We start from the raw sequence: 226,782 nt of genomic DNA, 5'->3' as shown, positions 1-226,782 counted from the left end.
GGTGTCGTCGTCGCCGGTTCTTGTGACCGCAGACAGGACGTCGAGCAGTCCTTTGGACCTGAAGGCGGCGTACCTACCGGCAAGTAAGTTGGTACGCGTTCCCCCGGGCGCGCGGGACGTTCCGCGCGTCGTGTCTCTCTGTTCACCGGTGGCTCCACGCGAGCCACATCGGACGAAAGGTCTGTCGATGCGACGTCCCGCTCTGCTCGCCGCGGGGTGCCTCACCGCGCTGACGCTTCTCGGCTCCGCGCCGGTGGCGGGTGCGCAGCCGGGCGTTCCGACGCCGGCCGTGGACGCGTCGTCACCCACTCGCGTCGTCTCGGTGACCATGGCGACCGATCGCCGGGCCGTCATGTCGGTGTTCTCCTCGTCGATGAACCGCGAGATCCAGGTGCAGGTGTTGCTGCCCGCCGATCGATCGGTACCGCGTCCGTCGCTGTACATGCTGGACGGGGTCAGTGCGGGCGAGGAGTCCGGCTACACGGAGAGCACGTGGACGCAGAAGACGGACGCGGTCTCGTTCTTCTCGGACAAGGCCGCCAACATCGTCCTTCCCGTCGGGGGACGCGGTGCCTACTACGCCGACTGGGCCCAGCCCGATCCCGTGCTCGGCGTCAACAAGTGGGAGACGTTCCTGACGTCGGAACTGCCCCCGTTGATCGATGCCCGCTTCGACGGCAACGGCGTCAACGCGCTGGTGGGTCTGTCGATGGGCGCACAGGGCGCGATGAACCTGCTGACCAAGCATCCCGATCTGTACACGGGCATCGCCGGATTCAGCGGTTGCTACGACAACCGCTCCAACGAGACGAAGAACGCGGTGCGTGCCACCGTCGGGTCCACCGGAGGCGACGCCACCAACATGTGGGGCACGAACGCGGATCCGCTGTGGGCCGAGAACGATCCGAGTACCCGCGTCGAGACGCTCCGCGGCAAGCAGGTGTACCTGTCGACGGGCAACGGATTCCCCGGACCGTACGAGGCGGGTGGCGGTTTCGGTGAGGAGATCATCGACGCGCTGACCGTCGGCGGCCCCCTCGAGGCCGCCGCGAACATCTGCACCACCGGCTTCGCCGACACGCTGCGCGCGGCGGGTGTCCCGGCGACCATCGTGTTCAAGCCGTACGGCACGCACTCCTGGCGCTACTGGCAGGACGAGATGCACAACTCGTGGCCCGTCGTGGCCAGGGCGCTCGGCCTGTAGCTGTCGGGGGCGTACACCCGCTCCGTCGACCGCACACCCTCTCCCGCCGGCTGCGGAGGGTGTGCGCCTCACGCAAGGGGTGTGCACAGTCTCTGGTGCTCCGCCGTGAAGATCTTTCGGCGTGTGCCCGATTGGTGCGCGTCGACCCGCCCGGTTGTCGGGGGTGTGCACACCCGCTCCGTCGACCGCACACCCTCTCCCGCCGGCTGCAGAGGGTGTGCGCCTCACGTACCGCGTGCGCACACGAGCCCTAGCGCGAGGCGGTGGCCCCGGCGAACTGCTCGGCAGCCGACGCGGCGAACGCGAGGAACGCATCGTTCTCGTGTGGGTCGCCCACGGTCACGCGTACGCCGTCGTCCCCGTACGCCCGCACGATGACACCGGCCTCGGTGGACGCTGCGGAGAAGTCTCCCGACTCCGCCCCCAGCGGGATCCACACGAAGTTCGCGGACGACTCGGGCACCTGGAACCCCATGTCGCGCAACGAGTCACGGAGGCGCGACCGCTCGGCCGTCACGACTGCCGTACGTGCGAGGAGTTCGTCCGAGGCCGCGAGCGACGCGACGGCGCCACTCTGCGCGACACTGCTCACGCTGAACGCGGTGTGCACCTTCTTCATCGACGTGATGATCGACGGTGCTCCGACGGCGTACCCCACCCGCAGTCCGGCGAGGCCGTAGGCCTTCGAGAACGTCCGCAGCACCACGACGTTGGGCCGGGTTCGTCCGATCTCCACGCCGTCGATCGCGCGGTCGGTGTACTCGAAGTAGGCCTCGTCCAGCACCACGACGATGTGGTCGGGGATCGCGTCGAGGAACCGTTCGAGGTCGGCGGGGTCCACCACGGTGCCCGTCGGGTTGTTCGGGTTGCACACGAACATGAGACGGGTCTTGTCCGTCACCGCTGCGGCCATCGAGTCGAGGTCGTGCACGTCGTCGTGAGTGAGCGGCACACGCACGGCGGTGGCGCCGGCGACGAGCGTGACGATGGGGTAGGCCTCGAACGAGCGCCAGCCGAAGACGACCTCGTCCCCGGCGTTGCAGGTGACCTGGACCAACTCCTGGCACAGCGCGACCGATCCGCAGCCGACGGCGACGGTGGTGGCCGGGACGTCGAGGAAGTCCGCGAGCGCCTCGACCAGGATTGTCGACTGGTTGTCGGGATAGCGGTTCACTCCGGCCGCCGCGTCGGCGATGGCCTCGCGAACGCTGGGCAGCGGGCCGGCCGTGGTCTCGTTGCTGGCGAGTTTGATCGCGCCCGGGAACGAGCGACCGGGCAGGTAGCCGGGGATGGCATCGAGGTCGGGGCGCGTGCGTGGGGTCACGATCACCGATTATGCGCGGCGGTCGGACACAGTGTGGTCGCGGCTCTGGCTCGACCCTCGCTTTCGCCATTGTGTGCCATTACCGTGGAGCCATGTCGGGTCTCATCGAGGACACTGCGCCCATCCGCCCCCGCGACGAGGGTGCGGACACCGCCACGCTCGACCGCGTGCCGCTCACCGCGTTCGAGCCGGACAGCAGGGCTCGCGGCGGCATCGTGGTGTTGCACGAGGCGCGCGAGCTCCCGCAGGCACTGCTCGAGTTCATGCGCTCCCTCGCCGCCGACGGCTGGCTGGTCGCAGCGCCGCACCTGTTCCACCGGGCAGCAGGGGACGACGAGGTATTCGGCACGCCATTGTTCGAGGACTTCGACGCCACCGTCGACTGGCTGCAGAGCCGGGGCGTTCCGACCGACTGCATCGGCGTCATCGGATTCGACGACGCCGGAACCGCAGCCGCCCTGGTGGCCACCGATCGAGCCATCGGTGCGGCGGTGAGTGTCGCGGCTCCCGGCATCGTCGAGGCGCTGACCACGGATGCGCTCGCTCTCGTCGACGCGGCGGCATCCCTCAAGGCGCCCTGGCTCGGTCTCTACGGACGCGACGACGTCCGCACTCCCGTGGAGCACGTGGAGCAGTTGCAGGAGGCCGTGTCGAAGGCGTCCGTCGCCACGCTCGTCGTCAGTTACGCCGGTGTCGAGCATCGTGCGGACGAGGAATCCGCCGTGTCGGAGGAGTCGGCTGGCGAGGAGGCGATCGTCGACGCCCAACGTCGCATCTTCGACTGGTTCGACAGTCATCTCCGATAAGACCGCCCCACCAGCCGTTTTGCGTCTACTCCGGCGCGTGTGTAATCTTCCTTCTCGGCGGTTCGCAAGGACCGGTGCCCTCGAAAGAGGTCCAGGAGGCGTGCCAGAGCGGCCGAATGGGAGTCACTGCTAATGACTTGACCCTTCACCGGGTCCGGAGGTTCAAATCCTCTCGCCTCCGCCACTTTCGACTTCGGTCGGAGGACAACTGAACAGCACCACAGCATGCGCCCGTAGCTCAACGGATAGAGCACCTGACTACGGATCAGGAGGTTAGGGGTTCGAATCCCTTCGGGCGCACCACAGAGAGCCGGTACCAGGATCATCCTGATACCGGCTTTCTGCATGTACGGGTCCGGCACCTCTGTGTACTATGCGATGGAACATATAACCGGGTTCCGGCCCGCCACAGGGGGAGTGTGTCGTGACCGAGTTTCAGACCATCACTGTCGAACCGCGTGGGCACGTCCTGCACATCGGGCTGAACAGGCCGTCGAAGCGGAACTCCTTCACCACCGACATGATCCGCGAGCTGTCGACGGCCTACGGAATGGTGGAGGAGGACGACGACCTCCGTGCCGGCGTGCTGTTCGCCCACGGTGAGCACTTCACCGCCGGTCTCGATCTCGTGGACGTCGCCCAGCACCTGACGGGCGATCGCCTGCCGTTCGCCGAGGGTGGGCGAGATCCGTGGCGCCTCGACGGGACGTGGACCACTCCGGTGGTGACGGCGGTGCACGGCTGGTGCATGACGCTCGGCATCGAATTGCTGCTGGCGTCCGACATCCGGGTCGCCGCAGCCGGAACTCGTTTCTCCCAGATGGAAGTTCAGCGCGGTATCTATCCCTTCGGCGGGGCGACCCTGCGCTTCCCTCGCGAGACCGGCTGGGGGAACGCGATGCGGTGGATGCTCACCGGCGACGAGTTCGACGCCGAGGAGGCTCATCGCATCGGGCTCGTGCAGGAGGTCTGCGCAGATCCCGCGGCGACGATCGAGCGCGCGATCGAGCTCGCTCACCGCATCGCGGAGACCGCTGCGCCACTCGGTGTGCGGGCCACGCTCGAGTCCGCGCATCGCAGCCTGATCGAGGGGGACGCGGCCGCGGCTGCGCAGCTGCTCCCCGACATCCGGGCACTGTTCTCGACGTCCGATGCGGCCGAGGGGATGCTGTCGTTCGTCGAGAGACGGCAGGCCACCTTCACCGGCAGGTGATACTCATCGGATCCACACCACGAACGGAGCATCGGTGACGACGTCGGACGAACGCAGACTCATGGCCCTCGCGGCAGTGGCGGGTGTCGCGCAGAACGCGATCGCCCTGCCCTACGTCCGGAAGCACGGGACACGATCCGCCGCCGACTTCTTCGTCGGGAAGATCTGGTCCACTGTGCCCGGACGGTTCGCGATGGTGGACCTCATCCTCGTGGTGATCGCCTTCCACGTCTGGGCGTTGCCGGAGGCGCGGCGTCTCGGCATCGTCCGGTGGTGGCTGGTCACGGTGCTCCTCACCTTCGGCGTGGGCATAGGATCTGCGATCCCGTTCTTCCTCGCCGTGCGCGCGCGGACGGTCCGCCTCGCGGGCTGACGATCGACGAGAGCCGCTTCGATAGGGTTCTCGCGTGGCAGAGGACGTGGATCGCGTCTACGGCGGACGGTCGATGACGGATCGACGTGCCGACCGGCGACGACGGTTCCTGCAGGCCGGCATCGAGGTGATCGGCGACAAGGGGTACGCCGCGACGTCCGTCGCCGACATCTGCTCGGCCGCGGGTCTGGCACGCAGCCAGTTCTACAGCGAGTTCGCCAATCGCGAGACGCTGCTCGTCGCCGTGTACGACCTCGTGCAGGACGATGCCCTCGCCGCGGTCGTCGCCGCGCTCGCCGACGCGACGGACCGCACCCGACGAGCGCTCGTCGTCGCCGCGATGACCGCGCTGATCGAATCGTTGGGACGGGACCCACGTCGGGCACGCATCTCGTACCTCGAGATGGTCGGGGTGAGTGACGACGTCGAGCAGCACCGCAGCAGGCGCCGCGCGACCTGGGCCGAGTTCATCGAGGCGACGCTCCGTGCCGAGATCGGCGCCGACTTCGTCCCGCCGGGCGGTCACCGGCTCGCCGCCACGGCCTTCCTCGGGGCGCTCACCGAGTTGGTGTCGGACTGGTCGCGCACCCCGCCGCCCCGGCCACGCGTGGACGGGATCGTCCAGACGATGATCGCCGTCCTCGGCGCGTTCGTTCCTGACCTCGATCGATAGCGGGGATTGTTATCCAGCCCACAACGCTCTACAGTCCTGATCACAATCATGGACACGCGTGTCCAACATGTTGGATGTGCTGAACACTGTTGCCGGGCGCACATACGACTGCTGTCGAGGCTCGGCGCAGAAAGAGTGAGATCGATGTCCGCTCGTCGGTTCCGTCCTTCGTACGCACTTGCGGTGGTGGTGGCCGCCGTGGCGGTGTCCGCGACGGTGGTCACGCCCGTGTCCGCGGCGCCCACCTTCCCTGCGATCCCTGAGTTCGACACCGACTTCTACCTGCCGCCCGACGCCGTGGTCGCCGCCGCCGCACCGGGAGAGATCATCGCCGCGCGTCCCGTGGACCTGGCCACGCTGAATCTGATCCCGACGCAGGTCGACGCCTGGCAGTTGTCGTACCGGTCGAACAACGGCCGGGGCGAGCCGATCCCGGCGGTGACCACCGTCATCACCCCGCGCGGCGCCGCCTCGGCTCCGCGTCCGCTGCTCTCGGTGCAGATGGCCGAGGACTCACTGGCCGCGTACTGCGCGCCGTCGTACGTCATGCGCCAGGGTGCGATCCCGTGGCCTCTGACGGGTGCCGTGACGTCCGGCGTGCAGTTCCTCGAAGTGCAGGCAGCGCTGGCCCAGGGCTGGGCGGTGTCGGTTCCGGACCATCAGGGGCCGAACAACGCGTTCGCCGCCGGGCCGGTCGCCGGACGCATCACGCTCGACGGCATCCGGGCGGCGGAGAGTTTCGCTCCGATGGGACTGTCCGGGGTGGACACGAAGGTCGGGATGAGCGGCTACTCGGGCGGAGCGATCGCCACCGGACACGCCGCCGAACTCGCCGGGACCTACGCCCCGGAGCTGAGCATCGTCGGCGCCACGGAGGGCGGCACCCCCGCCGAGCTCGCCGCCCTGGTGAACAACGCGAACAACGCGCTCGGATCCGGCATCGTTGCGGCCGGCATCATCGGCGCCAGCCGTGAGGACCCCGACTTGGCGCGATTCGTGGACGAACACATCGATCCCGCGGGTCGGGCCCTCTTCGCGGCCAAGGACAACCTGTGTGTGGGGTACACCTCAGCCCTGCTGCCGTTCCTGAACCTGAAGGGTTTCCTGCGGACCGAGGGGGATCCGTTGGAGCAGCCGGTGGTGAAGAAGTCCCTGGACGCGCTGAACCTCGGTGGCACGACGCCGACGATGCCCGTCTACGTCTACCACTCGAACCCGGACTGGTTGGTTCCCGTGGGGCCGGTGAACGGGATGGTCGACGCGTACTGCAGTCGGCCCGGAGCGAACGTCACCTACACCCGCGACCACTTCAGCGAACACCTGTCGCTGGAGGTGATCGCGTTCCCGAGTGCCGTTCTGTGGATGCGTGATCGGTTCGCCGGTGTACCTGTGGAGCCCGGTTGCCGTACCGCCGACGTCGGGTCCATGGCACTGGACGAGCGCACCTATCCCGTCTGGGTCGATGCTGTGGGCGAGATCGTCGCGGGTCTGTTCGGGAAGCCGATCGGGGGATGAGGCACCTCGTGTGACGCCCGCGACGGGCCGGTCAGAGTCCCCGGTCCGGAGCGCCCATGTCACCGGTCGTCGGCGTGCCGTCCGCCAGCGTGTACTGCAGTAACACGGTGCCACCGGGGCTCGCCTGCGGTGGGGCCACGAGGGCGAGGCTCGTCGGCAGAGCGCCGGTGTCGAACACCGTCTTTCCGACACCCAGCACGATGGGGTGCAGCCACAGGTCGAGGCGGTCGAACAACCGCTCCCGCAGCAGCGTCTGCACCAGGTCCAGACTGCCCACGACCTTGATGTCCTGATGCCGCTCTCGGATCTCGCGCACCGGTCGGTAGATCCGGGCCCAGTACCGAGGATCCGGCCCAGTCGAGCGTGCGCGGATCGCGCGAGGCGACGTACTTGGGAATCCCGTTGAAGAGACTCGCGATGCCGTCGTCCGGTCCGCCCTGCTGGTGCGGCCAGTACGACGCGAAGATGTCGTACGTCCGTCGCCCGAGCAGTAGCGCATCGGTGCCGCGGTAGGCCGCATCGATCTGCGCGCCGGTGACGTCGTCGATCAGCGGCGCCTGCCAGCCGCCGAACGGGAACCCGTCCGGGTCCTCGTCGGGTCCGCCGGGAGCTTGCCCGACGAGGTCGAGCGTCGCGAACATCTCGATGGTGATCGTTCCCATGGCGTCACTCCTCGGTTGCGTGTGACGAGATGGACCACCGAGCGGTTCGGAAGTCATCGCGGAGGGCCGTCGCGATTCACACGCTCCGCGCCGCCAGGCCGCCGTCGACGGGGAGGCAGACCCCGTTGATGTAGGCCGCGTCGTCCGAGGCGAGAAAGACAGCCGCATTGGCCACGTCCTGTGGCGTGCCCATCCGTCCGGTCGGACTCGCGGCATGGCGGGCGGCCAGTGCGGTCTCGCGGGACGCGTCGTCCACCAGGGTGTGCGAGACCAGGGGTGTGTCTATCAGCCCCGGCAGGATCGCGTTGACCCGGACGCCGAACGCGGCGTACTCCAGCGCCAATGCCACGGTCAGCTGATTCACTCCGGCCTTCCCGGCGGCGTAGGCGGGATAGGAGTACCCGGTGTACCGGATGCTCGCCAGCGAGGAGACGTTCACAATCGCGCCGCCCCCCTCCGAGAGCATCCACGGAATCGTGTACTTGCAGGTGAGGAACACCCCGGTGAGATTGAGCGACAGCGCGGCGTTCCACCGGTCGAGGCTCAGCTCGGTGACGTGTCCGGTGGTCACCGACCCGACGTTGTTATGCAGGATCGTGGGCGGCCCGACGGCGTGTGCGGCGGCGTCGACAGCGTCGCGAACGCCGTCCTCGTCCGTGATGTCCGCCGCGATCGCCATCGCTCGTCCGCCGTCGTTCACGATCTCCTTCGTCGTCAGTTCGGCCTCGGCGCGGTCCCGGTCGATCGCCACCACCGTCGCCCCGGCCCTGGCATAGGCGAGTGCGGCGGCGCGGCCGTTGCTCATGGCTGTTCCGCTCGACCCTGCGCCGAACACGAGCACGACACGGCCGGACAGTGACGGTGGCATGGCGGGCTCCGGATTCCGAGGGCGAATGTGACCTCTCGATGGTCGTCGACGGGTGGGGCCCAGAACCAGCGCGCCGCGTCGAGCGACAGCGCGAAACTTCCACCATCTGTAGGAAGAACTGGGAGGGTGACATTCATGACGGGCACCCCGAGCGTCGATGCTCGCCTCTTGGAGCTGATCGATGCTCTGGCCGAACATCTCGGCCGGTCGGTCGTGGTCGACGACCCGGCAATCCGGTTGATCTGTGCGAGCAGGCATTTCGGTGACGAGGATGCCGTGCGCGTCCGCGCGGTGTTGCAACGCGACGCCGGTGCCGACGTCGGCCGGTACGTTCTGTCCCGAGGCGCCGGACGGTGGCACGGAGCGCACGTCCTCGAGGCGAGCCAGGACCTGGGGCTGAACGCGCGGCTGTGTGTGCCGCTGCACGGGCCGGGATGGTTACTCGGTTTCCTCATGGTCATCGATGCCGACGGTTCTCTCACTCCGGACGAGATCCGGCACATCGAGAAGGTGAGCCGGGACGTCGCATCCGTGATGCATGCAGGCGTCATCGCATCCGGCGAGGACTCCGTCGAACGGACGGCAGCGTTGCGCGATCTCCTCGGCGACGACGAGGCCGCCCGGCGCGCCGCCGAGGCGTGGTTCGTGAGGAACGGGGGGCCGACGGGGTCGGCGTGCGTGACCGTGGTGTCGTTCGTCGTCACCACGCTGGGCACGCCGGACGCCTCGGTCGCGACGGCGCTGCAGGTGGCCGTCGACATGGCGGCGCGGACGCGCGGTGTCGCGGCGCAGCACCTCGTCGACGACGACCGCGCGATCCTGTTACTCGCGTCGGAAGCGGTTCCGACGCGCGCGGGAACGCTCGAGCACGTTCGCCGGGTGACGGAGGGCCTCGATCGGGTGCTCGGCGCCGGCTCCTATCGCTGCGCCGTCGGCGTCGGCATCTCGACCGAGGGACGCGCAGGCGCGTGGCGTGCTCGCCACCGCGCGGACGTCGCGTCACGAGCACCGTCCGCCGGCGCCGTCTTCTGGGACGACCTCGGGGTGGACGCGGTGCTGCTCGAGCTCCCCGCCGAGGTGATGGTTCCGGAATCCGTCCCCGCACCGCTGCGCCGCCTCATGGAGAAGGACCCGTCGGGACGGCTGACGTCGACGCTGCGGTCGTTTCTCGACCACGGTGGTTCCGTCGCGAGGACGGCCGCCGAACTCCACATGCATCGGACGTCGCTCTACTACCGGTTGGACCGGATACGGGAGATCACGTCGCTCGATCTCGACTCGGGACGGGATCGGCTGCAGCTGCATCTGGGGCTGCACCTACATGACCTGACCTCGCAGTTCCGACATAACGAGGATCGTGGCACCGCGCATCCCGACGGACAGAGGTGGTGACACAGGTCACCATGGCGCGACACTCGTTCAGTCGGTGTCTCCGCCGGCACCGACCCGAGGAGCCGCAACCATGATGGTCACCACCAGCGACGGGTGTGCGCTCGACGTCAGAGACAGCGGTCCCGGATCAACCGGTGACACCCTGGTGTTGATGCACGGATGGTCGCAGTCACGGGCGATGTTCGACCGCGTGATCCCTCTGCTCGCACCCACGCATCGGGTGGTGTCTTTCGACCTCCGTGGTCACGGACTGTCGGGCAAGCCGGCGACGGGCGCGCGCGTCGCGCGGCTGGCAGCCGATCTGCACGAGGTTCTCGACGCCCTCGCGGTGGATCGAGCGTGCCTGGTCGGACACTCGTTGGGGGCCTCGGTCGCCTGGAGCTACCTGGACACTCACGGATCGTCCCGCGTCGACTCCCTCGTCGTCGTGGACCAGCCGAGCGCCTGCGCCGTCCTGCCGTGGATGACAGCCGAGGACGGCAGGGATGCGGGTGCGATCCTGGACGTCGCCGGTGCCGACGCTTTCGTGGCATCGCTGACGTCTCCCGAGAGCGACGCGATCCGCCACGCGTTCCTGGTGTCGATGCTCTCCCCGGACATCGGAGCCGACGACGTGGAGTGGCTCTACCGGGAGAACCTTCGGATGCCGGCCGCGTGGGGTGCGCGGCTCCTGTTCGATCACATCATGCAGGACTGGCGAGACGTGTTGCCCGGCATCGACGTTCCCACCCTCGTGATCGGCGGCGCGGTCAGCCACGTGTCGACCGCGTCTCAGGCCTGGACTGCCGACCGCATCCCCGGCGCCGAACTTCGCGTTTTCACCAGAGCCGAAGGGGGCAGCCACTTTCCGTTCTTCGAGAATGCCGCATCCTTCGCCCCCGTGCTCCTCGACTTCCTCGCCGCACACAGTGTTCCGTCGGGTGCTCAGCGCACCGCCGCAGCCGTCTGACCGAGCACCTCGATCAACCCCTCGAGATCGGGCTCGTCGTCGGTGGGGTGGGCGACGACCGTCGTGATGCCGAGGTGCCCCAGGCGGGCGACCTCGTCCGCCACCTCCGCCGCGCCGCCCGTGACCGCGAGCCCGCTCGCATCGGATTTGCCCCAGCGCGCGACCTCGTCGCGAATGCGGTCGTCCGCGCCGGCGCCCACCGCCACCAGTCGAGGCGCGATGACGCGATGGTCGGCGGAGCGCCGCGCTGCGCTCACCTCGGCACACGAGGCGGCCAGCTCGTCGTCCGACATCGCGGCCGCGAACAAGGTGCCGTCCGAGTGGGATGCCGCGTAGCGCAGCGTCTTCGGACCGGTACCGCCGAGAAAGAACGGTTCGTCGGGCGCCGGCCACTGCAGCTGCACGGCATCGAGGGTGACGTACCGGCCGTCGACGGTGACCTCCTCCCCGCGCAGCAGCGCCTGTAGAGCGGTCGAGTACTCGTCCAGCAGCGTCATCGGAGACGCGACGCGGGCGCCGACCTGCCCCATCCAGTGCTGCACGCCGTGTCCGGCACCGGCGAGGAACCGGCCGGGGAACAGTCGATGCAGCGACGCGACCTCCATGGCGCACAGCGCGACGTTGCGCAGCGGCGCGGGCATGAGTCCGAGGCCGACCTGGATGCGCTCGGTGCTCGCCAGCACTGTGGCCGCGGTCGTCAGCCCACCGTGGCTGAAACAGTCCTCCCACAGCCAGAACTCGTGGAGTCCCGCCTTTTCCGCGGCGCGTGCGGCCGCGATGAGCCGGGCAGGGTCGTGGGCGGGGGTGAACACGATGCCGAGTCTCGTCACGAGTCAGTCGTAGCAGATCGAGCGCCCGCCGTGGGCGCGTCGGTTCGTTCGAGGCCGAGACGTGCCGCGACCGTGGCCATCGCCGTCACGAGATCGGGCGGGGAGACGTCCTCGAGGTCCGCGTCGAACCGTGCGAGGGACGCGGCCACGGCGACCCACGACCACGAGCCGACCGTCACGCGGCACCGCTCTGCGTCGACGTGTTCCACGGACTCGTCCGACTCGGTGAGGAACGGCCGCAGCGCCTCGGCCGGCAGACGGACGACCGCCTCGCCGACGCAGGGCCAGGTACCCGTCTCCGATCCGCGGAGTCGCGCCTGGAGCAGGCGACCGGCGGAGCCGCCCGGGACGGGCCGCGGTGTGAAGCGTCGGCCGGTCGGTGGGCGCAGCTCCATGCGATCGAGTCGGAAGATGCGCCAGTCGTCGCGCGCCAGATCCCATGCCACCAGGTACCACCGCGCCCGCGCGGTCACGACGCCGTAGGGCTCGACGTGTCGCGACGAGGACTCGGAGGACGGGGATGTGTATGCGAACCGCAGTGCCTCGGTGCCGACCGCACCGGCGACCGCCAGCAGTGTTCGGCTGTCGACCATAGGCGCGGACTCGGGCGGAGGCGTCGTCGCCACGCGGTCGAGTCTGTGGCGCAACCTGCTCGGGAGCACCTGACGCACGGTGGCGAGAGCTCGGGCGGCAGGCTCGGCCACGTCCACGCCGAGTGACGTGGCACCGCCGAGGGCGACGGCGAGTGCCACCGCCTGGTCGTCGTCGAAGAGCAGAGGCGGAAGGTCGGCGCCCGCGTCGAGGCGATAGCCCCCGTCGGGCCCCTTCGCGGACGACACCGCGTATCCCAGCTCGCGGAGCCGGTCGACGTCCCTCCGGACGGTCCGTGGACTCACCTCGAGTCGACGAGCCAGTTCCTCGCCCGGCCAGTCCCGTCGGTGCTGCAGCAACGACAGCAGCGTGAGCATGCGTGACGAGGGTGCGGGCATGCCGCCGATACTGCCCGAAGAAGCGGACAGAAACTGGCCGCTTCGACCGACACAGTGGGTCTGCAGGCGGTGATCGCCGCCCGCGAGAGACCACCCACGAGGAGAACCCCCATGACCGTGACCAGCACCCTGCATCTGAACTTCGACGGCCACGCGCGCGCCGCGCTCGAGTACTACCACTCGGTGTTCGGCGGCGATCTCGTCGTGGTCCCGTACGGCGACACGAGCCCAGATCAGGCCGACCAGGTGGTGTGGGGCCAGGTCTCCTCGCCGGACGGCTTCCACGTGATGGCCTACGACGTGCAGCACGACCTCGTGCGGGACGCGGGCCGCAACGCCTTCTATTTCTCGTTGCGCAGCACCGACGCCGACGCGATCACCGGCTACTGGACGGCGCTCGCTGCGGGGTCGACCGTCGAGGTGGAACTCGGTCCGTCGGTATTCTCCCCGCTGTACGGCAAACTCACCGACCGCTTCGGTGTCGTCTGGATCATCGACGTCATGGTGCCGTACGGCGGCTGAACCGGGCCCAGTTGTCGTGCAGCACAGCGCGGGACCAGTCGTCACCGAGTCCGAGGCCGACCACGCTCTCGACCGCGTGCGCGTACGAGTACGGGATGTTGGGGAAGTCGCTGCCGAACACGATCTTGTCCTGCAGGTCGCGCAGGCGCGGCAACGCCGATCGCGGGTAGGGCGCGAGCTGTTCGGTGAAATGGGTGAACACCATCGTGGTGTCGAGCCCGACGTTGTCGAACGTCTCGGCCAGGGTGAGGAAGTCCTCGTACTCGGGCATGCCCATGTGTGCGATCAGCAGGGTGAGTGTCGGAAAGCGGTGCAGTAGTGCGCGAATCGGGTCCGGTCCGGTGTGGCGACCGGGTTCGGGTCCCGATCCGCAGTGGATGACGACGGGAACGGCGGCGTCGTCGAGAACCGCCCACACGTCGTCCAGGTACGGATCGTGGACGTCGATGTCGCCCACCTGCACATGGCATTTCAGCACCCCGACCCCGTCCTCGACGGCGGTACGGACGTACCGAGCAGCGTCCGGTTCGGGGTGAAAGGTGGCGGTGCGTACACAGTCGGGTGTCCGGTCCGCGAACTCCGCGGCCCACCCGTTCAACCACTCCGCCATGCCGGGCTTGTGCGGGTACAGCAGGGACGTGAACGTCCCTACCCGGTACCTGCGCAGCAGGTCGGTGCGTTCGTCCTCGTCCACGCGGTACTCGATCGGCCACGCGGTGCCGAGGCGGTCGTCCACGGAGTCGAAGTAGTTCCACACCTTGGCCAGAACGCTGTGCGGCATGAAATGCGTGTGCACGTCCACCAGTGACTCGAGGCGGAGGTCGTCGAGCACTCGGTGGACCCGGCGGATGTCGTCGTCACGGTTCTGCACGGGATCGATCCTCGCATCGCCGGGGCGGCCGCGACGGCACTCCGGACCCTTGACTTTGCGGACACTGCGTGTCTGTAATAAGACGATGACGGGATCACTGCAGGGACGAGTCATCGCCATCACCGGTGGCGCACGGGGAATCGGCCTCGCGACGGCGCGCGCGCTGGTCGCCGCCGGCGCCAGGGTGGCGATCGGGGACGTGGACGCGGACGCCCTCGCCGCCGGGGCCGAATCCGCGCGGGTGCACCTGCACGGAGCACTGGACGTCACGGACCCGGCGTCCTTCGACGCCTTCCTCGACCGGGTCGAGCGTGAGCTGGGCCCGGTCGACGTCCTGGTCAACAACGCCGGAATCATGCCGGTCGGGGCGCTGACGGACGAGCCGGACGCGGTGGCACGCCGGATCATGGACGTGAACGTGCACGGCGTCATCATCGGCACCAAGTCGGCGCTGCACCGCATGGTGCCGAGACGGCGCGGACACGTCGTCTCCATCGCCTCGATGGCGGGTGAGACGGTGGCGCCAGGCCTGGCCACCTACTGCGCCAGCAAGTCTGCGGTCATCGCGTTCACCGAGGCGGCGAGGGTGGAGTACCGATCCTCGGGCGTCGAGTTTTCCCTGGTCCTGCCGTGGTTCGTCAACACCGAACTCACGGCGGGAACGAGAGACGTGCCCTTCATGAAGAAGGCCGAACCCGAGGACATCGCGCAGGCGGTGGTCCGGCTCGTCGAGAAGCCGCGACCCAAGGTGCGCATCCCGGCCTCGGCCGGCGCGATCGTCGTCAGCCAGCGCTTCATGCCGCGCCGACTCGGTGAGTTCGTCAGTCGCCGTTTCGGATCCGAGCAGATCTTCCTCGGCGACGTGGACGCGGAACGGCGTCGCGCGTACGAGGACAGGGCGCGCGGGCAGTCGTCCGCTCCCGAGTCGACGCGCTAGCGGCGCACGCTCGCCAGCACCGCGTCGACCAGTCCGTCGATGTACGTGTCGTCCGCGGTGGCGGCGGACGGCGCCTCGGTCGCATCGTGTGCGAACAACACCCGGCTCAGAACGGCGCCCGTGAGCATCTCGAGCAGCAGTGTGGTCCGCACGTGTTCCGGTAACTCGCCGCGGGACACGGCGCGGCGGACGATGTCTCGGGTCGCGACGAATCTGCTCGTGCTGATGGTGGCGGTCAGCGCCTCGAGGAGATCGGGATACACGCGGGCGTCGAGGGCCACGCGTACGGCGATGAGCCCCGAGGAGTCTCGATAGCCCCGCAGGAGTTGACGAGCCAGTTCCGTGAGATCGCCTGTCAGGGTGCCGGTGTCGATGGGGTCGACGAGGGGGAGCACGTTCTCCAGGGCCCCGGTGAGGAGTGCCTCCTTGGTGGGCCACCGACGGTAGATCGCCGCGCGGCCCACGCCACCGCTCTTGGCGACGGCATCGATGGTGAATCCCGCCCACCCGGTGCGCCAGTACACGTCCACGACGGCGTCGTACACCCGCGATTCCATGGCGGGGTCGCGTGGCCGCCCCCGTCGCGCCGTGCCGTCGGTCGACTCCATGCCATCAGATTACAGACAACTGGTGTCTGTAATATGGTGATCCCATGTCACAGGAAGCAGACCGCATTCCGGTCGTCGTGGGTGTGGGCGATGTCGTGTCCGGCAGCGCCGGCGCTGCGGCCGACCCCGTGGAGCCGATGGAGCTCGTGCTGCGCGCGGTCCGTGCTGCGCTCGACGACAGCGGAACGTCGGCGCTCGGCGCCGCGGTGGACGCGATCCACGCCGTGCGCACGACCAGCTGGAACTACGACGATCTCCCGGCTCTGATCGCCGCACGGCTGGGGGCATCCGCCCCGACGCGGTCCACCAGCACCATCGGCGGTCACCACCCCGCGCGCCTGATGGACCGAGTGGGGCACGACATCGCCGCCGGTCGCAGCTCCGTGGCACTCGTCGTCGGCGGCGAGACGCAGGCATCCGTGCGAGCGCTGACGAAAGCCGGAACGGATCCCGTCGAGCTCGGCTGGGCCGTCGCACCGGGCGGCCCGCCGACCTTCGCACCGGACGACCTCGGCAGCGCCGAGATGCAGCGAGCGGGCATCCTCGCCCCCGTCCAGATCTATCCGCTGTTCGACCGCGCTCGGGCCGACCGTCTCGGTCTGCGACCCAGCGAGTCACTGACGGCGTCGGCAGAGCTGTACTCGCGGTTCTCCGCTGTCGCGGCGCGACATCCGGTCGCGTGGAGTCCGGTCGAGCGGTCGCCCGACGACATCGCCGGCGTGGACGCGTCGAACCGCGCGGTGTCCGACTGCTATCCCCTCGCCATGAACGCCATGCCGTTCGTCGACCAGGCCGCCGCGGTGCTGGTGTGTTCGCTGGCGGCAGCGCGCGCGGCCGGGGTGGACGAGGACCGCATCGTGTACCTGTGGGGCGGCGCCGGTGCGTCCGATGCCCCGGACATCGTGGCGCGCAGCACCTTCGATCATTCACCGGCGCTCCGAGCGGCGGTGCGCACCACCCTCGCCGCGGCGGGTGTCGCGGGTGCCGATCTCACCTTCGTCGATGCCTACAGCTGCTTTCCCGTCGTCCCTCTCCTGTTGATGGACGAGCTGGGACTGTCGTCGGATGCCACTCCCACGGTCCTGGGCGGCCACTCGTTCTTCGGTGGGCCGCTCAGCAGCTACTCGTTGCACGCGGTCGCGGAATCGACCCGGCTGCTGCGACAGTCCCGCGGCGGACGCGCTCCGGCGATCGCGATGGTGCATGCGAACGGCGGCTACCTCACCCACCAGCACACCATCCTGTTGTCGACCGATCCGCACGAGGCCGGATACGTCGGGAACCCCGATGCGGTGAGCGTGTCGGCGACAGCGGTACCCGTGACGCACGGCCACAGCGGTCGCGCGATCGTCGAGACGGCGACTGTCATGTTCGGGCGCGGCGGGGAACCGGAACAGGCGCTCGTCATCGCCCGCACACCCGAGGGTGACCGCATCGCCGGTCGTACCGGGGCGGACGCCGCGGCGGCGCTTCATCGAGTGGTCACCGACCGCGACGTCTCACCGGTCGGCCTCACGATCGACGTGGTGGACGAGGGCGGGAACCTGGACATCACCCTCGACTCGATCACGGCGAACGGCAGGGGAGTGCGGGCATGAGCGATCAGGACGTGGTTCTCACGGAACGGCGCGGACACGTGCTGCTGGTGACGTTGAACCGCCCCGCCGCGGCCAACAGCGTGAACGCAGAGGTGCACACCCTGCTGGGCGAGGCGTGGGAACTGGCGGACGGCGACGAGTCGATCCGTGCCGTCGTGCTCACGGCGGCAGGCTCCGGCACCTTCTGCGGCGGAGCCGATCTGAAGGCACTCGGCACGCGGGGTCCCGACGGCGTGACCCCTCCGGAGACGGCACACTGGGGCTTCGCCGGCGTCACCAGGCACCCGATCTCCACGCCGATCGTCGTCGCGGTCACCGGGAACGCGCTCGGGGGTGGGACCGAGATCGCGCTGTCCGGTGATGTCGTGATCGCTTCCACCACTGCACGATTCGGGCTTCCCGAGGTGCATCGCGGGCTGATCGCGGGAGCGGGCGGACTCTTCCGGCTGGTCGACGCGATCCCGCGAGCGATCGCGATGGAACTGATCCTCACCGGTGAGCCCATGAGTGCGGACGACGCGGCGCGGTGGGGACTCGTCAATCGTGTGGTGGAACCGGACGCCGTTCTCGACACGGCGCTTCGGTTGGCGGAGACCATCGCGGCGGGAGCGCCTCTCGCGATTCGCGCCAGCAAGGTCATCGCCCGGGGCATCGTCGACGGGCGCATCCCGTCCGAAGCGGCCGCATGGGAGGAGACCGACCGCGCGCTCGCGCAGTTGTCCACGTCCTCCGACACGGTCGAGGGGATCATGGCGTTCATGGAGAAGCGCGAACCCCGGTGGACGGGGCGCTGATCGGCGCACGACGTCTCGTCGCGGCGGCCGCGCTCGGGTCCGCTGCGGGTGTGGCCCTCGTGGTTCTGTTCACCATCGTGCCGCCGCCGTGGGATGCGCTCGTGAACACGAGTGCGCTGTGGGGCTTGGTGCCGTTCGCGGTGGCGGCCCGGTCGCCGCACGGACGCGGTGTGGCAGTCGGAGTCGCGTCGATGCTCGCGCTCGTCCTGGTGTGGATCCTGCTGTCGCCGAACGTGATCACCGTGCGGGAAGTGCTGGTCTTCGTCCTCGTCGGACTCGGTGCGGGGGCGGTGTGCGGCGCAGCCGGTGCTGCTGTCGGGCGTGACCGCCGTGTGAGCGGGACGGTGGTTGTGGCGGGGATCGTGCTCGGTGAGGCCGTGTACGGGACTGTCGTGGTCGGCGGTCCGCACTGGTTCGTGGAAGCCGCGCTGGCGGGCATCCTCGTGCCGGCGTGTTGCCGCACCGCGGCGACACGAGTCCGTGCGGGACTCGGTGCCGCCGCGGTGGCGGGTGCGCTGTTCGGCGCCTACTGGGCCTACGACGCGGTGCTCACCACCTGAGGGGTGTCAGGCCTTCCACTCCGCGGTGCGTTCCGGGGTCGCCTGCGCCAGCGCATCGACCGTCGCGTCGACTCCGAAGTCCTTGCCGTACACGGGTGTACCCGGCTGCTGGCGCCAGGAGTCGGCCAACGATCCGGCGTCGACGACGTCGAAGCCGATCTCGTCGATGACGGCGGACACGATCTTCTTGGCGTCGGCATCGTCGCCGGCGATCGGCAGCGCGATGCGGCCCTCGGTGCCGGCCGGGACGCCCTTGTTCAGGAGGTGCTTCCACCAGATTCCGTTGAATGCCTTCACGACCGGCTCGCCCAGCAGTTCCGAGACCCACACGCTCTCCGGTGTGCCGTCCTCGATCGCGTCGATCTTGCCGTCCCGCTGCTGCGGGTAGTAGTTGTTCGTCTCGATCACCGGAGCACCGGGCTTGCGGGCCGAGAGGATGCCGGACGCGAGGTCCGGCGTGTTCTTCTGCGGGATGCTGACGATGACGAGATCCGCGTCGGTCGCGGCGTCCTTCGCCCAGACCGCGGTGGCGCCGGTCTCGGACGCCAGATCCGCGAGGGTCTCCGGATCCCGAGAGTTGGCGACGGCAACCTCGTGGCCCACGGCGCGCAGCCGTCGGGTCAGGGTTCCGCCGATGTCGCCTGCTCCGATGATGCCGATCTTCACGTGCTTCTCCTTCGGTCGTGCAACGAACGTCTCGTTCGGCCAACCCCGTCCGCGCGGGAATGATTCCCCCGTGGCGGCGGATCCTCGGCGCACCGGCGGTCTCTCAGGGCGCGCCGAACCCGGCGTCGGCCAGCACCTTCCGTCCGTCGGGACCGGAGACGAAGTCGACGAAGGCGCTCGCGATGTCCGGTGCGCCGGAGTCGGCCAGTGCGGCGATGGGATAGGAGTTCACCGCGCCCGACGCCTCCGGGAACGGCACGGTGACGACGGCGTCACCGGCGCCGGCCGCGTCGGTGACGTAGACCAGGCCGGCATCGGCCTGACCGGACGTGACCTTGCCCAGAACGTCCGTCACGGACGATTCCTCGCTGGCAGGGGTGAGGCTCACCCCGGCGGCCGTCTCGATCTTCTCGGTGGCGGCACCGCACGGAACCTGCGGCGCGCACACGACGACCGTGGCCCCGGACGTCGCCAGGTCCGAGAACGAGCCGATCCCGGCGGGGTTGCCCGGCGGAGTGACGATCGTCAGAGTGTTGGTCGCGAACGTGACCGGGTCACCGTCGATCAACTCGGCGTCCCGTGCCTTGTCCATGGTGATCGTGTCCGCCGAGGCCAGAACGTCCCCGGGCGCACCCTGCGACAACTGGGACACCAGATCGGCCGACCCCGCGAACGTGAACGTCACGGTGGTACCCGGGCGGGTCTGCTCGAACTGCTCACCCAGCTCGGTGAACGACGCCTTCAGCGACGCGGCAGCGAACACGGTGATGCCGTCTTCGGCCGGTCCGGGCGAGGAGCACCCCGTGAGCGACAGTGCCACCACCGCCGCGCACCCCAGCGCTGCGATCCTCATCGTCACCATGTCGGCTCCTTTCGCCGCAGATGCGGTTCGAAGGAGACCATATAGGAGCATGCGCGCCCGGAAGGGTCAGACGTCCTCGAATGCGGCGACCACGAGATGCTGAGTGCGTCGGCCGAGCGGAATCTCTGCGTCCGGGCGGCGAAGTGGGGCTGCATCGCCGTCGAACAGGGCGACGATGTCGTCGGTCGGTACCGAGGATCCGCTGTCGTCGAGGAACCTGAGGGCGACGATCGCGGTCGCGTGGACACGTCCGTCGACGTCGAAGATCTGTTCGAGATAGGCGTTCTTCGCGTCGACACCGAGGAAGCGGGTGGACACCGAGAACTTCGTCCACAGGGTGAGGGAGCGGACGTACGTGATGGTCTGTGACGCGACGACGGGATGCCACCCGCGTCCACGCAGGGCTCGCCACAGGCCACCGCGCACGAACATGTCGACTCGACCCGCGTCGAGTACGGACAGGTATCGACCGTTGTTCATGTGCATCAGCACGTCCAGATCGGACGGTGCGACGCGGAACCACGTACGGGTCGGGTCGACCCGTACCGGCCCGCGTCCCGTGCGCCACGGCGCCATCTGTCGGAGCAGGCGGAGCGACATCAGCATGGCGTCACTATGACGGTTCGGTCGCCCCGCGGAGTCGTCAGGGTTCGGTCGGCATGGACGTGAGGTGCGCGAGGAGCGGCGCGGCACGGGTGAGCAGAGCCGCATCCTCCGCTGACATGGCCGCGAGTCGGCGTCCGACGGCGTCGATCCACACGTCGTCGATCATCTCACCGTGTCGACGTGCCGTGGCGGTGGAATGCAGCCGACTCGACCGTCTGTCACCGGGATCGGTGTCCCGCGCGAGCAGCCCCTTGTCGATCAGACGTCGCACCGTCGTGCTGACGTTGCTGCTGTGCAGGCCCAGCGTGCGGGCGACGTCCGAGACGGTGGTCCCTTCGTGGCTGACCACCACACGCAGAACCTCGAGTTCGGAATGGGGGAGGGCGGGCAGTCCGGACTGTCGTTCGCCGAATCGGCGCAGCGACCACACGAGAGCCCGCACCTCGCGGGCGATGTCGATCACATCGGACTCGCTCACTGGACTTCCAGACGCCATGACTGACATTCTACCCGTGTGAGTATGTATAAAGTTATATCCAATACGGAGGCCACCCGATGAGCGTCGACACTCGGTCCGGCGACACCGTCGACTCGACCGCCGCGCGGCCGGTGGCGTCCGGCGTGATCGCGATGCTGGCGCTCCTTGCCGCCGTCGCGCCCCTGTCCATCGACATGTATCTGCCGGCATTCCCCCGCATGGCCGAGGAGTTCGGTGTCAGCGCCACGGCGATCCAGCTGACCCTCACGACGTTTCTCGTCGGTCTCGCGATCGGCAACCTGGTGATCGGGCCGCTGTCCGACCGCTTCGGTCGACGCCCCTTGCTCCTCGTGGGCACTTTCGTGTCCATCATCGCGACCATCCTGTGCGCGTGGTCTCCGACCGTCGAGTGGCTCACCGTGTTCCGGTTCTTCCAGGGCTTCACCGGCGCCGCCGGCGTCGTTCTCTCCCGCGCCGTCATCAGTGACCGTGCACGCGGCGCGGCGGCCGCCAAACTGTTCAGCCTCCTCGTGCTCGTCAACGGAGTCGCTCCCGTCATCGCCCCGCTGCTCGGCGGTGCGGTCATCGGTCTGACAGGGTGGCGCGGCGTCTTCTGGGTGCTCGCCGGTGTGTCCGTCCTGATGTTCGTGGGTGTGCTCGCACTCCTGCCGGAGAGTCATCCCGCCGAGCTCCGCAGCACGGGCGGACTCTCCACCATGATCGCGGACGCACGGGAGGTCATGTCCAACAAGCGATTCCTGGGCTATGCGGGCGCGTTCGCCTTCGGCTTCGGCGTCATGTTCGCCTACATCTCCGCATCGCCCTTCGTGCTGCAGGAGGTGCACGGGCTTTCGACGACGTGGTACTCCATCGCCTTCACGGCCAACGCACTCGGCATCGTCGTCACCAGTGGTGCCAACGCCAAGCTCGTCGACCGCGTCCGTCCGGAAGCGCTGTTGCGCATCGGTCTCGTCTCGATGGTCGCGTTCTCGGCACTGCTCGTCGTCGACGCGGTGGTCGGGCCCTACCTGTGGGCGACCCTGGTACTGCTGTGGTTCGCCGTCGCCAGCCTGGGTCTGGTGATCGCCAACGCGACGACTCTCGCACTGGGAGAGGCGCGCCGGGCCGCGGGCACGGGATCGGCCGTCATGGGCGCGGCCCAGTTCGGCCTCGCCGCGGTCATCTCGCCGCTGGTGGGACTCGGCGGCGAAGGCACCGCGGTGCCCATGGCCGTCACCATGCTCGTCAGCGCGATCATCGGCCTCGGCGGGGTGGTGTTCGGAACCCGTTCCCCCACAGAGCAGTCGGTCACCGAGGCACACTGAGGACGAAGGCGGTGCCGTCGTACACGACGTCGCCGCCGTGGGCCCGCGCGTAGGTTCGGGCGATGGTGAGGCCGAGTCCCGATCCCTCCGAGGTGCGAGCGCTGTCCAGCCGCACCATCCGGTCGAAGATCCGCTCGCGATCCTGAGCGCCGATGCCCGGTCCTTCGTCGGACACCCGGATCGTCGCGGTGGTACCGGCGTCGCGCACGTCGACGGTGACGACGCCGTCCGGCGGTCCGTGGCGCAGCGCGTTGTCGGTGAGGTTGGCCAGGATTCGAGCGAGTCGTGCGGCGTCGACCGGCGCGACCACGCTCTCGCCGGTCACCACGACGGTCGAGTCCGGTGCGAGCAGCCGCGCCCGGTCGGCGTCGGCACGGGCCAGAGCGAGAAGGTCGTGGTCATGCCGATCCAACTCCACGTCGTCGTCGGTGCGCGCCGACATCAGCAGATCGTCGATCAGCCGGGATGCGCGGCGTGATTCACGAATCATCGACGCCAGCAGTCGTTCCCGCACGTCACGCTCGGAGTCGACGCCGCCCCGCAGCAGCGTCTCGGCGGCGGCGGAGATCCCCGCGACCGGCGTTCTCAAGTCGTGAGCAGCATCGTCGACGAACTGCCGTGTGCGATCGGCGGTGGCACGCTCGCGCGCCTCGGCTCCTTCGAGCTCGTCGAGCATCTCGTCGAATGCCGTTGCGGTCTCCCCGAGCTCGGTGTCCGACCGGGAGGGGGCGAGTCGATCACCGCGGTTGCCCCGGGTGATCGAGCGGGCCAGTGCCGTCATGCTGCGCAACGGTCGAAGCGATGCGCCGACGACCACCGCCATGAGCAGGGCGGCCACCGCCGTCGCGACGAGCATCAGCGGAATCAGCACCACGAGCAACTGTCGCTGCACGGCGTCGATCGAGGACGTGTCGACGGCGACCGTGAGAACCGATCCGTCGGTCAGAGTCGTCGTCGAGACCCGCGTCGGCCTCGTCTCCTCCGGGCCCGGTGGGGGTCCCGGCGGGGGACCGTCTCCCGGCGTTGCCGGCGGACGTAGTGCGGGCGGCGGTGTCGTCGCTCGGAGCGCGAGGTCGCCGACGATACGGCCGTCCGTCGTCACCAGTTGCGCCGCCACGTTCTCTCCCTGTGTGGCGGAGACGATCTCGGTGGGATCGGCACCGTTGTCCAGCAGTTGCTGCGCGGTGGCGGTGCGGCCGGCGAGGCTGTCTCCCGCCGAGGCCTCGAGCTGGCGTTGCAGCAACACCGTGGTCGCCACGACGATGCCGACGAGCAGGACGAGTACCACCGACATCACCGACACGAGCAGTCGCAGGCGCAGGGAGCCGGTGCGAAGACCGCGACGGGGTGGGGGCGTCATGCTGTCGGACTCACGGTGTCGGCGGCCAACACGTAGCCGATGCCGCGCCGGGTGTGGAGAATGCGCGGGCCGAACTCCTCGAGCTTGCGACGCAGCGCGCTGATGTGGACCTCGACGAGGTTCTCGTCGTATGCGTCGTACCCCCACACCTGCGTCAGGATCTGGGTCTTGGACACCGTTCGCCCACGCTGAGCGGCGAGGTAGGACAACAGCTTCCACTCCGTGGCCGTCAGGTTGAGGGCGTGGCCGCCCCGACTGGCGTCACCCGATTCGGTGTCCACCGACACGTCTCCGCACTCGATCGAGGTGGCGACCGCGCCGTGTCGACGGAGCACCGCGGTGACGCGGGCGAGGAGCTCCGCCATCGCGAACGGTTTCACCAGATAGTCGTCAGCGCCGGCGGTGAGCCCGGTGACGCGGTCGGACACCGAGTCGCGCGCCGTGAGCATCAGCACCGCCGCGTCGCTGCTGCGGCGCGCGACCCGCAGGAGCTCGAGTCCGTCCCGGCCGGGAAGCATGATGTCCAGGACCACGAGGTGGGGTCGATGGTTCGCGAGCGCGGCCTCGAACGCGGAACCGTCCGCGTCGGACCGGACGTCGGCACCCAGGTCCGCGATCGCGGTGGACACGGACAGCCGCAACGTCTCGTTGTCCTCGATCACGAGGATTCTCGGGGTCGCTGCGGGTCGCCGTTCGGTCACGACACCACTATGCGGGTCCCGAGCTGAAGACTTGCTGAAGACGAGGCCCTGATCGCCGCGACTTCAGGCAGGCTTCAGGTCCACGATCGAGTGTCGACCTCACGAACGGCGCCGCCCGGTGCCGACGAGAGATGAGGACGACAATGTCGACAAGAGTGATGCGTGTAAGGGCAGGCCGACTGATCGCCGGAGCAGTGCTCGCCGGTGGGCTGCTGCTCGGAGCGGTGGGAACCGCGTCTGCCGACGGCCCGGGCGAGGCGCCGCCGGTCTCCGAGAGCGCGGCGCCCGACGCCTCGGCGCCCGCGACTCCGGCACCCGACGCTGCGGCACCCGACGCTGGTGCGACGTGCGCGACGCCTCCGGCCCCGCCCGAGGGTGCACCGACTCCGCCCGAGGGTGCCCCGACCCCGCCCGAGGGTGCTCCGACTCCGCCCGAGGGTGCGCCGACCCCACCCGAGGGTGCTCCGACCCCGCCTGCTGCGGGCGAGGGTGGTCCGACCCCGCCCGAGGGTGCACCGGCTGCCCCCGAGGGCGCGCCGGCTCCGCCTGCGCCCGGTTGCGGTCCTGACAGTGGCCCGGCGGGCCCCGGCCATGGTGGTCCGGCCGGTCACGGGCCTGCAGGTAAGGGTCCGGGCGCAGCGCCGGGCGCTCCGGCGCCCGAGGGTGCTCCCGCACCGGCCGAGTGCGAGGCCCCCACACCCTGATCATCTCGCGTGGTGTCGGCACGCGTTGCCGGCACCACGCGCACGGGTTCCAGCGCCGTGCACCCCGTTCAGCTGGCTGAAATGGGTGTTCACCTGCAGGAAGGGGTGCGCATCGCCCGGTGCCCAACCCGTTCGCCCGAATCGTGGCCTCCCTCTCAGGGGCTGCGCCTCCGCGATCAGCGCCGCACCCGACCCGCACAGGCCCCAGCGCCGTACACCCCGTCCAACCGGCCGCAGTAAGTGTTCGCCTGCAGCAAGGGGTGCACATCGCCCGGTGCCCAACCCATCCGCCCGAATCGTGGCCTCCCTCTCGGGGGCCGCGCGTCCGCTATCAGCGCCGCACCCGCACAGGCCCCAGCGCCGTGCACCCCGCAGTGGATGTTCACCTGCAGTAAGGGGTGCGCATCGCCTACCGCATCGCCCACAGCGCCCACCCCCCGACCGACAGCACCCCCGACCACCCATCGTGAGGCATCGAACAGTACGTACTCTCACTATCAGTGTACGATGGACCCGTGACCACCACCGATCCCCTCGCGCTCGACCGTCAGGTGTGTTTCGCCCTGGCCGTCACCAACCGCGCGGTGCTCTCGGTCTATCGGCCGATTCTCGAACCGCTCGGACTGACGCACCCGCAGTACCTCGTCATGCTCGCCCTCTGGGAGCGGGCACCGATGTCGGCGGGGGAGATCGCGTCGGCTCTGCAACTCGAACCCGCCTCGCTGACGCCGCTGCTCAAGCGGCTCGACGCCGACGGTCTGCTGACCCGGCGCCGGAGCGACACCGACGAGCGCAGGCTGGTGATCGACCTGACCGACGAGGGGCGACAGTTGCGAGGTTCGGCGGAGTCCATACCGGGCACCGTCATCGAATCTCTGGGTGTCGATGTGAGCGAGCTCGAACAACTTCACGCGGTGCTCACCCGGATCAACACCGCGGCCATCGCGGTCGGTGCACTGTCGACCGAGCGGAGGAGCACACGATGAGCAGGACTCGCCCGGGGCCGCTGCAGTGGATCGGTTATTCGTTCGGCCGCACGTTGCCCCTGTCCATGCAGGCCTGGGTGCGTGAGGACCTGATCGGTGATCGTGCGGTTCCGCGTCATCTGCTGCGCAGCATGGTGCCGTTTCTCCCCATCTTCGCGGCGTTCCTGCTGTTCCCCGGTGAGTTGTGGCTGCGCGGCGCGATGATCCTGCTGGCGGTACTGCTCGCGCTGTTCTACGCCGCCGCGTACATGGAACCCAACCGTCGCCGTCGTCTCAAAGCGCACGGGTTGTCGCCGGACCTGCAGAACCCGAAGAAGGTCGCGCGGGACGAGGCGGAACGCCGCGCCTACGAGCGCTGGCACCCCAACCGCTGACACCCGCTGTGGCCCTGCGGGCCGTCGCCGACGAGAGTGGGTGCCGTGCGACTGTGGCCGACCGGACTGCGCGACGGCAGTGACCCCGATCCGAGATTCACGCTCGCGAACGAGCGGACGTTCCTGGCGTGGATCAGGACGTCACTCGGCCTCGTGGCCACGGCCGCGGCACTCGAGGCGTTCGGTGGGGATCTGCTGCCTCCGTGGCTGAGAACCACCCTCGTGCTGGGGCTGGCTCACTCTCGCGGCGGTTCTGGCCGTCGGGTCGTTCGTGCGCTGGATCCGTATCGAGACGGCCATGCGCCGGCGGGCGTCACTGCCTCTCCCCGCTGCGGCGGCGCTGCTCGCGGGGGGTCTGGTGATCGCCGTGGTGGCGTTCGCGGTGGGGCTGTACCTGTGACGGAGGCACCGGGCCTGCAGGCCGAGCGCACCACGCTCGCGCGGGTGCGGACCGCACTGGCCATGGCGGTCACGGTCCTGATCGTCGCGCGTGCGGTGCGGGATCATCCACCGCTGGTGGCACTCGCAGTGCTGTGTGCCGTGCTCCCCGTGACGACCGTCGCCTTCTCGACGAGGACCCATTCCCGACTCGTCGACGGCATGGACCGGGACGTGCTCCCCGGTGCCGCAGGCCGGCTCGTCGTCCTGCCCGTCGTCGTCGTCCTGCTGGCAGTGGTCACCGCGCTGGGTCTGTGAGAGCAGGTCATCGGATGACTCGACGACGCGGACCGGGGTACTCCCCGCCGGTGACGAGACGATCGAGATGCTGACCGCCGCCCTGTACGGCATCGGCACGGCGCTTCCCCTGGTGATCGGTGCGGCGATCGGGCTGCGGTGGACACTGCCGAAGCGGGTGTTGGCCGGTCTCATGGCCTTCGGTGCCGGGACGATGATCGCCGCCGTGTCGTCGGAACTGTTCGAGCCGGCGTTCCGTCAGGCCGGCATCCTCGTCGCGGGCGCGGCGCTGTTCCTGGGCGCGGGTGTGTACGTCGTGGCCAGCCATCTGATCGAGAACAAGCTCGGGCCCGCAGCGATCGGGTGGGCACTGATGCTCGGCACGATCCTCGACGGAGTCCCGGAGAACACCGCGCTGGGTGTCTCCCTGACGTCCGGTGGCGGGCTGGTGCTGCTGGTGGCGGTCGCGGTGGGCAACGTTCCGGAGGCTGTCGGTGGTGCATCGTTGATGCGGGACCGACACGACTTCTCCGCGGCTCGGGCGATGACCCTGTGGACGGCCACGGCGGTCGTGCTCGTGGTGGTCACCGTACTGGGCCACCAGTTGTCCGACGCCGTCCCGGAGGTCGGCATCTCGACGGTCCAGGCGTTCGCGGGCGGTGCCACTCTCGCCGTGCTCGCGGACTCCCTGATGCCCGAGGCCTACAAGGACGGCGGCTGGTGGGTGGGCATGTCCACCGCGCTCGGCTTTCTCGTGGCGTTCGCACTCGGCGGGTAGCTGTGACTGGGATCACTCTGCATGGACGTGCGCTTTCCGCGCCGGGCCTCGACTCACCTTTCAGAACGCGATGGTCACCCGCCGTCGCTCCGAACGAAAGGTTTCATCATGGGAATCGTCGACAAGGCAAAGAACGCAGCAGAAGACGCCATCGGCAAGGCCAAGGAAGTTGTCGGTGACGCCACCAACAACAAGGACCTCGAGGCCGAGGGCAAGAAGGACCAGGGTTCGGCCGGCGTGAAGAAGGTCGGCGAGAACGTCAAGGACACCTTCAAGTAAGACTGCACCACTCCACACCCGGGCGGCGCCGGACCCTCAGCGGGTCCATCGCCGCCCGTGGTGTGTCCGGACACTGTCGGGTTCGACGCACACCTCGCTCGAACCGACCGAACGGACATGTTTCTTCCGCGGGTCCGCGGACCATCACTCCTTCGAGCATCCGCTCACTCGATCGCCGGCCAGGACCGGCGACATCGCGAAAGGCACCACCATGACCGACACCACCACCCACGCACACACCGGACGTCGCCGTGCCGGAGGCTTCGTCTCGAAGCTGTCTCTCCTGATCGCGCTGCTCCTCACGATCGCACTGGTGATCTTCATCCTGCAGAACACCGTGCACACGACCATCAACTTCATCGGGTGGAACTTCGATCTGGCACAGGGTGTCGCACTCCTCGGTGCCGCCGTCGTCGGTGCCGTCATCGCCTGGACCATCTCGGGCGCGGTCCGGGTCCGACGCGCCGTCAAGTAGCGCGTCACCGCGGCGATCGGACACCCTCTCGTAGGAGTTGTTCGATCGCCGCAGCGGGCATCGGGCGCGCCAGATGGAAGCCCTGTGCGAGGCGACCGCGCATGCGCGATACGCCTCGGCCTGCTCGGCGGTCTCGATGCCTTCACCTACCACGTCCACTCCGAATGCAGTGCCCAACAACACGATCGCGGCCACGATGGCGTGTGGTCTCGCACCGGGTAGCGCGTTGACGTACGACCCGTCGATTTTGAGACAGTCGAAGATCGGATAACGGTCCAGATACGCGATGCTGCTGTGGCCGGTTCCCAGATCGTCGAGTGCGAACGACACCCCCATCGCGTGCAGCGCCTCGAGAGTGGTGGCCACGCGGGCGTTCTCCTTCACCCACACGGTCTCGGTGATCTCCAACCCGAGACGCGTCGCCGGCAGGCCGGTCGCGTCGAGAGTGCGTCGGACCGACTGCCGGGTTCAGGTGGAGGATGCGGCCGTCCCGTGCGGACAGGGACACCAGCTCGGGCGCGTTCTCGAACACACCCGTCAGAAGGGCGGGGTCCAGGCCGTCGAGCGCCACGAACGACCTCCGAAATGGGAAACGACCGGCGTCTCCGGCCCGATTCACTCGGGTATCCAGAGAACGCCGGTCGACACCACTCGTTCGTCAGATCAGTGCTGCCGTCACCGGCAGCGCGTCGTCACTCCCCGCGCGGAGGGAGCTTCGCCTCGACGCCGCCACCGTTGTGCTCGGGGCCCGAGTCGGGATGACCCGCCGGCACGCGGTTGCGGAAACGAGCCGCCTCGCTGGGCTTCGACGAGGAACCCCCGACGCGCTCGCCGCGGTACGGTCCGGGCTTCGGGGCCATCTTGCCGCCGGGGAAGGCGAGTCGAATGATGGTGCGCTGCACCGATCCCCACTGCTTCATCAACGGGCCCGAGTTGTACGGAAGCTGGTAGCGCTCGCAGATGTCCTTGATCTTCGGCGCGACTTCCTTGTACCGGGTGCTGGGCATGTCCGGGTACAGGTGGTGCTCGACCTGGTAGCTGAGGTTGCCACTCATCAGGTGGAACAGCGACGAGCCCTCGATGTTGGCCGCTCCGACCAGCTGGCGGACGTACCAGCCGCCGCGGGTCTCGTTCTCGGTCTCTTCCTTGCTGAACGTGTACGCCTGGTCCGGGAAGTGACCGCAGAAGATGATGCCGTGCGACCACAGGTTGCGGATGATGTTGGCGACGAAGTCCGCCGTCACCGTGGCGACGAAGGTGCGTTCGATGCCGGCACCGTGCTTGTCCAGAACCTTGGCCACGGAGTTGGTCGCCTTCGACGAGCTCAGCGAGCGCAACCGCGCACCCAGCTTCGACTTGCCGCCGCCCGAGACGCGTCCACCCGAGACGACCTGCACCGCGCCGTAGGCGAGCGCACTGACCGCGGGCCAGCCGATGTAGTCCTTGACGATCTGACGGCGCGCCTTGGTCCCGATACCGCGCAGATCGGTGAGCAGGTCCTTCATGGGCTTCTCGCCCTTGCGGATGGCCTCGATGTCGAGGTCGTGGAGCGCGACGCCCCACTCGAAGAAGGCCATCAGCAGCAGGTTGTAGAACGGCTGCGCGAGGTAGACGGGCGACCACGGCTGGTTCGGGTCGATCCGCATGATCTCGTAGCCGAGATCCTTGTCCTTGCCGCGGATGTTGGTGTACGTGTGGTGCACGTAGTTGTGTGAGTGCTTCCAGGCCTCGGCGGTGGACGCGGTGTCCCAGTCCCACACCGACGAGTGGATGTCCGGATCGTTCATCCAGTCCCACTGGCCGTGCATGACGTTGTGGCCGATCTCCATGTTCTCGAGAATCTTGGCCACACCCAGGCAGGCCGTTCCGGCCACCCAGGCGGTGCGGCTCTTGGAGCCGAAGAGGATCACGCGCCCCGCGACAGCGAGCTGGCGCTGCGCCGCGATGACCGTGGTGATGTAGTTGCGATCGCGCTCACCGAGGTCGGCGTAGACCTCGTCGTGAATGGCGTCGAATTCCTTGGCAAGCTGTTCGATGGTCTCTTCGCTGAGATGTGCGAGCGGACTCTCGATGGACACTTCGGTCTTTTTCCCGGTGTCGATGCTCATGACGAACCCTCCCTGTTACTGCATGTGAATCGGTCTCGTCAGAGATCGATTTCGATATCTCCCTCGGCGGTGTTCACGCAGATGCGTACCGCCTGCCCCGTAGGCTCGGAGACTTCCCCATTGCGTAGATCTCTCAAACGTCCCTTCTTCAGGGTTCCGGTGCAGGTGTGGCAGATGCCGATCCTGCAACCGAACTTGAGATCCAGCCCCGCTTCCTCCCCGGCCGCGAGAATGGGTGTGCCTCCGTCGCATTCGACGTCGGTGTCGCTACGGATGAAGCGGACAGTGCCGCCCTCTCCCTCTTCGTCACCGCCACCGATGACGGGTTGGAAACTTTCGTAGTGGAATTTCTCCGGGTCACCCTCGGATTTCCAGTAGTCGCGCAGATCGTCCAACAGGTCGCCGGGACCGGAGCAGAATGCCTCGCGCTCACGCCAGTCGGGGCACAACTCGTCCAGATCGGTGGCTTTCATTCGACCTCGCTCCTCGGTCACCCGAAGGTCGAGACGCAGCGACGAGTGCTTGCGATCGAGGCGCTCGAGGGTCTCGGAGAACATCGTCTGGTCGCGACTGTGCACGGAGTGGATGACCACGACGTCGTGCATGGCGTCGAGGTGGTCGAGTTCGCGCAACATGCTCATGATCGGTGTGATGCCACTGCCCGCGCTGATGTAGAGCAGTTTGGCGGGCACGGGATCGGGGAGGGTGAAGACTCCCTCGATCTCGCTCAGTCGCACGATGTCGCCCGGCTTGATCCCTTGCACCAGGAACGGGGACACCGTGCCCTCGGGGACCAGCTTGGGGCTGACGGAGATCAGGCCGTGGTCGCCGTGCGGGTCGGAGGTGATCGAGTAGGCGCGCCAGTGATAGCGGCCGTCGATGACCACGCCCAGTCGGAGGTACTGGCCGGGCTGGTGCCCACCCCAGTCGTACCCGGGCCTGATGAACACCGACACCGCGTCGGTGCCTTCCCTCTCGACCCGGTCGACCTTCCCGCGGAGCTCCTGGGTGGTCCACAACGGATTGATCATCTCGAAGTAGTCGTCCGGCCTCAGCGGGTTCGACAGATGTTTGAATGCCTTGAGCATGGTTCGGCGGAGTACCGAAACCTGGGGTCGTGCGCCGCGTTCTGCCACAGGTCACACGCTATCGCCACGGCGCGGATCCGCGTCCGTAAACGGACGATTGTGGACAGAAACGAGTCCGTTTCGCTTCCGTCGTCGCGGTGGACGAAGATTCGTGTCCGAGGTTTGGATGCAAGCGTCCTGGTAGCCGCCCGACGGGCGGCGGACGTGCGACGACGAGGGGTGAACTGTGCCGATCGTGGACAACGCCGTGTACGTGCACGGGGCGCGTACCGACGAGCCGGAGAGTCTGGATCGCACGTACGAGCTCCTGCGGGCGTGCGGCGGCATGGCGTGGATCGGGCTGTATCGTCCCGACAAGACCGAGATCGACTCGGTGGCAACCGAATTCGGGCTGCACCGATTGGCGGTCGAGGATGCCGTCCAAGCGCACCAGCGGCCCAAGCTCGAACGCTACGGCGATCAGTTGTTCGTCGTCCTGCACCCCGCGCGCTACATCGACGAGACCGAGAAGGTGGAGTTCGGCGAGCTCCACGTGTTCTGCGGTCCCGATTTCGTCGTCACCATCCGCCATGCCGAGTCACCCGACCTGGGCGTGGTCCGTAAACGGCTCGAAGGTGCGCCGAAGCTGCTCGAACTGGGAACCGAGGCCGTGCTGTACGCGATCCTCGACCAGGTGGTCGACGAGTACGAACCGGTCGTCGCCGGTCTGGAGAACGACATCGACGAGATCGACGACCAGCTGTTCACCGGCGATCCCGACGTCTCCCGTCGCATCTACGAGCTCTCCCGCGAGGTGATCGAGTTCCAGCGCGCGACCCACCCGCTGGTGTCGATGATCGAGGCCCTCGGCCGCGGATCGGAGAAGTACAACGTGGACATCGAGCTGCGGCGCAACCTGCGCGACGTGCTCGACCACGCGATCCGCATCACCGAGCGCGTCGACTCGTTCCGCGCCAATCTGCAGAACGCCCTGTCGGTGCACACCACCCTGGTGGGACAGCGGCAGAACGACGAGATGCGTGCGATGACCCAGGTGAGTCTGGAACAGAACGAGCAGGTCAAGCGGATCTCGTCCTGGGGCGCCATCCTCTTCGCGCCGACTCTCATCGCCGGCATCTACGGTATGAACTTCGAGCACATGCCGGAGCTGAGCTGGACGTTCGGCTATCCCGGAGCCGTCGGCGCGATGCTGCTCGCGTCGTGCGCGCTGTACATCGTGTTCCGGAGACAGAAGTGGCTCTAGCCCCGTGCGGCTCAGCGCAGCCGGCCCGGCGCCAGGTCCTCCGCGGTGACGCCCCGGTCGGTCACGTCGGCCGGTAACGGCTCGCCGCGGACCAGCGCCGCACCGACGCGCGCCAGTGCCGCGCACGTCTGGATGCCGTACCCACCCTGACCCGCGCACCAGAAGAAGCCCTCCACGCTCGGGTCGAACCCCACCACCGGTGTGCGATCGGCGACGAAGGAGCGCAGACCGGCCCACGACGACCGGACACGGCGGCTCGTCACCACGGTCGCTTCCGTGATCTCGTCCAGGGCGCGGGCGATCTCGAGATCGTCGGGCTTAGCGTCACCGGGCGGGCACGGTGTCTCGTCGGCAGGGGAACAGAGCAGACGGACACCCTCCGGCTTGATGTAGAACGATTCGTCCATGTCGCTGATCAGCGGGTGGTGGGTGTCGGCGATCTCGGGCGGCGCGTCCATCACGGCGATGGTGCGTCGTCGCGGCTGCAGGCCGATCCTCGGTACGCCTGCGAGGTCGGCCAGGTCGTCCGCCCAGGCACCCGCCGCGTTCACCACCACCGTGGCGACGAGAGTGTCGCCGGTCGAGAGATCGACCCGCCACTGCTCGCCGACGCGGTCGATCGCGACGACCCGCGCCCCGGTACGAACGGTGCATCCGCGTCGGCGTGCTCCGCGCAGGAAGCCCTGGTGCAGCGCGTCGACGTCCATGTCGAGTGCGCCCGGTTCGACGACGGCCGCCTCGACTGCCGCAGGCCGCAGGAGGGGCGCCCGGTCCACCGCCTCGGCGGTCTCGAGCAGGCGGGCATCGGGAGACAGCGTCCGCAGAGTCGTGAACATCTCCGCGAGAGCGTCGCCCCGGCCCGGACGTGCGAACTGCACGAAGGGGCGTGGAGTCATGACCGTTCCGCGCACCATGTCCGGCGGGTCCACGAGGAAGGCTCTGCTCGCCGTCGTCAGGCCACGGATGACGTGGTTGCCGTAGGTCTCGAGGAACATGGCGGCCGACCGTCCGGTCGAGTGCATCGCCAGGGTCGACTCCCCTTCAAGGAGACACACGGTCCGATCGGACGAGAGTTCCCAGGCGAGCGAGGCACCCGCGATTCCGCCGCCGATCACCAGTACGTCGAGGGCTCGAGAGGCGGCATCGGTGGTCATGGCGGTCGAGGGTAGGCGGCCCGTGTGGAAATCGGGCGCCAGGGGTACCCCGTCCCGCGCGCAACCGTGCGCGCACTCGAACATCGGGAGCCGTCATGAACACAGCTGTCTGGATCGTCATCGCGGTCGTGGTGGTGTTGCTGCTCGTCGCCGTCGGCGTCGCACTGTCGAGGAAGGCGAAGCAGAAGCGCGTCGAGCAGGCCGGTGAGATCCGGGAGCGGGCCGCCGAGCGCAGCGCGGAGGTGGAGCGGTCGGAGGCGCTGGCGCAGAAGTCGGAGGCCGACGCCCGTCGTGCGCAGGCCGAGGCGGACGCCGCGGCAGCGGAGGCCCGCATCGCGCAGCAGCGCGCGCAGGAGCACCAGGGCACTGCCGCCACCGGGCGTGACGAACTGGACCGTGAGTGGGAGCGGGCGAACAAGCTGGACCCGACCGTCCACGACGACGGCACCCCGCGTCGACAGGACGCGAACGCGGCACAGCAGAACCAGAATCCCGCAGACCGGAACGTCACGGACCGGAACGTCACGGACCGCACCACCGGTCTCGGACACGCCGATGCGCCTGTCGTCGGCCCGCACGACACTCCGGGACGCCACGAGCGCTGACGTCAGTCGCCGGGGCGCACTGCCTCGGTGACCCGCTCCGCTGCCACGGCTGGATCCTCGTGCTCCCAGATACGCACGACGGTCCAGCCGGCCTCGTCCAGTCGACGATCCGTGTCGCGATCCCGAGCGACGTTGGCAGCCAACTTGTCCGCCCACCACTGGGCGTTGTTGCGCGGGTGGGTGGCGTGCTCCGGGCAGCTGTGCCAGAAGCATCCGTCGACGTACACCGCGACTCGGCGACGCGGGAACACCACGTCGGCCCGTCGTCGCATGCCCTTCAGTGGGGCCTTGTCGACGAAGTACCGCAGTCCCGCTCGGTGCAGTTCCTTTCGCAAGGCCACCTCGGGCTTGGTGTCACGCCGCTTCTGTTTCTTGAACCGGGCACTGGTCGCGGCGTCCGTCGGCGGCGTCGCCCGAGCGTCGGGCGTCATTCGTCGTCGTCGATTTCGGACCAGCTGGGGGCGAACCTGTTGCGCCGCTCCACTTCCGAGTGCACCACCTCGACGAACTCCTCGAACGAGAGTGTGGTGCGGTCCGACGGACGGCCGTTGCGCGGCGGCGCCTCGTCGACGTCGAAGAAGCGCACCTCACCCCGGTACGGGCCGTCCGGCTCGTAGAGACCGATGAACACCTTCTCGAACAGGTCGTAGCGCGTGTCCTCGGCCCCGAGGTCGACCCACGCCCGGCCCGGCATGCCGACGACGGGGCGCTTGCCGCGGCCCGACCGCTTGGACAGCGTCGTGACGTGGTGCGCGAACGAACTCTTGCCGATGTCGCTGCTCTTCGCGGGATCGCCGTCCTCGCACGTCGACCAGGGCTCGAACATCACGGCGACGAGCACACTGTACGGCTGGCGCTGGTGCAGCACCATCGCCTCACCCCGCAGTTCGTGGTCGTTGCGCACGATGTTCTTCGTCCAGCGGCCGAGCCGACCGGACGTGGGGCTGTAGTCCTGGAAGCTGTAGGTCTTCACGGACACGCAGAGGATGAGGCCGAGCGTCGGATCGAGTGCCTTGACGTCGAGCCGCTTGCGTCCCTTCGCGACGTCCACCTGCGCTTCCTGGCCCATGCCGTGCGCGTCGGGCGTGATGGACGGATACCGAGGCCTCAACGCATCGGCGACCACCTGCGCGAGGTTGTTGGACAGGCGCTGCGCGTAGTTCTTCTTCTCCCCGCGGTCGGCATCGGGCGCGGGACGGTCGCCGGCGAAGTCGAGTGCGAACGTCAACGGGAACATCAGGCCACGCGAACGGGTTCGGGGACGACGGGATCGTCGGTCATCCGGTGCAGGTGCGACTCGACCGTGTCGAGGAAGCCGGGGGCGAAGCGCAGCCGACCCGAGCGTGCGCGCTTGAGGAACCCGGCAGTGGCCCTGGCGGACAACAGCTTCGACTCCTCCAGGAATCCGCTCAGATCCTCGTAGGGGTGCTGGACCGGCCAGGTGCTCGCGGGTACCCGGAACGCGCGACGGTCACGGCCCCACGCGGCCGACGGCCAGCTCTGGCCGGGTACGAGCTCGGTGTCGGACCCCTCGTCGTAGGGAGTGCGGGTGGCCAGCTGCTCACCGACCCAGGTCGCCATGCGCACGCTCACGGCGTTGCCGACCAGCTTCCACCGATGCCCTGCCCGAACACCCGGGGACTCGACGGCGGGGGCGGTCCACCCGGCATCGAAACCCTGCAGCCGCTCGGCGTCCGAGATGCCCGGGGTGACCAGCTCGCCGGACGGGAGCCGGACGGCCGGGGGACTGGCGATACCGAGAGTCGATCCGCCCTTGAGTGTCGGCACCGCGTTGATCGCCCAGCCCAGGCCGCGCACCCCCTCGGTCCAGTAGAAGCCGCACGGGAGGACGTCGGCGTCGCCGGCCTCGGGGATGCCCGCGTCGGGTCCGAAGAGCACCTCACGCGGGTCGTCCGTACGTGAGGCGAGCATGACGACGCGCTGACGCCGCTGGGGCAGGCCGAACGAGCGAGCGTCGACGACGCGATACGCCCACATGTAACCGAGATCCTCGAGCGCGTGCGTGATGTGCCGCATCGCCGCGCCGCGGCCGAGCTGCAACATGAAGGGCACGTTCTCGATCAGCAGCCACCGGGGACCACGCTTGCGTGCGACGAGTCGGAAGACCTCGTCGACCAGACCCGACCGCGCGCCCGTGATGCCCGCCGTGCGACCGGCCTGCGAGAGGTCCTGGCACGGGAAACCGGCTGCGACCAGCTCTGTTCCGGCGGGGAGCGCCCGCAGCGTCGCGACGTCGGTGTGCAGCGGCACGTCGGGGAAGCGCGTGCGCAGCACCGCCCCCGCGCCGGCGTCGATCTCGCAGAGCTGAGTTGTGGACCATCCGCTGCGCGCCAGGCCCAGCTCCAGACCGCCGATGCCGGCGAACAGGCCGACCATGGCACCCTGGCTGGACACGCGTACCCCCGCTCACCGTCGTGTGCGACGGCGGCTCCGGCCACCGACGTCGATCTCGAGTGAGGCTACTCGAGAACACCGACACGGCGTCCGACCGAGAGGGGCGACACCGCTGTGAGCAGCGCCCGCAGACGGGGGCGTGGTGCGCCGACTCACGCCCACCGTCGATGAAAACCCTGCTCGTGACCGTTTCATCTCGCGAGAACGGGGCACTCGGTCGCTGACGGGGACGGGGATTCACAGGCAATTCGCCCGGCTCCGGTACTTGTCGTGCTCGTGTGATCTACCGTGAACGCGTGACCACACCCACCGCCGATTCCCTGTCGTCCGCCGACGTGACGGGCTCGTCGTGGCCGGCCATCCTGACGTGGCGCGCGCACAGCGCCCCGCGTATGGAGTCGGTGCGCGTCCAGCTCAACGGCAAGCGGATCAAGGCCGCCGGCCGGATCATCGGCGGCGAGTGCGACGAACACCCGGCGTTCTCCGCGTCGTACGACCTGGTCACGGACGAATCGGGAGTGACCAAGCGGTTGTCCGTGCGCGCGGCCGTCGCGTCGGGGGAGAAGCAGGTCTCCATCAGTCGCGACTCCGAGGGCTATTGGCTCGTCGACGACGGGTCACCGACCCGCAGCTCGTTCGGCGGTGCACTCGACGTCGAGCTGGTGTGGAGCCCCTTCTTCAACACGCTCGCCATCCGTCGTCTCGGCCTGCAGACGAACCCGGCCGATCATCAGGTGCCCGTCGTGTACGTCGGTCTGCCGGTCCTCACCGCCCGCGCGGAGACACTGTCCTACAGCCGCGGGCCGCACGAGTTCGAGGTGGTCTCGCCCGTCGGGACGTCGGCCGTGAGCGTCGACTCGGACGGGTTCGTCGCCGACTACCGGGGACTCGCCGAGCGCATCTGACGGGTCGGACCGTCACGCCCGCCGGGGCAGCCGCTGCACCACACCGCCGCGGCGACCGGCGTCGACGAGGTCGCCCTGCCAGGACGGCGAGCCGACGACGACGTCGGTGATCTCCCACCACTGCAACTGCTCGTCGTAGCGCGACCGCGCCGCATGGCCCGCGGACACCAGTGTCTCGGTCGAGGCGTCGGCGACGAGAGCGTCCCTGGCGCTGTGCAACGCGGCGAGCGCCTCGTCGAGCGCGTCGACCAGGGCGGGCGCGTTGGCATCACACATCGCGCTGACCAGGGCTGGAGCTGTTCCTGCCACACGGGTGCCGTCGCGGAACGAGCCGGCTGCCAGCCGCAACGTGAGCTCCCCGCCCTGCGCGCCCACCGCGGCGAGTGCTTCCGCCAGCAGATGCGGGAGATGGGACACGCGGGCGACGGCGCGATCGTGGTCGTCGGCTCGGGCCGGGACGACGACGGATCCGGAGGACAGTGCGAGATCGGCGACCGCGAGCCAGGCGTCGGGATCGGTGTCGTCGTCCACGGTGACGACCCAGACCGCGTTGCGGAAGAGATCGACGTCGGCCGCGAGCCACCCCGAGGCGGATGTGCCGGCCATGGGATGTCCGCCGACGAACCGAGCGCCGAGTCCGGCACGTGCGACCGCGGCCGCCATCTCCGCCTTCACACTGACGACGTCCGTGAGCACGCAGTGCGGCGCGTGCGCGGCCACCGATTCCAGGACGGTGTCGACCGCCGGCATGGGCACCGCAACGACGACGAGAGCGTCCTCCTCGGCGGCGCGCTGGAGGGCGGAGGCGATGTCCGCCGTGACGTCGTACCCGTCGGCGCGAGCGGCGTCCACGGCACCGGTCGATCGGTTCCAACCCCATGCCGGGCGACCCGAGTCGACCACGGCGCGCAGTAACGAGCCCCCGATGAGGCCGAGGCCCAGGACGCAGACGGGACGGTCGGGTGTGTTCACCGGGGGAAGATTTCCACATCGGCACCGTCCGCCGGGTGCACGACACCGAAATCTCCCGCTGTTTCCCCTGAACAGGGAGGTCTGCACGCCGGGGCGACGGTGTGGGACTACGGTTGCGCGCATGGCTGCACAGCGCGGAGGCAGTACCTCGTCCCAGGGTCGAGGTGACAACCGCTCCGACGACTACGACGATCTCGAGGGGTTCGCCATCGCGGTCGTCCGCGAGGAGGGCACGTGGACGTGCCGGCCGTTGTCCGCGGACGCCCTGACGAGTCTCAGTGCCGCCGAGACCGAGCTTCGTGAACTCCGCAGTGCCGGTGCGGTGTTCGGGCTCCTCGATGTCGACGACGAGTTCTTCGTCGTGCTGCGTCCGGCACCGTCGGGCACGCGGGTCCTGCTGTCGGACGCCACCGCGGCGATCGACTACGACATCGCGGCCGACGTCCTGGACCGACTGAACGTCGATGTGCCCGATCTGGATCCGGACGAGCTCGACGACGTCGAGCCCTGGGACGAGGGCGATCTGGATCTGCTGAGCGACATGGGTCTTCCCGAGCCGGTCCTCGGCGTCATCCTGGCCGAGTCCGACCTCTATCCCGACGAGCAGCTCGGCATGATCGCCGCGCGACTGGGATTCGCCGCGGAGTTCGCCGCGGTGCTCGACAAGCTGCCCCGCTGACCGTGGTGCCTCTCCACCTGCGTGACGTCTGGATGCGTCGCGCCCTGGAGGTCGCCCGCGCCACGCCGGCGGGCGACGTTCCCGTGGGTGCCGTCGTCGTGAACGCCGACGGTGACGAGATCGCGTCCGCGGTCAACGAACGCGAACGCCGCGGGGACCCGACCGCCCACGCCGAGGTGCTCGCGCTCCGCGCCGCCGCCGAACGGCACGGGGACGGCTGGAGACTCACCGGCTGCACTCTCGTCGTCACGCTGGAGCCCTGCACGATGTGTGCGGGCGCGGCGGTGCTCTCGCGAGTCGACGGACTGCTGTTCGGGGCCTGGGAACCGAAGACGGGCGCCGTCGGCTCGCTGTGGGACGTGGTGCGGGATCGGCGTCTGACGCACCGACCGGAGGTGGTCGGCGGCGTCCTCGAGAGCGACGCGGCCGGTCTGGTTCGGGACTTCTTTCGAACCGCGAACGACGTTTGACGCGATCCGTCGACGGGGTATTACTGCCCGGTAGAACACCAGACGCAGCGTTGCGTCGCCCGCCTCGCCGAAACGGAGGGGTGGACGTCATGTTCTTCCGCTTCGAAGGAGCACCACATGGGACTCGACGACAAGATCGGCAACAAGGCAGAAGACCTCAAGGGCAAGGGCAAGGAAGCCGCGGGCGACGCCACCGGCGACCAGGACCTGAAGGCCGAGGGCCAGGGCGATCAGACCTCCGCCGCTGTCAAGGACGGCGTGGAGAAGGTCAAGGACGCCGCGTCCAACATCAAGGACAAGCTCACCGGCCACTGAGCTACCCCGAGCGTGACTCCTGACGTCGCGATTTCGGATCCGCGCCACCCATCCGGTAACGTATCCGCCGGTGGCGTGTCCGAGCGGCCTAAGGAGCACGCCTCGAAAGCGTGTGACGGGTAACCCCCGTCCGAGGGTTCAAATCCCTCCGCCACCGCCATGAGCCCCCCACCTGCCTCGGCAGCTGGGGGGCTTTGTCGTTCACCAACTTCGGGTACACCGACGAGATGAGAAACATGAACGCGATGGAGAACCGCACCCTGGGACGCACCGGCCGGCAGGTGTCGTGCGTCGGACTCGGCACCTGGCAGTTGGGAGCCGACTGGGGCGACGTGTCCGAGGAGGACGCCGTGGCGGTGCTCGACGCCGCCGTGGACAGCGGCATCACCTTCTTCGACACGGCCGACGTGTACGGGGACGGGCGCAGTGAGCGGGTGATCGGCGGATTCCTGGCCGATCGTGGCCTGCGGGACACCGTCACCGTGGCGACCAAGATGGGTCGACGCGTCGACCAGGTGCCGGAGAACTACACGCTCGCGAACTTCCGCACGTGGGTGGACCGGTCGCGTGGCAACCTCGGTGTCGACACCCTGGAACTGGTGCAGCTGCACTGCCCGCCCTCTGCCGTGTACGGCGACGACCAGGTGTTCGATGCCCTCGACACCCTCGTCGAGGAGCAGGCGATCGCGCACTACGGCGTCAGCGTGGAGACGGTCGCGGAGGCGCTCGAGGCGATCCGCCGACCGAACGTGGCCACCGTGCAGATCATCGTCAACGCCTTCCGGCTCAAGCCCGTCGACGAGGTGCTGTCCGTCGCCGCCGATGCCGGAGTCGGCATCATCGCGCGGGTGCCGCTGGCCTCGGGCCTGCTCTCGGGGAAGTACGACGAGTCGACGACGTTCCCCGAGAACGATCACCGCAACTTCAATCGCAACGGTGAGGCCTTCGACGTCGGCGAGACGTTCTCGGGCGTTCCGTTCGACACGGGCCTTGCGGCGGCTCGTGACTTCTCCGCCCTGGTCGCGGACGCGGCTCCGGAGGGTACGACGCCCGCCGCCGCCGCCATCGCGTGGTTGTGGCAGCACCCGCAGATCTCGACGGTCATCCCGGGAGCCCGCAACGTGGACCAGGCTCGTGCCAACGCCGAGGCGGGGCGCGTCGCGCTTCTCGGCGCCGAGTTCGATGCCGGCGTGCAGAGCATCTACGACCGCTACCTCCGGGACGTCGTTCACTCGACGTGGTGACGGACGCTTTTCACAGGGGATTCCCAGGCCGCAGCGGTGGCCGCACGTTGAAGCGACAACTAAAGTTCGTCCCATGAAGAAGAAATGGTGGATCACCGGAGCCGTGGTCGTCGTCCTGGCGATCGTGGCGCTCGTCGTCGGGCCGCGCATCTACTCGTCGATCGAGAGCAGCGATCCGGCGGCGTCGGTGTCCACCTCCGGTGCCGAGGCGGCGACGGGCGATCTGGACGGTGAGTGGACCGTCACGCCCGGTGACGCAGCGAACCCGACGTCGGCCGGGTACACCGTCGCCGAGGTGCTCAACGGCACCGACGTCACGGTCGTCGGCACCACGCCGGACGTCTCGGGAAGCGCCACGATCGCGAACCAGCAGCTCACTGCCGGTGAGATCGTGGTGCGCACCGAGACCATCACCACCGACAGCGATCGGCGCGACAACCAGTTCCGCGGCAACATCTTCGATGTCGCGAACAACCCCACCGCCACGTTCACGGTGACGTCGCCGGTGGACCTGTCCACCGTGCCCACCGACGGCACCACGGCGACCGTCACCCTCGACGGCACGCTGACCCTCAAGGGCCAGACGCGCGACGTGAGCGTCGAGACGCAGGTGCTCCGGTCGGGCGAGACCATCGTCGCCTCGGGCAACATTCCCGCGATGTGGACCGACTACGGCATCGAGCCGCCGTCGCTGGGCTTCGTGACCGTGGATCCGACCGGCTCCGTCGATTTCCTGGTGACGCTCGGGAAGGCCTGAGCCGTAGCGTCCGCGGGAGTCCAGCCGGGTAGGCCCGAGGCCGGTCGTCGTGTCAGGGCGGTCCGACGATGTAACCGAGTTTCTGTCGAAGAGTCGCCGCCGTCCGCACGTCCCGTGCGATGGCGGCGTACTCGTGTGTCTGGAGCTTCAGGATGTCGAACGTCTGCACCGGAGTCGTCAGCCCGTAGTGCGGTCGGAACGTCTCGTCGGCGTAGGTCCCGAACAGGCGGTCCCACACGATGAGGATGCCGGCGTAGTTCTTGTCCAGGTACTCTTTGTCGCGGCCGTGATGCACGCGGTGGTGCGACGGCGTGTTGAAGACGAACTCGAACCAGCGCGGCATCCGGTCGATGCGCTCGGTGTGCACCCAGAACTGGTAGACCAGGTTGATCGCGAACCCGGTGAACACCATCCAGGGCGGGACGCCGAGCAGGGGCAGCGGCAACCACATCAGGATCTCGCCGCTGTTGTTCCACTTCTGCCGTAGTGCGGTGCTGAAATTGAAGTACTCGCTCGAGTGGTGCGCCTGATGCGTGGCCCACACGATGCGCGTGCGGTGCGCGATGCGGTGATACCAGTAGAAGAGGACGTCGACGCCGAGCAGCAGGATCACCCACGTGTACCACTGGTCCGAGGGCAGCTGCCACGGTGCGACATACGCGAAGATCAGCGAATAGCCCAGCAGCGCCAGGGTTTTCCATGCGGTGGTGGTGGCGATGGACACCAGCCCCATCGCGATGCTGGCCCGGGCGTCGGCGCGGAGGTAGCTTCCATGGGCCGGTCGGCCGGGTTCGTCCTCGGTCTCGTCGCCGTGGCTCTCGAGGACGATCGCTGCGGTCCACTCGAGCGCGAGCAGAACGAGGAATGCCGGCACCGCGAGGGCGACCGGGTCGCGGAGCGCGGTCGGCAGACTGTTCCAGAGATCGGCGATCACCCGCCGCAGTCTACGTGACCGCGGTCACACCGAGTTCAGGCGCGGTACTCGCGTACCAGCGGGCAGTCGAAGGGGTTGCGCTTCGACAGTCCCACCTGGTTGAGGTAGCGGACGACGATGCCGTAGGACTTCACGAGCGACGTCTCGGTGTAGGTCACCCCGTGCTTGGCGCAGTGCTCGCGCACCATGGGCCGCACCTTCTTGAGGTTCGGCCGCGGCATGCTGGGGAACAGGTGATGCTCGATCTGATAGTTGAGGCCGCCCATCATGAAGTCGGTGACGGGGCCGCCGTCGACGTTGCGCGACATGAGGACCTGGCGGCGGAGGAAGTCGATCTTCGCATTGGCCGGAACCAGCGGCATCCCCTTGTGGTTGGGCGCGAACGAGCCGCCCAGCAGAACGCCGAAGACGGCGAAGTGCACGAGGATGAAGCCGACCGCGAGCCCCGCCGGCATCGCGAGGAACGGCAGTGCGAACCCGATGGTGAGCCTCAGCGCGATGAGCGACAGCTCCAGCTTGCGGTGCTTGATCTCCTTGGAGTCGATCAGCGTGCGCACGCTGGCGACGTGGAGTGCGGCGCCTTCGAGGGTGAGCAGCGGGAAGAAGAGCCAGCCCTGGCGGCGGGTGAACGCGCCGTAGAAGCCGGTGCGCTGCGCGACGTACTCGGGGACGAAGGCGATGGGCCCGTTCCCGATGTCGGGATCCTTGCCGATCTGGTTCGGCGCGTTGTGGTGCTTGCTGTGCTTGCCCTGCCACCAGTGCAGCGAGAGTCCTGCGAAGGTGCCGGACAGAATGCGGGCCGTCCACTCGTTCCACTTCGCCGAGTCGAACATCTGGCGGTGGGCGCCGTCGTGACCGAGGAAGCCGAACTGCGTGCTCACGACGGCGAGGGCGACGGCGAGCGCGAGCTGCCACCACGAGTCGCCCAGGAGGAACGCACCGACCCAGACGGCGACGAAGGCCGCCACGGTGCCGATGATGCGGGACCAGTAGAAACCGCGGCGGCGGGACATCAGCCCCGAGGCGCGCACGGCGACGGACAGCTCGGTGTACGAACTGACGAATCGATCTCTGGGGCGTTCGGCGGTGACGGACACTGGTGCCTCTGTTCTGTGGACGGTCTGGCCACGGTGGCTGTCGGTCGTTCTGGCAGTCGATGCAGTGGTGAGAACCGCGGAGAGGGCGGGAAGTGCTCAGGTCACGCCTCTGTCACAAGTGTGACACAGGCAGGGCACGGCGTCGACAGTCCGAGGGTGTCGGTCGTCTTCTCTCAGTGCATCCACAGACGACGGTCGACGTGGCCGGGCGTGGTCGTACCGCGCCAGGTCGGCGCCGTGGCGTAGTGTTCGGATCACGAGCACGCCGCGGTTCTCACCGGCGCCTCGTTCTCCCCCTCGTGACGGACGACTCGTTCTCCTCACCACCGAACTACTGATGAAGGGGTTTCCATGGAACCCGAACTGATCTTTCTCGCACCCGTCACCGCCGACGCGGAGCCCGTCGAGGCTCCCGCGACGTCCGCTGCCAGGGACGTCGTCAACGCGGCGCCGCCCGTCTACACCCAGCTGTTCTCCGAGAAGAACTGACTCCTCTCGATCGCCTGACATGACTGAACCCCGGGACGACCGGTCCACGTCCACGAGTACCGCGGTCACGACCTCGGTGGCGCGGCGCATCACGCCCGGCCGTGAGCAGGACTTCGTGGCCTGGACCGATGCCGGAATCAGTGTGCTGCGCACGTTCGACGGGTTCCTGGGCGGCGGGTGGCTGCGCTCCTCGACCGATCCGTACGAGTACTACGTGCTCTACCGATTCGATTCGGACGCTCATCTGCAGGAGTGGCTCTCGTCGCCCTTCCGGCGTGCCTGGGTCGCGCGTGGTGTGGGTGTGGCGGACGACCATGTGACGCATCGCCTCACCGGGGTCGAAGGGTGGTTCGAGCCACAGTCGACGCTCACCGACGCGGTCCGCGTCGTGGGCGCTCCGCCGCCTCGGTGGAAGCAGGCCATCGTCATCTGGTCGGCGTTCTTCCCCCTGTCTCTTCTGCTCAACACCCTTGTCTCCGAGTACCTCTCGCTGGGTCTTGTACTCCGGACCCTGCTCGTCACCCTCGTGAGCACACCCCTCATGGTGTACGTCCTGCTGCCGTTCATCACCGCCCGTGTGAAGCGCTGGCTCACTCCCTGACGGTTCGAAACACCGCGCGAGCGTGGTGAGCGTCACAAAAGTGCACACCACTGCAAACTTGCCGAGCCGTGCAAGTTCCGTACTGTGGGATTCGTGAGTTCCGGACTACGCGACCGCAAGAAGGCGGAGACCCGTGCAGCGCTCAGTGCTGCCGCGATCCGTCTCGGGCGGCAACAGGGTTTCGACACCGTGACCGCCGAGGCGATCGCCCGCGACGCGGGGGTGTCGACGCGCACGTTCCACAACTACTTCTCCAGCAAGGAAGAAGCGGCGCTGTACTACCTCGAGCAGGCAGCGTTCGAGTGGGTGGACCTGATCGAACACCGTCCGCAGGACGAGGACTTCTGGGACACGGTGCGCGCCATCGTCTTCGAGATCGTCGACGATCCCGAGCGCGAGTTGACCGAGACTGTCGCGGTCGCGCGGTTCGTCGAGGAGTCGCCGGCTCTGCTGGCGAAGAAGCTCGAGTTCGACCGCTCGCTCTCCGCGGCGTTCAAGAAGGCCGTGGCCCGGCGCACCGGGCTCGATCCCGATCGGGACCTGTACCCCTCGTTGGTCCAGGCCGCGGTGGGCGCCACCGTCAGCGCCGCACTCGGATTCTTCGCCGAGGCATCCGAGAAGGGCTCCACCACAGCAGAATCCGCCGGCGAGGTGGTCCGCCTCGCCATGCAACAACTCGAACGGGGCTTCCGAGCGCCGCTCACCGGTTCCACCCCGCTCCCGCCCGACTGATCGCGCGTCCGTCCGTCACCCGCAGCACGACACCCCCCCGAACGAGGAGAACTCTCATGGCCACCTTCCTGTATCGCATAGGACGGTTCTCGTACCGTCGGAAAGGCATCGTGCTGCCGATCTGGCTCGCCATCCTGGTGTTGGCCGGTATCGGCGCGGCCACGTTGTCCGGCCCGACGAGCACGTCGTTCTCCATCCCGGGAACCCCCGCCCAGGCTGCGCTGGATCTGCAGAAGGAGCGCTTCGGAGGCGGCGAGGATCCGCTCACGTCGGCGTCCGCGCAGTACGTGTTCCAGGCACCCGCGGGCACCACGCTCGACTCGCCCGAGAACACGGCGGCCATCGACGGCGTCATCGCGAACATTCGCGGCATCGCCGCCGTGAAGGACACGGCCAAGGCCGATCCCGCGGCCGGACCGGTGCCCGAGGGTGCCATGCCGCTCCTCGATCCGATCGCCAACAACCAGGCGATCGTCGATCAGTACGCGGAGGCCGGTCTCGCGCCGGACGTCGCGGCCGCGAACGCCGCGGCCGTGTCGCCGCTCTCACCGGACAAGACCATCGGCATCCTCGACGTGCCCATCACCGGCACCGTCACCGATGTCACGGCCGAGATCCGCACCGAGCTGACCGACGCCGCCCAGCCCGCCCGTGACGCAGGGCTCACCGTCGAGATCGGTGGCAGCGCCATGCAGGCCGCCGAGCCGCCCGGCGGCACCGCCGAGCTGATCGGCCTGGCCGTCGCCGCCGTCGTCCTCGTCGTCATGTTCGGATCGCTCGTCGCCGCCGGACTGCCGCTCATCACGGCCATCGTCGGCATCGGCGTCACCAGTCTGACCATCACCACCGCGTCGGGCTTCGCCGAGCTCACCCAGTTCACGCCGATTCTCGCCATCATGATCGGCCTGGCCGTCGCCATCGACTACTCGCTGTTCATCGTCGCCCGGTTCCGTAACGAGCTGAGCGAAACGGACGACCGTGAGGAAGCCGCGGCACGCGCCGTGGGAACCGCCGGCAGCGCCGTCGTCTTCGCCGGCACCACGGTGCTCATCGCGCTCGTGGCACTGCGCGTCGTCGGCATCCCGTTCCTGTCGCAGATGGGTCTGGCCGCCGGCTTCGGTGTCTTCGTCGCCGTCCTCGTCGCGCTGACCATGCTGCCCGCCGTCCTCGGACTCTTCGGCGCGAAGGCGTTCGCCGGCAAGATCCGCACCGTCCCGGACCCGGAGCACGACGACAAGCCGACCAACGGCCTGCGGTGGGTGCGCATGGTGATCAAGCGTCCCGCACTGGTCCTCATCGTCGGTGTCGTGATCCTCGGTGTCATCGCCGGTCCCATGACGTCGCTGCGTCTGGCGCTTCCGTCGGTGGCCACCGCTGAACCCGGTACCCCCGCTCGTGAGGCGTACGACCTGGTCGACCAGGGCTTCGGCCCGGGACGCAACGGTCAGCTGCTGATGGTCGTGGACGCGAGCAACGTCCCCGAGGCCGATCGGACGGCGGCCTTCCAGGCCGTCGTCGACAAGGCGGCGGCGGAACCCGACGTGACCAACGCACAGCAGGCCGGGCTCAACCCGGCGGGCGACACCGCCCTGGTGTCGGTGACTCCCAAGAGCTCACCGATCAGCGAGGACACGCAGAACCTGGTGACCGCGCTGCGCGACGCCCGGGGTGGTCTGGAATCCGAGTACGGCGTCACCTACGGCGTCACCGGCCAGACGGCGCTCGAGATCGACGTGTCGGATCGGCTCCAGAAGGCCCTGATCCCGTATCTCGCTGTCGTCGTCGGCCTGGCGTTCCTGCTGCTGATGGTCGTCTTCCGATCCATCCTCGTCCCGCTGACCGCGACCCTGGGCTTCCTGCTCAGCGTGCTGGCCACATTCGGTGCGACGGTGTTCATCTTCCAGGAGGGCGGGCTGGGCCTGATCTCCAATCCGCAGCCGATCGTCAGCTTCATGCCGATCTTCCTGATCGGTGTGGTGTTCGGTCTGGCGATGGACTACCAGGTGTTCCTGGTGTCTCGCATGAGGGAGGCGTACGTTCACGGCGCGACCGCGAGCGATGCCATCGTCACGGGCTTCAAGTACGGCGCCCGCGTCGTCGCTGCCGCGGCGGTCATCATGATCTCGGTGTTCGCGGCGTTCATGCTGGAACCGGACTCGTTCATCAAGTCCATCGGTTTCGCTCTCGCGGCCGCCGTGTTCTTCGACGCCTTCATCGTCCGCATGATCCTGATCCCCGCTGTCATGGCGCTGCTCGGCGACAAGGCCTGGTACCTGCCGAAGTGGCTGGACAAGATTCTGCCGAACGTGGACATCGAAGGTGAGAAACTCGTCCGCAGAACGGACGAGACCGCACCGGCGACCCAGCAGCCGGCGAACCGGAGCTGAGTCGATGAACTGCACCCACCACGCCTGTCGTCCGACGGGTCCTGTCGAGAAGGAAGGATGCACGACGTGTTGATCTCACTTCTCCGCCGGTATCTGGCGCCGTACCGCGGCGCGCTGACAGGCGTGGTGGTGCTGCAGTTCGTGGCCACCGTGGCCTCGCTGTACCTGCCCAGCCTCAACGCCGACATCATCGACAACGGCGTGACGACCGGCGACACCGGCTACATCCTGTCGACCGGCTCGATCATGCTGGCTGTCTCCGCCGTGCAGATCGCGTGCTCGATCGGCGGCGTCTACTTCGGAGCACGCGCCGCCATGGCGGCCGGCCGCGACATCCGCGGGGCGCTCCTCGACCGCGTCGGCACTTTCTCGGCGCGCGAGGTCGGGACGTTCGGCGCTCCGTCGCTCATCACCCGCAACACGAACGATGTTCAGCAGGTGCAGATGGTGGTTCTGATGGGCTGCACCATCCTGGTGATGGCGCCCATCATGTGCGTCGGCGGCATCGTCATGGCTCTGCGCGAGGACTTCGGACTGTCGTGGCTCCTCGGTATCGCCGTTCCTGCGCTGGCGCTGAGCATGGGCTTCGTCGTGGTCCGCATGGTTCCGGCGTTCAAGGTCATGCAGAAGCGCATCGACACGGTCAACCGCGTTCTGCGCGAGCAGATCACGGGCATCCGCGTGGTGCGCGCCTTCGTTCGCGAGCCGTACGAGGTGGAGCGTTTCGACGACGCGAACACCGCCCTCACCGCCACCGCACTGCAGGTCGGTCGTCTGATGGCGCTCATGTTCCCGGTGGTCATGCTCATCAGCAACGTCACCAGCGTCGCGGTGATCTGGTTCGGCGGTCACGCCGTCGACGAGGGACGCATGGAGATCGGATCGCTGACGGCCCTGCTGAGCTACATCATGCAGATCCTGATGTCGGTGATCATGGCGTCGTTCATCGCGATGATGATCCCGCGCGCCAGCGTGTGTGCCGAGCGCATCACCGAGGTGCTCGACACGAATTCGTCCGTCGTGCCCTCCGCGAAGCCCGTCGTCTTCGCCTCGGCGCCGTCGACGGTGGAATTCGACAAGGCCGCCTTCGCGTATCCCGCGGCCGATCACCCGGTGCTCTGCGACGTGTCGTTCCGGGCGACGGCCGGAACCACCACGGCCGTGATCGGCAGCACCGGCTCGGGCAAGACGACGCTGATCAACCTGATCCCGCGTCTCATCGACACGACCGACGGAGTGGTGCGCGTGGGCGGAACCGATGTGCGAGAACTCGATCCGGAGGCGCTGCGAGCGGAGATCGGACTGATCCCCCAGCGGCCCTTCCTGTTCTCCGGCACCATCGCCTCCAATCTTCGCTACGGCAAGGAGGACGCCACGGAGGCCGAGATGTGGGACGCACTCGAGGTGGCGCAGGCCGCCGACTTCGTCCGCGAGATGCCCGAGGGTCTCGAGACCCCCGTCGCCCAGGGCGGCACCACCGTCTCCGGTGGGCAGCGTCAGCGACTGGCCATCGCCCGCGCCATCATCCGGCGGCCGAGCATCTACGTCTTCGACGACGCGTTCTCCGCTCTCGACCTGACGACGGACGCGAATCTCCGAGCGGCCCTGCGCCCCATCACACGTGACGCCTGCGTCATCGTCGTCGCGCAGCGGGTGTCCACCATCCGCGACGCGGACAGCATCGTGGTGCTCGACGACGGCAGGATGGTCGGCCTCGGTACGCACGACGAGCTGCTCGAGACGTGTCCCACCTATGCCGAGATCGTCGACTCGCAGCGCACCGCAGCGGGTGTCGCATGACGCGGCCCGGCGGTCCTCCCGGTCCCGGTGCTCCCGGCACGAAGGCGATGAGCTTCGGACCGTCCGTCAGGCGGCTGCTGCGCCGGCTCCTTCCGCAGCGCATGCTGCTCACGGTGGTACTCGTGTTCGCCGTCGCCAGCGTCGTTCTCACCGTTCTCGCCCCGAACATCCTGGGCAGAGCCACCAACCTCATCTTCGACGGCATCGTCGGCCGTTCGCTCGACCCCTCGCTGACCAAGGAGCAGGTCGTCGACGGTCTCCGCGCCTCGGGTGAGGGCACACGCGCCGACATGGTGTCGAGCATGGACGTCGTCCCCGGTCGGGGAGTCGACTTCGACGCCGTCGGCAAGGTGCTGGTCCTCGTCCTCATCCTCTACATCGGGTCCGCACTGCTGTCCTGGGTGCAGGGCTACATTCTCAACATCGCGCTGCAACGCGTCATCAAGCGTCTGCGTACCGACGTCGAGAACAAGATCCACCGGTTGCCGTTGCGCTACTTCGACTCCCACAAGCGCGGCGACGTGCTCTCGCGAGTCACCAACGACATCGACAACGTCTCGCAGAGCCTGCAACAGACACTCAGCCAGCTCGTGGTCTCGGTGCTCACGGTCTTCGGCATCCTGGGCATGATGCTGTGGATCTCGCCGCTGCTCGCACTGGTCGCGATCCTGACGGTGCCGCTGTCGATCGTGGTGACGGCGATGATCGCCAAGCGCTCGCAGCCGCACTTCATCGCGCAGTGGAAGCAGACCGGCGCGCTCAACGCACAGGTCGAGGAGGCCTACACCGGGCACGAGCTGGTCAAGGCCTACGGCCGCCGGCACGAGACGGCGCGGGTGTTCCACGAGAGCAACGAGGAGCTGTACCAGGCGAGCTTCCGGGCACAGTTCATCTCCGGAATCGTCATGCCCGCCATCATGTTCCTGGGCAACCTCAACTACGTCGCCATCGCCGTGGTGGGCGGACTGCGCGTCGCGTCCGGCACGCTGAGCCTGGGCGAGGTGCAGGCCTTCATCCAGTACTCCCGCCAGTTCACACAGCCGCTCACGCAGATCGGCTCGATGGTCAACCTGCTCCAGTCGGGTGTCGCCTCGGCGGAGCGCATCTTCGAGATCCTCGACGCCGAGGAGGAGGGCGCCGATCCGTCGGCACCCGTCACCCCCACCACGCGCAGTGGACGCGTCGAGTTCCGGGACGTGTCGTTCCGCTACGAACCGGAGCGTCCGCTCATCGACGGGCTGTCCTTCGTGGCGGAACCCGGCCAGATGGTGGCGATCGTCGGCCCCACCGGCGCCGGCAAGACGACGCTCGTGAACCTCGTGATGCGGTTCTACGACATCGATTCCGGCTCGATCACGCTCGACGGTGTGGACACGCGTGACATGACGCGGGCGACGCTGCGATCGCGCACCGGCATGGTGCTGCAGGACACCTGGCTGTTCGGCGGCAGCATCCGCGACAACATCGCGTACGGCAACAGTGGCGCCACCGAGGAGTCGATCATGGAGGCGGCGCGGGTGAGTTACGTCGACCGTTTCGTGCACTCGCTGCCCGACGGGTACGACACCGTCATCGACGAGGAGGGCAGCAACGTCAGTGCGGGCGAGAAGCAGTTGATCACCATCGCGCGCGCGTTCCTCGCCGACCCGGCCGTGCTGATCCTCGACGAGGCCACCAGCTCCGTCGACACCCGTACCGAGCTGCTGGTGCAGAAGGCCACCGCGGCCCTGCGCAGCGATCGCACGAGTTTCGTGATCGCGCACCGCCTCTCCACGATCCGCGACGCCGATCTGATCCTGGTGATGGAGAACGGGTCCATCGTGGAGAAGGGCACGCACGACGAGCTCATCGCGGCGCGCGGCGCCTACCACCGTCTCAGTGCGTCCGGCCTGCAGGAGCAGCAGTTGGCGTCTGGTTCGATGGGGGCATGACCGACCTCTTCACAGTCGAGACCCGTATCGAGGACCATCTCGGTCGAACCGGCACCCTGCGGACGCCGCACGGCGACATCGAGACCCCCGCGTTCATCGCCGTCGGCACCAAGGCCACCGTGAAGGCGGTGCTGCCGGAGTCGATGAAAGAGCTGGGCGCACAGGCGGTCCTGGCGAACGCATACCACCTGTACCTGCAGCCGGGGCCCGACATCGTGGACGAGGCCGGGGGACTCGGCACGTTCATGAACTGGGACGGCCCGACATTCACCGACAGCGGCGGGTTCCAGGTGATGTCGCTCGGCGTCGGGTTCAAGAAGGTCATCTCGATGGACGCCACTCGGGTGGAGTCGGACGACGTCATCGCCGAGGGCAAGGAGCGCCTCGCGCACGTCGACGACGACGGCGTGACGTTCAAGTCCCACCTCGACGGATCGCGGCACCGCTTCACTCCCGAGGTGTCGATGCAGATCCAGCACCAGCTCGGCGCGGACATCATGTTCGCGTTCGACGAGCTGACCACGTTGATGAACACCCGTGCGTACCAGGAACAGTCGCTGGACCGTACGCAGGCGTGGGCGGTGCGGTGCATCGCCGAGCACGAGCGCCTCACGGCCGAGCGCGCCGACAAGCCGTACCAGGCGCTGTTCGGTGTGGTGCAGGGTGCGCAGTACGAGGACCTTCGTCGGAAGGCGGCACACGATCTCGAGACCATCGTCGGCGAGACCGGGCGCGGATTCGACGGCTACGGCATCGGCGGCGCTCTGGAGAAGCAGAACCTCGGCACCATCGTCCGCTGGGTGAACGAGGAACTGCCCGAACACAAACCGCGCCACATGCTCGGGATCAGCGAGCCGGACGACTTCTTCGTCGCCATCGAGAACGGTGCCGACACGTTCGACTGCGTGAATCCGTCACGCGTGGCCCGGAACGCGGCGATCTACACCCCGGACGGGCGCTTCAACATCAACACCGCGCGGTTCCGTCGGGACTTCACGCCGATCGACGAGGAGTGCGACTGCTACACCTGCGCGCACTACACGCGGGCGTACATGCATCACCTGTTCAAGGCCAAGGAGATGCTGGCCTCGACCCTCGCCACCATTCACAACGAGCGGTTCACCGTGCGGCTGGTGGACGACATCCGCGCCTCCATCCGCGACGGGCGGTTCCAGGAGTTCAAGAAGGACACGCTGGCGCGCTTCTATTCCTGAGCCGCAACTCCCCGCGAGTACGCCCATAGTGTCGTGAAGTCGTGCTCGACAACGACAGTATCGACGTACTCGCGGGGGCGGGCGGGGGTCAGTCCGGGGAGTAGGTCGGCTCGCGCTTCTTGATGTACGCGATGACGGCGTAGGTGATCGGGAGCACGAGCACCTCGACGAGGGTCTTCCACAGGAAGCCGACGATGACGTAGTTCACGAAGTCGGCGCCCGTCGTGATGCCGATGACGCCGGCCGCGATGCTGCAGAAGATCAGGGTGTCGAAGAACTCGCCGACCACCGTCGACCCGATGAGGCGGGCCCACAGGTGCTTCTCCTTGGTGCGTTCCTTGATCTTCACCAGCACGATGGAGTTCAACAGCTGTCCGACGGTGTAACCGGCGAGACCGGCGAGGACCAGGCGCGGCACGACGCCGACGACGGTCTCGAGTGCGGCCTGGTTCTCGTAGAACGACGCGGCGGGGAGTTCGATGGCGATCCAGAAGCAGACCGATGTGAGCAGGAGAGAGCCGAAGCCCAGGTAGATGGCGCGGCGCGTCGCCTTGAGCCCGTACACCTCGCTGAGGACATCGCCGAGGATGTACGCGAGGGGGAAGAGGAAGAACGCGCCGTCGGTGTTGATGGGGAGAATCTGGAAGGGCCCGAGCGAGACGTCGGACGCGGCGAAGAAGGCGACACCCTTGCTGGCGGCCACGTTCGAGATCAGCAGTGTCGCGACGAAGAGCGCGACGATGGCGGGGTAGAAGCCACGGCTGATGTGGGCGAACGAGGCCTGTCCAGACGGAGTGTCGCCGTCGGTGGCGGTGGAGTTGGTTGCAGTCACCGGTCGATCCAAGCACCGAGACGACGACGGGCGCGAATCCCCGAAGGGACCCGCGCCCGATGTCGGTGTGTGCGGAGGCTACTTCTTGACCACCTGGGTGCCACCGGCGAACTGATCGTGCTTGCCCTGCTTGGTGGGGCTCGAGTTGACCGTGACGGCGATGACGATCACGGCGATGAACGCGAGCAGGCTACCGAGGAACGGGATGATGTTGAGCAGCGTGAACGCGTTGCGGATCGCGGACTGCTGCAGCGTCGGCCGCGGCGTGCCGGCGGGACCGTGCACCTGGAGTCCGAGGATCTTCTTGCCGAGAGTCGCGCCCTGGCTGACCTCGAGGCCGACGAAGTACGCGAACGTCAGGACGCCGGAGAAGAGCCCGGTGACGAGGATGTTGTCGGTCGCACCGAAGATCGCGGCGAGGATCAGCGCGACGATGCCGACGATGATCCCGTCGATGATGCGCGCGCCCAGTCGAATGCCGAGCCCACCGGGCTGACCGCCGCCGGGCACTCCACCGAAGTTCGAGCCACCGTAGTTGGTGGTGTTGTCGAACTGCGGTGGCGTCGGGTAGCCACCCTGCTGGGGGTAGCCGCCCTGCTGGGGGTAGCCACCCTGCGGCGGCGGGTAGTTGCCCTGCGGCGGCGGGTAGTTGCCCTGCGAGGGCGGGGGGTAACTGCCCTGCGAGGGCGGCGGGTAGGACCCCTGCGACGGGGGCGGGTAGGAACCCTGCTGCGGCGGCGGGTAGCTGCCGGGGTTCTGCGGATCCTTGCTCGGGTCGAAACCGCCTGTGGTCATGATGTCCTTCTCGTACGGGTTGACGTGTCGGAGTCTTCTCGCGGCCACCTTACGTCCGATACGCCCCGACCGGTGTGCGATGTTCCGTTGCAACGGGGTCTCGATCAGTGACCGAGCACGAACCACGGCTCCCTCGGGAGCAGGTCCAGGGACCAGTGCGAGGCCAGGTCGGACAGCGATTCGTGCGTGCGCTCGGACGGAACCCCGATCGACGACGCGATCTCGGCGCGGACGTCGGACACGGTCTGCCCGGCGGCGAGTCGGTCGCGCAGGGTGACGGCGCCGTCCCGCTTGGCGAGGCGCTTGCCCGTCGGTCCGAGAGCGAGCGGGACGTGCACGTACTCCGGGATCTGCACGCCGAGCAGACCGGCGAGGTAGGCCTGACGCGGCGCCGACGCGAGCAGGTCGTCCGCGCGAACCACCTGGTCGACGCTCTGGAACCCGTCGTCGACGACGACGGCGAGGTTGTAGGCGGGAACGCCGTCCGTGCGCTGGAGGACGAGGTCGTCGACCACGCCCGTGAACTCGCCGACGAGGGCGTCGGTCACGGTGAACGACCGCGTGTCCGAACGCAACCGCAGCGCGGCGCGTCGGCCCTCGGCGCGGCGGGACGCGCGTTGCGCCTCGGTGAGGTTCCGGCAGGTTCCGGGGTACGCACCCTCGGGAGCGTGCGGTGCGGACGCGGCCTGCTGGATCTCGCGGCGGGTGCAGAAACACTCGTAGACACGGCCGTCGGCGGCGAGGGAGGCGATGGCCGCGGCATAGGACTCTCGGCGATCCGATTGCCGCACCACCGGCCCGTCGACGGTGATGCCGACGGCGGCGAGATCGTCGAGCTGACGGTGCTCGGCGCCCGGTCGCACGCGATCGAGGTCCTCGACGCGCAGGACGAATCCGCGTCCGGTTCCGCGGGCGAGGAGCCACGCGAGCACAGCCGTGCGGAGGTTCCCGATGTGGAGGTCGCCGGAGGGGCTCGGTGCGAAGCGGCCGTTCACTCGCCGCGACCCATGAGCTCGTCCCGTCGGGACGCGACCTCCGTCCGCAGCGCGTGGACCACCACCCCGACCTCGGGGCGGCGCAGCGTCTCGCCGCGCACGACCAGCCAGTAGGCCAGGGTGACCGACACCTCCGAGCGCAGGATGCGCACGAGATCGCGGTGCCGGTCGGCCATGAAGCACGGCAGCAGGCCGATACCGGCGCCCGCCCGCGTGGCCTCGACGTGCACGAAGACGTTGGTCGAGCTCACCGAACTCCGCATCACCGGGACGTCCGACGACGGGGGAGCGTCGCCGACGGCGACCGAGCGCGCGAGATCCAGGTCGTCGACGTGGAGCATCGACTCGACGAAGTAGACGAGGGGATGGCCGGCGAGGTCGCGTCGGGTGGTGATGGTGTCGTGGTGCTCGAGGTACTCCGGAGTGGCGTACAGACCGAGGCAGTACTCGCCGAGGTGCACGGCCTCGGCGCGGTGCACCTGAGGCGTGCCGACGACGATCTCGATGTCCATTCCCGATCGTTGTTGCGAGGCGCGTCGCGTCGCGGCGACCAGTTCCACGGACACCTCGGGGTGCCGTTCCTGCACACTGACGGCGGCGGGCGCCGCGATGTAGGCGCTGAATCCGTCGGTCGCGGAGATGCGGACGACACCGCGCAGCGACGCACCGCCCGGGTCCACCAGGCCGCGCACCACGCTGTCGACCGTCTCGGCCGCGGCGAGTGCGTGTCGGCCCAGGTCGGTGAGTTCCCAGCCGCCCGAGGTGCGGACCAGTACCCGGCCACCGAGTGATTTCTCCAGTGAGGCGATGCGGCGAGACACCGTCGTGTGATTGACACCGAGGCTGTCCGCGGCGGCGGTGAAGCGGCCGCTGCGCCCGACGGCGAGGAGGACGAGAAGATCGTCCGCGCTGGGCGGCGTGTGCGCCGAGGAGCGTCCGGACGAGGTCATGTGTGCATCTTTGCAGTTCGGTCGTGCGCGCGCGGCCATTGTGCGGCGCGGTGATCTGCGTCGATACTCGACCCAGCGTGTGCCGTGGATCACTGTCCCGGCACCGGAGACTCAGCAAGGAGAATGTCATGTCGGTTGTCGACAGGGTGGATCGCGACGAGGAACCGTCAGGTCTGCGGAAGGTGGTCGCCGCATCCATGGCGGGCACCGTGGTCGAGTGGTACGAGTTCTTCCTCTACGGCACGGCGGCGACGCTCGTGTTCAGCAAGATCATGTTCGCGGAGGGAACCAGCGAACTCGACGCGATCCTGGCGGCCTTCGTCACGTACGCGGTCGGCTTCGTCGCACGACCGCTCGGTGGCATCGTCTTCGGTCACTTCGGTGACAAGTACGGACGTAAGAAGCTCCTGCAGTTCTCGCTGGTGCTGGTCGGCGCCGCCACATTCCTCATGGGCTGCCTGCCGACGTTCAACCAGATCGGGTACTGGGCGCCGGCACTTCTGGTGACGCTGCGCTTCATCCAGGGCTTCGCGGTGGGCGGCGAGTGGGGCGGCGCAGTGCTTCTCGTCGCCGAGCACAGCCCCAACAAGAGCCGCGGCTTCTGGGCCAGTTGGCCGCAGGCCGGTGTCCCCGGCGGCAACCTGCTCGCGACGGTCGTCCTGTTGGTGCTCACCACCGTGCTCTCGGAGGACGCGTTCCTCAGCTGGGGCTGGCGTGTCGCGTTCTGGCTGTCCGCCGTCATCGTCTTCGTCGGCTACTACGTCCGCACCAAGGTCACCGACGCACCCATCTTCGTCGAGGCGCAGAAGCAGGCCGAGGTCATCAAGGCCGCGTCGTACGGCGTCTTCGAGGTCGTGAAGCGTTACCCGCGTGGCGTGTTCACCGCGATGGGCCTGCGCTTCGGCGAGAACGTCATGTACTACCTGGTGGTCACCTTCTCCATCACCTACCTCAAGGTCGAGGTGGGAACCGACACCAGCACCATCCTCTGGTGGATGCTCATCGCGCACGCCGTGCACTTCGCGGTGATCCCGTTGGTCGGTCGCCTGGCGGACACCGTCGGACGCCGTCCGGTGTACCTCGTCGGTGCGGTCACCGCCGGCACGTGGGGCTTCTTCGCCTTCCCCATGATGAACAGCGGCCACAACGTCGTCATCATGCTGGCGATCATCATCGGACTGGTGTTCCACGCCTTCATGTACGCCACCCAGCCGGCGATCATGTCCGAGATGTTCCCCACGCGTATGCGGTATTCCGGTGTGTCCCTGGGCTATCAGGTGACGTCGATCGTCGCAGGGTCGCTCGCGCCGATCATCGCGGTGAAGCTGCTGGACGTCTACGGCTCGTCCGTGCCGATCGCCTGGTACCTCGCAGCCTCCGCGCTCATCACGCTGATCGCCGTCGTGGTGGCTCGTGAGACCAAGGGCATCGCGCTCGAGAGCATCGACATCGCCGACGCGAAGAACCTGGCCACCGAGGCCGAGCTCGCGAAGGCCGGTATCCCGACGAAGTAGGCACGCACACAGCATCGCGCCCTCTCCCGCATGACGGGAGAGGGCGCGTTCGTGTGTGTGTCAGGCCTCGGCGACGAGGTGCGGACGCGAGGCACCGGCCTCGCAGTCACGCATGAACTCGGTGAAGATGCGGTCGAAGCGGTCGGGATTGTCGAGATGCGGGAAATGCCCTGCCCTCTCGAAGATCTCGACGCGGCCGTGCGGCAACTCGGCCCGAGCGTTCTCGGTGTGCGAGTTGGGGATGATGCTGTCGCGCGCACCCCAGACCAGCATCGCCTGGATGTTGGGGAAGTTGGCGAAGTGCGGTGTCGCACTGATGGTCTGACCGCGGAAGCTGATGACGGAGCGGGCGGTCGCGAGGAACGCGCGGCGGGTGCCGGCGTCCTGGACCGACCCGAAGCTGCGCCACGCCTCGGAGGAACTGGCGCTCATCAGGGGGAGTCCCAGCTTGTCGAGCCGATCGATCGCGAGATCGGTGAGGCCTCGCACGGTGCGGTTCGCCATGAGCGGGAGAACGAATTCGCTGCCCGGCAGGGTGGCCGCACGCAGGAGGGGGCTCACCTCGGGGCCGAGTCCGCCGCTGGCGATGAGCACCATGCGCTCGACCAACTCGGGGAACAGGTACAACGTCTGCATCGCGATGCCACCGCCGAGCGAGTGGCCCACGAACGTCGCCGACGTGATGTCCAGGCTGTGCAGCAGGTCGCGCACCGTCGCGGCGTGGGAACTGATGGAGTAGTCCCCGGCGGGCTTGTCCGATTCACCGTGGCCGAACAGGTCCGGCACGATGACGCGGTACCGCTGCGACAGGGTGTCGATCTGCGGTTCCCAGTTGTGATGGGAGCCCAGCAGCCCGTGGATCAGGATGACCGCGGGGCCGTGTCCGATGTCCAGGTACTTCAGTTCGTTGCCGTGCAGACTGAGTGTCTGCATGTCCGGCTGTGCGGTATCGAGTGCCGCCATGGGAGATCCCTCCGTTGTACTACCGCTCCAGTGTGCACGCTGGTGGGCGGCGGGGAGCCGTTCCGCGAGCATGTGATCCCAGACATTCACTGCCCGGCGGCGGTGTCGGTCACAAGAGGTTTCGGTGGCGAACGACGCGATCAGTGCGTCAGATACACCTTCACCGCCACGACGATCGCGGCCAGCACTGCGGTGGCGATACCGGCCAGGACCAGGCGAAACGACAGTCCGCGGCCGCGCAGACGCTCGGCGACCACCGGGATCGACGCGATACGCAACGTCACCAGACCACCCGCGAGCCCCTGCGCGAGTGCGCCGGGCAGGATATCGAGCCACGCCAGCGCCAGCAGCAACGACGGCGCGACGCCCGAGGAGGCGATCGGCAGCGAGTCCCGCAACTCCTCGCGCCAGTCGACGGTGTCGTCGTCGACGGTGCCGGCCGCGACGGCGTCCGCGAAGATGTGGGCGAGGAAGGTGGTGAGCGTGGTGCCGATCACCAACAACGCCGCCGTACCGTTCGCGATGGACGACGGACTGGCGGCGACCACCACGGTCATCACCAGGACGTTTCCGTAGACGTAGGCCGAGAGACGTCGGGTGGCGCGGTGCGGGGGCAGCACGCCGGCCTTGCGCGTCGTCACTCGGCGGTAGAGGGATCCGACGGGTCCGGGTGTGCTCATCCCGGGAATGCTGCCAGGTGGAGAGGAGTCGCGATGGCCCTGGTCGTGCGCGGTGCCGGGTGGCCACGCGGGGAGCCGCTGCTCGGAGTCACCGACACGGACACCGGCGAGGTGACGTCCCGGCCGGTGCTGTCGTCCGCATTGCGATACCGCGCGCTCGACGCGCCGGGTGTGCTCTGGTGCATCGGTCGCCGCGCCGAGGACGGCCGTCCCGTGGCCTGCCCGAACGGTGCGCGCGCCACCTCCGGGGTGCACTGCGACGCCTGTGTCGCGGCGGATCCGTACCGGTTCGTCCACATCGTCCACCGGCAGGACTTCCTGTCGAAGGGGCTCGAGAGCGTCGTGATGCAACCGCACTGGCTCTACGTCGCGACCTTCGCCGACGGGACGGACAAGGTGGGAACGGCGGCGGATCCTCGGAAATGGGGACGGCTCACCGAGCAGGGCGCTGTGGTCGGACGCTACGTCGCACGGGCGGTCGACGGACGCGTGGTGCGGCACCTCGAGGACGCGATGACCGACACTGCCGGTCTGCGCCAGGCCGTGCGCGCCGCAGCCAAGGCGGCGGGGTTGACCCGCCCGATCGATCTCGCCCGCCTCGACCGATCGAACGCCGACGCGGCGACACTGGCGCGCGAGGTGCTCGCCGACCTCGGTCCCGACTTCTCCGACGACGACTTCCGTGTCGTCGACGAGCAGTGGGAGCCGCCCGCGGGCCGAGAGGCGGCCTTCACGGGTCGGCGCACGGCCTATCCGCTGGACACTGCCGTCGGTGCGCACGGCCTGACCGTGCAGTGGTGCATCGGTTCCGCCGTCGGCGCGACGGTGGCGGAGGATCCGGATGCCGTCTACGTCGCCGACCTGGCCCGACTGCGGGGCCGCCGCATCGAGTGGGGCGAGTTCGACACCGCGCTGCCCGCCATGCAGGAAGCACTGTTCTGAGTTTGTCCCCGGCCGCCGCGTGGCATTCGTGAGCCATGCCGACCTATCGAGTGAGAGACACCAGCGACGACTCCATCCTGGCCACCGCCGAGCACGAGGACGTGTCGACAGCCGAGGCGTGGGCCGCGGTGGTCGTGGAAGGGCTCGACCCGGCTCCGGTGACCTGGGTGCTGGACAGGGAGTGAGAACGAAGAAGACCCCCGTGCAGTGCACGGGGGTCTTTCTCTGCGGAGGATAGGGGATTTGAACCCCTGAGGGCGTTAACCCAACCCGCGTTCCAGGCGAGCGCCATAGGCCACTAGGCGAATCCTCCGTCGGCTACCTTACCGGCGACACCCCCGTTGAGACGAATCGGGTCGGTTCGGTGGTGGGCGGGGGATGTGGCTAGACTCGTCCACGGATCCCGCGCGGCGCGCATCCTGTGAACTCCCCCAGGGCCGGAAGGCAGCAAGGGTCAACGGGCTCTGCCGGGTGCGCGGGGTCCCCTTAACTTCCCGCCACGCGCAGTCGCCTCGAAAGGCCCTCCTCGCCATGACCGGCCAAGCTCAACTCGGACTGATGAACCCCGACGAGCTGGCCGCGGAGCACGAGAAGCGCACCGCCGAGTACGAGGCACTGGTCGCACGCGGACTCTCGCTGGACCTCACCCGCGGCAAGCCATCACCCGAGCAGCTCGATCTCGCGGCCGGCCTGCTCACCCTGCCCGGTGAGGACTACCGGGACGGCAAGGGCACCGACTGCCGCAACTACGGCGGACTGCAGGGTCTGCCCGAGCTGCGCGCCATCTTCGGTGAGCTACTGAACATCCCGGCCGCGAACCTGATCGCGGGAAACAACGCGAGCCTCGAGATCATGCACGACCTCGTGGTGTGGGGGCTGCTGCACGGCACCGTCGACTCGGTGCGTCCGTGGTCGGCCGAACCCGTCGTCCGCTTCCTGTGCCCGAGCCCCGGTTACGACCGGCACTTCGCCATCACCGAGAGCTACGGCATCGAGATGATCCCGGTGACGATGAACGAGGACGGCCCCGACGTCGCCGAGGTCGAGCGGCTGGTCTCGGGCGATCCGCAGATCAAGGGCATGTGGTGCGTGCCGAACTACGCGAACCCCACGGGCGCGGTGTACTCGGAGGAGGTCACCCGCGCTCTCGCGACGATGCCCACCGCGGCCGCCGACTATCGGCTGTTCTGGGACAACGCCTACGCGGTACATCCGCTGGCAGACGAGTTCCCGCCCGCGTACGACGTGCTGAGCCTGGCAGCGGAGGCCGGTCACCCGAACCGTCCGTACGTCTTCGCGTCCACGTCGAAGATCACCTACGCCGGTGCCGGCGTCAGCTTCCTCGGTTCGTCGTCGGCGAACCTCGACTGGTACCTGGGCCACTACGGCAAGAAGAGCATCGGCCCCGACAAGCTCAATCAGCTCCGCCACCTGCGTTTCTTCGGTGATGCCGACGGTGTGCGGTCGCACATGGCCAAGCACCGCGAGATCCTCGCGCCCAAGTTCGCGATGGTCCAGGAAATCCTCGACGACAGGCTCGGTGCCTCGAAGGTCGCATCGTGGACCGAGCCCGACGGTGGCTACTTCGTCAGCCTGGACGTGCTCGACGGCACCGCTGCGCGCACCATCTCCCTGGCGAAGGACGCCGGCATCGCCCTCACCGGCGCCGGCTCCGCCTTCCCGTACAAGCGCGATCCCGACGACCGCAACATCCGCCTCGCCCCCAGCTTCCCGTCCACCGACGAGTTGTCCGCGGCGATGGACGGCGTGGCCACCTGCGTGCTGCTGGCCGCGACGGAGAAGCTGCTCGGGTCGTAGTTCGGTCGGGTTCTCACACCGATTCCGGCAGGTTTCACCGGCTGCAACCCCTGTGAGTTGCGGAAACCGGTGACGGTTCGACGCCTGTGGATGGCCATGAGCAGCATTCCTGGATCTCGGCCACGATCGTCACATGAGCGACGAGGGCGGAGCCGCAGAACTGATCCGGCGCGCGGATCTTCTCGGCCGAGGTGTGTCCGACACCGAGATCCGCAGTGCACGCAGGTCCGGGTCCATCGTGGCCGTGCGGCGGGGGTGTTTCGTCGACAAGCGGCGTTTCACCGACTCCGCGCCGGAGGCTCGACACCTTCTCGCAGCCCGGGCAGCCCTGGCCGCAGGCGGACCGGGTCTCACGCTCAGCCACGAGTCGGCCGCGCTGGCGTGGGGCATGTCGTTGTGGCAGGGGCCGCCACCGCTGGTGCACCTGACGGTCGACAGGCCGACCGGCGGACGTGTCGACGCGGTACGGCACCTTCACACGCATCCACTCGCCGATGTGGACGTGGTGATGCGTGACGGTGCGAGAGTGACCTCCGCGGCGCGGACCGTGGCGGATCTTGCGTGTGCCTCGAGCTTCGAAGCCGCTGTGTGCGTTGGTGATTCGGCGCTGGCATGCACTCCGACATCGATCGACGACATCACCGAGGCGATCCGCGGGTGTGGCCGTCGGCGCGGCGTCGCGGGCGCTCGACGTGCCGCCGCATTCTTGGACGGTCGTAGCGAGAGCGTCGGCGAATCGCGCAGTCGGGTGTACCTCGATCGGCACGGGCTCCCCGCGCCCGAGCTGCAGATCGAGATCGTGATCGACGGGCGCACGTATCGGCCGGACTTCCTGTGGGAGGACCAGCGCGTGCTCGGCGAATTCGACGGACTGGCGAAGTACACACGCAACGGCGAGTCCGCGAACGCAGTCGTGATCCGCGAGAAGCTTCGGGAGGACGCTCTGCGTGCCGCCGGGTGGATCGTCGTGCGGTGGACGTGGGCGGACCTCGTCGACGGTCGGCTGGCGCAGCGCATTCGTGCTGCGCTGTCCGCGTGAAAGAATGACGCCATGGCCACGACGCTGCACTTGGTGGGGGATCCCGACGCCGACGCCCTGCTCGCCTCCGACCCGCTCGCGCTGCTGATCGGGATGTTGCTCGATCAGCAGGTACCGATGGAGTCGGCGTTCGCCGGTCCGAAGAAGCTGGTGGATCGCATCGGGTCGCTCGACGTCCGCGCGATCGCCGAGATGCCGGAGGACGACTTCCTCGCGATCTGCTCCACTCCACCCGCGGTGCACCGGTTCCCCGGGTCGATGGGCAAGCGGATCCAGTCGATGTGCTCGTACATCGTCGACGAGTGGGACGGCCGCGCCGACGCCATCTGGACGGACGGCGACCCGGACGGCAGAGAAGTGCTGAAGCGACTGAAGGCGCTGCCCGGGTACGGCGATCAGAAGGCGCGCATCTTCCTGGCTCTGCTGGGCAAGCAGATGGGTGTGGAGCCGGCCGGGTGGCGCGACGCCGCCGGATCGTACGGCGACGACGGCTCCCGACGATCCATCGCCGACGTGGTCGACGCGACCAGTCTGGGCGAGGTGCGCGAGTTCAAGAAGGCGGCCAAGCGGGCCGCCAAGGAGAGCGCAGGATCGTAGGTTCCCGCCGACCGTTCTGTCGGTCGACGTCGGTACTCTCTCTCGCGTGGCCCTGTACCGGAAGTACCGTCCAGCGACGTTCGCGGAAGTGGTCGGGCAGGAGCATGTCACCGAGCCTCTGTCCGTCGCACTGGACTCGAAGCGCATCAATCACGCCTACCTCTTCTCCGGCCCTCGCGGGTGTGGCAAGACGTCGTCCGCACGTATCCTGGCGCGGTCGCTCAACTGCGTCCAGGGTCCGACGTCGACGCCGTGCGGAGTGTGCGGCTCGTGTGTCGCGCTCGCTCCCGGCGGCCCGGGCAACCTCGACGTCATCGAGCTCGACGCGGCCAGCCACGGCGGCGTGGACGACACCCGTGAGCTGCGTGACCGCGCGTTCTACGCGCCTGCGGAATCGCGCTACCGCGTCTTCATCGTGGACGAGGCCCACATGGTCACGACGGCGGGCTTCAATGCGCTGCTCAAGATCGTGGAGGAGCCGCCCGAGCACCTGATCTTCGTGTTTGCGACCACGGAGCCGGAGAAGGTGCTGCCGACCATCCGCAGCCGCACCCATCACTACCCCTTCCGGTTGCTGCCTCCGCTCGCCATGCGCGGTCTGATGGAGCGCATCTGTGCGGAGGAGAAGGTCACCGTGCAGGATGCGGTGTACCCGTTGGTCATTCGTGCCGGTGGTGGCTCCCCGCGCGACACCCTCAGCGTGCTGGACCAGCTGCTCGCCGGTGCAGGCGACGAGGGTGTGCAGTACACCCGCGCACTCACTCTGCTCGGCGTCACCGACGTCGCGCTGATCGACGAGGCCGTCGACGCACTGGCCGCCCGGGACGGTGCCGCTCTGTTCGGCACCGTCGAGAAGGTCATGGACGCGGGCCACGATCCCCGCCGGTTCGCGGTGGACCTGCTCGATCGACTCCGCGACCTCATCCTCATGCGCGCGGTCCCCGATGCGGGGGAGCGCGGACTCGTCGACGCCCCCGCCGACATGCTCGATCGGATGCGCGACGAGGCGGAGCGCATCGGCCCGGCCACGCTGGCCCGATTCGCGGAGACGGTGCACGCCGGACTCGGTGAGATGCGCGGCGCCACAGCTCCCCGGCTGTTGCTGGAGGTCATGTGTGCGCGGATGCTGCTGCCGGCGGCGTCCGATGCGGAAAGTGCTGTGCTGCAACGGTTGGAGCGCCTCGAACGGCGCCTCGACGTGACCCTGCCCGCAGGCGAGGCCGCTGCGGTCGAGGCCGAACATCAGCACGACCGCCTCGAGGCGGCGGCGCAGCAGCAGACGTACCGCCGTCCGTCCGAGCGGGCGGCCGAGCCGGCCCCCGCTCCCGCGCCCGTCGTCGACGCCCCCGCAGCCAGAGTCGCTGCACCGGAACCGGTCACACCCAGACCTGCGCGCCCCGAACCGGCCGCAGCGCAGCCGGCCACCCCTGAGCCCGAGCCGACCCCCGAAACCGAGCCGACCTCTGAACCCGAGCCGACCCCGGAGCCCACTCCCGTAGCCGTGGAAACCCCGGCCGCCGAATCGACGACACCCGAGCCCGCCGAGTCGGCACTCGAGCAGACAGAGACGGCAGCAGAGACAGCACCCGAGCCCGCCGCGCCGAGTCCCGCCGCGGCGGAGGGTCCGGATGCCGCGGACGTGCGCGCCGTCTGGTCCGAGGTGCGGACGAAGGTGCGGGAGCGCAGCCGCACCGTCGAGGTGATGCTCTCGGGCGCCACCGTGAAGTCTGTCGGGGACGGGGCGATCGTGTTGGCGCACGACTCGGTACCGCTGGCCAAGAGGCTGGTCGAGCCCCGCAACGCCGAGGTCATCAAGGACGCGCTGCGTGACGTCTTCGGCGTCGAGTGGACCGTGGTCTGCGAGGCGGGCGACGGCACCGCCCGGTCGGCGGCACCGGCGCCGGCATCCACCCCGGCCGAGCGCCCGGCGTCCACCGGCCCTCGGTTCTCGCGCCCGAGCAGGTCGGCGCCCACCCCGGAGCCGGCACGGCCGGCGCAGTCCGGCAGCGCCCCGGCGCGGTCGACGCCCTCGCGCCCGTCCGACGACGACATCCCTCCGCCGCCCGAGGAGCCCGACTATCCGGACGACCCGGGTCCCTCGCCGTACGACGGTCCACCTCCCCCGGAGAGCCCGGAGGAGCAGGAAGAGCTCATGAAGCAGGCGAAGGAGCCGGTCGATCCGTCGACGCGTCGCGATCCGGACGAGGTCGCGCTCGAGCTGCTGCAGTCCGAGCTGGGTGCCACCCCGCTGAAAGACGTCTGACCTGCTGCTGACGGTGTGAAACACCGGCAGGAGTGTCACAGTGCGCGCTCGTTTCGGTCCTTTCGGCAGCGCGGCTCCATGCCTAGGGTGAATGGCGTCGAGGTCTGTCCTCGTGGGCGCCGGTGTCACCAGTGCACCGTGCTGCCCGAGTCTCACGTCGGAAGGAACTGTGTTCAGTGACCACAGAGGCATACATCTACGAAGCCATCAGAACACCGCGAGGTAAGGGCAAGAACGGGTCGCTGCACTCGGTCAAGCCGATCTCGCTGGTCACCGGGTTGATCGACGAGCTCCGCCGTCGTTTCCCCGACATGGACGAGGATCGCATCTCCGATCTGATCCTGGGCGTCGTCTCGCCCGTGGGAGATCAGGGTGCCGACATCGCCCGTACCGCGGTGCTCGCCGCGAAGATGCCCGACACGGTCGGCGGCTTCCAGCTCAACCGTTTCTGCGCGTCCGGCCTCGAAGCCGTCAACCTCGCCGCGCAGAAGGTGCGGTCGGGCTGGGACGAGCTCGTCATCGCCGGTGGCGTGGAGTCGATGTCCCGCGTTCCTATGGGATCGGACGGCGGCGCGTGGGCCATGGACCCGCAGACCAACTACGACACCTACTTCGCCCCCCAGGGCATCGGCGCCGACCTCATCGCGACGATCGAGGGCTTCACCCGTGAGGACGTCGACGCGTACGCCGCGCAGTCCCAGGAGCGCGCTGCAGCCGCATGGTCGGGTGGCTACTTCACCAAGTCCGTCGTGCCGGTCACGGACCAGAACGGTCTGCTGATCCTCGACAGTGACGAGCACATGCGCCCCGGCACCACCGTCGAGTCGCTCGGCAAGCTCAAGCCGGCCTTCGAGGGCATCGCCGCGATGGGCGGGTTCGACGACGTCGCGCTGCAGAAGTACCACTGGATCGAGAAGATCGATCACGTCCACACCGGCGGTAACTCGTCGGGCATCGTCGACGGTGCGGCCCTGGTCGTCGTCGGCAGCGAGGACGCCGGCAAGTCGATGGGCATGACGCCGCGCGCTCGCGTCGTCGCGACCGCCACCAGCGGCGCCGACACCACCATCATGCTGACCGGGCCGACGCCCGCGTCGAAGAAGGTGCTGGCCGCGGCCGGCCTGACGGTCGACGACATCGACCTGTTCGAACTGAACGAGGCATTCGCCTCCGTGGTCCTGCGCTTCCAGCGCGACCTGAAGATCCCGGGCGAGAAGCTCAACGTCAACGGTGGCGCCATCGCGATGGGCCACCCCCTCGGTGCCACGGGCGCCATGATCACCGGCACCGTGCTCGACGAGCTCGAGCGTCGGAACGGCCGCTACGCACTGATCACCCTGTGCATCGGCGGCGGCATGGGCGTGGCCACCATCATCGAGCGAGTCTGAGGAACAGCATGAGTGACAACATGATTCAGTGGGACCAGGATGCCGACGGCATCGTCACCCTGACGATGGACGACCCGAACCAGGGCGCCAACACGATGAACGAGCTCTACAAGACCTCGATGGGCGCCACGGTCGACCGCCTCGAGGCCGAGAAGGACTCCATCACCGGTGTCGTCGTCACCTCGGCGAAGAAGACCTTCTTCGCCGGTGGCGATCTCAAGAACATGATCAAGGCCGGCCCCGCCGACGCCCAGCAGATCTTCGACGAGGTGCAGACGGTCAAGTCGCAGCTGCGTCGGCTCGAGACGCTCGGCAAGCCCGTCGTGTCCGCGATCAACGGCGCCGCACTCGGTGGCGGCCTGGAGATCACGCTGGCGACGCACCACCGCATCGTCGCGGACGTTCCCGGTGTCCAGCTCGGCCTGCCCGAGGTGTCGCTGGGCCTGCTGCCCGGCGGCGGCGGCGTCACCCGCATCACCCGCATGATGGGTATCCAGAACGGCTTCATGTCGGTGCTGTCCCAGGGCACGCGATTCCGCCCGGCCAAGGCGCTCGAGCTCGGTCTGGTGCACGAGGTCGTCGGCAGCGTCGAGGAACTCGTTCCCGCTGCGAAGGCATGGATCAAGGCCAACCCCGAGGGCGGCGTCGCCCCCTGGGACGTCAAGGGCTACAAGATCCCCGGCGGCACGCCGTCCAATCCCAAGCTCGCGCAGATCCTTCCGGCGTTCCCTTCGAACCTGCGCAAGCAGATCAAGGGCGCGCCGATGCCGGCACCGCTCGCGATCCTGTCCGCCGCGGTGGAGGGTGCGCAGGTCGACTTCGACAACGCGTCCACCATCGAGTCGCGCTACTTCACGTCCCTCGTCACCGGCCAGGTGTCGAAGAACATGATCCAGGCATTCTTCTTCGACCTGCAGGCGATCAATGCCGGCAAGTCCCGCCCGGACGGCTACGAGAAGACGCAGTTCACCAAGGTCGCTGTGCTCGGCGCCGGCATGATGGGCGCGGGCATCGCCTACGTCTGTGCCAAGGCCGGAATCGATGTGGTGCTCAAGGACGTCGAGCAGGCGTCCGCAGACAAGGGCAAGGCGTACTCCGAGGCCATCGAGGCCAAGGCGCTCTCACGCGGCAAGACCACGCAGGAGAAGTCGGACGCGCTGCTGGCGCGTATCCACCCGACTGCCGATCCGAAGGACGTCGAGGGTGCAGACCTCGTCATCGAGGCGGTCTTCGAGTCGCAGGACCTCAAGCACAAGGTCTTCCAGGAGATCGAGGACCTCGTCGCACCCGATTCGCTGCTCGGCTCGAACACCTCGACGCTGCCCATCACCGGTCTCGCGACGGGTGTCAAGCGCCAGGAAGACTTCATCGGAATCCACTTCTTCTCGCCCGTCGACAAGATGCCGCTGGTCGAGATCATCCGCGGTGACAAGACCTCGGATGCCGCTCTGGCCAAGGCATTCGACCTCGTGCAGGCCATCAAGAAGACTCCGATCGTCGTCAACGACAGCCGTGGTTTCTTCACCTCCCGCGTGATCGGCACCTTCATCAACGAGGCCATCGCCATGCTGGGCGAGGGCGTCGAGCCCGCGACCATCGAGCAGGCCGGTCTGCAGGCGGGCTACCCGGCGCCGCCGTTGCAGCTCTCCGACGAGCTGACGCTGACGCTGATGCAGAAGATCCGCAAGGAGACCTACGACGCGATCGTCGCAGCCGGCGGAACTCCTCCCGAGGATGCCGCGGGCGCGGTCATCGACAAGATGGTCGACGAGTTCGAGCGTCCGTCGAAGGCCAAGGGTGCCGGCTTCTACGAGTACGTCGACGGCAAGCGCACCGGCCTCTGGTCGGGTCTGCGTGACGCCTTCAAGTCGGGTACCTCGGAGTCGTCGTTCGAGGACCTCAAGGAGCGCATGCTCTTCATCGAGGCGATCGAGACGCAGAAGTGCTTCGACGAGGGCGTGCTGAACACGACGGCCGACGCCAACATCGGCTCGATCTTCGGTATCGGCTTCCCGGCGTGGACCGGTGGCGTGCACCAGTACGTCGTCGGCTACGAGGCCGCGGACGGCTCGATCGGCAAGGAGGCGTTCGTCGCCCGTGCCGAGGAGCTGGCCAAGCAGTACGGCGAGCGGTTCACTCCGCCTGCGTCTCTGCGCTAGTCACGAGTACACGACAGCCCCGCACCTCCTGGTGTGGGGCTGTCGTCGTCTCAGCTCAGGACGCGCGCGGCGAAGTCGAGTGATGCGGGCATGGAGGCCATCAGGGTGCCGATGTGATCGGGCGTCGGAAAGGTGACCAGCTGGAAGTCCGTACCGGCAGCGGTCATCCGGGCCGTGTGGGCGAACGTGAGCGGAGCCGGAACTGTCTGATCGGAGAGGCTCTGAGTCACGAGGAGCGGCCGGTCGTAGCCACTGACGGGGACGGCCTGCATCTGCTCGAGCACGGGGGCCAGCGGCGTCAACGGGCGCGTGAGAAGCTCCCCGAACTGGGCCGGGTGCGCCGACCGATAATCGCGGAATTCGTTGCCGCACAGCGTGGTCGCAGCGTCGAGATACTCGACGCCCTTCGGCGTCAGGTACTGCCGGACGTCGAGTTCCGGACGCTGGTCCGCCAGTCCGGCGAGGGTGTAGAAGACGTAGCCGAGAAAGCCGCTGGGGACGACCGGCGGGAGAACCGGACCGACCAGCGGGAGCACGGTGTCGAGCCCCGTCGGGCCGGCCACGGACACGGCGCCGCGGAAGTCGAGGTCCGGTGCGCGGGTGGATGCCGCTGCGGCGGTGAAGAAGGACGTGTTGCCGCCCTGGGACAGGCCGGTGGTGATCCATTCCGGCGAGAGCCGATCGCCGAGCATCGTGTGTGCTGCGCGGACGATGTCGATCGCGTTGGCACCGGCGGCGGGTCCGTCCAGATAGGCGTGCACACCCGGAGTCCCCATGCCCGCATAGTCGGTGGCCACCACGGCGTGGCCGGCGGCCAGCCACGCCTCGATCGCCGGACGCTCGTACTGCGCGGTGCCCGTCGCCGACGGTGCACACGAGTCGGCGACACCGGTGGTGCCGTGGGCGTAGGACACGACCGGCCATCCGTCGGCGGGAGCATCGCCTGTCGGCACGAACACCGTGCCCGTCGACTCCCCGGCCTGCTCGGCCGTCCGCAGCGTGGAGTAGCGCACCACATAGCTCTCCGCGGCGCCGGCGGGTGCCAGCGCGGGATCGAGCGCGGTGCTGGAGAGCACCGTGCCCGCGGCCGTCTCGGCGGACGCGGGAGCAGGGACGAGAAGGACGGACGACGCGAGTGCGACGCACGCGACGAGGACCGGTGGACAGAATCGTCGGGGAAGAGAAGTCACGGACAGCAGTCCATCATGTCGAGCGGCGTCCGTGGTGTGTCCCGTCGCGACGATGTGTCTCGTCACGAGAACGGGCCCGACGCGGCATCAGGGGACTAGGTTCGACAGGTGAAGACTCCCGTTGTCACCGTCATCGGTGCCGTGATCGCCGTCATGGGCCTGCTGTTCAGCCTCCAGGGATTCGGGGTGATCGGTGGCAGTGCGATGAGCAACACGACCACCTGGTCGATCCTCGGCCCCGTCATCCTGATCGTCGGAGTGGCGATCGTGGTGGTGAGCAGGCGCCGAGGGGTCTAGTCGGAGAAACGCCTGCGCAGGTCGACCTTCACTACCTTGCCGCCGGCGTTGCGGGGGAGCGCCTCCACCAGCACCAGGTGGCGCGGGTGCTTGTAGTGCGCGAGGCGTCCGTCCAGCCAGCCGACGAGGTCGGGAAGCGTGAGGTCCGGCTCGTCGGTGCCGCGCTGCGCGACGACGGCGACGGGCACCTCACCCCAGCGGTCGTCCGGGCGGCCTATCACTGCTGCCTCGAGGATTCGGGGGTGGGAGAACAGCACGTTCTCGACCTCGGCGCAGTAGATGTTCTCGCCGCCGGAGATGATCATGTCCTTCTTGCGGTCGACGACGAAGACGAAGCCCTCCTCGTCCTGACGCACCAGGTCGCCGGAATGGAACCAGCCACCGTGGAACGCGTCCGACGTGGCGGCAGGGTTCTCCCAGTACCCGTGCATCAGCGTCGGCCCGCGATAGACGATCTCGCCGATGTCGCCCTGCGGGACGTCGATCATGTCGTCGTCGACGACCCGAGCCTCCACCGTGGCGACGACGCGTCCCACGGACCCGAGTTTGCGGAGTGCGTCGCCGCCGTCGAGGACGCAGGTGATCGGCGACATCTCGGTCTGACCGAAGACGGCCACGGTGAGGGCGTCGGGGAAGGTCTGCGACATCGCCCGCAGGACGGTGTCCGACGCCGGCGCCGCACCCCACGAGATCACTCGCAGCGACAACGTCCTGGGGCGGCGCGCCTGTTCCGCGCAGACCGCCTGCCACTGCACCGGCACGAGGAACAGGGTGGTCACCGCCTCGGCCTCGAGGACGTCGAGCAACGCGGCCGGATCGAACGCACCAACGGGGTGGACGACGGTCGGGATGCCGAGCTTGAGGCTGGGGGCGATGCTGCCCAGGGCGGCGATGTGGAACATCGGTGACGCACAGAAGTTGATCTCGTCGACTCCGTACATCTGCAGGGCGCGAATGCAGGTCAGCGCCTGAGCCTGCATGTTGGAATGAGACAGCACAGCACCTTTGGGGCGGCCGGTCGTTCCCGAGGTGTACATGATCAGAGCCGGTGCGTCGTCTGGGACGTCGGTGTCCGGCGCGGGCGCGCCCTCGCGAATCAGAGCCTCGTAGGTGTCCCCGTCTCCGCCCACCACGATCGAGTCCGCGACGCCCACCGCCGCGGCGAGCGGCGCCAGAGCGTCCTCCACGACGATGAGGCCGGCGCCGCTGTTCTGCGCGAGGTAGGTGATCTCCGGGGCGCTCATCCGAAAGTTGACGGGCACGGCGATCGCACCGACGGCAGTGATCGCGAGCACCGATTCGATGTACTCGGGCCGGTTGAGCATGAGGATCAGCACCCGGTCCCCGGCCGTCACGCCACGGTGGGACAACCCGCCGGCGAGTGCGTCGACACGATCGCAGAGGCCGCGCCAGGTGTGCGTCGTCCCACCGAAGCGCAGCGCCACGCCCGCGGGATTCATCAGTGCGTGTCGTCGTACCTGGTTGTTCCAGTTGTCCCGCCGTGCACGTCCGGGCTGCGACTGATCCGCCATCTCGGGTGTCCTCTCGTGGAGTCGCACCCACTCGGGTGTCGACAGTCCCCGTGATTCGACACCCGAGACAGCGTCCGTGTCAGTGGATCAGCCGATCCACCAGGGCCGCAACGGAAGACCCGCGTCGTTGTTCTCGTCGAGCTTGACGGCGAGTACCTGGTGCAGCTGGACCACGTTGCGCTCGAAGCCCAGGCGTGAGCCCGCCATGTAGAGGCCCCACACGCGCGCGGTGCCCTCACCGACCTCCGCGACGCAGGCGTCCCAGTTGTCGACGAGGTTGCGGCACCAGTCCCGGAGCGTCATCGCGTAGTGCTCGCGCAGGTTCTCCTCGTGACGCACCTCGAGGCCCACGTCCTGCATCTCGGAGATGATGCGGCCGGATCCCGTCAGCTCGCCGTCGGGGAAGACGTAGCGGTCGATGAAGCCGCCGGCCCGCGCCGACGAGCGGTTGTCCGGGCGGGTGATGCAGTGGTTCAGGACGCGGCCACCCGGGCGCAGCTTTCCCTTGATGAACTCGAAGTACGCCGGGTAGTTCGAGACGCCGATGTGCTCGGTGAGGCCGATCGACGACACGGCGTCGAAGTCGCCCTCGACGATGTCGCGGTAGTCGCTGTGACGCACCTCCGCGAGATCGCTCAGACCGTCGGCGGCGATGGCGTTCTGCGCCCACTCTGCCTGCTCGCGCGAGAGCGTGGCGCCGATGACGTGGACGCCGCGACGGGCCGCGTAGCGCACCATCGAGCCCCAGCCACAACCGATGTCGAGCAGTCGGTCGCCCGCCTTCAGGTTCAGCTTCTCGAACACCAGGCGGTACTTGTTCTCCTGCGCCTCCTCGAGCGACGCCTCGAGAGTCGGGTAGGCGGCGCAGGTGTAGGTCATCGACGGGCCGAGTACGTACTCGTAGAACGTGTTCGACACGTCGTAGTGGTGGTGGATGCTCTCGGCGTCCCGAGTCTTGCTGTGCCGCAACCCCTCGGCGATACGCCGCCAGCGTGGGAGGGACTCTTGGGGCGGGGGAGCGATGGGACGCAGCAACTCCCATCCGAGAGACCGGGTGACGGTCGCCAGTGCGCGCGCGGACGGACGTTTGAAGTGCAGGTCGTCGCCCAGCATCCGGAGCACGTCGTACGGGTCACCCGGGTGGGCGCCCTCGATCTCCAGATCGCCCGAGACGTAGGCGCGAGCCATGCCCAGGTCGCCGGGGGCGGTCGCGAGGTAGGTGGTGCCGCGGGGTGAGGTGAGCCTGAGCCCGTACTCGGAATCCTCGGCACCGGCCGTACTGCCGTCGTACGCCGAGAACCGAACGGGCAGATCACCTTCGGTGAACTGCTCGAGAATCTCGGCGATGGAGAGTTTGGGGGAACCGCCGGACGGGCCGGGGTTCCGTTGATCCTTGAATGTCGTCATCGACGATGCACCGCCTTCGAATACAGATCCAACAACCGCGAATCGGGGTCGTACTTCTCTTTGAGTCGGCGGTAACCGTCACCGCCGTAGAGGGCATCGAACTCGTCCCTGTCGTAGAACGAGTCCGAGTAGAGGGACTTGTGACCGTCGAACTCGGTCACCTTCTTCTCGATCCGACGGTTGGCTGCCCCGTCGGGTTCACCGGGGACCACGGGCACCGACGACCAGAAGCCGACGTTGACGTAGGTGCGGTGAGGTTCGAGCGGATAGAGGGGCCACCCGCGTACTCCGGCGTCGGAGTCCTGCGCGTCGGCGTACCCGTCGGGTTCGCGAAGTCGCAAGGGACACAGCCACAACGGCGCGATCGGGATCTCGTCGAGGAACCACGAGACGAACGCGGCCGTGTTCTCGATCGGCACCTCGATGTCCTGCACCACGCGCTCGCGGATCGGGTTGCCCTTGCGCTTCTCGAGACGGTCGGCGATGTCGTACTTCTGGTCGAGCGCGATCAGCTTCCAGTAGAAGCTGCTGCGCAGGTACTTCTTCGGCCAGAGACGTCGGATGCGCGGGTTCTGCGCACCGAAGGCGCGCGAGCACCAGAACCAGTCGGTGTCCCACCGCCACAGGTAGTCGCGCACCGTCAGGCGGTCCGTTCGCGGTGCGGTGCCGTCGTGCTGGATGGACCGGTAGAAGATCGCCGAGTCGGTGTAGTCGCTCACCGGTCCCGGCTCGTCGGTCTGCCGGCCCAGGGTCAGATAGGCCTCGGTCCCGGAGAACACCACCCCGTCGAGGTAGTCGACGCGGTCACCCTCGTACTCCCGCTCCGCGACGATGCGCGCCATGACCGTCTGCACCGACTCGAGGTCGTGGAACCGGACGTGGCGCAGGGCGACGTAGGGAAGGACGGGCTCGAGTTCGATGCGCAACCGTGTCGAGTAGCCGAGGGTGCCGTAGGAGTTGGGGAACCCTCGGAAGAGGTCGCCGTACTCGTTGTCGGGAGTGGCCGTGACGACGTCACCCGATCCGGCGAGAATGTCGATCTCGAGGACGGACTCGTGCGGAAGGCCGCTGCGGAACGACGTCGACTCGATGCCGAGGCCGGTGACCGCGCCGCCGAGCGTGATGGTCTTGAGCTGCGGCACCACCAGGGGAGCGAGCCCGTACGCCAGGGTGGCGTCGACGAGGTCCTCGTAGGTGCACATTCCCTGCACGTCGGCGGTCATGGCGTCGGGGTCGACCGAGATGACGCCTCCCAACCCGGAGACGTCGAGTCCGGGGGCGGAGTTCTTCGGCCTGGCCCGGAAGAGGTTGGAGGTCTTCTTCGCCAGGCGGACGGTCGCGTCCCGAGGAATGGCACGGTAACTGGCCAGAAGCCGTTCCACACCCGCCCGATGTCCCGCTTGTCCGATCTCGTGCGGACGGTTGCCGCCCCCGCCGGGTTCCCGCGCTCCCCCGAGCGCCGCATCGACTGTCTGAGCCACGCGAGAACGCTATACGGAGGTTGTTCGCAACGCTATGGAAGGTGCCTCCCGACGAGGAAACTTCACACGATCGTTGCGCTCGATTCGCCCGGGCGTGGACGTGAAACAATGAATGTCACCGTCCGTCCCACCCCGACATCAGGAGTTCTCCCCGTCATGGCCAAGGTCAGCGCGAGCAGTTCCCTCACCATCAGTGCGGCTCCCGACAAGGTCCTCGCGGCACTGTCCGACTACGAGACGGTGCGTCCGCGCATCCTGCCCGAGCAGTACCGCGACTTCGCGGTCGTCGAGGGTGGCCAGGGCGACGGCACCGTCGCTCGCTGGGTCCTTCAGGCGACCGAGAAGCGCTCGCGGAACGTGCTCGCGACCGTGTCGGTGTCCGGCGCGACCGTCACGGAGAAGGACGCCAACTCGTCGATGGTGACCACGTACCTCGTCGCCCCGAGCGGTAGCGGGTCGTCGGTCACCACCACCACGGAGTGGACGGGCGCCGGCGGTGTCGGCGGCTTCTTCGAGAAGACGTTCGCGCCCCTCGGACTGAAGAAGATTCAGGCGCAGCTCCTGCAGAACCTCTCGCGCCAGGTGGAGTGAGGCACGCGGCTACGCTCGACCGACACGATCTCGTCACCACTTCGGAAGGACACCCGCCGTGCAACCCGGTGAACAGCCCGACATGTCCCAGCTGCTGCAGCAGGCCCAGCAGATGCAGCAGCAGTTGATGGCAGCCCAGGCGGAGATCGCCGCGACGGAGGTCACCGGCCGCGCCGGCAACGGTCTCGTCGTGGCGACGGTGAAGGGCAGCGGCGAGGTGGTCGGTCTGACCATCGACCCCAAGGTCGTGGATCCCGACGACGTCGAGACCCTGCAGGACCTGATCATCGGTGCGATCGCCGACGCGTCCCGCGCCGCGGGTGAGGTCGCGTCGCAGAAGCTCGGTCCCCTCGCCGGCCTGGGCGGCGGCGGACTCCCCGGCCTGCCCGGCTTCTAGAACCGGGTCGAGAAGCGTGTACGAAGGTCCGGTCCAGGATCTGATCGACGAGCTGGGCAAACTTCCCGGTGTCGGACCGAAGAGCGCGCAGCGCATCGCCTTTCATCTGTTGGGGGTCGAGGCGCCCGAGATCGACCGCCTGCAGAAGGCATTGCAGCGCGTCCGCGACGGGGTGCAGTTCTGCATCGTCTGCGGCACCGTCTCCGACAAGGAACTGTGCCGCATCTGTGCGGACCCGCGCCGCGATCGGACGAAGATCTGCGTCGTCGAGGAACCCAAGGACGTGCAGGCCGTCGAACGCACCCGCGAGTTCAAGGGCAGATACCACGTGCTGGGCGGCGCGCTGGATCCGCTGAGCGGGGTCGGTCCCGATCAGCTGCGCATCCGGGAGTTGCTCACCCGTATCGGCAATCAGGAGGACGGCGTCGACGTCTCCGAGGTGATCATCGCGACCGACCCCAACACCGAGGGGGAGGCGACGGCCACCTACCTGCTGCGCATGATGCGTGATTTCCCCGGCCTGTCCGTCACCCGGCTGGCCTCCGGACTGCCCATGGGCGGCGACCTCGAGTTCGCGGACGAGCTCACGTTGGGCCGTGCGCTGTCCGGCCGCAACGTGATGAATTAGCGCTCGAGCCGATAGAGGCGCTCGGGTCGCCCCACGTTGCCGTAGTCGAGCGAGACGGTCACCCGGTCGACGTCGCTGAGGTATTCCAGGTAGCGGCGAGCGCTCGACCGCGACATCCCGGTCCTCTCGGCCATCGTGCTCGCCGAGGTCTCGCCGGGATTCTCCCGCAGTTGGTGCTCGACCATGGCCAGCGTCTCGGCGCTCAGGCCCTTGGGGAGCCGTGTCGCGGTCCCGCGCACTCCGAACGCCTTGTCGACGGCGTCCTGCTCCGCCTCGTCGATCGCGGCCAGCGACTCCCGTGTGCGGCGGTAGTGCTCGAGGCGCTCCTGCAGTGCCTGGAACTTGAACGGCTTGATCAAGTAGTGCACGGCGCCCGCGCGCAGTGCCTTGCGCACCGATTCGGCCTCGCGCTCGCTGGTGATCACCAGGACGTCGAGGTCGGGGATGATCTCCCGGAACGGGCCGATGAGATCGAGCCCGGTGACGCCGGGCAGATGGACGTCCAGCAGCACCAGATCGGGACGGGTGGACTCCACTTTCTCCAGCGCTTCCTGCGCCGTGTGCGCCACCCCGCACACCTCGAATCCGGCCACCTTGGTGACGAAACCGGTGTGCACCCGCGCGACCATGAAGTCGTCGTCCACCACCAGCACCCTGAGTGTCATCGCGTCCTCCCCCCGGATCCGGTGACGGCCCGGAAGACCGTCCACCGCGTACCGTCCTCGACTCTGTCACTCACGCCGACCTCACCGCCGCGTCGGCGGCACACGACACGCACGAGGGCGAGGCCGAAACCGTGCCCGTCGAGCGACGTCCCCTTCGTGCTCCACCCCTGCTCGAACACGCGATCCGCATCCTCCGTGCCGATGCCGGGGCCGTTGTCGGCCACCTCGACCTCGATCGCGTCCGCGTCCGCGACGATCCGGACGCGCACCACCGCGTCCACTGCGTGATTCTCGAGGACTGCGTCCACTGCCTGATTCTCGAGGACTGCGTCCACAGCCTGATTCTCGAGGACTGCGTCCACAGCGTTGTCGACGAGGTTGCCGACGACGGTGCAGAGGTCTCGGGAGGCATCGTCGTCGAGTCGCGGGAGATATGAGGCGTCGTCGAGCGCCACGGTCACCGAGCGGGCCGCGGCGGCGCCGATCTTGGCGATGAGCAGCGCCGCGACCCCGAGATCGTCGATGCGGTCGGTCACGGTGGACGTGAGGCGCTCACGATGCTCGGTGATGCCGTCGACGTACCGCTCCACCTCGTCGTACTCACCGAGCTGGACCAGTCCCGAGATGGTGTGCAGCTGGTTGTCGAACTCGTGGATGTGCTCCCGCAGTGCCGTCGAGCTGGTGCGGCTGATGTCGAGTTTGCTCTGGACCTCGCTCAGTTCGGTGCGGTCACGGAACGTGGTCACCGTGGCCACCTTCCGTCCCGACGCCTCGATCGGCACCGTGTTGAAGACGAGGATGCGATCTCCGGTGAGGACGAGCTGGTCGCCGTCGTCGCTCGGGTGACGCAGGACGTCGAGGACCCGGTCGTCGAGTCCGAGCTCCTCCACCCGCCGGCCCACACCGTCCTCGTCGAGGCCGAGCATGTCGTGTGCGCTGCGGCTCAGCAGGACCACCCGACCCGACGGATCCAGCGCCACCACGGCCTCCTTGAGGCCCTCGAGCATCGCCTGCCGCTGGCGCACCAGGTCGACGATCTCCCCGGCCTCCATTCCCATGGTCTGCCGCTTGACGCGTCGGGCCAGCAGGATCGACCCGACGGCGCCCAGAACGGAGGCCACGGCAAGGTAGATGACGAGGTCCGGGGTCGCCTGCGCGAGGCGCTCCCACACCGACGGGTACTCGCGGCCGACGATCGCCACACCGACGATGCGGCCGTCGGCATCGAGCACCGGGACCTGTGACTGCACGGACGCGTCGGGGGACACCGCGGTGTTGGCGCTCGTCTCGGCGAGACCGGTCCAGGATCGGCCCGTCCGCGCGCCCGCTCCCTCGGCCGCCGATTCCTGTCCCACCCGCGACGGGTCGGTCGCGACGACGATGATGCCGTCGGGGTCGGTCAGTTGCGCGTAGTCCAGACCCGAGACGGCCCGCACCGACTCGACTGCACCCTGCAGCGCCGTACGAATGCGGGGCTGGGCGGAGGCGAGCAGTTGTCGCACGGTGGGACTCGCGGCGAGGTTCTCGGCAGCCGACTGGACGCGCAGACCCTGTTCGCGCTGGAAGGTCGCCGACGCCTGGGCCAGCGACAACCCGCTGATGACGACGAGCACCGCGACGATGATGAGAAGCTGCAGTGCGAGCAGTTGCGACGAGAGGGTGCGGCGTGTTCCGAAGATGCGCAGTCGCCGCCCGATCACGAGGTGAACCGTACCGCCGGGCGAGCGCGGAATTCGTGCATCTGCGTGCGCTACGGACGCTCACAATGAACACAATCCCGTTTGTGCACCAAAGGGTGACCACAGTCACAGGATCCGACACAGTGAGACCGTGCCCATGAACCGACGCCTCCGCATCAGCGCTCTCGCAGCGTTGCTCGCGGTGCTCTGCACGGCGACCGCGTGCAGTGCGGGGGTGTCGGCCATGGTGACCGGGGCGGAGGAGCCGGGACTTCGTGTCATCGCTCCGTCGGTCGCCGGTGGCGGTTACGACCTGACCGCTCGCAGTCTGGCCCGAGGTTGGGCCGCGGAGGGCGTCGTGGTGGACGACGTCCTCGTACTACCCGGATCGGGTGGTGTCGTGGGACTCAATCGTCTCGCTCTCGAACAGGGCAACGATCGACTCCTGCTGGTGATGGGGCTGGGTCTGGTGGGCGCACTGTCCACCACCCCGTCCGATCACGAGATCGCGGACGTCACCCCGATCGCCCGACTCGTCACCGAACCCGAGGTCGTCCTGGTGCCGGCAGCATCCCCGCTGCGGACTCTGGCCGATCTCACGAACGCCTGGCGACAGGATCCCGCGGCTCTGCAGTTCGCCGGCGGCTCCGCGGAGGGTGGGCCGGACGGGTTGTTCCGGACGCAGCTCGCCCGCACCGTCGGTGTCGACCCGCGAGCATCCGAGTACCGCGTCTTCGACGGCGGTGGCGAGTTGCTGCCGGCCCTGTTGACCGGCGAGGTCGACGTCGCCACCACCGGCGTCAGCGAATATCTGGACCAGATCGCGTCCGGCACGGTCCGGGCGCTCGCCGTCTCGAGCTCCGAACGTGTCGACGGCATCGACGCGCCCACTCTGCGGGAGCAGGGAGTCGACCTCGACTTCGACAACTGGCGCGGCATCCTCGCCCCGCCGGGACTGCCACCGGAGCGCGTCGACCGCCTGATCGCCGACGTCACAGCACTGGTCGGGTCGCCGCTCTGGCAGGAGATCCTGGCGCAGAACGGGTGGCGGGACGCGCTGCTCACCGGAGACGACTTCGCGTCGTTCCTCCGCGAGCAGGCCGACCTGGTCCGCTCGACCATCGATCCACCCACCGTCGGCTGACGCCGCACACCTCCGTACTGCGCCACACCTGTGCCCGCAGCCTGCCTCGACACACCCTGCACTGATCGAACCCTGCACTATTCGAACAACGAGGAGTAGTAACCATGTTGGTGATACTCGGCTTCCTCATGGTTGCCGCTTTCATGTTCCTGATCCTGACCAAACGAGCGACCCCGGTGGTCGCCCTCATCCTGGTCCCGGTCATCTTCGGCCTGTTCGCCGGCGCCGGGCTCGGCATCGGCGACATGATCACGGACGGCATCAAGTCGCTCGCCCCCACGGCAGCGCTGCTGTTCTTCGCGATCATCTTCTTCGGCATCATGATCGACGTGGGTCTGTTCGACCCGCTGGTGCGCGGCATCCTCCGCCTGGTGCGCAACGATCCGATGAAGCTGGTCGTCGGCACCGCGGTGCTCGCCATGGTCGTGTCCCTCGACGGTGACGGCTCCACCACGTTCATCATCGTGACGTCCGCGCTGCTGCCGCTCTACCTGAAACTCGGTGTCTCGCCGGTCATCCTGACGGTCGTCGCCGGCCTCGCCAACGGCACCATGAACATCATCCCGTGGGGTGGCCCGACCGTTCGCGCCGCGTCCGCACTGGGCATCTCGCCCTCCGACGTCTTCATCCCGATGGTCCCGTCGATGATCGCCGGCCTGATCATCGTGCTGCTCTTCTCGATCCACCTCGGCCTCATGGAGCGTCGCCGCCTCGGCTCGCTGATCTACGACACGGAGCTGGTGGGCGCCGGCGTCGGCACCGACGGCACCGGAACCGGAAACGGCAAGACCCGTCGCAGTACCGGAAGCGCCGACATCACCACCGGCGACGACGAGAACGACGGCAAGGCCGGCCAGTTCATCGACGGCCTGGACCCCAACCGCGACACTCTGCGTCCGAAGCTGCTGTGGTTCAACGCGATCCTGACCGTCACGCTCCTCGTCATCCTGGTCATGGACATCCTCCCCATCCCGGTGCTGTTCATGATCGCCGCCTCCATCGCGCTCACGTTCAACTTCCCGAAGGTCAAGGAGCAGGGCGAGGCCATCGCACGCCACTCCGCCTCGATCGTCTCCGTCGTCGCCATGGTGCTCGCAGCTGCCGTCCTCACCGGCGTGTTCTCCGGTACCGGAATGGTCGAGGCCATGGCCGAGTGGCTCCTCGGCGTCATCCCCGACGCGATGGGTCCGTTCCTGGCCGTCATCACCGGAATCCTGTCGATCCCGTTGACGTTCTTCATGACCAACGACGCCTTCTACTTCGGCATCCTCCCGGTCCTCACCGAGACCGCCGCCCAGTACGGCATCGAGCCGGTCGAGATGGCCCGCGCCTCCATCACCGGACAGCCGGTGCACCTGCAGAGCCCGCTGGTTCCCGCCATCCTGCTGCTGGTCACCCTGGCCGGCGTCTCGCTCGCCGACCATCACCGCAAGGTGCTGTGGCGCGCGACCGTCGTGTCCCTCACCATGCTCGCCGTGGGTGTTCTCCTCGGCCAGATCCCCTTCGGCTGATCAGCATCCACCAGAGAGAGGAGTCACCGACATGAGTGTCGCCGTCGTGCACAACAGTTCCGAGGAAGGCCGCAAGGCACTCGGATCGGCAGTCCAGCAGGCCCGGTCCGCAGGAACCGAACTGGTCGTCCTCCACGCCTTCTCCGGATCCGCGGATCCCTCCTCGGAGGCGAAGGAGACCACCGCCGTCGAGGACTCGATCCGCGCGTCGCTCGCCGCGCTCGGAGAGTCCGAGGCGCAGTGGACTCTCGCTGCGGCCCAGCCCGATCCGGACGCGACCACCACACTGCTCGCGCTCATCGACAAGGCGGACGCCGAGTTGCTGGTCGTCGGGTCGCGGCATCGGTCGGCCGTCGGCAAGTTCCTGATGGGACAGGCCGTCCAGCGCCTGCTTCTCGAAACACCGGTACCGGTGCTGCTCGTCAAGTCGTGAGCGGAGTTCGTACCGTCGCTGTGAGCGCCACCCGCTGGGTGGCGCTCACAGCCGTGTCCGTGGCCGGATGGTTCGCGCTCGACGCCGTCGGCCTGACGGCGCCGTCGTTGTTCGCGGCACTGGTGGTGGCGGTGGTCTTCGCCCTCACCGGAGTGGGGCCGCGCGCCGTCCCGCGCGCGGGATCCATGGCGGCGCAGGGAACCCTGGCCGTGACGATCGGCCTGATGGTGGACATCGAGACGCTGGCTGCGTTGGGCGACAACTGGTTTCCCGCGGTGGCCATCGGCATCGCCACGTTGGCGGTCAGTGCCGGCTGCGGTGCACTGCTCGCACTGAACAAGGATGTCACCGCGGCCACCGGGATGCTGGCGCTGATCGCGGGCGGGGCCACCGGTCTCGTCGCGACAGCGAGAGAGCTCGGCGGCGACGAACGTGTGGTCGCGGTGGTGCAGTACCTGCGGGTGGCACTGGTGGTGGTGACCATGCCTCTGGTGGTCACGTTCGTGTTCCACGCCGACACCCACTCGGTCGCGGCGGCCGCACCCGACGAGAATGCGCTGCCGTGGTGGGTGGGTCTGCTGTTCCTGCTCGGCGCTGTTCTCGTCGGCATCGCGGTGGGGCGGCTCGCGCGGCTTCCCGCACCGGCCACGCTGGGTCCGCTGATGGTGTCCGGCGCCTGCGCGCTGCTGGGCTGGCCCGTGGGCATCGAGGTTCCCATGATCGTGCTGCCACTCGCGTTCCTGGTCATCGGATGGCAAGCGGGACTGGCGTTCACGATGTCGAGCCTGCGCCTGATCGGCCGACTCTTCCCCTACGCGTTCGCGCTGGTGCTCGGCATCGGCGTGATCTGTGCGCTGCTCGGATGGGCGCTGTCCGCGTGGACCGGGACCAGCCTGCTCACCGGCTACCTGGCGACGACCCCCGGCGGGTTGGCGGCAGTGCTCGCGGTGTCCGCGTCCACCGGGTCCGACGTCACGTTCGTGGCGTGCGTGCAGCTCATCCGGCTGGTCTCGATGCTCGTGGCGGCACCGCTCATCGCCCAGCTCCTGATGCGCCGGGCGGCGCGGAGGCCGGCCGAGGATCCGGTCTCGGTCTAGCGGCGCAGACGCTCGGTGCGCAGCTGCTCGACGTCGGCCAGGTGCAGCGGCTCGAGGGAGTGACCCAGAGCTGTCTCGAGCAGATGGTCCGCCAGTTCGGGATTGCGGGCCAGCGCCGGTCCGTGCATGTAGGTGCCGATCACCGAGCCCTGCACGACGCCCTCGTTGCCGTCGCCGACACCGTTGCCGATGCCGTGCTCGACGCGCGCGAACGGTGCGGCATCGGGACCGAGAGTCGTACCGCCGCGGTGGTTCTCGAAGCCGGTCAGCGTCTGGGTCAAGCGGTCGGACACCGGGCGGGTGATGACCTCACCGATCGACCGGGTCTCCTGCGGCGCCGTGGTGACGTTCAGCATCGAGACACCGTCGACGCGTTCGCCGGAGCTCGTCTCGTACCACTCGCCCAGCACCTGGATCGCCGCGCAGATGGCGAGCACCGGTGCACCGCGCTCGGCGGCGCGCTGCAGTCCGGGGTAGCGCGCGAGGTGCTTCGTCGCGAGTCGCTGCGCCGAGTCCTCCGCTCCGCCGAGCACGTAGACGTCGAGGGACTCGGGCACCGGATCGGCGAGGGTGATCGACACGATCTCGGCGTCGAGTCCGCGCATCAGCATGCGCTGGCGCAGGACGAGCGCGTTGCCGCTGTCGCCGTACGTGCCCATGACGTCGGGCAGGACGAGCCCGATACGGAAATCAGACACCGGGTGCCTCCTTCGCGGTCTCGCGCGCCAGCGCCCGGCCGAGGTCACGGAAGGCCGTGTAGTTCGCCAGGACCTCCACGCGCCCGGGTGGGCAGGAGGCGATGGCCCGCAACGGGTTCGGCACCACGGTGTGGTCGGCTCCGGCGTACGTCAGGCGAACTCCCAGGTCGGTCGCACGTTCACCGGCCGCCACCACCGTGGTGTTCTCGAAGTGCTCGAACCGCACGTCCCACAGCCACGACAGGTCCTCGCCGTCGGGCACCTGGCCGTTGACGGCGATCACCAGGCCGTCGGCGGCCGGGTCGATCATCGACAGTGCTTCCTGCCATCCGGCGGGGTTCTTGGCCAGCAGCATGCGCACGGTGTGGGATCCGTACTGGATCGAGCTGTAGCGGCCCGCCACCTCGTCGACTGCGGACACCGCGGCGACGGCCTGCGCGGGATCGGCGCCCATCGTGACCGCGGCAGCGACGGCCTGCGCCGCGTTTCCGCGGTTGGCCCGGCCGGGCAGCGTCAAACTCATGGGGAGCACGAGACCGTCCGGGCCGTACAGGTTCTCGTCGTCGAGCCACCACTGCGGCTCCGGCCGCGAGAACTCCCGCCCGCTCTCCAGCAGACCTGTGCTGCGCCAGTGCGTGCCGTTCCACTCGATCGGTTCCCCGGTGCGGGGGCAGCTGACCGAGTCGCCGACCCACCCGCCGCCGGCGGCCACCCACACGGTCCGCGGAGCGTCGTACGCCGCGGACGTCATCAGCACGTCGTCGCAGTTGGCGACGACGACGGTGTCGGGATGGGCGACGATTCCCGCGCGGAGCTTGCGCTCGATCATGTTGATCTCGCCGACGCGGTCGAGCTGATCGCGGCTGAGGTTCAGCAACACCAGGACCTCGGGGTTCACGGCGTCGCACACGTGCGGGACGTGCAGCTCGTCGACCTCGAGGGCCGCCAGCGGCGCGGTGCGCCGTGAGTTCAGCGCGGCGACGATGCCCGCGTCCATGTTGGCGCCGTCGGCCTGCGTCGCCACCTCGCCCAGTGTCGCGAGCGCCGCCGCAGTCATCCGGGTGGTGGTCGACTTGCCGTTGGTACCGGTGATGACGGCCGTGCGTCGATTCGCGCCCAGGCGCGACATGAGGGCCGGGTCGATCTTCAGCGCGACGAGACCGCCGATCATCGATCCCTTGCCGCGACCGGCCTTCTGCGAGGCCCACGCGGCCGCGGAGGCCGCCGACAGTGCCAGGCGTCCGCGGGCTCCGAGGTGCCGTCTGCTGCTGTCGATCATGGTGTCCGATCCTCCCACACGGGAAGGAACTCAGGACGCCCCGAGGATCCGTTCGATGTCGTCGAGCACGGCCTGTCCGCCGCGAGGTCCCACGCCGGTGATCCAGTACGACTGGTCGACGAGGTGCGGATTCGGGAACGCCGTCGTGTTCGACGTGACGGGCGTGGGCATCGACGCCGGATCGTCCGGTGTCGCCGACGTCACGACCACGAGATCGGCGCGGGCCTCCGTCGCCAGTTCGGGGGAGACGTCGACACTGATCTCGTTCGACCACTCCGGGCGGGGCGGCGTGGTGAACCCGGCGCACTCGAGGGTGCTGCCCGCGAAGGACAGCGGTCCGTAGAGCGTGAGCTCCTCGTTGCGTGGCCGGATGAGCTGCGCCGTCGACCCGGCGGTGTCGAACCTGTCGGCGATCTCGTCGCACCGCGCGTCGTACTCGCCCAGCAACGGCTCGGCGTCACGTCCGAGGGCGCGCCCGACGAGGCGGACGTTGTCCTGCCACGGGTCGCTCTGCGACGCCATGAACACCGTCGGAGCGATCGCGGACAACCGCTCGTACAGCTCCGAGTGGCGCGTCTCCGTTCCCAGGATCAGATCCGGCTGCAGAGCCGCGATGGCCTCGACGCGAGGCTCCGCGACGGTGCCGACGGTCTCGATGCGCGACGCCTCGTCGCCCAGATACGGGGGCACCCCCGTCGCCTCGCTCAGCACCGACGTGCCCACCGGAACGACGCCGAGCGCGACACTCGTGTCGAGCTGGACGGGTTCGAGAGTGACGACTCGCAACGGCGACGAGGGCACCTCCGTGTCCCCGCGCGCATGGGTCACGGTCCGGGTGCTGTCCGCGGCGTCCTCGGCTGTCGCATCGGTCGAACACGCCGAGGCCACGAGGGCCGTCGCGGCGAGCAGGGTCGCCAGGACAGTACTTCTTCTTCCGAACACGCTTGCCGAGCCTCCGTCACAGTGATGGTGAGGGGACCCTAACCGACGGTGGCTCCGGGCGGGGGAGTCACGATCCGGGGCTCGGTCGGTGTGGTCGTCGCGGATCGCGGCGAGCGGCTCAGACCCCACGTGCAGCCGCCGATCACGACGGCCGCACCGACGAGGGAGAGGACGCTCGGCGTCTCGTCGAGCACGAGCCAGGACGCACCGATGCCGACGACCGGGACCAGCAACGAGAACGGCGCGACGACGCCGGCGGGGTACCGGCTGATCAGGACGGTCCACAGTCCCGAGCCGGCGATCGTGCCGATGACCACGATGTAGGCGAGCCCGATCAACCCGGAGAACTGCCCGGCCGACACCACGTCGCCGATGGCGGTCCATCCCGTGGTCGGACCCTCGACGACGGCCGACAACGCGAACATCGGCAGCGGGGGAACCACCGTCATCCACAGCATGAGTCGCATCGGCTCGACGGGAACGCCGGAGGCCGGTCGAGATGCTCGAGTCGCCAGTCGGTTTCCGAGATTGCCGAAGGCCCAGCTGAGGCCTGCCAACAGCGTCAGCAGCACGGGCAGGAGGGTGGCGTTGTGGGCACGATCCCACCCGATGAGAATCATGCCCCCGACGGCGATGCCGATCCCGATCCACTGGCGCGGCCCGACCTTCTCCCGCAGCAGCAGCGCGCCGAGAACGACGGTGAACGGCGCCGACGACTGGAGCACCAGCGAGGCCAGGCCGGTGGGCATGCCGGCGTTCATCGCGGCGAAGAGGAACGCGAACTGCAGCAGGCCGAAACCCGTGCCGTACAGCAGGAGCCAGCGCACCGGCACGGTCGGTCGGCGGACGAAGAGGACGACCGGAACGGCGATCACCGCGAACCGCAGGGCAGCGAAGAAGAACGGCGGGAACTGGTCGAGCCCGGCGCGGATGGCGAGGAAGTTCAGTCCCCAGACCACCACGACGATCAGTCCGAGCAGGCGGTCGCGAGTGGTCATGACCTCGAGTGTTCCGGGTGCGACTGCTAAGAACAATCGAATTGTGGTGACCGGTAGCTGTAGCGTTGCTACATGAATGTCGACCGGTTGCGCGTCCTGCGGGCGCTGGCGGACCGCGGCACGGTCGCCGCGGCCGCCGACGCGCTGTCGATGACACCGTCCGCGGTGTCGCAGCAGCTCAAGGTGTTGGCGAGGGAGGCGGGAGTCGCCCTGCTCGAACCCGACGGGCGCCGCGTGCGGCTCACCGCGGCGGGACGCGCGCTGCTTCCTCACGCCGACGACGTGCTCGCCGCCCTCGACCGGGCGTCGGAGGAGATGGCGTCGTACCGCGGCAGCGCACGCGGAACCGTTCGACTGGCGCTCTTCCCCTCGGGCGCCGCACTGTTGCTGCCGGGGGTTCTGGACCGGCTCACCGAGGCGGGTGTGGATGTCGACGCCCGGGACGAGGACGTGCCCGCGTCGGCCGTGCCGGCGTTGCTCGCGGACTACGACGTGGTGCTGACGCATCGGGACGAGCGCGCACCGAGCATCGCGTCCGAGCGGGTGGAGGTGCGTTCGCTGATGCGCGAGCCCATCGACCTGGTGCTGCCGCCGGGGCACCCGCTGGCGGAGCGTGATGCCGTCGACATCGAGGATCTGGCGGACGAGCGGTGGATCAGTGTCCGCGGAGGGTTCCCGGTGGACGACGTGCTGCTCTCCATCGCGACGGTCACCGGGGTGGCGCCGCGAGTCGATCTGCGGATCAACGACTTCCGGCTCATGGAGGAGCTGGTGGCCCACGGCCACGGGATCGCGCTGATGCCGCGCCACGCCTCGACGCACCCGGGTGTCACGCAACGCCGGTTGGCCGGGGTGCGCGCGGCCCGCATCTACGACCTGGCGACACGACCCCGCGCCGCGGAGCGTCCGGCCGTGCGGGCCGTGGTGGACGCGTTCGCGGCGCGGGTCGCGGAGGTCACTGCGTGACCCGTGCGCCTTTTGCGTATCCCTGGATGCGCAGAAGGCGCACGAGGGCTACGCCCCGGATCGTGCCGCCCGGTTCACGGCCGAGACCACGGCGCGCAGTGATGCCGTGGTGATGGAGGTGGCGATACCGACACCCCACACGATGGTCTCGCCGCCGCCGGGCAGCCGCACGGCCGCCTCGACGTAGGCCGCGGCCTGGGCGTCGTCGCCGGCGGACATGGCGTGCTCGGAGTAGTCGAGGACGCTGACGTCGTACCCGATGGAGCCCAGCGCGTCGACGAAGGCGGCGAGTGGACCGTTGCCGTCGCCCGTGATCTCCTGCTCGGCGCCGTCGACCTTGACGATCGCGGAGATCGAGTCGATTCCGCCGTCCTCCTCGGCCGCGGTGACGCGCTGCCGGATGCGCTCGAGGGGAACGATCGGGGCCAGGTACTCCTCGGAGAACACGTCCCACATGGCCTTGGGCGACACTTCGCCGCCCTCGCCGTCGGTGACGCGCTGCACGGCCGAGGAGAACTCGATCTGCAGTCGGCGCGGCAGCACCAGACCGTGGTCCGACTTCATGATGTAAGCGACGCCGCCCTTGCCGGACTGCGAGTTGACGCGGATCACGGCCTCGTACGTGCGGCCGACGTCCTTGGGGTCGACGGGCAGGTACGGAACCTGCCACAGCACGTCGTCGACGTCCTGATCCTGTTCGTCCGCAGACACTTTCATCGCGTCGAGGCCCTTGTTCACGGCGTCCTGGTGGCTGCCGGAGAACGCGGTGTAGACCAGGTCGCCGCCGTACGGGTGGCGCTCGTGGACGGGCAGCTGGTTGCAGTACTCGACGGTGCGCCGGATCTCGTCGATGTTGGAGAAGTCGATCTGCGGGTCGACTCCGCGAGTGAAGAGATTCAGGCCCAGCGTGACCAAGCAGACGTTGCCGGTGCGCTCACCGTTGCCGAAGAGGCAACCCTCGATGCGGTCGGCGCCGGCCTGGTAGCCCAGTTCGGCTGCGGCGACGCCGGTCCCGCGGTCGTTGTGCGGGTGCAGGCTCAGCACGATCGAGTCGCGACGTTCGAGATTGCGGTGCATCCACTCGATGGAGTCGGCGTAGACGTTGGGGGTCGCCATCTCGACGGTCGCGGGCAGGTTCAGGATCATCGGGTTCTCCGGTGTGGGAGCGATGATCTCGGTGACCGCGTCACAGACCTTCTTGGCGTACTCGAGCTCCGTGCCGGTGTAGGACTCGGGCGAGTACTCGTAGCGCCAGTGCGTGTCGGGGAACTTCGTCGCCTCCTCGAGCACCTTGCGGGCACCGTCGGTCGCGATCTTCTCGATGGCGTCGCGGTCCGCGCGGAAGACCACGCGGCGCTGCAGGATCGACGTGGAGTTGTAGAAGTGGACGATGACGCTGCGGGCGCCCTCGCACGCGACGAACGTGCGCTCGATCAGTTCCGGCCGGCACTGGGTGAGCACCTGGATGGTGACGTCGTCGGGAATCGCACCGTCCTCGATGATCTCGCGGACGAAGTCGAAGTCGGTCTGGCTCGCGGACGGGAAACCGACCTCGATCTCCTTGTAGCCCATACGAACCAGCAGTTCGAACATGCGGCGCTTGCGCGCGGGGCTCATCGGGTCGATGAGTGCCTGGTTGCCGTCACGCAGGTCCACGGCGCACCACTGGGGTGCGCGATCGATGACCTTGTCCGGCCAGGTGCGGTCGGGGAGGGTGAGCGGTTCGACCTCCTCGGCGAACGACCGGTACCGGAACGTCGGCATCGACGAGTTCTTCTGGGTGTTCCACGAGGGCTGATCGGCGGGCGCAGGCTTGGTGGGGGTGGTGACCGTGCGTGAGCCGGATACGAAAGCGTCGGCGGGTGACATCGATGATCTCCGTTGTGAGGAAGGGGACGACCGGCGCCGAAAAGACCCGCGACAGGGAGCCGGTCTGTGAATCAGACCCCGTCGCGGCGACGAAGGAGGAGGGCGAACCCGGCGCCGAACATGCGGGTCACCCTACTCCGTCGCCCGCGCGGACGACACCGGCACGTCTCACGGGCGCGGTGCCACGTCCTTCCACCGCTCCGGTTCCGCCAGCATGGCGCCGTCCGCGGTGCGCCAGCAGGCGGACAGGAGGTCGTACCCGGCCGCGTCGACTCGCAGGTGCGACTCCCACCTCGCCGACGTCCACTCCCGGTCGTCGCTGACGGCGTGCTCGGCGGCGAAGGCGGCCCCGACGAGCTCGAACTGCACGTCTCGCCGCGCGGTCATGGCGTCCGGATGGGTGGGTGTAACGGTGCGCAGCAGATCCGCCGTCCGGCGACAGGCGTCGAGAACGCGCCCGTCGCACCAGAGCAGGCACCGCCGATGAGCGTGACGAGCGACCACCCACATCGACGCCAGCGCGCACAGCACACCGATGCTCGTCTCGACGAGACGCTCGGTCGCGAGCGGCCACGCCTGCGCACCCGGATGGGACGCGCCGCCGATGAGCAGCGCCAGGGGCGTGATGAACATGACGGCGATGCCGTAGTTCCGAGCGATGACCAGTTCGATGAGGAACTGCAGTGCCATCAGCAGCAGGACCAGCACGAACCCGCTCGGTGACAGTGAGAAGACGACGGCGAAGAGCACCACTCCGACGGCCGTGCCCACCAGGCGGTGCAGGGCGCGGACGGTACCTCGTGGTCGGTCGAGGCCCTGTTGCAGCACGAGGACCGCGCCGATGACAGCCCAGTCGGGCCGCCCGAGCCCGGCGACGACGGCGATCGCGCCCGAGGCCGCGGATGCGCAGAAGACGCGGAGCGCCGTGGTGGTGGCGTGGGAATCGACGTGCAGGGCCCGGACCAGCCGGAACTTGATCGTCGGGCGCGACATCGGGACGGAGGGCGTGTGATCCGGAGTGACGTGCACGGTGTCCGACGCGTGCTCGGGATCGAGCGGTGCGTCGCCGATGATGCGCGCGAAGTCGAGGTGGACCCTCCGTAGTCGCAGGACCAGCGGATCGTCGATCCGGCGAGCCGGTATCCCGGCGTCGTGCAGCGCGGCCCAGGCGCGATCGACCGCGACGGCGGCGCGGTGCCGGGCACCGACCGCGGGATCGCCCGCGGTGCGCGCCTCACCGAAGTCGGTCACGCTCCGCTCGGCGGCTGCCACGGCGTCGCGTTCCGGTTTCGACGCGTCGCGCAGTGCCGGTGCCATCGACACGACCAGGGCCCACAGCGCTCCGAGCGCGACGCAGGCGGAGTTGACCCACGCCGTCACCCCGCTCTGCGGGACGATGGTGGCGATCGCGCAGGTCAGGACGAAGAAGAAGGCACCGGGCGGTCCGAGACGGAGCGCATCCACCACGAAGGTCGCGACGGTGCCCAGGACGGTGAGCACCACGACGACGAGGACGGCGCCCACCACGGAGTTCCGCGGGTCGCCGTACTGGCCCACGAGGCCGCCGACGGTGGCGGACAGCACGAGCGCGAGACCGGCCCACAGGACGACCGACCAGCGGGACCGGAACGGCCGGCCCTCGCCGTAGACGACGGCGAACCCGCCTGCCGCGGTCAGCAGGGCCTCGGTGGGAAAACCGAGCGCGAGCAGCGCGAGTGCCGGAACACCGAACGCGAGCGCGGCGCGGAGGCCGCCGGGCCAGCGCGGCCCCACCGACGGCACCGCGACGAAGAGTCGTCGGCGCCGAGGACGAGGCGGTAGAGCGGACGGGTCCGGGGCTGTCACCACCTGATGGTAGGCACGCGATTCCCCCCGGACCCCCGCAGGTCGGTAGGCTGCTGACCGTTCCGGCGGCACCCGTCGCACCAGTGGATGTCCAGCGGGACGTTCTCGACTCGGGAGGTAGCACCAGCGTGGCACTCGTCGTTCAGAAGTACGGAGGATCCTCGGTGGCGACCGCCGAGCGGATCCGGCGCGTCGCTGAACGGATCGTCGAGACCAAGCGCAAGGGCCACGACGTGGTGGTGGTCGTCTCCGCGATGGGAGACACCACCGACGAACTGCTCGACCTCGCGCAGCAGGTGTGCCCCGCGCCGCCCGCGCGCGAGATGGACATGCTGCTCACGTCGGGCGAACGCATCTCCAACGCGCTCGTCGCCATGGCCATCCACTCCCTCGGCGCCGAGGCCCGATCCTTCACGGGATCGCAGGCCGGCGTCGTCACCACCAGCGTGCACGGCAACGCCAAGATCATCGACGTGACGCCCGGCCGTGTCCGCGACGCACTCGACGAGGGCTCGATCGTCCTCGTCGCCGGTTTCCAGGGCGTCAGCCAGGACAGCAAGGACGTGACGACGCTCGGGCGCGGTGGGTCGGACACCACCGCCGTCGCGCTCGCCGCCGCGCTGAACGCCGACGTCTGCGAGATCTACACCGATGTCGACGGCATCTTCACCGCCGACCCACGCATCGTTCCCGACGCCCGTCACCTCGAGAAGGTCTCGTTCGAGGAGATGCTCGAGATGGCGGCGTGCGGCGCCAAGGTCCTGATGCTGCGGTGCGTGGAATACGCCCGCCGCTACAACGTTCCCGTCCACGTCCGCTCGTCGTACACCACCAAGCCAGGGACCATCGTGTCCGGATCCATGGAGGACATTCCAGTGGAAGAAGCCATTCTGACCGGTGTCGCGCACGACCGGAGCGAAGCGAAGGTCACGGTCGTCGGCCTGTCCGATCAGCCGGGCTTCGCCGCCAAGGTCTTCCGGGCCGTCGCGGACGCCGAGATCAACATCGACATGGTGCTGCAGAACGTCTCGCGCATCGACACCGGCAAGACCGACATCACGTTCACGTGCCCCAAGGCCGACGGACCCACCGCGGTGGAGAAGCTGACCAAGCTGCAGGGCGAGATCGGCTTCACCAAGGTGCTCTACGACGACCACATCGGCAAGGTCTCGCTCATCGGCGCCGGCATGAAGTCGCACCCCGGCGTCACCGCGACGTTCTGTGAAGCGCTCGCCGACGCGGGCATCAACATCGACCTCATCAGCACCTCGGAGATCCGTATCTCCGTGCTGACCAAGGACTCCGAGCTCGACGAGGCCGTGCGCGTGCTGCACGCCGCCTTCGGCCTCGGCGGCGACGAGATCGCCGTCGTGCACGGCGGAACCGGAAGGTAGGAGCATCATGACCACGAATTCCACCGGCCTCCACATCGGAGTCGTCGGCGCGACCGGCCAGGTCGGCGCCGTCATGCGAACCCTGTTGGCGGAGCGTAAGTTTCCCGTCGCCTCGATCCGTTTCTTCGCGTCCGCCCGGTCCGCCGGCAAGACCCTGCCGTGGGGCGACGGCGAGATCACCGTGGAGGACGCGTCCACCGCGGATCCCACCGGGCTCGACATCGCGCTGTTCTCGGCCGGCGCCACCATGTCCCGCGAGCAGGCGCCGCGCTTCGCCGCCGCCGGCGTCACCGTCATCGACAACTCCTCCGCGTGGCGCAAGGATCCCGACGTCCCGCTCGTGGTCAGCGAGGTGAACCCCGAGGCGACGAAGAATCTCGTCAAGGGCATCATCGCGAACCCCAACTGCACCACCATGGCGGCGATGCCGGTGCTCAAGGTGCTGCACGACGAGGCCGGGCTGCAGCGGCTCATCGTCTCGAGCTATCAGGCCGTGTCCGGCAGCGGTCTCGCCGGTGTCGAGGAACTGGCGACGCAGGCGCGTGCCGTGGTGGCCGACGCCGAGAAGCTGGTGCACGACGGCAGCGCCGTCGCGTACCCCGATCCGACGGTCTACACCGCGCCGATCGCGTTCAACGTCCTGCCGCTCGCGGGCTCTCTCGTCGACGACGGAAGTGGCGAGACGGACGAGGACCAGAAGCTGCGCAACGAGTCCCGCAAGATCCTGGGTCTGCCGGACCTGCTGGTGAGCGGCACGTGCGTCCGCGTTCCCGTGTTCACCGGCCACTCGCTGTCGATCAACGCGGAGTTCGCGAACCCGCTGTCCGTGGAACGGGCGACGGAACTGTTGTCGTCGGCTCCCGGCGTGCGGGTGGTGGCCGTGCCGACGCCTCTGCAGGCGGCCGGCGCCGACGAGTCGCTCGTCGGACGCATCCGGCAGGATCCCGGTGTGCCGGACGGTCGCGGACTCGCGCTGTTCGTGTCCGGCGACAACCTGCGCAAGGGTGCTGCCCTCAACACGATTCAGATCGCCGAACTCTTCGTTCGGTAGTGCGGGAAGGCCGGAGGCCGGTCGGGTTCGGCGGGAAGGCCGGAGGCCGGTCGGATCAGGCGGGAAGGCCGGAGGCCGGAGGCCGGTCGGATTCGGTCCCGCGCGCTCAGCTCTCGAGGGCGCGCAGGGTGCGGTGCGTGTCGCGTGACGGCACGTACCCACCCAGGATCGAACTCCAGGTCCACAGGCGTCCGTCGAGTCGGTAGCGCCCGTGGGGGAGACCGGCGTCGAGCGCTGTCGCCTCGCCGCTGACCACGGCCGAGAGCATCACGCTCTCGTCGACGACACCGACCACCATCGCATCGACCGTGGACACCGGCTCGTCGGCATCGCGGCCCGACGAGTCGACCAGCGGCTCCATGACCGCCTCGGTGCCCTCGGGAGCGTGGAGGAAGCCGGAGTCGTGCGAGCACCCGTCGGCCTGACACTGTTCGAATCCAGCGATCACCTCGAGCCGCTCGATCAGTGGCCACAGGTCCTGCGAATGCCAGCGGGACAGTCCGCTCTCGCCGCCGTAGGCCTCGCTCCAGGACGCGAACACGGCGGTGAACTCCTCGACCACCGGTCCGTGCCGGTACCAGCAGCGGGGGATGCGCTCGGTCAGCTCGTACCGGTCACGCAGCCACCACACCCAGTCGGTCACCTCGTCCCACAGGCGGGCGGCGTCGTCGGTGTCGAGATAGCGCCACGTGTAGCGACCGCGGGCGCGATCGGGACCGGGGAGAGTGCCCGGACGAGGTCGAGCGCCGCGGCCCGAAGGATCACCGTGGTGCGGGAAACCGCCGTGGTAAGACATCGTGTCCTTGCCGGCCGCGCGCCAGGGTGGTGGCGAACAGCCTGCTCGAGAGTGGCCGTGTGGTGCCGGGCGCCCCGGGGCTCGAACGCCTCGCACTTCGACGTGAGCGCACGGTGGACGAGGTGACGACACCGCACGTGCGACGAATCGACTTCGACAGTAGGTGCAGGTCAGTCGTGCCGCAAGTAGACCCTGTCCAACCGTTGGTCAAAGATGTTGTCGGTGATCGGAATACGAACCCGCCACGGGAACGGCGCCCGATGTGCACTCACTCTCGAACTGATCGAACGATCAGTAGGACGACTTGGGGATCGCGATCCACAGGACCAGGTAGATCACGAACTGCGGTCCCGGAAGGATGCACGAGAGGACGAACAGGAGGCGCACGAGTCCTGCGCTCAGACCGAAGCGCTCGGCGAGACCGCCGCACACTCCGGCGATGAGCTTGCTCTGACGTGAACGGGTGAGCCTGCGGGCCGGGCTGGTCATCGTGGGACCTCTTCTTCGTCGGTGACGTGTCGTCGCGGGTCGGACACCACGGCAACGTGCGGCGCCGGTGCCTGGTTCCCGTGCCGCCGTCGTGCGACGACGGTGAATGCTCGACGTGAGTGTTCGTGCGACGTTCTCGGCGCGGTCCTCGTCCGTACACGGCTCACCTCGACACTGGGCCGCATGCGCATCGTGCAGGTGGCCAACTTCTACGGACCTCGTTCGGGCGGTCTGCGGACGGCCGTGGACCAACTCGGAGCCGGCTATGTCGCTCGCGGCCACGAGGTGACGGTCATCGTGCCCGGCGACGTCCACTCCGAGACGATGTCTGCCACCGGGGTGCATCGCATCACCGTCCCGTCCACCCGGCTCCCGATGACCGGTGGCTACCGGGTGGCGAGGCCGTCCGTGACGGCCGATGTCGCGGCGAGTCTGCGACCGGACGTGCTCGAGATCTCGGACCGTCTGACCCTGCGTGGCCTCGGAACGTGGGCGCGCCACAGAGGGATTCGCAGCGTGATGATCTCCCACGAGAGGCTGGACCGACTGCTCGGACAGGTGTTGCCCGTCCCGGTGGCGCGCGCGGCGGCGGACGTCGCCAACCGGCGGTCCGTCCTCGGTCACGACGCGGTGGTGTGCACCACCGCGTTCGCGCAGGAGGAGTTCGACCGGATCGGCGCAGACGCGCACCGCATCGCACTCGGGGTGGACCTCGAGTTGTTCCACCCGTCGCGTCGCCATCGCAACGAGGGACGGATGATCCGGCTCGTGCACTGTGGACGGCTGTCGGTGGAGAAGCACGCCGAGCGGAGCGTCGACGCCCTGGCACACCTGCGCCGCGAGGGCATCGACGCACGCCTGGTGGTGGTGGGCGACGGTCCGCGGCGGTCCGCGCTCGAGCGGCGCGCCGAGGGTCTGCCCGTGCACTTCGCCGGGTTCGTCTCCGACCGCGAGCGCGTCGCACGGTTGCTCGCCGAGGCGGACGTGGCGGTCGCTCCCGGACCGCACGAGACGTTCGGGCTGGCGGCCCTGGAGGCACTGGCGTCGGGCACACCCGCGGTGGTGTCGGGAACGTCCGCGCTGGCCGAGATCGTCACCCCGGACTGCGGCGCAGCAGTGGCCAATCGCTCTCGCGACTTCGCCGAGGGCATCGCCGCGACCCTGGCGCTCCCCTCGGGCGGACGGCCCACGGCCAGGGCGAGGGCGGAGCAGTACGGCTGGCCGACGGCGGTGGAATCGATGCTCGAGGTCCTGTCCGGGCGGTGACGGTCGGCCCGCCCTGAACTCCGGCGAACTCACTTACATTCAGTCTGGACTGTTTGTAAGAAAGCCGATATGGTCGCAGATGTGACCGAGACCACCGCCGTGACCGAGCCGGCTGCCCAGCCCGCCCGCCGGACGCAGGCGGAGCGCACCGCCGGCACGCGGGCCAAGCTTCTCGACGCCGCCATCGACACGTTGGTGGACGTCGGGTACTCCCGCGCGAGCACCCAGGAGATCGCACGTCGGGCCGGTGTGTCCCGCGGTGCTCAGCTCCACCACTTCCCGACGAAGGAAGCGCTCGTCGTGGCGGCCGTCGAGCGGCTCGTCGAGCGACGCCTCGACGAGCTGGTCGGGGTCCACCGCGGTGGGCCCGTCGGCCCGGCGCTCCTGCTCGACGCCTTCTCCGGCCCGTTGTTCCACGCGGCGCTCGAACTGTGGGTCGCCGCCCGCACGGATGCGGCACTGCACGCCGCGGTGGAACCACTCGAGCGTCGAGTGACCGAGGTGTTGCAGGAAGGCGGCCGAGAGCTCTACGGGGACAGCATGTCTCCCGCTGCCTTCGACCTGAGTATCGAACTCGCACGAGGGATGGCCGTGTCGGCCATCTTCCGAACCCCCGAGGAGGAACACGCGATGCGTGCACGATTGTTGCCGGAGTGGGAGCGGGCGGTGACGGAGCTGTGACGACCACACTGCCCGCGCACGTCGATGTTCTCGTCGTCGGATCGGGATTCGCCGGTATGGGTGTGACGGCGCGGGTGCTCCGCGAGGACCCGTCCGCCGACGTGCTCGTGATCGAGCGTGCCGACGACGTCGGTGGGACCTGGCGCGACAACACGTATCCCGGTGTCGCGTGCGATGTTCCGACGTCGCTGTACTCGTTCTCCTTCGCCCCGCACTCCGACTGGAGCCACACCTTCGCTCGTGGACCGGAGATCCATCGGTACCTGCGCGGGGTGGCCGACGACTTCGGGATCCGAGACCGTCTCGTCACGGGTTGCGCGCTGCTCGGGGCGCAGTGGGACGAGGAACGCTGCGTCTGGGACGTCACCACGGAGAAGGGTGATCTGACCTGCCGAGTGTTGGTCGCGGCCACGGGAACGCTCTCGACGCCGAAGCTGCCCGCTGTGCCGGGCCTCGACACATTCGCCGGCCACACCTTCCACTCCGCGACGTGGGACCACGACTACGACCTGCGCGGCAAGCGTGTCGCCGTCGTGGGCACCGGTGCGTCGGCAATCCAGTTCGTTCCCGAGATCGCCCCGGTCACGTCGCAACTGCACGTCTTCCAGCGCACCCCGGCGTGGGTGATCCCGCGCATGGACCGCACGCGCGGTCCGATCGAGCGATGGTTCTACCGCCGCGCGCCGTGGACACTCGAGGCGCAGCGCGGTGCGATCTACGCGTACCGCGAGATGTACGTCGAGATGATGGCCAAGCGGCCCAAGCTTCTGTCGATCGCGCACACGATAGCCACGGGTTTCCTCCGACTGAAGGTGCGCGACGGCGGACTCCGGAAGCGCCTCACGCCGGGCTACACCATCGGCTGCAAGCGCATGCTGTTGTCCAACGACTGGTACGACACGTTGCAGCGACCGGACGTCGAACTGGTGGACAGCGGTCTGGCCTCGATCACGCCGACAGGTGTGGTGGACGCCGCGGGACGCGAGCGCGAGGTCGACGCCATCGTCTTCGGTACCGGCTTCACCCCCACCGAGCCGCCCGTCGCACATCTGTTGCGCGGCAGCGACGGTCGAACTCTCGCCGAGCGGTGGGGCGGCAGCCCGCGCGCCTACCGAGGTACGACGATGGCCGGCTTCCCGAATCTCTTCCTCATGTACGGGCCGAACACCAACCTGGGACACAGCTCGATCGTCTACATGCTCGAGTCCCAGTCGGCGTACGTCGAATCCGCTCTGCGCGAGATGACGCGTCGCAGCGTCGATGCCGTCGACGTGAGTCCGTCCGCGGTCGACGAGTGGAACGCGTCTCTCGACGCCGACCTGGCCGGCACGGTGTGGAACACCGGTGGGTGTTCGAGTTGGTACCTGGACGCGAGTGGACGGAACTCGGCCATGTGGCCGACCTTCACGTGGAAGTTCCGCAAGGCGACCGCCGCGTTCGACATCGAGAACTACCGCACGATGCGGGCGCGCGGAGGGCCGGACGTCGGCCGAACTGTGGGAAGTACACCGTCGGAGAAGGCAGCAATATGAAGAACACCTACGACGTCATCGTCGTCGGATCGGGTTTCGGCGGCAGCGTCTCCGCCCTGCGTCTGACCGAGAAGGGATACCGAGTCGGTGTCCTGGAATCCGGTCGTCGTTTCGAGGACGACGAGCTGCCCAAGACGAGCTGGCGACTGCGGAAGTATCTGTGGGCGCCCATGATCGGGTGCTACGGACTGCAGCGGATCCACCTGCTCCCCAATGTCCTGGTGATGGCCGGAGCCGGTGTCGGCGGCGGATCGCTGAACTACGCGAACACTCTGTACCAGCCCCCGAGCCGCTTCTTCGAGGATCCGCAGTGGGGTGACATCACCGACTGGGAAGCGGAGATGACGCCGTACTACAAGCAGGCGCGTCGGATGCTGGGCGTCGAGGACAACCCGACCATCACCCCCGCGGACAAGGTCATGCGCGACATCGCCGAGGAGATGGGCGTCGGTGACACGTTCAGCACCACACCGGTCGGCGTGTTCTTCGGTCAGCCGGGGCAGAAGGGTCGCGACGTCCCGGACCCGTTCTTCGGTGGCGTCGGACCCACCCGGACAGGCTGCACCGAGTGCGGTGCGTGCATGACGGGCTGCCGTGTCGGCGCCAAGAACACCCTGGTGAAGAACTACCTCTACCTCGCCGAGAAGGCCGGTGCCATGGTGCATCCGCTGACCACGGTCACCTCGGTGCGTCCCCGCGAGGGCGGTGGATACGAGGTGCGGACGCGTCGCACCGGTGCGAAGCTGCGGCGCAAGGAGACCGTGATGACGGCCGACCACGTCGTCTTCGCCGCCGGCACCTACGGGACCCAGAAGTTGATGCTGGCGATGAAGGAGACCGGAGATCTGCCCCACCTGTCGGACAAGCTCGGGTCCGTGGTGCGCACCAACTCCGAAGCGGTGCTGGCCGCGACGGCGCGTGACCGGCAGATCGACTACACGGAGGGCGTGGCGATCACCTCGTCGTTCCACCCCAACGATCACACGCACATCGAGCCGGTGCGATACGGCAAGGGCAGCAACGCCATCGGACTGTTGCAGACCGTTCTCAGTGACGGCGGCGGCAGGCTGCCGCGACCGCTGAAGACGCTGGGCGTCGCGCTGCGCCACCCGGCCGCCACCGTGCGCAGCCTGTCGGTGAAGAACTGGTCGGAACGCACCGTCATCGCGCTCGTCATGCAGACCGACGACAACTCGCTGGAACTCGGTTCCAGGAAAGGTCGATTCGGTCGGCGTCTGACCTCTCGCCCGGGAGGTGGCAGCCCGCCGCCGAAGTGGATCCCGGAGGGGCACATCGCGATCAGGAAGGCCGCGGACAAGATCGGCGGCGACCCGGGTGGCTCTTTCGCGGACGTGTTCGACATTCCCATGACCGCGCACTTCCTCGGTGGTTGTGTCATCGGTGCGACGCCGGAACGGGGCGTCATCGACGCGTACCACCGGGTGTTCGGGCACGAGGGTCTGCACGTCGTCGACGGATCGGCCGTGAGCGCGAACCTCGGCGTCAATCCGTCGCTCACCATCACCGCCCAGGCTGAGCGGGCGATGGCCCTGTGGCCGAACAAGGGAGAAAACGATCAGCGTCCGCCGGTCGGCACAGGGTACGAACCCCTCGCCCCGGTCCGCCCCGTCGCTCCCGTGGTTCCCGCCGAAGCACCCGGCGCACTGCGACTCCCGCTCACCGTGGTGGGTCGGAACCGCTGACTCGCGCGGGCTCGACCCCGAGACGACACAGGCCCCGACCTCCTCGCGGAGATCGGGGCCTGTCCCGTTCGGTCACTTGCCGGAGATGGGTCCCAGCAGCGAGGTGGTCCAGATCGCCGAGTTGGCGGACCCTGCCGGGTCACCGGCCGGCACCAGTCCGTTGATGGTCACCTGTCCGCCGGCCAGTCCGCGTGCGGGGTTCGGCGGGAGGGTGAGGCCGCAACTCTGCTGCACGTCGGCGATGCCGGGCAGCGAGTTCTGGCGGCACTGACCGCGTCCCTCGACCGTCAGCGGGCCACCGGGCAGGTTGTCGTACGTGACGGTCAGGGCAGCACCGAATTCGGGCTGCGCCGTCGGGGAGTAGCAGACACGCGCTGTCGCGGCCGTGATCTCGCTGGGCGAGGTCGAGGCCGCGCCCGTGGCCGGATCCACACTCGCCGCGTGCAGTTCGGTGGTGCGCTCGCCTCCCGCACAGGACGGCGACGATCCCACCGATCGGGAGTTCACCTCGCGTGTCACGTTGTAGGCGATCGGGCCCGTCGGCTGCGGGATTCCGGCGGGCGGAGCCGAATCGACGGGCGCGGTGCCCTCGCCGAGCGAGTACAGCGTCCACACCGATCCGGTGCGTCCACCGGGCAGACGCAACGGGTTGGCCACCGAGTTGCTGGTGGCGACACCGGCGCTCACACCGGACGCGTTGGGCTGGATGCGGAGAACGCAGTCGACGGCGCCGCGTCCGGGCGATCCGGGGTAGAGCTCGAAGCCGCACGGTCCGCGCATGTCGAGACGGCCGAGGCCGGGAGCGTCGAGAGTGCCCCACTGGTCGAGGATCTGGGTTCCGTCGAGCCCCAGCCCGTCGCACACGTAGATAGGTCCGACGTTGCGCGCCGTCTCGGCGGTCAGCACGCCGGACGCGGGGTCCGACTGGAACGTGTACATACGGGCGTCGAGACGTTCGACGAGGAGGTACTGGGCCGGAACGCCGTACTGGGCGTTGCACCGCGCGGTGTCCTCGGCAGTCGGCCGATTGCCGCTGTCCACCGTGCGGAAGACGTGGAACTGGCCGGGGCCGTCGCTGATCGATCCGAGAAGGGTCGACGGTGCCACCGGTCCCGGGTCGGCCGAGGCGGTGCCCGTGAAGGCGGCGACCGCGGTGACGGCCGCAGCGGCGACGAGTCCCGCCCGCCGCAGAAGACCGGATCTGCTCGAACGACTGTGCATTGTTGTATTCCCCCCAGAACTGCTGCCATCTCGACGACCGAAGAGTGCCACACGAATCCCCCATCTCCGACATGTGTGTGACCTGGCACAATGCCCGCTACGCGGCCCTGGACGAGTGGACACGAGGGGACGGTCGGACTGACCGTAGTGTCCACCGGAGCAGCACAGTGCTGCGTAATTCGTGCCGGGGGGCTCCTGACGTGTCGACGTTCTCTCTGACCAGAGTCATGGTCACCGTGGTGGCAGTGGCCGCCATGACCGTGTTCGGGAGTGCCACGGGGAGTGCGGATCCCGCCGTACCACCGTCGCCGGCGCCCGGTGGCGCACGAACGTTCTCCGAGCTTCCGCTGCCCGGACAGCCGGAGGGCATCGCCGTCGATCCGTCCGACGGCAGCGTGTGGACGGGATCGAATCGGCCCCGATCGACGGGAACGGTCTGGCATCACGACGGATCCGGTGAACTGATCGGCACCTACGATCTCGTGGGGCATTCCCCGGACGCCGAGCACGGGGTCAACGGCATCGCGCTGGACGGTGCGGGCCGGGTGTACGCGCTCGACTGGTCGGGTGCGCGTGCGGTACGACTCGATCCTGCATCGGGAGCCCAGTCGGTCTACGCGACGTTCCCCGATCTGCCGTCCTGTGGTCGGGGGATCGTCCCGTGCGAGCCGAGCCCTGTCGATCGACCCGCGTGGCCCAACTACCCGGTGTTCGACGCGGCGGGCAATCTGTACGTGAGCGATCTGAACCAGGCCACCATCTGGAAGGTGCCGGCCGGCGGCGGTGAGGCTCGGATCTGGTACCAGAGTCCAGATTTCGTGTCGCTGTACAGCGTCAACGGCATGCAGTTCGACGCGCAGGGCCGCCTCGTCTTCGTGGTCACGATCTCCCTGACAGCGGACCCGTCGATCTTCCGCGGGAAGCTGTTCCGCCTCGGCGTCGACGGGAACGGTGGTCCGGGTACTCGCGAGGAGATCGCCACGACGTCACAGGGTGACGGCATCGCCATCGGGGAGTCGGGCCGCGTCTACGTGGCGGTCGCGAACCCGATCATCAACGACGTCGAGATCGTGGAGCCCGGACGTGGCGTCGTCGGCGCGCTCCCGTCCCCCGAAGCGAGGGCGGCGCTGGCGGTGCCTCTCGTCACTCCCGCATCGTTGGCCTTCCGCGGCACGTCGGTGTTGGCGACCAACCATTCCCAGTACGCGATCGACCCCCGCGAGTGGTCGATCCAGGAGTTGGGCGTGGGGGAGCGGGGACTGCCCCTCCTGTACCCGACGCCCTGACACCACGAACGTAACTGGACTGATTCCAGAAAAGGGGTCATACTGGAACGGATCGACATTCTGCGTGTGCGCGAGTCGATGCCCGGGTATGCGGGTACGACGGACGTTCTGCGTCACACCGCGACGCTTCGCGTCTGCCACGAACAGGAGGCACTGGACTCATGACACAGCCGAGGCCCACGACCAACAACGCCGGTATCCCGGTTCCCAGCGACGAGCACTCCCTCACTGCGGGTGCGCAGGGACCGATCCTGCTGCACGATCACTACCTCATCGAGAAGATGGCGCAGTTCAACCGTGAGCGGGTCCCGGAGCGTGTGGTGCACGCCAAGGGTGCAGGCGCCTTCGGCACGTTCGAGGTCACCGGTGACATCTCGCAGTACACGCGGGCGGCGGTGTTCCAGCCCGGCGCGAAGACCGAGATGCTGGCGCGCTTCTCCACCGTCGCGGGCGAGCAGGGCAGCCCCGACACGTGGCGCGACCCCCGCGGTTTCGCGCTGAAGTTCTACACCACCGAAGGCAACTGGGACATGGTCGGCAACAACACGCCGGTGTTCTTCGTGCGCGATCCGTTGAAGTTCCAGGACTTCATCCGCAGCCAGAAGCGCATGCCCGACTCCGGTCTCCGAGACAACGACATGCAGTGGGACTTCTGGACCCTGTCGCCCGAGTCGGCACACCAGGTGACCTGGCTGATGGGTGACCGCGGAATCCCGAAGTCGTTCCGCCACATGGACGGTTTCGGTTCGCACACGTACCAGTTCATCGCTGCCGACGGCACCAAGTCGTGGGTCAAGTTCCACTTCAAGACGGATCAGGGCATCGACTACCTGACACAGGACAAGGCCGACGAGCTGGCGGGCACGTCGCCCGATCATCATCGTCAGGACCTGTTCGGATCGATCCGCAACGGCGACTTCCCGAGCTGGACCGTCAAGGTGCAGATCATGCCGTACGACGATGCCGAGACGTACAGGTACAACCCGTTCGATCTGACCAAGGTCTGGTCGCAGAAGGACTACCCGTTGATCGAGGTCGGCACGATGACCTTGAACAAGAACCCGGAGAACTTCCACGCCCAGATCGAGCAGAGCTCGTTCGAGCCGTCCAACCTCGTTCCGGGCATCGGTGCGAGCCCGGACAAGATGTTGCTCGGACGCATCTTCAGCTACGCGGACGCGCACCGGTACCGCATCGGCACCAATTACGCGCAGCTGCCGGTCAATCGGGCGAAGGCGGAGATCAACTCCTACTCCAAGGAGGGTGCGATGAACATCCACTACAACTCCGCGGAGACGCCCGTGTACGCCCCGAACTCGTACGGTGGTCCCGCCGCCGACACGAACGCGTACGGCGACGACGGTGCCTGGGACTTCGAGCCCCGATTCGTGCGCACCGGGTACGTGCAGCATCCCGAGGACGGCGACTTCGTCCAGGCCGGCATTCTCGTGCGCGAGATCATGGACGACGACGCCCGCGAGCGTCTCGTGGGCAACATCGTCGGCCACGCGCTCAACGGTGTCACCGAGCCTGTGCTGCAGCGGGTGTTCCAGTACTGGAGCAACGTCGACCCCGAGATCGGCAAGAAGGTCGAGGAGGGTGTGCGCTCCGGACAGGGCGAGACCGCCCCCACGACCGGCGCCGGCGCGGTGGACGACCCGGCCGACGAGGCCGCGAAGGTCTGATCCGCTCCGATTCTCGACGCCGCCCGTCGCACCCTCAGCGGGTTCGGCGGGCGTTGCCGTGTGTGATGTAGATCACGTTTGAAACGTGTGGTCAGAATTCTCTGCCGGCTCGCTGCTTCGGGCACCGAAGCGGCGGCGGCAACGCCGACAGGCTCACGTCCCGGCCCGGTTCATCGAACGGCCTCGTCGTATCGCCCCGATCGGTCTGTGTGACCCCGAGTACCGATCAATGGTTCGCAGAAGTTGAAGAACGTTCGGTATGTGTGGTTTCGAGAATGGATCTACAGTTCGCTCGCAGCCATTGCGGTAATGGCTCGTCGAAGCGAAACGGGGACCTGCCATGACCACTGATCTCACCGTCGAGACAGAGCGTGAGCAGCGTGATGTCCGTCGCCGCAAGGTTCGAGCGCTCCTCGCGGGCGGGCTGGTTCTCGGCGTCGGAGCGGCGGTGACATTGGCTGCATGGAGCGACAACGTGTTCGGCACCGCGCAGTTCACAGCGGAGAACTGGAACGTGCAGGGTGACTTCTCGGCCGCCGGCAGTGGGGCGTGGCAGGAATACAACACCGCCGAGACTGCGGGCACTTTCAACTACACGACGGGCTTCTCCGCGCTGAGCCCCGGCACGACGGTGTACGCGCCGGTTGCCCTGCGCGTCGGCTTGGGAACCAGTGCAGGCGGCGCATACGACGCGGCCGTGACCCTCCGAGGGGCCACGCCGACGACGGGGGCGCTGACACCCCTTCTCACCTATCAGGTCGTCAGCGGCGTCACCGCGGCGAACTGCGCGGCCGGAACGATCACCGGAGGCGCGAGTGTCGTCCCCGTCGGCAGTGCCCTCGGCACGGGAAGCGCCTCCAAGGCCATCACGCTGCCGAAGACCGGCACCGCTCTTCCTCTGTGCTTCGCCGTGACCCTGCCTGCGACCGTGACCGCGGACCAGGCGGCCGGTAAGACCACCAATACGGTCACCTGGCAGTTCCAGGCCGAGGCCGTGGTGCCGACGCCGTAATCGGCTGCTCCTCGTCACCCCATGTCTCGTCACGCACCATCTCGGCACACTGCGGCGGAACCGCGGACGCACGACGCCGTCGTCGGACGACGGGCTCGGCTCGGTGCCGTGATCGGTCTGGTCGTAGGACTCGTCGTCGCGGCACTCTCGGCCACCGACGTCGCGGCGTCGTGGACCGACCGGGTCCTGGGCGGATCGGCATTCAGCACAACACCGTTCGGCTTCGAGTCGGCGACGCTCGGGGCGCCCTTCGCGACCCACTCGGAGGCCGCGCCTGCCGTGCTCTCTCTGCTTCCGGCTGCGCCGCTGCTCCCGGGTCAGTCGGTCTACGGCGCGATCTCGTTGCGTTCGGTTGCCGGGTCGCCGGCGGTGGCCGTGACCGTCGACGGCACGGCGTCGGTGCCCTCGGGCCTCGCATCGTTGTTGCAGTACGCAGTCGTTCGATCGCCCACGTGCGACAGCACCTCGTTCGCCTCGACGGCATCGTTCGTCGTCGGCTCGGTCACGGGCGGTGTCCCGTTGTCCGCCGATTCGGCGAGCGGGGCCGTCGTACTCCCGGCAGGATCGCCGACGACCACGGGAACCGTTGTGCCTCTGTGCTTCAGGATGACGCTGCCCGACACCCTCGCGGTGTGGACCGCCGGGGCCGCGTCGTCGACCCTTCGGGCAACGTGGACCTTCCTCGGTACCGCCTGAGTCCACATGTCCGATCACCCCTTCGCGCCACCAGAAAGTGCTCACACCATGTCGACTCGTCACGCAGCGCCCCCTCGGCGTCGTTCGGCCTTCTCCCGCCTGGGTGACGCCGTTCTCAACGTTCTCGCGCTCGGCGGTGTCGTCTGCATCGTGTTGGTGGTTCTGTCGTTCACCCTGAACATCTCGTTGATCATGTTCAAGACGGGATCGATGGCACCGACGATGCCGACGGGGTCACTCGCGGTGGTGCGGGAGGTACCTGCGGACTCCGTCGTTCCCGGGGATGTCGTGACGATCGCACGGGTCGGCGAGCTGCCTGTCACGCACCGTGTGGTCGAGACCTCGCCCGGCCGCGACGGCGCAACGTTCCTCGAGCTGAAGGGCGATGCCAACGAGTACGAAGATCCGGCTGGATACGACGTCACCGAGGTGCGCAAGGTGCTGTGGTCGGTGCCCGGCCTCGCGAAGGTGGTGGTGTGGTTCTCGAGTCCCCTGGTTCTGGTGCTTCTGACCCTCTCGATGGCGGCTCTCGTCGTGGCGATGTTCTGGCCGAGAACGCCGAAGCGGCCGGTACCGTGAGCCGCCCGCGCTCGGTGGCACTGGTCCTGATCGCTGCTGTGCTGACGGTCGTGTCGGTGGTCTCGAACACCGATGGCACCGTTGCCGCCTGGCAGGGGCGGGACCACGCAGCGGCCACCGTGTCGATCGGATCATGGCCCAGCGCCGGAAGCGCGTACGCGGAGATCGGACGCGTCGGTTCAGCGTCGGGTCTCGCATTCGATCTGCTCGCGGGCGGAACGAACCCGCCGTGGCCCGGACCGGCAGCGACGCGATCGCAAGCGGCTCCGGGAACAGTCACCAGCACCACGGCCGGGCCGTACAGCAGCGCCGGGGTACTCGGGTTGGCCAACGAGCTGACTTCGCGAGGCGCTGCTCCGGGAACACCGATTCAAGGCTCGTCGTGCGCGGCCTACGGATGGGCGCCGAACACGCCGGCACCGTGCACGACGGTCCCGTCGCAGAGAGTGAACGCGCGCGCAACTCTGTCGTCCTACACGCTGTACGCGTCACTGCTGTCGCTTCTCGGCCTGGGGTCGACAGACGTGGTCTCGGTGCCGTCGCCTGTGACATCGGCCGCATCCTGTGACCTGACCACCTCCGGGCCGACCTACACGGCAACACCTCCGAGTGCGGCAAACGTGACGACGCTGAACCCTCGGGGTTCGATCACCGTTCGAGGCGGAAACGCCGTCGCGATTCCGCCTGCGGGCGGCACGGTGTCGTTCGATTTCCCCCAGAGCGGGTCCACCGTCGTGGTGCCTGGCGTGTCGGGAACACTTCGCAGTGTCGTCGACAACTCGTCGTCTGCGCGCTCGAGCCTCCTGCTGGAGAACGGCCGGATCCTGAGGCTGGGACTGCTCGGGGGCATCCTTCTCGACATCAGGTTCACCCTGGTGCTGGTCGACGCGGCGTGCGGAGGCGGACCGACCGGGCCCGTGTCGATCACCGCCGCATCTGCGCGAGTAGCCGCAGCGGAACCGCCGGCTGCGACGACACCGGTCACGACGACACCGGTCACGACGACAGCGGACGCGACGACACCGGTCACGACGACAGCGGACGCGACGACCAGCGCTCAGCCGTCGGCGTCCTCGGTGGTGTCACCGACCGACGCGACGACGATTCCTGCATCGTCGAGCACCGCCGCAACGACCACGACGTCTCCGGCGCCGACCACCACCACCACCACTCCCGCTGCAGCCTCCGCCACGGTGTTCTCCGGGGCGGGGCCCATCACGTCGATCACGACATCCGACGGGCTCGAATGCTCCGTCGGTCCTGATGCGGTCACCTTCACGTGTTCGGACGGCAGCACCCTCGTCTTCACTCCGGTGGCGCTGTCGCCACCTGGCATCGCCGCTGCCACGACCGACGGGCTCTGGTCGCCGAGGACGCTCACGGGGGAGACGGTGCCGGTGGAGGCGGCCACCCGGTCGTGACGCTGCCCTCCCGCCGTTTGTCGTCCCCCACCCCCGGGTAGTCGAGGAGGGTGACTTCTCCCGCCGTTCTGTTCGACATCGACGGCACGCTCGTCGATTCGAACTACGCCCATGTCCACGCCTGGGCTCGTGCCTTCTCCGACGCCGGTATCGCTGTGGACTCGTGGCGGATTCACCGCTCGATCGGCATGGACGGCGCGAAGCTGCTCTCGTCGTTGGCGGGTGACGCACCCGAGGACGCGGCGGAACGCGCGAAGGAACTACACACGCAGTACTACGAGGAGATGTCCTCCCTGCTGTCGCCGCTGCCCGGTGCGCTCGACCTGCTCGGCGCGGTAGCGGACCGCGGGCTGCAGGTGGTGCTGGCCACCTCGGCACCGGAGAACGAACTCGCGATCCTTCGCGGACTTCTCGGGGTCGAGGAGATCGTCTCGGAGTTGACGTCGTCGGAGGACGTCGAGACGGCGAAGCCTGAGCCGCGCATCGTCGACATCGCGCTGGACCGTGCCGGCGTCGGTGCCGAGCGCGCCGTCTTCGTCGGGGATTCCGCGTGGGACGTGAAGGCATCCGTCACAGCGGGCGTCCCGTGTATCGGAGTGCGCAGTGGCGGCGTCTCGAGTGCCGAGTTGACCGAGGCCGGCGCCACCGCGGTGTACGACGATCCTGCAGACCTGTTGGCGCACATCGACAGTTCGATGATCGCGCGCCTCGAATGAGAGAGAACGGTTACGCACCGATCGAGAACTACGCGGCGATCGGCGACGGCCGCACCGTCGCGCTCATCGCGGACGACGGGCGCATCGACTGGTTTCCCGTTCCCAATCTCGACACCGCGCCGGTGTTCGCGGCACTGCTCGACGCCGAGTCCGGCGGCTACATCTCTATGCGTCCGGCGGAGGAGTTCACGACCACCCGTCGGTACGCCGACGGCACCAATGTCCTGGTCACGACGTTCACCACCGAGTCGGGCGTCGTGAACGTCACGGACTCGCTGAACACCGGTGTGGCGGGACGCCTTCCGTGGACCGAGCTCGCACGGCGCGTCGAGGGCGTCGAGGGCAGTGTCGACATGGAGTGGTCCGTCGCTCCGGGGACGTGTCTGGGAACGGCGTCGCCGTGGTCGTACGAGACGGTGCACGGTACGGTGCTGCGCGTCGACGGTGTCACTCTGGGCGTGCGCACTCTCAATGCCGACGACATCGAGCTCGAATCTCGTTCCATCAGCGGTCGATTCACCACCGCGGTCGGTTCGCGCTCCCTCGTGGCCGTGGTCGGTACCGAGGTGGAACCGTTGTATCTCCCGGTGCCGGAGGACGTCGATTCGGGCATCGATCGCACGATCGCCAACTGGCAGATGTGGTCCGAGGAGTTCCGGTACGAAGGCCCCTGGCACGACGAGGTCCATCGCAGCGCCCTCGCACTGAAGCTGTTGCTGTACAGCCCGTCCGGTGCCATCGCGGCGGCGGCGACGACCTCGCTGCCGGAGCGGTGGGCCGGCGCCAAGAACTGGGACTACCGCTACGCGTGGGTGCGTGACACCGCGTACACGATCAAGGCGCTGATCCGCTTCGGTCTGCGCGAGGAGGTCCACGCCGCGGTGGCGTGGCTGCTGCGCATCATCCGCAGCAACGAGCAGATCACGCAGGTGTTCTACACCCTGAACGGTGAGATCCCGGGCGGCTCGACATATCCCGACGTGCCGGGGTGGCGCGGGGTCGGTCCGGTGATCAACGGAAACGAGGCGGCAACTCAGTTGCAGCAGGGGATCTTCGGTGACCTGTTCGACATCGTGTCCCTCTACGTCGACGCGGGCAACGTACTCGATGCGCCCACCGGTCGACTTCTCGCGGAGATCGCCGACACGACGTGTGACATCTGGCGCCGCAAGGACGCCGGAATCTGGGAGCTGCCCACGATCCGGCACTACACGTCCTCCAAGATGGGCTGCTGGCACGCGCTCGACCGTGCGGTGCACCTCTCCGAGCAGGGCATGATTCCCGGCATCGCGGACAGGTGGGTGACCGAGCGCGACCACATCGCCCAGTGGATCGACGACAATTGCTGGTCCGAGGCCCGCGGCGCCTACGTCTGGTACCCGGGCACGGATGAGCTCGACGCCTCCGTGTTGCTGCACGCGGGCAGTCGGTGCGTCGACGACGAGCGGATGTCGAGGACCGTCGACGCTCTGCGCGACGAACTCGGTTCCGGCGACCACCTCTACCGCTACTCCGGCATGCAGATGGTCGAGGGTACGTTCGTCGCCTGCTCGTTCTGGGTCGTCGGCGCCCTCGCCAAGCTCGGCCGCGACGACGAGGCCACCGCACTCATGGATCGACTGGTCACCAGCGGCAACGACGTCGGCCTCTTCGCCGAGATGATCGATCCCGACCGGTCGGCGGAGGACGAACCGTCGACCTTTCTGGGCAACTTCCCGCAGGGGCTCTCCCATCTCGCTCTCATCAACGCTGCGCTCACGCTCGCCAGCGGCCACGACCACACGACCTCCGACACAGGAAAGTAGGACCACATGGACCTCGGAATCACGGGCAGAACTGCTGTCGTCACCGGCGCGGACTCGGGAATCGGGTGGTGCACGGCGCAGATGCTGCTCGACGAGGGTGTCCGGGTCTTCGTCACGGACAAGGACCAGGACAAGCTGGCCGCCGGCGCTGCCGAGCTCACCGGACCGGAGGGTGCCGTCACGGCGTTCGCCGCGGACGTGACGAAGCCCGCCGACGTCGAGGCGATGCACGCGAAGGCGGTCGAGGCGCTCGGCACCGTGGACATCCTGGTGCAGAGCGCCGGCATCACCGGCGCACAGGGCATGTTCCACGAGATCGACGACGACGGGTGGTCGACGACGATCGAGGTCGACCTTCTCGGGCCGGTGCGCGTCGTGCGCGCCTTCCTTCCCGAACTCCGCGCGGGCGGATGGGGACGCATCGTGTTGCTCGCGTCCGAGGACGCGGAGCAGCCCTACATCGACGAGCTGCCCTATTGCGCGGCCAAGGCCGGCATCCTCTCGCTGGTCAAGGGACTGTCGAAGACGTATGCGTCCGAGGGTGTCCTGGTGAACGCGGTGTCTCCGGCCTTCATCCACACCCCGATGACGGACGCGATGATGGACAAGCGAGCCGACGAGCGTGGCACCGACCGCGACGAGGCCATCGAGAGCTTCCTGAAGGAGGACCGGCCGTTCATGGAACTCGGCCGACGGGGTACCCCGGAGGAAGTGGCGTCGGTGATCACGTTCCTGTGCTCGGAGCGCGCCAGCTTCGTCAACGGCTCGAACTACCGCGTCGACTCCGGTTCCGTCGCGACCATCTAGAGAGGACCCACGCCCATGACACGTTTCGGCTACACCCTCATGACCGAGCAGAGCGGACCCAAGCAGCTCGTCGACTACGCCGTGAAGGCGGAGGACGTCGGGTTCGACTTCGAGGTGTCGAGCGATCACTACTCACCCTGGTTGTCGTCGCAGGGACACGCGTCCTACGCCTGGACGATGCTCGGCGCGGTGGCGCAGGCGACGTCCCGAGTCGGCCTCTACACGTACGTGACCTGCCCCATCATCAGGTACCACCCGGCGATCGTCGCGCAGAAGGCGGCAACGTTGCAGATCCTCGCCGACGGCCGTTTCACGCTGGGCCTGGGAAGCGGCGAGAACCTGAACGAGCACGTCGTCGGCGAGGGTTGGCCCTCGGTGGACAAGCGTCAGGACATGTTCGAGGAAGCGGTCAAGATCATCCGGCAACTTCAGTCGGGTGAACTGATCACGTGGCAGGGCGAGCACTACCGCGTCGACTCGGCGCGCCTGTGGGACACCCCCGAACACCCGCTCGAGATCGGCATCGCGGTCTCGGGGTCGAAGTCGATCGAGCGGTTCGCGCCGCTCGGCGACCACATGATCTCGACGGAGCCGAAGTCCGAGCTGGTCGAGGGCTGGGACAAGGCCAGGCACATCGGCACGGGCCTGAACCGGGAGTCGAAGAAGATCGGCCAGATCCCCATCTGCTGGGGTCCGGACGAGAAGGCGGCCACCGAGCTCGCGCACGACCAGTTCCGCTGGTTCGCGGGCGGGTGGGCCGTGAACGCTGACCTGCCGACGACGGCCGGTTTCGCGGGTGCGACACAGTTCGTCCGGCCGGAGGACGTGGCCGGAACCATCCCCTGCGGACCGGATCTCGATGCGATCGTCGAGAAGGTGGCGCCCTACTGGGAGGCCGGTTTCACCGACATCGCACTCGTGCAGGTCGGTGACGAGACCCAGGAGCGCTTCCTTGCCGAGGCCGCCGGGCCACTGCTCGAGAAGCTCCGCGCAGCGTCCTCCTGACCGACGGATCGATCAGAGCGCCGGTCCACGCACAGCGTCGTGGGCCGGCGGATCTGTGTCGGTGGACAGCTTGTCGCGCAACGACTCCGAATTCAGCAGCATGTTCAGGACCACCGCGCACAGCGCACCCGCGCTGATGCCGGAGTGGAAGATGGTCTGGAACCAGTCGGGGAACCGGTCGTAGAGGTCCGGCGACACCGTGGGCAACAGTCCGACGCCCACCGCGACGGCGACCACCAGGATGTTCGTGTTGTTGAACGACACCTGCGCGAGCGTGCGGACGCCACTCGCGGCCACCATGCCGAACAGTGCGATGCCCGCGCCACCGAGCACGGGAAGCGGCACACCCTCCACCACGGCACCGAGTTTCGGCAGCAACCCCAGCAGGATGAGGATGCCGCCGGCGAACGTGGCCACATGGCGGGTCTTGACGCCCGTGATCGCCACCAGCCCCACGTTCTGCGCGAACGCCGTGTACGGGAACGTGTTGAAGATGCCACCGAGCATCGTCGAGAGGCCGTCGGCGCGCAGACCGTCGGCCAGACGGCGAGGCGGAACCTTCTTGTCGACGATCTCGCCGACAGCGATGATGTCGCCCGTGGTCTCGGTCATGATGACCAGCGCGACGATGCACATGGTGATGATCGCGCTGACCTCGAACGTCGGGAATCCGAAGTGGAACGGCGTGGTCACGCCGACCCAGTCCTGTTCCCGCACACCACTGAAGTCGGTCATGCCCAGCGGGATCGCGATGACGGTGCCGGCGACGAGTCCGAGCAGGATGCTCAGTCGCTTGGCGGCCGGGGGAGCAAACCGTTCGATCAGCAGGATGATCAGCAACGTGAGTGCGCCCATCCCGATGTACTTCGGATCACCGAAGTCCTCGGATCCCGTTCCGCCGCCGAACCATCCGGCCGCCACCGGCATCAGCGACAGGCCGATGATCAGGATGACCGTGCCCGTGACCAGAGGCGGGAACAGGTGGAGCAGCTTCGCGAACACCGGCGCCAGCGCCATCATGAACACGCCGGACGCGATCACGGAACCGTAGATGGCGGTGACGCCGTACTGCGAGCCGATGGCGATCATCGGCGTCACCGCGGCGAACGTGCAGCCCTGCATCAGCGGTAGTCGTACCCCGAAGCGCCAGAACCCGACCGCCTGGATCAGTGTCGCGATCCCGGCGACGAACAGGTCGGCCGTGATGAGGTACGGCAGGTCGCTCGACTGCAGTTCCCCCGCAGCGACCAGGGCGCTGCCGACGATGAGAGGGACGGCGACCGCGCCCGCATACATCGCGAGAACGTGCTGCAGGCCGAGTGGAGCCAGCACCGACAGCGGGGGAATGTGGTCGACCGGATGCGTGCCCGCCCGACCGCGAGTGAACCTCGACAACGACACCATGGGACACAGTGTCGGCCCTGCCCGTGTCGTTCGTCGGTCTTCTCGGTTTCCGCGCCGTTACGGCGGCACTCCGTCGGCTCAGAGGGTGGTGGCGGCGAAGGACACGAAGACGACGAACAGTGCGGCGCCGCCCAGCGCGGCTCCGATCATCGCCTCGCGGCCGTTGGTGGCCGTGCCGTCCTCGTCCCGGCCGATACCGACCCATCCGCACACCACCGCGAGGATGCCGGTGGGCACCGCGACGATGTCTCCCACGAAGGGCACGAACGCGCAGACCAGCGCGACGATGCCCGCGACCAGCGCGCTGCTGCCCGCGCCGTTGCGATACGCGGGACGTGATGACGGAGTGTCGGTCACACCCGGAATGGTCTCAGGTGCTCCCCGCGGCGCCGCCACCGCCACCCGCGCCGGCCCCGGACACCGTGCCGGCGCTGCTGTTGGTCGAGGTGAACACCGAGGAGAAGACGACCCAGTTCAGCAGTGCCGGGTCCGAGGCGTGCAGTGATCCGGACGGTGAGGCGAAGGCACGCAGCGTCGTTCCGCCGTCCGCGTCCGTGGCCGCCTCGAGGCGCTTCGTGAACGTGGAGCCGAGCCCCAGCGCGACGATGTCGGGCAGTGCGTCGTCCAGATCGAGCGAGGAGTCGTCGTCCTTTCCCGACTGCTTCAACCCGTCACGGTAGGCCTCCCAGGGACGAGCGGCGTCGAGACCGGCAGCCGAGAATCGTGAGTAGGCGACCGTCATGACGAGGCCGGCGATCAGCAGGATCCCGCCGGGAATCGCGGCGACCAGCATGATCGGGGCCCCGGAAGCAGCGACCACGCCTGCGCCCACCATGACTGCACCGCCGAGAAGTGCCAGTCCGACCAGACCCCAGCGTGGTCCGGCCGTACCGTGGCGCACCCACCCGTTCGCCTCGAGGTGCGCGGCGACGACGGCCTTCGTCGCGCCGTGACCCTGCGCGAGCTTCGTGAGCGCGGCGCTGTCCACCACGTCGCCCTCGGCCTTCTCGGACAGCATGGTCCAGACGGCGTCCTGCACGTCGCCGCGTACCTTGCCGCGGTCGAGCAGTCGGACTCGGAGCGTGTCCTTGCCACGTTTCTTCGACCCGGAACCCGGCTCGGACTCGAGAGCCACTGCGTCGGCCGCCGCGAGCGCCAGCAGCGTGGCCGGCACCGCACTCGCCTGCGCGCTCCGATGGACCAGAGCCGTGACGATCGCGGGATCGGTGGTGTGATCGGGTCGGTAGGTCGTCGGAGGCTGCGCCGACACCGTGGGCCGCGAACGGCGACGGTAGATCTGCGCCGCGCCCGCGGAGCCGACCAGCACGACGGCGAGACCGGTCCACGGGAGCCACGTCGACCCCGGCCCGGCGGCGAACTCGTCGAGCGCCGTCACCGGTGGCCCGACCAGGATGGAGGACTCGAGCCGGTCGATGCCGTTCGTCAGACTGCCCGCGACGTCACCGTCGCGCAGCGGCGGCACCAGGGCGTCCTCGATGATCGCTTCCTGCTCGTCGCGGGGAACATTGCCGTCGTCGAAGGTGGAACCGAGGAAGATCCCGGCCCGAGCCTCGTCGTCGGTACCGGGCTCGCGGTTGATCAGGATGGCACCGGCGACGTCCTGATCGACGTCCGCCGTCGACACCCACGCCTGCTGGAGTGCCTCCACCTGATCGAGGGTGTCGTCCGAGTCGGCGTCCAGTTCGCGGACGTACGCGACGACGTCGGCCCCGGTCTCGGCGCGCAGCGCGTCGAGTCGCTGCTCCAGCGCCTCGACGTCGGCCGGACCCAGCGAGTCCCCGGTGCGGTCGTACACGCGTTGACCGACCGTGAGCCCGTCGAACTGTGTGTCACCGGAGCTGTCGGAGCAACCGGCGAGACCGAGCACTGCTGTCGCCGCGATGAACGCGACCGCGAACCGGAACCGTGTCATGCCGTCATGATAGGCAGACTCGACGGTCCGGTATCGCGTGTCGCGTGTGGGTCAGCGGTTGTCGACGGCCTCGGCCAGCTCGCGCAGGCGCGGCAGCGCGCGGTCCGTCAGCAGCTGCTCGCGGGTGTCGGCCGAGACGGCCATGCTGTCCTTCCAGAGGGAGCGACCCGCCATCGCGCCGCTGGCGCCGTTCGCCACGGCGGTGCGCACCTGCTCGATGAACGTCTCGTGATCCACACCGGCGGACAGGACGGCCCACGGCACGCCGTTCGCGGCGGCGGTCACGGCGGCACAGGCTTCGGCCGATCCGGGGTACTGCAGCTTGAGCACTTTGGCACCGCACTCGACGGAGATGCGGGCGGACTCGGCCACGAGGGACGGGAAGCGCTCCGCGTAGTCGACGGCCGATTCGCCCTCGAGCCGGTACGTGAGGATCTCGACGATCAGCAGCAGACCCTCGGCCGAGCACGCCTTCACCAGTTCGGCGATCTCCTGGCCGACCCGCGAGTCCGCCGTCTGACGGTCGGGGCGCATGTACCACAACATCTTCGCGACATCGCCTCCCAGATCGCGCACCACGCGCGGGGTGACGCCGTCGACGAAGCGGGTGAACTTCAGGCCGTCCACGGTCTCGAATCCCGAGGCGTCCATCCCGACCACGAGCGCGGTGTCCCGCGACAACGTGCCTTCGTCGACGACGCGGGGGAGCGCCACCTCCGGGTCGAGCAGGATGGCGGGAGCGTGGTTGCCGAGGTACTTCACGAGATCGCCCTTGGCATCGGCGAGTTGATCCTTCGAGATGGAGTTCGGACCGTCCGGGGCGTCGTTCATGACGGCCTTCATGCCGTTGCGCTGGTCGCCGGCCACGATCAGCATGTTGCCGTTCGCAGTGGAGATGGCGGCCATGCCGCGTCGTTCCAGTGTGGTGAGGTCGTTCATGTCGGAGCTCCTGTCGGTGGTGCGAGGTGGGGTTCGGTCGCTCGAGTCGAGCAGTCTGGAGGCGAACAGGGCTGCGCCGTAGGCGGTGTCCTGTGTTCGGCCGGAGGTGGTGATGTCGGGCAGGACGGCGGCGCGGGCGTCGCGGACGCAGGCCATGCTCGCCCAGCCACCGGTGAGGATGCTGCGCCGTGCGGGCGGGACCTCACGGTCGAGCGCGGCGACCAGCAGGGCCACCTCGTCGTTCCCGTGGAGCAGCACGGCGCGGAAGAGTTCGGCGGCGTCCACCCCGTCGGTCCGGATGGTCAGTGCGAGCACACCGTCGTCGTTGCGTGCACCGGAGACGGTGACACCACCCTCGGCGACGGATCCCGCGGACGGCAGTGCCTGCACGCGCTGGTCCAGCCCGTCCCGCCCGGCGCGATCGGTGATGTCGCACAACTGCAGTGCGCGGCGCATGAGCAGTCCCGACTTCACACCGGCCACCAGCACGTACTTGCCGGGCACGACGTGGCGGACCGAGTTGATCAGGTGCTCGGCCAGTCGCGCGCGACTGGCCGAGGACGGTGGCGTGTCCAGGACGCGCAACAACACCTCCGCGGTACCCATCGAGACGAGGTAGGTGTCGTCGGCGATGTCGCCGCCGGACACCGCGGACACGAGGTGGTCGTGGCCCGCGACCGTGAGGGCGGCCCCGCGTACGAGCTCGGGAAGCCATGGTGCCGAGGCGAATCCGAGTGCGGTGCCGGCAGCGACGAGCGGCGGGAGGAAGGTGTCGTCGACACCGAGGTGCGCCAGCATGTCCCGCCAGGGGGCGCCGGTGTCCTGGTCGAGCAGCCCCGTTCGCGACGCCAGCGAGTACTCGCTGACAGCCCGTCCGCCGAGAGCGGCGACGACGAACGCGGGCAGATCCAGCCATCGGAGTCCGGTGAGGTCCAGTCCGCCGGACTGCAGATGCAGGATCTTCGCGACCGAGACCTGCACCCCGAGAGGGATTCCCGTGGTCGCTGCGAACGCGGCCCGCAGCGGCTCGGGCAGGGCGGCGACCTGCTCCCCGCCGCGCGGGTCGAACCACGCGAACGACGGCGCCACGACCTCCAGCCCTGCGTCGACGAGGAAGCCCGTCTCGCCCATGCCCGAGACGGCGACGGCATCGAGCCGGGCGTTCGGATCACCGGTGACGTCCGGCAGTCGGCGCGCGACGATCTCCACCAGGTGACGCACGGTGTCGAGGAGATCGTCCGCCGCCATGTCGGTAGTACCGCCGGCCCCGTGCGTCCAGGGAGTGGCGAGTTGCTCGATCAGGACCTCGGAACCCGAGGAATCGCTGACGAGGATCTTGATTCCGGTGCTGCCGAGGTCGAGACCGGCGACGAGGGACATGCTCACGGGCGGTACCGCTTTCCAGCGCTGGGGGACTGTCGATTCGGGGGAGCGAGATGCGAGCTGCGCTCGACGAGAGTCGTGTCGGCGAGGCCGGCCACGGCGTCGAGGGTGGGATCGTCGAAGCGCAGCAGCAGACGGTCGAACGCCGCGGCTCCGATCTCGTAGGGGTTCTGGTCGATGCAGGTGACGGGCGGATCGACGGCGTCGGCGAGAGCGAAGCTGCCGAACGACACCATGGCCACGTCCGTGCGGTGGATCTCGTGCAGGACCGACACGACGGCACTGGCGTGGCGGGCGTTGGAGACGAACAGCGCCGTGGGGGGTTCAGGGAGGGCGAGCAGGTCGAGCACCACCGGGCGCACCGCGTCCGGTGACGGCGCCACTTCGGGAATGCCGTCGCCCGGGGCGCTGAGACCGTGCTCGGTGAGGACGTCGACGTACGCGTCGCGTCGACGTTGCGCCGTCTGCAGTCGCGCATCGTGACCGACGAGGGCGATCCGCCGGTGCCCCGCGTCGACCAGCACCCGGACGGCGCGTCGAGCCGCCGAGTAGTCGTCGACGGTGACGGAGTCGAAACCCGGGATCGAGCGGTCGACGGTCACCACCGGCAGGGTGTGGCGGCGCGGGGTGAGGAACGACGAGTGATCGCCGACGGGGGCGAGCACGATGCCGCGCACGTGTTGACCGGCGAGGCGGGTGAGTTGCGACAGTTCGCGCTCGGGATCGAACCCGGTGCTGCCGACCATGACTCCCATGCCGCGATCGAGCGCACGCTCCTCGATCGCGCGTACCAGGGAGGCGAAGAAGATGTCGTCGATGGAGTCGACCACGATGCCGATGGTGGTGCCGGATCCGGACTTCAGTGATCGTGCGGCGGAGTTGGGAACGTAGTTCAGTTCCGCCACCGCCGCTTCGACGCGCTCGCGCAGCTCGGGGAGCACCGTGTCGACACCGTTGACCACGCGCGAGACAGTCTTGAAGCTGACGCCTGCCAGTGCGGCGACGTCCTTGATGCTGGCGCGGTGGGTCACGGGAGAACTCTCGATCGAGGGTGGGTGACGGTCCGGCATTGCTGCGAGACAACGTTGTCTTCTATGATCGTCATCGTGCACACCTCCTGTCAAGAGATCGCGTGGAACAGCGGCCCGCACGTGGTGATCGCCGGGGTCGCCGGCAGTGGCAAGTCGACCCTCGGAGCAGCGGTCGCCCGTGATCTCGCAGCGCCGTTGCTCGACCTCGACACCCTGACGGCGCCGCTGCTCGACGTGCTGAGTCCGCTGCTGGGCAGTGGACACTGGAACGACTCCGGCGACGCGGCGCCCCTGATCCGTGCCGGTCGATATGCCGTGATGCGTTCCGTCGCAGAAGAACTGACGTCGGTGGGCGCGAGGTCCGTGATGGTCGCGCCGTTCACCCGCGAACTGCAGGGTGGTGACGAGTGGGCGGCTCTTCTCGAGTCCGTGGCCCCTGCGCCGGTGGTCGTCGTCCATGTCGACGGCAGCGAGGCGTTGCTCGCCCGGCGCCGCGCGGACCGCGGTCTGGACCGGGATCGCCACCGCGCCGACACGCCGCACTCGAGCCCCATGGTCCCGCATCTGCGCGTCGACGCGTCTCTCACCACCGCGCAGCAACTGTTCCGTGTCCGCCGGGCGCTGGGACTGGTGTCCCCGCCCGCGAACCGGGGTGGTGTCGTCGGGCGGACGTTCGACGCGATGCTGTTCGACCTCGACGGCACTCTCGTCGACTCCACGGCGGCCGTCGCGCGGTGCTGGGCCGAGGTCGGCGACGAGTACGGATTCGCGGTCGCGGACATCGCGCACGGAATGACGGCGGCGGAGTCGATGGCGCTGCTTCTCGGCGACGTGGAGGGGCCGGCAGCGGCGCTGCGGCTCGGTGATCTGGAGACCCGCGACGTTGCCGACGTGGTCCCCACTCCCGGTGCGCTGGAGTTGTTCTCGGCACTGCCGGCCTCGCGGGTGGCGATCGTGACGTCGGGTGCACCCCCCGTGGCGCACGCCCGTCTCGCAGCGGCGGGTCTGGCCGCACCCACCGCGATGGTGACCTCTGCGGACGTGGCACACGGCAAGCCGGACCCGGAGCCCTATCTCCTCGCGGCGCGCACGCTCGGGATCGATCCGAGCCGCTGCCTGGTCGTCGAGGACGCGCCCGCCGGAGTGCTGTCGGCACGGGCCGCGGGCTGCACGGTGATCGGTGTGGGAGGCACGCACGACCGAGCCGACCTGGACGCGGACCTGCAGGTCGACACCCTGCATCAGCTGACGGTCACCCTCGCCGAGGGAGGCGTCACCGTGTCACTGCGGTGACGCGGCGCCGTCGGGGAGCGTGCACGATTCCCTCTCGATCAGCTCGACTCCGAGCACGTTGCGGCGGCGGTAACGCCGGCGCGGGTTCTCGATGCGTCCGAGAATGCGATCGATCGCTTGGAGCCCGAGTTCGGCTGGGTTCTGGTCGATCACGGTGACGGGCGGGCACAGAGCGTCGGCCAGCGGGAAGTCGCCGAAGCCGACGTACGCGGGGCGCGTCGCTCCGCGCTTCTGCAGTTCGGGCACGCACGCCATCGCGGTGCGGGCGTTGGACAGGAACAGCGCCGTGGGCGGCGCGGAGGAGTCGAGCAGTGTGCGCATCGCCTCCCGTGCCTGATCGCGGCCGAGGACTCCGGTGACGACCAACGTGTCGTCGTACTCGATCCCGTTGCTCTCCAGCGCATCTCGATACCCGGAGAGGCGGTTGAACGCGGTGCTGATGGAGATGTCGTCGCCGACCAGAGCGATGCGCCGGTGGCCCCGATCGAGAAGATGGGTGGTGGCCGTCCAGGCACCGCCGTGATCGTCGTCGACGAACGTGTCGGCGGTGAGCCCGGAGGGCGCGCGGTCCACGAACACGGTGGGGGTGCGCTCGGCCCACCGCTTGAGATAGGCGTGGTCGGTACCGATGGGCGCGATCACCAGGCCGCTGAGTTGTCTGCGCAAGAGCGATTCCACCAGTGAGCTCTCGAGGGACGCGTCGTGACCGAGGCTGGTCATGATGACGGCCATGTCGTGCAGCCGGGCTCGGTTCTCCACCGCACGCGCGATCGACGCGAAGAAGGGATCGTCGATGTCCGGAACGGCGACCCCGATGGCACCGGTGTGGCCGGCGCGGAACGACGTCGCGATGGTGTTGGGAACGTAGTTCAACGATTCGAGCGCCGCGTTGACCCGAGCGCGAGTCTCCGGATCGACGTGCGGATCGTCGTTGTAGACACGGGACACCGTCTTCGCGCTGACGTTGGCCAGTGTCGCGACATCCTGCATCGTGGTCATCGGGCCACCTTCTTCGTACGTGCCGGGACAGTATGACGGGTCAGCGGCTGGTGTACCCGCCGTCGACCGGAAGAGACACCCCGGTGATCATCGAGGCGTCGTCGCTGAGCAGGAACGCGATGGGGGCCGCGATCTCGGCCTCGGTGGCCCACCGACCGAGCGGCATCTGCGACAGGAACGGGCCCTCGATCTCCGGGCGCCCCCAGTAGAAGGCGGACATCTCCGTCATGACGACGGTGGGATTGACGCTGTTGACCCGGATGCCGTGCTTCCCGAGCTCCAGTGCCGCGACGCGAGTGATGTTGTCCAGAGCCGCTTTCGAGGATCCGTACGAGATGTGTCCGGGGAGCGCTGCGAGCGATGCCTGGCTCGAGACGTTGACGATGGCCCCGGCTCCGGCGGCGATCATCGCGGGAGCCGCGTACTTGATGACGAGGAGGCTGCCGCGCGCGTTGATGGAGATGACCTTGTCGAAGATGTCGATGTCGGTGTCCTGGGGGGTGGCGATCTCGCCGCCGAAGCCGCCGCAGTTGACCACGCCGTAGAGCTCGAGGCCCGACAGGGCCTCACGGATGCTGTCCTCCGTCGTGAGGTCGAACGGCAGCGGACGTGCGCCGGTCTCCTCCTGCAGAGCAGCGAGCGCGGCCTCGTTCCGTCCGGACGCGATGACGTCGGCGCCGTCGGCGACGAGGCGCCGCACTGTGGCGGCGCCGATACCGCCGCTGGCCCCGGTGACGAGGATCGTGCGGCCCCTGAACTTCGACGGGGAACTCTGCGACATGTCGGTTCTGCCTTCTGGGGAGTCGTGGGTGTGGCGGTGATGCGATGTCATCGATGTCATGTCCTCCGTTGCGGTGGTTCATGACATCGATGACACGGACCGTACGTCACCGTGTGCAATTCTGCGCCCGATTGCCGAGAAACATCGCTGAACTGCATTGATCCTTCCCTCGGGAGTGTCCTCCACGAATCGGGGACGCTCGACCGAACGGTGCCCATGTCACCGGTGACATGAATTTTCGCGAAACGCGTGACACGGCGAGTTGCGTGGGTCACACTGATCCGCATCGCGATGCGGCTCGGGCCGCACGACGACCCGCCCCCACGAAGGTCGGGTCGATCGAGTTCCGCGATTCGACGAGGGACGGACATGTACGCAGCTTCGAACGACGCCGGCACGCCGGACGGCCGCGAGGACCGTCGGCGCTACGCGCCGGCCGATCTCACCGAGATGGTGAGCCACCTGGCGTCCGTGCTGCGCGACGGATCCGGCGGTCGCCGGCTGCTGGGTGTCACCGGTGCACCGGGCGCGGGCAAGTCGACCTTCTGCGCACTGCTTCAGGCGGAACTCGGTACCGACTCCACGCTGGTGGGGATGGACGCGTTCCACCTCGCCGACGAGGAGCTGATCCGGCTCGGGCGCCGTGGACGCAAGGGTGCGCCCGACACCTTCGACGTCGACGGATACGTCGCGCTCCTGCGCCGCCTGCGGAACCAGACGGCGGAGACGATCTACGCACCGCGGTTCGAGCGGTCGATCGAGGCCGCGATCGCCGGCGCCGTCCCCGTGCAGCGCGACACCGCGATGGTGATCACCGAGGGCAATTACCTCCTGCTCGACGACGGCGGGTGGGACGCGGTGCGCTCGGAGCTCGACGAGGTCTGGTACCTCGACGTTCCGACGACGGTGCGCGCGGAACGACTCGTGGCCCGACACCGACACCACGGCAAGTCGCGTGCGGACGCCGAGCAGTGGACCCGCGACGTCGACCTCCGCAACGCGGAGATCGTGGCCGCGGCGGCCCGCCGCGCCGACCTGATCATCGAGGTGCCGAACGACCCGCTTCTCGCACCCGCTCACGACACCGACTCATCACGCGACACCGACTCATCCGAGGAGCTCTCATGAGCAACCACCCCGACGGCGCCACGCCCGTCCTCGAGGCACGCGGGCTCTCCCGCAGCTTCGGGAACGTGCGCGCGCTCGACGACGCCGATTTCGACATCTACGCGGGCGAGGTGGTCGCACTCATCGGCGACAACGGCGCCGGCAAGTCGACGATGGTCAAGGCGCTGTCCGGCAGCCTGGCGCTGGACTCCGGCGAGATCCTCTACGACGGCGTGACCGTCGACCTGGACAACCCCACCGCAGCAGCAGATCTGGGCATCGAGACGGTGTTCCAGGACCTGGCGCTCGCTCCGCACCTCAACGCGGCCCAGAACATGTTCCTGGGGCGCGAGATTCCCGCGGCGGGCCTGCTGGGCAAGCTCGGCTTCCTGAACACGGCCGAGATGCGCACGCAGTCGCGTGCGGCGCTCGACGAACTGGGGGCCACCGTCCGCAGCCTCACCGATCCGGTCGGAGCCATGTCCGGTGGCCAGCAGCAGGCCATCGCCATCGCCCGCGCCGTGGCCTGGGCCAAGGGTGTGGTGTTCCTCGACGAACCCACCGCCGCACTCGGCGTGGTCCAGACCCGCAACGTGCTCGACACCATTCGTCGAGTGGCCGACAAGGGCGTCGCCGTGGTGTTCATCAGCCACTCGATGCCGCACGTCATGGAGGTCGCCGACCGCGTCCAGGTATTGCGCCTGGGCAAGCGCGTCGCGACGCTCGATGCCAAGAACACGACCATGGAAGCACTCGTCGGCGCGATGACCGGCGCGACGGTGGGAGCCGCGAGATGAGCAATCAGACCTTGCCGAAATCAGCGGGATCCTCGGCCCCCGAACCGTCGTCGAACGGCAGCTCGTTCGATCTGCGGAGCAGCCTCGCCGGCCTCGCCCGTGTCCAGGTGTTCCAGATCGTCATCGTGCTGCTGGCGATCAGCATCCTGTTCTCGATTCTCGCGCCGAACAGTTTCCCCGAGTGGGGCAACATCCGGCAGATCATCCAGAACGTCTCGATCCTCGCCGTCCTCGGCATCGGGATGACGTTCGTCATCGTCACCAGCGGTATCGATCTCTCCATCGGCTCTGTCCTCGTCTTCTCCGGCGTCGTCGCCGCGAAGGTGATGCGGGCCGTCGGCGGCGAGGGCTGGAGTGTGGCCGTCATCGGTATCCTCGTGGCCGTCGCCTGCGGGCTGGCGTGGGGGCTGCTCAACGGGTTCCTCATCGGTATCGCGAAGGTGCCTCCGTTGATCGCGACGCTGGGTACGCTCGGCGGCGCACTGGGTCTCGCCCAGGTCATCACCGGTGGTGTCGACATCCGCGACGTGCCGCCGGTGCTGGTCGACACGATCGGCTACGGCAACGTGCCCGCGACCACCATCCCGCTCATCTCCTTCATCGCCCTGGTGTTCGTCATCGTGTTCGGTATCGTGCTGCACCGCACAAGGTTCGGCCTGCACACCTTCGCTGTCGGGTCCAAGGAGCAGTCCGCCCGGCGCGTCGGCATCAAGGTCGACCTGCACCTGATCAAGGTCTACGCGCTGTCCGGCACGCTCGCCGGTCTCGCGGGCATCCTGTCGCTCTCGCAGTACGGCACCACGGCCATCGCCGGCCAGTCGCAGACCAACCTCAACGTCATCGCCGCGGTCGTCATCGGCGGCACCAGCCTCTTCGGCGGTGTGGGCACCATGTTCGGCACCGTCATCGGACTCTTCATTCCCGCCGTGCTCCAGAACGGCTTCGTCATCGTCGGTGTGCAGCCCTTCTGGCAGCAGGTCGCCGTCGGTGCCGTGCTCATCGCCGCCGTGTACTTCGATCAACGCCGCCGAGCCGCCGCCACCCGCGGGGCGTCGACGTCTTCACTGAAACGACTGTGGGCTCGAAACCCCTGACGTACCACCGTCGCTCGGCCTCATCGCACACTCCACTCACCACGCTCGGCCTACCGGAAAGATCACTCACCCATGCGTACATCCCGGACCGTCGCCGCCGCTGCGCTGGCAGCCGCGTCACTCTCCACCTTCGTGCTCGCCGGCTGTTCGTCCGACTCGGGCGGCGGTGAGAAGAAGCTCGCGTTCATCCAGGGCGTCAGCGGCGACGAGTTCTACATCAGCATGCAGTGCGGCATCCAGGACGCCGCTCAGGCCGCCGGTTACACGGTCGACGTCCAGGGTCCCGCCAAGTTCGACCCGACCCTGCAGAAGCCGATCGTCGATTCGGTCGTCGCCTCTCGTCCCGCCGCGATTCTCATCGCCCCCACCGACGTGTCCGCGATGCAGGCACCGCTCGACGCCGCCGCGCAGGCCGGAATCAAGGTCGTCCTCGTCGACACGACGCTCGAGGATCCGTCGAAGGCCGTGTCGGCCATCTCGTCGGACAACGAGGGCGGCGGCGCCGAGGCGTTCAACGCGATCGAGGGGTTGAACCCGAACGGCGGCAAGGTCATCGTCATCTCCACCGACCCCGGCGTCTCCACCACCGACGCCCGCGTCAAGGGATTCGAGGACGCGGCCGCGGGCAACTCGGCCTTCCAGTACCTCGGAGTGCAGTACAGCCACAACGATCCGGCCGAGGCCGCTCGTCTGATCTCCGCCGCCATCGCCAAGGACCCCGACATCGTCGGTGTCTTCGCCACCAACACCTTCGCCGCGGAGGGCACCGCGACCGGCGTCCGCCAGACCGGGAAGCAGGAGCAGGTCAAGATCGTCGGCTTCGACGCCGGCCCCGCCCAGGTGAAGCAGCTCCGCGAGGGAACGGTCCAGGCGCTCATCGCCCAGCAGCCGGCCACCATCGGCACCGACGGCGTCGAGCAGGCCGTCGCCTCGCTCGAGGACAAGCCCACCGAGAAGGACATCTCCACCGGATTCCACGTCATCACCGCGGACACGATCGACGGCGACGGCGCGCAGTACGTGTACAAGTCGGCCTGCTGACCGGCCGTCCCCAGCTGCGGTGGCGCTCTTCTGTCTCACCGGCTCGATCCCGGTGAACGGGAGCGCCACCGCGTTCCACGTCATACCACTCGAAAGGCACCGCTGCCGTGACCATCTCGATCCAGGACGCCCTCACCGCTCCGCCTGCGGGTGTGACGGTTCCGCGTCATCGAGTGGACGGCTCGACCCTGGTGTGCGGCATCGTCCACATCGGTGTCGGCGCCTTCCATCGAGCGCACGAGGCGATGTACGTCGACCGGTTGCTCGCCGCGGGGCACCTCGGCTGGGCGATCTGCGGTGTCGGTGTCATGCCCGCCGACGCGGCGGCGCGTGACACCGCCGCTGCCCAGGACCAGCTCTACACCCTCAGCACGGTGCATCCGGACGGCGCGGAGGACACCCGCATCGTGGGGTCCATCGCCCGTTACCTCTACGCGCCGGACGACCCGGATCTCGTCGTCGCGACGCTCGCGGCACCCACCACGCACATCGTCTCGCTCACCATCACCGAGTCGGGCTACGGCATCGACGACGCGACCGGTGCCTTCGATCCCCGGGACGACGCCACGCGCCACGACCTGATGTCTCTCGACGCGCCGGTCAGCGTCCTCGGGTTCCTCACGGTGGCACTCCGCCGTCGCCGTGACGAGGGCACCGCGCCGTTCACCGTCATGGCGTGCGACAACATCGTCGGAAACGGTGCCGTGGCCCGTGCCGCGCTGGTGTCGTTCGCCCGTCACCACGACGGCGCGCTCGCCGACTGGATCGACGACTCCGTCGCATTCCCGAACTCGATGGTGGACCGGATCACCCCTGCGACGTCGCCGGCCGTGATCGACTCGGTGCGCCGCCGGACGGGCATCGACGACGCCTGGCCGGTGCGGTCCGAATCGTTCGCGCAGTGGGCCCTCGAGGACGACTTCTCCGACGGGCGGCCACCGTTCGAGGACGTGGGCGTCCAGGTGGTCACGGACGTCGCGCCGTTCGAGCGGATGAAGCTCCGACTCCTCAACGCCTCCCATCAGATGCTCGGGTACCTCGGTGTGCTGGCCGGGAAGACGTTCGTGCACGAGGTGATGGCCGACCCCGACCTCGGGGCCTTCGTGGCCTCCTACATGAGCCACGAGGCGGCGCCCACCGTGGGACTCGTTCCCGGCGTGGACCTCGACACGTACATCGACGATCTGCTCGCACGCTTCGGCAGCCCGGCCGTGCAGGACACGGTGGCGCGTCAGGTGGTCGACGCGACGTCGCGCATCCCGAAGTTCGTCCTGCCCGTCGTGCGGGACAGACTGCGCGACGACCGGTCGATCGATCACGCGGCCCTGATGCTCGCGGCGTGGTGCGCATGCATCGAAGGAGGAGTGGCGCTGCCCGACCGGGCGGCGGATCAGCTCCGCGCACTGGCGCGGGCCGACCACGACAGCCCCGGTGCGTTCCTGGCCCAACCCGACGTCTTCGGGGACCTGACGACGAGCGTGCGACTGCGCGTGGCGTACCAGCGCGCGAAGCGTCGGCTGCAGGACGAGGGCCCGATCGGGACGGTCCGGCTGCTCGTGGCATCACCGGTCTGACGCCGGACCCACGACCCCGTCGTGTCGTGGGCCTGCACCCGCGTTCCGGCATCGTCGACGTCGCCTCTGTGCCGACCTCGAGCGGACGTGATAGAACTATCTATAACGAGGTTCTGTACCTCGCGACGGCTCGTGCACCACGCCTCGATCACCGGTCATGCACCTCGCTCGGGTCGAGGCGCGTGCTCGGAGTGCTCGGTCGTTCCTCGACGGAAGGCGCCACATGTTCAGCGAAACACGCAGTGAGTTCGCCCCGCACGGTCCGAGCGTCGACGCGCTGATCGCGTTGGCGAGTATCCCGGGCGCGGAATCGTATCTCGCACCCGGGGACATCGACTACAGGTCGTGGAATCACGTGGGTGACCCGCTGTGCGAGGCGCTGATCCACGTGATGCGCGAACGCAAACTGATGGGTGGCGACATCTACGCGAACGCCAGAGAACTCGAACGAGGGGGCAATTCGGAGGCCACCGCCTTCTTCGCCGACGTCGAGGCCATTCCGAGCTGGCTCGATGTCGATTCCCTCAGGGTGGGTGCGCGGATGGGACGTCGCAATCCCCTGGGCATGTTGTTCGGAATTCATGGGGCTCTACCCTTGACCTACCTGGATCCGGCTACCGCGGAGGTGATGTCGTCGACCGGTCGCCTGGCCGGCGGGGGTGACTTCCGACGTCGTTTCTGGGAGACGGCAACCGGTTTCGTCGGCGCACTCGACGTGGACGGGATGTTGCCGGGTGGTGACCGGTGGATCATGTGGATCCGAATCAGGTTCATGCACACCATGATCCGACTGGGAATCGAACGCGGTGCGAGGTGGCCCCGATACGATTCAGGATCGCCGATCAGCCAGATGGCCACTGCCGGTGCGACGTACATCTTCGGGCAGTACCGGGTCAACATCATGGAGTATTTCGGGGGAAAGGTGACCCCCGACGAACGCGACGGCTTCGCGCTGATGTGGCGCTGGGTGTCGCGCATCGAGGGTGCGAACAATCAACTGCTCGGGCGAGACCACGCCGAGGAGATGGCGATCCAGATGCGAATCCACGACACCCTGTTCAGTGAGAGTGACAAGACGAAGACCTTGATGCGCGACGTTGTCGAGGGCACAGCATCGATGGCCGCTTTCGGGAAGTCGACATGGCTGAACCACGCGGTGGCGCGGCAGGTTCTGCAACCGTCGATGATAGCCACGTTCCCCGGTGGCGATGCTCGGGACGCGTTGGGCCTCGAGCCACGGCCCACGGCGGAGGCGGTGGTGCGACTGGGGGCGGGCGCGCTACGAGCAGTGAGTTCGGTGACGAGGCTCCCGGGAGTGCGCCGTATCGCCGAAGAGGGCGGTTTCCGACTGTTGGAGAGTTCGCTGGAACGCGGACTCGACGGCGTCCGAGCCGACTATCGCGGAACGGCAGTGGCGGGACGACCGACCGACGAGTGACGACGTCGTCGGCATCCATCGCGGCGCAGCAGCGCACGCAGGATGCCGACGCCGTCGCCGTCGATGTCCGGTCCGAGAGTCAGGCCGACTCTGTGTCATACGGCGACGGCTTGTTCTGCCGCGCCCACGTCTTCTCCGCGTCCGAGAAGGGCGGCGGTGGTGTCATGCCGTCGATCATCCAGCTCTTGAAGAGCCCTTCCACAACCGCTGTCTCCCAGCGCAGCCCACGATCGTCGACGAACGGTCGGACGATCCCGGCGAAGCTCTCTCGCATCAACGAATACAGGTCGTCCTCGGTCATCGTCGCGCCGAGCTTCTCGGACAGCTCGTTCATGTTGCGGGCGACATGAACCACCTCGATCAGGACGAAATCGTCTGTCGGTTCACCCCCGAGGAAGAAGTTCTCGGGATCGAATTCATGGAAGACGACGCTGGTGTAGAACTTCGGCAACCCGACGACGTCCAGGTAGAACGACGTGATGCTGTCGGCGAACGCCTTCTTGTCGTCGGCGGTGTACACATTCTTCGCGGTCCTGATGTTCCAGAGCGGCATGCTTTCTCCTGTGGGTCAGTTCGATTCCAAGGTTCGACTCGCACACCGAACTCGCCCGCCCCCTCGCGGGCGAGTTCGGTGGTTGTCGATCCTCCGGGTTGATCTCGCCGTGGTGCGTATTCTCAGCCTTCGGCTGTCACGCTCGAGTCCACGAGTTCGATGCGTACCGGGACATTCTTGTGCCACGGATTTCCGAAGAACTTGTCACGTCGCGTGACCGTGGTCAGCGTGTTGAGCGGCACCCCGACCACGGTGTCTCCGTTCTCTCCCGGGTAGGAGACACCCATGCCGTTGGGCAACGACACGTGTCCGGGTTGCATCATGTCGCTGATCTCCACCGTCGTTGTCGCGATGCCCGTCTCGGTGATCAGACGCACGACATCACCTGTGTCGACAGCGAGATCAGCGGCGTCCTGCGGGCTCATGCGCAGCGCCCCATCTTTGTCGCGTCGACGCCACTCGGGGTCGCGAATGATGACGTTCGCAGTGAATGCCCGTCGCTCACCCGCCGACAGGATGAACGGAAACTCCTCGCTGGTGTAGCACGGTTCCTCGGCGTCGAGCAGGCGAAGCTCGTCCATGAGCTCCGGGATCGCGACGTGGATCTTCTTGTCCTCGTGGCGAATGTAGGACCAGGCGTCGGAGTAGCGATCCTCGGTGAAGATCACGCCCTCGCGGCGATCACGGATCGCTTCGAACAGCTTTTCGCCCTGTCCTTCACCGTCGTGGGTGAACCCAGCCCGCCGTACCGCGTCGGGCTGTGCAATGGCTGCGAGATGGGCAAAACTCCAGACGAGTGATTGTGCCTCGTCTCCCGGAGCGAATGTTGCGCCCAATGTGCGGTAGACGAGGTACGGCACGATTCCGGCGAGTTCGGGCTTCTGCTCGATCGTCGAGAACAGCGCGAGGCTGTAGGCGGATCGACCCACCCGCGCGGACGCCGTCAACGACGCGATGATGCCCGGATCCACGAGGTCGAGCCTGTCCATCAGAGCGGCGTAGATCTCCGGCTCCGATCGGGTGCCCGGCATCGGCGGCATCAAGGGGTGACGCATCTGAAAGGTGTTGTGCGGGAAGTGCAAAGTGAACAGTGACGCCTCGTACTTCTCGAACTGACTGGCTGCTGGCAGCACGTAGTCCGCCGCCCTGGCGGTCTCGGTCAGGGCGACATCGATGACGACGGTGAGGTCGAGGCTGCGCATCGCCTGCCGGAAGCGCTCCGAATCGGCCAACGAATGCAAGGGATTCGACGATTCGATGAACATCGCACGGAACCGATCCGGGTGATCGGTCAGAATCTCGTCCGCGATGGAGTTGGCCGGGATCAAGCCTGCCATGATGCGCGCGCCGGTCACCGGGGTCACTTCGGCATCACGGTCCACGTTGCCGGCGAGTCGTGCTATCGGATCGGCCGCTGCCACCGACACCGACGGGAAGAAGAAGTGCAACGCGGATCGGGCAACGTTCTCGGCCACCTTCCCGGAGGTCGCATGCCCGTCGAGGCGTGAGAAGACCGCGCGCATCGCGGCAGCGCCGTGACGCATCGACCGGAGTCCGACAGCGCGTCGCGCCCCGGAGAACCGCACCGGCTCGTCCCGTTCGATGGGGAACCACGGCCCTGCGAGCGGAAAGATCCACGAGTGGATGTGCATGCCGCCGGGCTTGGCGAAGTTGCCGGTCAACACCCAGAGCATCTTCTGCAGATACGAGCAGACGGTGCTGTTGGGGGACTGCTGGATACCCAGATCCTCGTACGTGGCGACACTCTTCGCTCGCGCGATGCGGCGGGCGGCTGCACGGATGTCGTCCTCGGGCACACCGCATCGTCGGGCGTAGTCGGTGATGTCGATGTCGCGGAACAGCTGCAGAACTTCGCCGACCCCGACCGCATGGGTGTTCAGCCACTCCGACGCGATCAGGTTTTCCTGTACGAGGGTGGCGTCGAGGGCGCCGAGACACCAGACGTCGGTCCCGGGCTTGATCTGCAGGTGATGGTCCGCCATCGCTGCGGTCTCGCTCTTCCGGGGATCGATCACGATGATCGCCCGGTCGGGGTCGCGCGCCAATTCCTTCAAGGTGGGTCGGGCCCGGGCCATGCCGTGCGACTGCCACGGGTTCTTGCCGATGAACACGGCAACTTCGGAGTTCTCGAAGTCGCCCGCCGTGTGGGCGCCGTACAGGTGCTTGTCGACGTACGCTTCGCTGGTCTTCTCCTGGCCGAGGGCGTTCGACATGTACTTGGCGCCCACGCCGTTGAACAGCGCGCGGCCGTATCCGCCACCGAGGTGGTTGCCCTGACCACCGCCACCGTAGAAGAAGATTCGCTCACCGCCGTGTTCGTCCCGCACGGCAGCCAGGCGAGCGGCGATCTCGTCGAGGGCTGTGTCCCAACTGATCTCCTCGAACGTGCCGTCGGGACGTCGGCGCAGCGGGCTGTCGATCCGGTGAGCGCCGTTCTGATAGCGATCGAGGCGTAGCGGCTTCTCGCAGCTGTATCCCTGTGAGTTGGGATGGTCCTTGTCGCCTCGGATCTTGGTCAGCGCCCGGCCCTCGAGCAGTACCTCGATGCCACAATTGCACTCGCACAGAATGCATGCGGTCTTCTGCCAGTCGGCTGGTGTCGCGTCCTGCGTCATGTCGGTGATCCCTTCGCGTCGTGTGAGCGATCGTACATAACAAAGTCATGTACGGGGGATCCGATCGGAGATCCGACCGACAAGACGTGCGGACGATGGGTACGATGACCAGATGCATAACCTCATTATAAATTCGCGTCCCCTCCGAGTCGCCATCGTGGGAGCGGGACCGGCCGGGATCTATGCTGCGGACGCGCTGATGAAGTCCGACACGGCCTCGGAGCGTGGCGTGTCGATCGATCTGTTCGAGCGGATGCCCGCGCCGTTCGGATTGATTCGCTACGGCGTGGCACCGGATCACCCGCGCATCAAGGGCATCATCACCGCCCTGCACAAGGTCCTCGACAAGCCGCAGGTCCGACTGCTGGGCAACGTCGACTTCGGCACCGACATCACCGTGGATGATCTCCGGTCGCTGTACGACGCGGTGATCTTCTCCACCGGTGCAACCGAGGACCGCGCGATGGACGTCCCCGGCATCGATCTCGACGGATCCTTCGGTGCCGCGCAGTTCGTGGCCTGGTACGACGGACACCCCGACTTCTCTCGTACCTGGCCTCTGGGGGCGGAGAAGGTTGCCGTCATCGGCGTCGGCAATGTGGCGTTGGACGTCGCGCGGGTGCTCGCCAAGACCGCCGACGAGCTGCTGCCCACGGAGATCCCGCCGAACGTCTACGACGGGCTCGCGGCCAACAGAGCCGTCGAGGTGCACGTGTTCGGGCGTCGCGGCCCGGCCCAGGCCAAGTTCACGCCGCTCGAGTTGAAAGAGCTGGACCACTCCCCGACGATCGAGGTGATCGTCGACCCCGAGGACATCGAGTACGACGAGGGGTCCGCGGTCGCGCGACGCGCCTCCAAGATCACCGATCAGGTTGCCACGATCATCGAGAACTACGCGATCCGCGAACCCGGTGACCGTCCGCACAAGCTGTTTCTGCACTTCTTCGAATCACCCGTGGAGATCCTCGGCGCCGACGGCAAGGTCATCGGTCTGCGCACCGAACGCACCCGACTGGACGGGAGCGGCAACGTGACGCCGACCGGCGCGTTCACCGACTGGGAGGTCGGTGCGGTCTATCGCGCGGTCGGGTATCTGTCGGACGATCTGCCGGGAATCCCGTTCGACACCCTGGCCGGGGTCATCCCCAACGAGGCCGGACGGGTCGTCGACGAGGGCGCCCACCTGACCGGGCTCTACACGACGGGCTGGGTCAAGCGCGGACCCATCGGCCTGATCGGGCACACCAAGGGCGACGCCAACGAGACCGTCGAGTGCATTCTCGACGACATGAGGGCCGAGTCGCTGAACACCCCGGACACACCGCAGGAATCCGCCGTTCTCGAGCTCCTGGAATCGCGCGACGTGCAGTTCACCACCTGGGACGGCTGGCACCGACTCGACGAACACGAACGTTCACTGGGCCGGGCCGAGGGCCGCGAACGCATCAAGGTCGTCGAGCGTGACGACATGCTCGCCGCCGCCGAACCCGACAAAGTGTCCGCCCGCCGACGTTCGTGACGGTCGACCACGCCGGATGCTCGCTAGGGTTGTGACTGCTGTCGCCGCTTCCACCATCGCACGGCTTGCTTCGCGCCGGCCACGGAGAGATCGCGGGGGTATCCCATCCCGACGAAGTGGTTGACCGCCATCGGTTGCAAGATCGTGGCCACGGGATCTGTGAAATCCGCGAACTGCCCGCTGATTTCGAGCGTGACGAAACCGTGCACGAGACTCCACAGTTCTGCCGCCATCTGCTCTCCCGCGATCGGCGACACCCCTGTGCGAGCCAGATCTTCGCATGTCGCGGCCAGGACGGCATATGCGGGCCCGAACCCTTCGCTCGACATCCGATCCGTCGATGCGACGTATCGGTACGTGCCTCGCGTGGACAGGCCGAACATCATGTCGTAGAGATGGGCGTTGCGTCGGGCAACCTCGTGGGTGGTCAGTGCCATTGCGAACAACCGTGCGCCCGGGTTCATTCGTGCCGCTGATGCGGCCAGCAGGGCTGTACGAAGGTCGGCGTATCCGCGGATGACGACCTCCCGCAACAGTTCCTGCAATCCGCCGAAGTGGTGATAGATGGTGATCGTCGAGACGCCGGCGCGATCGGTGATCGTCCGCACCTTCAACTCGCTCGGACCGGCATCGGCCAACAACTCCATCGCCGAGCGGATGAGCCGCTCGCGGACGGGTTCGTCGTCGACGCTCCCGACGAGGGACGTGTGAGCGGATGCCATGAGTCGATCGTTTCACATTGCGGCGGGACATCCCGCCGACGGCACAGGGGACCGTTGCAGGGTGTACGGCAGACAGCGTCTGCTATAACTTCATTATTCCCCTCACCCGCCCGTACTCGACGCGCTCCGTCAACAAGTCGGCCGTCCTCGCGACGCTCTGTCTAGCGGTATTCGTGGTCAACGTGTCGACGACCGTCGTCAACATTGCTTTGCCGACCCTGGTCAGGGAGCTGGGGGCCAGCACCCGGGACCTGCTCTGGATTGTCGACGCGTTCAATCTTGCGTTCGCAGCGCTGGTGCTGGCGGGTGGATCGCTCAGCGATCGATTCGGTCGTCGTCGGCTCCTGCTGCTCGGACTCGTCATCTTCGTCGCGGCATCCGCAGGCGGAGCGCTCAGCGGCCGCCCCGGCGTACTCGTCGCCTGGCGCACACTCGCCGGTGTCGCCGCTGCACTGGTTTATCCGGTGACGCTGTCGATCCTCGCCAACGTGTTCACCGATCGGACCGAACGGGTGAAAGCTCTCGGGTTGTGGGGAGCGGCCACCGGCCTTGCGGTGGCCACCGGTCCGGTCGTCGGTGGTGCCCTGATCGAGCACTTCTGGTGGGGATCGTTTCTCGTCTTCAACGGCATCGCTGCGGCGGTCACGCTGTTCTTCGCCGCGCGCTTCATCCCCGAGTCGCGCGACCCCGCTACGCCGCCGCTCGACTACGTCGGCCTCGTACTGTCGACCGTCGCACTCGGCACGCTCGTGTACTCGATCATCGAGGCACCCGACCGCGGATGGGGCTCGCCACCTACCGTGATCGGCTTCGTGGTGGCTGCGGTGGTGTCGACGGTGTTCGTCATCCACGAGATCCGGAGCGGCCATCCCATGCTCGATGTCAGGTTGTTCGCGAACATGCGGTTCACCGCCGCAAGCGGAGCGGTCACCGGCGGATTCTTCGCCCTGTTCGGCTTCATCTTCCTGGTCACCCAGTACTTCCAGTTCGTGCGCGGGTACGGCGCTCTGGAGACCGGCGTCCGAATCCTGCCGGTCGCGGGCTCGATCGCGGTGGCGGCGCTCGTCGGGCCTCGGATCGCCGTCGCAATCGGCACGAAAGTGGTCGTCGCCTTCGGATTGTTCTCTCTCAGCGTCGCATTCGTGTGGGCGTCGACTCTCACTGCCGACGCCGATTACTGGGTCATCCTGCTTCAGATGCTCCTGTTGGGTGGCGGCATCGGACTGACCGGCACGCCGGCAACCGAAGCGATCATTGGTGTGGTCTCACCGGACAAGGCCGGCATGGGGTCGGCGGTCAACGACGCCACGCGTGAGCTCGGCGGCACCCTCGGCGTCGCGGTGATCGGATCGGTCGCACTGTCCGCGTATCGCGATCATCTCGATGTCGGATCCTTTCCCGAGCCGCTGCGGGAGCCCGCGAGCGAATCGGTCGGCGCGGCACTCTTCGCTGCCGACAGGGCGGCGGAACTGTTCGGTCAGGCCGGTGCCGATGTAGGCGCACGACTGACAGAGGTCGCAAGGGTGGGTTTCGTCGACGGAATGTCCTCGGATGCATGGTCGCGGGAGGCGTGACTGCCGCTGCTGCCGTTCTCACCCTCATTTTTCTGCCTGCCCATCCCGTCGCGCACGATGACATCGATGCCGAACTACCCGGTCCGGACGACGCGACGGCGAGCACGGTCGCTCGGGACAGCGCTCGCTGAACCGCTGCGAGGACGCACGAAAGCCCCGACCCGGTTTCCCTGGTCGGGGCTTTCTTTCGTGTCTCAACCACGAGTCGGGGTGGCGGGATTCGAACCCACGACCTCTTCGTCCCGAACGAAGCGCGCTACCAAGCTGCGCCACACCCCGTGGCCGTTCACTCCCCGTCAGGGCAGCTCTGCAACTCTATCGCACCATGGCTTCGGAACGCGAAACGCCCTGTTCGGGTGAGGTCCTGGGCGGACGCTTCGCCGGAACGAGGGTGATCAGGGTGGCCTCGGGACGGCAGCAGAAGCGGTACGGCGCATACGGCGACGTCCCGAGTCCGGCCGAGACGTGCAGTCGGGTGTGGGCACCCCAGCGCGAGGGTCCCTTGACGCGAGAGCGGTCGAGCTCGCAGTTGGTCACCAGTGCGCCGTAGAACGGGAGGCACAGTTGGCCGCCGTGGGTGTGTCCCGCGAGCACCAGGTCGTATCCGTCCGCCGCGAAGCGATCGAGCACGCGCGGTTCGGGAGAGTGGGTGATGCCGATGCTCACGTCGGCGATGGGGTTCGGCGCGCCGGCGATGGTGTCGTAGCGATCACGCTTCAGGTGCGGATCGTCCACCCCGGCCGTCGCGATCCGGACGCCGGACACCTCGAGCTCGCGGCGGACGTGGGTGACGTCCATCCACCCGCGCTCGGTGAAGGCCGCCCGCAGGTCCTGCCACGGCAGCGGGTTCCCGAACACCTTCTTGTGATTCTTCGAGAAGTACTTCAGGGGGTTCTTGGGCACGGGCGCGAAGTAGTCGTTCGAGCCGAACACGAACAGCCCTGGCCGACCGAGGAGCGACCCGAGCGACTGCACCACGGCCGGCACCGACCGCTGGTGGGACAGGTTGTCGCCGGTGTTCACGACGAGATCGGGTTCGAGCCGATCGAGCTCACGCACCCAGTTCTGCTTGAGTTTCTGGTCCGGCATCATGTGCAGGTCGCTGATGTGCAGGACACGCAGCGTCGACGACCCCGGGGCGAGCACCGGCATGGTGGTCTCCCGCAGCGCGAAGGCGTTCCGCTCGATGGCCGTGGCGTAGGTCAACCCCACCGCCGCCGATCCCGCGGCGAGAGCCGCGATCCCTCCGGGAGTGGCGAGAGAACGCGCGGCCGACTGCAGACTCGGGAGCGAGTGCGCCGAGCGACGGGGGAACGCTGATGTACCGGACACCTCGTCGACAGTACCGTTTCCGACATGGCCGAGAACTGTGACATGGAAAAGCGCCTGCGGGCGGATCTGACGACATCGATGAAGGCGAAGGACAAGCTCCGGACGGCGACGCTGCGAATGCTGCTGTCGGCGGTACAGACCGAGAAGGTGTCGGGCAAGGAAGCACACGAGCTCACCGACGAGGACGTGCTGCGCGTGCTGGCCAAGGAATCGAAGAAGCGCGGCGAGTCCGCCGAGATCTACACCCAGAACGGGCGCGGTGAACTCGCCGCCACCGAGCGTGCCGAGGCACAGATCATCGACGAGTACCTGCCGACGCCGCTGACCGACGCCGAACTGGCCGACGTCGCCGACACGGCCATCGCGCAGGTGGCCGAGGAACTCGGTGAGCGCCCGGCGATGCGACAGATGGGACAGGTCATGAAGGCCGCCACGGCGATCGCCGCCGGCAAGGCCGACGGCTCCCGCATCTCGGCCGCGGTCAAGGCTCGGCTGTAGGGCACTCGCCGCCGCACGCCACTGCCGCAGCTAGCGCGGCGGTGCCGTCAGCCCGGGGATCGCCGGCAGGGTGACCCCGGGCGGCAACGCCGGAAGCTGGATCCCCGGCGCCGGGGCTGCCGGTGCCGCCCGGACGGACCCGTCGCTGATGTAGATCGTGACCGTCGATCCCGGAATGGCGGAACCCGAGGGTGACGTGCTCACCACGGTGCCCCGACCCTCCGACGACGCGGTGGTCGCCACCTGCACGCGGAACCCTGCGGCCTGCAACTGCGAGGTCGCGGAGTTCTGCGTCAGGCCCGTGACGTCGGGAACCTGGCCGTTGGCCGATCCGCGCACGTACTTCTGGTCGACGGCCGGGAGTCCGACGTCGCCGAAGTTCGTGGCCACCGGATCCATCGCGTCGTACCAGGTCCGTGCAGGCTCGTTACCGCCGAACAGGTTGCCCGAACCACACGGGCGCAGCGGGAACGAGCAGATCTCGCTGGGAGTCGGGGAATCGCCGTAGGTGTAGGCGGCGGCCGCGTACCGGTTCGTGAATCCGAGGAATCCCGAGGATCGGTGCGATTCCGTGGTGCCGGTCTTGCCGGACATCGGCAGCGACCAGCCCACCGAGCTCGCGGCGGACGCCGACGTGCCGCCGGGCTGGTCGTCCTTGCTCATCGCGTTGGCCAGTGTGTTCGCCAGTCCCGGCTCCACGACCTGCTCGCACGCCTGCTGCGTGACGGGGATCTGCTTGCCGCTGCGATCGAAGACGCTGTCGATCGGGTTGGGCGGGCACCACTTGCCGCCGGACGCGAGGGTCGCGGCCACGTTGGACAGTTCCAGCGGATTGACGTAGGTCGGTCCGAGCGTGAAGGAGCCGAGGTTCGCCTCCTTCTGGTAGTCGGCGAGGCTCTGGTCGGTGCCCTGGCCGGCTGTGCCGGGCAGCGTGTACGAGCGCAGGCCCAGGCGGACGGCCATGTCGACCGTCGGGGTGACGCCGACCGACTCGATCAGCTTCACGAAGGCGGTGTTGGGGGACTGTGCCAGCGCGTCGGTCACCGAGAGCGACTGCGGGTAGTTGCCGGCGTTGGTCACGCAGTACGTCGAGGGAGGGCACCCGCGCGCACCGCCGTCGCCGAGTCCCTTGACCTCGACGCGGTTGGGCACCTGCAGGACCGCGGACGTGCCGAGGCCCTTCTCCATCGCGGCGGCGGTGGTGAAGATCTTGAAGATCGACCCGGCACCGCTGCCCACCAGGGAGTACGGCTGCGGCTGGACGGTCTCGTTGGCGTCGCCGTTGAGGCCGTAGCGCCGTGACGACCCCATTGCGAGGATGCGGTGCGAGTCCTGCCCCGGCGCGATGACGTTCATGACCGTCGCGACACCGTCGAGATCCGGGCTGCTGTTCCCGGACAGGGCGGCGCTCGTGGAGGACTGCACGGCCGGGTCGAGAGTGGTCTTGATCAGGTAACCGCCCTTGTCCACCTGGTCCTTGCTGATGCCGGCATCGGCCAGGTACTGCAGCGCGTAGTCACAGAAGAAGCCACGATCACCGGCGGCGATGCAGCCGCGCGGCAACTGGTTGGGCTCCGGCAGCACGCCCAGCGGCTCGGCCTTGGCGGCCTCGATCTCCGCCGCGCGGTCCGGGATGTTCTGGATCATCGTGTCGAGAACGGTGTTCCGTCGCGCCATCACGCCGTCGTAGTTGGTGTACGGGTTGAGGGCGGAGCTGGACTGCACCATGCCCGCGAGCATCGCCGCCTGCGTCAGGCTCAGCTGGCTCGCGTCGATGCCGAAGTACGTCTGTGCCGCGTCCTGGATGCCGTAGGACGAGTTACCGAACGGCACCAGGTTGAGGTAGCGCGTGAGGATCTCGTCCTTGGTCAGCTGCTTGTCCAGCGTCAGCGCCATGCGGATCTCGCGGATCTTGCGCGCGGGAGTGGTCTCGATGGCGGCGCGGCGTTCGGCGTCCGTCTTGGCGACGACGAGCAGTTGGTAGTTCTTCACGTACTGCTGATCGAGGGTGGACGCGCCCTGCTCCACCTGTCCGCTGGTGGTGTTGGTCAGGAAGGCGCGCACCGTGCCCTGCCAGTCGACGCCCTCGTGCTCGGCGAACCGGCGGTCCTCGATGGAGACGATGGCGAGCTTCATCTCGTTCGAGATGCGGTCGCTCGGCACCTCGAAGCGTCGTTGCTCGTAGAGCCACGCGATGGGGTTGCCCGCGGAGTCCACCATCGTGGACACGGCGGGCACCGTTCCCTCGACGAGTTCCGCGGAGACGTTGTCCACGGTGTCGGCGGCGCGGTTGGACGCGAATCCGAACCCGCCGGCGAGCGGGAACATGACTCCGGCGAGCAGCGCGCCGGCCAGGGCGGAGCACCCGGCGAGTTTGGCGACAGTCTTGGCGATCGGCACGAACAACAGAGTACGTGGCTCCTCCGGGACACAGCCCGTACCGGACATGTGGACGGCTGACCTGCTCCGATGTGACCGATCGCACGGGCGTACCAGAAAAGTGATCCCCCACCTTGCTTCCCGCGCGGCCTTTCCCCTACATTGATGGACACGATGTGATTCAGATAACAATCACATCAGTTAGTGGGGTGCTCCTCAGTTCGCTGTGCAGCGTGAGCTGCGTCGGCGGGTGGGACGCCCGGAACGCCAGGGAAACGGTGTTCGCCGACGGTAAGGGGTCAACGAATGCACACAGGAACGCCGAATGCAGCGCTCGACATCGGGGAAGCCGAAGCGCGCATCGCATGGGTATCGCAGGCGCGATGCCGGGGAGTGGATCCCGATCAACTGTTCGTCCGCGGCGCCGCGCAGCGCAAGGCCGCAACGATCTGCCGTCACTGCCCCGTGCTCATGCAGTGCGGAGCGGACGCCCTCGACAACCGTGTCGAGTTCGGCGTCTGGGGCGGCATGACAGAGCGTCAGCGCCGGGCCCTGATCAAGCAGCACCCCGAGGTGGACTCCTGGGCCGAGTTCTTCGAGACCCAGCGTCACCACCAGTCGGCCGTCTGACCCACGCCGCCGCCGGGCGACCGGCCACGGTTCCTGTGATCTCCCACCGCGATGTCCGATTCGCGGTGGGAGATCTCTCGTCGCACCGCATGAACTCTTCGTGAACGCCCGACGACGCGTCGGGACCCGTCCGGGGCGCGGGGTGTCTGTCACTCCCGCCCGTGTCGATCGACCACACGCGACAGCGCGGACGAATCGGACCTCCATCGAGTCTGTGTGCGTCACAACGGAATCGGTCGTATCGGAAGAAACGTGACGCACGGTCGCTCGGCTGCCGCGCCCGCGCGGGAAGGCTTTTCCACGCTCTGACCTGCGCCGTCGTCGACGCGGACCGTGGGGGCGCCCGCTCGCCCGCCGCCGCGCCGGTCGTGCCCGGCACCGAATCGGACCCGGCGTTCGGTGCCCCGGCCGCGCCCGGTCCGTGTGTCGGCCCGTCCCTCGCGGTTCGCTTTCCGTTGTCTCGCACGTCGATTGACACCGTCCCACCGTGACCGTTGAATCCTGCTCGGCACTCGCCGCTTGACGGATCCGACGATCAGCGCGGATTCGCTCCCACTGCGAAAAGGACTCGACGGGCATGAAGATGAACAAGATCGCGGTTGTCGCCGCGATGACGATCGTGTCGCTGGGCACCGCCTCCGCGACCGCGTACGCCGATCCGGCACCCGCCGCTGCTCCCGAGGTGCACTGGAACGCCGTGGCCGCGGGCACCGGGCTGCTCGTGACCACCGACTCGGGAACCCTGAGCAACGAGAACAACCACCTGGTCATCCGCGACGACTCGGGTGTCGTCGTCGATTCGGTGCCGCTGGCTCTCGCCGTCGACGGACTGGCGCATCCCGTGTCCGCTCAGGTCGAGGGCAACACCGCGACCCTCGCGGTCGACGCCGCTGCGCCCGCCGCGCCGGTCTACGACATTCCGGGCCTGAACCAGGTGGACCTGCCCGCCGCGGTCGCCGGCGTCAAGGACAACCTGTCGCTCACCGCCACGGTCGGTGGATTCCTCGGTGCCGCAACCGGTCTCGTCGGCGGCTGCCTCCTCGGTGCGGCCGCGGCCGGCGTCGTCTCCGCTCCCGTCGCGCTCCTCTTCGGTGCGGGCCCGATCGCCGGATGCATCGGTGGCGCCCTGCTGCTCGGCGCCGGTGGATCGCTCGCCGGTACCGCCATCGGTGGTCTCGGTTCCGCCGTGGCCAATGCGCAGCAGTTCGTCACGCTGCTCGAGGCGCCGCCCGCAGTGAAGAAGTAGTCACACCGATGCGAGTACTTCTGGTCGGTCTCGCCGTCCTCTGCTCGCTCGTTCTCGGCGGCGGGGCTCAGGCCTCCGCCGCCGAGCGCGTGGAGCTGGGCGGGGGTTCCGGGCTGGTCCTGACGCAGGACGGACGAGAGACACTGTGCAGTCTCACCGTGATCGGTGCGGACACCGCCGGGCGCACCATCGGGCTCACCGCAGGCCACTGCGGACGGGTCGGCGACACCGTGGCGAGCGAGAGCGATTCCGCCGCAGGAGATGTGGGCTCCGTTGTCGCGGTTCTGCCCGCGTACGACACGGCGATCATCCAGTTCGACGCGGAGCGGGTGGCCCCGGTGGCCTCCGTCGGCAGCACCACCATCACGGCTGTCGGGGATCCCGCACGGCTGGCCGAGACCGTGTGCAAGCAGGGTCGTACGACCGGTGCGACGTGTGGAGTCTCCTACGGTGACATCCTGAACTCCCAGCAGGTGTTCGCCCAGGTGTGCGTGAACGCCGGGGACTCCGGTGCGCCGGTGGTGCGGGGAACGTCCGTGGTCGGCATGGTGAACGCCTACCTCGTGGCACCCTGCATCGGCCCCGCCGTCGTCACCGACCTGGTGTCGATCCTGCGTGCGATCGACGAGAGCGGCGGCCCCGGCGCGGGCCTGCGGCTCACCGCCTGAGCGCAGAGGCTCAGGCGGTGCCGGTCAGCTGATCGGCGACGGCACGCAGTGCGTCGAGATCGGACACCTCGAACGGCAGCGAGGGCACCCCCACGACGGGAACACGGGGGTGAGCGGCGGTGAAACGACGCAGCAGTCCGATCTCGCGCTTCGCGGTGACGGCCCGATGCGCGTGCACGCGAAGCACTCCCGCGGCCAGAGCGGCATCGGGGGTGCCTTCGGCGTCCAACTGGTCGGCGGCCGTGACGGCGTGGTCGGACGGCAGCGAACTCAGCGTCGGGTGCGTGCGGTTGAGCACCAGTCCAGCCAACGGCATGCCGTCCTCGGACAGGCGGGTGACGAAGAAGGATGCCTCCCGCAGCGCGTCGGGCTCCGCGGCCGCGACGACGACGAAATGGGTTCCGTCCTGACGCAGCAGGTCGTACGTGTGGCGCGCACGTTCGCGGAAGCCACCGAACATCGAGTCCAGCGACTGCACGAAAGCGGAAGCGTCGGAGAGCATCTGGCTGCCGACGATGGACGAGACGCCGCGCATCGCGAGACCCACGGCGCCGGTGACCACTCGGCCCAGCCCGCGACCCGGGGCCATCAGCAGCTTGATCATGCGACCGTCGAGGAACGACCCCAGACGCTGTGGGGCGTCGAGGAAGTCCAGCGCGTTGCGCGACGGCGGCGTGTCCACGACCACGAGATCCCAGTCACCGCTGGCGGCGAGCTGCCCCAGCTTCTCCATCGCCATGTACTCCTGCGTCCCCGAGAAGGACGACGCCACAGTCTGATAGAAGGAATTGTTCAGGATCTGCCGGGCCTTCTCCGGCGTCGAGTGCTCCATCACCATCTCGTCGAACGTCCGACGCATGTTGAGCATCATCGCGTGCAGTTCGCCGGTGGCGTCGGGCCCGAGGGCGACCGGCTGCGGAGTGTTGTCCAGCTCGCCCACGCCGAGAGCCTGGGCCAGGCGCCGTGCGGGATCGATCGTCAGCACGACTACCCGGCGCCCGTTCTCGGCTGCCCGCAACGCCATCGACGCCGCGGTGGTGGTCTTGCCGACACCGCCGGAGCCGCAGCACACGACGATCCGCGACGACGGATCGGTCAGGATGGACCCGATGTCGAGAGTGGGAACGGTGCTCATCGCACTCCCTGTTCCGTGAGGTGGTGGGCGAGCTCGTACAGTCCGCCGAGGTCCATGCCGTCGGCCAGAGCCGGGAGCGTCAGGCGCGGCACCGCGAGGTCACCGAGACGCTGTTGGCTCTCGCGCTGGGCCGCGAGCCTCGACGCGTGCTCGATGGACTCGGTCAGCAGGCCGGCGAAGTCGTCCTCCGACAGCGTGATTCCGGCATCGGCGAGTTTCTTCTCGATCGCGGCGGCGTCGAGGTTCCCGGAGGCCGCCTCGGCGAGCGCCTCCGCCGGAAGGAACGACTCCTCGGTGCGGTTGACGACCACGGTGCCCAGTCGGAGATCGGCCGCTGCGAGTTCCGCAGCAGCATCGGCGGTCTCCTGCACCGGCAGCGCCTCGAGCAGCGTCACCAGGTGCACCAGTGTCTGCTCGGAGTGGAGCAGCTTCACCACACCCTCGCTCTGCGATCGCACCGGGCCGGTCTTGGCGAGGTCGCGCATCGCCGTCGTCACGTCCAGGAAGCTCCCGATCCGCCCCGTCGGCGGCGAGTCGACGACGATCTCGTCGTAGAGCAGCCGACCGTTCTTCTCGGTGCGGACCGCACGCTCCTTCACCTTGCCGGTGAGGAGTACGTCGCGCAGACCGGGGGCGATGGTGGTGGCGAACTCGATGGCTCCCACCCGCCGCATCGCCCGGCCGGCGAAGCCGAGGTTGTAGAACATGTCGAGGTACTCGAGGAACGCGGTCTCGATGTCGATGGCCAGCGCGTACACCTCACCACCGCCGTCGGCGGAGGCCACCTTGGTGTCCACCGGGCTCAGCGGGGGGACGTCGAAGAGCTGGGCGATGCCCTGGCGTCCCTCGACCTCGACCAGTAGAACCTTGCGCCCACCTGCGGCGAGGGCCAGGGCGAGCGCGGCGGCGACGGTGCTCTTGCCCGTCCCACCCTTGCCCGAGACGAAGTGCAGTCGAGCGCGGTCCGCTTCGGGCGGCCATCCTCGCTCCGCCTGAGGGGACGATCCGGTGGGGTGCGACGTCGCACCTGCTGTCTCCGACACGTCCTCGACCTTACTGACCCGGTGCGCTATAGGCTCCTGCCATGAGCGCATCGACGACGTGGGAATACTTCACCGCACCCCTGCTGATCCACAACACCAAGGCCATCCTCGACAACTTCGGTGCCGACGGCTGGGAGCTGGTCACGGTCATGCCCGGCCCCACCGGCGAGAACCTGGTCGCCTACTTCAAGCGCCCGAAGAGCTGACATGGGTGTGACGGAGAAGCTCGCCGAGCTCGGGCTGACCCTTCCGCCCGTCGTGCCGCCGGTCGCGTCCTACGTTCCCGCGGTGCGGTCGGGAGATCACGTCTTCACCTCGGGTCAGCTGCCCATGGTGGACGGCGCGCTGACCGCCACCGGCAAGGTCGGGGCCGAGGTGTCGGCCGAGGACGCGACCGCCGCCGCCCGCGTCTGTGCGTTGAACGCACTGGCCGCGATCGACGCGCTGGTCGGCATCGACTCCGTGGTCCGCATCGTCAAGGTCGTCGGATTCGTCGCGTCGGCACCGGGATTCACCGGTCAGCCCGGCGTGATCAACGGTGCGTCGAACCTGCTCGGGGAGCTGTTCGGCGACGCCGGCATCCACGCTCGGTCGGCTGTCGGAGTCGCCGAGCTGCCCCTGGGCGCAGCCGTCGAGGTGGAGATGATCGTCGAGGTCGCACCCGCCTGACGGGTGTGCGTCACCGACCGCTCGCCACGAGGGTCCGGCACTGCTCGATGACGCGCTGCAGAGCGAGTCCGCGATGTGCCGAGCACTCGTGGCGGGTACCGGTCCGGACGGACTCCAGGAACTCGTCGAGCAGTACCGCGTAACACCGGTCGGGTGGCGTGGTGCGGTCCGACAACTCGACCAGGCCGCCCGGTCCGCTCGCGCCGACCCGCAGCACCGACGGGCGCACAGGCGTCCGCATGGACAGCGTCACCAGGCTCGTCCGGACTCCGGCTGTGCTCCCGTGCTGCAGAGCCAGCGACCACGTGTCGGACGCGTCGTCACGCCTCGCCCACGCCACGGACTCGACCGGTCCGAGCACCTCCATCGCGAGATCGAGAACGTGCGGGCCGACGTCCATGAGGGCGCCGCCCTCCTGCCGCCACGTCGAGCCGGCGTACTCGCCGCCGAGCAGGGCGCCGGACAGCCAGGTCGCCGTCACGGTCGCGACCTCCGTGTCGCGCACGGCGTCGAGGAATGCTCGGGTCTCGGGTGCGAAGCGACGCGTCAGCGTGACCATCGACGAGACCTTGGCCTCGTCGATCGCGGCCACGAGAGTGGCCGCATCCGCCGCAGAACCGGCGATCGGCTTGTCCAACAACACATGTCGACCCGCGGCAGCCGCCCGATGGGCGAGATCGAACTGCACCTCGGGGGGTACCGCGAACGCGACGGCGTCGACGGAGTCGATCAGTGCATCGACGTCGTCGACGTACGGCACCTCGGGAGCCGTCTGTGCCGCGGCGTCGGGACGGCGGGCCCAGATGCCGGCGAACTCGATGTCGGGATGCGCGGTGAGTGCGGGTGCCGCGGCCTGACGAGCCCAGGGTCCGGCACCGATCAGACCGATTCTCATGGTGCGAGCCTAGGTTCTGTCCCGGTCGGCACCGAACCTCCGTCGGCTGGCACAGTGGTCGCATGGCGGAGAAGGATCCCACGGCATCGGAGAAGCACCCCGCGTACGGACGGCTGCGGCGCGTGACGTCGACCGCGTCCGTCCTCCTGGCCGAGAACCCCGGGAAGATGACGCTGGACGGCACGAACACGTGGATTCTGCGAGCCCCGGGGCACGAGCAGTGCATCGTGGTCGATCCGGGCCCGCGCTCCCGGTCGCACGTCGACCGCATCGCGGCGCAGGGACGCGTGGCGCTGATCCTGATCACCCACCGCCATCACGATCACACCGGCGGTATCGCCCGACTGCACCGGTCGACGTCCGCGCCGGTGCGCGCGGTCACGTCCACGTACCTCCGAGGTGACGCCGCGCCGCTGGTGGACGGCGAGGTGATCGCGGCCGCCGGGGTGGAACTCACCGTCGCGGCGACACCGGGCCACACCGCCGATTCCGTCAGCCTGGTCCTCGACGACGCGGTGCTGACCGGGGACACCATCCTCGGTGCCGGATCGACCGTCCTGGACGGGAAGGACGGGGATCTCGGTGACTACCTGGCCTCACTCGACCGACTGGAGCAACTCGGTGAGGGACGCGTCGCGCTGCCCGGCCACGGGCCGGACCAGCCCGACACCGCGGTGCTCGCCCGCGCCTACCGGGCCCATCGCGAACAGAGACTCGACCAGGTGCGGGCAGCGCTCGACGTCCTCGGACCCGACGCCACCCCTCTGAAGGTGGTGCGTCACGTCTACGCGGACGTCGACAAGAAGCTGTGGCCCGCGGCGCGGATGTCGGTCAAGGCCCAGCTGACGTATCTGCGCGGTTAGCGTGCGCGCCGGGCGAGTCGCTCGGAGTCGGAGATGAGCACGCTCTTGCCCTCGAGGCGGAGCCAGCCGCGGTGCGCGAAGTCGGCGAGCGCCTTGTTCACGGTCTCGCGAGAGGCGCCGACGAGCTGAGCGATCTCCTCCTGCGTGAGGTCGTGGACGACGCGCAGCGAGCCGGCCTCCTGGGTGCCGAAACGCTGTGCGAGCTGCAGCAGTGCCTTGGCGACGCGGCCGGGAACATCGGTGAAGATGAGGTCGGCCAGGCTGTTGTTGGTACGACGCAACCGGCGGGCGAGCACCCGGAGCAGCTGCTCGGCGATCTCGGGGCGCTGATCGATCCAGGCCTTCAGGGCGTCGCGATCCATGCTCACCGCGCGCACCTCGGTGACCGTGGTGGCGGTGGAGGTGCGGGGGCCGGGATCGAAGATCGAGAGCTCACCGAACATGTCGGACGGACCCATGATGGTCAGGAGGTTCTCGCGACCGTCGGGGGAGCGGCGGCCGAGCTTCACCTTGCCGCTGACGATGATGTACAGCCGATCGCCGGGCTCACCCTCGTTGAAGACCACGTGGCCACGCGGGAAATCGACCGGTTGCAGCTGCTTGGTCAGCGCCGACACCGCAGACGGCTCGACCCCCTGGAAGATGCCGGCTCGTGCCAGTACCTCGTCCACGTGTACTCCCTTGCCCTGAAAGATCGGCAGATCTACGAATGTGTCGTCTTCATGTGTCCGGTCGGAGTCTACGTCGCCGGGCGGCCACAGGAGTGATCACAGCCACCCTCGACGCGTCGGCGTCGGACCGGGGGCCGTGTCGGCGGGTGCTCAGCTGGCGCGGCGTGCCCTGTCGTCGAGAAGAGCGACGTCCTCCTCCATGACGTCGCCACCGCGGCGACGTCGGGTGCGGAACCGTGCGAGGGCGTTCGGGAAGCCTTCCGCGGCCAGGGTGGCGACCTCGGCGGAACTGGCGGCGTCCAGGAATTCCTGAACCTCCTGCTCGCGGACTCCTGCGCGGTTCAGCCGCGCCTCGAATCGCTCCATGGCGAGGGCGAACAGCATCAGCAAGACCGGGAACAGAACCACAGCGAGTGCTTGCATACCGAGGAGTAAACACTGTCGACGTCTCGAAAAGAACACGGCGGGGTCACCGGTGCGGACACGACCGGAGCGTGCTGTCGGGGGCGTTCCGTAGAGTCGTGGCGTGCAGAAATCAGCCGCCGGTCCCTCTCACGTGGGCAAACGAGACGAGTCCGCCCTCGCGCTCACGCGCCGGGCACGCCGGATGAATCGCAACCTCGGCGTGGTCTTTCCGCACGTCTACTGCGAGTTGGACTTCACCACCCCGCTCGAGCTCGCGGTGGCCACCATCCTGTCCGCGCAGTGCACCGACAAGAGGGTCAACGAGACCACGCCGGCACTCTTCGCGAAGTACCGGTCGGCGCGCGACTACGCGGAGGCCGACCGGACGGAGCTCGAGGAGTACATCCGGTCCACCGGTTTCTACCGCAACAAGGCCAACTCCCTCATCGGGCTGGGCCGCGAGCTCCTCGAGCGGTACGACGGTGGAGTTCCCGCCTCGCTGAAGGAGCTGGTGACGCTGCCCGGTATCGGGCGCAAGACGGCCAACGTGGTCCTCGGCAATGCGTTCGACATTCCCGGCATCACCGTCGACACCCACTTCGGCCGACTCGTCCGCCGCTGGGCCTGGACCGAGGAGGAGGATCCGGTCAAGGTCGAGCACGCCATCGGTGCGCTGATCCCGCGCAAGGAGTGGACGATCCTGTCCCACCGCGTGATCTTCCACGGCCGCCGCGTGTGCCATTCGCGGACGCCGGCGTGCGGTGTCTGCCTGCTGGCGAAGGACTGCCCGTCGTACGGGCTGGGGCCGACCGACCCCGTCAAGGCCGCGGCATTGGTGAAGGGGCCGGAGACGGACCACATCCTCGCCCTGGCCGGCATCGAGACGTGAGCAGGTCGTCCGCGGCGAGGTGGAGCCTGGCCGCGCTCGTGGTGGTCGTCGCCCTCATCGTCGCCATCTGGCCGCGCGGGGACGATCCGACGGGACCGGCGAGCTTCGCCGACTACCGCGACACTTTCGGCGCGGCGCCCACCGACGACGCGACGGACACGGAGCTGGCCCCCTTGCGCACCGAGGCCGCGCTCGCCGCGTGCCCCGTGCCGGCGGCCGGCGCCCCGGCGCCCGCCGGCCCACTGGCGGGTCTGCGCACCACCTGCCTGGCCGACGGAGCGCCGGTCGATCTCGGTGCGGCCGTCACCGGCACACCGACTCTGCTCAACCTGTGGGCCTACTGGTGCGGCCCGTGCGCGGAGGAACTGCCGTATCTGCAGCAGTACGCCGAGCGTGCGGGCGGTGCCGTTACCGTGGTGACGGTGCACGAGGATCCCCGCCAGGGCAACGCCCTGACCCGACTGGCCGACTACGGCGTCCGACTACCCGGCGTGCAGGATCCGTCCGCTGCCGTCGCCGCTGCCGTCGGAGCTCCGGCCGTGTTGCCCGTCAGCGTGCTGCTCGCCGCCGACGGATCCGTCGCCGCGGTTCTCCCGCAGCCGTTCCGCTCCGTCGACGAGATCGCGGACGCCGTGCGCACCCACCTCGGAGTCTCGGCGTGACGGATCACGCGGGCACGCCGCCGTGGCTGTCCCGTCTGGCCGCCGTGCACACCGTGCGCGACGACGCGAGCAACCCGGTGATCGCCCGCCACGCACCGGACGGGGCGACGGGCAGACCGGCCGCGGTGCTGGTGCTCTTCGGCGGGCGGCCCGACGCGGCGGAGTTGCCCACCGACGCCACGGTGCTCCTGACCCAACGCGCGTCCTCGCTGCGGCAACATCGCGGTCAGGTCGCCTTTCCCGGCGGCGCAGCCGATCCCGGCGACGACGGACCCGTCGGCACCGCTCTGCGGGAGGCGCAGGAGGAGACCGGGGTGGACCCGGACGGCGTGGAGCCGCTCACGGTGCTCGACTCCATCTTCGTGCCCCCGTCGGGCTTCGAGGTGACACCGGTGATCGCGTACTGGCGCGTCCCGAGCGAGGTGTCCGTCGTGGACACCGCCGAGACGGAGCGTGTCGTCGCCGTGCCGCTCACCGATCTTCTCGATCCGGTCAACAGATTCGTGGTGCGCCACCCCCTCGGTTATCGGGGCCCGGCGTTCGCAGTGGGAGGAATGCTCGTGTGGGGTTTCACGGCCGGAGTGCTGTCCGGCGTCCTCGAGACGGCGGGCTGGGGTGCCCCCTGGGACACCGAGGACGTCCGGGACCTCGAGACGTCGCTCGCCGCCGTCGGTGAGGAGTTGCACCCGTGACGGGATCGACCTGGCTCGACATCGGTGTGGCACTGGTGGCGTTGCTCGCCGCGTCGTCGGGGTGGCGGCAGGGCGCGGTCGCGTCCGCCTTCGCCTTCTTCGGTGTCGTCCTCGGTGCCGTCGCCGGCATCCTGCTCGCACCGCGCGTCCTCGACCACGTCGAGGAAGGGCGGATGCGCGTGCTCGTCGGCGTCGCCCTCATCGTCGTCATGGTGATCGTCGGCGAGATCGCGGGCATGGTGTTGGGACGAGCGTTGCGCAGCGGGATCCACAGCCCGGCGGCGCGCTCGGTGGACAGCGTCATCGGTGCCGGTCTGCAGGCGGTGGCCGTGCTCGTCGCGGCCTGGTTGCTGGCCGTCCCGCTCACCGCGGCGTCGCAACCGCAGATCGCCGCGGCCGTGCGCGGATCGTCGATCCTCGGCGCCGTGGACGATGTGGCGCCCGAGTGGGTCCGCGAGATCCCCAACGAGTTCTCGGCTCTGCTCGACACGTCGGGTCTCCCCGACGTCATCGGCCCCTTCGGCCGCACTCCCGTGGCCGAGGTCGGTCCGCCGGATCCCAGCGTGCTGGCGTCGCCGATCGCGGCGGACCTCCAGGACAGCGTGCTGCGGATCCGCGGTATCGCCGAGAGCTGCCAGAAGGCGCTCGAGGGCTCCGGTTTCGTCATCGGGCCGGGCCGTGTCATCACCAACGCGCACGTCGTCGCCGGCACCTCGTCGGTGGCCGTCGACACCGTGGACGGCCCGCTCGACGCGGAGGTCGTCCTGTTCGATCCCGCCGTCGACATCGCGGTACTGAACGTGCCGGATCTGACCGCCGACGTCCTGCCGTTCGCGACGGGGCGCGCGGAATCGGGAACCGACGCGGTGGTGCTCGGGTATCCCGGCGGTGGCCCGTACACGGCATCGTCCGCGCGGGTGCGCGAGACACTGAACCTCACCGGGCCGAACATCTACCGCACCGGGACGGTGGACCGGGAGGTCTACACCGTGCGCGGATCGATCCGTCAGGGCAATTCCGGCGGACCGTTGGTGGCCACCGACGGCACGGTTCTCGGCGTCGTCTTCGGCGCCGCCGTCGACAACTCCGATACCGGATTCGTGTTGACCGCAGCAGAAGTCGCCGACGAGGTGGCAACGGGGCTGCAGAACGGGCAACCTGCCGGTACGGGATCCTGCGTCGGGTGAGGATGCATCGGCTGTCACGCCGAGGAGCGCCCGCACCGCGTACCGTGATCACGAAGGTGGCGAGGAGACGACGTACTCCGCGTCCCCGGCTCGACGGGGGGAGCATCGATGGGGGTACGTCGACGCCGTGACGTGGTGATCACGACACGGGTTGTTCGAGGGGCGCGCGACGTGCGTCCGATTGGTCCGACGGTTCCCGGGGAATCATCCGACGGTCTGCGGCGCGCGGACACGGGATGTGACGGGTGACGGTGACGACGGGAGACGAGGCGAGGATGGGCCGCCGCGGCGGTCGGCAGCTGACGGCGGCCGGCAACTACTTCGACACGCGGTCGAAGGCGGTCATGGCAAGTGCCTCGGGGGCGCTGCCCCTGCTCGTCATCGCGATTCTCCAGCCCACGTTCCTGCGGCCGGGCACGCTGCCGCTCCTGGCCGTCATCGTCGCGTTCACCGTGGTCACCGTGGGCATCACCCTGCGTGCCGGTCGTCTGTCCGACCGGCAGTTCACGGTGCTGGGGTCGGGTGGCATGGTCGGCGTCGCCATCTCCGCCTATCTGATCGCCGATCCGTCGGGGTCGCGCGCGGTCACGGCGATGCTGGCCGTCGTGCCCGCCATCGCGGCGTCCGGATCGCCGCCCAAGGTCACGATCTCGCTCACCGGCGCCGCGGTGATCATGGCGACGGCACTGAGCATCAACGGCTCCGAGGGCGCGGTGCGGTTCGTCGCGGCCGGCGCCGCGGTCACCACCGTGGTGGTGCCGGCGGTGTTGATCGCCACCATGCGCAGCTCGCTCGAATCGGTGACAGCCCGCCTCGAGACCCTGGCGAACACCGATCCGCTCACCGGCCTGCTCAACCGCCGCGGCATGTTGCCGCGGGTGAGCGCCATGCTCGCAGAGGCATCGGAGAAGTCCGACGCCATCGTCGTCTCGCTCGTCGACGTCGACCACTTCAAGTCCGTCAACGACACTCGCGGTCACGCGGCCGGTGACGTCGTGCTCACCACGGTCGCCGAGGCGATCGCCGCCTACGTTCCCGAGGACGCGGTGGTCGCCCGGCTGGGCGGGGAGGAGTTCCTGGTGCTCGGCCTCAGCAAGTCCGTCGCGGGGCTCGAGGAGAAGGTGCTCGAGAGCGTCCGCTCCGCGTGCGACGTCACCGTCAGCATCGGAGTGGCGCAGGCGAACGTGGTGTTCGACGAGAGGGGCGGCAACGACGTCGAGGCCACCCTCGACCGACTGACCTACGCGGCCGACCGCGCGCTGTACGCGGCGAAGACGGCGGGCCGCGATCGAGTGGCATTCGCGGTGGAGGACGTCGTCCGGTGGTCACCGACCCTGACGCCGGTGCAGCGCCGCGACAAGACGGAACCCCTCCCGTGACGGCAGAGGAGTGAGCATGAGCGAGCACCGCGTCCTGGATCCGACCGACCTCGGCGATCACGAGGTTCTCGATCGACTGATGTCCGAGATCGGGGACGACGCGATCCTGGACACCACCGCCGAGCAGCTCCAGTCGCTCGACGCACTGCTGCCCACTCCGTCGTCCGAGCTCCTGGACGAGCCGACCCGGTGGGTGCACTACCCCTGGCGTCGCTCGCTCGTGCGGGTGCTCGGTCCGCGCGGGTTCCGGTTGCTGCGCCTGGACCGGAACCGCAACAAGATCACCGTGGACGAGCAGGATGCTGCGCGGCGCCTGCGCGTCGGCGTCGTGGGTCTGAGCGTCGGCCACGCGGTAGCGCACACCCTCGCTCTCGAAGGGCTGTGCGGCGAGCTCCGGTTGGCCGACTTCGACGATCTGGACCTGTCGAACCTCAACCGTGTGCCCGCGTCGGTGTTCGACCTCGGCGTCAACAAGGCGGTGCTGGCGGCTCGCCGCATCGCCGAACTGGATCCGTACCTCGAGGTGACGACGTTCCCGACCGGGATCGACGAGGCGACCACGGACGCCTTTCTCGCCGACCTCGACATCGTCGTCGAGGAGTGCGACTCGATCGACGCGAAGGTGTTGGTGCGGCAGGAGTGCCGTCGCCGCGGGATTCCCGTGATCATGGAGACCAGCGACGGGGGCGTGCTCGACATCGAGCGCTACGACCTCGAACCCGACCGACCGTACTTCCACGGGTTGCTCGGCGACGTCGACGCCGCGGCGGTCGCGGGGATGACGCCGCGGGAGAAGGCGCCACTGGCGGGGCGCATCCTCGAGATGGAGCGCATCACGCCGCGCATGGCGGCATCGTTGCCGGACATCGGTACGACATTGTCGACGTGGCCGCAGTTGGGGAGTGACGTGGCTCTGGGCGGCGCGTCGGTGGCCGCTGTGGTGCGGTTGTTCGGGCGCGGGACACCGCCTCCGTCGGGACGCGTCCGTGTCGGTCTCGAGGCGATCATCGAGAGCACCCTCGTCGACCCCTACAGGGACTGACCGCTCGCTCGGAGATGGCGCAGCAGAACGTCGGTGACCTCGTCCGGGCGTTCCTGGTGCACGTAGTGCCCCGATCCCGTCACGCGATGCTCCACGAGCTGCGGTGCCCAGTGGGAGTCGCGGCGCGCCGTTGTCGGCAGGACGTACGGGTCGGCGGATCCCAGGATCTGCAGCGCCGGTAGATCGACGGTCCGGTCGATCGCGGCGCGGAAGCGGCGACCGTCGGAACGGAACTGGCTGCGGAACGCCCAGCGCTGATACTCCAACGTGCTGTGTGCGACACCGGGGATGCGGACGGCCGACCGCATCCTCGACACGACGTCGCCGAACTCCGTGGACGACTGCCACTGCGCGGACGACCGGGCACGGACGAGTCGCTCCACCTCGGCACCGTCGTCGGCGACGAGCGTATTCTCGGGTGTGAGCGGAACCTGGTAGCGCAGGAACGACGGCAGCAGCGCCGCGCGCTGCGCCGAGTCCCGTATCGCAGCTCGCCGCAACGAGATCGGATGCGGTGAGGCGAGCAGCGAGATCGAGCGAACAGCGCGAGGGTGCAGCGCTGCGGTCGCCCAGCACACGAGTCCGCCGTCGGCGTGCCCGACCAGATCCGCCTCGGAGTGTCCGAGCGCGCGAACGAGGCCGGAGATGTCACCGGCGAGGGTCCAGCCGTCGTAGCCGCGAGGCGGCTTGTCGCTGTCGCCGTAGCCCCGCAGATCCACTGCCACGGCGTGATAGCCGGCGGCGCCGAGAGCGGTCAGCTGGTGGCGCCACGACCACCAGAGGTCGGCGAAGCCGTGGACGAGGACGACCAGCGGCGCCGGCCGACTCGGATCAGGGCGTCCCGGGTCGGCAGACGCCGAGGTGTCCGCCTCGGCGATGTGGAACCGGATGCCGTTGGCGCGGATGTCGCGGTGCTGCCACGGGCCGGGATATCGGACGGTCGACGGGTCGGGTGCGGCCACTGTCGTCGGTACGCGGGCGCGGTGTCAGCGCGAGAGCGGGGCGCGCACGTCGAGCGCGTCCAACGGCTTCTTCGGCGATGCGCCGTCGCCCTGGCCCGGCAGCACCGAGGAGGCCGCCTTCAGCGAGTCGATGGTCTTCTCGGGCTTGCGCAGCTTCTTCACCCGGAGGTAGCCGAGGAACGCGAGCAGCGCCGTGATGACCACCATGATCAGGAAGACGATGAGGAACGCGAGCCACCGCGTGACCCACACGTTGAGCAGCTCGGCGAGGAAGAAGAAGAAGAAGAACGAGCTGAAGATCAGGACCGCGAGCGCGAGGATGAAGAGGACGCTGCCCTGCAGTCCCTTCTTGATCTCGCCGGTCACCTCGGCCTTGGCCAGTTCGACCTCGGCGCGGACCAACGTGGAGACCTGTGTCGTCGCGTCCTTGACCAGGGTGCCGATGCTGGCCGTGGCGGGGTTGCTGCGACTGTCGACGTCCGTCAGCGGGATCGAGGAGATACTGGCCGGAGCGGTCGTCCGACCGCTCGTGTCGGTGCCTCGGCTGCTGCTCACGTGCAAGTCCCTTCGAAGATGTTCGTCGCGCTCGACAGTGATCGTCCGGCGATACCGGCCAACCTTATGTCCTTACCCGTTCGGGGCTCACACTATCGCCGCCGGACGGGGCCGGTCCCGCCGGACGTCGGTCCCCGCGTGGTGAGCACTCACGAACCGAGTGGCCGGTATCGGCCCTCACGTCACGATGCGTCGGGTAACTTCCTGCTGACGAACCCGCCTCCCAACAGGAGAAACCCGTGACAAGCACTTCCGCGGACCGCGTTCCGAACCCCGACGGTTCGAACATCGCCGGTCCGGACTCCGATCTCGATGCAGTGGACGGCGTACCTCGCAGTCGCATCGTGATCGCCTCGATGGTCGGAACCTCCATCGAGTTCTTCGACTTCTACATCTATGCCACCGCCGCCGTCCTCGTCTTCCCCCGACTGTTCTTCCCCGCGGGCAACGACACGACGGCCCTGCTCGCGTCGTTCGCGACGTTCGGCCTCGCCTTCGTCGCGCGGCCCATCGGTTCGGTGCTGTTCGGACACTTCGGTGACCGCATCGGCCGGAAGGCGACCCTGGTGGGGTCCCTGCTCACCATGGGCATCGCGACCTTCCTCATCGGACTGCTGCCGACGTACGACAGCGTGGGCATCATCGCCCCGATGTTGTTGGCGCTCATGCGTTTCACGCAGGGTGTCGGCCTGGGCGGCGAGTGGTCGGGCGCTGCACTGCTCGCCACCGAGACCGCCAAGGAGGGCAAGCGGGCCTGGGCCGCGATGTGGCCGCAGCTCGGTGCCCCCATCGGCTTCCTGATGGCCAACGGGATCTTCCTCATCCTGACGTTGTCGATGGACTACGACTCCAAGACGTCCGGATCGGACCACGCCTTCCTCACGTGGGGATGGCGTGTGCCCTTCCTGCTGAGCGCGATCATGGTGATCATCGGCCTCTACGTGCGACTCAAGCTCGAGGAGACACCGGTGTTCAAGCGCGCCGTGGCCAACGGCCAGCGCGTCAAGACGCCGGTGGCGGAGGTCTTCAAGACCAGCTGGCGTCCGCTGATCCTCGGCACGTTCGTCATGCTCGCGACGTACACACTGTTCTACGTCATGACGACGTGGGTGGTCAGCTACGGCACCGGCAAGGTGGTCGATCACAGCGGTGTCGCCGTGACCATCGCCTACACGGACTTCCTGGGCCTGCAGCTCATCTCGGTGTTGTTCTTCGCCGCGTTCGTCCCGGTCTCCGGCTGGCTCGCGGATCGGTTCGGCCGCCGCATCACACTGATCGTCATCACCACCGCGATCATCCTGTTCGGCCTGTCGTTCAAGTGGTTCGCTGCTCCCGAGTCCGCCACCGAGAGCCGCATGCTGCTGTTCATGTGCGTCGGCCTGGCGCTGATGGGTCTGACCTTCGGACCGATGAGTGCTGTTCTGCCGGAGCTGTTCCCGACCAACGTGCGCTACACCGGATCGGGTATCTCCTACAACACGGCCAGCATCCTGGGAGCGGCCGTGGCGCCGTTCATCGCGACCTGGCTGGTGAACTCCTACGGCGTCGCGTGGGTGGGCGTGTACCTGGCCGTCGCCGCGGCACTGACGCTGTTCGCACTCGTCGTCATGAAGGAGACGCGCGGACGCGATCTCGACACAGTGTCCTGACGGACTGCCGACAGCAGAGAGGGGCTCGTGCACTCGGTGCACGAGCCCCTCTCTCTGCGTGACGCGTGGTTACTTCTGGCCGGCCTTGGCGATCGCGTCGAAGACGGCGGGATCGACGAGGGTCGAGGTGTCGCCCAGATCCCGGCCCTCGGCGACGTCGCGGAGCAGGCGGCGCATGATCTTTCCGCTGCGCGTCTTGGGGAGCTCCGGGACCACCGTGATCTGTCGCGGCTTGGCGATCGGCGAGATCTCCTTCGACACCTGAGCCTTCAGCTCGGCGATCAGCGCGTCGCCGGTGTTCTCGATGCCCTCGCGCAGGATGACGAAGGCGACGATGCCCTGGCCGGTGGTCTCGTCCGCCGCGCCCACGACGGCTGCCTCGGCGACGCCGGGGTGGGTCACCAGAGCCGACTCCACCTCGGAGGTGGAGATGCGGTGACCGGAGACGTTCATGACGTCGTCGACGCGTCCGAGGACCCAGAGGTCGCCGTCGTCGTCGAAGCGCGCACCGTCACCGGCGAAGTACCAACCCTCGGTGGCGTAGCGGGACCAGTAGGTGTCCTTGTAGCGCTCCATGTCGCCCCAGATGCCACGCAGCATCGACGGCCACGGCTCGTCGAGTACGAGGTACCCGTTGCCGCCGGGCCCCAGCATCTTCGCGTCGTCGTCCACGATGGCGGCCGAGATGCCGGGGAGCGGTGTCTGGGCCGATCCCGGCTTGGTGGCGGTGACGCCGGGCAGCGGCGAGACCATGATCGCGCCGGTCTCGGTCTGCCACCAGGTGTCGACGATCGGAGCGCTGCCGGCGCCGATGACGTCGCGGAACCAGCGCCACGCCTCGGGGTTGATGGGTTCGCCGACGCTGCCGAGCAGGCGGATCGAGGAGAGGTCGTGTGCGTCGGGGATCTGTCGTCCCCACTTCATGAACGTGCGCACGAGCGTGGGCGCCGTGTAGTAGATGGTGACGCCGTACTTCTCGACGATGTTCCAGTGCCGGTGCTCGTCGGGAGAGTTGGGCGTGCCCTCGTAGACCACCTGCGTGGCGCCGTTGGCCAGCGGGCCGTAGACGATGTAGCTGTGCCCGGTGACCCAGCCGATGTCGGCCGTGCACCAGTAGACGTCCTTGCCCTGCTTGTGGTCGAAGACGTAGTGGTGCGTGTAGGCGGTCTGCGTCAGGTAGCCGCCGGAGGTGTGGATGATGCCCTTCGGCTTACCGGTGGTTCCCGAGGTGTAGAGGATGAAGAGCGGGTGCTCGGAGTCGAACGCCTGCGCCTCGTGCTCGGGGGAGGCGGACCCGACGGTGTCGTGCCACCAGAGGTCGCGGCCCTCGGTCCACTGCACGTCGATGTCGGTGCGCTTGACCACCAGGACGTGCTCGATCGACGCGGCGCCGTCCACGGCCTCGTCGACCGAGTCCTTGAGCGGCGCGGCCTTGCCGCGGCGCCACTGGCCGTCGGTGGTGACGACGAGCTTGGCCTCGGCGTCGTCGATGCGCGAGCGCAGTGCGGAGGACGAGAAGCCTGCGAAGACGACGCTGTGGGTCAGTCCGAGGCGGGCGCACGCGAGCATCGAGACGATGGCCTCGGGGACCATGGGCATGTAGATGGCGACGCGGTCACCCGAGACGAGCCCGAGATCGGTGAAGGCGTTCGCGGCGCGGCTGACCTCGGCGAGGAGGTCGGAGTAGGTGATCTCGCGGCTGTCCCCGGGCTCGCCCTCCCAGTGGATCGCCACCTGGTCGCCGCGGCCCTCGACCACGTGCCGGTCGACGCAGTTGTAGGCGACGTTCAGTTCACCACCGACGAACCACTTCGCGACGGGGGCGTCCGACCAGTCGAGCACCTGCTCGAACGGCGTGTGCCAGTGCAACCGGTTCGCCTGCTCGGCCCAGAACGCGAGGCGATCGTCCTTCGCCGCCTGGTAGAGCTCGGATCCGGCGTTGGCCTGCGCGACGAAGTCGTCACTCGGGGGATAGGACACCGGGTGCTCCGATTCCGTGTCCCTGGTCGCGCCGTCGTCGGTCACGGTCTCGGTCATCGTGGTACCTGGCCCCTCTCGGAAAAGCTGGTGTGTCGGTTCGGTGTGTCGCGACTGTGAGGGTAGTCACGTGTGACCGGCGCCGCACCGTTGCAGAGGGCTGCGACCCGGGACGTGCGGCGAGAGGTGCGTTCTGCGCGACGGGCGGTGTGCAGCAGCGATGGATGGTGACGAGACACCAAAATCGCCTCTCATCAGGCTGTCTGACCGGTGAGGTCCAGTCCTGTCAGGTTACGTCCGTATTTCGGGGCGGACCCGGGTCGTTCCGATTTCGGGGGAGTGCACGACAGACCTTTGTGAGTGTGTCTAAAGTCAAGCAAATATCCGGGTCACGCCGGTCATCGCCCGTGGCCCACCCGACACCCGCGGACCACCCGCGGACGGTGCGTGCAGTCGACCCTGTTCGTGCCGGATTCGATGGAGGACATGTTGAGAGTCAAGAAGACGATCGCGGTGGTCTCGGTGGCCATCGCCGCCGTGGGCATGCTCGCGGCGTGTGGTGGCGGGGGTGGGTCCTCGAGCGCCGAGGGCACCTACAGCCTGTACATCGGCCAGCCCGAGAACCCGCTCGTTCCCGGTAACACCACCGAGAGTGAGGGCAACCAGGTCCTCAAGGCCCTGTTCACGCCGTTGGTGAACTACAACGACGAGAGCAGCGAGGTCGAGTACACCGGCGTCGCCGAGTCGGTCGAGTCCGACGACCAGCAGAACTGGACGATCAAGCTCAAGCCGGACTGGACGTTCCACGACGGCACGCCCGTCGACGCGAAGTCCTACGTCGATGCGTGGAACTACACCGCGCTGAGCACCAACGCCTTCGGTGCCTCGTACTTCTTCGAGAACGTCCAGGGCTTACGACGATCTGCAGGCCGCCGAGGGCGCCGAGCCCACCGCGACCACGATGACCGGCCTCGAGGCCGTGGACGACACCACGATTCGCGTGGCTCTGAAGGAGCCCTTCGCGATCTACCCGGTGACCCTGGGCTACAGCGCGTTCTCGCCGCTGCCCGAGGCGTTCTTCACCGATCCCGACGCCTTCGGACGTCGTCCCATCGGCAACGGCCCTTTCAAGGCCGACGAGGACTTCGTCGAGGGCCAGGGCATCACCCTGACCAAGTACGACGACTACAAGGGTGAGAACCCGGCACAGTCGCAGGGCGTGCAGTTCAAGGTCTACACGGAGCTGAGCACCGGCTACACCGACGTTCAGGCCGGCGGCCTCGACGTCATGCTGGATCTGCCGCCGGACGCCTGGGCGACCGCACGTGACCAGTTCGGTGACCGGTACGGCGAGCGCGCTCGCCCCGACATCACCTCGCTCGCGTTCCCGACCTACGACCCGCGTTTCTCGGATCCCCGTGTGCGTGAGGCGTTCTCGATGGCGATCGACCGTCAGGCCATCACCGAGGCCATCTTCACCAACACCCGCACGCCGGCCACCTCCTTCGGTTCGCCCGTCGTCGACGGCTACCGGGACGATGCCTGCGGCACCAAGTGCGAGCTGAACGCCGCTCAGGCCAACACGCTGCTCGACCAGGCCGGCTTCGACCGGTCGCAGCCGGTGGAGCTGTGGTTCAACGCCGGTGCGGCACACGACACCTGGATGACCGCCGTGGGCAACCAGCTGCGCACCAACCTCGGAGTCGACTACGTGCTCCGTGGCGATCTGCAGTTCGCGCAGTACCTCCCGCTGCAGGACGCGCAGGGCATGACCGGTCCGTTCCGTTCGGGCTGGATCATGGACTACCCGTCGCTGTACAACTTCCTGTCGCCGGTCTACAGCTCGGCAGCACTGCCGCCGGCGGGCTCGAACGTCAGCTTCTACTCCAACCCGGAGTTCGACGCCGCCCTCTCGCAGGGCAACAACGCGGAGTCGATCGACGCCGCGACGACCGAGTACCAGCGGGCCGAGGACATCCTGTTCCGCGACCTGCCGGCCACTCCGCTCTTCTACGGTCTGAACCAGGCCGTGTGGAGCGAGCGGGTCGACAACGTCAAGATCGACCTGTTCGGTGACATCGAGGTCGCGGACGTCACGGTCAGCTGACCTCTCTCTCGACTCGGTGGGGCGCCGTGCAGACGCAGGGCGCCCCACCGACGCGTGAACCGTGAGACCCCGAAGAGGAGAACCCAGTGGGTCGCTTCATCACGCGCCGATTGCTGTTGACCATCCCGGTCCTGATCGGCGCCTCGTTCCTGATCTTCGCGATGGTGTACGCCCTTCCCGGCGATCCCATCCGCGCGCTCGCGGGCGATCGCCCGCTCGCCCCGGCCGTCGTCGCGCAGTTGCGTGCGCAGTACAACCTCGACGACCCGTTCCTGGTGCAGTACGTCAAGTACGTCGGCGGGCTCCTGCAGGGTGACTTCGGTACCGACTTCGCCGGGCGCCCGGTGCTCGACACCATCTCCCAGCGTCTTCCGGTGACGGTGCGGCTGACCATCGTGGCCATCGTCTTCGAGGCCGTCATCGGCATCGCGGCCGGTGTGCTCTCCGGTCTGCGCCGCAACTCCTTCTTCGACAACCTCGTGCTGGTGTCGACGACGCTGCTGGTGTCGGTTCCCGTGTTCGTCTTCGGCTTCGTCGCCCAGTACCTCTTCGGCTACAAGTTCGACCTGTTCCCCATCGCGGGTATCAACGACGGGTGGTACAGCTACCTGCTGCCCGGCCTGGTCCTGGCGTCGCTGTCCATGGCGTACGTCGCGCGTCTCACGCGGTCCGCGGTGTCGGAGGCCATGGCGGCGGACTACATCCGCACCGCCCGCGCCAAGGGCGTGGGGTACCGGCGCATCGTCCTGCGTCACGCACTGCGCAACAGCATGATTCCCGTCGTGACGTTCATCGGCGCGGACATCGGTGCGTTGCTGGGCGGCGCCATCGTCACCGAGTCGGTGTTCAACCTGCCGGGCCTCGGACGCGCGATCTTCGACGCCGTGCAGCGTCAGGAAGGCGCGGTGGTCGTCGGCATCGTCACGCTGATGGTCTTCTTCTACATCTTCTTCAACCTCGTCGTGGACGTGCTCTACGCGCTCCTCGATCCCCGAATTCGATACGAGTAGGCGCTATGACCAACGATGCACAGCATGTCGCCGCCGAGGGCGAGCCGGGCAACGTCGTGACCGGTGAGGCACAGGAGCTGGTCGGCCAGGCGAGCCTGTGGGGTAACGCGTGGAAGAAGCTGCGGCGCAGCGTTTTCTTCTGGTTCGGTGCCGTCATCACCGCGGTGCTGGTCCTGATGGCCGTGGTGCCCCAGCTGTTCGCTCGCGGGATCGATCCGCGCGCCTGCGACCTGTCGGACACCCGGCTCTCGCCGAGCTCCGAGCACTGGTTCGGAACGGACCTGCAGGGATGTGACTACTACGCCAACGTCATCTACGGCGCCCGCATCTCGCTGACCATCGGACTGCTCGCCGTCATCGGCGTGCTGATCATCGGCGTCCTGATCGGCGCGCTCGCCGGGTACTTCGGCGGCGTGCTCGACAGCCTGCTCGCCCGCTTCACCGACATCTTCTTCGGCATCCCGCTCCTGCTCGGCGCGCTGGTCCTGCTCACCGTCACCAGTGAGCGGACCGTCACCACGGTGGCGCTGGCCCTCATCGCCTTCGGGTGGATGACGGCCATGCGATTGGTCCGCTCGTCGGTCATCTCGATCAAGCAGAGCGAGTACGTGCAGGCCGCACAGGCACTGGGCGCGAGTACGTTCCGCATCCTGGTCCGCCACATCCTGCCCAACGCCCTCGCACCCGTGCTCGTGTACGCGACCATCGCCGTCGGCACGTTCATCGCGGCCGAGGCCACGCTGTCCTACCTGGGTATCGGGCTGCAGTTGCCGGCGATCTCGTGGGGCCTGCAGATCAACCTCGGCCAGAACTACATCTCCACCTCGCCGCACCTGGTGCTCTTCCCCGCCGGGTTCCTGTCGGTGACCGTGCTGGCCTTCATCCTCATGGGCGATGCGCTGCGAGATGCGCTCGACCCGAAACGGAGCTGACGGACATGAGTGACGACAAGACCGGCCCGATTCTCGGAGTCTCGGATCTGACGATCGACTTCGAAGTCGACAAGACGTGGCGTACAGCCGTACGGAACGTCTCGTTCGACCTCGCTCGCGGTGAAATCCTCGCCATCGTCGGCGAATCGGGCTCGGGTAAGTCCACCACCGCCATGGCGGTGCCCGGCCTGCTGGCCGACAACGCCCGCGTGAGCGGCAGCATCACGCTCAACGGTCGCGAACTGATCGGCCTGAAGGAACGTGAGCTGAACTCGGTGCGCGGCAAGGACATCGCCGTGATCTTCCAGGAGCCGATGACGGCTCTGAACCCCGTCTACACCATCGGGTGGCAGATCACCGAGGCCATCCGCGCGCACAGCGAGCTCAGCAAGGCGCAGGCCAAGGACCGTGTCATCGAGCTGCTGCGGCTCGTCGAGATGCCGGAGCCGGAGAAGCGCGTCAAGTACTACCCCCACCAGTTGTCCGGTGGCCAGCGCCAGCGCGCGATGATCGCCCAGGCGTTGGCATCCGAGCCGTCCGTGCTCATCGCGGACGAGCCGACCACGGCACTCGACGTGACCGTGCAGGCCGAGATCCTGCAGCTCATGCGCGACCTCCGCGGTCGGGTCGACGCGGCGATCCTGCTCATCACCCACGACATGGGCGTGGTCGCCGACATGGCCGACCGCATCCTCGTCATGCGCGGTGGCGACATCGTCGAGCAGGGCACCTCCGGCGACATCTTCCATCGTCCCGATCACGCCTACACCCGCGAACTCCTGGCCTCCGTGCCCCACCTCGGTTCCCGGACCGGGCAGGCGGGCACCGACGACACCCCCGACGTGCGGTACGCGCTCGAACTCGTCGACGCCGTCATCGAGTACCCGGGTTCGCGTCGCTCCGGTGGCTTCCGCGCGGTCGACGGTGTCAGCCTCACCATCGAGCCGGGCGAGGTGGTCGGTCTGGTCGGTGAGTCCGGATCGGGCAAGTCGACCATCGGCAAGGCAGCCGTCGGCCTGCTCAAGCTGCATTCGGGGTCGTTGTCCATCGCCGGAACGGACATCACGTCGATGTCGACCCGCGACCTGCGTCCGGTGCGCAGCAAGGTCGGCATCGTGTTCCAGGATCCGGGTTCGTCGCTGAACCCGCGGTGGCCCATCGGCCAGTCGATCGGCGAGCCGATGTTGCTGCACACCGAGATGGACCGTGGTCAGCGCAACACCAAGATCGAGGAGTTGCTCGATCAGGTGCACCTGTCGCGGGACATGCGCAACCGCTACCCGCATCAGCTGTCGGGTGGTCAGCGCCAGCGTGTCGGCATCGCCCGCGCCCTGGCTCTCGAACCCACCCTCCTCGTCGCCGACGAGCCGACGTCCGCGCTCGACGTGTCCGTACAGGCCAAGGTGCTCGAGCTCTTCCAGGAGCTGCAGCGGGAGTACGGCTTCGCATGCCTGTTCATCAGCCACGACCTCGCCGTGGTGGAGGTGCTGGCTCGCCGCATCGCCGTCATGAGTGCGGGCAAGCTGGTGGAGTTCGATCGGACCGACACCATCCTGCGCTCGCCGGCCGACCCGTACACGAAGCGGCTGCTCGCCGCGGTGCCCGTTCCCGACCCGGAGCAGCAGGCCGTCCGGCGCCGCGAGCGTGCCGAGTTGATGGCTGCCGAGCGGAACGCCGGATCCACCGCGACGTAGGACCACCGATAGCCTGACCGGATGACCAGCTCAGCCACAGATCCCCTCGGCCCGATCCTGGAGCTCGAGGGGGTGCGCGACGCCGCCGAGCGGGCGCGGAACGCGCTGGGCGAGGTGCACCGGCACAAGGCCAACCGGCGCGGATGGAAGGCGACGGCAGCCGAGGCGGCGGTCCGGGCCGCGCGGGCCTCCGCCGCGATGGAGGGGTCCTCCACGGCGATGCCCGAGGACGGTGAGGCCGCCCCGCCCCTGCTCGCCGGCGCGCTCCGGGTGGCCCAGGCTCTCGACGGCGACTCCCTGCCGATCATGGTGGGCGTCTGGCAACGGGCGCCGCTGCAGGCGCTGGCGAGGCTGCACCTCCTGGCCGCCGCGGACCTGGCGACGACACAGGACGATCTCGGACGACCCCGTGCGGACGCAGCCGACCGCCTCGCGTTCCTGGCCGATCTCGTGACCGGCGCCACGAAGGCGCCCGCCCCGGTGCTGGCCGCCGTGGTGCACGGAGAACTGTTGGCGCTGAAGCCGTTCGGCACGGCCGACGGCATCGTGGCCCGGGCGGCCTCGCGGCTGGTGGCCGTGTCCACGGGCTTCGACCCCCACAATCTCGGTGTCCCGGAGATCAGTTGGGCGAAGCGGCTCGCCGCGTACCGCACCGGCGCCGACGGTTTCGCCCGCGGCACCGAGCAGGGCGTGGGGAGCTGGGTGCTGTTGTGCTGCGGCACCTTCGAGGCCGGAGCAGCCGAGGCGACCACCATCGCGGACAACTCCGTCTGACGCATGAAACGGGCGACGCTGCCGAGTTCTCACCTCGACGACGTCGCCCGTCAGCACGAACGTCGGTTACCAGGCGTGCAGAGTGGGTTGCGGCGGAGCGGACTCCGCGAGGCCTCGGCGGGAAATCGTGCGCCCGGGACTCGTGTCCGCAACCAGTGCGAAGTTCTCATCCCTGATGCGCGACTTTCGCAGGCCCACAACGCTTGTGCCATCATAGCGGCGCGCTACGCGTGGGTACTGATCGGTCGTGCTGGGGAAAGCCCGGCTGGGAGAGCGATCCTTCTCTTCCGGCCCGCTCTTGGCCTTCCGTCTTCCCGTAAGACCATTTGTACTCTGTGACTCGCGCCACAGCAAGGGTTTCGCGAACCCGATCGATTCAGCGTCGCCGACGCAGCAGCGTGTACGTCGCGGCGCCCGCGGCCAGGGCGCCGAACGAGACGGCGGCCATGCCGGCCACCGTGCCCGACGACGGGGCCTGGAACCGGGCGCGCAGCGAGACCGGGTCGGAGAACGTGAGGATCGGCCATCCCCTGGCCGACGCCTCGCGGCGCAGGCCTCGATCCGGGTTCACCGCGGTGGGATGTCCGACCGCGTCGAGCATCGGCAGATCGGTGATCGAGTCCGAGTAGGCGTAGGACCGAGACAGGTCGTATCCCTCGCGCTCGGCCAACTCCTCCATGGCGGTGACCTTGCCGGGCCCGTAGCAGTAGAACGAGAGCTCGCCCGTGTACTTGCCGTCCTCGACGGCCATCCGGGTACCCATGTCGTGGTCCACGCCCAGAGCCTCCGCGATGGGCGCCACGACCTCCTCGCCGGAGGCCGAGACGATGACGACGTCGTGGCCGCGCAGCTTGTGGTCGGCGATGAGGTCGGCAGCCTCGGCGAAGACCAGCGGATCGACGATGTCGTGCAACGTCTCGGCGACGATGGCTCGGACCTGCTCGACGTCCCAGCCGGTACACATGTTGGCGATGTGGATGCGCATCCGTTCCATCTGGTCGTGATCCGCGCCCGACACCAGGAACAGGAACTGCGCGTAGCTGCTCTTGAGCACGCTCCGGCGGTTGATGAGACCCCCGTCGAAGAAGGGCTTGCTGAAGGCCAGCGTCGAGGACTTGGCGATGATCGTCTTGTCCAGATCGAAGAACGCGGCGACGCGGCCGGGGGCGTCCGGGCGGAGGGGTGTGCTCACCCCGTCAGCCTAAGGGTGCCCGGAGGTGGATCGCGGGTCACGGGGTCTCCACCTGCTTCGACCGCGACGGACCGACGGTCGTCCGTGTCGGTGCGGGTGGTCGGCGGTGTAAGATTTCGGCTACCCGGTCTCGAACCGGGCGTGTTCAGCCCGACCCCCCGGGGCTGAACTCCGACGACCCCCGCCTCCTCCCCCCCCCTGGCGGGGGTCGTCCCCTACTTCCGGTGCGGTAGCACCTTCTCCGCGCTGGTGCAGGCGCCGTCCCCGGGTACCGAGTTGTCCACAGGTTCGGCTCGCCGCTCTGGCGGACCGACCGCGGACGCCGCACGATCGACGGCGTGACCGACCTCGATTCAGCACTCCTGGTGATCGTGCCCGACACCGCACTCTCCGATCGTGTCCGGCGCATCGCCGCCGCCGCGGGTCGGGAGTCGTCGCACCTCGGCGCGCTGCCGGACCGTGCGCTGTGGCAGTCCTCGGACATCGTCGTGCTGGGAACGGCAGCTGCCGAACGAGCAGTGCGGGAACACCTTCCGAGGCATCCCGGTGTCGTCGTCGTGACCGACGGACCGGCGGACGTCGAGGCCTGGCAGAGCGCGTCGCGGCTCGGCACCTCCCGTGTGCTCGCGCTGCCGGCGCAGGAGGCCGATCTCATGGGGGTGCTGTCCGCGGCCGCACGCGTCCCCGTCGGTGGCGGTGTGGTCGTGACGGTGGTGGGCGGTTGCGGCGGCGCCGGTGCGTCCGTGTTCGCCGCGGCATCGGCCGTCGTCGCGTCCCGGTCCGGGCGCACCGTGTTGATGGACGGAGACGCGGTGGGCGGCGGGATGGACCTCGTCACGGGACTTGACGGCACACCGGGCCTGCGCTGGCCGGAACTGGTGATCGACGGCGGAACCGTCACGGCCGACGCACTGCATCACGCGCTGCCCGGGCGCGGCGATCTGGCGGTGCTCTCGACCCGGCGCGAGCAGACGAACACCATCACGGCAGCGGCCTGGCGCGCCGTCGTCGACGCCGGAGTCACGGCGGGCGAGGTCGTCGTGTGCGACGTACCGCGCGCAGGCCCCATTCACGAGATGTCCGTGCAGGCGGCAGATCTGGTGGTCGTGCTGGTCCCGGCGACGGTGCGGTCGGCCGCGGCGGCGCAGTGTCTCGCCCGGTCGATCACCTCGACATCGGCCAACGTGGGAGTGGTGGTCCGCGGTCCCGCGCCGTCCGGACTGACGGCCGCGGAGGTGGCCGACGTGGTGGGTCTTCCCCTGCTCGCCTCCGTGCGCCCCGAGCGTCGACTCGCCGCGATGCTCGACGGGCGTGGACTGGTCCTCGGCCGCCGATCTCCCCTGGCGCGAGCTGCCGGCGACGTCCTGGCACTGCTCACCTCGGCGCCCACGACATGACGGGATGGGTGTCGACGGATCTGCTCGATCGCGTCCGGGTGCGCCTCGTCGACGCCGACCGGGATCCGACGCCCGCCCTCATCGCGGAGGCGCTCCGGGCCGAGGCGGGCGGCGTGCTCGGTGACGCGGATCTGCTGCGCGCACTGCATCTCCTGGACACCGAGTTCCGCGGTGCCGGCGTGCTCGACGCCGTCCTGCGCGAGCCCGGCGTGACCGACGTGTTGGTCACCGGACCCGACGACGTGTGGGTGGACCGGGGACAGGGTCTGCGGCGAGCCGGCGTCGGGTTCGGGGACGAGGCCGCCGTGCGCCGCCTCGCCCAGCGGCTGGCGCTGTCGGCCGGGCGGCGGCTCGACGATGCGCAGCCGTGGGTGGACGGTCGTCTGCCCGGGATCGATCCCGGGTCGTTCGGAGTGCGACTGCACGCCGTTCTCGCGCCGGTGGCGCAGGGCGGGACGTGCCTGTCGCTCCGTGTGCTCCGTCCCGCGACGCAGGGTCTGGCAGCGCTCGCCGCGACCGGGGCGTTCGCCGACGGCGCCGAGGATCTGTTGCGCCGCATCGTGTCCGGACGCCTGGCCTTCCTCGTGGTCGGTGGCACAGGAACCGGCAAGACGACATTGCTGGCGGCACTTCTCGGTGAGGTGGACGCGGCCGAGCGCATCATCTGTGTCGAGGACGCCGCCGAACTGGCGCCCTCGCACCCCCACGTGGTGCGGCTCGTCGCCCGGCCCGCGAACGTGGAGGGAGTGGGCCAGGTGGGAGTGCGCGATCTGGTGCGTCAGGCCCTGCGCATGCGTCCCGATCGCATCGTGGTGGGCGAGGTCCGCGGTGCCGAGGTCGTCGACCTGCTCACCGCGCTCAACACCGGACACGACGGCGGTGCGGGCACCGTGCACGCCAACTCGCCCGACGAGGTACCCGCACGACTCGAAGCGCTGGCGGCCCTCGGTGGCATGGACCGGGCGGCGTTGCACAGCCAGTTCGCCGCCGCGGTGCAGGTGGTGCTGCACACCGCCCGCACGCCGAGCGGGCAGCGTGTGCTGTCGTCCATCGGCGTGCTCGAACGGGACGACCGCGGGCTGTGCACCGTGGTCGACGCCTGGTCGCGAACGCGGGCACGAGGTCCAGGACTCGACGCTCTCACCGCGATCCTGCGTCGGCGGGAGGGGTCCGCGTGATGCTCGCGGCGGTCTGTCTCGCGGCGGCTCTGCTGGTGCTGCCCTGCGCGGAGGCGCGCCGGCGCCTCGGACCGGTGCGCCGACGCTCGCTCGGGTCGGTGCGAGTGCCGGCGCCTGCCTGGATACCGGTGGCGGCAGGCGCGGCAGCGCTGGGTCTCGGTGCCGCGGTGGGCGCCGCGGTGGCCGTCGTGCTGGGAACGGTCGCCCTGCGGCGCACCCGAGGCGCTGTGCGGTTGGACCGTCGCCGCGCGGGGGACACCCTGGCGGCGGCGCTCGAGACGATGGTGGCCGAACTCCGCGTGGGAGCCCACCCGGCCACGGCCTGCCGCACCGCTGCGCGCGAGCACCCCGGGCCGGTCGGCACCGTCTTCGCCGCGGCCGCGGCCCGTGCGGAACTGGGCGGCACGATGTCGGATGCCGTGCGTGTCGGCGGACACGGGCCGGCGTGGGATCGGGTGGGTGCCGTGTGGCGCGTGGCCGAGGTGCACGGGCTGGGTCTCGCGGCACTGCTCGACGCGGTGCGCTCCGATCTGCGCGATCGCGGACGCTCGGCCCGGCGCATCGAGGCGTCCATGGCCGGCCCGCGCGCCACGGCGATGGTCCTCGCCGCGCTGCCCGCCGTCGGCGTCCTGCTCGGCCAGGCCATGGGCGCAGCGCCCCTCGCGGTTCTCACCGGAGGCGGCGCCGGCGGCATCATGCTGGTCGTCGGAGTGGCCCTCGCCTGCGCCGGGCTGCTCTGGACCGACGCCATCGTCGCGAAGGTGGCACCGTGACGATCGCCCTCGTGCTCTTCGCCGCCGCGGTGCTCGCGCTCCCGCCCGCCGTCGGTGTGCGCGCCCGGCTCCGGGTGCCGGGCGCGAACGGTTCCGTATCGGTGGGGGTGGCGCCGACGGACCACCACGCCACCGCGGGCGCGTTGGACCTGCTGTCCGCCTGTCTCCGTGGGGGACTCGACATCGGCAGCGCATCCTCGGCGGTGTCCTCCGTCGCGCCCGAACCCATGGCGTCGGCACTGCGCCGCGCCGCCCAGTTGCTCACTCTCGGAGCGGATCCTGATGCAGCCTGGTCGGCGCTGGCGGCGCATGCCGACACCGAGTCGGTGGCACGCGTCATCCTCCGCTCGGCGCGGTCGGGAACCTCGATGGCCGACGCGACCGCCGAGGCGGCAGCCGATCTGCGCGTGCGGGCCGACGATGCCGCCGCTGCCGCGGGCGAACGCGCCGGAGTGATGGTGAGCGGACCGCTGGGGCTGTGCTTCCTGCCCGCGTTCGTCTGCCTCGGCATCGTGCCCGTGGTGATCGGGCTTGCCGGGTCCGTCCTGAACGGCGGGGTGATGTGACCCCCGCCCGAGAACGCCGAGGGGGAACGTCCTCCTCGGAATACGAAGGGGGAGAACATGAGCAAGATCCTGACCGAGGTGGGCGCGCGCATCCTGATGGTGGCGCGGGAGGACGACGGGATGTCGACGGCCGAGTACGCCATCGGCACCATCGCGGCGGCGGCGTTCGGTGCCGTGCTCTACACGGTGGTGACGGGCGACAGCATCGTGACCGCGTTGACGTCCATCATCGACAAGGCGCTGCAGACACAGGTCTGACGGCGGACTCGGGTCTCACGGGCGACAGCGGGGCGGTGACGGTCGAGGCGGCGCTGGCGATCTCGTCGATCGTCGCCGTCCTGGTGTTGTGCCTCGGTGCGCTGGTCACCGTCACCGAGCACATCCGGTGCATCGACGCGGCGCGGGAGGGTGCCCGGCTCTCGGCGCTCGGAGACGAGAGCGCGGTGACGTCGGCGACGGTGGTGGCCCCGCCCGGTGCGCGGGTGACGGTGTCGCGCGTCGGCGATCTGGTGACGGTGCGAGTGGAGGCGTCGTCGCCGCTGCCCGGGTTGACGGTGTCGGCGAGTGCGGTGGCGACGGCGGAGCCGACGGGTGGATGACCGCGGTTCGGCGACTGTGCTGGGAGCGTTCGTCACGGCGGCGCTGGTGGTGGTGACCGCTGCGGTGGTCTCGGTGGGTGCCGCCGTCTCGGCCCGTCATCAGGCGCAGTCGGCGGCGGACCTCGCCGCGTTGGCGGGTGCCGCCGCACTGACGTCGGGGTCCGAGGCGGGGTGCGCGGCGGCGACGGCGTCGGCTGCGCGGATGGATGCGGTGCTGGACGGATGCGCGGTGGAGGAGTGGGACGTGCAGGTCCGGGTGCGAGTGCGGATCGCGCTGCTGCGCTTCGGGGAGAGGGACGCGGTGGCCTCTGCGCGGGCGGGGCCGGTGGAGGAGTGATCGTGGACCAGCACCTCGATATGTCGGTCAGCGCGACTCGGCGAGCCTGCGTACTTCCGGTGCGACGGGGCGGCCGGTCTTCGCGCTGGCGGCCATGGCGGCTCGTGCAGCAGCCCGCCTCACAGAGACACGCAACTGGTGCCTCGGTGATCGTGGACTATCGACCCCGGATTCCGGGGCCTGGATTCCACGATCGCGCCAGCAGGAGCACGCCCATGCCGATGGTCCACACGTTCAGGGTGTCGAGGGCGAGCCGCTCGGTGACACCCGAGCCCAGTCCCCATTTCCCGGGGCTGAGGAAGGCGATGCCGCCCACCACGGCGATCGCACTGCAGGCGTAGGTGAATCGCGAGGCGACTCGACCGACGGATCGTGCGACACACAGCATTCCGGCGAGCTGCAGGCCGAAGTGCACCTGCGCCGCGACGGTGTGGGGGACCGGTGCGACGTCCATCGGGAGGAACCCGACGGCGCACGTCGCGAGACCGGAGAGCGCCACGAGGATCCACCCCGTCCGTGCGATGCCCACCGAGGGACGTACCAGGAGCGCCGCGCCCGCTGCGGTGGCGCCGCCCACGGCCACGAACGTCGCGTTCATGACGACGTGATCGGGCGAGCAGTAGTCGGTGCACGTCGCCGCACCGAGGGCGCTGATGACGTCGTCACGCCAGCTGTACGGGGTGGTCCAGGAACGCGAGACGATCACCTGCATCGGCCAGTAGAGGACTGTGGCGATCCACAAGGAGGCGACGCTCCGACGCAGGGTCATGACACGACGGTAGACACCGGCGTCGTGACCGGCGCATCATGAGGTGAGTCACACGTGTGACGTGCGGTAACGCGCAACCGGGTTATCGCAGGCCGAGCATCGGGGGAATCGGAATGTCGAGAGTGGCGGACGTCAAGGACGAGGCACGATCGCGGCTGCGGTGGTTCGCGGTGCACGGAGTGGTGCGCTTCTTCGCCACACGCGGCATCAAGATCGGTGACCCGCAGGCCAAGCTCATCGCCGATCCGGTGACTCGCGCGAACCCCGGTGTCGTCTACCAGGAGATTCGCGACCGGGGAAAGATCGTCAAGGGCCGCGTCGCCTACCTCACCGTCGACCACGGGCTGATCTTCGACCTCCTGCGCTCGGACGACTACCGCACCGTCGTCGTGGGCGGCAATCTCCCGAAGCCGCTGCGGGCGATCGAGCGTCGCACCCGAACCGCCGCTCTGCACCCGCTGGCGCCGCCGTCGCTGCTGTCGGTCGAGCCGCCCTCGCACACCCGCTACCGCAAGCTGGTGTCGTCGGTGTTCACCGCGCGCGCCGTCAACGCGATGCGCGACAACGTGCAGCAGGTGGCCGACACGCTTCTCGACGAACTCGTGGCCGCGGGCGGCGGCACGGTCGACATCGTGTCGTCGTACTGCGCCAAGCTTCCGGTCGCCGTCATCGGTGACATCCTCGGCGTGCCGGAGGCGGACCGCGACAAGGTGCTCGAGTTCGGCGAACTCGCGGCGCCCAGTCTCGACGTCGGTCTGACGTGGTCGCAGTTCCGCGAGGTCGAGCAGGGCCTCGAGGGCTTCGACCGGTGGCTCGCCACCCACATCGCGGGATTGCGCGACAACCCGGGCGACGATCTGATGAGTCAGCTCATCGCGGCGTCCGAGGACGGGGTGTACCTGAACGATCGGGAACTCCGCGCCACCGCGGGTCTGGTGTTGGCGGCAGGGTTCGAGACGACGGTCAACCTGCTCGGCAGCGGCATCAATCTGCTGATGAACAACCCCGACCAGCTCGCGCGACTGCAGGACGATCCGTCGCTGTGGGGAACGGCCGTCGACGAGATGCTGCGGCTCGAGTCGCCGGTGCAGATGACGGCCCGCGTCGCGAAGGGTTCCGTCACCCTCGAAGGCATGGACCTCGAGGCCGGCGATCTGGTGGTGTGCGTCCTCGCGGCCGGTAATCGGGACCCGCAGGTCTTCGACGACGCCGACACCTTCGACGTCGGTCGGTCCAACGCCAACAAGCACCTGTCGTTCTCGGGTGGGCGCCACTACTGCCTCGGCGCCGCACTCGCGCGCGCGGAGAGCGAGGTGGGACTGCGCACGCTGTTCGACCGCTTCCCGCATCTGTCGTCCGCCGGCACCGGCGTCAAGCGGGACACCCGTGTGCTGCACGGGTTCCGCACGCTACCGGTGGCGCTCGGCGAACCGGCCACCGTGTCTGCCTAACCCTCCAGACAGGCGAGGACGGCGTCGAGCACGCGCACGGCGCCGTCCTTGTCCAACGGATCGTTTCCGTTGCCGCACTTGGGTGACTGCACGCAGGACGGGCACCCCGAGACACACTCGCACGACGCGATGGCCTCGCGGGTCGCGGAGAGCCAGATGCCGATGACGGCGTGGCCGCGGTCGGCGAATCCGGCGCCACCGTCGTACCCGTCGTAGACGAAGACCGTCGGCAGGCCGGTGTCGGCGTGCAGTGCCGTCGACACGCCGCCGATGTCCCATCGGTCGCATGTCGCGACGAGGGGCAGCAGACCGATGGCCGCGTGCTCCGCCGCGTGGAGCGACCCGGGGACACGTTCGGCGGTCACGCCGGCGGACTCGAGCAACTCCGGCGTGATCGTGTACATGACTGCGCGCGTGTGGAGTTCCTGCATCGGCATGTCGAGTTCCACGGAGTCGAGAATCTCTCCGGACGGCAGTCTGCGGAGGTATCCGACCACCTGGTGGCTCACCTGGACCTGCACCAGCGCGACGTCGACCTCCCCGTACGACTGCTGTTCGTGCACGTCCTCGATCACGATGTCGGTGATCTCGCGCGCCGAGGTGGTCCACTCGGGCTCCTCGGGGTGCACCACCGCGAGGCCTTCCTCGAAGTCGAGCGTGTCCACGACGAACGACTCGCCCTGATGGATGTGGACAGCGCCGGGGTGGGTCGTCGAGGGCGCGCGGCCGGCGTCGACGGTGCCGAGCATGCGTCCGGTGGAGCCGTCGACGATCGCGATCTGCGACCCGATACCGCCCCGGATGTCCACCGCCGCATGGGGGGTCGCGTCCGCGGTGATGTACCACCCGTGCGGCCGACGGCGGAGCAGACCCCGGTCCGCGAGGGACTGCGCGACGTCCTGAGCGCCGAGCTCGATCACCTCGTCGTCGGTCAGCGGGAGTTCCATGGCCGCGCAGAGCAGCTGTGGCCCCAGCACGTAGGGGTTGGTGGGATCGGTGACCGTCGCCTCGATGGGCTTGTCCAGCAACGCGGCCGGATGGTGCACGAGGTACGTGTCGAGCGGGTCGTCCCGGCCCACCAGGATCACCAGCGACCCCTGGCCGCGGCGACCGGAGCGGCCGGCCTGCTGCCAGAACGACGCGACCGTCCCCGGGAAGCCGGCGACGACGACGGCGTCGAGCCCCGCGATGTCGACGCCGAGCTCGAGTGCGTTGGTGGTGGCCACGCCGAGCAGGGTGCCGTCGGACAGCGACCGCTCGAGTTCGCGGCGGTCGTCGGCGAGGTATCCGGCCCGGTATGCCGCGATGCGCTGCGGCAGATCGGGATCGACGTCCGCGAGCAGCCGCGCGGTACCCAGTGCCGTCAGCTCCGCGCCGCGTCGGGAACGGACGAACGTCAGCGTCCGGGCGCCCTCGACGACGAGGTCGGCCATGATGCGTGCGGCCTCGGAACCGGCGGCGCGCCGGATCGGCGCCCCGTTCTCACCCGTGACGTCCAGAAGCGGTGGCTCCCACAGGGCGACGGTCCGGGGACCGTGGGGAGATCCGTCCTCGGTGATCTCCTCGCACGGTGCACCGACCAGGCGACTGGCCGCGGCCCCGGGATTCGACGCGGTGGCGCTCGCGAGAACGACGACGGGCGCGGCGCCGTAGCGCGCGGCGATGCGCCGGAGTCGTCGCAGGATCAGGGCGACGTTGGAGCCGAACACCCCGCGATACGAATGACATTCGTCGACGACGACGTACGCCAGGTTGCGGAAGAAGTGCGCCCACCGCTGATGGCCCTTGAGCAGCGAGATGTGCAGCATGTCGGGGTTGGTGAAGATCCACCGTGAGTTCGCCCGGGCCCACTGGCGCACCTCGAGGGGTGTGTCGCCGTCGTACGCACTCGGTGCGATGTCCGGGAAGCCCCGCGCGGCGAGCGAGTCCGTCATGTCCACTGCAGCCCGAAGCTGGTCTGCCCCCAGCGCCTTGGTGGGCGCGAGGTAGAGCGCGGTGGCGCGCGCGTCGGTCGACAGACGGGACAGCACGGGCATCCGGTACGCCAGCGACTTGCCCGACGCCGTGCCCGTCGAGACCACCACGTTGCGGCCCGACCACGCGAGCGACGCGGCCTCTGCCTGGTGGGTCCACGGCTGCGGGATCCCGCAGTCCTGGAAGACCTCGACGACCGCGGGCTCGAGCCACTGCGGCCATGCGGCGTACCGGGACTCACGTCCCGGCAGCTCCGCCGCATGGGTCAGCGGAGACTCTCCCGGCGGCGTTCCCGCCAGCGCTCGTCCGAGCAGCATTCCGCCGAACGAGGAGGCCGGTGCGTCGGTCGTCGTGCTCACTGTCTCTCACTCCCTCGGTGCTCGTGTCGATCGTAGAAGAACGGGCGGACAGAGCCCGCGAGGATATTTACGAAGTTGTTGTCTCGTCGACTGTCGCGCCGCCGTCCGACGTGGTTCACTGTTCTCGGTCGCAGCTTCTGTGTTCGTTTTCACGCTCGCAGGATCTAATGTTGCGAGCGCGGTGCGTGAAGCTCTGCCCACGGGGTGACTCTTGGGGGGGATCATCACAGCGGTCGGAACCGGCCCGATGGACTGTAAGTGCCGTTCATCGCATCCGGTGTTCAAGAAAAGGATAGACAAGCATGGCACAGGGAACTGTGAAGTGGTTCAACGCCGAAAAGGGCTTCGGCTTCATCGCACCCGAGGACGGCTCCGCTGACGTCTTCGTCCACTACTCCGAGATCCAGGGCAGCGGCTTCCGCACCCTCGAGGAGAACCAGCGCGTGGAGTTCGAGGTCGGACAGGGCACCAAGGGCCCCCAGGCCACGGGCGTCCGCGCCGTCTGATCTCGATCGGACAGTCTCTACCGACACGTCCCCCGTCGCCTTCCGAGGTGGCGGGGGACGTCTCGTTTCCGTGACACTGCGTCGCGGACACCACGCCGGCGGGGCGTTCGTGGCTTACTGTCGCGATCGTGAGCCAGTTGTCCTTCTTCTCCGCCGAGTCGACGCCGCCCGACGCGGCCGACCTCGCCGGGCTGCTGGCTGCGCAGGGTCAGCCCGTGATCGTGTCCGGGCGCACGCGCATCTCCGTCGTCGTCGACGCCACCTGGCGTGCCCACGCGGTGGCCGACCTGATCGAGTCGTGCGGCTTCGACGCCGAGATCACGACGACCGACGAGGGACGGCCACTGGTCCGGACCGAGCCGGTGCCCGAGCTGGCGTCGCTCGCCGCGGAGTGGGTCCGGGGAGCGGTGAAGGCGGTGCCCGGGGGTTGGGTGCCCGGACCGCGCGCCCTGCGGGCCTGGGTGGTCGCGGCGGGACGGCAGGAGGCCGGCGGCGCCCGGTTCGTCCTCGGACTCGATCCGCACGCCCCCGACACGCATCCGGTGCTCGCCCAGTCGTTGATGCGCGCCGGTGTGGCGCCGACTCTGGTGGGAACCCACGGAGGGACGCCGGCACTCCGGATCACCGGTCGACGTCGGGTGACCAGGCTCATCGAGAACATCGGCGAGCCGCCACCGGGCGCTCTCGCCGCGGGCGGGTGGCCCGTCCTCGTGTAGAGGAAGAGGGGGACTCGGACGGAGGTCACCGATGGTCGATGGGCCGCGGTGTCACATACGAGTTGCACGTGTGTGTCACTCTGTAGTGTGTCGGCTTCGAACGGTTCGGGGTATCGACGCAGGTGAACGGGTTCCCTCTCGCGGGGACCAGGAAGGTTCGGCAGCAGGTGGCAGCAGGAGACAGCACGGGGAACTCGTCGTCCGGCGCGTCCGGGCTTCGGCGTCTCGTGATCGTCGAGTCACCCACCAAGGCCAAGAAGATCGCGCCCTATCTGGGCAAGAACTACGTGGTCGAGGCCTCGGTCGGGCACATCCGAGATCTCCCGCGTGGTGCTGCAGACGTTCCGGCCAAGTACAAGGGCGAGTCCTGGGCTCGTCTCGGTGTCGACGTGGACCACGACTTCGAGGCTCTCTACGTCGTCAGCCCGGAGAAGAAGGGCAAGGTCGCCGAGCTCAAGAGCCTGCTCAAGGACGCCGACGAGCTCTACCTCGCCACCGACCCCGACCGCGAGGGCGAGGCCATCGCGTGGCATCTCCTCGAGACGCTCAAGCCGAAGATTCCGGTTCGACGGATGGTCTTCCACGAGATCACCGAGCCGGCCATCCTCGCCGCCGCCGCCGACACCCGCGAACTGGACACCGACCTCGTCGACGCCCAGGAGACGCGCCGCATCCTCGACCGCCTGTACGGCTACGAGGTCTCGCCGGTGCTGTGGAAGAAAGTCATGCCGAAGCTGTCGGCGGGCCGCGTCCAGTCGGTGGCCACACGTGTCATCGTGCAGCGCGAACGTGAGCGCATGGCGTTCCGATCGGCCGAGTACTGGGACATCTCGGCGCAGCTCGACGCCGGCGCCGAGGCGACGCCGCGGGCGTTCGGTGCGCGCCTGGTCAACGTCGACGGCTCTCGTGTCGCGTCGGGACGCGACTTCGGTGCCGACGGCAAACTCAAGTCCGAGGGCGTCATCGTTCTCGACGAGGCTCGCGCACGCCGGTTGTCCGAGGCTCTGGACGGTGTCGATCTGACCGTCGCGTCGGTCGAGTCCAAGCCGTACACGCGTCGTCCGTACCCCCCGTTCATGACCTCGACCCTGCAGCAGGAGGCCGGTCGCAAGCTCCGTATGTCCTCCGAGCGCACCATGCGTATCGCGCAGCGGTTGTACGAGAACGGCTACATCACTTACATGCGTACCGACTCGACGAACCTGTCGGCGTCGGCGATCGATGCCGCACGTCGTCAGGCCACCGAGCTGTACGGCCCCGAGTACGTGCACGACACCCCGCGGCAGTACACCCGCAAGGTGAAGAACGCGCAGGAGGCGCACGAGGCCATCCGCCCCGCCGGTGACTCCTTCGCGACGCCGGGCCAACTGCACAGCTCGCTGGACACCGACGAGTTCCGCCTCTACGAACTCATCTGGCAGCGCACGGTCGCATCCCAGATGGCGGATGCGCGCGGAACCACTCTGTCGCTGCGCATCTCGGGCACCGCGGGTACCGGTGAGGAGTGCACCTTCGTCGCGTCGGGACGCACCATCACGTTCGCCGGCTTCCTCAAGGCTTACGTCGAGAGTGTCGACGACCAGGCCGGCGGACAGTCCGACGACGCCGAGTCCCGGTTGCCGGTTCTCGAGCAGGGACAGGCGGTCACGGCCACCGGTCTCGATCCCGACGGTCACACCACCAACCCACCGGCCCGCTTCACCGAGGCGTCGCTCATCAAGACGCTCGAGGAACTCGGCATCGGTCGCCCGTCGACGTACTCGTCGATCATCAAGACCATCCTCGACCGCGGATACGTCTACAAGCGCGGTAGCGCCCTGGTGCCGTCATGGGTGGCGTTCTCCGTGATCGCGTTGCTGGAGGCGCACTTCGGCCGGTTGGTCGACTTCGACTTCACCGCAGGCATGGAGGACGACCTCGACGCCATCGCCGGTGGCCGCGAACGACGTGGAGACTGGTTGTCCGCCTTCTACTTCGGCGGTGAGAACGGCACGGAGGGGTCGGTCGCACGGTCCGGCGGACTGAAGAAGATGGTCGGCCAGAACCTCGAGGACATCGACGCTCGCGTCATCAACTCGATCCACCTGTTCGACGACTCCGAAGGTCGCGACGTACACGTCCGCGTCGGTCGCTACGGCCCGTACCTCGAACGGATGGTGCAGAACCCGGACGATCCCGACGGGGATCCGATCTCGCAGCGCGCCAACCTGCCCGACGACCTTCCGCCGGACGAGCTGACGCTCGAGTTCGCCGAGAAGCTGTTCGCGACTCCGCAGGAGGGTCGCAAGCTCGGTGTCGACCCGCTGTCGGGTCACGAGATCGTCGCCAAGGAAGGACGATTCGGGCCGTACGTCACCGAGGTCATCCCCGAGGAGCCCGAGCCCACCCCGGACATCGTTCCGGTGGAACAGCATTCGTCCGACGGGGGCGGCGGCACCGCCGTGGCCACCAAGGCGGCGAAGAAGGCTCCCGCCAAGAAGGCCGCCAAGAAAGCGACCGCACCGAAGCCGCGAACGGGTTCGTTGCTCAAGTCGATGGATCTCGCGACGGTCACGTTGGACGACGCGCTGAAGCTGCTGTCGTTGCCGCGCGTGGTGGGCGTCGATCCCGAGAGCAAGGAAGAGATCACGGCGCAGAACGGGCGCTACGGTCCCTACCTCAAGAAGGGCACCGACTCCCGCTCGCTGGCCACCGAGGACCAGATCTTCACCGTCTCCCTCGAGGAGGCTCTGAAGATCTACTCCGAGCCCAAGCGTCGCGGACGTCAGGGTGCGGCCACGCCGCCGCTGCGCGAACTCGGTGTGGACACTGTCAGTGGTCAGCCGATGGTGATCAAGGACGGCCGCTTCGGTCCGTACGTCACCGACGGTGAGGCCAACGCCAGCCTGCGCAAGGGCGACGAGGTGGGCACCATCACCGACGAGCGGGCCATGGAACTCCTCGCGGATCGTCGCGCTCGCGGGCCCGTGAAGAAGAAGGCCACCAAGAAGGCGCCGGCGAAGAAGGCTCCCGCCAAGAAGGCGGCAGCGAAGAAGACGCCGGCCAAGAAGGCTCCCGCGAAGAAGGCGGCCGCCACGAAGACCGCTGCGAAGAAGGCGCCGCCCGCCGAGTCCTGAGGACCGCACCTGTCCGCGATTGCCCTTAGCGTTCTCCTCACACACGAGGAGAGGGGCACATCATGGCGGGGACGTACACATCCGTGGGGCCGTCGGTCGACGTCACGGGCGAGAAGCTCGATCTGGTCACCATCCTGGCCGATCAGCGCGGGATGCTCGCGATCACGGCGCGGGGGATCACCGATGAGCAGGCGCGTCGGCGCACGACCGTCAGTGAGTTCACGCTCGCCTCGCTGATCGCGCACGTCGCGTCGGTGATCCGCGGGAACGTGACCATGCTCGAGGAGCGCGACGAGAACTCGACCGTCGACTTCTCGGGATCGGGCGAGCCCGAGGTGCCGGAGTCGATCGAACAGGTGCTGGCCGAACTCGACTGTGCCGGCCGAGCGCTGGAGCAGTGCATCGCCGCGCTCGGCAACCTCGACGACCTGATCCCGCAACCCACCGCACCGTGGGCGCCGGAGCGCATCTGGTGGACGGCGCGGCGCGTACTGCTGCACCTGTTGCGCGAGATCGCCCATCACAGCGGGCACGCCGACATCCTCCGCGAGGCTCTGGACGGGCAGTCGACGATGGGTGTGGTGGCGGGTGACATGGGGTTGGAGTTCTAGGCGCGATTGCCGTCCTGGACGCGCACCTCCCCGCAGTTCGCGACCGTCCCGTGCCTGCGCGTACTGCCGAGGGGTGCGCGTCCTTCTGTTGCTGTGAGCGCTGCCCGGAGACGATCGGCGAGAGCCGACGTCGCCAGGTCGTTCCACGTCCACCGTTCGATCCGCCACTCCAGTGAGCGCAACCGGTCCTCGCGCAGTTTCTCGGCGATCACCACATCCGCTGCATCCCCGTACTCGCGGTACTTCGCGAGCCCGTCGAACTCGCCGATCACTCCGTCGAACAGGAAGTCCGGCCGTCCCACGAAGCGTCCGCTCTCGTCGAGGACGTCGCATTGGAGCGCAGGAGCGGGGAGGCCGTGCCGGTGCAGGTAGACCCGGCTCCGAGACTCACCCACGCTCTCGGCGCCACCGTCCATGAAGGCGATGGCCCGCCGCGCCCTGTCGATCCCGCGACGACCGTGCGCTCGGGCCAGCGTCGCAGCCAGATCGTCCGCCGATGTTCGGCGCAGAGCAGCATCGCCGGAGCAGACCGAGGACTCGAACGGCCGACTACAGGCGAGGTCGACGACGGTTCTGGCGAGCGAGGTGACACGCACCCCGTCGACCGTCGTCACGTCGTCCGGGTGCAGTGGCGATGCGTGCACGACGCGCGACGTGCCGGCCCGACCACCGCCGGATCGATTCGCCGTCAGGTGTGCTCGACGATCGATGTCGGGCCACAGGTCGATGCCGTGGACCAGCGCTGCCGAGCTGTGGCTCACCACCAGATCGCTGTCGGAGGAGAGGACGGCGGCGCGTAGCTCGAGCAGTCGGCGGGTGCGGTCGTCGGACAGGTCGGTCGTCGCCGGATCGACGTAGACGCCGCGGCGCACGGGAACGATCGAACCGGACCGGACAGCAGCGCGTACCTCACCGTCGGACACGCCGCGTCGTCGGAGATCGGCTCGGGGGATCAGACACATGCATCGAAGGGTGCGCGATGCGGGCGTCGAGTCGTCGGCCGTGATCCACAGGCTGGGGATGGAGAATGTACGCGCACCTCTCGGCAGTTCGCGACGGTCCAGGGCCTGCGCGAACTGCTGCGAGATGCGCGGCCGAGCCCACCCCTGGAGCGGTACTCTCACTCTCGAACCACTGACCTACTTCGGGAGTACTGATGGCCGGCGGACTCGTAGCCCTGCTCGACGACGTGGCAGCGCTTGCCAGGCTGGCGGCGGCGTCGATCGACGACGTCGGTGCCGCGACCGGCAAGGCGACGGCCAAGGCCGCCGGTGTGGTCATCGACGACACCGCCGTGACGCCGCAGTACGTGCGCGGCCTCGCCGCCGAACGCGAGCTCCCCATCGTGCGGCGCATCGCCCTCGGGTCGCTCCGCAACAAGCTGCTCATCATCCTGCCGATCGCGCTGCTGCTGAGCCAGTTCCTGCCGTGGCTGCTGACGCCGATCCTCATGGTCGGCGGTGCCTACCTCAGTTACGAAGCGATGCACAAGATCTGGGGCGCCATCTCCGGACACGGCGCTCACGATCACGACGAGGACGGACCTCGCGACGAGGACACCGTCGTCGCCGGAGCCGTGCGCACCGATCTCATCCTGTCCGCCGAGATCATGGTCATCGCGCTCGACACCATCGCCGCCGAGGGTTTCTGGAGTCGGCTGATCATCCTGGCCGTCGTCGCCGTGGTGATCACCGTCCTCGTCTACGGCGTGGTCGGTCTCATCGTGAAGATGGACGACATCGGTCTCCGGTTGGCCGACACCTCGTCGGGCATCGCGCAGACAGTCGGGCGCGGCCTGGTCAAGGGCATGCCCAAGGTCATGGCGGTGCTGTCCGTGGTGGGCACCGCGGCGATGCTGTGGGTCGGTGGCCACATCCTGCTCAACGGCATCGACGAGCTGGGCTTCCACCCGATCTACGAGTTCGTCCACCACATGGAGGACGCGGTCCACGACGTCGCCGGTATCGGGGGTGTGCTGGCCTGGATGGTCGACACGCTGGCATCCGCGCTGATCGGTCTCGTCGTCGGCTCGATCGTCGTGGCCGTGATGACCGGGGTGTCCTCGTTGCTGGCCAAGCGTCGCGGTGGGGCTGTCGCACAGGAGCACTAAGCTCTCCTCCCATGGCGCGAGTGTTCGAACGGTTGGTCGGTCAGCACGAGGTGGTCGCCGAGCTGTCCGACGCGGCGGCGGCTGCGCGTGAGGGTGACATCGGTTCCCGCATGACGCACTCGTGGCTGTTCACCGGGCCTCCCGGGTCCGGCCGCTCCATCGCCGCTGTCTGCTTCGCGGCTGCGCTGCAGTGCACGGACCCGGACGTCATCGGGTGCGGCCACTGCCACGCCTGCACCACCACCATGCACGGCACCCACGGCGACGTGCGCCGCATCGTGCCGCAGGGCCTCAGCATCTCTGTCAAGGAGATGCGCGAGGTGGTGCAGATGGCAGCGCGTCGCCCCACCACGGGGACGTGGCAGATCGTGGTCATCGAGGACGCGGACAGGCTGGGCGAGCGCGCCTACAACGCGCTCCTCAAGGCGGTCGAGGAGCCGCCGGCCCGCACCATATTCCTGCTCTGCGCACCGTCCGTGGATCCGGAGGACATCGCCGTCACCATCCGCTCGCGCTGCCGGCACGTGGCTCTGGTGACGCCCAAACCCGCGGACATCGCACGCGTACTGCGGGAGAACGACGGCCTGGACGAGAAGACCGCCGCGTGGGCCGCCTCGGTGGGCGGCGGACACGTGGGCCGCGCGCGCCGCTTGGCGACGGACCCCGAGGCACGCGAGCGACGGCAGCGGGCACTGGGCATCGCCAAGGCGGCGCTCCGCCCCGCCACCCAGTACGCGGTGGTCGAGGAACTGGTGAAGGCCGCCGAGTCCGACGCGGTGCAGATCAACGCCGACCGCGACGAGCGGGAGACCGACGAACTGCGGACGTCCCTCGGCGCCGGCGGCACCGGCAAGGGTGCAGCGGGCGCGCTGCGCGGATCCGCCGGCGTGCTCAAGGAACTGGAACAGCGGCAGAAGTCGAGGCGCACTCGTACCGGTCGTGACTCGCTGGACCGGGCACTCATCGACCTTGCCGGGCTGTACCGCGACGCTCTCGCACAGTCGTACGGCGCCTCGTCGACGATGACGCACCCCGACATGGAGGACCAGGCCCGCGGCCTCGCCTCGGTGTCGACTCCCGAGTCGTTGCTGCAGTGCATCGAGGCGATCCTCCGGTGCCGCGAAGCGCTGGAGATGAACGTCAAGCCCAAGTTCGCGGTCGACGCGATGGTCGCCACACTGGGCGCGGCGGCCCGCTGACCCCCGTTTTGGGTTCGGGCGGGGGGACCGGTTAAACTTGCGATGGCTCCTCAGGGAGCCGCGCCGCCTTAGCTCAGTCGGTAGAGCATTTCACTCGTAATGAAAAGGTCAAGAGTTCGATTCTCTTAGGCGGCTCCACACAGTTCAGAAAAAGCGGCCTCGCGATACGCGTGGCCGCTTTTCTGGTCTCTGATCCCCTGTCCTAGCCGTTGACATCCATCTCTGCGGGAGCCTGTCGCACCGAGAACAGATTGCCGAACGGATCGAGCAGCTGGCACAGACGTTCACCGGTGAAGACCGTCTTGGGTCCCCGGTGTGCAACCGCTCCGTGGGCTGTCCAGTCCGCGACGATCGCATCCAAGTCGGTCACGGTCCAGTAGGCGGAGACTCCGGCCGGCCCGGACGAGTTGTAGTCGTCGTTCTCGTGCAGCGTGAGCCGCACCCCGTCGATGTCGTAGGCCACCAGTGCCCCGCCCCGCTGGATCGGTGTGCGACCCAGCCGGGCGGAGTACCACTCGACTGCGGCCTCGAGATCGTCGACGAAGTAGAAGACGTTGCCGACGGGCCCGAGGGCGAGGGGGGTGGTCATCGGGCGAGGAAGTCGAGAATGTCTGCGTCCAGGGCCTTCTGGTAGTCGCCGTAGATGCCGTGCGGTGCGCCCGGGTACACCTTCAACGTGCCGTCCCGGACGAGGTCGATGGACTTCTGGGCCGCCGCCGCGATGGGGACGATCTGGTCGTCGTCACCCTGGGCGATGAAGATCGGGACCGTCAGCGCCTTCAGATCCTCGGTGAAGTCGGTCTCGGAGAACGCTCTCACGCAGTCGTAGGCGGCAGCGAGGTTGACGAGCATTCCCTGACGCCAGAAGTCGTCGATCGCGCCTTGCGAGACCGCGGCGCCGTCACGGTTGGCGCCGAAGAACGGCTGCGCGAGATCCTGGTAGAACTGCGAGCGGTCGGTCAGCACGCCGTCGCGGATGTCGTTCAGTGCCTCGATCGGAGTGCCCTCCGGGTTGGACTCCGACTTCAGCATGATGGGCGGGACGGCGCCGGCAGTGATGACGCGGGCGACGCGGGATCCGCCGTGCTGGGCGGCGTAGCGGACGACTTCGCCGCCGCCGGTCGAGTGGCCGATCAACGTCAGTTCCTGCAGATCCAGAGCCTCGACGAGCTCGGCGAGGTCACGGGCGTAGGTGTCCATGTCGTTGCCGGTGTAGGTCTTGGACGACCGGCCGTGTCCGCGGCGATCGTGGGCGATGGCCCGGTAGCCGGCGTCGGCGAGCAGCTTGAGCTCGACCTGCCAGGCATCCGACGACAGCGGCCATCCGTGGCTCAGCACCACGGGCTTTCCGGTGCCCTGCTCGGTGTAGTAGATCTCGGTTCCGTCGGTGGTGGTGATGTAGGGCATGGCGACCTCCAGGTTTCGTGGGTCCCGATCAGTGGCTGACGACAAGGTTCCTGCACGCCTGACCGGGGGTCGTCACGTCCGGCCGGGGTCTCGCACTACCGGTCGGCCGGTACGCCGAACAGGTGTTCCTCCTTCTCGGTCGTACCGGTCACCGTGTAGGACAGAGCCTCGGTCATCCGCTGGTGATCCGACTCGGTCCAGCGCTCACGGTGCTGCCGCTCGAGATCGCCCCACGACCGGGCGGTGAACTGCTCGACACGCAGAGACGGGTCCTCGCCGTTCCTGAACAGTGCCCAGGAGTACCCGCCGGTCCGGCGGCGAGCTTTCCCGACGGCCGCCATGGCGCGGTCGAAGTCGGTCGTCGAGTCGGGCCGCACCCGGTACGTCACCGAGACGACCACGGGGCCGTCGTCGGGTTCGGGTTCGAACATCACCATCGGTGTCGGCCACGCCGTCGACACCCCGCGCGGCAGCGTGCCGGTGTCGGCGCGCAGAGGCAGGACCGTGACGCTGGCGGCGGTGACCACCAAGAGCACCGCCGAGATCAGTAGCGCCGCAGCGAAACCGACGTGCGACGCGACCAGACCCCAGACGAAAGAGCCCAGCGCCTGGGAGCCCATGAACACCAACAGGTAGATCGACATCCCCCGAGCTCTCACCCAGTGCGCGAGAGAGAGCTGAATCGCCGCGTTGAGTGTGGTCAGGGTGGCGATCCACGCGGCGCCCGACAGCAGCAGCAACGGGACGGCCGCGCCGGCGGGGAGGTAGGCCACGGAGACGACGCCGACGGCATAGGTGACCGCGGACAGTGCCAGCACGGCGTTGCCCGACATCGACTGTCGCAACCGCGGGTAGAGCGCCACGCCGGACACTGCGCCGACACCGAGCATTCCCAGGACGAGCCCGTACCCCGACGCGCCGAAGTGCAGGTGGCGCGACGAGGCCAGGGGCAGCAGGGCCCACAGCGCCGATGCCGGGAAGGCGAACAGGGCCGAGCGCAGCAGGATCCGGCGCACGATCGGTGCGGACTGCATGTAGTGCAGCCCGGTCAGCATGGACCTGCCGAGGCGCTCTCGGTCGACGGACCGGTCGTCTGCGGGCCGACGCCACCACACGAGCGCGCCGATGATGACGACGAACGTCAGGGCGTTGATGGCGAACACCGCGGCGGGTCCGGCCGCAGCCACGATCACGCCGCCGATGGCCGGGCCGACGGCGCGCGCACCGTTCACGGTCACGCCGCCCAGGGCGGATGCTGCCGGGATCTGTTCGGCCGGAACCAGTTCGGGTTGGATGGCCTGCCATGCGGGAGACGACAGCGCAGAGCCGCACCCCAGCAGGAACGTCATCGCCAGCAACATCATCGGGGTCAGCACGTCGGTGAAGGCGAGCACCGCGGTGGCCGTCGCGGCGACGGCGGTGTACGTGCTGATCGCGATCAACAACCTGCGCCGATCGAGCAGATCGGCGAGTCCGCCGGCGAGGAGGGCGAAGAACAAGGTGGGCAGCAGGCTGGCCGTCTGCACGAGGGCGACCACGGTCGCGCTGCTGTTCTGCTCCACCAGGAACCACTGTGATCCCACCGTCTGCATCCACAGGCCGATGTTCGACACCAGCTGAGCGATGAACAGCGTGCGATACACCCTGCCACGCAGCGGCGCCCATGCCGAGGACGAGTGGGTGTCGGGGCCTGCGGCGAGGTCGGCGGTCATGGGTGGACCTTCCGGTCGGTCGATGCGTGCGCGGTGGCGACGATGCCGCCAGGCATATCACGACCACCGGGCGGTGTCGACACGGCGCAGCACGGGTCGTCCATCCGCCTCCTCGCGGTGAGGATGAAGCCCCCGAGCCACATCCTCGACGTGGTCACGGCGGCGTGAGGACCGAATCCACTGCATGCTGGAGAATGGCGGTCGCTCGGTGCAGCGTGGCGGGATCGGTGGGCATCGCCCGGTCCCAGAACAGGCCGTCGAGAACCGTGTTGAGGAACGCGGCGTTCAGCGACTGATCACCCTGTGGCGCTGCACCTTCGGCGGCGAGAATGTCGAGCCACTGCTCGACTCTCCGTTGCGCTTCCTCGGCGAAGGACGCGTAGGCGGCTCGGATGTCTGCGGTGGGTTCGGGTACTGCGAACGCCTCGACGGTGCTGATCAACGCGCGCCGCGCCTGCGCACCGACGGCAGGCACCAGGACCTGCTCGAGGCAGCGCACGAGGCGATCCCGAGCCGGTATCGATCGGTCGTGGATGACGTCGGCGTCCGGTGTCACCACGTCGTAGATCGTGGCGAGAACGGCCTCGCGCAGTGCGCGCTGGGTGGGGAAGTGATGACGGAGAGAACCCATGCTCACTCCGGCGCGCGCGGCGACCGATCGCACGCTGAGTGTCGACGCCGGGTCCTCACCGATCATCTCGCAGGCAGCGATGAGTATCCGCGCCCGCGTGTCCGGGCCGGGTTCCTCCGGTGTCGGCATCGCGTCCCCTCTGTTCCTCTGCGCTCGTTCCTGCTCTGAGCAGGACCGTTCACGCGACCAGCACAATGTGCTAGCACGGTGTGCTAGCGTCGTCGCCATCGTTCGCGACAGTACAGCGTGCTAGTGGCACGGCCGGCGGAAGAGGAGCGAATCATGTTCGATCGAGTCAGGCGCCGCCGCGCGGCTCGTCGGGTGCGACCCGGCGACGGGCGAGCACTGCAGCCGTTCCGATGGTGGCAGTTGCTGGGACGTGCGCTGTTTCATCTCCCACCGTCGGGCCCCCATGAGCCGGAATGGTCCGTCGACATCAGGCACTGGCAGGACCAGGCCTCCGGTTCTGTCACGGCCGATCTGTACAGAGACGGTCTGTGCGAAGCACGGTCGACACTGCCCGCCGCGTTCCCCGTCGAGGACGGCCGCATCGAGGTCGCGATGAGTGGTTTCGGTGTCAAGCGGTGCCATCTCGTCTCCGCTGACGGGAGCGAGCGGCAGCTGAGCCCCGACCCTCGCTCGGCCGAAGGGCGCCGGGCCCGATTCGACAGGCGGCACCCCGCGGCGAGTTCGGTCATCGGCGTCGTTTCGATCGCCCTCGTTCTCAGCGGAGTCCTGTCGCTCGCGGTGTATCTCGTCGAGACAGTGTCTCGAATTCCGCCGATCGCCGAGTCGGTCGGTGTCATCGCCGCACCGATCGATCTGCCGACGTGGTCGACGGTCGCCTCCACCGTCGGTGCCGCCGTGGGCAGCACGGAACGCGCTCTGCGACTGCGTTATCACTGGCTCGACGCCGCCGGTAACTGATCGGCCGTCGGCCACCCCCGCTACCGAATGGACATCCCGTGAACCGATACGACACGCGTACTGCTGCGGTGGCCGCGATCAGCCTCGTTCTCGTCGGCTGCTCGACGACCTCCACCGCGTCTCAGCCCGATACTGCAGTGCAGCAACCATATTCCATGCCCGACCTCGAGTGGGCCTCATGTCCCGACGACGTCGGTGACCCAGCGGAGGAACCGTCGCGCCTGCAGTGCGCGTCGGTGCCCGTGCCGATCGACTACGACGACCCCGACGCTGGACAGATCGACGTCATGATCTCTCGGCTGCCCTCCCAGAAGCCGGAGCAACGGCGAGGGGTGCTGTTGCTCAACCCGGGCGGCCCCGGTGGTACGGGGCTCGACCAACCGACGTTCCTGGTGAATCGGGGCATGCCGCAGTCCGTGCTGGACAGTTACGACCTCATCGGCATGGACACCCGTGGGGTGGGCCATTCCAGTCCCATCAGCTGCGGCTTCACCGACGACCTGCACTACTACGGCGCAGTCCCGCCGTACGCGTACGACCAGGCTGCTTTCGACGAGCAGGTTCGTACTGCGAGAGAAGTCGCGCGCCGGTGCGCCGCCGAGGACGACGGCCTGCTGCGCCACGTGAGCACCGCGAACGTGGCGCGGGACCTCGACCGCGTCCGAGCTGCTCTCGGCGAGGACACCGCGAGCTTCCTCGGCTACTCCTACGGCTCGGCGCTGGGCGCGGCCTATGCGTCGATGTTCCCCGAGAGCACCGACCGAATCGTGTTGGACAGCAACATCGGTGACACCCATCTCGATCGAGCCGGGATGCGGCGCTATTCCCGAGGAATGGAAGACACCTTCCCGGATCTCGCCCGGTGGATGGCCGAGCGTCACGACCGATACGGTCTCGGTGCGACCGAGGACGAGGTGCGGGCGACGTACTTCGACATCGCCTCCAGGCTCGATGCCACGCCCGTGAACGGGGTCGACGGTCGCTCGTTCCGTCTGGCCACCTTCGTCACGCTGTACAACCCGGCGACGTACGAGACTGCGGCCGATGCGTGGGTCTCGTACCGGGACGGCCTCGCGGCGGGTCAGGGTGGGGACCTTCCGCAGGGGGCTCCGGTACCGTCGGCCGGCGACAACTCGTGGTCCGTCTTCCTGGCGGTCACCTGCAACGACGTCGAGTGGCCGCACGACGTGACCACGTACGAGAATGCCGTCGCCACCGACAGGGTCGACTACCCGCTGTTCGGCGCAGCGGCGGCGAACATCATGCCGTGCGCGTTCTGGGCCCATGCCCCGACCGAACCCCCGGTCTCCATCGACTCCGACGGACCGACGAACATCCTCATCGCGCAGCATCGACGTGATCCGGTCACGCCCTTGCGCGGCGGTGAACTGCTCGACGAGCGCTTCGGAGATCGTTCCCGGCTGCTCAACGTCGACGGCAGTGGGCACGGTGTCTTCGCGCTCGGAACCAACCCCTGCGCGCAGGAGGTGGTCACCGAGTATCTCGTCGGCGGCACCATGCCGGAGAAAGACGCCCAGTGTCCTCGGGCGACGCAGTGAGCACCGGCTGACGCCGTGACATCTGTCATGACCGGTCGATGACAGTGTCACCGTATCCGGTGCACGCAGGCACTGGCAGCGGTCGGTCAGCTCGACGACTCTGGTTGTCGATGAACACATTTGACCGGATCGACCGAGGCGCAAGGAGGGCGACATGACGAACCCGCCACACGACAGCACGCAGGACGCACCGACCACCGATGCCGGAGCGAGGGTGGTGGACAGTCTGGGTGGCACCAGCGGCATGATCCGCACCGCGATACCGGTGATCGTGTTCGTCGTCGCCAACTCGATCTGGACGCTGCCGATCGCGATCGGCGCCGCGGTGCTCGTCGCACTGGGACTGACCGTCCATCGCGTCCGAGGTGGTGAGTCGATCGCCGGGGCGAGCGGCGGTCTCGTCGGCGTTCTCGCCGCCGGCGCCGTCGCGGCGATGAGTGGCAGTGCGAGCGGCTACTTCCTCCTCGGCATCTGGACCAGCCTGGTGGCCGGCGTCGTGGTACTCGCATCGGTGCTGATCCGCCGACCGGTGACCGGCCTGCTGTGGAACGCGCTGCACGGCAACCGATATGCCTGGCGACGGAACTCCTCGGTGCGCCGCGCCCACGACGTCGCCACTCTCACCTTCGCGGTGCTCTTCGGTGCCCGGTACCTCGTGCAGGACTGGCTGTACGACACCGACGCCACCGGCTGGCTCGCCGTCGCGAGAATCGGGATGGGTGCGCCGTTGTTCGCGGTCGCCGTGGTGGTCACCGTCTGGGCGTTCCGGCGTTCGACCACGCACTTCGTCCGTTGAGAGACACCACCGACAGACAGTTCGACACCCGCCCCACCAGAGGAAAGGACCTCCCATGACCACTGCACCCGATCTGATCGCGATCGACGACCTCTTCGGCCCGCCCGCCGCGGTCGGTGCCCGAATCTCTCCGGAAGGCAACAGAATCGCCTTCCTCGCACCGTGGAGGAACAGGCTCAACGTCTGGGTGCAGGACATCGCCCCGGATCTCTCCGCCGTGGGTGATGCACGATGCGTGAGCGCTGACGAGACCCGCAGCGTCATGAAGTTCGAGTGGACCGACGACCCCCGGTGGCTGCTGTACCTGCAGGACAGTGGAGGCGACGAGAACCACCACGTGTTCCGTGTCGATCTCGACGATCCCTGCAGTCCCGCCGTCGATCTCACGCCGTTCCCCGGCGCTCGTGCTGTCGGACTCCTGCCGGTGCGCGGGAGTACAGGCAGCTACACGGTGATGCTCATCGCGCGGAACCCTGCCGAGTTCGACCTTCACAGGATCGACGTCGCGACCGGTGAGATCACCATGATCGGGCGCAGCGCCGGAACGGACCGATTGCTGATGCTCGCGGATGGCGACATTCTCATCGAGCAGGAGACGACCGACGACGGCCACCTGCTCCTGTCCCGGGTCACCCCGTCGGGAACACGGACTCCGATCGCGTCGATCGACGCCACGGACTACCCGATCGGGATCACCCCGACCGAGATGACCCCGGACGGTACAGGCTTGTGGATGGGCTCGACCCGCGGGCGCGATCTGACTCACCTCGTGCGCGTCGACCTCGACACCGGCGAGGAGACCGTCGTCGACTCGCACCCGACGTTGGAACTCGACGCAGCCCGCCGCGCTGTCGAACAGACATCGTCGCCCCTGATCTGCGACGCCGAGACCGGCGACCTGCTCGGGGTGCGATACCTGGGCGAGCGTCAGGAGATACGGGTGCTCGACCCGCGCTTCGGAGAGATCCTGCGCGCACTCGAACAGCTCTCGGACGGCGATGTCGGCGCACTGTCCTCGGACCGGAGCGGACTGCGCTGGACCGTCAGCTTCGTGCACGATCGGGATCCCGCTGTCACCTTTCTCTACGACCACACCGCGGGTGCGAGCCGCCAGTTGTTCCGTCCGTACCCGCATCTCGAGCCGACCGCGATGGCGCCGATGGAACCGGTGACCATCGAGGCGCGCGACGGGCGTGCGCTGCCGTCTTTCCTGACGTTGCCTCTCGGCGTCGACCCGACCGCGCTGCCGATGGTGCTGTTCGTCCACGGCGGCCCATGGTATCGCGACTCGTGGGGTTTCGATCCCGCCGTGCAGATGCTCGCCAACCGCGGGTATGCGGTGCTGCAGGTCAACTTCCGCGGTTCCACCGGCTACGGGAAGGCTCACACCAACGCTGCGGTGGGGGAACTCGCGGGCGCGATGCACGACGACCTGGTCGATGCGGTGGAGTGGGCCGTACAGCAGGGGTACGCCGATCGTGAGCGCGTCGCGATCATGGGCGGCTCGTACGGCGGGTACGCCGCGTTGGTCGGCGCGACCTTCACCCCCGACGTGTTCACCGCGGCGGTCGATCTGGTCGGCATCTCGGACCTCGCCAACTTCATGAGGACACAACCGTCCTTTCTCCGGGCCAGCCTGGTCAACAACTGGTACCGGTTCGTCGGCGACCCGAGTGACCCGGAGCAGGAAGCGGACATGCTCGCGCGGTCCCCGATCAGCCGTCTCGACGCGTCCACGGCGCCCCTGCTCATCGCGCAGGGAGCCAACGACCCTCGTGTCACCAGAGCCGAGTCCGACAACGTCGTCGCCACCCTCCGCTCGTGTGGGGTCCACGTCGACTACCTCGTCTTCGACGACGAAGGACACGGGTTCGTCAACCCCGAGAACACCATTGCGTTCTACCGCGAGGTCGAGCGGTTCCTCGCCCAGCACCTTGGTGGGCGCGAGCATTCCGCGAGTCCCTCGTCCGTCCACGCACCGAGCGGGTCGCTGTCGTGAGCCGCAGGACGGCAGGAGTCACCGTGGCAGTCACTGCGCTGGTGCTCGCCGGGTGTGCGCAACCGCGGACCGAGCCGGATCTGAGCAGTGTTCACGACCAGGACGTGGCCTTCGAATCGTGCGACGGGTACGCGGTGACATCGGCCGATGCCACTGCGTTCGCCGCCGACCCGACCTTCGAGTGCGCTCACGTGACCGTGCCGTTGGACTACGACGATCCCGACGGTCGGACGGCGCAGATCGCCCTGCTGAAGGCACCCGCGCGGGGTGAGCGAATCGGGTCACTGCTGCTCAATCCGGGTGGGCCCGGTGGGCCGGGAATGAGCATGGCCGCCGCGGGTGCGACGACCTTGGCGGACAGTCGCGTGACCGAACACTTCGACCTGATCGGCTTCGATCCTCGCGGGGTCGGTGCGTCGACACCGGCGATCGACTGTTTCACCGATGCCGAGAACGACGCCGGCGAGGCGTACACCACGGTGCTGACCGGCTCGAGAACGCTGACGGAGGACGACTCGCGTCGCCTGGTCGAACGCTGCGCCGAGCGCTCGGGCGGCGACGACGTCCTCTCGGCGGTCGGAACTCGAGATGCCGCGCGGGACATGGACATTCTGCGAGAGGTGCTCGGCGACGAGAAACTGAGCTACCTCGGTCAGAGTTACGGAACGAGATTGGGAGCGGTGTACGCCGAGATGTTCCCTCAGAACGTGCGCGCCATGGTCCTGGACGGCGCCATCGACCCCGCTCAGAGCACGGCCGACCGCAGAGTCGACCAGTTCACCGGCTTCCAGCGCTCGTTCGACGAGATGGCCGCGTCCTGTGCGGCGTCTCCGGACTGTCCGCTGGGCCCCGATCCGAGCAGGGCGGTCGAGAGGTTCCAGGACATCGTCAGGCCTCTCGTCGAGAATCCCATCGTCACCGAGAGCGGTCGGCGCCTCGACTTCGACGCTGCATACGGAGCGGTGGTCGCGGGACTCTACGACTCGACGGTGTGGCCTGTCATCATCCGAGGGATAGCCGAGGTCACTGCGGGACAGGGAGACACGTTGCTGAAGATCCTCGACGTGTTCGGCGGCCGCGACGAGGACGGCACCCACCCCAACTTCAGCGAAGCGCTCTACGCCGTCAATTGCATGGACGAGGACCGCAACACACCGGAGGAGGAAGTCGAGCTCAAACGGAGAATTCAGGAGATCGCGCCGTTCACGGACGCGGGACTCGGTCCGGAGGGGGCTCGTGATCCGTGCGAGTTCTGGCCGGCCGAGCCGACACTCGGAATTCCCTACGCACAGGATGTCGAGGGCGTTCCCGACACTCTGACGATCTCGATCACGGGTGATCCGTCCACGCCCTACGAAGGGGGTGTGAACCTCGCGGACACTCTGGGCGGAACGCTGCTCCCCGTGGACGGCGAGCAGCACACCGTCGCGATCTCCGGTGCGAATGCCTGCGTGAACGACATCGTGGCCGACTATCTCGTCGAGCTGGCCACACCCGAGGCAGGGACTCGCTGCACCCTCTGAACGCTCGCTCAGGCGGTGCGCGCGAGGTGAAGTCGCAAGCGCAACACGGCGTCTCGCACGCGAGTCTTGACGGTGGCGTGAGGTACGCCGAGCCGCTCGGCTGCTTCGCGGCAGGACAGGCCCTGGAAGTAGACCAGGTCGACTGCGCTCCTCTGCAGACTGGTCAGTTCGATCAGCGCCTTCGTCAGCAGATCGTTGTCGGCGTTCGTCCACACCGCTTCCCAGACGCCGTCGTGAGCGCGGTCGAAATGCGATGCGGTGTACGCCGTGTCCCGCCTCGCCGACGCCGTGTCGGAGCGCGAACGGTCGATCGCTCGTCGGCGCGCGAGAGTCGCCAACCAGGCGTGAGGTGTCCCTCGGTCGGAGTCGAACGTTCCGGCCGAGGTCCACACCTGGAAGTACGTCTCCTGAGCCGTGTCCTCGGCGCGCGCACGGTCTCCGAGAACTCGCAACGCCGCTGCGAACACCACGGGTCGAGTGACCAGCATCAGTTCGACCATCGCGCGGTCGTCCCCGGAGGCGATCAGGCCGAGCAGGACACCGCATCGGTCGCGAAGGTCTCGGTCCAGCGCAGCGGCCTTCGCCTCGGTCGCTGCACGATCGGACCGATCGACATCGAGAAATGGTGGGCGCGCTCGTCGCGGAGATGCGTACTCCGCCGTGGTCATGGGCTGATTCTGCATCATGCGGGCCCCGACGCTCGCATGAACGGACACCGCGTATCTCGCGTCGTGCGCCGTGCGGTCCGTTTCCTGAGCAGCGGGCAACCAGGAGTTCGTGAATCGCGCCAGTCTCGGTGTCAGGAAGTGTTCGAGGGTCGGTAACCCGTGAGAAGCGCCGTGAGATCGGATGTGTCGTTGCTCTCCCGGGTTCCCGTCCGACTCCGACTGATCGGCGTCGGGTGACTCACGGATGGTCGACAGGCCGGGGCAGTGTCCCGTGTCGGATCAACTGGTCGTAGATGCCCTCGAACATCGTCGACATCTCCTGCACCTGAGGGGGAGTGAGGGCGTCGAAGAAGACGGACCGCACGAAGTCGATGTGTCGCGGCGAGACATCGGCGAGGGTGTCGTTACCTCTGTCGGACAGTGCAACTCGGGTCACTCGACGGTCGTCGGGGTCGGTCGCCAGGGTCACGAGTCCCCGTGCGCTCAGGCTGCGGAGCTGATGCGAGACCCTGCTGCGCTCGGAGCCGATGCGGGTGGCGAGGTCGGACACCGAGAGCGTGCGCTCGGGATCGCTGACCAGCGCCACCAGTACGTCGTAGTCGGCCAGGGAGATGCCGTGATCGCCGCGCAGCTGGTGATCCATCTCGTAGCGCAGCCGCAGGTGCACCTTCATGTAGGCGTACCAGGCCCGTGTCTCCTCCTCGCCGAGAAAGGCGTAAGGAGACTCGGATGCCACGTCGTACTCGGTCATCGTCCTGTTGTACCCGGCCGACGACGGACGGCCCGCATCGAGGCGGCCACCGACCTCAGGTGAGGATGACGGTGTAGACCTGTGCCAGGAGGCCGTCGCGAACGATGCCGACATCGGCTCCGCGGACGACGGGATCGGAGCCCTCGGGTCCGAGTGCCCACGCCAGGTAGCCGGCGTCCTGCATGAGGTGAACGCTGCCGTCCGCGGTGAACACGAATCCCGGTGCGTCGTCGAGGATCGCCTGCACCTTGGCATCGAGTGCGTCGTGGCCCTGCACCCGAGCCTCGGCATCAGAGAAGACGACGTCCTCCGTGTACGTCCGCGCGATGGCGGCCCGCCTCGCCGCGGGGTCCCGTTCGCCGAAGACCTGCAGGAGGTTGGCGTGCATCAGCTGCTCGATCGACTCTGCCATCGCTGGGCTCCAGTTCCATATGGGTGAAGGTTCACCCAAATTAGGCGCGGCCGGTCTCCACGTCAACCGCGTCGCGAGAGGGTGGCGCCACAATGGAACGGGTCAATGGACCGTCCGTGGGGGATATGCCATTCATGCCCGAGTCGACCTCCGGTGATGGATCCTGATCGTGGAGATCGAGAGTGTGGTGTGACCTGCCGGGTCACCCTCGCGGTCAGAGCTGAGTCGGGCGATGAACTATGCGGAAATGTCCACCGATCTGTTGCAGGAACGGTACGAGCGGCTGGTGACGGACCGCCGTTCCGCCATTGCCCGCGACGCGCCACCGGACGACGTCGTGTCGGTCTCCAACGAGTGCACCCGGGTGCGCCGCGAGTTGGACCGTCGCGCCCGTCGAGTTCTGTGATCGACGAAACCCGTGGGCTCGATCTTCCGCCCCCTGCGGCGGTGCTGAGAGACGATGGGGGTGTGCTCGACGACGATCGAATTCCCCGTGATCCCCCGACCCCCGACGTCCCGACGCGGTTGCGGCGCGCCGGAGCCGGCGGAGTCGCCACGGTGGAGAAGACCCTCGCCGTGCTCGAGGTGGTGGCCGATCGCGGCGGCGCCACCGCCAAGGAGGTCTCCGAGGTGCTGGGCTTCCCGCTGCCCACGACCTACCGTCTGCTGCAGGTACTCGTCGGTTGCGACTACCTCGTTCATCTCCGAGCGCGACAGCGGTTCGAGCTGGGATACAAGTTGGCTCGTCTCGGTGTCAGCCTGCATCGCCAGGTCGGCGTGCCTGTGCCGGTGCGGCAGCGTATCTCGAAGCTGCACGAGACACTGGGGACGGCAAGCTACTTCGCCGTCTACCGCGGGTCCGACGTTGTGGTGGCGCATGTCGCCGACTGCGCCACCCACCCCCGCATCACGCCGCTGAACTTCGGTTTCCACGAGGCCGGGCACGCGACTGCCTTCGGCAAGATCCTGCTCGCTGCGATGTCCCGCGAGGACGCAGCCGAGTACCTCGACACCCATGGCACCGAGCGGCTCACGTCCACGACCATCACCGACCGCGACGAACTGGAACACCACCTCGCAGAGGTGTCCCGTCGTGGGGTGGCATGGGAGCGTGAGGAGTTCGTTCCGACGAAAGCGTGCGCTGCAGTGGCTGTCCATGATGCGTCGGGTGCGGTCATGGGAGCCGTGGCCATCAGCACCCCCGATCGGGAAGTGGACCGTCGACGGGCGGCCGAGGTGGAGCACGCGTTGCGGTCCGCGGCGAACGAGATCAGCCGGTGGTTGCGCACCGGCTGACCTCGTCCGCGTCAGGAGAACTGGATGCCACCGTCCACGAGCATCGTCTGGCCCGTGACGTAGTCGGAATCCGGAGATGCCATGAAGCTCACGAGCTTCGCCACATCGTCGGGCACCGATACTCGGCCCAGCAGGATCGACTGGGCGTTCTCGGCGAGCGCCTCGCCCTTCTGCTGGCCGTGCTTCGCGGCGAGCTTCTCGTCGATGAGATCCCACATCGCCGTGCCGACGATGCCGGGGCCGTAGGCATTGACGGTGATGCCGTGTTCGGCCCACTCCATGGCCGCGGCCTGGGTGAGACCGCGTACGGCCCACTTCGTCGCCGAGTAGGGGCCGAGAAGTGCGAAGGGTCGGAACGCGACGATCGAGGCCGCGCCGATGATCTTGCCGCCGCCTCCCTGCGCGATGAACTGGTTGGCCGCGGCTCGGTAGGAATTGAAGACGCCTTTGACGTTGACGTCGAAGATCTTGTCGAAGTCGGCGCTGTCGTACTTCAGCAGCTCTTCGACCTGGGCGATTCCGGCATTCGCGACGAAGACGTCGAGGCGCCCGCCTGCGTCCACTGCGGTACGCACCAACGATTCGACCGAGGATTCGTCCACGACGTCGACCGCGGCGCCCGTGGCCACACCGCCGGCACCGACGATCGTCTCGACGGTCTCGTCGACACCGTCCTTCGAACCAGGCAGGTCGGCGACGACGACGTGAAGACCGTCTCGGCCCAGGCGTTCGGCGATACTCTTGCCGATTCCTCGGGCTGCTCCGGTGACGACGGCGACGCGTGGGTTCTGGCTCATGGAGACCTCCGTGACTCGGTGAATGATTCTCATCCAGATCACACCTGCACGGTCTGGGGCGTCCAGGGTCGTTATCGCGGAGTGAGAACGGGGACGTTTGGATGATTCGTCCGCGGGCACGCCGCACTCATGACCGATCCACACGACGAACCCACACTCGACGACGTCCTGGTTCCCACGGAGGACGCGCACCCGGACCGCCGGGCTCACGCCAAGACACCGAGCCATCTCGACGACGACGAGCTCGAGCAGAGAACGCAGCACGAGCGAGACGAAGTGCAGGACTGACGGGGCGCCTCAGCGCCCGAGGAAATGCGGATCGCGCCCGATGAATCCGAGAAGCCTCGTCTGATCGTCGGCGTCGTCGGGTACTGCGACAGCCGGCCCGTACTGGCCGGACGACCGCATGAGCTCCTCGATCGGCCGCATGCCGTCGACCAGTTCGGCGCAGTAGTCGGCGTCGAGTGAGAGATCCTGCCCGCCGGCCGCGGCGAGGTCCCACGAGTGCATGAAGACGTCGGGTACGTAGAACTGGCCGACCGCCGCGGGAAGTGGCATCTCGCCGATCATCGGATGGTGGAACGGGGTCGCGGCGTCCGGCCCGTCCAGCACTCTCTGCACGGCGTCGCTGTGGACACGCCAGGCATCGACCGGGTCCTCGAGTGGTGAGCGCCCACGATCGAGTTCCAGCCCGGTGGCCGTCGCCAGAAACGCCGGGAACCAGTCGACGAGGTGCGCCACCACATCCCGTGCGGTCCAACCGTCCACGGGCGCCGGGGCATCCCAGGCCGACGTGGACTCGACGAGCGTGGTGAAGGTCGCGACGACGGCGCGGTGACGGTCGGCGGTCTCGCGCGGCAGTGTCATGCGCGCACTGTGCACCGTCGTCGCCCTCACGTCAATCGTGCGCGAGCGAGTCCGAGCCGAGCAGGGTGCCCGTGTCGGCGGGCGCTCGGATCGTTGCGTCACCGGTCTCCCCGCGCACAGGATGCGACCCGAATTCTGTCTGTGCCGCTGCGCTGTTCGACGGTGACGGGTCATTGATATCGAGCCCCGGTGAACTCGAACGGCGGGTGAGTCGACGTCGGCGTGAACAACGTGGATACGACGTGGATCAGGCGACGGCGCCGTGCGGTCGTCAGCCGAATTCGGGTGTCGGTCCGAAGTGGGGAAGTCTCGTCGACAGTGGTTGCCGAGCCGTCGACTGTTCCGGGCGACCGTGCGCGATGAGTCCGAGTTCTGCGATGTGAGAGTCGAAAGCATCGCGACCGACCCGGGTCAGCTCGACCCACGTCACCAGTCGCGAGTCGCCGCGGGAGAGTGACGTCGTCTTCTTCGTCGACACGTAGCCCGCGTCCGACAGAGCTCGGAGATGTTTGGACAGAGACGCATCGCTGATCTCGAGGGTGTCGCGGATGATGGCGAAATCGATCTCGTCGACTCGGCGTAGAAGCCCGCAGATGCGCAGCCGGACCGGTGCGTGGATGACGGCATCGAATCGTGGTTCGGGGCCGCGATCCTCGGTCACGACCGTGGTCCGGAGTGCGCCCGGCCGGACGGGGGTCGGACGTCGTCTGCGTGCAGATGGCGGCGATACTCGCGGTCGAACAGGCGGCCGCCGAACAGCACGAGCACGAAACACAGCGCCTGTGGCACGAGGACCCACCACGCGGACAGAGATGCCACCAGACCGTAGGAGACGCTCAACGATCCGAGCACGGTCACCAGCAGCCCACAGAGAACACACCACCCGACCACACCCACTCCTGATGGGCGTACCCCCGTCAGGCGGGGACAGAGCACCGTCGTCACGATCGCGGCCGCGACCAGAACGGACGTCGACACCGAACGCACGTGGCCATCGGGCAGCGACGGTGTACCGACGTACAGGGCGGTCAGTGCCGCGAAGGTCGGATAGAACCATGTCGGCGCCACGAGACGGTCGGCGAGAACAACTCGGTCGGCATGGATCTCACTCAGCAGGGCGCGAGCATCGTCCGGCGACCGATGGCTTTCCATGACGGAAACACTAACACTTTCCGCGCCGGAAAGTGTTACGTTCGGCGGGTCGTGCAGTCCACTCGAGGAGGGTCATGAAGAAGCGCCCGATCAGCACTCGCGCCGTCGTCGTCACCGGCGCCCTGACGGCAGTCGTCACGGTGGGTGGCACCGTGAACGCCGGTGCGCAACCGATGTACTTCTCACCGGAGCAGCGCATCCACACCCTCGCCGAGGTTCCCCAGTGCCTCGCGGGAACGGTCGATGTCAGAGTGACCAGCGGCTACACCCCTGACGAGATTCACGCTGACTTCACGACCCATCTGTACAGCCCCGCGTGGGTGGGGCTGGCCGACTACGAGTGCTACGTGACCATGTACGCGGACTGGCACAATCACGACACCGGCGCCAGCGGTACCGCCGAACACCGAGTGGCGAGCTGGCGTTTCCAGGGCCCCAACGTGACCAACCCCTATCTCGACATCGACACGGGTGCAGGACCGGTCACTGTAACGTTCAGGACGAACACCCCGCACACGCCGAGCCCCACTTTCGAGGTGCCGGCCCGATGACGGCGATGCGGACGTTCGTCGTTCCGATCGCTGCACTGTGTGCGTCGGCTCTGATGGGGTGTTCCGGCGGGGATTCCGCGACGGATGCGGGGACCACGGTGGCCACGTCGACGGTGGAGCCGACCACCACGACACCGGCGGTGGAGTCGGCGACGCCTCCTGCACCCGGTGCACAGGTGTCGGGAGAGTCCACTGCCACCTCGCCGCGGCGAACCCCGGAGGAGGTGTCCGACCTGTTTCCCTGGAATCAGCCGCGTCCGAGCCCCGAGTCGGGAACGGTCGACCCGGCCCTGTTCCAGACCGCCCCTGGCCTGACCAACTTCACGACGCCCAGCGGAAACGTGCAGTGCGGGATCTGGGCCGGTGGCTCACCCGCGGGCCAGGTCGGATGCCAAGCGGTGACGAGTGTGCAGCCGGTCGACGGCCCGATGTGCACGAATGCGCCGAACGACAAGTACGCGGTCCGTGTCGACGATGCCGGCTCACACCATCTGTGCACCACGCAGGGCATCTACACGAGCCCGGCACCTCGAGTGCTCGAGTACGGCGAGGTTCTCTCGACGTCCGGAGTGGTGTGCTCGTCCGACGTCGACTTCGGCGTGACCTGCTGGGGCACCGCCGGTGCATTCATGTTCGCTCGCGACTGGAACGAGACCTTCTGACCCTCGTCAGGGAACGAGGTTGCCGATCTTGGCGGAGATGGTCGAGGTGAGAACCTTCGCGACGACGAGAGCCAGGCCGGGAACCGGAGCGTCGAATCCGATGGTGTAGTCGAGAGCGGTGCCGCCGTCGGTCGTCGGGGTCAGGCGCTGGGTGCCCCAGTGTCCGCGCAGCGGTGAGCCCTTGGTGATCTTGTACTCGATGAGGGTGTTCGGTTCGGAGACGATCGTCGTCTCGTGGAAGGCGGGCAGCGGGCCGAGCTTCAGTGCGCGCGTGGAGCCGACACCGTTGCGCGAGCTGTCTCCGTCACGAACACGCGTGATCTTCGCTCCGAACAGGGGGCCGAGGTTCTCGTGCTCCGACAGGGCTGCGAACACGACATCCGGTGCGGACGTGAACGTGTGGGTGACGTGGACGCGCGTGGGTGCTGCCATCAGAGGGACTCCTGTTCGATGCGGGACCCGATCATGTCAGCACCGGTGCCGCTGTTCCGAGCCGGGAGGCGCCGACGGTCTCGTAGGGTGACGCGGTGTCCTCGAACGAGATGCCTGCGGGTCCCTCCTGGCCGACGCTTCCGTCCCACAGGTCGTGGCTCGACGGCGAATCCGCCCGGTTGCTCGACTTCGGCCGCACTCTCGATCACCCGTCGGGAGGCGCGGCGTGGCTCGACGACACGGGCGAGCCGGACCTGACGCGGCCGGTGTTCACCTGGATCACCGCGCGCATGGTGCACGTGCAGTACCTCGGTGCGCTGCTCGGGCATCCGGGCTCTCGCCGCAGAGCCGACCGACTGTTCGACGGACTCCTGACGGTGCTGCGCGACGACCGACACGACGGCTGGGTCGAGTCGACCGACGACGCGACCAAGTCGGCCTACACGCACGCCTTCGTCGTTCTCGCGGCGTCGACGGCCACCGCGGCGGGTCACCCTCGCGGAACTGCACTGCTCGCCGAGGCACTCGCCGTCGTCGATGCCCGGTTCTGGGACGACCGCAGTGGCATGTGCGTGGACACCTGGAACGCCGACTGGTCGGAACTGGACGACTATCGCGGGATCAACGCGAACATGCACATGGTGGAGGCGATGCTCGCGGCAGTGGACGCCGGCGCCCCCACGGTGTGGCGCGAGCGGGCCGCTCGCATCTGCGACAGCGTCATCGAGTGGTCCGAGGCCAACGACTGGCGCATCCCCGAACACTTCACCACCGAGTGGGAACCGCTGCTGGAGTACAACTCCGACAGTCCGGCCGATCAGTTCAAGCCCTACGGTGCGACGGTCGGTCACGGTTTCGAGTGGTCGCGCCTGATGCTGCAGGTCTCCCTCGTGGCCACCAGCGCGCGCGGCCACGACCACGTGGACGTCGCTCGATCGCTGTATCGGCGCGCCGCTGCCGACGGATGGCAGGAAGGGTCGACGCCCGGCTTCGTCTACACGACCGACTGGACCGGCCGGCCCGTCGTGACCCAGCGATTGCACTGGGTGCTGTGCGAGGCGATCGCCGCCGCCGCGACCCTGCTGCGGTGGACCGGAGAAGGGCGGTACGAGAACGACTATCGCGCGTGGTGGGATCACGCAGCCGACTGCTACGTCGACCGAGCGCGCGGATCGTGGCACCACGAACTCGACGAGCACAACGCCGTGGCGACGAGTGTGTGGGGCGGGAAGCCCGACATCTACCACGCAGCCCAGGCGGTGTGGATCAGTCGGTATCCCACGGGATCGAGCCTTGCGGCGGTGCTGAGCGGCGGTATGCTCGATCCACGGTGACCCGATGCCCGTGCGCGTCGTCGCACGGTTCCCCTACTGCATCGGGATCGACATGGCATCACGTACCGCCGACGAGGGAATTCGCCGGCACCGTCCCTCTCGACCGCGGCGCGATGGCGCGGCGCTCCGGTACCTCGACGAGTGGCGTGACCACGTCGAGCGCACGGAACGGCGCGTCGCTCGCGGTGGCGCCCACCCCGTGTCACGTGCATGGGAATGGACCGGCCCCACGGGGTGTCCGATGTGTGACGGTGACCTTCCGACCGATGCTCGGGCGCGTCTCGCCGGGCTGCTGCACAACGGCGGGCGGCGCGCTCATCGCCTCGCGGTCGCCGTCGACACCCTCGATACTCGCTTACGCTCGGCGACAGTCGAATCGGAGCGACCGCGATCGATGCCGTGGTGGCAACGACGAGTGCCGTGGATGTGACGCAGTCATCCGGACCGTCCCCAGTGCCCCATTGCCTCGTCGAGGGTGAGAACGTCCGCGTACTTCGCCCGCAGGTCGAGCAGGTTCGACTCGTGCATCCCCGCCTCCCGATCACCGCATGCGTCCGCGACCACGAGTGGCCGGAATCCGTGTTGCAGAGCGTCGGTGGCGCTGGCGCGGATGCAGCCACTGGTGGTCAGGCCGCAGATGTAGAGGGTGTCGACACCGCGTGCGGTGAGGGTCGCGGCGAGCGACGTGCCGAAGAAGGCACTCGCGTACTGCTTCGTCACGACGGTCTCGCCCGCGGCGGGCCGCGGGGCCGCCGGGAAGTCGCCGAGCTCCGAGCCCTCCTCGAACACGCTCAGCGCCGGGATCTTCCGCATGAACAGCCCACCGTCGGCGCCGCCGACCTGATAGCTCACGCGAGTGAACACGACCGGTACCCCGGCGTCGCGGGCTGCCGCGACGAGAGTCGCGGCAGCGGCGACGGCGTCCTCCACGGGAGCGCGCAGGGGCGACCCGTCGACGAGGTACGCCTGCACGACGTCGACCACCAGTACCGCCGCGCTGCGCCCCGGTCCGAGATCGCCGGCGAAACCCGACTCGCGATACGACCCGAGCGTGTCCGTCACGCACGCACCGCCTTCCGTACGTTGACGGGCGGACGCGGCGCCGGCAGACCGGTCTCCTCCTTGCACCGTTCGAGGATGACCTCCAGGGACGGACCCTTGTCGAACACCTCGATCTCGCCCCGCTCGGCTGCCATGCTCTCGCGTCGGCCCGCGGATGCGTCGGCATCGATGACACCGTCCGCGTCGCAGACGACGCCGTAACCGGTCAGGGCACCGTCCGCGCTGACGAGGCCGCGACGCACCTCGAGCGCCACCAGCTCGGGATCGCGCGTCAGCGGGTCGCCCCAGCCGCCGCCACCCCACGTCACGAAGTGCAGCACATCGCCCCGCGACACCTCGACGTCGTGAATCTTGCTGGGGAGGATCTCCGTCTCACCCGACGCGCGGATCAGCCACTTGCGTCCGCGTGCACCGGGTTTGCCGCCGTTCACACCCCACGGATAGGTGAGCCAGCGATCGTCGTGGATCGCGATGGTGCCCGGCTCCTCGAAGTAGTAGGCCACGTCCACGCCGTTGCCGCCGCGATGCAGACCGGCGCCGCCCGTGTCGGTGACCGTCTCCCACCGCTCGATGCGCAGCGGGTAGTACGACTCCAGGTACTCGCAGGGGATGTTGACGAACGACGGCCACAGCGAATGTCCGTCCGGACCGTCACCCATCGGTCGGCCGGGGATGCCACCGAAACCGATGGAGTACAGCTGGAACCACTCACCGTCTCGCGGTCCGCCGTCGTAGTGGCCCGAGTACATGAAGTGGGGTGACGACGAGAACCCGGCGGCGTTGAGGATGTCGGGATTGTTCTTGCCCAGGAGCCCACCGAAGAGGTCGAACACCCGCCCGATGCCGTGGTTGCGGCCGTTGAGCGCTGCGGGATAGCGCGGTTTCCAGAACGAGTCCTCGGGAATGGTGACGTCGATCAGCGGATAGAAGCCGTCGTTCCAGAGGATCTGCGGATCCGCCACGGTGATGACGTAGATCCCGAAGAACATCCGGACGAGGTTCTCGTTGATGAAGTAGTTGATCGGACCGACCGCCTGCGGCGCCGCCTTGCTGAAGTCGAGGTGGATCTTCTCGCCGTGCCGGGTCAGTGTGATCGCGAGTTCGTAAGGTCCGTAACCACATCCGTCGTCGCAGATGAAGTCGTTGAACTCGATGGTCTCACCGTCGACGAAGAGCATCGCGAGCAGCACCTTCATCGCCTGGTAGTTGCGGTCCAGCAGTGCGTCGAGGGCGGACAGGTAGACGTCGACACCGAATCTGTCGCACAACTCGACGATGCGCCGGGACGCCGTCGAACACGCGGCGACGAGACCGTTGAGATCGGCTCTGTTCCAGTCGGGCTTGCGGACCTGGTTGAGGATGATGTCGAGCGCGGTCTCGTTGAGCTGCCCCTCGCTGTACAGCTTGAAGGGCGGGATGATGACGCCCTCCTCGAAGATGGTGTGCGCGTCGGTGGGCATCGACGACGGGGTCTTTCCGCCGACGTCGGACATGTGGCCGAACATCGACGACCATCCGACGACGCGGCCGCTGTGGAAGATCGGCAGCACGATGAGCCAGTCGTTGGCGTGGCTGATGGCGGCACCGCACGCGTACGGATCGGAGGTGAGGAGGATGTCGCCCTCACCGACGGTCCCGTTGAAATTGTCGAGGAAGTCGGGCACGGACAGACCGAACTGCCCGACGACCATCTTCCCGCTCGGATCGGCGATGAGCGGGAACTCGTCGTGCTGCTCGCGGATACCGGGTGAGAGTGCGGTACGGAAGAGCACCTCGTCCATCTCGTATCGGGCGTTGCGGAGCGCGTTCTCGATGATGTCGAGCGTGATCGGATCCACGGGAACCGTGGTGAAGGGCGTGGTCGAGGTCTCGATGATCGTGGCCATCAGGTCTCCTGAGATGAGTTCCGGGCGAGAGGGGATCAGCGGGGAGCGATGAGAAGGCTGGCGCTGGAATGGACCGTCGCGGCGTGACCGGAGAGGACCAACGTGGTCGAGTCCATCTCGGTGATCACGGCGGGTCCCTCGACGACGTTGCCTGCCAGCAACTTCGCCCGGTCGTAGATGCCGGCCTTCGCGTACTCGCCGTCCATCCACACGTCGTTCGTGGACACCAGTGCGGCCGACGGATCCGCACCGCCCTCCTCGAGCGGCTGGAAGGCCACGTCCGGTCGCGGCCCGCTGACCGTGACGCGCAGGTTGATGACCTCGCGTTCGTTCTTCAACAGGAACGAGAAGAGACGCTCGTGCTCGGTGTCGAATGCCGTTCCCAGAGTGGACAGCAGATCGCCGGACTCGAGTGCGCTCGCGTCGAGATCCACGGGGATCTCGAAGCCCTGGCCCTGGTACCGGAGATCCACCTGGTACTTCGCCGTCTGCTGATCCGCGGGCACGCCCTCGGCCGACAGTCGTGCGGCCGCGGACGTCGCGAGTTCCGCCAGGGCGGTGCGCAGCTCGGCGTCGTCGGTGTCGGAGAACGCACGGATCATCGTGCGAGCGCTCTCGTCGCGGACGCAGGTGGTGGCGTCTCCGTAGGCGCAGAGGACGCCGGGCGACGGCGGGACGATGACAGGCCACGCGCCGGTGAGACGCCCGAGTGCGTTGGCGTGCAGCGGACCTGCGCCACCGAACGACACCAGTGCGAAGTCGCGGGGGTCGTAGCCTTGCTGCACGCTCACCAGTCGGAGTGCGCCGAACATGTTCTCATTGACGATGTCGACGATGCCCGACGCCGCTTCCTCGGGACTGCCGAGCCCGATGGCGTCGGCGATGGTCGCCACTGCCGTCCTGCTCGCGTCGACGTCGAGGCTCACCTCACCGCCCGCGAGGGCGGCAGGCAGGTACCCCAGCACGACGTTGGCGTCGGTCACCGTCGGCTCCGTGCCGCCGTTGCCGTAGGCCGCGGGTCCGGGGTCGGCTCCCGCGGATTGCGGACCCACCCGCAGCGCCTTCGTGAGCTCGGGGACATGGGCGATCGACCCGCCGCCGGCACCGACCGTCCGGACGTCCACACTGGTGGCGCGCACAGCGAGGTCGCCGACCTTGGTCTCACGACCGATCCGCGGCTCACCGCCGAGGACCAGTGCGACGTCCGTCGACGTGCCGCCCATGTCGAAGGTCAGGAAGTCGGAGTAGCCGGCCTGCTCGGCGAACCACACCGCGCCGGTGACGCCTCCCGCCGGGCCCGACAGCAGCAGGGACACCGGTGACTCGGCCGCCTTGGCCGACTGCACCAGGCCACCGTCACTGCGCAGGATCGACAGCGGCGCTGTGATGCCCTTCTCCTGCAGCGACCGGTCGAGGTTCCGCACGTAGCGAGAGACCTCCGGCTGCACGTAGCTGTTGGCCACCGTCGTCAGAGTGCGTTCGTACTCGCGCATCTCGGGAAGCACCTGGCTCGAGATGGAGACCGGAATGCCGGGCAGTTCGCTCTCCGCCCAGGCCGCGACCTGCTTCTCGTGCGCGTCGTTCGCATACGAGTTGATCAACGAGATGGTCAGCGCCTCGATGCCCGCACCGGCCAGTCGACGCAGTTGCGCGCGGGCCTGCTCCTCGTCGAGAGGAGTGATCTCCGACCCGTCGGCAGCCAGTCGCCCGACCACCTCGACGGTGTTCTCGAGCGCCGCGAGCGGTTCCGGCTTGGGCCAGATGATCCACCCCGCGAGCCCGCCCGGGACGAAGGAGCGCGCGATCTGCAGCACCTGTCGGAACCCGTCCGTGGTGACGAGCCCGACGCGCGCACCGCGTCCCTGCAGGATGGCGTTGGTCGCGACCGTGGTGCCGTGCAGAACCTGCCCGATCTCCGACGGCTCGATCTCGGCCTCCGCGCAGACCTTCGCGATGCCGTTGAGCACACCGATCGACTGGTCCGCAGGGGTGGACGGTGTCTTGGCTCTGAAGGTGGTGCCGGTCGTCTCCTCGAGAAGCAAGACGTCGGTGAAGGTGCCGCCGACGTCGACGCCGAGTCGATAACGCATGGTGTTCTCCCGTGCTGTGAGGGTGAGAGGAGCGAAGGTCAGATGATGCCGCGCTCCGCGAGCGCCGCCCGGTCGGATTCCGTGACTCCGAGGAGTCGTCCGTAGATGTCGGAGTTGTGTTCTCCCAGTTCGGGTCCGGCGTGCCGGACCGAGCCGGGACTGTCGCTGAGCTTCGGTGCGACGTTCGCCATGGGGATCTCGCCGAAGTCCGGGTGCGCCAGACGCACGATGGCCTCGCGCGCGGCGAAGTGCGGATCGTCGAACATGTCCCGCGCCGTGTAGATGCGGCCGGCGGGAACGCCCGCCTCGTGCAGGAGGTCGAGCACGGTGTCGGTGTCGAGGGCGGACGTCCAGGCCCCGACGATGTCGTCGAGCTCGGTCATGTTCTTCCCGCGCGCCTCGTGGTCGCGGTAGCGGGCGTCCTCGATCAGGTCGGTCCGGTCCATCGCGGTGACCAATCGGCCGAACACCGAGTCCTGGTTGGCCGCGACGAGGATCATCTCGCCGCCCAGGGTGGGATAGACGTTGCTGGGCGCGATGTTCGGCAGCACGGAGCCGGTCCGCTCACGCTGGTACCCGCCGATCTCCCACTCGGGCAGCAGGGATTCCATCATGGCGAGCACCGCTTCGTAGATGGCCGAGTCGACGAGTTGCCCCCGTCCGGTGTTCTCCCGGTGATGCAGCGCGGTGAGGACGCCGATCGTGGCGAACACGGCTGCGAGTGAATCACCGAGGGAGATGCCGGTACGAGACGGCGGCATCTCGGGATTGCCGGTGACGTAGCGGATTCCGCCCATGGCCTCGCCGATGGACCCGAAGCCCGCCCGCGGTGCGTAGGGGCCGTTCTGGCCGTACCCGGTGACCCTGGCCATGATGAGGCGCGGATTGATCTCCCGGAGTGCGTCGAACCCGAGGCCCCAACGCTCCATCGTGCCGGGGCGGAAGTTCTCCACCACGATGTCGGCGTCCGCGATGATCCGGCGGGCGAGGTCCTGACCCTCGGCGCTGCGCAGGTTGCAGGTCACGGACTTCTTGCCGCGCGCGACGACGGGCCACCACAGGGACTTGCCGTGCGGCTTCTCCCGACCCCACTGGCGCATCGGATCGCCGGTGCCGGGCGGCTCGAGTTTGATCACCTCGGCGCCGAAGTCGGCCAGCAACTGTCCGCAGAAGGGGCCGGCGAGAAGCTGACCCATCTCCACGACACGCAGATCGGACAGTGGGCCGGTGGGGGCCTCGCTCATGAGGACTCCTTCGTCTCGTCGGTCGTGAGGGCTTGGAGCAGAACATGTTTGGCGGCGCGGACGTGGGCGCGCATCACCGAGTCCGCCCACGTCTCGTCGCCGGCGCGCAGAGCCGCGACCAGGTCGCGATGGTGGGCGTGACTGCGTGCGAGATCGACGGGGGCATAGCGATGGAAGGTGCGCATCACCAACGGCAGCTGGATCACCGCTCCGAGCATCGAGATGAGGCGGGTGCTGGCCGCGGCAGTGCGCACGATGGCGTGGAACTCGTCGTTGAGCTGCGCCATCAGGTCCAGGCGTTGATCTGCTCCCTCCCCGGCCGCGGTTTCCATGAGGTCGCACAGCTCGGCGAGTCGGTCGATGTCCTTCTCGCCGATACGTGAGGCCGCCCGTGCCGCGGCCATGGCCTCGAGCGTCATCCTCAGGTCGTAGATCTCCTCGAGGTCGTCCGCCGTCCACTGGTACACCCGAGCCCCGCGATGCGGCAGAACCTCGACGAGTCCCTCCATCTCGAGCTGTCGCAGCGCCTCACGCACCGGTGTCCGGCTGGTCTCGGTGAGTTCGGCGATCTCGACCTCTCCGAGACGTGCACCGGGCGCATACGTCCCGGACACGATGCTGTCGCGGATGTGCGCGTAGACGCGGTCGACGGCTCTCGCCATGGATGCGACTCCCTGTGGTCGATGATGAATTGTTCACAATGTAGGCCCATGACGGTGGCGTGTCCCGGTAATCGTCGTTAAATTCTCGTTTCCGATCCGCTATTGCATACAACAGGGTGTCGGCGCAAGATGGGCCCATGACTGCGGTGCAACTTGTCGAGGTGGGTCCCCGTGACGGACTGCAGAACGAGGACGCTGTCCTCTCAGTCGACGACAAGATCGAACTGATCACGCGCAGCGTCGCCTCGGGTGCCACGCGCATCGAGGCGGTGAGCTTCGTGAACCCGAAGCGGGTGCCGCAGATGGCCGGCGCCGAGGAGGTCATGGCAGGCGTCCCGCGTGACGGCTCCGTCTCGTACATCGGGTTGGTGCTCAATCGACGTGGACTCGACCGCGCGCTGGCGGCCGGCGTCGACGAGGTCAACGTCGTGGTCGTCGCGACGGAGGAGTTCAGCAGGCGCAACCAGGGGTGCTCCGTCGACGAGGCGGTGGCGGCGGCGCACGACATCATCACGGATGCGCGTACTGCGGGCGTGCCGGGCACGGTCACCATCGCCGCATCGTTCGGGTGCCCGTTCAGCGGTGAGGTGGATCCGGCGCGAGTCGGCGAACTCGTCGCGCGGATCGCCGAATGCGCACCGGCCGAGATCGCCCTCGCCGACACCATCGGCGTGGGAGTGCCGGCGCAGGTTCGTCGCCTGGCGGAGCTCGCCACAAGTAACGCTCCGAACATCCCGCAGCGCTGGCACTTCCACAACACCCGCAACACCGGTTACGCCAACGCGCTGACAGCACTGGAGACGGGGGCGCAGGCCCTCGACGCCAGCATCGGCGGCTTCGGTGGGTGCCCGTTCGCACCCGCCGCCACCGGGAACATCGCGTCCGAGGACCTGATCTACGCGCTCGACCGCTCCGGCGTCGAGACGGGAGTGAGCATGGACGTGCTGGTCGACGCCGCGACCTGGCTCGGCTCGGCGCTGGGCAAGGACGTGCCGGGGTTCCTCGGGCGTGCGGGTGGCTTTCCTCCGCGGTGACCTGCGGGAAAGACGGCCGTGACTCGTGTTCCCGCGGGAGTTTCGTGTTCCCGCGGTAGATGCAACGCCTACGGGAACACGAAAGGCAAGCGGGAAGGCCGGAGGCCGGCCGTTTCTCAGCGGGAAGGCCGGAGGCCGGCCGTTTCTCAGCGGGAAGGCCGGAGGCCGGCCGTTTCTCAGCGGGAAGGCCGGAGGCTCAGACGACCCGGAACCGTTCGAGGACCACGAGAGTCGAGTCGTCGATGGTGAGGCCGGCCAGCGTGTCTGCCATCTCGTCGGATCGCCAGAACCGTTCGTGCCCGGCACGCCATGCGGCGACGTCGGCGTGACCCTCACCCTCCGCGACGGCATGCGTATCGTCGACGTCGCCGAGAGCGCTGACGCGTACATCGGTGATCTCGATGACGCAGGCAGTGGCGCCGCCGGAGTCGATCACCCTGTGACGCTCGCCCACTCGGGGCAGCGGCTCGTTCTCGTACTCCACCCGCAGTGAGGTGGTCGCCGTCTTGCGGCCTGCGCCTATCGCCGACACGAGGGCATCGCGTAGCGGCCCGGGGAAGGCGAACTCGGCCACGGGGAGAGAGTCGATGTCGGCCATTCCTCGAGTATGGCGCACGCGGGTCGGGGTTCCCGCGGACGTTCCCGGTTGCTGCGGACGCTGCAACACCTACGAGAACCTGTGCGGTCAGCGGGAAGGCCGGAGGCCGGTCGAGGTCAACGGCTCAGCGAGTACACGAGAGTGTCCGTCCACTCACCCTTGCACCAGCAGTCCTGCAGGCGCAGTTCCTCGTCGCGTAATCCCACGCGCTGGGCCAGACGTGCGGAGGCTGCGTTGCGCGCGTCCATCTCCGCGGTGACGCGCCGGACCCGGTCCAGAGCGAGTACCTCGTCGAGCACTGCCTGCACCGCTTCGGTGGCGTAGCCGTGGCCGGAGACGTCGCGCGCGAAGGTCCACCCGAGTTCGACAGTGTCCTCGGCGACGAACCACGCGGAGACGGTGCCGATCACCCGGCCGTTCAGCTCGACCAGAGCATTCAATGCCCCCGTGTCGAGACTCGTTCGCTCGCACCGTCTCTGCACTGCGATCCGTGCGTCCTCCGCCGTCCACGGCTCGTGCATGAGGTACCGGCAGACCTCGGGATCGGTGTAGAAGTCGAGCCGGTGCTCGTCGTCCGGGGAATAGGTGCGCAGCGTGAGCCGCGCGGTGACGGCGACGATGGTCACGAGCGCGGCCTCGTGACCGCTGCCAGGACGAGGAGGAGAGCCGCCGCAGCACCGCCGACCAGGAATCCTGTACCAGGAGAACGCGAGTCGACCACCACGCCGATACCCGCGGAGGCAAGGGCAGCGCCCGCGTTGACCGCGGTGTTGATCCAGCTCGACGCCTCGGTGCGCACGTCGGCGGTGGTGAGGTGATCGGACAGCAGGTACCCCGTCACCAGGGCGGGCGCGATGCAGAAGCCCAACAGGAACAGTCCGACGTGCAGCGGCACCGTGGTCGAGACCAGCGACAGCAGGGAGGTGAGGACGGCCATCATCAGGACCGTCGTCAGAAGTCGACGGGTCAGCGAGCCGGCCCAGCTCCGGAGCCCGTACAGCAGTCCACCGCAGACACTTCCGGCTCCGAGCGCCGCGAGAAGCGTTCCGGCCGATCCGATGGCTCCCTGCTTCGCGGCGAAGGCTGTGGCGGCGATCTCCACGGTTCCCAGGACGGCCCCGACCCCTGCCATCGCTGTCAGGACACCGACGAAGCCGGGCCGGCGGAGTGGGCGCGACGAGGGAGTGGTCCCTGTCGTGCGCGGGCCGTGTCCGCGCGAGTGCCGGCTGGTGGTCATGCCGACCGTGCCGACGACGGCGACGCATCCCGTGGCGGCGAGTGCGATCGACGGGGACAGGGCGGTGACGAGGGTGGCGCCGAGGAGGGGACCGATGGTGAACATCGACTCCTCGCTCACGGCATCGAGACTGTAGGCGCGGGTGCGGGTCGGCCCCGGCGGCGTCAGCGAGCTCCAGACGACACGCATCGAGGCACCGAGTGGGGGAGGGAAGAATCCGGTGACCAGACTGCCGAGCACCAGGGACCAGGCCGGGGCATCGACGTACGTCAGAACGGCCAGAGTGCCCAGGGCCGTAGCGAATCCGACGGCCATCGAGACGAGGGCTCGCCGCTGACCGATGCGGTCGACGAGACGTGCCCGATACGGTGACGCCACCACATTGGCGACACCGAACGCACCCGTCGCGGAACCCGCGACCGCGAACGATCCGGTGGCACGCTGCACCGCCAACAGGATGACCAGTCCGACCATCGCGAAGGCCAGGCGGCCGAGCAGTGCGGGGAGGAAAGCGCGTGCGGCACCGGGTAATCGGACGATGCCGAGATAGCCGAGCGGATCCGCGGCGCGGTCGTCAGTGGGAGGAGGGTACGCCACCGGTCACCATGTCGAAGACGGCGTCGAGTTGAGCCCGGCCCTCGTCGACGTCGGGGTGGCGCTCGGCGATCTGGTTCAGCAGGGCGCGCTGGAAGATGCCGTCGATGGTGATGTAGGCGGTGGCAGGCGTGAGAACAGGCGCCGCTCCGACGAGTTCGCAGTACCGGGCGACGACGCGCCAGATCATCTCCTCGCGCCGGGACTCGATCTCGAGGACGTCGGCACGGAAGGAGGAATCGAACAGGCTCTGATTGCGCAGGTCGTACCAGAGGCGGTGGATCGCCGCGTCAGCGAGCAGAGTGCCGAAGAAGGTCTCGGTGAACGAGCGTCGCAGCTGCTCCGCGGACTCGGCCCCGGCGACGACGTCGTCGTACCGCGTCACACAGATCTCCTCGTACTGCCGCACGGCATGCGCGATGAGATCGAGCTTGTTGGAGAAGTAGTAGTGCAGGACGCCGTGCGAGTACTCGGAGTTCTGAGCGATCTCGCGGAGGCTGGTGCGGGCGTAACCGAGTTCCGCCAACGTAGCGAGAGTCGCCAGTGCGAGCTCGCTGCGACGCGCCTCGAACTTGTCTCGAGAGCGCTCCTCGACGCGAAGTCGGGGGTCGGTGGTCTGGGTCACCCGGAAAGCATACCGCCGCATCGACGAACTCTTGACAGTCGTCAAGATTTTCCTTGACGACTGTCAAGACTTGTCCCTAGTGTTGCCTGCATCACATCGAACAGCGGATGTGATCCCACGCGAAGAACGCTTCGAACAAGGAGAGCGGACATGACGAGTTACGACCTGACCGGACGAACGGCACTGGTCACAGGCGGTGCGCAGGGTCTCGGCGCGGGAATGGCGCAGGCTCTCGCGGCGGCAGGAGCGTCCGTCGCCATCGCCGACATCAATGCCGCGGGTGGTCAGGAGACGGTCGAGGCGCTGCGGGCCACAGGAGCGAGAGCGGAGTTCGTCCAGCTCGACGTCACGGACGACGCGGCCTGGGAGGCGGCGGTCGAGTCGACCATCGGCGCACTGGGCGGCCTCGACATCGTCGTCAACAACGCGGGTATCGAGGTCACCAGTCTCATCGCCGATCTCGACGCCGAGGCGGCGTCCGCGATGCTGCAGGTCAATGTCATCGGCACCGCACTCGGGGTCAAGCATGCATTCCGCGCGATGCGGCCCGGCGGAAAGGCAGGCAAGGGCGGCTCGGTGGTCAACATCGCGTCGGTTGCCGCCACGATCGCGTTCCCGGGCATCAGCCTCTACTCGGCGACCAAATCCGGTATCGACCGGCTGACCCGCGTGGCCGCGGCCGAGTCGGGGAAGCTCGGCTACGGCGTGCGCGTCAACTGCATCTATCCGGCACTGACCCCGACCGCGATGGGCAACAAGCTCGCGGTCGACACCGCGGAACTCGGCCTGTTCCCGTCGGTCGAGGCGGCAGTGCAGACCGTCGTGGAACTGACGCCCCTCGGTCGACTCGGCCAGGTCGACGACATGGCGGACGCCGTGGTGTTCCTGTCGTCCGACGCCGCGAAGTTCATCACCGGCGCGGGGCTCCCCGTCGACGGCGGCATGGGCATGTGACCTGCCGCCCCATCAGCACGGCTCTCGACCACCCCACTTCGAACCAGGAGATCAACCATGCCCACTGACAAGCGCGTCGTCGTCTACGGAGCGTCCGGCTACACGGGTCGCCTCATCTGTGAGTATCTGCGCGAGTACAACATTCCCTTCCTGGCCGCCGGCCGCGATCACGCCCGCCTGAAGGATGCCGTGAGTGCCGTGCCGGGTATCGACACCGTCGAGCACGAGATCGTCGAGGTCGAGCACACCGTGGAGGCGCTGACCGAGGCCTTCCGCGGCGCGACCGTGGTCCTCAACACCGTGGGACCGTTCGCCCGCTACGGCCACGAGGTGGCGCAGGCCTGCCTGGCCATCGGTGCGCACTACACCGACACCAACGGCGAGCAGAACTGGATGATCGACGCCGAGGCGCAGTACAGCGCCGACTTCGCCGCGCAGGGACTGGTTCTCACGCCGGGCCTCGCGCAGATGTACTCCATCGGTGAGATCGCCGCGAACATCTGCTTGGAGAACCCGGGTCTGAACAGCCTCGACATCCAGGTGTTCTGGAAGGGGCACCCCACCGTCGCCTCGACCAACACCATCCTCACCAACGCCGCGTTCTCCAAGGCGTACTACCTGGAGGAGAACGAGTACGTCGAGTGGCCCGCCGACGCCGGGCTCTACACCGTGAGCGTTCCCGGTCAGCACGATCTCGGCCTGGCGTTGCCGTGGGGCGGCACGTCGCATCCGGTCTGGTTCAAGAACGACCCGCGGGTCACCACCGCGAAGGCTCTCGGCGGTGTCTTCAATCCGCCTCTGATGAAGGCGGTTCCGCTGTTGGTGGCCGCCGCCCTCGAACAGATGGAGGGCAAGTCTGACGAGGAGAAGTACCGCATCATCGACGAGCAGTCGTCCGCGATCCGCAGCGAGATGCCGCCCCGAGAGAATCCGCGCCTGAACACCTCGCTGGACTCGGTGTACGCATCGGGTCCGCTGGGCCGCGCACACTGCGTCATCCACGGCAACTGCAACTACAAGCAGACCGCGCTGCTCAACGCACACGGGGCTGCCGCACTCCTGCAGGGAGCTCCGCGCAAGGTCGGATTCGCCTCCAGCTGTGAGGCGTTCGGTCATCGCGAGTTGCTCGGCACGCTGCGGGCGTTCGGTCTGGTCCTGGACCCGATCGTCTCCGTGCACCGCTGAGATGCGACTCTCCGACTACCTGGACAAGGGCGTCTCGCTCGGCCGTGGGGCACCGTGCCTTACGGCCGGGGGTGACACCTCCACCTACGGTGAGGTGTACGACCGGTCGGTCGAGATCGCCGCGGCGCTGCAACACGACGGTGTCGAGGCCGGCGATCGCGTCGCCGTCCTGTCCGGTAACGACCCGCTGGCGCTGACGTGCGTGTTCGGCATCTCGCGCGCCGGCGCGGTGTGGTGCCCGGTGAATCCGCGGAACGAGGCCGACGAGAACCTCCAGCTGTTCGATCTCTTCGGATGCCGAACTCTGTTCTTCCAGAGCCGATTCACCGATCTGGTCAACCGGATCCGAGGCGATCTGCCGCACCTCGTGCGACTGGTCTGCCTCGACGGTGACACGGAGTGGTCGATCCCGTTCGAGTCGTGGCTCGCCGAACACCGCGGCGAGCTCGACGCGGACAGGCGGCCGCCGCGCGGGCTCGCGATGCTGGCGGGAACGGGCGGCACCACGGGAAAGCCGAAAGGGGTGCGGCTGACCGAGGACAACATGATGACCTCGACGGCGCTCGCGCTGATGAGCTATCCCTTCGGTGTGCGTCCGCGGTATCTCGCGCTGGCGCCGCTCACACACTCCGCCGGTGTGCTGACGTTCCCGATCCTGAGTCTCGGCGGCGAGGTGGTCATCATGGCGGCCCCCGACATCGGGGAGTTCCTGGCGCTGATCGAACGGCACCGCATCACCCATGCGTTCCTGCCTCCGACGGTGATCTACGGCGTGCTCGACCACCCGGATCTGGATCATCGGGACCTGTCGTCTCTCCGCTGCCTCTGGTACGGGGCGGCGCCGATGTCGCCGACGCGGCTCGAGGAAGCGCTCACGCGCATCGGGCCCGTGCTGGGGCAGCTGTTCGGACAGACCGAGGCGCCCAACATGATCGCCACCCTGGCGCCGGCGGACCACTTTCGTCCGGACGGCACGGTGGCGACGGAACGGCTCACCTCGGCCGGTCGTCCGACACCCTTTACCACGGTCGCGATCATGACCGAGAAGGGCGACCTCGTCGGCACCGGTGAGCGTGGCGAGATCGTCGTGCGCGGTCCCCTGGTCATGGACGGCTATCACGACAATCCGGCGGCGACGGCAGAGGTGGGCGCTCACGGTTGGCACCACACGGGCGACATCGGATACCTCGACGACGAGGGCTTCCTCTACGTCGTGGACCGCGCGAAGGACATGATCATCACGGGCGGCTTCAACGTCTACTCGGCCGAAGTCGAGCAGGCTCTGCTCGCTCACCCTGCAGTGAAGGAGTCGGCCGTGGTGGGTCTCCCCGACGAGAAATGGGGCGAACGGGTCGTGGCGGCTGTCGAGCTGCGCGCCGGGCAGGAGGTGGATCCCGCCGCACTGATCGCCTTCGTCAAAGAACGCATCGGCAGCGTGAAGGCGCCGAAGAACATCGAGGTCTGGGATCTTCTGCCCCGGTCGAAGGTCGGAAAGATCCTGAAGAACGAGGTCAGGTACACCATGACGATGTAGTGCGTGGGTCGCTCGACCTCTGTACACGGCGAATGGCCGGGTCTACCGTGAACGGACCGATCGGTACGTCCAGCCAGGAGGTCCACCATGTCTCGTCGTCTCACCCGCACACTCGTCGGAGCCACAGCCGCCGGCGCCGGAGCAGTCGCCATCGCCCTGTCGGGTGGTGCAACGGCGTCGGCGGCACCCGCTCAGGGACCCATCTACTGGCAATCGTTCGGCGTGCTCGTCATTCCGGCGAGCGAGAACTGCCAGAACACGGCGGCACGGTATCGAGAGCGGGGGGACATCATCCTCGTCGACTGCGCCATCAATCTCGCGTACCCCGGCTATCAGCTCGTCGGAATCCGCACGGATCTCTTCGGGAGCTGATCGTCGGCGAATCGACCGACGAATTCCCGCGGTCGATTCGTGTTGCCGCGGGCACTGCAACCGGCGCGGTACGACGTAACTCCCGCGGGAAGCGCCGCGCGAGCGAGGCTCGACCTATGGACACGGCGTGTGGCCGGGCCTACGGTGAACGGACCGATCGGTACGTCTAGCCAGGAGGTCCACCATGTCTCGTCGAATCACCCGCGCACTCGTCGGTGCCACAGTGGCAGGCGCCGGAGCCGCCGCGATCGTGTTGTCCGGCGGGGCAACGGCGTCCGCAGCACCGTCGATCGGCCCGCTCTACTTTCAGACCTTCGGCGAGTTCTACTTCCCTCCCGCAAAGAATTGCCAGCAGACGGCAGCCGAGTACCGGGAGCGTGGCGACATCATCCTCGTGAACTGCGCATCCGGCATTGCTCCCGGCACGTACCAGCTCGTCGGCATCCGGGCAGGCTTCGCCAGCTGAGCCCGAGCACACCGGCGCAGTCGCTACGGTGGGCGGATGCCACTGTCGCCGCGAGTCCCGGATCTCGGAGCCCTCGACGTGATGGTGTCCGTTGCCCGGTTGGGCAGCATGACGGCAGCCGGCCGGGAACACGGGTTGAGTCAGCAGGCGGTCAGCGCACGTGTGCGTGCGGCGGAGCGGGACATCGGTGTCCGCATCTTCGATCGCGGCGCGAGCGGTGTCGCCCTGACCCCCGAGGGCGTCGCGGTGATGGAGTGGGCGGGCGGCATCCTCGACTCGGCCGAGAAGTTCGCGACAGGAGTGACATCGCTTCTGCGCGAGGGGAATGCGATGCTCACCATCGCCGCGAGTATGACCGTCGCCGAGCACCTCGTGCCGGCGTGGATGCTGTCGATGCGCAGACAGTCGCCCGACGTCCAGGTGCAGATGCGACTGATGAACTCGGCGGAGGTCGCCGAGCAGGTGCTGGACGGGCGCGCGGACATCGGCTTCGTCGAAGGGCCCGACGTGCCGGCCGGGCTCGGGGTCGCCGTCGTCGCGCACGACGAGTTGATCATCGTCACGGGACCGTCCCACCCGTGGGCGACCAGACGTGCGGCGTCGATGGAGCTGCTGCAGACGACGGCTCTGGTGCAACGGGAGCCGGGGTCGGGAACCCGCACCACGTACGAGAGCGCCGTCCGCCCGACGGTTCCGCCGCTCATCGAGCTCAACTCCGTCACCGCTGTCAAGTCTGCTGCCATATCGGCGAATGCGCCGGCGGTGGTGTCGTCCCTCGCGGTGGAGGGGGAGCTGCGGAGTGGCGCGTTGGTGCGCATCGACGTTCCCGGTCTTTCGATGACGCGTGAGCTGCGCGCGGTCTGGAGCCTGTCTGCAGCACTGCGCGGTCCACGTCGCGACTTCCTCGACATTGCCCGGCAGTAGCCACAAACAGCGTTTGTGGGGTGACAAGAGCACGACCACTACTGATCGTCGCCGTCCCGGCGCACTGTGAAGGCATGACGACCTTCCGGACCGCGACATCGCACGGGCTGCTCCGCGATCTCGACTCGCCCGGCAGCGTGATCGAGCACATCACGCCGAACTGGTTCGCATCGGTGATGGGGACCGGAATCGTCGCCACTGCCGCAGCAACGCTGCCCGTGCAGAATGTCGTGCTCCACATGGCAGCCGTCGTCATGTGGCTGCTCGCCTCGACTGTCCTCGTCGTCGTGTCGACCCTGTTCGCCGCGCACTGGCTCGCGCACCGCCGCGTCGCGCTGGCGCACGCTGCCCACCCCGTGATGATGCAGTTCTACGGCGCGCCGCCCATGGCTCTGCTCACCGTCGGTGCCGGTACGAGCCTCCTGGGTGCGGACATCCTCGGGCAGAGCCTGGCCACCTCGATCTTCGTCGTCCTCTGGACGGCGGGTACTGCCCTCGGACTCGCGACCAGCGTCGTCGTCCCGTACGTGATGATCACCCGCCGTAGCGCCGACACGGTCGCGCTCCCGGCATGGCTGATGCCCGTGGTGCCGCCGATGGTCTCGGCATCCACCGGTGCACTTCTCCTCCCGCACATCGCCGACGGGCAGTGGCGGCTCGCGATGCTCGTCGGCTGCTACGCGCTGTTCGGATCGGCACTCGTGACCGGGCTGATGGTGACGACCGCGGTTCTCGGTCGACTGCTGCACGGCGCCGTCCTCCCGGTCCAGGCTGCACCGACTATATGGATCACTCTCGGCGTCATCGGCCAGTCCGTCACCGCGGCCAACCTCCTGGGTGCCGATGCGGCGATGGTGTTCACCGGTGACCGGAGCGAGGTGGCGGTGGTCCTGCGTGCGGCGGGAATCCTCTTCGGAATGGTGATGGGCGGCTTCGGAGCGATGATGTTCGCCCTGGCCACGGCGCTGACCGTGCACGCGGCGCGCCGAGGACTGCGCTTCTCGTTGGCATGGTGGTCGTTCACCTTCCCGGTCGGAACATGCGTCACCGGCGCGGCGGCGTTGGGGCGCGCGCTGGAGTCGTCCGTCGTCGAGGCACTGGCGGTCGTGCTGTTCGCCGTGCTGGTGACGGCGTGGACGACGGTGGCGACGAGGACGGTGCGCGAGGCGTATCGCGGCCGGGTGTTTCTTCCGGCGTGAGAGTCGCACGACGGCGAAGTGGGCACACTGGAGGCATGGAGATCACCGGCCACCTCACGCCCGACGAGTTCTGGACCCAGCAACGCGCGATCGAGGATCAGATCCGCGCCGAGTCGACCACCTTCCCGACCTACACGGTGAACGGGTGGAACGGGGTGCGGGTGATGGGCCCGTGGTCGCGGGAGAACGACGTACTGACCAGCGTGACACTGCGGCACGGTGAGGTCGACTGGGACGGCGACGACATCGACGGTCCCTTCGTCGAGGTCACCACCACCACGAAGGACGCGCACCGCACGGCGCTGAAGGCGATGCTGTCGGCGATCGGTCTGACGCCGATGTCGCCCGAGTACAAACGGCGACGTGAGGCCATCGCGGCGACGGAGGCGCGTCGCGTCGTCGTGCCGGTGAACGGCGCGGACACCGACTTCGAGATGCACGGCGGGCAGGAACGGTGGTGGGCGTCGGCGACGGTGGGCGACCACGGTGTGGTGATCGAGGCGCGGCACCACCCTGTCGAGGCGGTGGCGCTGACGTCGGAGACCGACATGGAGCCCTATCTCGACGGCCTCCGCGCCGCGATCCGTACGAGTCGGGGCGAGTGATGGCACTGCCCTCGCACGGCCGATTCCCGTACTCGCCCATCACGTCCCGTCCGTCGTTCTCGTGGCCGGGCGGCGCGTCCCTCGCGGTGTACGTCGCCGTCAACTGCGAGCACTTCCCGTACGACGACGGAGCTCCCGGGCTGGGATGGACGCCGGGAATGGACCAGCCGAACACCTACAACTGGGGTTGGCGCGAGTACGGCAACAGGGCGGGCGGCTTCGCGTTGGCCGACACGTTGCGCGACAGCGGAATTCGTCCGACTCTGCTCGTCAACGCCGAGATCTACGAGCACGCTCCCGATCTGGTGGCGGCGTTTCGCGCACTCGGCGCGGACGTCGTCGCCCACGGCCGCACCAACGCCGAGCAGCCGAACCAGCAGGACGAGGACGCGGAACGTCGCACCATCGAGGCGGTACGACGGGCGATCGAGTCACACGAGGGTTCGCCGCCTCGGGGTTGGATGAGCCCCGGCGCGAACCCGAGCCGGGTGACGGAGGACCTGTTGGCGGAGCAGGGATTCGAGTACACGCTCGACTGGCCGATCGACGACCAGCCGGTGTGGATGGCCACGCGCGGTGGACCTCTACTGAGTGTTCCGTACCCGCACGAGGTCAACGACCTTCCGGTGTTCGTCCATCACCACGGGTCCGCGGAGGATTTCGAGCACATCGTCGTCGACTCGTTCGACGAGCTGAAGGAGCAGTCGCGGCGCGCACCGCGCGTGTTGGCCATCTCCACCCACACGTTCCTCACCGGGCAACCGCACCGGCTCAGACGCTTTCGTCGCGCGCTGGATCACCTGACGTCGCACGCCGACGGTGTCTGGTTCACCACCGCCGGCGACATCGCCGAGCACTATCGGACGGTCACTCCGCCGCCTGCGTGACGTAGTCGTGCAGCTGCGCCTCGGTGAGGTTCGCCTCGGTGAGTGCCGCGAGGGCCTCCGGATCGAGGTTCTCGGCACTGCCGTCCGCGAAGCGCCGTGCACCCTCGGCCGTGACACCGCGTGCTCGCAACTGGGTGAACACCTCGTCGGTACTCACACGCCCGCCGGGAGTGCCCGTGCCGCGACTCCCGCTCCCATGTTGTACCCGAGATGACCGCCGAGAGCGCCTCCCAGACCGGCGACGGCGAATCCGGCGAGTGCGAGCGCCTTCGACGTGGTTTCCGGCGGCGACGACGCGTCCGCTGCCTTCGCGCGCCGGCGATACGACGCGGTGAACAGAGCCAGGGCTACGGCGTTGGTGCTCGCGTGGATCAGACCCACTCGTCGCTGTTCCGCGTTGAGCGTCGACCACGTCGCCCACCCCGTCACCAGTGCGGTGGGGGCGGTCACCAGTCCGGCACCGATGAGGCGCCGCGCTGCCGCGGAGTCTCCACCGGTGACATCGAGAAAGACTGCGCTGGTCCACAATCCGACCGAGGAGTAGGCCATGATGGGATGCATCGGGTGGCCGACGAAGGTCCCACGGAGGAGGCCGTCGACCTTCGTCCCCTCGAGAGCGGATCGGAGCTTCCCGGCGACGGGGTCGCTGACCGGATCGAGGAACGTCGCCTTCTCGAGCGGGTGGAACAGCGGTGTGAGATTCATA

General features: G+C 68.3%; 224 protein-coding genes, 6 tRNA genes, 1 other RNA gene and 4 pseudogenes (1 of these 235 cut by a window edge). 140 read left to right on the top strand and 95 right to left on the bottom strand.

Translation table 11 applies throughout. The annotated features are described in order from the left end of the window. Positions 1-187 precede the first annotated feature (187 nt). Entirely contained in the window at positions 188-1,204 is a 1,017-nt protein-coding gene (locus QE397_RS19305; protein WP_307096761.1) for an alpha/beta hydrolase family protein, read from the top strand. Between the two features lie 250 nt (positions 1,205-1,454). On the opposite strand, the gene hisC is transcribed toward QE397_RS19305, so the two are convergent. Continuing rightward, the gene (gene hisC / locus QE397_RS19300; RefSeq protein WP_307096759.1) at positions 1,455-2,528 is read right to left on the bottom strand and encodes a histidinol-phosphate transaminase; all 1,074 of its coding nucleotides are present in this window, start codon (positions 2,526-2,528) and stop codon (positions 1,455-1,457) included. Positions 2,529-2,620: 92 nt separating this feature from the next. Between hisC and QE397_RS19295 the strand changes: the two genes are divergently transcribed. The 7 genes from QE397_RS19295 to QE397_RS19265 all read left to right on the top strand — a co-directional run bounded on the left by QE397_RS19295 (position 2,621) and on the right by QE397_RS19265 (position 7,108). Further along, positions 2,621-3,334, top strand: coding sequence for a dienelactone hydrolase family protein (locus QE397_RS19295; protein ID WP_027506573.1), 714 nt, complete (start codon positions 2,621-2,623; stop codon positions 3,332-3,334). Positions 3,335-3,428: 94 nt separating this feature from the next. After that, positions 3,429-3,518 (top strand) — tRNA-Ser (locus QE397_RS19290). Between the two features lie 43 nt (positions 3,519-3,561). Continuing rightward, positions 3,562-3,637, top strand: a tRNA-Arg gene (locus QE397_RS19285). Positions 3,638-3,758: 121 nt separating this feature from the next. Next, entirely contained in the window at positions 3,759-4,547 is a 789-nt protein-coding gene (locus QE397_RS19280) for a crotonase/enoyl-CoA hydratase family protein (protein ID WP_027506574.1), read from the top strand. A 34-nt stretch (positions 4,548-4,581) separates the two neighbouring features. Further along, the gene (locus QE397_RS19275; RefSeq protein ID WP_037186452.1) at positions 4,582-4,920 is read left to right on the top strand and encodes a DUF2834 domain-containing protein; all 339 of its coding nucleotides are present in this window, start codon (positions 4,582-4,584) and stop codon (positions 4,918-4,920) included. Between the two features lie 34 nt (positions 4,921-4,954). Further along, a complete protein-coding gene (locus QE397_RS19270) occupies positions 4,955-5,593 on the top strand; it encodes a TetR/AcrR family transcriptional regulator (RefSeq protein WP_027506576.1) in 639 nt (212 codons plus the stop codon). A 144-nt stretch (positions 5,594-5,737) separates the two neighbouring features. Further along, entirely contained in the window at positions 5,738-7,108 is a 1,371-nt protein-coding gene (locus QE397_RS19265; RefSeq protein WP_222650558.1) for a lipase family protein, read from the top strand. Positions 7,109-7,139: 31 nt separating this feature from the next. Here the strand turns inward: QE397_RS19265 and QE397_RS19260 are convergent. Continuing rightward, a pseudogene (locus QE397_RS19260) lies at positions 7,140-7,770 on the bottom strand (dihydrofolate reductase family protein). A 76-nt stretch (positions 7,771-7,846) separates the two neighbouring features. Then, complete coding sequence (locus QE397_RS19255; protein WP_027506578.1) at positions 7,847-8,638, bottom strand: SDR family NAD(P)-dependent oxidoreductase; 792 nt, start codon at positions 8,636-8,638, stop codon at positions 7,847-7,849. 135 nt (positions 8,639-8,773) lie between these two features. Here QE397_RS19255 and QE397_RS19250 point away from each other — a divergent pair, with 135 nt between their 5' ends. Together QE397_RS19250 and QE397_RS19245 are read left to right on the top strand one after the other, a co-directional pair. After that, complete coding sequence (locus QE397_RS19250) at positions 8,774-10,030, top strand: CdaR family transcriptional regulator (protein ID WP_307096756.1); 1,257 nt, start codon at positions 8,774-8,776, stop codon at positions 10,028-10,030. Between the two features lie 70 nt (positions 10,031-10,100). Further along, positions 10,101-10,979, top strand: a complete 879-nt coding sequence (locus QE397_RS19245) for an alpha/beta fold hydrolase (RefSeq protein ID WP_037186456.1) — start codon at positions 10,101-10,103, stop codon at positions 10,977-10,979. Here QE397_RS19245 and QE397_RS19240 read toward each other — a convergent pair. After that, positions 10,955-11,809 (bottom strand): LLM class flavin-dependent oxidoreductase, encoded by an 855-nt coding sequence (locus QE397_RS19240; RefSeq protein ID WP_307096754.1) that lies wholly within the window; start codon positions 11,807-11,809, stop codon positions 10,955-10,957. The two genes, QE397_RS19245 and QE397_RS19240, sit on opposite strands and share 25 nt — an antisense overlap. Beyond that, the gene (locus QE397_RS19235) at positions 11,806-12,798 is read right to left on the bottom strand and encodes a YafY family protein (protein ID WP_307096752.1); all 993 of its coding nucleotides are present in this window, start codon (positions 12,796-12,798) and stop codon (positions 11,806-11,808) included. The genes QE397_RS19240 and QE397_RS19235 overlap by 4 nt, the downstream gene beginning before the upstream one ends. Positions 12,799-12,909: 111 nt before the next feature. Here QE397_RS19235 and QE397_RS19230 point away from each other — a divergent pair, with 111 nt between their 5' ends. Beyond that, positions 12,910-13,320 (top strand): VOC family protein, encoded by a 411-nt coding sequence (locus tag QE397_RS19230; protein WP_027506581.1) that lies wholly within the window; start codon positions 12,910-12,912, stop codon positions 13,318-13,320. Here the strand turns inward: QE397_RS19230 and QE397_RS19225 are convergent. Further along, positions 13,298-14,191 (bottom strand): amidohydrolase family protein, encoded by an 894-nt coding sequence (locus QE397_RS19225; protein WP_307096750.1) that lies wholly within the window; start codon positions 14,189-14,191, stop codon positions 13,298-13,300. The two genes, QE397_RS19230 and QE397_RS19225, sit on opposite strands and share 23 nt — an antisense overlap. A gap of 85 nt (positions 14,192-14,276) precedes the next feature. Here QE397_RS19225 and QE397_RS19220 point away from each other — a divergent pair, with 85 nt between their 5' ends. After that, the gene (locus tag QE397_RS19220; RefSeq protein WP_222626243.1) at positions 14,277-15,128 is read left to right on the top strand and encodes an SDR family oxidoreductase; all 852 of its coding nucleotides are present in this window, start codon (positions 14,277-14,279) and stop codon (positions 15,126-15,128) included. Here QE397_RS19220 and QE397_RS19215 read toward each other — a convergent pair. Continuing rightward, positions 15,125-15,736: a TetR/AcrR family transcriptional regulator gene (locus tag QE397_RS19215; protein WP_307096747.1), complete on the bottom strand. Its 612-nt coding sequence runs from the start codon at positions 15,734-15,736 to the stop codon at positions 15,125-15,127. The two genes, QE397_RS19220 and QE397_RS19215, sit on opposite strands and share 4 nt — an antisense overlap. Before the next feature lie 44 nt (positions 15,737-15,780). Here QE397_RS19215 and QE397_RS19210 point away from each other — a divergent pair, with 44 nt between their 5' ends. Genes QE397_RS19210 through QE397_RS19200 form a run of 3 tightly spaced genes read left to right on the top strand, consistent with a single transcriptional unit; the run spans position 15,781 to position 18,688 of the window. Continuing rightward, on the top strand, positions 15,781-17,334 hold the full coding sequence (locus QE397_RS19210) for an acetyl-CoA acetyltransferase (protein WP_307096745.1): 1,554 nt from the start codon (positions 15,781-15,783) through the stop codon (positions 17,332-17,334). Beyond that, positions 17,331-18,128 carry an enoyl-CoA hydratase-related protein gene (locus QE397_RS19205; protein ID WP_222650564.1) on the top strand — a complete coding sequence of 266 codons (798 nt, stop codon included), beginning with the start codon at positions 17,331-17,333 and terminating at the stop codon, positions 18,126-18,128. The genes QE397_RS19210 and QE397_RS19205 overlap by 4 nt, the downstream gene beginning before the upstream one ends. Then, on the top strand, positions 18,113-18,688 hold the full coding sequence (locus tag QE397_RS19200) for a DUF6518 family protein (RefSeq protein ID WP_285189647.1): 576 nt from the start codon (positions 18,113-18,115) through the stop codon (positions 18,686-18,688). The genes QE397_RS19205 and QE397_RS19200 overlap by 16 nt, the downstream gene beginning before the upstream one ends. A 6-nt stretch (positions 18,689-18,694) precedes the next feature. Here QE397_RS19200 and QE397_RS19195 read toward each other — a convergent pair whose 3' ends face one another. From QE397_RS19195 to QE397_RS19180, 4 genes are all read right to left on the bottom strand, one after another. Beyond that, on the bottom strand, positions 18,695-19,447 hold the full coding sequence (locus tag QE397_RS19195) for an NADPH-dependent F420 reductase (protein WP_081821384.1): 753 nt from the start codon (positions 19,445-19,447) through the stop codon (positions 18,695-18,697). Between the two features lie 10 nt (positions 19,448-19,457). Then, on the bottom strand, positions 19,458-20,207 hold the full coding sequence (modA, locus tag QE397_RS19190; RefSeq protein ID WP_307097644.1) for a molybdate ABC transporter substrate-binding protein: 750 nt from the start codon (positions 20,205-20,207) through the stop codon (positions 19,458-19,460). A 75-nt stretch (positions 20,208-20,282) separates the two neighbouring features. Further along, positions 20,283-20,822 carry a thioesterase family protein gene (locus tag QE397_RS19185; protein WP_051613550.1) on the bottom strand — a complete coding sequence of 180 codons (540 nt, stop codon included), beginning with the start codon at positions 20,820-20,822 and terminating at the stop codon, positions 20,283-20,285. Positions 20,823-20,859: 37 nt separating this feature from the next. Then, positions 20,860-21,300, bottom strand: a complete 441-nt coding sequence (locus QE397_RS19180) for a MarR family winged helix-turn-helix transcriptional regulator (RefSeq protein WP_307096738.1) — start codon at positions 21,298-21,300, stop codon at positions 20,860-20,862. A 77-nt stretch (positions 21,301-21,377) separates the two neighbouring features. On the opposite strand from QE397_RS19180, the gene QE397_RS19175 reads away from it, so the two are divergent. Then, the gene (locus QE397_RS19175) at positions 21,378-22,625 is read left to right on the top strand and encodes a multidrug effflux MFS transporter (RefSeq protein WP_373425259.1); all 1,248 of its coding nucleotides are present in this window, start codon (positions 21,378-21,380) and stop codon (positions 22,623-22,625) included. Here QE397_RS19175 and QE397_RS19170 read toward each other — a convergent pair. Together QE397_RS19170 and QE397_RS19165 are read right to left on the bottom strand one after the other, a co-directional pair. Then, positions 22,609-23,985, bottom strand: a complete 1,377-nt coding sequence (locus QE397_RS19170) for an ATP-binding protein (RefSeq protein WP_307096736.1) — start codon at positions 23,983-23,985, stop codon at positions 22,609-22,611. The two genes, QE397_RS19175 and QE397_RS19170, sit on opposite strands and share 17 nt — an antisense overlap. Next, positions 23,982-24,686, bottom strand: coding sequence for a response regulator transcription factor (locus QE397_RS19165; protein WP_307096734.1), 705 nt, complete (start codon positions 24,684-24,686; stop codon positions 23,982-23,984). The genes QE397_RS19170 and QE397_RS19165 overlap by 4 nt, the downstream gene beginning before the upstream one ends. A gap of 158 nt (positions 24,687-24,844) precedes the next feature. Here QE397_RS19165 and QE397_RS19160 point away from each other — a divergent pair, with 158 nt between their 5' ends. From QE397_RS19160 to QE397_RS19120, 9 genes and pseudogenes are all read left to right on the top strand, one after another. Then, a complete protein-coding gene (locus QE397_RS19160; protein ID WP_307096732.1) occupies positions 24,845-25,390 on the top strand; it encodes a hypothetical protein in 546 nt (181 codons plus the stop codon). A 515-nt stretch (positions 25,391-25,905) separates the two neighbouring features. Beyond that, positions 25,906-26,376: a MarR family winged helix-turn-helix transcriptional regulator gene (locus tag QE397_RS19155; RefSeq protein ID WP_307096730.1), complete on the top strand. Its 471-nt coding sequence runs from the start codon at positions 25,906-25,908 to the stop codon at positions 26,374-26,376. Then, entirely contained in the window at positions 26,373-26,750 is a 378-nt protein-coding gene (locus QE397_RS19150) for a DUF5313 family protein (RefSeq protein ID WP_204869587.1), read from the top strand. The genes QE397_RS19155 and QE397_RS19150 overlap by 4 nt, the downstream gene beginning before the upstream one ends. 36 nt (positions 26,751-26,786) lie before the next feature. After that, positions 26,787-26,924, top strand: a pseudogene (locus QE397_RS19145) (DUF202 domain-containing protein); the annotation flags it as partial. Positions 26,925-27,021: 97 nt separating this feature from the next. Continuing rightward, positions 27,022-27,150 carry a hypothetical protein gene (locus tag QE397_RS19140; RefSeq protein ID WP_307097687.1) on the top strand — a complete coding sequence of 43 codons (129 nt, stop codon included), beginning with the start codon at positions 27,022-27,024 and terminating at the stop codon, positions 27,148-27,150. Continuing rightward, positions 27,147-27,446 (top strand): DUF202 domain-containing protein, encoded by a 300-nt coding sequence (locus tag QE397_RS19135; protein WP_222641237.1) that lies wholly within the window; start codon positions 27,147-27,149, stop codon positions 27,444-27,446. The genes QE397_RS19140 and QE397_RS19135 overlap by 4 nt, the downstream gene beginning before the upstream one ends. A gap of 67 nt (positions 27,447-27,513) precedes the next feature. Continuing rightward, positions 27,514-28,203 (top strand): ZIP family metal transporter, encoded by a 690-nt coding sequence (locus QE397_RS19130; protein ID WP_027506597.1) that lies wholly within the window; start codon positions 27,514-27,516, stop codon positions 28,201-28,203. Positions 28,204-28,311: 108 nt separating this feature from the next. Next, on the top strand, positions 28,312-28,482 hold the full coding sequence (locus tag QE397_RS19125) for a CsbD family protein (protein WP_027506598.1): 171 nt from the start codon (positions 28,312-28,314) through the stop codon (positions 28,480-28,482). 211 nt (positions 28,483-28,693) lie between these two features. After that, positions 28,694-28,957 carry a lipopolysaccharide assembly protein LapA domain-containing protein gene (locus QE397_RS19120; RefSeq protein ID WP_056443214.1) on the top strand — a complete coding sequence of 88 codons (264 nt, stop codon included), beginning with the start codon at positions 28,694-28,696 and terminating at the stop codon, positions 28,955-28,957. Positions 28,958-29,065: 108 nt separating this feature from the next. Here QE397_RS19120 and QE397_RS19115 read toward each other — a convergent pair. The 3 genes and pseudogenes from QE397_RS19115 to QE397_RS19105 form a co-directional block, all read right to left on the bottom strand. Further along, a pseudogene (locus QE397_RS19115) lies at positions 29,066-29,404 on the bottom strand (EAL domain-containing protein); the annotation flags it as partial. 245 nt (positions 29,405-29,649) lie between these two features. Beyond that, entirely contained in the window at positions 29,650-31,065 is a 1,416-nt protein-coding gene (locus QE397_RS19110; RefSeq protein WP_307096726.1) for an acyl-CoA desaturase, read from the bottom strand. 38 nt (positions 31,066-31,103) lie between these two features. Continuing rightward, entirely contained in the window at positions 31,104-32,201 is a 1,098-nt protein-coding gene (locus QE397_RS19105; RefSeq protein ID WP_082544393.1) for a ferredoxin reductase, read from the bottom strand. 178 nt (positions 32,202-32,379) lie between these two features. On the opposite strand from QE397_RS19105, the gene corA reads away from it, so the two are divergent. Next, positions 32,380-33,396 carry a magnesium/cobalt transporter CorA gene (gene corA, locus QE397_RS19100; protein WP_027506603.1) on the top strand — a complete coding sequence of 339 codons (1,017 nt, stop codon included), beginning with the start codon at positions 32,380-32,382 and terminating at the stop codon, positions 33,394-33,396. 11 nt (positions 33,397-33,407) lie between these two features. Here corA and QE397_RS19095 read toward each other — a convergent pair whose 3' ends face one another. Further along, positions 33,408-34,550 (bottom strand): FAD-binding oxidoreductase, encoded by a 1,143-nt coding sequence (locus QE397_RS19095; RefSeq protein WP_056443223.1) that lies wholly within the window; start codon positions 34,548-34,550, stop codon positions 33,408-33,410. 95 nt (positions 34,551-34,645) lie between these two features. Between QE397_RS19095 and QE397_RS19090 the strand changes: the two genes are divergently transcribed. Continuing rightward, on the top strand, positions 34,646-35,155 hold the full coding sequence (locus QE397_RS19090) for a hypothetical protein (protein WP_307096723.1): 510 nt from the start codon (positions 34,646-34,648) through the stop codon (positions 35,153-35,155). A 2-nt stretch (positions 35,156-35,157) separates the two neighbouring features. Here QE397_RS19090 and QE397_RS19085 read toward each other — a convergent pair whose 3' ends face one another. From QE397_RS19085 to QE397_RS19075, 3 genes are read right to left on the bottom strand one after another with little or no spacing between them, the layout of a single operon-like run. After that, positions 35,158-35,586, bottom strand: a complete 429-nt coding sequence (locus QE397_RS19085; protein ID WP_027506605.1) for a very short patch repair endonuclease — start codon at positions 35,584-35,586, stop codon at positions 35,158-35,160. After that, positions 35,583-36,392 carry a hypothetical protein gene (locus QE397_RS19080; RefSeq protein ID WP_222647533.1) on the bottom strand — a complete coding sequence of 270 codons (810 nt, stop codon included), beginning with the start codon at positions 36,390-36,392 and terminating at the stop codon, positions 35,583-35,585. The genes QE397_RS19085 and QE397_RS19080 overlap by 4 nt, the downstream gene beginning before the upstream one ends. Next, on the bottom strand, positions 36,392-37,552 hold the full coding sequence (locus QE397_RS19075) for a DNA cytosine methyltransferase (RefSeq protein WP_373425304.1): 1,161 nt from the start codon (positions 37,550-37,552) through the stop codon (positions 36,392-36,394). Before QE397_RS19075 ends, QE397_RS19080 begins: the two co-directional genes overlap by 1 nt. A gap of 314 nt (positions 37,553-37,866) precedes the next feature. Here QE397_RS19075 and QE397_RS19070 point away from each other — a divergent pair, with 314 nt between their 5' ends. Then, a complete protein-coding gene (locus QE397_RS19070; RefSeq protein WP_269320107.1) occupies positions 37,867-38,475 on the top strand; it encodes a putative glycolipid-binding domain-containing protein in 609 nt (202 codons plus the stop codon). Positions 38,476-38,487: 12 nt separating this feature from the next. Here the strand turns inward: QE397_RS19070 and QE397_RS19065 are convergent, their stop codons facing one another. Then, positions 38,488-39,447, bottom strand: coding sequence for a prephenate dehydrogenase (locus QE397_RS19065; protein ID WP_307096718.1), 960 nt, complete (start codon positions 39,445-39,447; stop codon positions 38,488-38,490). Positions 39,448-39,568: 121 nt separating this feature from the next. Between QE397_RS19065 and QE397_RS19060 the strand changes: the two genes are divergently transcribed. From QE397_RS19060 to QE397_RS19035, 6 genes are all read left to right on the top strand, one after another. After that, positions 39,569-40,126, top strand: coding sequence for a tRNA adenosine deaminase-associated protein (locus QE397_RS19060; RefSeq protein WP_027506608.1), 558 nt, complete (start codon positions 39,569-39,571; stop codon positions 40,124-40,126). A gap of 32 nt (positions 40,127-40,158) precedes the next feature. After that, positions 40,159-40,596: a nucleoside deaminase gene (locus QE397_RS19055; protein WP_307097639.1), complete on the top strand. Its 438-nt coding sequence runs from the start codon at positions 40,159-40,161 to the stop codon at positions 40,594-40,596. A 117-nt stretch (positions 40,597-40,713) separates the two neighbouring features. Beyond that, entirely contained in the window at positions 40,714-40,911 is a 198-nt protein-coding gene (locus QE397_RS19050) for a CsbD family protein (protein ID WP_027506610.1), read from the top strand. 69 nt (positions 40,912-40,980) lie between these two features. Further along, positions 40,981-41,071 (top strand) — tRNA-Ser (locus QE397_RS19045). A gap of 67 nt (positions 41,072-41,138) precedes the next feature. After that, positions 41,139-42,155 carry an aldo/keto reductase gene (locus tag QE397_RS19040; RefSeq protein ID WP_235579009.1) on the top strand — a complete coding sequence of 339 codons (1,017 nt, stop codon included), beginning with the start codon at positions 41,139-41,141 and terminating at the stop codon, positions 42,153-42,155. Between the two features lie 73 nt (positions 42,156-42,228). Next, a complete protein-coding gene (locus QE397_RS19035; protein ID WP_307096712.1) occupies positions 42,229-42,912 on the top strand; it encodes a YceI family protein in 684 nt (227 codons plus the stop codon). Between the two features lie 52 nt (positions 42,913-42,964). On the opposite strand, the gene QE397_RS19030 is transcribed toward QE397_RS19035, so the two are convergent. Both QE397_RS19030 and QE397_RS19025 read right to left on the bottom strand, forming a co-directional pair. Then, the gene (locus QE397_RS19030; protein ID WP_373425303.1) at positions 42,965-43,855 is read right to left on the bottom strand and encodes a sterol desaturase family protein; all 891 of its coding nucleotides are present in this window, start codon (positions 43,853-43,855) and stop codon (positions 42,965-42,967) included. 26 nt (positions 43,856-43,881) lie between these two features. Continuing rightward, entirely contained in the window at positions 43,882-44,943 is a 1,062-nt protein-coding gene (locus QE397_RS19025; protein ID WP_056443228.1) for an acyl-CoA desaturase, read from the bottom strand. Positions 44,944-45,294: 351 nt separating this feature from the next. Here QE397_RS19025 and QE397_RS19020 point away from each other — a divergent pair, with 351 nt between their 5' ends. The 7 genes from QE397_RS19020 (at position 45,295) to tgt (ending at position 54,097) form a co-directional block, all read left to right on the top strand. Then, complete coding sequence (locus QE397_RS19020; RefSeq protein ID WP_155957101.1) at positions 45,295-45,432, top strand: hypothetical protein; 138 nt, start codon at positions 45,295-45,297, stop codon at positions 45,430-45,432. 19 nt (positions 45,433-45,451) lie between these two features. Then, a complete protein-coding gene (locus QE397_RS19015) occupies positions 45,452-46,033 on the top strand; it encodes an antibiotic biosynthesis monooxygenase (RefSeq protein ID WP_027506614.1) in 582 nt (193 codons plus the stop codon). A 93-nt stretch (positions 46,034-46,126) separates the two neighbouring features. After that, complete coding sequence (locus QE397_RS19010) at positions 46,127-46,765, top strand: TetR/AcrR family transcriptional regulator (protein ID WP_051613574.1); 639 nt, start codon at positions 46,127-46,129, stop codon at positions 46,763-46,765. Positions 46,766-46,821: 56 nt separating this feature from the next. Next, complete coding sequence (locus tag QE397_RS19005) at positions 46,822-49,152, top strand: MMPL family transporter (protein WP_307096706.1); 2,331 nt, start codon at positions 46,822-46,824, stop codon at positions 49,150-49,152. A 66-nt stretch (positions 49,153-49,218) separates the two neighbouring features. Next, on the top strand, positions 49,219-50,952 hold the full coding sequence (locus QE397_RS19000) for an ABC transporter ATP-binding protein (protein WP_056444236.1): 1,734 nt from the start codon (positions 49,219-49,221) through the stop codon (positions 50,950-50,952). After that, a complete protein-coding gene (locus tag QE397_RS18995; protein ID WP_307096704.1) occupies positions 50,949-52,883 on the top strand; it encodes an ABC transporter ATP-binding protein in 1,935 nt (644 codons plus the stop codon). The genes QE397_RS19000 and QE397_RS18995 overlap by 4 nt, the downstream gene beginning before the upstream one ends. Then, on the top strand, positions 52,880-54,097 hold the full coding sequence (gene tgt, locus QE397_RS18990) for a tRNA guanosine(34) transglycosylase Tgt (protein ID WP_027506617.1): 1,218 nt from the start codon (positions 52,880-52,882) through the stop codon (positions 54,095-54,097). Before QE397_RS18995 ends, tgt begins: the two co-directional genes overlap by 4 nt. Positions 54,098-54,185: 88 nt before the next feature. Here the strand turns inward: tgt and QE397_RS18985 are convergent, their stop codons facing one another. From QE397_RS18985 to QE397_RS18970, 4 genes are all read right to left on the bottom strand, one after another. Further along, the gene (locus tag QE397_RS18985; protein WP_027506618.1) at positions 54,186-54,929 is read right to left on the bottom strand and encodes a queuosine precursor transporter; all 744 of its coding nucleotides are present in this window, start codon (positions 54,927-54,929) and stop codon (positions 54,186-54,188) included. A gap of 78 nt (positions 54,930-55,007) precedes the next feature. Next, complete coding sequence (locus QE397_RS18980; RefSeq protein WP_307096700.1) at positions 55,008-55,724, bottom strand: RDD family protein; 717 nt, start codon at positions 55,722-55,724, stop codon at positions 55,008-55,010. A 104-nt stretch (positions 55,725-55,828) separates the two neighbouring features. Next, on the bottom strand, positions 55,829-56,719 hold the full coding sequence (gene gluQRS / locus QE397_RS18975; RefSeq protein ID WP_222633297.1) for a tRNA glutamyl-Q(34) synthetase GluQRS: 891 nt from the start codon (positions 56,717-56,719) through the stop codon (positions 55,829-55,831). Continuing rightward, positions 56,716-57,669, bottom strand: a complete 954-nt coding sequence (locus tag QE397_RS18970) for a LysR family transcriptional regulator (protein ID WP_307096697.1) — start codon at positions 57,667-57,669, stop codon at positions 56,716-56,718. The genes gluQRS and QE397_RS18970 overlap by 4 nt, the downstream gene beginning before the upstream one ends. A gap of 128 nt (positions 57,670-57,797) precedes the next feature. Between QE397_RS18970 and QE397_RS18965 the strand changes: the two genes are divergently transcribed. Beyond that, positions 57,798-59,183, top strand: coding sequence for an MFS transporter (locus tag QE397_RS18965; RefSeq protein ID WP_027506622.1), 1,386 nt, complete (start codon positions 57,798-57,800; stop codon positions 59,181-59,183). A 60-nt stretch (positions 59,184-59,243) separates the two neighbouring features. Here the strand turns inward: QE397_RS18965 and QE397_RS18960 are convergent, their stop codons facing one another. Together QE397_RS18960 and QE397_RS18955 are read right to left on the bottom strand one after the other, a co-directional pair. Then, on the bottom strand, positions 59,244-60,146 hold the full coding sequence (locus QE397_RS18960; RefSeq protein WP_027506623.1) for an alpha/beta fold hydrolase: 903 nt from the start codon (positions 60,144-60,146) through the stop codon (positions 59,244-59,246). A gap of 140 nt (positions 60,147-60,286) precedes the next feature. Beyond that, positions 60,287-60,826 (bottom strand): hypothetical protein, encoded by a 540-nt coding sequence (locus QE397_RS18955; RefSeq protein ID WP_307096695.1) that lies wholly within the window; start codon positions 60,824-60,826, stop codon positions 60,287-60,289. Between the two features lie 33 nt (positions 60,827-60,859). Here QE397_RS18955 and QE397_RS18950 point away from each other — a divergent pair, with 33 nt between their 5' ends. Together QE397_RS18950 and QE397_RS18945 are read left to right on the top strand one after the other, a co-directional pair. Next, positions 60,860-61,768, top strand: a complete 909-nt coding sequence (locus tag QE397_RS18950; protein WP_307096693.1) for a DUF2797 domain-containing protein — start codon at positions 60,860-60,862, stop codon at positions 61,766-61,768. Between the two features lie 50 nt (positions 61,769-61,818). Further along, entirely contained in the window at positions 61,819-61,953 is a 135-nt protein-coding gene (locus QE397_RS18945) for a hypothetical protein (protein ID WP_268788599.1), read from the top strand. Positions 61,954-61,996: 43 nt separating this feature from the next. Here QE397_RS18945 and QE397_RS18940 read toward each other — a convergent pair. Next, positions 61,997-62,081: transfer RNA gene (locus QE397_RS18940), tRNA-Ser, on the bottom strand. Positions 62,082-62,163: 82 nt separating this feature from the next. Between QE397_RS18940 and ffs the strand changes: the two genes are divergently transcribed. From ffs to QE397_RS18905, 7 genes are all read left to right on the top strand, one after another. After that, positions 62,164-62,258, top strand: an RNA gene (gene ffs / locus QE397_RS18935) — signal recognition particle sRNA small type. A 41-nt stretch (positions 62,259-62,299) separates the two neighbouring features. Beyond that, the gene (locus tag QE397_RS18930) at positions 62,300-63,586 is read left to right on the top strand and encodes an aminotransferase class I/II-fold pyridoxal phosphate-dependent enzyme (RefSeq protein ID WP_285186964.1); all 1,287 of its coding nucleotides are present in this window, start codon (positions 62,300-62,302) and stop codon (positions 63,584-63,586) included. Positions 63,587-63,719: 133 nt separating this feature from the next. Beyond that, complete coding sequence (locus tag QE397_RS18925) at positions 63,720-64,625, top strand: hypothetical protein (RefSeq protein ID WP_307096689.1); 906 nt, start codon at positions 63,720-63,722, stop codon at positions 64,623-64,625. Between the two features lie 12 nt (positions 64,626-64,637). After that, positions 64,638-65,222, top strand: a complete 585-nt coding sequence (locus tag QE397_RS18920) for an HhH-GPD-type base excision DNA repair protein (protein ID WP_027506627.1) — start codon at positions 64,638-64,640, stop codon at positions 65,220-65,222. Between the two features lie 46 nt (positions 65,223-65,268). Then, positions 65,269-67,485, top strand: coding sequence for a DNA polymerase III subunits gamma/tau (locus QE397_RS18915; protein WP_307096685.1), 2,217 nt, complete (start codon positions 65,269-65,271; stop codon positions 67,483-67,485). 176 nt (positions 67,486-67,661) lie between these two features. After that, entirely contained in the window at positions 67,662-68,873 is a 1,212-nt protein-coding gene (locus tag QE397_RS18910) for an acetyl-CoA C-acetyltransferase (RefSeq protein ID WP_027506628.1), read from the top strand. Between the two features lie 8 nt (positions 68,874-68,881). Beyond that, the gene (locus QE397_RS18905; RefSeq protein WP_027506629.1) at positions 68,882-71,032 is read left to right on the top strand and encodes a 3-hydroxyacyl-CoA dehydrogenase NAD-binding domain-containing protein; all 2,151 of its coding nucleotides are present in this window, start codon (positions 68,882-68,884) and stop codon (positions 71,030-71,032) included. Between the two features lie 50 nt (positions 71,033-71,082). Here the strand turns inward: QE397_RS18905 and QE397_RS18900 are convergent, their stop codons facing one another. Then, on the bottom strand, positions 71,083-72,222 hold the full coding sequence (locus QE397_RS18900; RefSeq protein WP_307096681.1) for a lipase family protein: 1,140 nt from the start codon (positions 72,220-72,222) through the stop codon (positions 71,083-71,085). Between the two features lie 108 nt (positions 72,223-72,330). Between QE397_RS18900 and QE397_RS18895 the strand changes: the two genes are divergently transcribed. Further along, on the top strand, positions 72,331-72,519 hold the full coding sequence (locus tag QE397_RS18895; protein ID WP_027506631.1) for a hypothetical protein: 189 nt from the start codon (positions 72,331-72,333) through the stop codon (positions 72,517-72,519). On the opposite strand, the gene fadD5 is transcribed toward QE397_RS18895, so the two are convergent. The 3 genes from fadD5 to QE397_RS18880 all read right to left on the bottom strand — a co-directional run bounded on the left by fadD5 (position 72,516) and on the right by QE397_RS18880 (position 76,867). Next, positions 72,516-74,051: a fatty-acid--CoA ligase FadD5 gene (gene fadD5 / locus QE397_RS18890; RefSeq protein WP_307096679.1), complete on the bottom strand. Its 1,536-nt coding sequence runs from the start codon at positions 74,049-74,051 to the stop codon at positions 72,516-72,518. The genes QE397_RS18895 and fadD5 overlap by 4 nt on opposite strands. An 87-nt stretch (positions 74,052-74,138) precedes the next feature. Further along, complete coding sequence (locus QE397_RS18885) at positions 74,139-75,458, bottom strand: class I SAM-dependent methyltransferase (RefSeq protein ID WP_307096677.1); 1,320 nt, start codon at positions 75,456-75,458, stop codon at positions 74,139-74,141. Then, complete coding sequence (locus tag QE397_RS18880; RefSeq protein ID WP_307097637.1) at positions 75,455-76,867, bottom strand: FAD-binding oxidoreductase; 1,413 nt, start codon at positions 76,865-76,867, stop codon at positions 75,455-75,457. Before QE397_RS18880 ends, QE397_RS18885 begins: the two co-directional genes overlap by 4 nt. Positions 76,868-77,095: 228 nt before the next feature. Here QE397_RS18880 and QE397_RS18875 point away from each other — a divergent pair, with 228 nt between their 5' ends. From QE397_RS18875 to recR, 3 genes are read left to right on the top strand one after another with little or no spacing between them, the layout of a single operon-like run. Then, the gene (locus QE397_RS18875) at positions 77,096-77,530 is read left to right on the top strand and encodes an SRPBCC family protein (RefSeq protein ID WP_027506635.1); all 435 of its coding nucleotides are present in this window, start codon (positions 77,096-77,098) and stop codon (positions 77,528-77,530) included. Between the two features lie 58 nt (positions 77,531-77,588). Next, positions 77,589-77,927: a YbaB/EbfC family nucleoid-associated protein gene (locus tag QE397_RS18870; RefSeq protein ID WP_204869622.1), complete on the top strand. Its 339-nt coding sequence runs from the start codon at positions 77,589-77,591 to the stop codon at positions 77,925-77,927. Between the two features lie 16 nt (positions 77,928-77,943). Further along, a complete protein-coding gene (gene recR / locus QE397_RS18865) occupies positions 77,944-78,555 on the top strand; it encodes a recombination mediator RecR (RefSeq protein ID WP_027506637.1) in 612 nt (203 codons plus the stop codon). On the opposite strand, the gene QE397_RS18860 is transcribed toward recR, so the two are convergent. Both QE397_RS18860 and QE397_RS18855 read right to left on the bottom strand, forming a co-directional pair. After that, positions 78,552-79,220, bottom strand: a complete 669-nt coding sequence (locus tag QE397_RS18860) for a response regulator (protein ID WP_056444251.1) — start codon at positions 79,218-79,220, stop codon at positions 78,552-78,554. The genes recR and QE397_RS18860 overlap by 4 nt on opposite strands. Continuing rightward, positions 79,217-80,920, bottom strand: a complete 1,704-nt coding sequence (locus tag QE397_RS18855) for an ATP-binding protein (protein ID WP_307096674.1) — start codon at positions 80,918-80,920, stop codon at positions 79,217-79,219. The genes QE397_RS18860 and QE397_RS18855 overlap by 4 nt, the downstream gene beginning before the upstream one ends. Before the next feature lie 136 nt (positions 80,921-81,056). Here QE397_RS18855 and QE397_RS18850 point away from each other — a divergent pair, with 136 nt between their 5' ends. From QE397_RS18850 to QE397_RS18835, 4 genes are all read left to right on the top strand, one after another. Then, the gene (locus tag QE397_RS18850) at positions 81,057-82,043 is read left to right on the top strand and encodes a tripartite tricarboxylate transporter substrate binding protein (RefSeq protein ID WP_222650817.1); all 987 of its coding nucleotides are present in this window, start codon (positions 81,057-81,059) and stop codon (positions 82,041-82,043) included. Between the two features lie 104 nt (positions 82,044-82,147). Further along, positions 82,148-83,554: a CitMHS family transporter gene (locus tag QE397_RS18845; protein WP_027506641.1), complete on the top strand. Its 1,407-nt coding sequence runs from the start codon at positions 82,148-82,150 to the stop codon at positions 83,552-83,554. Positions 83,555-83,585: 31 nt separating this feature from the next. After that, positions 83,586-83,987 carry a universal stress protein gene (locus tag QE397_RS18840; RefSeq protein ID WP_056443269.1) on the top strand — a complete coding sequence of 134 codons (402 nt, stop codon included), beginning with the start codon at positions 83,586-83,588 and terminating at the stop codon, positions 83,985-83,987. A gap of 20 nt (positions 83,988-84,007) precedes the next feature. Beyond that, positions 84,008-85,084, top strand: coding sequence for an AbrB family transcriptional regulator (locus QE397_RS18835; protein WP_307096672.1), 1,077 nt, complete (start codon positions 84,008-84,010; stop codon positions 85,082-85,084). On the opposite strand, the gene QE397_RS18830 is transcribed toward QE397_RS18835, so the two are convergent. The 4 genes from QE397_RS18830 to QE397_RS18815 are packed head-to-tail and all read right to left on the bottom strand — an operon-like array spanning position 85,081 to position 89,001. Beyond that, on the bottom strand, positions 85,081-85,782 hold the full coding sequence (locus tag QE397_RS18830) for a type 1 glutamine amidotransferase (protein WP_222647549.1): 702 nt from the start codon (positions 85,780-85,782) through the stop codon (positions 85,081-85,083). The two genes, QE397_RS18835 and QE397_RS18830, sit on opposite strands and share 4 nt — an antisense overlap. Then, positions 85,775-87,061: a MurT ligase domain-containing protein gene (locus QE397_RS18825; protein WP_307096670.1), complete on the bottom strand. Its 1,287-nt coding sequence runs from the start codon at positions 87,059-87,061 to the stop codon at positions 85,775-85,777. The genes QE397_RS18830 and QE397_RS18825 overlap by 8 nt, the downstream gene beginning before the upstream one ends. Positions 87,062-87,091: 30 nt before the next feature. Next, positions 87,092-88,003, bottom strand: coding sequence for an iron-siderophore ABC transporter substrate-binding protein (locus QE397_RS18820; protein ID WP_307096668.1), 912 nt, complete (start codon positions 88,001-88,003; stop codon positions 87,092-87,094). 38 nt (positions 88,004-88,041) lie between these two features. Then, positions 88,042-89,001, bottom strand: coding sequence for an EamA family transporter (locus tag QE397_RS18815; protein WP_222633308.1), 960 nt, complete (start codon positions 88,999-89,001; stop codon positions 88,042-88,044). Positions 89,002-89,073: 72 nt separating this feature from the next. On the opposite strand from QE397_RS18815, the gene QE397_RS18810 reads away from it, so the two are divergent. Beyond that, the gene (locus tag QE397_RS18810) at positions 89,074-89,967 is read left to right on the top strand and encodes a LysR family transcriptional regulator (protein ID WP_027506648.1); all 894 of its coding nucleotides are present in this window, start codon (positions 89,074-89,076) and stop codon (positions 89,965-89,967) included. A 48-nt stretch (positions 89,968-90,015) separates the two neighbouring features. Here QE397_RS18810 and leuA read toward each other — a convergent pair whose 3' ends face one another. Together leuA and QE397_RS18800 are read right to left on the bottom strand one after the other, a co-directional pair. Then, positions 90,016-91,836: a 2-isopropylmalate synthase gene (gene leuA / locus QE397_RS18805; protein ID WP_027506649.1), complete on the bottom strand. Its 1,821-nt coding sequence runs from the start codon at positions 91,834-91,836 to the stop codon at positions 90,016-90,018. A gap of 168 nt (positions 91,837-92,004) precedes the next feature. Further along, on the bottom strand, positions 92,005-93,681 hold the full coding sequence (locus QE397_RS18800) for an FUSC family protein (RefSeq protein WP_285187004.1): 1,677 nt from the start codon (positions 93,679-93,681) through the stop codon (positions 92,005-92,007). A 128-nt stretch (positions 93,682-93,809) separates the two neighbouring features. Between QE397_RS18800 and QE397_RS18795 the strand changes: the two genes are divergently transcribed. Both QE397_RS18795 and QE397_RS18790 read left to right on the top strand, forming a co-directional pair. Further along, positions 93,810-95,075 (top strand): aspartate kinase, encoded by a 1,266-nt coding sequence (locus tag QE397_RS18795; RefSeq protein ID WP_027506651.1) that lies wholly within the window; start codon positions 93,810-93,812, stop codon positions 95,073-95,075. A 7-nt stretch (positions 95,076-95,082) separates the two neighbouring features. Then, entirely contained in the window at positions 95,083-96,126 is a 1,044-nt protein-coding gene (locus tag QE397_RS18790) for an aspartate-semialdehyde dehydrogenase (RefSeq protein WP_027506652.1), read from the top strand. A gap of 106 nt (positions 96,127-96,232) precedes the next feature. Here QE397_RS18790 and QE397_RS18785 read toward each other — a convergent pair whose 3' ends face one another. Beyond that, on the bottom strand, positions 96,233-96,922 hold the full coding sequence (locus QE397_RS18785) for a hypothetical protein (RefSeq protein WP_056443289.1): 690 nt from the start codon (positions 96,920-96,922) through the stop codon (positions 96,233-96,235). Positions 96,923-97,213: 291 nt separating this feature from the next. Further along, on the bottom strand, positions 97,214-97,411 hold the full coding sequence (locus tag QE397_RS18780; protein ID WP_027506653.1) for a PspC domain-containing protein: 198 nt from the start codon (positions 97,409-97,411) through the stop codon (positions 97,214-97,216). A gap of 183 nt (positions 97,412-97,594) precedes the next feature. Between QE397_RS18780 and QE397_RS18775 the strand changes: the two genes are divergently transcribed. The 4 genes from QE397_RS18775 to QE397_RS18760 all read left to right on the top strand — a co-directional run bounded on the left by QE397_RS18775 (position 97,595) and on the right by QE397_RS18760 (position 102,593). Beyond that, positions 97,595-98,677, top strand: coding sequence for a glycosyltransferase (locus QE397_RS18775; RefSeq protein ID WP_285187018.1), 1,083 nt, complete (start codon positions 97,595-97,597; stop codon positions 98,675-98,677). A 69-nt stretch (positions 98,678-98,746) separates the two neighbouring features. Continuing rightward, a complete protein-coding gene (locus tag QE397_RS18770) occupies positions 98,747-99,358 on the top strand; it encodes a TetR/AcrR family transcriptional regulator (protein ID WP_056443296.1) in 612 nt (203 codons plus the stop codon). A 56-nt stretch (positions 99,359-99,414) separates the two neighbouring features. Then, a complete protein-coding gene (locus tag QE397_RS18765) occupies positions 99,415-100,890 on the top strand; it encodes an NAD(P)/FAD-dependent oxidoreductase (RefSeq protein ID WP_051613577.1) in 1,476 nt (491 codons plus the stop codon). Then, positions 100,887-102,593, top strand: a complete 1,707-nt coding sequence (locus QE397_RS18760; RefSeq protein WP_222633313.1) for a GMC oxidoreductase — start codon at positions 100,887-100,889, stop codon at positions 102,591-102,593. The genes QE397_RS18765 and QE397_RS18760 overlap by 4 nt, the downstream gene beginning before the upstream one ends. A 72-nt stretch (positions 102,594-102,665) precedes the next feature. Here the strand turns inward: QE397_RS18760 and QE397_RS18755 are convergent, their stop codons facing one another. Next, positions 102,666-103,814: a hypothetical protein gene (locus tag QE397_RS18755; protein ID WP_307096658.1), complete on the bottom strand. Its 1,149-nt coding sequence runs from the start codon at positions 103,812-103,814 to the stop codon at positions 102,666-102,668. 200 nt (positions 103,815-104,014) lie between these two features. Here QE397_RS18755 and QE397_RS18750 point away from each other — a divergent pair, with 200 nt between their 5' ends. From QE397_RS18750 to QE397_RS18705, 10 genes are all read left to right on the top strand, one after another. Then, positions 104,015-105,100: an SMP-30/gluconolactonase/LRE family protein gene (locus QE397_RS18750; RefSeq protein WP_307096657.1), complete on the top strand. Its 1,086-nt coding sequence runs from the start codon at positions 104,015-104,017 to the stop codon at positions 105,098-105,100. A gap of 161 nt (positions 105,101-105,261) precedes the next feature. Next, entirely contained in the window at positions 105,262-106,785 is a 1,524-nt protein-coding gene (locus QE397_RS18745; protein ID WP_222638967.1) for a catalase, read from the top strand. A gap of 340 nt (positions 106,786-107,125) precedes the next feature. Further along, positions 107,126-107,797, top strand: coding sequence for a SipW-dependent-type signal peptide-containing protein (locus tag QE397_RS18740; protein ID WP_056443308.1), 672 nt, complete (start codon positions 107,126-107,128; stop codon positions 107,795-107,797). Positions 107,798-107,818: 21 nt separating this feature from the next. After that, positions 107,819-108,493 carry a hypothetical protein gene (locus tag QE397_RS18735; protein WP_307096653.1) on the top strand — a complete coding sequence of 225 codons (675 nt, stop codon included), beginning with the start codon at positions 107,819-107,821 and terminating at the stop codon, positions 108,491-108,493. Between the two features lie 48 nt (positions 108,494-108,541). Next, positions 108,542-109,072: a signal peptidase I gene (locus QE397_RS18730; RefSeq protein ID WP_285187036.1), complete on the top strand. Its 531-nt coding sequence runs from the start codon at positions 108,542-108,544 to the stop codon at positions 109,070-109,072. After that, complete coding sequence (locus QE397_RS18725; protein WP_307096650.1) at positions 109,069-110,493, top strand: hypothetical protein; 1,425 nt, start codon at positions 109,069-109,071, stop codon at positions 110,491-110,493. The genes QE397_RS18730 and QE397_RS18725 overlap by 4 nt, the downstream gene beginning before the upstream one ends. Positions 110,494-110,543: 50 nt before the next feature. After that, positions 110,544-111,209, top strand: a complete 666-nt coding sequence (locus tag QE397_RS18720) for an HAD family hydrolase (RefSeq protein WP_307096648.1) — start codon at positions 110,544-110,546, stop codon at positions 111,207-111,209. Further along, positions 111,206-113,014 (top strand): glycoside hydrolase family 15 protein, encoded by a 1,809-nt coding sequence (locus QE397_RS18715; protein WP_307096646.1) that lies wholly within the window; start codon positions 111,206-111,208, stop codon positions 113,012-113,014. Before QE397_RS18720 ends, QE397_RS18715 begins: the two co-directional genes overlap by 4 nt. A gap of 6 nt (positions 113,015-113,020) precedes the next feature. Then, positions 113,021-113,821, top strand: coding sequence for an SDR family NAD(P)-dependent oxidoreductase (locus QE397_RS18710; protein WP_027506665.1), 801 nt, complete (start codon positions 113,021-113,023; stop codon positions 113,819-113,821). A 15-nt stretch (positions 113,822-113,836) separates the two neighbouring features. Further along, complete coding sequence (locus QE397_RS18705) at positions 113,837-114,826, top strand: LLM class F420-dependent oxidoreductase (protein WP_027506666.1); 990 nt, start codon at positions 113,837-113,839, stop codon at positions 114,824-114,826. A 12-nt stretch (positions 114,827-114,838) separates the two neighbouring features. Here the strand turns inward: QE397_RS18705 and QE397_RS18700 are convergent, their stop codons facing one another. From QE397_RS18700 to QE397_RS18680, 5 genes are all read right to left on the bottom strand, one after another. After that, complete coding sequence (locus QE397_RS18700; RefSeq protein WP_082544397.1) at positions 114,839-116,230, bottom strand: nucleobase:cation symporter-2 family protein; 1,392 nt, start codon at positions 116,228-116,230, stop codon at positions 114,839-114,841. Between the two features lie 78 nt (positions 116,231-116,308). After that, entirely contained in the window at positions 116,309-116,587 is a 279-nt protein-coding gene (locus tag QE397_RS18695) for a hypothetical protein (protein WP_027506667.1), read from the bottom strand. Positions 116,588-116,600: 13 nt separating this feature from the next. Next, positions 116,601-118,163 carry a TPM domain-containing protein gene (locus tag QE397_RS18690; protein WP_307096643.1) on the bottom strand — a complete coding sequence of 521 codons (1,563 nt, stop codon included), beginning with the start codon at positions 118,161-118,163 and terminating at the stop codon, positions 116,601-116,603. A gap of 51 nt (positions 118,164-118,214) precedes the next feature. Continuing rightward, a complete protein-coding gene (locus QE397_RS18685; protein ID WP_307097634.1) occupies positions 118,215-120,482 on the bottom strand; it encodes an FGGY family carbohydrate kinase in 2,268 nt (755 codons plus the stop codon). 2 nt (positions 120,483-120,484) lie between these two features. Continuing rightward, on the bottom strand, positions 120,485-121,516 hold the full coding sequence (locus QE397_RS18680; protein WP_051613560.1) for a LacI family DNA-binding transcriptional regulator: 1,032 nt from the start codon (positions 121,514-121,516) through the stop codon (positions 120,485-120,487). 75 nt (positions 121,517-121,591) lie between these two features. Between QE397_RS18680 and QE397_RS18675 the strand changes: the two genes are divergently transcribed. After that, positions 121,592-122,809, top strand: a complete 1,218-nt coding sequence (locus tag QE397_RS18675) for an HAD-IA family hydrolase (protein ID WP_307096639.1) — start codon at positions 121,592-121,594, stop codon at positions 122,807-122,809. Here QE397_RS18675 and QE397_RS18670 read toward each other — a convergent pair. Beyond that, the gene (locus tag QE397_RS18670; protein WP_027506670.1) at positions 122,798-123,808 is read right to left on the bottom strand and encodes a LacI family DNA-binding transcriptional regulator; all 1,011 of its coding nucleotides are present in this window, start codon (positions 123,806-123,808) and stop codon (positions 122,798-122,800) included. The two genes, QE397_RS18675 and QE397_RS18670, sit on opposite strands and share 12 nt — an antisense overlap. A 40-nt stretch (positions 123,809-123,848) precedes the next feature. After that, the gene (locus QE397_RS18665; protein WP_307096636.1) at positions 123,849-124,589 is read right to left on the bottom strand and encodes an SDR family oxidoreductase; all 741 of its coding nucleotides are present in this window, start codon (positions 124,587-124,589) and stop codon (positions 123,849-123,851) included. Positions 124,590-124,958: 369 nt separating this feature from the next. Between QE397_RS18665 and QE397_RS18660 the strand changes: the two genes are divergently transcribed. From QE397_RS18660 to QE397_RS18635, 6 genes are all read left to right on the top strand, one after another. Further along, complete coding sequence (locus tag QE397_RS18660) at positions 124,959-125,717, top strand: nucleoside/nucleotide kinase family protein (protein WP_222633323.1); 759 nt, start codon at positions 124,959-124,961, stop codon at positions 125,715-125,717. Then, positions 125,714-126,493: an ATP-binding cassette domain-containing protein gene (locus tag QE397_RS18655; protein WP_027506672.1), complete on the top strand. Its 780-nt coding sequence runs from the start codon at positions 125,714-125,716 to the stop codon at positions 126,491-126,493. The genes QE397_RS18660 and QE397_RS18655 overlap by 4 nt, the downstream gene beginning before the upstream one ends. Next, positions 126,490-127,587 carry an ABC transporter permease gene (locus tag QE397_RS18650; RefSeq protein WP_027506673.1) on the top strand — a complete coding sequence of 366 codons (1,098 nt, stop codon included), beginning with the start codon at positions 126,490-126,492 and terminating at the stop codon, positions 127,585-127,587. The genes QE397_RS18655 and QE397_RS18650 overlap by 4 nt, the downstream gene beginning before the upstream one ends. Positions 127,588-127,659: 72 nt before the next feature. Then, complete coding sequence (locus tag QE397_RS18645; protein ID WP_056443334.1) at positions 127,660-128,628, top strand: ABC transporter substrate-binding protein; 969 nt, start codon at positions 127,660-127,662, stop codon at positions 128,626-128,628. Positions 128,629-128,735: 107 nt separating this feature from the next. Next, positions 128,736-130,202 (top strand): mannitol dehydrogenase family protein, encoded by a 1,467-nt coding sequence (locus QE397_RS18640; protein WP_307096634.1) that lies wholly within the window; start codon positions 128,736-128,738, stop codon positions 130,200-130,202. 223 nt (positions 130,203-130,425) lie between these two features. Further along, entirely contained in the window at positions 130,426-131,640 is a 1,215-nt protein-coding gene (locus tag QE397_RS18635; RefSeq protein ID WP_307096633.1) for an oxygenase MpaB family protein, read from the top strand. 79 nt (positions 131,641-131,719) lie between these two features. Here QE397_RS18635 and QE397_RS18630 read toward each other — a convergent pair whose 3' ends face one another. Both QE397_RS18630 and QE397_RS18625 read right to left on the bottom strand, forming a co-directional pair. Further along, positions 131,720-132,193 carry a tautomerase family protein gene (locus tag QE397_RS18630; protein WP_307096631.1) on the bottom strand — a complete coding sequence of 158 codons (474 nt, stop codon included), beginning with the start codon at positions 132,191-132,193 and terminating at the stop codon, positions 131,720-131,722. A 122-nt stretch (positions 132,194-132,315) separates the two neighbouring features. Then, on the bottom strand, positions 132,316-134,829 hold the full coding sequence (locus QE397_RS18625; protein WP_307096629.1) for a molybdopterin-dependent oxidoreductase: 2,514 nt from the start codon (positions 134,827-134,829) through the stop codon (positions 132,316-132,318). 112 nt (positions 134,830-134,941) lie between these two features. Between QE397_RS18625 and QE397_RS18620 the strand changes: the two genes are divergently transcribed. Next, positions 134,942-136,348, top strand: a complete 1,407-nt coding sequence (locus tag QE397_RS18620; RefSeq protein WP_307096628.1) for an FAD-dependent oxidoreductase — start codon at positions 134,942-134,944, stop codon at positions 136,346-136,348. A 23-nt stretch (positions 136,349-136,371) separates the two neighbouring features. Here QE397_RS18620 and QE397_RS18615 read toward each other — a convergent pair whose 3' ends face one another. Further along, entirely contained in the window at positions 136,372-137,070 is a 699-nt protein-coding gene (locus QE397_RS18615) for a TetR/AcrR family transcriptional regulator (protein WP_307096625.1), read from the bottom strand. A gap of 182 nt (positions 137,071-137,252) precedes the next feature. Between QE397_RS18615 and QE397_RS18610 the strand changes: the two genes are divergently transcribed. Continuing rightward, positions 137,253-138,644 carry an MFS transporter gene (locus tag QE397_RS18610; protein ID WP_307096624.1) on the top strand — a complete coding sequence of 464 codons (1,392 nt, stop codon included), beginning with the start codon at positions 137,253-137,255 and terminating at the stop codon, positions 138,642-138,644. Positions 138,645-138,849: 205 nt separating this feature from the next. On the opposite strand, the gene QE397_RS18605 is transcribed toward QE397_RS18610, so the two are convergent. Together QE397_RS18605 and QE397_RS18600 are read right to left on the bottom strand one after the other, a co-directional pair. Beyond that, a tRNA-Pro gene (locus tag QE397_RS18605) sits at positions 138,850-138,923 on the bottom strand. A gap of 36 nt (positions 138,924-138,959) precedes the next feature. Continuing rightward, a complete protein-coding gene (locus QE397_RS18600; protein WP_051613580.1) occupies positions 138,960-139,925 on the bottom strand; it encodes a metallophosphoesterase in 966 nt (321 codons plus the stop codon). A gap of 75 nt (positions 139,926-140,000) precedes the next feature. Here QE397_RS18600 and QE397_RS18595 point away from each other — a divergent pair, with 75 nt between their 5' ends. Beyond that, entirely contained in the window at positions 140,001-140,474 is a 474-nt protein-coding gene (locus QE397_RS18595; protein ID WP_027506679.1) for a GatB/YqeY domain-containing protein, read from the top strand. A gap of 30 nt (positions 140,475-140,504) precedes the next feature. Here the strand turns inward: QE397_RS18595 and QE397_RS18590 are convergent, their stop codons facing one another. Then, entirely contained in the window at positions 140,505-142,874 is a 2,370-nt protein-coding gene (locus QE397_RS18590) for a transglycosylase domain-containing protein (protein WP_027506680.1), read from the bottom strand. A 285-nt stretch (positions 142,875-143,159) separates the two neighbouring features. On the opposite strand from QE397_RS18590, the gene QE397_RS18585 reads away from it, so the two are divergent. From QE397_RS18585 to QE397_RS18575, 3 genes are all read left to right on the top strand, one after another. Beyond that, positions 143,160-143,483 carry a WhiB family transcriptional regulator gene (locus QE397_RS18585; protein ID WP_027506681.1) on the top strand — a complete coding sequence of 108 codons (324 nt, stop codon included), beginning with the start codon at positions 143,160-143,162 and terminating at the stop codon, positions 143,481-143,483. A 577-nt stretch (positions 143,484-144,060) separates the two neighbouring features. Further along, positions 144,061-144,729 carry a hypothetical protein gene (locus QE397_RS18580; RefSeq protein WP_056443346.1) on the top strand — a complete coding sequence of 223 codons (669 nt, stop codon included), beginning with the start codon at positions 144,061-144,063 and terminating at the stop codon, positions 144,727-144,729. Between the two features lie 8 nt (positions 144,730-144,737). After that, entirely contained in the window at positions 144,738-145,397 is a 660-nt protein-coding gene (locus QE397_RS18575) for a serine protease (RefSeq protein WP_307096619.1), read from the top strand. A 10-nt stretch (positions 145,398-145,407) separates the two neighbouring features. Here the strand turns inward: QE397_RS18575 and QE397_RS18570 are convergent, their stop codons facing one another. Both QE397_RS18570 and QE397_RS18565 read right to left on the bottom strand, forming a co-directional pair. After that, on the bottom strand, positions 145,408-146,532 hold the full coding sequence (locus tag QE397_RS18570) for an ArsA family ATPase (protein WP_307096617.1): 1,125 nt from the start codon (positions 146,530-146,532) through the stop codon (positions 145,408-145,410). Further along, positions 146,529-147,575: an ArsA-related P-loop ATPase gene (locus QE397_RS18565; RefSeq protein ID WP_307096615.1), complete on the bottom strand. Its 1,047-nt coding sequence runs from the start codon at positions 147,573-147,575 to the stop codon at positions 146,529-146,531. The genes QE397_RS18570 and QE397_RS18565 overlap by 4 nt, the downstream gene beginning before the upstream one ends. Positions 147,576-147,616: 41 nt before the next feature. On the opposite strand from QE397_RS18565, the gene QE397_RS18560 reads away from it, so the two are divergent. Further along, complete coding sequence (locus QE397_RS18560; RefSeq protein ID WP_197027831.1) at positions 147,617-147,781, top strand: hypothetical protein; 165 nt, start codon at positions 147,617-147,619, stop codon at positions 147,779-147,781. 1 nt (position 147,782) lies between these two features. Continuing rightward, a complete protein-coding gene (locus QE397_RS18555; protein ID WP_027506685.1) occupies positions 147,783-148,244 on the top strand; it encodes a RidA family protein in 462 nt (153 codons plus the stop codon). A gap of 10 nt (positions 148,245-148,254) precedes the next feature. Here the strand turns inward: QE397_RS18555 and QE397_RS18550 are convergent, their stop codons facing one another. After that, on the bottom strand, positions 148,255-149,139 hold the full coding sequence (locus QE397_RS18550) for a Gfo/Idh/MocA family protein (RefSeq protein WP_307096612.1): 885 nt from the start codon (positions 149,137-149,139) through the stop codon (positions 148,255-148,257). Between the two features lie 62 nt (positions 149,140-149,201). Here QE397_RS18550 and QE397_RS18545 point away from each other — a divergent pair, with 62 nt between their 5' ends. Continuing rightward, positions 149,202-150,002, top strand: a complete 801-nt coding sequence (locus tag QE397_RS18545; protein WP_056443358.1) for an MBL fold metallo-hydrolase — start codon at positions 149,202-149,204, stop codon at positions 150,000-150,002. On the opposite strand, the gene QE397_RS18540 is transcribed toward QE397_RS18545, so the two are convergent. Continuing rightward, the gene (locus QE397_RS18540) at positions 149,999-150,673 is read right to left on the bottom strand and encodes a Crp/Fnr family transcriptional regulator (protein WP_027506688.1); all 675 of its coding nucleotides are present in this window, start codon (positions 150,671-150,673) and stop codon (positions 149,999-150,001) included. The two genes, QE397_RS18545 and QE397_RS18540, sit on opposite strands and share 4 nt — an antisense overlap. Before the next feature lie 150 nt (positions 150,674-150,823). Further along, on the bottom strand, positions 150,824-151,096 hold the full coding sequence (locus QE397_RS18535; RefSeq protein WP_027506689.1) for a hypothetical protein: 273 nt from the start codon (positions 151,094-151,096) through the stop codon (positions 150,824-150,826). Positions 151,097-151,280: 184 nt separating this feature from the next. Between QE397_RS18535 and nth the strand changes: the two genes are divergently transcribed. The 6 genes from nth (at position 151,281) to QE397_RS18505 (ending at position 156,929) form a co-directional block, all read left to right on the top strand. After that, a complete protein-coding gene (gene nth, locus QE397_RS18530; RefSeq protein WP_307097631.1) occupies positions 151,281-151,967 on the top strand; it encodes an endonuclease III in 687 nt (228 codons plus the stop codon). Next, on the top strand, positions 151,964-152,629 hold the full coding sequence (locus QE397_RS18525; protein ID WP_307096608.1) for a TlpA disulfide reductase family protein: 666 nt from the start codon (positions 151,964-151,966) through the stop codon (positions 152,627-152,629). Before nth ends, QE397_RS18525 begins: the two co-directional genes overlap by 4 nt. After that, positions 152,626-153,321, top strand: coding sequence for a CoA pyrophosphatase (locus tag QE397_RS18520; protein WP_222638942.1), 696 nt, complete (start codon positions 152,626-152,628; stop codon positions 153,319-153,321). Before QE397_RS18525 ends, QE397_RS18520 begins: the two co-directional genes overlap by 4 nt. Continuing rightward, a complete protein-coding gene (locus tag QE397_RS18515; RefSeq protein ID WP_027506693.1) occupies positions 153,318-154,508 on the top strand; it encodes a MarP family serine protease in 1,191 nt (396 codons plus the stop codon). Before QE397_RS18520 ends, QE397_RS18515 begins: the two co-directional genes overlap by 4 nt. Positions 154,509-154,759: 251 nt before the next feature. Beyond that, positions 154,760-155,887, top strand: a complete 1,128-nt coding sequence (locus tag QE397_RS18510; protein ID WP_156380588.1) for a GGDEF domain-containing protein — start codon at positions 154,760-154,762, stop codon at positions 155,885-155,887. Positions 155,888-155,903: 16 nt separating this feature from the next. Beyond that, positions 155,904-156,929: an Rv1355c family protein gene (locus QE397_RS18505; protein ID WP_307096607.1), complete on the top strand. Its 1,026-nt coding sequence runs from the start codon at positions 155,904-155,906 to the stop codon at positions 156,927-156,929. Here QE397_RS18505 and QE397_RS18500 read toward each other — a convergent pair. Both QE397_RS18500 and QE397_RS18495 read right to left on the bottom strand, forming a co-directional pair. Next, positions 156,917-157,891 (bottom strand): alpha/beta fold hydrolase, encoded by a 975-nt coding sequence (locus QE397_RS18500; protein ID WP_307096605.1) that lies wholly within the window; start codon positions 157,889-157,891, stop codon positions 156,917-156,919. The genes QE397_RS18505 and QE397_RS18500 overlap by 13 nt on opposite strands. A gap of 24 nt (positions 157,892-157,915) precedes the next feature. Next, positions 157,916-158,446, bottom strand: coding sequence for a phage holin family protein (locus tag QE397_RS18495; RefSeq protein ID WP_222633335.1), 531 nt, complete (start codon positions 158,444-158,446; stop codon positions 157,916-157,918). Positions 158,447-158,802: 356 nt separating this feature from the next. Between QE397_RS18495 and QE397_RS18490 the strand changes: the two genes are divergently transcribed. After that, positions 158,803-160,095 carry an MFS transporter gene (locus tag QE397_RS18490; protein ID WP_222647594.1) on the top strand — a complete coding sequence of 431 codons (1,293 nt, stop codon included), beginning with the start codon at positions 158,803-158,805 and terminating at the stop codon, positions 160,093-160,095. A 69-nt stretch (positions 160,096-160,164) separates the two neighbouring features. Here QE397_RS18490 and acs read toward each other — a convergent pair whose 3' ends face one another. Further along, complete coding sequence (gene acs, locus QE397_RS18485; RefSeq protein WP_307096603.1) at positions 160,165-162,132, bottom strand: acetate--CoA ligase; 1,968 nt, start codon at positions 162,130-162,132, stop codon at positions 160,165-160,167. A 429-nt stretch (positions 162,133-162,561) separates the two neighbouring features. Between acs and QE397_RS18480 the strand changes: the two are divergent. The 5 genes and pseudogenes from QE397_RS18480 to QE397_RS18460 all read left to right on the top strand — a co-directional run bounded on the left by QE397_RS18480 (position 162,562) and on the right by QE397_RS18460 (position 168,589). Next, positions 162,562-164,179: pseudogene (locus QE397_RS18480) on the top strand (ABC transporter substrate-binding protein). Between the two features lie 86 nt (positions 164,180-164,265). After that, a complete protein-coding gene (locus QE397_RS18475) occupies positions 164,266-165,189 on the top strand; it encodes an ABC transporter permease (protein ID WP_027506699.1) in 924 nt (307 codons plus the stop codon). A gap of 5 nt (positions 165,190-165,194) precedes the next feature. Next, the gene (locus tag QE397_RS18470; protein ID WP_051613564.1) at positions 165,195-166,121 is read left to right on the top strand and encodes an ABC transporter permease; all 927 of its coding nucleotides are present in this window, start codon (positions 165,195-165,197) and stop codon (positions 166,119-166,121) included. A gap of 5 nt (positions 166,122-166,126) precedes the next feature. Then, positions 166,127-167,815, top strand: a complete 1,689-nt coding sequence (locus QE397_RS18465; protein WP_373425257.1) for an ABC transporter ATP-binding protein — start codon at positions 166,127-166,129, stop codon at positions 167,813-167,815. A 21-nt stretch (positions 167,816-167,836) separates the two neighbouring features. Beyond that, a complete protein-coding gene (locus tag QE397_RS18460; protein WP_056443385.1) occupies positions 167,837-168,589 on the top strand; it encodes a hypothetical protein in 753 nt (250 codons plus the stop codon). Between the two features lie 376 nt (positions 168,590-168,965). On the opposite strand, the gene QE397_RS18455 is transcribed toward QE397_RS18460, so the two are convergent. Next, the gene (locus QE397_RS18455; protein ID WP_027506702.1) at positions 168,966-169,781 is read right to left on the bottom strand and encodes an HAD-IB family hydrolase; all 816 of its coding nucleotides are present in this window, start codon (positions 169,779-169,781) and stop codon (positions 168,966-168,968) included. Between the two features lie 338 nt (positions 169,782-170,119). Between QE397_RS18455 and ssd the strand changes: the two genes are divergently transcribed. From ssd to QE397_RS18420, 7 genes are read left to right on the top strand one after another with little or no spacing between them, the layout of a single operon-like run. Further along, a complete protein-coding gene (gene ssd / locus QE397_RS18450; protein ID WP_307096598.1) occupies positions 170,120-171,178 on the top strand; it encodes a septum site-determining protein Ssd in 1,059 nt (352 codons plus the stop codon). Continuing rightward, positions 171,175-172,356, top strand: coding sequence for a TadA family conjugal transfer-associated ATPase (locus QE397_RS18445; RefSeq protein WP_307096596.1), 1,182 nt, complete (start codon positions 171,175-171,177; stop codon positions 172,354-172,356). Before ssd ends, QE397_RS18445 begins: the two co-directional genes overlap by 4 nt. Then, a complete protein-coding gene (locus tag QE397_RS18440) occupies positions 172,356-173,129 on the top strand; it encodes a type II secretion system F family protein (protein ID WP_307097624.1) in 774 nt (257 codons plus the stop codon). The genes QE397_RS18445 and QE397_RS18440 overlap by 1 nt, the downstream gene beginning before the upstream one ends. Next, a complete protein-coding gene (locus QE397_RS18435; protein ID WP_307096595.1) occupies positions 173,126-173,695 on the top strand; it encodes a type II secretion system F family protein in 570 nt (189 codons plus the stop codon). The genes QE397_RS18440 and QE397_RS18435 overlap by 4 nt, the downstream gene beginning before the upstream one ends. A gap of 57 nt (positions 173,696-173,752) precedes the next feature. Next, a complete protein-coding gene (locus QE397_RS18430; protein WP_307096592.1) occupies positions 173,753-173,953 on the top strand; it encodes a DUF4244 domain-containing protein in 201 nt (66 codons plus the stop codon). A 35-nt stretch (positions 173,954-173,988) separates the two neighbouring features. Continuing rightward, positions 173,989-174,294, top strand: a complete 306-nt coding sequence (locus tag QE397_RS18425; protein ID WP_197027832.1) for a TadE family type IV pilus minor pilin — start codon at positions 173,989-173,991, stop codon at positions 174,292-174,294. Then, the gene (locus tag QE397_RS18420) at positions 174,287-174,631 is read left to right on the top strand and encodes an Rv3654c family TadE-like protein (RefSeq protein ID WP_222647570.1); all 345 of its coding nucleotides are present in this window, start codon (positions 174,287-174,289) and stop codon (positions 174,629-174,631) included. Before QE397_RS18425 ends, QE397_RS18420 begins: the two co-directional genes overlap by 8 nt. 157 nt (positions 174,632-174,788) lie before the next feature. On the opposite strand, the gene QE397_RS18415 is transcribed toward QE397_RS18420, so the two are convergent. After that, the gene (locus tag QE397_RS18415) at positions 174,789-175,400 is read right to left on the bottom strand and encodes a DUF998 domain-containing protein (RefSeq protein ID WP_222633343.1); all 612 of its coding nucleotides are present in this window, start codon (positions 175,398-175,400) and stop codon (positions 174,789-174,791) included. A gap of 113 nt (positions 175,401-175,513) precedes the next feature. Between QE397_RS18415 and QE397_RS18410 the strand changes: the two genes are divergently transcribed. Then, on the top strand, positions 175,514-176,851 hold the full coding sequence (locus tag QE397_RS18410; RefSeq protein WP_222650618.1) for a cytochrome P450: 1,338 nt from the start codon (positions 175,514-175,516) through the stop codon (positions 176,849-176,851). Here QE397_RS18410 and QE397_RS18405 read toward each other — a convergent pair. Next, positions 176,848-179,142: a DEAD/DEAH box helicase gene (locus QE397_RS18405; RefSeq protein WP_307097622.1), complete on the bottom strand. Its 2,295-nt coding sequence runs from the start codon at positions 179,140-179,142 to the stop codon at positions 176,848-176,850. The two genes, QE397_RS18410 and QE397_RS18405, sit on opposite strands and share 4 nt — an antisense overlap. A gap of 344 nt (positions 179,143-179,486) precedes the next feature. On the opposite strand from QE397_RS18405, the gene QE397_RS18400 reads away from it, so the two are divergent. The 4 genes from QE397_RS18400 to QE397_RS18385 all read left to right on the top strand — a co-directional run bounded on the left by QE397_RS18400 (position 179,487) and on the right by QE397_RS18385 (position 184,133). Continuing rightward, positions 179,487-179,690, top strand: coding sequence for a cold-shock protein (locus QE397_RS18400; RefSeq protein WP_005248460.1), 204 nt, complete (start codon positions 179,487-179,489; stop codon positions 179,688-179,690). A gap of 128 nt (positions 179,691-179,818) precedes the next feature. Next, a complete protein-coding gene (locus QE397_RS18395; protein ID WP_222638935.1) occupies positions 179,819-180,406 on the top strand; it encodes a hypothetical protein in 588 nt (195 codons plus the stop codon). A gap of 167 nt (positions 180,407-180,573) precedes the next feature. Beyond that, positions 180,574-183,522, top strand: coding sequence for a type I DNA topoisomerase (gene topA, locus QE397_RS18390; protein ID WP_307096586.1), 2,949 nt, complete (start codon positions 180,574-180,576; stop codon positions 183,520-183,522). Between the two features lie 62 nt (positions 183,523-183,584). Continuing rightward, positions 183,585-184,133, top strand: a complete 549-nt coding sequence (locus QE397_RS18385) for a DUF664 domain-containing protein (protein ID WP_307096584.1) — start codon at positions 183,585-183,587, stop codon at positions 184,131-184,133. On the opposite strand, the gene QE397_RS18380 is transcribed toward QE397_RS18385, so the two are convergent. After that, complete coding sequence (locus QE397_RS18380) at positions 184,130-185,257, bottom strand: type IV toxin-antitoxin system AbiEi family antitoxin domain-containing protein (RefSeq protein WP_307096582.1); 1,128 nt, start codon at positions 185,255-185,257, stop codon at positions 184,130-184,132. The two genes, QE397_RS18385 and QE397_RS18380, sit on opposite strands and share 4 nt — an antisense overlap. Before the next feature lie 32 nt (positions 185,258-185,289). Here QE397_RS18380 and QE397_RS18375 point away from each other — a divergent pair, with 32 nt between their 5' ends. The 3 genes from QE397_RS18375 (at position 185,290) to QE397_RS18365 (ending at position 187,580) form a co-directional block, all read left to right on the top strand. Continuing rightward, complete coding sequence (locus QE397_RS18375) at positions 185,290-186,243, top strand: DUF808 domain-containing protein (RefSeq protein WP_307096580.1); 954 nt, start codon at positions 185,290-185,292, stop codon at positions 186,241-186,243. 11 nt (positions 186,244-186,254) lie between these two features. Continuing rightward, positions 186,255-187,442, top strand: coding sequence for a DNA polymerase III subunit delta' (locus tag QE397_RS18370; protein WP_307096578.1), 1,188 nt, complete (start codon positions 186,255-186,257; stop codon positions 187,440-187,442). Between the two features lie 62 nt (positions 187,443-187,504). Further along, positions 187,505-187,580 (top strand) — tRNA-Thr (locus QE397_RS18365). 64 nt (positions 187,581-187,644) lie between these two features. On the opposite strand, the gene QE397_RS18360 is transcribed toward QE397_RS18365, so the two are convergent. From QE397_RS18360 to QE397_RS18345, 4 genes are all read right to left on the bottom strand, one after another. Then, positions 187,645-188,031, bottom strand: a complete 387-nt coding sequence (locus QE397_RS18360) for a VOC family protein (protein WP_307096575.1) — start codon at positions 188,029-188,031, stop codon at positions 187,645-187,647. Further along, the gene (locus QE397_RS18355; RefSeq protein ID WP_307096573.1) at positions 188,028-188,849 is read right to left on the bottom strand and encodes an alpha/beta fold hydrolase; all 822 of its coding nucleotides are present in this window, start codon (positions 188,847-188,849) and stop codon (positions 188,028-188,030) included. Before QE397_RS18355 ends, QE397_RS18360 begins: the two co-directional genes overlap by 4 nt. A gap of 95 nt (positions 188,850-188,944) precedes the next feature. Further along, a complete protein-coding gene (locus QE397_RS18350) occupies positions 188,945-190,561 on the bottom strand; it encodes an MFS transporter (RefSeq protein ID WP_222638929.1) in 1,617 nt (538 codons plus the stop codon). 154 nt (positions 190,562-190,715) lie between these two features. Next, a complete protein-coding gene (locus QE397_RS18345) occupies positions 190,716-191,321 on the bottom strand; it encodes a TetR/AcrR family transcriptional regulator (protein WP_222633215.1) in 606 nt (201 codons plus the stop codon). A 153-nt stretch (positions 191,322-191,474) separates the two neighbouring features. Here QE397_RS18345 and QE397_RS18340 point away from each other — a divergent pair, with 153 nt between their 5' ends. The 5 genes from QE397_RS18340 (at position 191,475) to QE397_RS18320 (ending at position 197,996) form a co-directional block, all read left to right on the top strand. Continuing rightward, the gene (locus tag QE397_RS18340; protein WP_307096569.1) at positions 191,475-192,119 is read left to right on the top strand and encodes a hypothetical protein; all 645 of its coding nucleotides are present in this window, start codon (positions 191,475-191,477) and stop codon (positions 192,117-192,119) included. 38 nt (positions 192,120-192,157) lie between these two features. Further along, positions 192,158-193,678 (top strand): alpha/beta hydrolase, encoded by a 1,521-nt coding sequence (locus QE397_RS18335; RefSeq protein WP_307096567.1) that lies wholly within the window; start codon positions 192,158-192,160, stop codon positions 193,676-193,678. Between the two features lie 154 nt (positions 193,679-193,832). Then, positions 193,833-194,474, top strand: a complete 642-nt coding sequence (locus QE397_RS18330) for a DUF3159 domain-containing protein (protein ID WP_307096565.1) — start codon at positions 193,833-193,835, stop codon at positions 194,472-194,474. Between the two features lie 55 nt (positions 194,475-194,529). After that, entirely contained in the window at positions 194,530-196,473 is a 1,944-nt protein-coding gene (locus QE397_RS18325; RefSeq protein ID WP_307096562.1) for a S9 family peptidase, read from the top strand. 23 nt (positions 196,474-196,496) lie between these two features. Beyond that, entirely contained in the window at positions 196,497-197,996 is a 1,500-nt protein-coding gene (locus QE397_RS18320) for an alpha/beta fold hydrolase (protein WP_307096560.1), read from the top strand. Positions 197,997-198,004: 8 nt separating this feature from the next. On the opposite strand, the gene QE397_RS18315 is transcribed toward QE397_RS18320, so the two are convergent. The 3 genes from QE397_RS18315 to QE397_RS18305 all read right to left on the bottom strand — a co-directional run bounded on the left by QE397_RS18315 (position 198,005) and on the right by QE397_RS18305 (position 199,827). Then, positions 198,005-198,664 (bottom strand): sigma-70 family RNA polymerase sigma factor, encoded by a 660-nt coding sequence (locus tag QE397_RS18315; protein WP_222650628.1) that lies wholly within the window; start codon positions 198,662-198,664, stop codon positions 198,005-198,007. Positions 198,665-198,902: 238 nt separating this feature from the next. Further along, complete coding sequence (locus QE397_RS18310) at positions 198,903-199,415, bottom strand: MarR family winged helix-turn-helix transcriptional regulator (RefSeq protein WP_056443434.1); 513 nt, start codon at positions 199,413-199,415, stop codon at positions 198,903-198,905. A gap of 55 nt (positions 199,416-199,470) precedes the next feature. Beyond that, positions 199,471-199,827 carry a nuclear transport factor 2 family protein gene (locus QE397_RS18305; protein ID WP_056443437.1) on the bottom strand — a complete coding sequence of 119 codons (357 nt, stop codon included), beginning with the start codon at positions 199,825-199,827 and terminating at the stop codon, positions 199,471-199,473. Positions 199,828-200,074: 247 nt separating this feature from the next. On the opposite strand from QE397_RS18305, the gene QE397_RS18300 reads away from it, so the two are divergent. Continuing rightward, on the top strand, positions 200,075-200,233 hold the full coding sequence (locus tag QE397_RS18300; RefSeq protein WP_197027825.1) for a hypothetical protein: 159 nt from the start codon (positions 200,075-200,077) through the stop codon (positions 200,231-200,233). Positions 200,234-200,295: 62 nt separating this feature from the next. Then, positions 200,296-201,123 carry an IclR family transcriptional regulator gene (locus tag QE397_RS18295; protein ID WP_197027824.1) on the top strand — a complete coding sequence of 276 codons (828 nt, stop codon included), beginning with the start codon at positions 200,296-200,298 and terminating at the stop codon, positions 201,121-201,123. Between the two features lie 11 nt (positions 201,124-201,134). On the opposite strand, the gene QE397_RS18290 is transcribed toward QE397_RS18295, so the two are convergent. Next, positions 201,135-201,920, bottom strand: coding sequence for an SDR family oxidoreductase (locus QE397_RS18290; protein WP_027506520.1), 786 nt, complete (start codon positions 201,918-201,920; stop codon positions 201,135-201,137). A gap of 129 nt (positions 201,921-202,049) precedes the next feature. On the opposite strand from QE397_RS18290, the gene QE397_RS18285 reads away from it, so the two are divergent. Next, positions 202,050-202,208 carry a hypothetical protein gene (locus tag QE397_RS18285; protein ID WP_200933861.1) on the top strand — a complete coding sequence of 53 codons (159 nt, stop codon included), beginning with the start codon at positions 202,050-202,052 and terminating at the stop codon, positions 202,206-202,208. A gap of 9 nt (positions 202,209-202,217) precedes the next feature. On the opposite strand, the gene QE397_RS18280 is transcribed toward QE397_RS18285, so the two are convergent. The 3 genes from QE397_RS18280 to QE397_RS18270 form a co-directional block, all read right to left on the bottom strand. Continuing rightward, the gene (locus tag QE397_RS18280) at positions 202,218-202,787 is read right to left on the bottom strand and encodes a maleylpyruvate isomerase N-terminal domain-containing protein (protein WP_307096552.1); all 570 of its coding nucleotides are present in this window, start codon (positions 202,785-202,787) and stop codon (positions 202,218-202,220) included. Positions 202,788-203,058: 271 nt separating this feature from the next. Continuing rightward, positions 203,059-203,448 carry a transcriptional regulator gene (locus QE397_RS18275; RefSeq protein WP_307096551.1) on the bottom strand — a complete coding sequence of 130 codons (390 nt, stop codon included), beginning with the start codon at positions 203,446-203,448 and terminating at the stop codon, positions 203,059-203,061. Beyond that, entirely contained in the window at positions 203,445-203,939 is a 495-nt protein-coding gene (locus tag QE397_RS18270) for a hypothetical protein (protein ID WP_307096548.1), read from the bottom strand. The genes QE397_RS18275 and QE397_RS18270 overlap by 4 nt, the downstream gene beginning before the upstream one ends. Before the next feature lie 74 nt (positions 203,940-204,013). Between QE397_RS18270 and QE397_RS18265 the strand changes: the two genes are divergently transcribed. Both QE397_RS18265 and QE397_RS18260 read left to right on the top strand, forming a co-directional pair. Then, on the top strand, positions 204,014-204,490 hold the full coding sequence (locus QE397_RS18265) for a hypothetical protein (RefSeq protein WP_051613525.1): 477 nt from the start codon (positions 204,014-204,016) through the stop codon (positions 204,488-204,490). Then, a complete protein-coding gene (locus tag QE397_RS18260) occupies positions 204,487-205,152 on the top strand; it encodes a hypothetical protein (protein ID WP_307096545.1) in 666 nt (221 codons plus the stop codon). The genes QE397_RS18265 and QE397_RS18260 overlap by 4 nt, the downstream gene beginning before the upstream one ends. Positions 205,153-205,158: 6 nt before the next feature. Here the strand turns inward: QE397_RS18260 and QE397_RS18255 are convergent, their stop codons facing one another. Further along, entirely contained in the window at positions 205,159-205,584 is a 426-nt protein-coding gene (locus QE397_RS18255; protein WP_037186314.1) for an SRPBCC family protein, read from the bottom strand. A 95-nt stretch (positions 205,585-205,679) separates the two neighbouring features. Between QE397_RS18255 and QE397_RS18250 the strand changes: the two genes are divergently transcribed. Further along, positions 205,680-206,918 carry an AGE family epimerase/isomerase gene (locus QE397_RS18250; RefSeq protein WP_307096542.1) on the top strand — a complete coding sequence of 413 codons (1,239 nt, stop codon included), beginning with the start codon at positions 205,680-205,682 and terminating at the stop codon, positions 206,916-206,918. A gap of 58 nt (positions 206,919-206,976) precedes the next feature. On the opposite strand, the gene QE397_RS18245 is transcribed toward QE397_RS18250, so the two are convergent. The 6 genes from QE397_RS18245 to QE397_RS18220 form a co-directional block, all read right to left on the bottom strand. Beyond that, the gene (locus QE397_RS18245) at positions 206,977-207,114 is read right to left on the bottom strand and encodes a hypothetical protein (protein ID WP_197027823.1); all 138 of its coding nucleotides are present in this window, start codon (positions 207,112-207,114) and stop codon (positions 206,977-206,979) included. A gap of 239 nt (positions 207,115-207,353) precedes the next feature. Next, positions 207,354-207,980 carry an isochorismatase family protein gene (locus tag QE397_RS18240; RefSeq protein ID WP_307096539.1) on the bottom strand — a complete coding sequence of 209 codons (627 nt, stop codon included), beginning with the start codon at positions 207,978-207,980 and terminating at the stop codon, positions 207,354-207,356. Continuing rightward, positions 207,977-209,866, bottom strand: a complete 1,890-nt coding sequence (locus QE397_RS18235; RefSeq protein WP_307096537.1) for a hydantoinase B/oxoprolinase family protein — start codon at positions 209,864-209,866, stop codon at positions 207,977-207,979. Before QE397_RS18235 ends, QE397_RS18240 begins: the two co-directional genes overlap by 4 nt. A gap of 35 nt (positions 209,867-209,901) precedes the next feature. Continuing rightward, positions 209,902-211,956 carry a hydantoinase/oxoprolinase family protein gene (locus tag QE397_RS18230; protein ID WP_222633201.1) on the bottom strand — a complete coding sequence of 685 codons (2,055 nt, stop codon included), beginning with the start codon at positions 211,954-211,956 and terminating at the stop codon, positions 209,902-209,904. A gap of 38 nt (positions 211,957-211,994) precedes the next feature. Then, positions 211,995-213,200 carry a CaiB/BaiF CoA-transferase family protein gene (locus tag QE397_RS18225; protein ID WP_056443476.1) on the bottom strand — a complete coding sequence of 402 codons (1,206 nt, stop codon included), beginning with the start codon at positions 213,198-213,200 and terminating at the stop codon, positions 211,995-211,997. Next, entirely contained in the window at positions 213,197-213,862 is a 666-nt protein-coding gene (locus tag QE397_RS18220) for a GntR family transcriptional regulator (RefSeq protein ID WP_027506512.1), read from the bottom strand. Before QE397_RS18220 ends, QE397_RS18225 begins: the two co-directional genes overlap by 4 nt. A 137-nt stretch (positions 213,863-213,999) precedes the next feature. On the opposite strand from QE397_RS18220, the gene QE397_RS18215 reads away from it, so the two are divergent. Then, positions 214,000-214,896, top strand: a complete 897-nt coding sequence (locus tag QE397_RS18215; RefSeq protein WP_307096535.1) for a hydroxymethylglutaryl-CoA lyase — start codon at positions 214,000-214,002, stop codon at positions 214,894-214,896. A 196-nt stretch (positions 214,897-215,092) separates the two neighbouring features. Here the strand turns inward: QE397_RS18215 and QE397_RS18210 are convergent, their stop codons facing one another. The 4 genes from QE397_RS18210 to QE397_RS18195 form a co-directional block, all read right to left on the bottom strand. Further along, entirely contained in the window at positions 215,093-215,494 is a 402-nt protein-coding gene (locus QE397_RS18210; protein ID WP_027506510.1) for an ASCH domain-containing protein, read from the bottom strand. A 116-nt stretch (positions 215,495-215,610) separates the two neighbouring features. Beyond that, positions 215,611-216,120 (bottom strand): GNAT family N-acetyltransferase, encoded by a 510-nt coding sequence (locus QE397_RS18205; protein WP_307096532.1) that lies wholly within the window; start codon positions 216,118-216,120, stop codon positions 215,611-215,613. Continuing rightward, a complete protein-coding gene (locus tag QE397_RS18200; protein WP_307096530.1) occupies positions 216,117-217,328 on the bottom strand; it encodes an MFS transporter in 1,212 nt (403 codons plus the stop codon). The genes QE397_RS18205 and QE397_RS18200 overlap by 4 nt, the downstream gene beginning before the upstream one ends. Continuing rightward, positions 217,306-217,950, bottom strand: coding sequence for a TetR/AcrR family transcriptional regulator (locus QE397_RS18195; protein ID WP_027506507.1), 645 nt, complete (start codon positions 217,948-217,950; stop codon positions 217,306-217,308). Before QE397_RS18195 ends, QE397_RS18200 begins: the two co-directional genes overlap by 23 nt. Positions 217,951-218,100: 150 nt before the next feature. Between QE397_RS18195 and QE397_RS18190 the strand changes: the two genes are divergently transcribed. The 9 genes from QE397_RS18190 (at position 218,101) to QE397_RS18150 (ending at position 226,076) form a co-directional block, all read left to right on the top strand. Beyond that, the gene (locus tag QE397_RS18190; RefSeq protein WP_307096528.1) at positions 218,101-218,904 is read left to right on the top strand and encodes an SDR family NAD(P)-dependent oxidoreductase; all 804 of its coding nucleotides are present in this window, start codon (positions 218,101-218,103) and stop codon (positions 218,902-218,904) included. Positions 218,905-218,961: 57 nt separating this feature from the next. Further along, positions 218,962-220,089: a DUF5938 domain-containing protein gene (locus QE397_RS18185; protein WP_307096526.1), complete on the top strand. Its 1,128-nt coding sequence runs from the start codon at positions 218,962-218,964 to the stop codon at positions 220,087-220,089. 1 nt (position 220,090) lies between these two features. Beyond that, positions 220,091-221,623: a long-chain fatty acid--CoA ligase gene (locus tag QE397_RS18180; RefSeq protein WP_307096525.1), complete on the top strand. Its 1,533-nt coding sequence runs from the start codon at positions 220,091-220,093 to the stop codon at positions 221,621-221,623. A gap of 87 nt (positions 221,624-221,710) precedes the next feature. Next, the gene (locus tag QE397_RS18175; protein WP_307096523.1) at positions 221,711-221,995 is read left to right on the top strand and encodes a hypothetical protein; all 285 of its coding nucleotides are present in this window, start codon (positions 221,711-221,713) and stop codon (positions 221,993-221,995) included. A gap of 184 nt (positions 221,996-222,179) precedes the next feature. Then, positions 222,180-222,461, top strand: coding sequence for a hypothetical protein (locus QE397_RS18170; RefSeq protein WP_307096521.1), 282 nt, complete (start codon positions 222,180-222,182; stop codon positions 222,459-222,461). Between the two features lie 36 nt (positions 222,462-222,497). Continuing rightward, positions 222,498-223,385 carry a LysR family transcriptional regulator gene (locus QE397_RS18165; protein ID WP_307096519.1) on the top strand — a complete coding sequence of 296 codons (888 nt, stop codon included), beginning with the start codon at positions 222,498-222,500 and terminating at the stop codon, positions 223,383-223,385. A gap of 74 nt (positions 223,386-223,459) precedes the next feature. Then, positions 223,460-224,584 carry a TDT family transporter gene (locus QE397_RS18160; RefSeq protein WP_307096517.1) on the top strand — a complete coding sequence of 375 codons (1,125 nt, stop codon included), beginning with the start codon at positions 223,460-223,462 and terminating at the stop codon, positions 224,582-224,584. A 35-nt stretch (positions 224,585-224,619) separates the two neighbouring features. Continuing rightward, entirely contained in the window at positions 224,620-225,189 is a 570-nt protein-coding gene (locus QE397_RS18155) for a hypothetical protein (RefSeq protein ID WP_027506500.1), read from the top strand. Beyond that, complete coding sequence (locus tag QE397_RS18150; RefSeq protein ID WP_307096515.1) at positions 225,189-226,076, top strand: polysaccharide deacetylase family protein; 888 nt, start codon at positions 225,189-225,191, stop codon at positions 226,074-226,076. The genes QE397_RS18155 and QE397_RS18150 overlap by 1 nt, the downstream gene beginning before the upstream one ends. On the opposite strand, the gene QE397_RS18145 is transcribed toward QE397_RS18150, so the two are convergent. The 3 genes in view from QE397_RS18145 to QE397_RS18135 are tightly spaced (each overlapping or abutting the next) and all read right to left on the bottom strand, a layout consistent with a single transcriptional unit that may run on beyond the window. Further along, positions 226,057-226,233, bottom strand: coding sequence for a hypothetical protein (locus QE397_RS18145; RefSeq protein WP_307096514.1), 177 nt, complete (start codon positions 226,231-226,233; stop codon positions 226,057-226,059). The genes QE397_RS18150 and QE397_RS18145 overlap by 20 nt on opposite strands. Continuing rightward, positions 226,230-226,781 carry a DUF2231 domain-containing protein gene (locus QE397_RS18140; RefSeq protein WP_307096512.1) on the bottom strand — a complete coding sequence of 184 codons (552 nt, stop codon included), beginning with the start codon at positions 226,779-226,781 and terminating at the stop codon, positions 226,230-226,232. The genes QE397_RS18145 and QE397_RS18140 overlap by 4 nt, the downstream gene beginning before the upstream one ends. Further along, positions 226,778-226,782 carry the 3' end of a polyketide cyclase gene (locus QE397_RS18135; protein ID WP_027506497.1) on the bottom strand. 511 nt of this gene lie beyond the right edge of the window, so 5 of the gene's 516 nt are visible here — the last part of the coding sequence; its start codon lies beyond the right edge, outside the window — the gene reads right to left on this strand; its stop codon occupies positions 226,778-226,780. Before QE397_RS18135 ends, QE397_RS18140 begins: the two co-directional genes overlap by 4 nt.

The sequence above is a fragment of the Rhodococcus sp. SORGH_AS_0301 genome (genome assembly GCF_030818285.1).
In the GTDB taxonomy this organism is placed as follows: domain Bacteria; phylum Actinomycetota; class Actinomycetes; order Mycobacteriales; family Mycobacteriaceae; genus Rhodococcoides.
Note: the sequence above shows the minus strand (reverse complement) of the source record. Positions and strands in the feature narration are given on the sequence as shown.

Bases quoted from the DNA above. Each gene is read 5' to 3' on its own strand.
- QE397_RS18555 (WP_027506685.1), top strand. From the start codon at position 147,783: ATGGGTGTGACGGAGAAGCTCGCCGAGCTCGGGCTGACCCTTCCGCCC.
- QE397_RS18225 (WP_056443476.1), bottom strand. From the start codon at position 213,200: ATGAGCGAGGCCCCCACCGGCCCACTGTCCGATCTGCGTGTCGTGGAG.
- QE397_RS18585 (WP_027506681.1), top strand. From the start codon at position 143,160: ATGCACACAGGAACGCCGAATGCAGCGCTCGACATCGGGGAAGCCGAA.
- QE397_RS18575 (WP_307096619.1), top strand. From the start codon at position 144,738: ATGCGAGTACTTCTGGTCGGTCTCGCCGTCCTCTGCTCGCTCGTTCTC.
- QE397_RS18165 (WP_307096519.1), top strand. From the start codon at position 222,498: ATGCCACTGTCGCCGCGAGTCCCGGATCTCGGAGCCCTCGACGTGATG.
- QE397_RS18400 (WP_005248460.1), top strand. From the start codon at position 179,487: ATGGCACAGGGAACTGTGAAGTGGTTCAACGCCGAAAAGGGCTTCGGC.
- QE397_RS18735 (WP_307096653.1), top strand. From the start codon at position 107,819: ATGTCTCGTCACGCACCATCTCGGCACACTGCGGCGGAACCGCGGACG.
- QE397_RS18230 (WP_222633201.1), bottom strand. From the start codon at position 211,956: ATGCGTTATCGACTCGGCGTCGACGTCGGCGGCACCTTCACCGACGTC.
- QE397_RS18595 (WP_027506679.1), top strand. From the start codon at position 140,001: ATGGCCGAGAACTGTGACATGGAAAAGCGCCTGCGGGCGGATCTGACG.
- QE397_RS18710 (WP_027506665.1), top strand. From the start codon at position 113,021: ATGGACCTCGGAATCACGGGCAGAACTGCTGTCGTCACCGGCGCGGAC.
- QE397_RS19170 (WP_307096736.1), bottom strand. From the start codon at position 23,985: ATGACGCCCCCACCCCGTCGCGGTCTTCGCACCGGCTCCCTGCGCCTG.
- QE397_RS18180 (WP_307096525.1), top strand. From the start codon at position 220,091: ATGCGACTCTCCGACTACCTGGACAAGGGCGTCTCGCTCGGCCGTGGG.
- QE397_RS18650 (WP_027506673.1), top strand. From the start codon at position 126,490: ATGAGCAATCAGACCTTGCCGAAATCAGCGGGATCCTCGGCCCCCGAA.
- QE397_RS19175 (WP_373425259.1), top strand. From the start codon at position 21,378: ATGAGCGTCGACACTCGGTCCGGCGACACCGTCGACTCGACCGCCGCG.
- QE397_RS18960 (WP_027506623.1), bottom strand. From the start codon at position 60,146: ATGGCGGCACTCGATACCGCACAGCCGGACATGCAGACACTCAGTCTG.
- QE397_RS18160 (WP_307096517.1), top strand. From the start codon at position 223,460: ATGACGACCTTCCGGACCGCGACATCGCACGGGCTGCTCCGCGATCTC.
- QE397_RS18655 (WP_027506672.1), top strand. From the start codon at position 125,714: ATGAGCAACCACCCCGACGGCGCCACGCCCGTCCTCGAGGCACGCGGG.
- QE397_RS18235 (WP_307096537.1), bottom strand. From the start codon at position 209,866: ATGGCCACGATCATCGAGACCTCGACCACGCCCTTCACCACGGTTCCC.
- QE397_RS19005 (WP_307096706.1), top strand. From the start codon at position 46,822: ATGGCCACCTTCCTGTATCGCATAGGACGGTTCTCGTACCGTCGGAAA.
- QE397_RS19125 (WP_027506598.1), top strand. From the start codon at position 28,312: ATGGGAATCGTCGACAAGGCAAAGAACGCAGCAGAAGACGCCATCGGC.
- QE397_RS18315 (WP_222650628.1), bottom strand. From the start codon at position 198,664: ATGACCACGGCGGAGTACGCATCTCCGCGACGAGCGCGCCCACCATTT.
- QE397_RS18175 (WP_307096523.1), top strand. From the start codon at position 221,711: ATGTCTCGTCGTCTCACCCGCACACTCGTCGGAGCCACAGCCGCCGGC.
- QE397_RS18995 (WP_307096704.1), top strand. From the start codon at position 50,949: ATGACGCGGCCCGGCGGTCCTCCCGGTCCCGGTGCTCCCGGCACGAAG.
- QE397_RS18215 (WP_307096535.1), top strand. From the start codon at position 214,000: ATGACTGCGGTGCAACTTGTCGAGGTGGGTCCCCGTGACGGACTGCAG.
- leuA (WP_027506649.1), bottom strand. From the start codon at position 91,836: ATGTCACCCGCCGACGCTTTCGTATCCGGCTCACGCACGGTCACCACC.
- QE397_RS18560 (WP_197027831.1), top strand. From the start codon at position 147,617: ATGAGCGCATCGACGACGTGGGAATACTTCACCGCACCCCTGCTGATC.
- QE397_RS19185 (WP_051613550.1), bottom strand. From the start codon at position 20,822: ATGCTGATGTCGCTCCGCCTGCTCCGACAGATGGCGCCGTGGCGCACG.
- QE397_RS18140 (WP_307096512.1), bottom strand. From the start codon at position 226,781: ATGAATCTCACACCGCTGTTCCACCCGCTCGAGAAGGCGACGTTCCTC.
- QE397_RS18920 (WP_027506627.1), top strand. From the start codon at position 64,638: ATGGCCACGACGCTGCACTTGGTGGGGGATCCCGACGCCGACGCCCTG.
- QE397_RS18965 (WP_027506622.1), top strand. From the start codon at position 57,798: ATGTCGGTTGTCGACAGGGTGGATCGCGACGAGGAACCGTCAGGTCTG.
- QE397_RS19035 (WP_307096712.1), top strand. From the start codon at position 42,229: ATGAAGAAGAAATGGTGGATCACCGGAGCCGTGGTCGTCGTCCTGGCG.
- QE397_RS18440 (WP_307097624.1), top strand. From the start codon at position 172,356: ATGCTCGCGGCGGTCTGTCTCGCGGCGGCTCTGCTGGTGCTGCCCTGC.
- QE397_RS19235 (WP_307096752.1), bottom strand. From the start codon at position 12,798: ATGCCCGCACCCTCGTCACGCATGCTCACGCTGCTGTCGTTGCTGCAG.
- QE397_RS18615 (WP_307096625.1), bottom strand. From the start codon at position 137,070: ATGGCATCCGCTCACACGTCCCTCGTCGGGAGCGTCGACGACGAACCC.
- QE397_RS19255 (WP_027506578.1), bottom strand. From the start codon at position 8,638: ATGCCACCGTCACTGTCCGGCCGTGTCGTGCTCGTGTTCGGCGCAGGG.
- QE397_RS18270 (WP_307096548.1), bottom strand. From the start codon at position 203,939: ATGGAAAGCCATCGGTCGCCGGACGATGCTCGCGCCCTGCTGAGTGAG.
- QE397_RS18255 (WP_037186314.1), bottom strand. From the start codon at position 205,584: ATGGCAGCACCCACGCGCGTCCACGTCACCCACACGTTCACGTCCGCA.
- QE397_RS19245 (WP_037186456.1), top strand. From the start codon at position 10,101: ATGATGGTCACCACCAGCGACGGGTGTGCGCTCGACGTCAGAGACAGC.
- QE397_RS18355 (WP_307096573.1), bottom strand. From the start codon at position 188,849: ATGCCCTACATCACCACCACCGACGGAACCGAGATCTACTACACCGAG.
- QE397_RS18570 (WP_307096617.1), bottom strand. From the start codon at position 146,532: ATGAGCACCGTTCCCACTCTCGACATCGGGTCCATCCTGACCGATCCG.
- QE397_RS18375 (WP_307096580.1), top strand. From the start codon at position 185,290: ATGGCCGGCGGACTCGTAGCCCTGCTCGACGACGTGGCAGCGCTTGCC.
- QE397_RS18745 (WP_222638967.1), top strand. From the start codon at position 105,262: ATGACACAGCCGAGGCCCACGACCAACAACGCCGGTATCCCGGTTCCC.
- QE397_RS19060 (WP_027506608.1), top strand. From the start codon at position 39,569: ATGGCTGCACAGCGCGGAGGCAGTACCTCGTCCCAGGGTCGAGGTGAC.
- QE397_RS18970 (WP_307096697.1), bottom strand. From the start codon at position 57,669: ATGACCTCGTCCGGACGCTCCTCGGCGCACACGCCGCCCAGCGCGGAC.
- QE397_RS18860 (WP_056444251.1), bottom strand. From the start codon at position 79,220: ATGACACTCAGGGTGCTGGTGGTGGACGACGACTTCATGGTCGCGCGG.
- QE397_RS18265 (WP_051613525.1), top strand. From the start codon at position 204,014: ATGAAGAAGCGCCCGATCAGCACTCGCGCCGTCGTCGTCACCGGCGCC.
- QE397_RS18445 (WP_307096596.1), top strand. From the start codon at position 171,175: ATGACGGGATGGGTGTCGACGGATCTGCTCGATCGCGTCCGGGTGCGC.
- QE397_RS19015 (WP_027506614.1), top strand. From the start codon at position 45,452: ATGACTGAACCCCGGGACGACCGGTCCACGTCCACGAGTACCGCGGTC.
- QE397_RS19150 (WP_204869587.1), top strand. From the start codon at position 26,373: ATGAGCAGGACTCGCCCGGGGCCGCTGCAGTGGATCGGTTATTCGTTC.
- modA (WP_307097644.1), bottom strand. From the start codon at position 20,207: ATGAGGATCGCAGCGCTGGGGTGCGCGGCGGTGGTGGCACTGTCGCTC.
- QE397_RS18785 (WP_056443289.1), bottom strand. From the start codon at position 96,922: ATGTCTTACCACGGCGGTTTCCCGCACCACGGTGATCCTTCGGGCCGC.
- QE397_RS18885 (WP_307096677.1), bottom strand. From the start codon at position 75,458: ATGACGACATTCAAGGATCAACGGAACCCCGGCCCGTCCGGCGGTTCC.
- QE397_RS19055 (WP_307097639.1), top strand. From the start codon at position 40,159: ATGCGTCGCGCCCTGGAGGTCGCCCGCGCCACGCCGGCGGGCGACGTT.
- QE397_RS19020 (WP_155957101.1), top strand. From the start codon at position 45,295: ATGGAACCCGAACTGATCTTTCTCGCACCCGTCACCGCCGACGCGGAG.
- QE397_RS18685 (WP_307097634.1), bottom strand. From the start codon at position 120,482: ATGTCCCTCGTCGCCGGTCTCGACCTCGGCAGCACCGGAATCAAGATC.
- QE397_RS19085 (WP_027506605.1), bottom strand. From the start codon at position 35,586: ATGACGCCCGACGCTCGGGCGACGCCGCCGACGGACGCCGCGACCAGT.
- QE397_RS18740 (WP_056443308.1), top strand. From the start codon at position 107,126: ATGACCACTGATCTCACCGTCGAGACAGAGCGTGAGCAGCGTGATGTC.
- QE397_RS18220 (WP_027506512.1), bottom strand. From the start codon at position 213,862: ATGGCGAGAGCCGTCGACCGCGTCTACGCGCACATCCGCGACAGCATC.
- QE397_RS19040 (WP_235579009.1), top strand. From the start codon at position 41,139: ATGAGAAACATGAACGCGATGGAGAACCGCACCCTGGGACGCACCGGC.
- QE397_RS19295 (WP_027506573.1), top strand. From the start codon at position 2,621: ATGTCGGGTCTCATCGAGGACACTGCGCCCATCCGCCCCCGCGACGAG.
- QE397_RS19230 (WP_027506581.1), top strand. From the start codon at position 12,910: ATGACCGTGACCAGCACCCTGCATCTGAACTTCGACGGCCACGCGCGC.
- nth (WP_307097631.1), top strand. From the start codon at position 151,281: ATGAATCGCAACCTCGGCGTGGTCTTTCCGCACGTCTACTGCGAGTTG.
- QE397_RS18280 (WP_307096552.1), bottom strand. From the start codon at position 202,787: ATGACACTGCCGCGCGAGACCGCCGACCGTCACCGCGCCGTCGTCGCG.
- QE397_RS18535 (WP_027506689.1), bottom strand. From the start codon at position 151,096: ATGCAAGCACTCGCTGTGGTTCTGTTCCCGGTCTTGCTGATGCTGTTC.
- QE397_RS18470 (WP_051613564.1), top strand. From the start codon at position 165,195: ATGACCAACGATGCACAGCATGTCGCCGCCGAGGGCGAGCCGGGCAAC.
- QE397_RS18170 (WP_307096521.1), top strand. From the start codon at position 222,180: ATGTCTCGTCGAATCACCCGCGCACTCGTCGGTGCCACAGTGGCAGGC.
- QE397_RS18345 (WP_222633215.1), bottom strand. From the start codon at position 191,321: ATGCCGACACCGGAGGAACCCGGCCCGGACACGCGGGCGCGGATACTC.
- QE397_RS19080 (WP_222647533.1), bottom strand. From the start codon at position 36,392: ATGTTCCCGTTGACGTTCGCACTCGACTTCGCCGGCGACCGTCCCGCG.
- QE397_RS19110 (WP_307096726.1), bottom strand. From the start codon at position 31,065: ATGAGCATCGACACCGGGAAAAAGACCGAAGTGTCCATCGAGAGTCCG.
- QE397_RS19160 (WP_307096732.1), top strand. From the start codon at position 24,845: ATGCGTGTAAGGGCAGGCCGACTGATCGCCGGAGCAGTGCTCGCCGGT.
- QE397_RS19215 (WP_307096747.1), bottom strand. From the start codon at position 15,736: ATGGAGTCGACCGACGGCACGGCGCGACGGGGGCGGCCACGCGACCCC.
- QE397_RS18925 (WP_307096689.1), top strand. From the start codon at position 63,720: ATGAGCGACGAGGGCGGAGCCGCAGAACTGATCCGGCGCGCGGATCTT.
- QE397_RS18290 (WP_027506520.1), bottom strand. From the start codon at position 201,920: ATGAGCCAGAACCCACGCGTCGCCGTCGTCACCGGAGCAGCCCGAGGA.
- QE397_RS19120 (WP_056443214.1), top strand. From the start codon at position 28,694: ATGACCGACACCACCACCCACGCACACACCGGACGTCGCCGTGCCGGA.
- QE397_RS19075 (WP_373425304.1), bottom strand. From the start codon at position 37,552: ATGGTCGGCCTGTTCGCCGGCATCGGCGGTCTGGAGCTGGGCCTGGCG.
- QE397_RS18325 (WP_307096562.1), top strand. From the start codon at position 194,530: ATGACCACTGCACCCGATCTGATCGCGATCGACGACCTCTTCGGCCCG.
- QE397_RS18490 (WP_222647594.1), top strand. From the start codon at position 158,803: ATGGTCGGAACCTCCATCGAGTTCTTCGACTTCTACATCTATGCCACC.
- QE397_RS18905 (WP_027506629.1), top strand. From the start codon at position 68,882: ATGAGTGACAACATGATTCAGTGGGACCAGGATGCCGACGGCATCGTC.
- QE397_RS18775 (WP_285187018.1), top strand. From the start codon at position 97,595: ATGCGCATCGTGCAGGTGGCCAACTTCTACGGACCTCGTTCGGGCGGT.
- QE397_RS18760 (WP_222633313.1), top strand. From the start codon at position 100,887: ATGAAGAACACCTACGACGTCATCGTCGTCGGATCGGGTTTCGGCGGC.
- QE397_RS19265 (WP_222650558.1), top strand. From the start codon at position 5,738: ATGTCCGCTCGTCGGTTCCGTCCTTCGTACGCACTTGCGGTGGTGGTG.
- QE397_RS19210 (WP_307096745.1), top strand. From the start codon at position 15,781: ATGTCACAGGAAGCAGACCGCATTCCGGTCGTCGTGGGTGTGGGCGAT.
- QE397_RS18340 (WP_307096569.1), top strand. From the start codon at position 191,475: ATGTTCGATCGAGTCAGGCGCCGCCGCGCGGCTCGTCGGGTGCGACCC.
- QE397_RS18635 (WP_307096633.1), top strand. From the start codon at position 130,426: ATGTTCAGCGAAACACGCAGTGAGTTCGCCCCGCACGGTCCGAGCGTC.
- QE397_RS18370 (WP_307096578.1), top strand. From the start codon at position 186,255: ATGGCGCGAGTGTTCGAACGGTTGGTCGGTCAGCACGAGGTGGTCGCC.
- QE397_RS18305 (WP_056443437.1), bottom strand. From the start codon at position 199,827: ATGGCAGAGTCGATCGAGCAGCTGATGCACGCCAACCTCCTGCAGGTC.
- QE397_RS18415 (WP_222633343.1), bottom strand. From the start codon at position 175,400: ATGACCCTGCGTCGGAGCGTCGCCTCCTTGTGGATCGCCACAGTCCTC.
- QE397_RS18730 (WP_285187036.1), top strand. From the start codon at position 108,542: ATGTCGACTCGTCACGCAGCGCCCCCTCGGCGTCGTTCGGCCTTCTCC.
- QE397_RS18620 (WP_307096628.1), top strand. From the start codon at position 134,942: ATGCATAACCTCATTATAAATTCGCGTCCCCTCCGAGTCGCCATCGTG.
- QE397_RS19305 (WP_307096761.1), top strand. From the start codon at position 188: ATGCGACGTCCCGCTCTGCTCGCCGCGGGGTGCCTCACCGCGCTGACG.
- QE397_RS18505 (WP_307096607.1), top strand. From the start codon at position 155,904: ATGAGCGAGCACCGCGTCCTGGATCCGACCGACCTCGGCGATCACGAG.
- QE397_RS19095 (WP_056443223.1), bottom strand. From the start codon at position 34,550: ATGACCACCGATGCCGCCTCTCGAGCCCTCGACGTACTGGTGATCGGC.
- QE397_RS18930 (WP_285186964.1), top strand. From the start codon at position 62,300: ATGACCGGCCAAGCTCAACTCGGACTGATGAACCCCGACGAGCTGGCC.
- QE397_RS18410 (WP_222650618.1), top strand. From the start codon at position 175,514: ATGTCGAGAGTGGCGGACGTCAAGGACGAGGCACGATCGCGGCTGCGG.
- QE397_RS18210 (WP_027506510.1), bottom strand. From the start codon at position 215,494: ATGGCCGACATCGACTCTCTCCCCGTGGCCGAGTTCGCCTTCCCCGGG.
- QE397_RS19220 (WP_222626243.1), top strand. From the start codon at position 14,277: ATGACGGGATCACTGCAGGGACGAGTCATCGCCATCACCGGTGGCGCA.
- QE397_RS18465 (WP_373425257.1), top strand. From the start codon at position 166,127: ATGAGTGACGACAAGACCGGCCCGATTCTCGGAGTCTCGGATCTGACG.
- QE397_RS18705 (WP_027506666.1), top strand. From the start codon at position 113,837: ATGACACGTTTCGGCTACACCCTCATGACCGAGCAGAGCGGACCCAAG.
- QE397_RS18330 (WP_307096565.1), top strand. From the start codon at position 193,833: ATGACGAACCCGCCACACGACAGCACGCAGGACGCACCGACCACCGAT.
- QE397_RS18285 (WP_200933861.1), top strand. From the start codon at position 202,050: ATGACCGATCCACACGACGAACCCACACTCGACGACGTCCTGGTTCCC.
- acs (WP_307096603.1), bottom strand. From the start codon at position 162,132: ATGACCGAGACCGTGACCGACGACGGCGCGACCAGGGACACGGAATCG.
- QE397_RS18665 (WP_307096636.1), bottom strand. From the start codon at position 124,589: ATGTCGCAGAGTTCCCCGTCGAAGTTCAGGGGCCGCACGATCCTCGTC.
- QE397_RS18660 (WP_222633323.1), top strand. From the start codon at position 124,959: ATGTACGCAGCTTCGAACGACGCCGGCACGCCGGACGGCCGCGAGGAC.
- tgt (WP_027506617.1), top strand. From the start codon at position 52,880: ATGACCGACCTCTTCACAGTCGAGACCCGTATCGAGGACCATCTCGGT.
- QE397_RS18770 (WP_056443296.1), top strand. From the start codon at position 98,747: ATGGTCGCAGATGTGACCGAGACCACCGCCGTGACCGAGCCGGCTGCC.
- QE397_RS18385 (WP_307096584.1), top strand. From the start codon at position 183,585: ATGGCGGGGACGTACACATCCGTGGGGCCGTCGGTCGACGTCACGGGC.
- QE397_RS18980 (WP_307096700.1), bottom strand. From the start codon at position 55,724: ATGACCACAGGCGGTTTCGACCCGAGCAAGGATCCGCAGAACCCCGGC.
- QE397_RS18405 (WP_307097622.1), bottom strand. From the start codon at position 179,142: ATGCTGCTCGGACGAGCGCTGGCGGGAACGCCGCCGGGAGAGTCTCCG.
- QE397_RS18840 (WP_056443269.1), top strand. From the start codon at position 83,586: ATGAGTGTCGCCGTCGTGCACAACAGTTCCGAGGAAGGCCGCAAGGCA.
- QE397_RS19250 (WP_307096756.1), top strand. From the start codon at position 8,774: ATGACGGGCACCCCGAGCGTCGATGCTCGCCTCTTGGAGCTGATCGAT.
- QE397_RS18700 (WP_082544397.1), bottom strand. From the start codon at position 116,230: ATGGTGTCGTTGTCGAGGTTCACTCGCGGTCGGGCGGGCACGCATCCG.
- QE397_RS18825 (WP_307096670.1), bottom strand. From the start codon at position 87,061: ATGATCGACAGCAGCAGACGGCACCTCGGAGCCCGCGGACGCCTGGCA.
- QE397_RS18350 (WP_222638929.1), bottom strand. From the start codon at position 190,561: ATGACCGCCGACCTCGCCGCAGGCCCCGACACCCACTCGTCCTCGGCA.
- QE397_RS18460 (WP_056443385.1), top strand. From the start codon at position 167,837: ATGACCAGCTCAGCCACAGATCCCCTCGGCCCGATCCTGGAGCTCGAG.
- QE397_RS18765 (WP_051613577.1), top strand. From the start codon at position 99,415: ATGGGTGTGACGGCGCGGGTGCTCCGCGAGGACCCGTCCGCCGACGTG.
- QE397_RS18310 (WP_056443434.1), bottom strand. From the start codon at position 199,415: ATGACCGAGTACGACGTGGCATCCGAGTCTCCTTACGCCTTTCTCGGC.
- QE397_RS18815 (WP_222633308.1), bottom strand. From the start codon at position 89,001: ATGACCACTCGCGACCGCCTGCTCGGACTGATCGTCGTGGTGGTCTGG.
- QE397_RS19205 (WP_222650564.1), top strand. From the start codon at position 17,331: ATGAGCGATCAGGACGTGGTTCTCACGGAACGGCGCGGACACGTGCTG.
- QE397_RS18755 (WP_307096658.1), bottom strand. From the start codon at position 103,814: ATGCACAGTCGTTCGAGCAGATCCGGTCTTCTGCGGCGGGCGGGACTC.
- QE397_RS18645 (WP_056443334.1), top strand. From the start codon at position 127,660: ATGCGTACATCCCGGACCGTCGCCGCCGCTGCGCTGGCAGCCGCGTCA.
- fadD5 (WP_307096679.1), bottom strand. From the start codon at position 74,051: ATGGCGGATCAGTCGCAGCCCGGACGTGCACGGCGGGACAACTGGAAC.
- QE397_RS18185 (WP_307096526.1), top strand. From the start codon at position 218,962: ATGCCCACTGACAAGCGCGTCGTCGTCTACGGAGCGTCCGGCTACACG.
- QE397_RS18875 (WP_027506635.1), top strand. From the start codon at position 77,096: ATGGCCAAGGTCAGCGCGAGCAGTTCCCTCACCATCAGTGCGGCTCCC.
- QE397_RS19050 (WP_027506610.1), top strand. From the start codon at position 40,714: ATGGGACTCGACGACAAGATCGGCAACAAGGCAGAAGACCTCAAGGGC.
- QE397_RS18670 (WP_027506670.1), bottom strand. From the start codon at position 123,808: ATGACCACGATGCAGGATGTCGCGACACTGGCCAACGTCAGCGCGAAG.
- QE397_RS18190 (WP_307096528.1), top strand. From the start codon at position 218,101: ATGACGAGTTACGACCTGACCGGACGAACGGCACTGGTCACAGGCGGT.
- QE397_RS18625 (WP_307096629.1), bottom strand. From the start codon at position 134,829: ATGACGCAGGACGCGACACCAGCCGACTGGCAGAAGACCGCATGCATT.
- QE397_RS18155 (WP_027506500.1), top strand. From the start codon at position 224,620: ATGGAGATCACCGGCCACCTCACGCCCGACGAGTTCTGGACCCAGCAA.
- QE397_RS18150 (WP_307096515.1), top strand. From the start codon at position 225,189: ATGGCACTGCCCTCGCACGGCCGATTCCCGTACTCGCCCATCACGTCC.
- QE397_RS18260 (WP_307096545.1), top strand. From the start codon at position 204,487: ATGACGGCGATGCGGACGTTCGTCGTTCCGATCGCTGCACTGTGTGCG.
- QE397_RS19090 (WP_307096723.1), top strand. From the start codon at position 34,646: ATGAACACAGCTGTCTGGATCGTCATCGCGGTCGTGGTGGTGTTGCTG.
- QE397_RS18715 (WP_307096646.1), top strand. From the start codon at position 111,206: ATGAGAGAGAACGGTTACGCACCGATCGAGAACTACGCGGCGATCGGC.
- QE397_RS18810 (WP_027506648.1), top strand. From the start codon at position 89,074: ATGAATGTCGACCGGTTGCGCGTCCTGCGGGCGCTGGCGGACCGCGGC.
- QE397_RS18850 (WP_222650817.1), top strand. From the start codon at position 81,057: ATGAACCGACGCCTCCGCATCAGCGCTCTCGCAGCGTTGCTCGCGGTG.
- QE397_RS18545 (WP_056443358.1), top strand. From the start codon at position 149,202: ATGGCGGAGAAGGATCCCACGGCATCGGAGAAGCACCCCGCGTACGGA.
- QE397_RS18550 (WP_307096612.1), bottom strand. From the start codon at position 149,139: ATGAGAATCGGTCTGATCGGTGCCGGACCCTGGGCTCGTCAGGCCGCG.
- QE397_RS19130 (WP_027506597.1), top strand. From the start codon at position 27,514: ATGCTGACCGCCGCCCTGTACGGCATCGGCACGGCGCTTCCCCTGGTG.
- QE397_RS18790 (WP_027506652.1), top strand. From the start codon at position 95,083: ATGACCACGAATTCCACCGGCCTCCACATCGGAGTCGTCGGCGCGACC.
- QE397_RS18950 (WP_307096693.1), top strand. From the start codon at position 60,860: ATGGCCCTGGTCGTGCGCGGTGCCGGGTGGCCACGCGGGGAGCCGCTG.
- QE397_RS18845 (WP_027506641.1), top strand. From the start codon at position 82,148: ATGTTGGTGATACTCGGCTTCCTCATGGTTGCCGCTTTCATGTTCCTG.
- QE397_RS18360 (WP_307096575.1), bottom strand. From the start codon at position 188,031: ATGACCACCCCCCTCGCCCTCGGGCCCGTCGGCAACGTCTTCTACTTC.
- QE397_RS18430 (WP_307096592.1), top strand. From the start codon at position 173,753: ATGAGCAAGATCCTGACCGAGGTGGGCGCGCGCATCCTGATGGTGGCG.
- QE397_RS18690 (WP_307096643.1), bottom strand. From the start codon at position 118,163: ATGACACGGTTCCGGTTCGCGGTCGCGTTCATCGCGGCGACAGCAGTG.
- QE397_RS18780 (WP_027506653.1), bottom strand. From the start codon at position 97,411: ATGACCAGCCCGGCCCGCAGGCTCACCCGTTCACGTCAGAGCAAGCTC.
- QE397_RS18955 (WP_307096695.1), bottom strand. From the start codon at position 60,826: ATGAGCACACCCGGACCCGTCGGATCCCTCTACCGCCGAGTGACGACG.
- QE397_RS18630 (WP_307096631.1), bottom strand. From the start codon at position 132,193: ATGCCGCTCTGGAACATCAGGACCGCGAAGAATGTGTACACCGCCGAC.
- QE397_RS18580 (WP_056443346.1), top strand. From the start codon at position 144,061: ATGAAGATGAACAAGATCGCGGTTGTCGCCGCGATGACGATCGTGTCG.
- QE397_RS18300 (WP_197027825.1), top strand. From the start codon at position 200,075: ATGTCCACCGATCTGTTGCAGGAACGGTACGAGCGGCTGGTGACGGAC.